The sequence below is a fragment of the Microbulbifer maximicatervae (SeqCode) genome, from assembly GCF_052467325.1.
In genome coordinates this window covers 2,501-233,186 of record NZ_CP174310.1, presented here as the reverse complement: position 1 = coordinate 233,186, position 230,686 = coordinate 2,501, and the positions used below count along the sequence as shown (strand labels likewise).

The 230,686-nt window shown below is 48.8% G+C and carries 195 protein-coding genes, 1 tRNA gene, 2 rRNA genes, 1 pseudogene and 1 riboswitch; of the genes and pseudogenes, 76 read left to right on the top strand and 123 right to left on the bottom strand.

Annotation, left to right across the window (positions count from 1 at the left end; genetic code table 11):
* The first annotated feature begins 413 nt into the window (after window positions 1-413).
* The 6 genes from ACJJIE_RS01275 to rdgC all read left to right on the top strand — a co-directional run bounded on the left by ACJJIE_RS01275 (window position 414) and on the right by rdgC (window position 7,602).
* Window positions 414-1,508 carry an alpha/beta hydrolase family protein gene (locus tag ACJJIE_RS01275; protein WP_282932008.1) on the top strand — a complete coding sequence of 365 codons (1,095 nt, stop codon included), beginning with the start codon at window positions 414-416 and terminating at the stop codon, window positions 1,506-1,508.
* 89 nt (window positions 1,509-1,597) lie between these two features.
* Window positions 1,598-2,119, top strand: a complete 522-nt coding sequence (locus tag ACJJIE_RS01270) for a hypothetical protein (RefSeq protein ID WP_444893263.1) — start codon at window positions 1,598-1,600, stop codon at window positions 2,117-2,119.
* A gap of 10 nt (window positions 2,120-2,129) precedes the next feature.
* Window positions 2,130-2,468 carry a hypothetical protein gene (locus ACJJIE_RS01265; protein WP_282932006.1) on the top strand — a complete coding sequence of 113 codons (339 nt, stop codon included), beginning with the start codon at window positions 2,130-2,132 and terminating at the stop codon, window positions 2,466-2,468.
* Window positions 2,469-2,767: 299 nt separating this feature from the next.
* Window positions 2,768-5,125: a TonB-dependent receptor domain-containing protein gene (locus ACJJIE_RS01260; protein WP_444893262.1), complete on the top strand. Its 2,358-nt coding sequence runs from the start codon at window positions 2,768-2,770 to the stop codon at window positions 5,123-5,125.
* A 172-nt stretch (window positions 5,126-5,297) separates the two neighbouring features.
* The gene (locus ACJJIE_RS01255) at window positions 5,298-6,422 is read left to right on the top strand and encodes an alkaline phosphatase family protein (protein ID WP_444893261.1); all 1,125 of its coding nucleotides are present in this window, start codon (window positions 5,298-5,300) and stop codon (window positions 6,420-6,422) included.
* Between the two features lie 187 nt (window positions 6,423-6,609).
* Window positions 6,610-7,602: a recombination-associated protein RdgC gene (rdgC, locus tag ACJJIE_RS01250; protein ID WP_444893260.1), complete on the top strand. Its 993-nt coding sequence runs from the start codon at window positions 6,610-6,612 to the stop codon at window positions 7,600-7,602.
* Window positions 7,603-7,662: 60 nt separating this feature from the next.
* Here rdgC and gnd read toward each other — a convergent pair whose 3' ends face one another.
* A complete protein-coding gene (gene gnd, locus ACJJIE_RS01245; protein ID WP_282932002.1) occupies window positions 7,663-9,183 on the bottom strand; it encodes an NADP-dependent phosphogluconate dehydrogenase in 1,521 nt (506 codons plus the stop codon).
* Between the two features lie 1,191 nt (window positions 9,184-10,374).
* On the opposite strand from gnd, the gene ACJJIE_RS01240 reads away from it, so the two are divergent.
* Window positions 10,375-10,857, top strand: coding sequence for a PraA/PraB family alkane oxidation protein activator (locus ACJJIE_RS01240; protein ID WP_444893259.1), 483 nt, complete (start codon window positions 10,375-10,377; stop codon window positions 10,855-10,857).
* 305 nt (window positions 10,858-11,162) lie between these two features.
* Here the strand turns inward: ACJJIE_RS01240 and ACJJIE_RS01235 are convergent, their stop codons facing one another.
* Complete coding sequence (locus tag ACJJIE_RS01235) at window positions 11,163-14,150, bottom strand: TonB-dependent receptor (RefSeq protein WP_282932001.1); 2,988 nt, start codon at window positions 14,148-14,150, stop codon at window positions 11,163-11,165.
* 321 nt (window positions 14,151-14,471) lie between these two features.
* Window positions 14,472-14,987: an RNA polymerase sigma factor gene (locus ACJJIE_RS01230; protein ID WP_444893258.1), complete on the bottom strand. Its 516-nt coding sequence runs from the start codon at window positions 14,985-14,987 to the stop codon at window positions 14,472-14,474.
* A 784-nt stretch (window positions 14,988-15,771) separates the two neighbouring features.
* Between ACJJIE_RS01230 and ACJJIE_RS01225 the strand changes: the two genes are divergently transcribed.
* The 6 genes from ACJJIE_RS01225 (at window position 15,772) to ACJJIE_RS01200 (ending at window position 21,716) form a co-directional block, all read left to right on the top strand.
* Window positions 15,772-16,647, top strand: a complete 876-nt coding sequence (locus tag ACJJIE_RS01225) for an alpha/beta hydrolase (protein WP_444893257.1) — start codon at window positions 15,772-15,774, stop codon at window positions 16,645-16,647.
* Window positions 16,648-17,191: 544 nt separating this feature from the next.
* Entirely contained in the window at window positions 17,192-18,661 is a 1,470-nt protein-coding gene (locus ACJJIE_RS01220) for an alpha/beta hydrolase (RefSeq protein ID WP_444893256.1), read from the top strand.
* Window positions 18,662-18,784: 123 nt separating this feature from the next.
* Window positions 18,785-19,879: a PaaI family thioesterase gene (locus ACJJIE_RS01215; protein ID WP_282931998.1), complete on the top strand. Its 1,095-nt coding sequence runs from the start codon at window positions 18,785-18,787 to the stop codon at window positions 19,877-19,879.
* Between the two features lie 147 nt (window positions 19,880-20,026).
* Complete coding sequence (locus ACJJIE_RS01210; protein ID WP_444893255.1) at window positions 20,027-20,560, top strand: DUF2058 domain-containing protein; 534 nt, start codon at window positions 20,027-20,029, stop codon at window positions 20,558-20,560.
* An 8-nt stretch (window positions 20,561-20,568) separates the two neighbouring features.
* Window positions 20,569-21,129 (top strand): DUF1415 domain-containing protein, encoded by a 561-nt coding sequence (locus tag ACJJIE_RS01205; protein WP_282931996.1) that lies wholly within the window; start codon window positions 20,569-20,571, stop codon window positions 21,127-21,129.
* A complete protein-coding gene (locus ACJJIE_RS01200; RefSeq protein WP_444893254.1) occupies window positions 21,129-21,716 on the top strand; it encodes an endonuclease dU in 588 nt (195 codons plus the stop codon). Before ACJJIE_RS01205 ends, ACJJIE_RS01200 begins: the two co-directional genes overlap by 1 nt.
* A gap of 68 nt (window positions 21,717-21,784) precedes the next feature.
* Here ACJJIE_RS01200 and ACJJIE_RS01195 read toward each other — a convergent pair whose 3' ends face one another.
* The 8 genes from ACJJIE_RS01195 to ACJJIE_RS01160 form a co-directional block, all read right to left on the bottom strand.
* Window positions 21,785-22,654, bottom strand: coding sequence for an alpha/beta hydrolase (locus ACJJIE_RS01195; protein WP_444893253.1), 870 nt, complete (start codon window positions 22,652-22,654; stop codon window positions 21,785-21,787).
* Between the two features lie 129 nt (window positions 22,655-22,783).
* Window positions 22,784-24,163: a M23 family metallopeptidase gene (locus ACJJIE_RS01190; RefSeq protein WP_444893252.1), complete on the bottom strand. Its 1,380-nt coding sequence runs from the start codon at window positions 24,161-24,163 to the stop codon at window positions 22,784-22,786.
* Between the two features lie 9 nt (window positions 24,164-24,172).
* The gene (locus tag ACJJIE_RS01185) at window positions 24,173-25,660 is read right to left on the bottom strand and encodes a M23/M56 family metallopeptidase (RefSeq protein ID WP_282931991.1); all 1,488 of its coding nucleotides are present in this window, start codon (window positions 25,658-25,660) and stop codon (window positions 24,173-24,175) included.
* Window positions 25,661-25,663: 3 nt separating this feature from the next.
* Window positions 25,664-26,062 carry a BlaI/MecI/CopY family transcriptional regulator gene (locus ACJJIE_RS01180; protein WP_282931990.1) on the bottom strand — a complete coding sequence of 133 codons (399 nt, stop codon included), beginning with the start codon at window positions 26,060-26,062 and terminating at the stop codon, window positions 25,664-25,666.
* A gap of 215 nt (window positions 26,063-26,277) precedes the next feature.
* Complete coding sequence (locus ACJJIE_RS01175) at window positions 26,278-26,676, bottom strand: MAPEG family protein (protein ID WP_444893251.1); 399 nt, start codon at window positions 26,674-26,676, stop codon at window positions 26,278-26,280.
* Between the two features lie 103 nt (window positions 26,677-26,779).
* The gene (locus ACJJIE_RS01170) at window positions 26,780-27,247 is read right to left on the bottom strand and encodes a hypothetical protein (protein WP_282931988.1); all 468 of its coding nucleotides are present in this window, start codon (window positions 27,245-27,247) and stop codon (window positions 26,780-26,782) included.
* Between the two features lie 167 nt (window positions 27,248-27,414).
* Entirely contained in the window at window positions 27,415-27,900 is a 486-nt protein-coding gene (locus ACJJIE_RS01165) for a hotdog fold domain-containing protein (protein WP_444893250.1), read from the bottom strand.
* 1,176 nt (window positions 27,901-29,076) lie between these two features.
* Window positions 29,077-30,048: a GlxA family transcriptional regulator gene (locus ACJJIE_RS01160; protein WP_444893249.1), complete on the bottom strand. Its 972-nt coding sequence runs from the start codon at window positions 30,046-30,048 to the stop codon at window positions 29,077-29,079.
* A 1,239-nt stretch (window positions 30,049-31,287) separates the two neighbouring features.
* Between ACJJIE_RS01160 and ACJJIE_RS01155 the strand changes: the two genes are divergently transcribed.
* Together ACJJIE_RS01155 and ACJJIE_RS01150 are read left to right on the top strand one after the other, a co-directional pair.
* Window positions 31,288-31,707, top strand: a complete 420-nt coding sequence (locus ACJJIE_RS01155) for a hypothetical protein (protein WP_444893248.1) — start codon at window positions 31,288-31,290, stop codon at window positions 31,705-31,707.
* Between the two features lie 137 nt (window positions 31,708-31,844).
* On the top strand, window positions 31,845-32,447 hold the full coding sequence (locus ACJJIE_RS01150; protein WP_444893247.1) for a nucleic acid/nucleotide deaminase domain-containing protein: 603 nt from the start codon (window positions 31,845-31,847) through the stop codon (window positions 32,445-32,447).
* Window positions 32,448-32,511: 64 nt separating this feature from the next.
* Here the strand turns inward: ACJJIE_RS01150 and ACJJIE_RS01145 are convergent, their stop codons facing one another.
* Entirely contained in the window at window positions 32,512-36,522 is a 4,011-nt protein-coding gene (locus ACJJIE_RS01145) for a DUF6531 domain-containing protein (RefSeq protein ID WP_444893246.1), read from the bottom strand.
* A 599-nt stretch (window positions 36,523-37,121) separates the two neighbouring features.
* The gene (locus ACJJIE_RS01140; protein ID WP_444893245.1) at window positions 37,122-39,203 is read right to left on the bottom strand and encodes a neutral/alkaline ceramidase; all 2,082 of its coding nucleotides are present in this window, start codon (window positions 39,201-39,203) and stop codon (window positions 37,122-37,124) included.
* A 745-nt stretch (window positions 39,204-39,948) separates the two neighbouring features.
* On the opposite strand from ACJJIE_RS01140, the gene ACJJIE_RS01135 reads away from it, so the two are divergent.
* The gene (locus ACJJIE_RS01135) at window positions 39,949-42,972 is read left to right on the top strand and encodes a cellulose binding domain-containing protein (protein WP_444893244.1); all 3,024 of its coding nucleotides are present in this window, start codon (window positions 39,949-39,951) and stop codon (window positions 42,970-42,972) included.
* Window positions 42,973-43,077: 105 nt separating this feature from the next.
* Here the strand turns inward: ACJJIE_RS01135 and ACJJIE_RS01130 are convergent, their stop codons facing one another.
* The 10 genes from ACJJIE_RS01130 to cysM form a co-directional block, all read right to left on the bottom strand.
* Window positions 43,078-44,208, bottom strand: a complete 1,131-nt coding sequence (locus ACJJIE_RS01130) for a tRNA-queuosine alpha-mannosyltransferase domain-containing protein (protein ID WP_282931978.1) — start codon at window positions 44,206-44,208, stop codon at window positions 43,078-43,080.
* Between the two features lie 66 nt (window positions 44,209-44,274).
* On the bottom strand, window positions 44,275-45,156 hold the full coding sequence (locus ACJJIE_RS01125; RefSeq protein ID WP_444893243.1) for an NAD(P)-dependent oxidoreductase: 882 nt from the start codon (window positions 45,154-45,156) through the stop codon (window positions 44,275-44,277).
* A 5-nt stretch (window positions 45,157-45,161) separates the two neighbouring features.
* Entirely contained in the window at window positions 45,162-45,959 is a 798-nt protein-coding gene (locus tag ACJJIE_RS01120; protein ID WP_444893242.1) for an undecaprenyl-diphosphate phosphatase, read from the bottom strand.
* Between the two features lie 6 nt (window positions 45,960-45,965).
* Entirely contained in the window at window positions 45,966-46,664 is a 699-nt protein-coding gene (gene tsaB / locus ACJJIE_RS01115; protein WP_444893241.1) for a tRNA (adenosine(37)-N6)-threonylcarbamoyltransferase complex dimerization subunit type 1 TsaB, read from the bottom strand.
* Between the two features lie 160 nt (window positions 46,665-46,824).
* Window positions 46,825-47,622 carry a hypothetical protein gene (locus ACJJIE_RS01110; protein ID WP_444893240.1) on the bottom strand — a complete coding sequence of 266 codons (798 nt, stop codon included), beginning with the start codon at window positions 47,620-47,622 and terminating at the stop codon, window positions 46,825-46,827.
* A 266-nt stretch (window positions 47,623-47,888) separates the two neighbouring features.
* Complete coding sequence (hemH, locus tag ACJJIE_RS01105) at window positions 47,889-48,887, bottom strand: ferrochelatase (protein ID WP_444893239.1); 999 nt, start codon at window positions 48,885-48,887, stop codon at window positions 47,889-47,891.
* Window positions 48,888-49,056: 169 nt separating this feature from the next.
* Window positions 49,057-49,710 (bottom strand): adenylate kinase, encoded by a 654-nt coding sequence (adk, locus tag ACJJIE_RS01100; protein WP_282931972.1) that lies wholly within the window; start codon window positions 49,708-49,710, stop codon window positions 49,057-49,059.
* A gap of 176 nt (window positions 49,711-49,886) precedes the next feature.
* On the bottom strand, window positions 49,887-50,714 hold the full coding sequence (mazG, locus tag ACJJIE_RS01095; protein WP_444893238.1) for a nucleoside triphosphate pyrophosphohydrolase: 828 nt from the start codon (window positions 50,712-50,714) through the stop codon (window positions 49,887-49,889).
* 19 nt (window positions 50,715-50,733) lie between these two features.
* Complete coding sequence (relA, locus tag ACJJIE_RS01090) at window positions 50,734-52,980, bottom strand: GTP diphosphokinase (protein ID WP_444893237.1); 2,247 nt, start codon at window positions 52,978-52,980, stop codon at window positions 50,734-50,736.
* A gap of 638 nt (window positions 52,981-53,618) precedes the next feature.
* Window positions 53,619-54,515 (bottom strand): cysteine synthase CysM, encoded by an 897-nt coding sequence (gene cysM / locus ACJJIE_RS01085; protein WP_413662739.1) that lies wholly within the window; start codon window positions 54,513-54,515, stop codon window positions 53,619-53,621.
* A 298-nt stretch (window positions 54,516-54,813) separates the two neighbouring features.
* On the opposite strand from cysM, the gene ACJJIE_RS01080 reads away from it, so the two are divergent.
* Window positions 54,814-57,645, top strand: a complete 2,832-nt coding sequence (locus ACJJIE_RS01080; RefSeq protein ID WP_444893236.1) for a response regulator — start codon at window positions 54,814-54,816, stop codon at window positions 57,643-57,645.
* On the opposite strand, the gene acpS is transcribed toward ACJJIE_RS01080, so the two are convergent.
* The 8 genes from acpS to ACJJIE_RS01040 form a co-directional block, all read right to left on the bottom strand.
* Entirely contained in the window at window positions 57,642-58,028 is a 387-nt protein-coding gene (gene acpS, locus ACJJIE_RS01075) for a holo-ACP synthase (protein WP_444893235.1), read from the bottom strand. The genes ACJJIE_RS01080 and acpS overlap by 4 nt on opposite strands.
* Window positions 58,025-58,711: a DNA repair protein RecO gene (gene recO / locus ACJJIE_RS01070; protein ID WP_444893234.1), complete on the bottom strand. Its 687-nt coding sequence runs from the start codon at window positions 58,709-58,711 to the stop codon at window positions 58,025-58,027. Before recO ends, acpS begins: the two co-directional genes overlap by 4 nt.
* 92 nt (window positions 58,712-58,803) lie before the next feature.
* Window positions 58,804-59,703, bottom strand: a complete 900-nt coding sequence (gene era / locus ACJJIE_RS01065) for a GTPase Era (protein WP_444893233.1) — start codon at window positions 59,701-59,703, stop codon at window positions 58,804-58,806.
* A gap of 122 nt (window positions 59,704-59,825) precedes the next feature.
* Window positions 59,826-60,506 carry a ribonuclease III gene (gene rnc / locus ACJJIE_RS01060; RefSeq protein ID WP_444893232.1) on the bottom strand — a complete coding sequence of 227 codons (681 nt, stop codon included), beginning with the start codon at window positions 60,504-60,506 and terminating at the stop codon, window positions 59,826-59,828.
* Complete coding sequence (locus ACJJIE_RS01055) at window positions 60,499-60,939, bottom strand: DUF4845 domain-containing protein (RefSeq protein ID WP_444893231.1); 441 nt, start codon at window positions 60,937-60,939, stop codon at window positions 60,499-60,501. The genes rnc and ACJJIE_RS01055 overlap by 8 nt, the downstream gene beginning before the upstream one ends.
* A gap of 55 nt (window positions 60,940-60,994) precedes the next feature.
* On the bottom strand, window positions 60,995-61,762 hold the full coding sequence (gene lepB, locus ACJJIE_RS01050; protein ID WP_444893230.1) for a signal peptidase I: 768 nt from the start codon (window positions 61,760-61,762) through the stop codon (window positions 60,995-60,997).
* A gap of 49 nt (window positions 61,763-61,811) precedes the next feature.
* A complete protein-coding gene (lepA, locus tag ACJJIE_RS01045) occupies window positions 61,812-63,617 on the bottom strand; it encodes a translation elongation factor 4 (RefSeq protein WP_282931961.1) in 1,806 nt (601 codons plus the stop codon).
* A 134-nt stretch (window positions 63,618-63,751) separates the two neighbouring features.
* Complete coding sequence (locus ACJJIE_RS01040; protein ID WP_413662747.1) at window positions 63,752-65,146, bottom strand: Do family serine endopeptidase; 1,395 nt, start codon at window positions 65,144-65,146, stop codon at window positions 63,752-63,754.
* Window positions 65,147-65,317: 171 nt separating this feature from the next.
* Between ACJJIE_RS01040 and mpaA the strand changes: the two genes are divergently transcribed.
* Window positions 65,318-66,022 (top strand): murein tripeptide amidase MpaA, encoded by a 705-nt coding sequence (gene mpaA / locus ACJJIE_RS01035; protein ID WP_444893229.1) that lies wholly within the window; start codon window positions 65,318-65,320, stop codon window positions 66,020-66,022.
* Here mpaA and ycjG read toward each other — a convergent pair.
* The 5 genes from ycjG to rpoE all read right to left on the bottom strand — a co-directional run bounded on the left by ycjG (window position 66,010) and on the right by rpoE (window position 70,180).
* Window positions 66,010-66,957 (bottom strand): L-Ala-D/L-Glu epimerase, encoded by a 948-nt coding sequence (gene ycjG / locus ACJJIE_RS01030; RefSeq protein WP_444893228.1) that lies wholly within the window; start codon window positions 66,955-66,957, stop codon window positions 66,010-66,012. The genes mpaA and ycjG overlap by 13 nt on opposite strands.
* A gap of 83 nt (window positions 66,958-67,040) precedes the next feature.
* Window positions 67,041-67,490 (bottom strand): SoxR reducing system RseC family protein, encoded by a 450-nt coding sequence (locus tag ACJJIE_RS01025; RefSeq protein WP_282931957.1) that lies wholly within the window; start codon window positions 67,488-67,490, stop codon window positions 67,041-67,043.
* 12 nt (window positions 67,491-67,502) lie between these two features.
* On the bottom strand, window positions 67,503-68,741 hold the full coding sequence (locus ACJJIE_RS01020; protein WP_444893227.1) for a MucB/RseB family sigma factor regulatory protein: 1,239 nt from the start codon (window positions 68,739-68,741) through the stop codon (window positions 67,503-67,505).
* 1 nt (window position 68,742) lies between these two features.
* Complete coding sequence (locus ACJJIE_RS01015; RefSeq protein ID WP_444893226.1) at window positions 68,743-69,447, bottom strand: sigma-E factor negative regulatory protein; 705 nt, start codon at window positions 69,445-69,447, stop codon at window positions 68,743-68,745.
* Window positions 69,448-69,565: 118 nt separating this feature from the next.
* A complete protein-coding gene (gene rpoE, locus ACJJIE_RS01010) occupies window positions 69,566-70,180 on the bottom strand; it encodes an RNA polymerase sigma factor RpoE (protein ID WP_282931954.1) in 615 nt (204 codons plus the stop codon).
* A 178-nt stretch (window positions 70,181-70,358) separates the two neighbouring features.
* Between rpoE and nadB the strand changes: the two genes are divergently transcribed.
* Window positions 70,359-71,966 carry an L-aspartate oxidase gene (gene nadB / locus ACJJIE_RS01005; protein WP_444893225.1) on the top strand — a complete coding sequence of 536 codons (1,608 nt, stop codon included), beginning with the start codon at window positions 70,359-70,361 and terminating at the stop codon, window positions 71,964-71,966.
* A 39-nt stretch (window positions 71,967-72,005) separates the two neighbouring features.
* Here nadB and ACJJIE_RS01000 read toward each other — a convergent pair whose 3' ends face one another.
* Together ACJJIE_RS01000 and ACJJIE_RS00995 are read right to left on the bottom strand one after the other, a co-directional pair.
* The gene (locus tag ACJJIE_RS01000; RefSeq protein ID WP_444893224.1) at window positions 72,006-72,458 is read right to left on the bottom strand and encodes a protein YgfX; all 453 of its coding nucleotides are present in this window, start codon (window positions 72,456-72,458) and stop codon (window positions 72,006-72,008) included.
* Entirely contained in the window at window positions 72,433-72,678 is a 246-nt protein-coding gene (locus tag ACJJIE_RS00995; protein WP_444893223.1) for an FAD assembly factor SdhE, read from the bottom strand. Before ACJJIE_RS00995 ends, ACJJIE_RS01000 begins: the two co-directional genes overlap by 26 nt.
* A gap of 112 nt (window positions 72,679-72,790) precedes the next feature.
* Between ACJJIE_RS00995 and ygfZ the strand changes: the two genes are divergently transcribed.
* Complete coding sequence (gene ygfZ, locus ACJJIE_RS00990) at window positions 72,791-73,831, top strand: CAF17-like 4Fe-4S cluster assembly/insertion protein YgfZ (RefSeq protein ID WP_444893222.1); 1,041 nt, start codon at window positions 72,791-72,793, stop codon at window positions 73,829-73,831.
* A gap of 108 nt (window positions 73,832-73,939) precedes the next feature.
* On the opposite strand, the gene ACJJIE_RS00985 is transcribed toward ygfZ, so the two are convergent.
* Window positions 73,940-74,881 carry an IS1595 family transposase gene (locus tag ACJJIE_RS00985; RefSeq protein ID WP_444893221.1) on the bottom strand — a complete coding sequence of 314 codons (942 nt, stop codon included), beginning with the start codon at window positions 74,879-74,881 and terminating at the stop codon, window positions 73,940-73,942.
* A 175-nt stretch (window positions 74,882-75,056) separates the two neighbouring features.
* On the opposite strand from ACJJIE_RS00985, the gene ACJJIE_RS00980 reads away from it, so the two are divergent.
* Together ACJJIE_RS00980 and ACJJIE_RS00975 are read left to right on the top strand one after the other, a co-directional pair.
* On the top strand, window positions 75,057-75,608 hold the full coding sequence (locus ACJJIE_RS00980; protein WP_444893220.1) for a hypothetical protein: 552 nt from the start codon (window positions 75,057-75,059) through the stop codon (window positions 75,606-75,608).
* Between the two features lie 186 nt (window positions 75,609-75,794).
* Window positions 75,795-76,346, top strand: a complete 552-nt coding sequence (locus ACJJIE_RS00975; RefSeq protein WP_444893219.1) for a hypothetical protein — start codon at window positions 75,795-75,797, stop codon at window positions 76,344-76,346.
* Window positions 76,347-76,489: 143 nt separating this feature from the next.
* Here ACJJIE_RS00975 and ACJJIE_RS00970 read toward each other — a convergent pair whose 3' ends face one another.
* From ACJJIE_RS00970 to ACJJIE_RS00935, 8 genes are all read right to left on the bottom strand, one after another.
* The gene (locus ACJJIE_RS00970) at window positions 76,490-76,729 is read right to left on the bottom strand and encodes a DUF1059 domain-containing protein (protein WP_444893218.1); all 240 of its coding nucleotides are present in this window, start codon (window positions 76,727-76,729) and stop codon (window positions 76,490-76,492) included.
* 272 nt (window positions 76,730-77,001) lie between these two features.
* A complete protein-coding gene (gene ung, locus ACJJIE_RS00965) occupies window positions 77,002-77,724 on the bottom strand; it encodes a uracil-DNA glycosylase (protein ID WP_444893217.1) in 723 nt (240 codons plus the stop codon).
* Window positions 77,725-77,726: 2 nt separating this feature from the next.
* Window positions 77,727-78,317: a uracil-DNA glycosylase family protein gene (locus tag ACJJIE_RS00960; RefSeq protein ID WP_413662764.1), complete on the bottom strand. Its 591-nt coding sequence runs from the start codon at window positions 78,315-78,317 to the stop codon at window positions 77,727-77,729.
* Window positions 78,318-78,330: 13 nt separating this feature from the next.
* The gene (locus ACJJIE_RS00955) at window positions 78,331-79,266 is read right to left on the bottom strand and encodes an SdiA-regulated/phytase-like domain-containing protein (RefSeq protein WP_444893216.1); all 936 of its coding nucleotides are present in this window, start codon (window positions 79,264-79,266) and stop codon (window positions 78,331-78,333) included.
* Window positions 79,267-79,330: 64 nt separating this feature from the next.
* Window positions 79,331-80,269 carry a hypothetical protein gene (locus tag ACJJIE_RS00950; RefSeq protein ID WP_444893215.1) on the bottom strand — a complete coding sequence of 313 codons (939 nt, stop codon included), beginning with the start codon at window positions 80,267-80,269 and terminating at the stop codon, window positions 79,331-79,333.
* A 246-nt stretch (window positions 80,270-80,515) separates the two neighbouring features.
* Complete coding sequence (locus ACJJIE_RS00945; RefSeq protein ID WP_444893214.1) at window positions 80,516-81,460, bottom strand: SdiA-regulated domain-containing protein; 945 nt, start codon at window positions 81,458-81,460, stop codon at window positions 80,516-80,518.
* 11 nt (window positions 81,461-81,471) lie between these two features.
* Window positions 81,472-81,954 (bottom strand): YajQ family cyclic di-GMP-binding protein, encoded by a 483-nt coding sequence (locus tag ACJJIE_RS00940; protein WP_108733959.1) that lies wholly within the window; start codon window positions 81,952-81,954, stop codon window positions 81,472-81,474.
* A 14-nt stretch (window positions 81,955-81,968) separates the two neighbouring features.
* On the bottom strand, window positions 81,969-82,505 hold the full coding sequence (locus ACJJIE_RS00935) for a YaeQ family protein (RefSeq protein ID WP_282931942.1): 537 nt from the start codon (window positions 82,503-82,505) through the stop codon (window positions 81,969-81,971).
* 86 nt (window positions 82,506-82,591) lie between these two features.
* Between ACJJIE_RS00935 and ACJJIE_RS00930 the strand changes: the two genes are divergently transcribed.
* The 6 genes from ACJJIE_RS00930 to ACJJIE_RS00905 all read left to right on the top strand — a co-directional run bounded on the left by ACJJIE_RS00930 (window position 82,592) and on the right by ACJJIE_RS00905 (window position 88,391).
* A complete protein-coding gene (locus ACJJIE_RS00930; protein ID WP_444893213.1) occupies window positions 82,592-83,206 on the top strand; it encodes a LemA family protein in 615 nt (204 codons plus the stop codon).
* Between the two features lie 21 nt (window positions 83,207-83,227).
* Window positions 83,228-83,974 carry a TPM domain-containing protein gene (locus ACJJIE_RS00925; protein WP_444893212.1) on the top strand — a complete coding sequence of 249 codons (747 nt, stop codon included), beginning with the start codon at window positions 83,228-83,230 and terminating at the stop codon, window positions 83,972-83,974.
* Window positions 83,974-84,585: a TPM domain-containing protein gene (locus ACJJIE_RS00920; RefSeq protein WP_444893211.1), complete on the top strand. Its 612-nt coding sequence runs from the start codon at window positions 83,974-83,976 to the stop codon at window positions 84,583-84,585. The genes ACJJIE_RS00925 and ACJJIE_RS00920 overlap by 1 nt, the downstream gene beginning before the upstream one ends.
* A 151-nt stretch (window positions 84,586-84,736) precedes the next feature.
* Window positions 84,737-85,222 (top strand): hypothetical protein, encoded by a 486-nt coding sequence (locus ACJJIE_RS00915; protein WP_444893210.1) that lies wholly within the window; start codon window positions 84,737-84,739, stop codon window positions 85,220-85,222.
* Window positions 85,223-85,280: 58 nt separating this feature from the next.
* Entirely contained in the window at window positions 85,281-87,065 is a 1,785-nt protein-coding gene (locus ACJJIE_RS00910; RefSeq protein WP_444893209.1) for a hypothetical protein, read from the top strand.
* 27 nt (window positions 87,066-87,092) lie between these two features.
* Entirely contained in the window at window positions 87,093-88,391 is a 1,299-nt protein-coding gene (locus ACJJIE_RS00905; RefSeq protein WP_444893208.1) for a HupE/UreJ family protein, read from the top strand.
* A gap of 303 nt (window positions 88,392-88,694) precedes the next feature.
* Here ACJJIE_RS00905 and ACJJIE_RS00900 read toward each other — a convergent pair whose 3' ends face one another.
* The 5 genes from ACJJIE_RS00900 to ACJJIE_RS00880 form a co-directional block, all read right to left on the bottom strand.
* A complete protein-coding gene (locus tag ACJJIE_RS00900; protein WP_444893207.1) occupies window positions 88,695-89,096 on the bottom strand; it encodes a GFA family protein in 402 nt (133 codons plus the stop codon).
* A gap of 76 nt (window positions 89,097-89,172) precedes the next feature.
* The gene (locus ACJJIE_RS00895; RefSeq protein WP_282931934.1) at window positions 89,173-89,610 is read right to left on the bottom strand and encodes a hypothetical protein; all 438 of its coding nucleotides are present in this window, start codon (window positions 89,608-89,610) and stop codon (window positions 89,173-89,175) included.
* Between the two features lie 1,042 nt (window positions 89,611-90,652).
* The gene (locus ACJJIE_RS00890; protein ID WP_444893206.1) at window positions 90,653-91,501 is read right to left on the bottom strand and encodes a TolB-like translocation protein; all 849 of its coding nucleotides are present in this window, start codon (window positions 91,499-91,501) and stop codon (window positions 90,653-90,655) included.
* 624 nt (window positions 91,502-92,125) lie between these two features.
* Window positions 92,126-92,698 carry an NAD(P)H-dependent oxidoreductase gene (locus ACJJIE_RS00885; RefSeq protein ID WP_444893205.1) on the bottom strand — a complete coding sequence of 191 codons (573 nt, stop codon included), beginning with the start codon at window positions 92,696-92,698 and terminating at the stop codon, window positions 92,126-92,128.
* A 36-nt stretch (window positions 92,699-92,734) separates the two neighbouring features.
* The gene (locus ACJJIE_RS00880) at window positions 92,735-93,112 is read right to left on the bottom strand and encodes a MerR family transcriptional regulator (protein ID WP_444893204.1); all 378 of its coding nucleotides are present in this window, start codon (window positions 93,110-93,112) and stop codon (window positions 92,735-92,737) included.
* 526 nt (window positions 93,113-93,638) lie between these two features.
* Here ACJJIE_RS00880 and ACJJIE_RS00875 point away from each other — a divergent pair.
* The gene (locus ACJJIE_RS00875; RefSeq protein WP_444893203.1) at window positions 93,639-94,589 is read left to right on the top strand and encodes an IS5 family transposase; all 951 of its coding nucleotides are present in this window, start codon (window positions 93,639-93,641) and stop codon (window positions 94,587-94,589) included.
* 249 nt (window positions 94,590-94,838) lie between these two features.
* Here the strand turns inward: ACJJIE_RS00875 and ACJJIE_RS00870 are convergent, their stop codons facing one another.
* The 12 genes from ACJJIE_RS00870 to ACJJIE_RS00815 all read right to left on the bottom strand — a co-directional run bounded on the left by ACJJIE_RS00870 (window position 94,839) and on the right by ACJJIE_RS00815 (window position 108,114).
* Window positions 94,839-96,128, bottom strand: a complete 1,290-nt coding sequence (locus tag ACJJIE_RS00870) for an endonuclease/exonuclease/phosphatase family protein (RefSeq protein WP_444893202.1) — start codon at window positions 96,126-96,128, stop codon at window positions 94,839-94,841.
* Window positions 96,121-96,492: a hypothetical protein gene (locus ACJJIE_RS00865; protein ID WP_444893201.1), complete on the bottom strand. Its 372-nt coding sequence runs from the start codon at window positions 96,490-96,492 to the stop codon at window positions 96,121-96,123. The genes ACJJIE_RS00870 and ACJJIE_RS00865 overlap by 8 nt, the downstream gene beginning before the upstream one ends.
* A 691-nt stretch (window positions 96,493-97,183) precedes the next feature.
* A complete protein-coding gene (locus ACJJIE_RS00860) occupies window positions 97,184-98,074 on the bottom strand; it encodes a hypothetical protein (RefSeq protein ID WP_444893200.1) in 891 nt (296 codons plus the stop codon).
* A gap of 151 nt (window positions 98,075-98,225) precedes the next feature.
* The gene (gene lysS / locus ACJJIE_RS00855; protein WP_444893199.1) at window positions 98,226-99,710 is read right to left on the bottom strand and encodes a lysine--tRNA ligase; all 1,485 of its coding nucleotides are present in this window, start codon (window positions 99,708-99,710) and stop codon (window positions 98,226-98,228) included.
* 72 nt (window positions 99,711-99,782) lie between these two features.
* A protein-coding gene (gene prfB / locus ACJJIE_RS00850) for a peptide chain release factor 2 (protein ID WP_444893198.1) occupies window positions 99,783-100,878 on the bottom strand; the annotation gives its coding sequence in 2 pieces (ribosomal slippage) (window positions 99,783-100,805 and window positions 100,807-100,878; 1,095 coding nt in all).
* A 103-nt stretch (window positions 100,879-100,981) separates the two neighbouring features.
* Complete coding sequence (locus tag ACJJIE_RS00845) at window positions 100,982-101,374, bottom strand: MerR family transcriptional regulator (RefSeq protein ID WP_444893197.1); 393 nt, start codon at window positions 101,372-101,374, stop codon at window positions 100,982-100,984.
* 24 nt (window positions 101,375-101,398) lie between these two features.
* Entirely contained in the window at window positions 101,399-101,857 is a 459-nt protein-coding gene (locus ACJJIE_RS00840; protein WP_444893196.1) for a hypothetical protein, read from the bottom strand.
* Window positions 101,858-101,890: 33 nt separating this feature from the next.
* Window positions 101,891-102,517 carry a LysE family translocator gene (locus tag ACJJIE_RS00835; RefSeq protein WP_444893195.1) on the bottom strand — a complete coding sequence of 209 codons (627 nt, stop codon included), beginning with the start codon at window positions 102,515-102,517 and terminating at the stop codon, window positions 101,891-101,893.
* A gap of 8 nt (window positions 102,518-102,525) precedes the next feature.
* A complete protein-coding gene (locus tag ACJJIE_RS00830; RefSeq protein ID WP_444893194.1) occupies window positions 102,526-103,437 on the bottom strand; it encodes a DMT family transporter in 912 nt (303 codons plus the stop codon).
* Window positions 103,438-103,516: 79 nt separating this feature from the next.
* Entirely contained in the window at window positions 103,517-105,244 is a 1,728-nt protein-coding gene (recJ, locus tag ACJJIE_RS00825) for a single-stranded-DNA-specific exonuclease RecJ (RefSeq protein WP_444893193.1), read from the bottom strand.
* A 60-nt stretch (window positions 105,245-105,304) separates the two neighbouring features.
* Window positions 105,305-106,705, bottom strand: coding sequence for a threonine synthase (gene thrC, locus ACJJIE_RS00820; protein ID WP_444893192.1), 1,401 nt, complete (start codon window positions 106,703-106,705; stop codon window positions 105,305-105,307).
* Window positions 106,706-106,791: 86 nt separating this feature from the next.
* Window positions 106,792-108,114, bottom strand: a complete 1,323-nt coding sequence (locus ACJJIE_RS00815) for a homoserine dehydrogenase (RefSeq protein WP_444894734.1) — start codon at window positions 108,112-108,114, stop codon at window positions 106,792-106,794.
* 406 nt (window positions 108,115-108,520) lie between these two features.
* On the opposite strand from ACJJIE_RS00815, the gene ACJJIE_RS00810 reads away from it, so the two are divergent.
* The 3 genes from ACJJIE_RS00810 (at window position 108,521) to aspA (ending at window position 112,028) form a co-directional block, all read left to right on the top strand.
* Complete coding sequence (locus ACJJIE_RS00810; RefSeq protein ID WP_444893191.1) at window positions 108,521-109,534, top strand: asparaginase; 1,014 nt, start codon at window positions 108,521-108,523, stop codon at window positions 109,532-109,534.
* Between the two features lie 105 nt (window positions 109,535-109,639).
* The gene (locus tag ACJJIE_RS00805) at window positions 109,640-110,455 is read left to right on the top strand and encodes a helix-turn-helix domain-containing protein (RefSeq protein WP_444893190.1); all 816 of its coding nucleotides are present in this window, start codon (window positions 109,640-109,642) and stop codon (window positions 110,453-110,455) included.
* 106 nt (window positions 110,456-110,561) lie between these two features.
* Window positions 110,562-112,028 carry an aspartate ammonia-lyase gene (aspA, locus tag ACJJIE_RS00800; protein ID WP_444893189.1) on the top strand — a complete coding sequence of 489 codons (1,467 nt, stop codon included), beginning with the start codon at window positions 110,562-110,564 and terminating at the stop codon, window positions 112,026-112,028.
* Between the two features lie 52 nt (window positions 112,029-112,080).
* Here the strand turns inward: aspA and ACJJIE_RS00795 are convergent, their stop codons facing one another.
* The 6 genes from ACJJIE_RS00795 to ffh form a co-directional block, all read right to left on the bottom strand.
* The gene (locus ACJJIE_RS00795) at window positions 112,081-112,830 is read right to left on the bottom strand and encodes a DsbC family protein (protein ID WP_444893188.1); all 750 of its coding nucleotides are present in this window, start codon (window positions 112,828-112,830) and stop codon (window positions 112,081-112,083) included.
* A 319-nt stretch (window positions 112,831-113,149) separates the two neighbouring features.
* Window positions 113,150-113,506 carry a 50S ribosomal protein L19 gene (gene rplS / locus ACJJIE_RS00790; RefSeq protein ID WP_282934563.1) on the bottom strand — a complete coding sequence of 119 codons (357 nt, stop codon included), beginning with the start codon at window positions 113,504-113,506 and terminating at the stop codon, window positions 113,150-113,152.
* 73 nt (window positions 113,507-113,579) lie between these two features.
* Window positions 113,580-114,344 carry a tRNA (guanosine(37)-N1)-methyltransferase TrmD gene (gene trmD / locus ACJJIE_RS00785; RefSeq protein WP_444893187.1) on the bottom strand — a complete coding sequence of 255 codons (765 nt, stop codon included), beginning with the start codon at window positions 114,342-114,344 and terminating at the stop codon, window positions 113,580-113,582.
* A 12-nt stretch (window positions 114,345-114,356) separates the two neighbouring features.
* On the bottom strand, window positions 114,357-114,896 hold the full coding sequence (gene rimM / locus ACJJIE_RS00780) for a ribosome maturation factor RimM (protein WP_108735295.1): 540 nt from the start codon (window positions 114,894-114,896) through the stop codon (window positions 114,357-114,359).
* Window positions 114,897-114,918: 22 nt separating this feature from the next.
* Complete coding sequence (gene rpsP / locus ACJJIE_RS00775; RefSeq protein WP_108733998.1) at window positions 114,919-115,158, bottom strand: 30S ribosomal protein S16; 240 nt, start codon at window positions 115,156-115,158, stop codon at window positions 114,919-114,921.
* Between the two features lie 155 nt (window positions 115,159-115,313).
* Window positions 115,314-116,726, bottom strand: a complete 1,413-nt coding sequence (gene ffh, locus ACJJIE_RS00770; protein WP_444893186.1) for a signal recognition particle protein — start codon at window positions 116,724-116,726, stop codon at window positions 115,314-115,316.
* Window positions 116,727-116,931: 205 nt separating this feature from the next.
* On the opposite strand from ffh, the gene ACJJIE_RS00765 reads away from it, so the two are divergent.
* Both ACJJIE_RS00765 and ACJJIE_RS00760 read left to right on the top strand, forming a co-directional pair.
* Window positions 116,932-117,732: a cytochrome C assembly family protein gene (locus ACJJIE_RS00765; protein ID WP_444893185.1), complete on the top strand. Its 801-nt coding sequence runs from the start codon at window positions 116,932-116,934 to the stop codon at window positions 117,730-117,732.
* Between the two features lie 79 nt (window positions 117,733-117,811).
* Window positions 117,812-119,074, top strand: a complete 1,263-nt coding sequence (locus ACJJIE_RS00760; protein WP_282933663.1) for an HlyC/CorC family transporter — start codon at window positions 117,812-117,814, stop codon at window positions 119,072-119,074.
* A 15-nt stretch (window positions 119,075-119,089) separates the two neighbouring features.
* Here the strand turns inward: ACJJIE_RS00760 and rnhB are convergent, their stop codons facing one another.
* From rnhB to rpsB, 16 genes and pseudogenes are all read right to left on the bottom strand, one after another.
* Window positions 119,090-119,707, bottom strand: coding sequence for a ribonuclease HII (rnhB, locus tag ACJJIE_RS00755; RefSeq protein WP_444893184.1), 618 nt, complete (start codon window positions 119,705-119,707; stop codon window positions 119,090-119,092).
* A 6-nt stretch (window positions 119,708-119,713) separates the two neighbouring features.
* Window positions 119,714-120,883, bottom strand: coding sequence for a lipid-A-disaccharide synthase (lpxB, locus tag ACJJIE_RS00750; RefSeq protein ID WP_282933665.1), 1,170 nt, complete (start codon window positions 120,881-120,883; stop codon window positions 119,714-119,716).
* Window positions 120,884-120,984: 101 nt separating this feature from the next.
* Complete coding sequence (gene lpxA, locus ACJJIE_RS00745; RefSeq protein ID WP_282933666.1) at window positions 120,985-121,764, bottom strand: acyl-ACP--UDP-N-acetylglucosamine O-acyltransferase; 780 nt, start codon at window positions 121,762-121,764, stop codon at window positions 120,985-120,987.
* A 106-nt stretch (window positions 121,765-121,870) separates the two neighbouring features.
* The gene (gene fabZ / locus ACJJIE_RS00740; RefSeq protein ID WP_108734005.1) at window positions 121,871-122,311 is read right to left on the bottom strand and encodes a 3-hydroxyacyl-ACP dehydratase FabZ; all 441 of its coding nucleotides are present in this window, start codon (window positions 122,309-122,311) and stop codon (window positions 121,871-121,873) included.
* 78 nt (window positions 122,312-122,389) lie between these two features.
* The gene (lpxD, locus tag ACJJIE_RS00735; RefSeq protein WP_282933667.1) at window positions 122,390-123,451 is read right to left on the bottom strand and encodes a UDP-3-O-(3-hydroxymyristoyl)glucosamine N-acyltransferase; all 1,062 of its coding nucleotides are present in this window, start codon (window positions 123,449-123,451) and stop codon (window positions 122,390-122,392) included.
* Between the two features lie 14 nt (window positions 123,452-123,465).
* On the bottom strand, window positions 123,466-123,981 hold the full coding sequence (locus ACJJIE_RS00730) for an OmpH/Skp family outer membrane protein (protein WP_282933668.1): 516 nt from the start codon (window positions 123,979-123,981) through the stop codon (window positions 123,466-123,468).
* A 68-nt stretch (window positions 123,982-124,049) separates the two neighbouring features.
* Window positions 124,050-126,602 (bottom strand): outer membrane protein assembly factor BamA, encoded by a 2,553-nt coding sequence (bamA, locus tag ACJJIE_RS00725; RefSeq protein ID WP_282933669.1) that lies wholly within the window; start codon window positions 126,600-126,602, stop codon window positions 124,050-124,052.
* 61 nt (window positions 126,603-126,663) lie between these two features.
* Window positions 126,664-127,941, bottom strand: a pseudogene (gene bamA / locus ACJJIE_RS00720) (outer membrane protein assembly factor BamA); the annotation flags it as partial.
* Between the two features lie 111 nt (window positions 127,942-128,052).
* On the bottom strand, window positions 128,053-129,408 hold the full coding sequence (rseP, locus tag ACJJIE_RS00715; RefSeq protein WP_282933671.1) for an RIP metalloprotease RseP: 1,356 nt from the start codon (window positions 129,406-129,408) through the stop codon (window positions 128,053-128,055).
* 60 nt (window positions 129,409-129,468) lie between these two features.
* On the bottom strand, window positions 129,469-130,653 hold the full coding sequence (gene ispC / locus ACJJIE_RS00710) for a 1-deoxy-D-xylulose-5-phosphate reductoisomerase (protein WP_282933672.1): 1,185 nt from the start codon (window positions 130,651-130,653) through the stop codon (window positions 129,469-129,471).
* A 109-nt stretch (window positions 130,654-130,762) separates the two neighbouring features.
* Window positions 130,763-131,608: a phosphatidate cytidylyltransferase gene (locus ACJJIE_RS00705; RefSeq protein WP_282933673.1), complete on the bottom strand. Its 846-nt coding sequence runs from the start codon at window positions 131,606-131,608 to the stop codon at window positions 130,763-130,765.
* 122 nt (window positions 131,609-131,730) lie between these two features.
* Window positions 131,731-132,486, bottom strand: coding sequence for a polyprenyl diphosphate synthase (gene uppS / locus ACJJIE_RS00700; protein WP_444893183.1), 756 nt, complete (start codon window positions 132,484-132,486; stop codon window positions 131,731-131,733).
* Complete coding sequence (gene frr / locus ACJJIE_RS00695; RefSeq protein WP_282933674.1) at window positions 132,486-133,043, bottom strand: ribosome recycling factor; 558 nt, start codon at window positions 133,041-133,043, stop codon at window positions 132,486-132,488. The genes uppS and frr overlap by 1 nt, the downstream gene beginning before the upstream one ends.
* Window positions 133,040-133,777 (bottom strand): UMP kinase, encoded by a 738-nt coding sequence (pyrH, locus tag ACJJIE_RS00690; RefSeq protein WP_282933675.1) that lies wholly within the window; start codon window positions 133,775-133,777, stop codon window positions 133,040-133,042. Before pyrH ends, frr begins: the two co-directional genes overlap by 4 nt.
* A gap of 162 nt (window positions 133,778-133,939) precedes the next feature.
* Complete coding sequence (gene tsf / locus ACJJIE_RS00685; RefSeq protein WP_282933676.1) at window positions 133,940-134,803, bottom strand: translation elongation factor Ts; 864 nt, start codon at window positions 134,801-134,803, stop codon at window positions 133,940-133,942.
* Between the two features lie 113 nt (window positions 134,804-134,916).
* Window positions 134,917-135,663 (bottom strand): 30S ribosomal protein S2, encoded by a 747-nt coding sequence (rpsB, locus tag ACJJIE_RS00680; protein ID WP_282933677.1) that lies wholly within the window; start codon window positions 135,661-135,663, stop codon window positions 134,917-134,919.
* A 325-nt stretch (window positions 135,664-135,988) separates the two neighbouring features.
* On the opposite strand from rpsB, the gene map reads away from it, so the two are divergent.
* The 13 genes from map to ACJJIE_RS00615 all read left to right on the top strand — a co-directional run bounded on the left by map (window position 135,989) and on the right by ACJJIE_RS00615 (window position 155,163).
* Window positions 135,989-136,759 (top strand): type I methionyl aminopeptidase, encoded by a 771-nt coding sequence (gene map, locus ACJJIE_RS00675; protein ID WP_282933678.1) that lies wholly within the window; start codon window positions 135,989-135,991, stop codon window positions 136,757-136,759.
* Between the two features lie 122 nt (window positions 136,760-136,881).
* A complete protein-coding gene (locus ACJJIE_RS00670; protein ID WP_444893182.1) occupies window positions 136,882-139,587 on the top strand; it encodes a [protein-PII] uridylyltransferase in 2,706 nt (901 codons plus the stop codon).
* A gap of 31 nt (window positions 139,588-139,618) precedes the next feature.
* Complete coding sequence (dapC, locus tag ACJJIE_RS00665) at window positions 139,619-140,791, top strand: succinyldiaminopimelate transaminase (protein ID WP_444893181.1); 1,173 nt, start codon at window positions 139,619-139,621, stop codon at window positions 140,789-140,791.
* 74 nt (window positions 140,792-140,865) lie between these two features.
* Complete coding sequence (gene nth, locus ACJJIE_RS00660) at window positions 140,866-141,534, top strand: endonuclease III (protein ID WP_444893180.1); 669 nt, start codon at window positions 140,866-140,868, stop codon at window positions 141,532-141,534.
* A gap of 2 nt (window positions 141,535-141,536) precedes the next feature.
* Complete coding sequence (locus ACJJIE_RS00655; protein ID WP_108734022.1) at window positions 141,537-141,881, top strand: ArsC family reductase; 345 nt, start codon at window positions 141,537-141,539, stop codon at window positions 141,879-141,881.
* Window positions 141,882-141,902: 21 nt separating this feature from the next.
* Window positions 141,903-142,934: a 2,3,4,5-tetrahydropyridine-2,6-dicarboxylate N-succinyltransferase gene (dapD, locus tag ACJJIE_RS00650; RefSeq protein WP_444893179.1), complete on the top strand. Its 1,032-nt coding sequence runs from the start codon at window positions 141,903-141,905 to the stop codon at window positions 142,932-142,934.
* A gap of 94 nt (window positions 142,935-143,028) precedes the next feature.
* Window positions 143,029-144,162 carry a succinyl-diaminopimelate desuccinylase gene (gene dapE / locus ACJJIE_RS00645; protein ID WP_444893178.1) on the top strand — a complete coding sequence of 378 codons (1,134 nt, stop codon included), beginning with the start codon at window positions 143,029-143,031 and terminating at the stop codon, window positions 144,160-144,162.
* 371 nt (window positions 144,163-144,533) lie between these two features.
* The gene (locus tag ACJJIE_RS00640) at window positions 144,534-145,265 is read left to right on the top strand and encodes a cupin domain-containing protein (protein WP_444893177.1); all 732 of its coding nucleotides are present in this window, start codon (window positions 144,534-144,536) and stop codon (window positions 145,263-145,265) included.
* A 19-nt stretch (window positions 145,266-145,284) separates the two neighbouring features.
* Entirely contained in the window at window positions 145,285-146,160 is an 876-nt protein-coding gene (locus ACJJIE_RS00635) for an SDR family oxidoreductase (protein ID WP_444893176.1), read from the top strand.
* A 1,242-nt stretch (window positions 146,161-147,402) separates the two neighbouring features.
* Complete coding sequence (locus ACJJIE_RS00630; RefSeq protein WP_444893175.1) at window positions 147,403-148,047, top strand: hypothetical protein; 645 nt, start codon at window positions 147,403-147,405, stop codon at window positions 148,045-148,047.
* Between the two features lie 740 nt (window positions 148,048-148,787).
* Window positions 148,788-150,863: a S9 family peptidase gene (locus tag ACJJIE_RS00625; protein ID WP_444893174.1), complete on the top strand. Its 2,076-nt coding sequence runs from the start codon at window positions 148,788-148,790 to the stop codon at window positions 150,861-150,863.
* 166 nt (window positions 150,864-151,029) lie between these two features.
* On the top strand, window positions 151,030-153,084 hold the full coding sequence (locus ACJJIE_RS00620; protein WP_444893173.1) for a S9 family peptidase: 2,055 nt from the start codon (window positions 151,030-151,032) through the stop codon (window positions 153,082-153,084).
* Between the two features lie 123 nt (window positions 153,085-153,207).
* Window positions 153,208-155,163, top strand: coding sequence for an alpha/beta hydrolase family protein (locus tag ACJJIE_RS00615; protein ID WP_444893172.1), 1,956 nt, complete (start codon window positions 153,208-153,210; stop codon window positions 155,161-155,163).
* Between the two features lie 81 nt (window positions 155,164-155,244).
* On the opposite strand, the gene ACJJIE_RS00610 is transcribed toward ACJJIE_RS00615, so the two are convergent.
* The 4 genes from ACJJIE_RS00610 to ACJJIE_RS00595 all read right to left on the bottom strand — a co-directional run bounded on the left by ACJJIE_RS00610 (window position 155,245) and on the right by ACJJIE_RS00595 (window position 157,575).
* Window positions 155,245-155,709: a Spy/CpxP family protein refolding chaperone gene (locus ACJJIE_RS00610; RefSeq protein WP_282933689.1), complete on the bottom strand. Its 465-nt coding sequence runs from the start codon at window positions 155,707-155,709 to the stop codon at window positions 155,245-155,247.
* Window positions 155,710-155,971: 262 nt separating this feature from the next.
* Window positions 155,972-156,340 (bottom strand): hypothetical protein, encoded by a 369-nt coding sequence (locus ACJJIE_RS00605; RefSeq protein ID WP_282933690.1) that lies wholly within the window; start codon window positions 156,338-156,340, stop codon window positions 155,972-155,974.
* Between the two features lie 6 nt (window positions 156,341-156,346).
* Window positions 156,347-156,889, bottom strand: a complete 543-nt coding sequence (locus ACJJIE_RS00600; RefSeq protein WP_282933691.1) for a flavodoxin — start codon at window positions 156,887-156,889, stop codon at window positions 156,347-156,349.
* A gap of 221 nt (window positions 156,890-157,110) precedes the next feature.
* The gene (locus tag ACJJIE_RS00595) at window positions 157,111-157,575 is read right to left on the bottom strand and encodes a Spy/CpxP family protein refolding chaperone (RefSeq protein WP_282933692.1); all 465 of its coding nucleotides are present in this window, start codon (window positions 157,573-157,575) and stop codon (window positions 157,111-157,113) included.
* A 168-nt stretch (window positions 157,576-157,743) separates the two neighbouring features.
* Here ACJJIE_RS00595 and ACJJIE_RS00590 point away from each other — a divergent pair, with 168 nt between their 5' ends.
* The 3 genes from ACJJIE_RS00590 (at window position 157,744) to ACJJIE_RS00580 (ending at window position 160,601) form a co-directional block, all read left to right on the top strand.
* A complete protein-coding gene (locus ACJJIE_RS00590; RefSeq protein ID WP_282933693.1) occupies window positions 157,744-158,448 on the top strand; it encodes a response regulator in 705 nt (234 codons plus the stop codon).
* A 10-nt stretch (window positions 158,449-158,458) separates the two neighbouring features.
* Window positions 158,459-159,835 carry an ATP-binding protein gene (locus ACJJIE_RS00585; RefSeq protein ID WP_444893171.1) on the top strand — a complete coding sequence of 459 codons (1,377 nt, stop codon included), beginning with the start codon at window positions 158,459-158,461 and terminating at the stop codon, window positions 159,833-159,835.
* A gap of 88 nt (window positions 159,836-159,923) precedes the next feature.
* Entirely contained in the window at window positions 159,924-160,601 is a 678-nt protein-coding gene (locus tag ACJJIE_RS00580) for an SRPBCC family protein (protein ID WP_444893170.1), read from the top strand.
* Window positions 160,602-160,653: 52 nt separating this feature from the next.
* Here ACJJIE_RS00580 and ACJJIE_RS00575 read toward each other — a convergent pair whose 3' ends face one another.
* The 8 genes from ACJJIE_RS00575 to ACJJIE_RS00540 all read right to left on the bottom strand — a co-directional run bounded on the left by ACJJIE_RS00575 (window position 160,654) and on the right by ACJJIE_RS00540 (window position 168,263).
* Window positions 160,654-161,157, bottom strand: a complete 504-nt coding sequence (locus ACJJIE_RS00575; RefSeq protein WP_444893169.1) for a hypothetical protein — start codon at window positions 161,155-161,157, stop codon at window positions 160,654-160,656.
* An 80-nt stretch (window positions 161,158-161,237) separates the two neighbouring features.
* A complete protein-coding gene (locus tag ACJJIE_RS00570; RefSeq protein WP_444893168.1) occupies window positions 161,238-162,497 on the bottom strand; it encodes a YHYH protein in 1,260 nt (419 codons plus the stop codon).
* A gap of 785 nt (window positions 162,498-163,282) precedes the next feature.
* A complete protein-coding gene (rluB, locus tag ACJJIE_RS00565; protein WP_282933698.1) occupies window positions 163,283-164,149 on the bottom strand; it encodes a 23S rRNA pseudouridine(2605) synthase RluB in 867 nt (288 codons plus the stop codon).
* Window positions 164,146-165,285, bottom strand: a complete 1,140-nt coding sequence (gene scpB / locus ACJJIE_RS00560; protein ID WP_444893167.1) for an SMC-Scp complex subunit ScpB — start codon at window positions 165,283-165,285, stop codon at window positions 164,146-164,148. The genes rluB and scpB overlap by 4 nt, the downstream gene beginning before the upstream one ends.
* A gap of 10 nt (window positions 165,286-165,295) precedes the next feature.
* Window positions 165,296-166,318, bottom strand: coding sequence for a segregation and condensation protein A (locus ACJJIE_RS00555; RefSeq protein ID WP_444893166.1), 1,023 nt, complete (start codon window positions 166,316-166,318; stop codon window positions 165,296-165,298).
* Between the two features lie 53 nt (window positions 166,319-166,371).
* Window positions 166,372-166,995, bottom strand: coding sequence for an L-threonylcarbamoyladenylate synthase (locus ACJJIE_RS00550; protein WP_282933701.1), 624 nt, complete (start codon window positions 166,993-166,995; stop codon window positions 166,372-166,374).
* A gap of 92 nt (window positions 166,996-167,087) precedes the next feature.
* Window positions 167,088-168,092, bottom strand: a complete 1,005-nt coding sequence (locus ACJJIE_RS00545; protein WP_444893165.1) for a PHP domain-containing protein — start codon at window positions 168,090-168,092, stop codon at window positions 167,088-167,090.
* 27 nt (window positions 168,093-168,119) lie between these two features.
* On the bottom strand, window positions 168,120-168,263 hold the full coding sequence (locus ACJJIE_RS00540) for a hypothetical protein (protein ID WP_282933703.1): 144 nt from the start codon (window positions 168,261-168,263) through the stop codon (window positions 168,120-168,122).
* Here ACJJIE_RS00540 and ACJJIE_RS00535 point away from each other — a divergent pair.
* The 7 genes from ACJJIE_RS00535 to rlmB all read left to right on the top strand — a co-directional run bounded on the left by ACJJIE_RS00535 (window position 168,241) and on the right by rlmB (window position 173,164).
* Complete coding sequence (locus ACJJIE_RS00535) at window positions 168,241-168,960, top strand: VC0807 family protein (protein WP_282933704.1); 720 nt, start codon at window positions 168,241-168,243, stop codon at window positions 168,958-168,960. The two genes, ACJJIE_RS00540 and ACJJIE_RS00535, sit on opposite strands and share 23 nt — an antisense overlap.
* Before the next feature lie 35 nt (window positions 168,961-168,995).
* A complete protein-coding gene (locus ACJJIE_RS00530) occupies window positions 168,996-169,295 on the top strand; it encodes a YciI family protein (RefSeq protein ID WP_108734042.1) in 300 nt (99 codons plus the stop codon).
* Between the two features lie 30 nt (window positions 169,296-169,325).
* Window positions 169,326-170,006 (top strand): TIGR04211 family SH3 domain-containing protein, encoded by a 681-nt coding sequence (locus tag ACJJIE_RS00525; RefSeq protein WP_282933705.1) that lies wholly within the window; start codon window positions 169,326-169,328, stop codon window positions 170,004-170,006.
* 154 nt (window positions 170,007-170,160) lie between these two features.
* The gene (locus ACJJIE_RS00520; RefSeq protein ID WP_444893164.1) at window positions 170,161-170,754 is read left to right on the top strand and encodes a peptidylprolyl isomerase; all 594 of its coding nucleotides are present in this window, start codon (window positions 170,161-170,163) and stop codon (window positions 170,752-170,754) included.
* Window positions 170,755-170,757: 3 nt separating this feature from the next.
* Window positions 170,758-171,516 (top strand): pyridoxine 5'-phosphate synthase, encoded by a 759-nt coding sequence (locus tag ACJJIE_RS00515; RefSeq protein ID WP_282933706.1) that lies wholly within the window; start codon window positions 170,758-170,760, stop codon window positions 171,514-171,516.
* Window positions 171,516-172,385: a Rossmann-like and DUF2520 domain-containing protein gene (locus ACJJIE_RS00510; protein WP_282933707.1), complete on the top strand. Its 870-nt coding sequence runs from the start codon at window positions 171,516-171,518 to the stop codon at window positions 172,383-172,385. Before ACJJIE_RS00515 ends, ACJJIE_RS00510 begins: the two co-directional genes overlap by 1 nt.
* Window positions 172,382-173,164, top strand: a complete 783-nt coding sequence (gene rlmB, locus ACJJIE_RS00505; protein ID WP_444893163.1) for a 23S rRNA (guanosine(2251)-2'-O)-methyltransferase RlmB — start codon at window positions 172,382-172,384, stop codon at window positions 173,162-173,164. The genes ACJJIE_RS00510 and rlmB overlap by 4 nt, the downstream gene beginning before the upstream one ends.
* A gap of 354 nt (window positions 173,165-173,518) precedes the next feature.
* Here rlmB and guaA read toward each other — a convergent pair whose 3' ends face one another.
* Together guaA and guaB are read right to left on the bottom strand one after the other, a co-directional pair.
* The gene (guaA, locus tag ACJJIE_RS00500; protein ID WP_444893162.1) at window positions 173,519-175,096 is read right to left on the bottom strand and encodes a glutamine-hydrolyzing GMP synthase; all 1,578 of its coding nucleotides are present in this window, start codon (window positions 175,094-175,096) and stop codon (window positions 173,519-173,521) included.
* Between the two features lie 100 nt (window positions 175,097-175,196).
* Window positions 175,197-176,684: an IMP dehydrogenase gene (gene guaB / locus ACJJIE_RS00495; protein WP_444893161.1), complete on the bottom strand. Its 1,488-nt coding sequence runs from the start codon at window positions 176,682-176,684 to the stop codon at window positions 175,197-175,199.
* Between the two features lie 174 nt (window positions 176,685-176,858).
* Between guaB and xseA the strand changes: the two genes are divergently transcribed.
* The gene (xseA, locus tag ACJJIE_RS00490) at window positions 176,859-178,211 is read left to right on the top strand and encodes an exodeoxyribonuclease VII large subunit (protein ID WP_444893160.1); all 1,353 of its coding nucleotides are present in this window, start codon (window positions 176,859-176,861) and stop codon (window positions 178,209-178,211) included.
* Between the two features lie 73 nt (window positions 178,212-178,284).
* The gene (locus tag ACJJIE_RS00485) at window positions 178,285-180,585 is read left to right on the top strand and encodes a transporter substrate-binding domain-containing protein (protein WP_444893159.1); all 2,301 of its coding nucleotides are present in this window, start codon (window positions 178,285-178,287) and stop codon (window positions 180,583-180,585) included.
* A 14-nt stretch (window positions 180,586-180,599) separates the two neighbouring features.
* Here ACJJIE_RS00485 and ACJJIE_RS00480 read toward each other — a convergent pair whose 3' ends face one another.
* The 3 genes from ACJJIE_RS00480 to ftsH all read right to left on the bottom strand — a co-directional run bounded on the left by ACJJIE_RS00480 (window position 180,600) and on the right by ftsH (window position 186,643).
* Window positions 180,600-181,577, bottom strand: coding sequence for an NAD(P)H-quinone oxidoreductase (locus tag ACJJIE_RS00480; protein ID WP_444893158.1), 978 nt, complete (start codon window positions 181,575-181,577; stop codon window positions 180,600-180,602).
* A 204-nt stretch (window positions 181,578-181,781) separates the two neighbouring features.
* The gene (locus ACJJIE_RS00475) at window positions 181,782-184,079 is read right to left on the bottom strand and encodes a TonB-dependent receptor (protein WP_444893157.1); all 2,298 of its coding nucleotides are present in this window, start codon (window positions 184,077-184,079) and stop codon (window positions 181,782-181,784) included.
* 590 nt (window positions 184,080-184,669) lie between these two features.
* A complete protein-coding gene (gene ftsH / locus ACJJIE_RS00470) occupies window positions 184,670-186,643 on the bottom strand; it encodes an ATP-dependent zinc metalloprotease FtsH (protein WP_444893156.1) in 1,974 nt (657 codons plus the stop codon).
* 365 nt (window positions 186,644-187,008) lie between these two features.
* Here ftsH and ACJJIE_RS00465 point away from each other — a divergent pair.
* Window positions 187,009-187,085: transfer RNA gene (locus ACJJIE_RS00465), tRNA-Arg, on the top strand.
* A 446-nt stretch (window positions 187,086-187,531) separates the two neighbouring features.
* Here the strand turns inward: ACJJIE_RS00465 and ACJJIE_RS00460 are convergent.
* From ACJJIE_RS00460 to ACJJIE_RS00445, 4 genes are all read right to left on the bottom strand, one after another.
* Window positions 187,532-188,314, bottom strand: a complete 783-nt coding sequence (locus ACJJIE_RS00460) for a sulfite exporter TauE/SafE family protein (protein WP_444893155.1) — start codon at window positions 188,312-188,314, stop codon at window positions 187,532-187,534.
* Between the two features lie 82 nt (window positions 188,315-188,396).
* The gene (locus ACJJIE_RS00455; protein WP_444893154.1) at window positions 188,397-188,909 is read right to left on the bottom strand and encodes a flavin reductase family protein; all 513 of its coding nucleotides are present in this window, start codon (window positions 188,907-188,909) and stop codon (window positions 188,397-188,399) included.
* 25 nt (window positions 188,910-188,934) lie between these two features.
* Window positions 188,935-189,963 (bottom strand): methionine synthase, encoded by a 1,029-nt coding sequence (locus tag ACJJIE_RS00450; RefSeq protein ID WP_444893153.1) that lies wholly within the window; start codon window positions 189,961-189,963, stop codon window positions 188,935-188,937.
* A 28-nt stretch (window positions 189,964-189,991) separates the two neighbouring features.
* Window positions 189,992-190,969: a DUF1852 domain-containing protein gene (locus ACJJIE_RS00445; protein WP_444893152.1), complete on the bottom strand. Its 978-nt coding sequence runs from the start codon at window positions 190,967-190,969 to the stop codon at window positions 189,992-189,994.
* 152 nt (window positions 190,970-191,121) lie between these two features.
* On the opposite strand from ACJJIE_RS00445, the gene ACJJIE_RS00440 reads away from it, so the two are divergent.
* Window positions 191,122-192,024, top strand: coding sequence for a LysR family transcriptional regulator (locus ACJJIE_RS00440; protein ID WP_444893151.1), 903 nt, complete (start codon window positions 191,122-191,124; stop codon window positions 192,022-192,024).
* A 366-nt stretch (window positions 192,025-192,390) separates the two neighbouring features.
* Here the strand turns inward: ACJJIE_RS00440 and ACJJIE_RS00435 are convergent, their stop codons facing one another.
* A complete protein-coding gene (locus ACJJIE_RS00435; protein ID WP_282933721.1) occupies window positions 192,391-193,263 on the bottom strand; it encodes a LysR family transcriptional regulator in 873 nt (290 codons plus the stop codon).
* Window positions 193,264-193,401: 138 nt separating this feature from the next.
* Here ACJJIE_RS00435 and ACJJIE_RS00430 point away from each other — a divergent pair, with 138 nt between their 5' ends.
* On the top strand, window positions 193,402-194,502 hold the full coding sequence (locus tag ACJJIE_RS00430; RefSeq protein WP_444893150.1) for an alkene reductase: 1,101 nt from the start codon (window positions 193,402-193,404) through the stop codon (window positions 194,500-194,502).
* A 38-nt stretch (window positions 194,503-194,540) separates the two neighbouring features.
* The gene (locus tag ACJJIE_RS00425; protein WP_444893149.1) at window positions 194,541-195,269 is read left to right on the top strand and encodes an SDR family oxidoreductase; all 729 of its coding nucleotides are present in this window, start codon (window positions 194,541-194,543) and stop codon (window positions 195,267-195,269) included.
* 86 nt (window positions 195,270-195,355) lie between these two features.
* Here the strand turns inward: ACJJIE_RS00425 and ACJJIE_RS00420 are convergent, their stop codons facing one another.
* On the bottom strand, window positions 195,356-196,114 hold the full coding sequence (locus ACJJIE_RS00420) for a substrate-binding periplasmic protein (RefSeq protein ID WP_282933723.1): 759 nt from the start codon (window positions 196,112-196,114) through the stop codon (window positions 195,356-195,358).
* Window positions 196,115-196,298: 184 nt separating this feature from the next.
* On the opposite strand from ACJJIE_RS00420, the gene ACJJIE_RS00415 reads away from it, so the two are divergent.
* The 9 genes from ACJJIE_RS00415 to ACJJIE_RS00375 all read left to right on the top strand — a co-directional run bounded on the left by ACJJIE_RS00415 (window position 196,299) and on the right by ACJJIE_RS00375 (window position 204,003).
* Entirely contained in the window at window positions 196,299-196,721 is a 423-nt protein-coding gene (locus ACJJIE_RS00415; protein WP_282933724.1) for a nuclear transport factor 2 family protein, read from the top strand.
* Window positions 196,718-197,566, top strand: coding sequence for a M90 family metallopeptidase (locus ACJJIE_RS00410; protein ID WP_413662861.1), 849 nt, complete (start codon window positions 196,718-196,720; stop codon window positions 197,564-197,566). Before ACJJIE_RS00415 ends, ACJJIE_RS00410 begins: the two co-directional genes overlap by 4 nt.
* Window positions 197,567-197,668: 102 nt before the next feature.
* Entirely contained in the window at window positions 197,669-198,397 is a 729-nt protein-coding gene (locus tag ACJJIE_RS00405; protein WP_444893148.1) for a thiaminase II/PqqC family protein, read from the top strand.
* A 214-nt stretch (window positions 198,398-198,611) separates the two neighbouring features.
* Window positions 198,612-199,109, top strand: a complete 498-nt coding sequence (locus ACJJIE_RS00400; RefSeq protein WP_444893147.1) for a hypothetical protein — start codon at window positions 198,612-198,614, stop codon at window positions 199,107-199,109.
* Window positions 199,110-199,130: 21 nt separating this feature from the next.
* Window positions 199,131-200,269, top strand: a protein-coding gene (locus ACJJIE_RS00395) for an IS3 family transposase (protein WP_282932108.1) whose coding sequence is annotated in 2 segments (ribosomal slippage) — window positions 199,131-199,380 and window positions 199,380-200,269 — 1,140 coding nt in all. Because the reading frame shifts where the segments join, the coding sequence is not laid out codon by codon here.
* A gap of 298 nt (window positions 200,270-200,567) precedes the next feature.
* On the top strand, window positions 200,568-200,897 hold the full coding sequence (locus ACJJIE_RS00390; protein WP_444893146.1) for a YceK/YidQ family lipoprotein: 330 nt from the start codon (window positions 200,568-200,570) through the stop codon (window positions 200,895-200,897).
* 477 nt (window positions 200,898-201,374) lie between these two features.
* Window positions 201,375-202,502: an acetyltransferase domain-containing protein gene (locus tag ACJJIE_RS00385; RefSeq protein ID WP_444893145.1), complete on the top strand. Its 1,128-nt coding sequence runs from the start codon at window positions 201,375-201,377 to the stop codon at window positions 202,500-202,502.
* 88 nt (window positions 202,503-202,590) lie between these two features.
* Complete coding sequence (locus ACJJIE_RS00380; protein WP_444893144.1) at window positions 202,591-203,064, top strand: hypothetical protein; 474 nt, start codon at window positions 202,591-202,593, stop codon at window positions 203,062-203,064.
* A gap of 177 nt (window positions 203,065-203,241) precedes the next feature.
* Window positions 203,242-204,003 (top strand): hypothetical protein, encoded by a 762-nt coding sequence (locus ACJJIE_RS00375; protein WP_444893143.1) that lies wholly within the window; start codon window positions 203,242-203,244, stop codon window positions 204,001-204,003.
* Window positions 204,004-204,043: 40 nt separating this feature from the next.
* Here ACJJIE_RS00375 and ACJJIE_RS00370 read toward each other — a convergent pair whose 3' ends face one another.
* From ACJJIE_RS00370 to ACJJIE_RS00355, 4 genes are all read right to left on the bottom strand, one after another.
* On the bottom strand, window positions 204,044-208,051 hold the full coding sequence (locus tag ACJJIE_RS00370) for a translocation/assembly module TamB domain-containing protein (RefSeq protein ID WP_444893142.1): 4,008 nt from the start codon (window positions 208,049-208,051) through the stop codon (window positions 204,044-204,046).
* Window positions 208,051-209,850: an autotransporter assembly complex protein TamA gene (locus ACJJIE_RS00365; protein WP_444893141.1), complete on the bottom strand. Its 1,800-nt coding sequence runs from the start codon at window positions 209,848-209,850 to the stop codon at window positions 208,051-208,053. The genes ACJJIE_RS00370 and ACJJIE_RS00365 overlap by 1 nt, the downstream gene beginning before the upstream one ends.
* Before the next feature lie 150 nt (window positions 209,851-210,000).
* A complete protein-coding gene (locus ACJJIE_RS00360) occupies window positions 210,001-210,375 on the bottom strand; it encodes a hypothetical protein (RefSeq protein WP_108734070.1) in 375 nt (124 codons plus the stop codon).
* Window positions 210,376-210,654: 279 nt separating this feature from the next.
* Complete coding sequence (locus ACJJIE_RS00355) at window positions 210,655-212,574, bottom strand: acetoacetate--CoA ligase (RefSeq protein ID WP_444894733.1); 1,920 nt, start codon at window positions 212,572-212,574, stop codon at window positions 210,655-210,657.
* A gap of 226 nt (window positions 212,575-212,800) precedes the next feature.
* Between ACJJIE_RS00355 and ACJJIE_RS00350 the strand changes: the two genes are divergently transcribed.
* Window positions 212,801-213,691, top strand: coding sequence for a LysR family transcriptional regulator (locus tag ACJJIE_RS00350; protein ID WP_444893140.1), 891 nt, complete (start codon window positions 212,801-212,803; stop codon window positions 213,689-213,691).
* A gap of 33 nt (window positions 213,692-213,724) precedes the next feature.
* Here the strand turns inward: ACJJIE_RS00350 and ACJJIE_RS00345 are convergent, their stop codons facing one another.
* The 7 genes from ACJJIE_RS00345 to thiC all read right to left on the bottom strand — a co-directional run bounded on the left by ACJJIE_RS00345 (window position 213,725) and on the right by thiC (window position 220,858).
* Complete coding sequence (locus tag ACJJIE_RS00345; RefSeq protein ID WP_108734073.1) at window positions 213,725-214,198, bottom strand: Dps family protein; 474 nt, start codon at window positions 214,196-214,198, stop codon at window positions 213,725-213,727.
* 248 nt (window positions 214,199-214,446) lie between these two features.
* Complete coding sequence (locus ACJJIE_RS00340) at window positions 214,447-215,196, bottom strand: HesA/MoeB/ThiF family protein (RefSeq protein ID WP_444893139.1); 750 nt, start codon at window positions 215,194-215,196, stop codon at window positions 214,447-214,449.
* Complete coding sequence (thiE, locus tag ACJJIE_RS00335) at window positions 215,190-216,743, bottom strand: thiamine phosphate synthase (RefSeq protein ID WP_444893138.1); 1,554 nt, start codon at window positions 216,741-216,743, stop codon at window positions 215,190-215,192. Before thiE ends, ACJJIE_RS00340 begins: the two co-directional genes overlap by 7 nt.
* Window positions 216,744-216,750: 7 nt before the next feature.
* Window positions 216,751-217,557, bottom strand: coding sequence for a thiazole synthase (locus ACJJIE_RS00330; protein ID WP_444893137.1), 807 nt, complete (start codon window positions 217,555-217,557; stop codon window positions 216,751-216,753).
* A 2-nt stretch (window positions 217,558-217,559) separates the two neighbouring features.
* Window positions 217,560-217,760, bottom strand: a complete 201-nt coding sequence (gene thiS / locus ACJJIE_RS00325; RefSeq protein WP_444893136.1) for a sulfur carrier protein ThiS — start codon at window positions 217,758-217,760, stop codon at window positions 217,560-217,562.
* A complete protein-coding gene (gene thiO, locus ACJJIE_RS00320; protein WP_444893135.1) occupies window positions 217,760-218,836 on the bottom strand; it encodes a glycine oxidase ThiO in 1,077 nt (358 codons plus the stop codon). Before thiO ends, thiS begins: the two co-directional genes overlap by 1 nt.
* A gap of 111 nt (window positions 218,837-218,947) precedes the next feature.
* Window positions 218,948-220,858, bottom strand: a complete 1,911-nt coding sequence (gene thiC, locus ACJJIE_RS00315; RefSeq protein ID WP_444893134.1) for a phosphomethylpyrimidine synthase ThiC — start codon at window positions 220,856-220,858, stop codon at window positions 218,948-218,950.
* Between the two features lie 85 nt (window positions 220,859-220,943).
* A riboswitch (TPP riboswitch) is annotated at window positions 220,944-221,042 on the bottom strand.
* Between the two features lie 262 nt (window positions 221,043-221,304).
* On the opposite strand from thiC, the gene ACJJIE_RS00310 reads away from it, so the two are divergent.
* Window positions 221,305-222,231: an SGNH/GDSL hydrolase family protein gene (locus ACJJIE_RS00310; RefSeq protein ID WP_444893133.1), complete on the top strand. Its 927-nt coding sequence runs from the start codon at window positions 221,305-221,307 to the stop codon at window positions 222,229-222,231.
* A 61-nt stretch (window positions 222,232-222,292) separates the two neighbouring features.
* On the opposite strand, the gene ACJJIE_RS00305 is transcribed toward ACJJIE_RS00310, so the two are convergent.
* Complete coding sequence (locus tag ACJJIE_RS00305) at window positions 222,293-223,837, bottom strand: thioredoxin domain-containing protein (RefSeq protein WP_444893132.1); 1,545 nt, start codon at window positions 223,835-223,837, stop codon at window positions 222,293-222,295.
* 781 nt (window positions 223,838-224,618) lie between these two features.
* Between ACJJIE_RS00305 and ACJJIE_RS00300 the strand changes: the two genes are divergently transcribed.
* The gene (locus tag ACJJIE_RS00300; RefSeq protein ID WP_444893131.1) at window positions 224,619-225,764 is read left to right on the top strand and encodes an SDR family oxidoreductase; all 1,146 of its coding nucleotides are present in this window, start codon (window positions 224,619-224,621) and stop codon (window positions 225,762-225,764) included.
* Window positions 225,765-225,792: 28 nt separating this feature from the next.
* Window positions 225,793-226,908: a DUF3419 family protein gene (locus tag ACJJIE_RS00295; protein ID WP_444893130.1), complete on the top strand. Its 1,116-nt coding sequence runs from the start codon at window positions 225,793-225,795 to the stop codon at window positions 226,906-226,908.
* A 522-nt stretch (window positions 226,909-227,430) separates the two neighbouring features.
* Here the strand turns inward: ACJJIE_RS00295 and rrf are convergent.
* Both rrf and ACJJIE_RS00285 read right to left on the bottom strand, forming a co-directional pair.
* Window positions 227,431-227,546: ribosomal RNA gene (gene rrf, locus ACJJIE_RS00290) — 5S ribosomal RNA — on the bottom strand.
* A gap of 207 nt (window positions 227,547-227,753) precedes the next feature.
* Window positions 227,754-230,635: ribosomal RNA gene (locus tag ACJJIE_RS00285) — 23S ribosomal RNA — on the bottom strand.
* Between the last annotated feature and the right edge of the window lie 51 nt (window positions 230,636-230,686).

Sequence of the window (230,686 nt, the reverse complement as noted above, 5' to 3'; positions counted from 1 at the left end):
TCCCCCATAGAGTGCGGTGTAAGCAACAACAGATCTTCACCTTCGCTAGTCTCCCCCCTTAACCGCGATGAAATAACTTCCGACAAGTAATTTAAGAAAAGAACCACGAAGCGGCTTTTCCCCTCCCAATCAATAAATCTTTTTCTTTTCTATATTTACATCTCGTTTTGTATCACATATAAATCGAGTAACATTCAGTTGACATGCACCTATATCCAATGTCCTTCGGTTAGTATAGAGCTGGCCATCGCACAAAATTTCAACACTGAGATACACCGCAGCTAGCTACTGGCTAGCGTACTTATATATGGAAATACTCACTTACTGAAACGATTTTCACACAGAAAAAACAAAGGCAGGAGCAAACCTTGGCAGAAGGTTATATCTCCAGAATAGAGCCAATTGGAATAACAATGAGAAGAAGCTTAATTATGCTGGTGCCCGGACTGACACGAGTCACCAGCACCGCCCAACTGTCAGAGTTCACCGAGGGAATGATCGCAGCCAGTGAGCGTATGCCTCTCACTCAGATTTCTGATCCTACCGTCCCCGCCGGCATCAACCGCCTGAGGGTCAACGATGAACAGGAGCTTGATCTGGTTGAAGCTTACTGGAACGACTTGGTTCCTAGTATTACCCAGCAGAGCCTGAAAGTCCGCTTAGCCCGAGGCTTCTCCCTAATCTGGTTCTGGCTGGCCAACCTCCATATTTGGAAAGGGGTGCTTAAACGAAAGTACCTGACATTTGGTTTAACGCTTTCAGCATTAGCCTTTATTGTTTGGTACATTGGTACCATCATTTTGTTTGTCGAAGCTGTTGAGCCCACCAGTGACAGCCCGTTTTATCCCGCAGTACAACAGCTCAAGCAAGGTGTTGAGTATATAGGGGGCTGGCGGATCTGGCTGATTGCTACTGCCGTTGTTGCTGTTATGCCGGTTGCCTTACTAGTAGATATTTCTGACTTTTGTAAGCGCTATCTCACCAATGAGCCGGCGGCCAAGGGCAAGCCTGCAGTCCGCTTTGAGATTATCCGACGGGTCAGAGAACAGCTCGAAAACAGTATTAAACTATACGACTACGATTCCGTAACTATTGTCGGACATAGTTTTGGCAGTGTTGTTACTGTAGACCTTTTTGCCGATCTTCCGCCCATCGGTAAACCAATCCGTATCCTAACAATGGGGTCCCTAATCGAAGTTCTGGGTAAGCAAGCTCCTTGGCTGCAGAATGAAGTAGAGCAACTGTCACAAAGAAAAGATCTAATCGAGTGGATTGATATCAAGTCTCACTCAGACTGGTTTGCCAGTGGTTCTGCGGTCCCAGCACGCCACCACTGTTATGAGAGAATTATTGGGTCTTACGGTACTTTTCCGGACAAACTGGCAGCTCGAGTTCACTCCCGATATTTCGATAATCAGGAGGCTGTTCGCTTACTGCTGACTTACTTTGAAAAGAAAAATGATCCCAGTATTTCGCCGACCTCGCATGAGATATTGGAACCGGTATAAATGGGTACCCAGGCGAGAAAATTGGAAAGAACTGTATATCTCTCAGCCATTCTTTAGGTGGCTGAAAAGAACCGAATTGAACTATTAAAATGAAAATTAAAGAGGGAGCGATCATGATAAGGCAGCCGAGAACAATCTTTGCAGTTTTAGCCTATCTTACCATTCTAGTTAGCGGATGCTCACAAATGGCGCCGCGCTATGATGCTGCGCTATACTCCGATTTAACCACTGTCAATGTAGAGATAATGGAATTTTTCTCTTCAGTTTCCAGTGGAACTAACAAAGATTCTTACTCAAAAAGAGATGAGAGATACCATGCATTGATCGGCAAAGTGGATGCGCTGGCAATGCAATCGAAAACCCGCCCCGCACCTGAAAGTAAACTACTCAAAAAGATTAACAACTACTTGGAAACCTCCGGCAGGAATATTAGCTTTGAGCGGGAACCCCCCAGTGTTGCTTCACTGGAGAAAATTTCAGAAAGTTTGAACATGATGCGCACGGTAGATGAAGATAAGGGCCTAAACGCAACCGCTGTTTCTCTATTCAAAAATGAAATTGTTATTTCCATGGACCAAGCACTCACTTATGAGTCTTTTCTGAATCGCTGAGGAAATTACTATGTCTATTGACGTTAACCAACTCGTTGCCGATATCAAAGGGGCAGCTTCTGCGGTAATCAACAGTGATATTTCTGAACTCAGGGGGTTTTCCGAGCGCCAGTTATCCGCAATGGCTCAGCAAACAAAAATGATTGTTAAAGCTATTGCATCTAATGAAATATCTGGCGATCTGCAAGATTACTTTCTCGACTCCCTTGAGGATATGGCCAAGAACTTCGCCAACACTTTACGTGGACTCCTGTTAGTCACCATTGAGAAAGTCTGGAATGCTGTTCTGGGAGTTCTCTGGGGAACAATTGAAGCGTGCACCGGCATTTCATTAAAAGCTGCCATTTAATTTTGCTTATGTAGGGCCGGAGTAACCCGGCCCAAAGCGCAAATGCTCTAATTTCCATAGCTCCATTCAATATTACTCCCCAGATCACCACCAGTTCTAAGTACATTATTCCACCAGTCACAAGTGACTCTTGTATCGAGCACCTCCAAAATACCGCTAATTCATCAACGGGTAAAAAGAGTTTAACCCCCCTGTAAAGAATTATTCATCAAGACGCGTCAATGTACGCGCGCAAATAACCCAAGCCGCTAACCAGGCTGGTTAAAACTTGCTGAATCACTACAAACTGGGGTATCCCGATGAATACTAAAAAGACCTACCTGGCAGCCGCCATTTCAGTGGCCACAATAATGACTGCCAGTCCCGTGACCGCTGAAGACCTCAGCAACGCACAAATTGAAGAAGTAATGGTTCTGGGCTCCGGTAGCACTTTTAACAGCAGCGAAGTATCTGAGGCAATGCGCAAGCAACAGTCCTCTATCACCAGCGTTAATGCATTGATCGATAACCTCCCCGGTGTCTCAGTCAATGAAGGAGATACTTACGGCTTTGACGACTGGTCAACCAATATCAGTATTCGCGGATTTACTAACAGCTTAGATGAACAGCAAATTGGCACCACCATCGATGGTATTCCCAATGGCGGTTCGAATTACGGTGGAGGCTCAAAAGCAAACCGCTTTGTTGATCCGGGTAATATCGGTTCAGTAGAAGTATCACAGGGTACTTCAGATATCGCTTCACGTTCCCACGAAGCCCTGGGAGGCACTATTGATTATCGCACTGATGATCCTTTGGACACACAGCGCAGTCGAATAGAACTGTCCACAGGCGAATTTGATGCACAGAGAGTATATTTTCGCTATGACACTGGTATTTTTGCCGGGAACAGCAAAGCCTGGATCTCATACTCTAACCAGGAAGCAACCGACTGGATTACTGAAACTGCTGAGAATGAACGAGAGCACATCGCGGCAAAACTAGTGACCAGCTTGGAAGCTGGTACCATCAAGGCCTACCTATCTTACGACGATATCCACGAAGATAATTATCAACGAGTCTATTCGGACGCCCAATTTGAAGAGTACCCTGAAAACGATTTCCTTACCGGCAACTGGTCCGGTATTCCCTATATCGATCAACTCCATCGCCGTGGCTGGTCTACCTTGCGCGAGAACCTGCTGGCCTACACCCAGTTCGATTTTGACCTGACAGACTCATTCAATCTACAGGCCGGACTCTACTACCACAGCAACGAAGGCCGTGGGGACTGGGTGCCCCCTTACCTGGTTGATATTACAGATGACAGTGAACAAGGCGAGTCCGAGTTCCTCGGCGGCTCAACTGCCTATGGCGGTAGCCAGTCGGGCATCATTTATTTTGTTGATGCCAATGGCAACGCCCTTACTTACGATGAAACATGTACAGCGTCAGTCACCAATATCTATGGCGATTCAGGACCGGCCTACAATCCAGATTGCTATGCAGAGGGCGCCATACCCACGATGTCTTATCGGCACACTCATTATGAGAAAGAGCGTACCGGACTGACTCTAGACTTTACATACGCTACCACCATCGCCGGGTTAGACAATGAGCTACGAGGCGGCCTCTGGTATGAAGACTCCACCCGTGACGAACACCGCGATTGGCACAAAATCACTGATGCGACTCAAGGTGCCAGTTTCAATTCAACACCCTATTGGGTGCAATACGACCGCAGTTACCCCTCAACCAGCACAAAGTGGTATTTACAGAACTCCCTGACCATCGACACTCTCACTTTGACACTGGGCGCCAAGCAGTTCTTTGTCGATGTTGAAAGGGAAGATCTGTTTCAGGAGTCTTCCGATGCAAGTGTTGATTCTGACTCAGACATCCTGCTCTCCGCCGGTTTGATTTGGGAAACACCCCTGGAAGGTGCAGAGCTGTTCGCAGGCTACGCTGAAAACTTTAAGGCGATTGGAGACAGCGTATTAGAGCGGCCCGATTCAGATCTCGACAATATCGAACCCGAAACCTCAGAGACCACAGAGCTCGGGCTTCGCTATACCGCCGATAATTTCTCGGCAACTGCCACCTACTTTCAAAATGATTTTGAAAACCGGATCATTTTCTTGGATAACAATACTTCCGCGGGTAATAACTATTTGATTGGTACCAATGGGACTTATTTTAATGCCGGTGGAATCGAATCTGATGGTCTGGAACTTTTCCTGGACTACGATCTATCAGAAACTCTAAATCTCTATACATCCTATACCCTGCTGGACACTACCTACATTGGCTCAGGAAATTCAGCGGTAGATGAAACTCAAGGAATAACGCCAGGGAATGATGTGGTCGGAATAGCTGATCAACTCTATGTGATTGGCCTGGATTGGAATTCTGAAATATTTTACGGCGGCATCTCCAGTAAGTTTACTGGAGATCGCTTTGTCGACTTAGACAATAGCTGGACAGCCGACTCCTATATAGTTGTCGATGCCTACCTGGGCATGAATCTGGAAGAATTTAGCCCGGTACTACGGGGAGCCAACCTGAATTTAGTGATAAATAATTTACTGGATGAGGATTACTTAGGAACTGTCGTCTCTGGCGGTGCTTGGATTGGTGCTCCACGGACAGCCTCACTCTCTGCAACTATTGATTTCTAAGATTTTTTTGGCAGCCACACAATCGGCTGGAAATGCTAGCCGATTGTGCGTATGTTTAGTCAAGCAGTAGATTCAAAAACAAAGTGCAATAAATAATAAATATAGTCGAAAAATAATTTTGATTATTTGTGACAAATATAAATAACCCAAAAATATGCAAAGAGCTCTTTCAATGAACAGATTGACTACAGCAATCCTGGCCCTGTTTCTTTCTACTCAATCCCTTGCCGCAGACAACCTCGTATTAGTTACTATCGACGGTTTGCGCTGGCAGGAAGTGTTCTCAGGTTATGACCCTGAACTTCTCAACCACACAGAGTTCACTGAAAATAAACAAAACCTTATCAATCACTTTCACGGCGATTTACTCACCGAAAAACGTCAAAAATTATTACCTTTTATCTGGCAAACAGTGGCTAAAGAAGGGGTTTTAATTGGCAATCGCGACAAGGGGTCTAAAGCACAAGTTACCAATAGTTGGTGGTTTTCATATCCCGGTTACAATGAGATTTTAACCGGCTCCGCCGACCCCAAAATCAATAGTAACGATCCAACTCCCAATGCCAATACTACCTTTCTCGAGTGGCTAAACAGCAAATCTGAGTACAAAGGCCAAATCGCTGCATTCGGTAGCTGGGGAGTGTTCTCCTCGATACTTAATCGCGATCGCAGTGGTATTTACATTAACGCCGGCCTGGAAGCAGCAGATTGGCCAAAGTTGAGCCAAAGAGCAGAGTTTCTCAACGATTTGCAGGGGCAACTGCCGGTTTTCTGGGAAAACGTGCGGCCCGATGCATTTACCTATGGATTTGCAAAAGAGTACTTAATTAGCAAAAAGCCCAAGGTAATGTACATTGCCCTCGGTGAAACCGACGATTTTGCCCACGATGAGGAATATCACCAGTATCTCCACTCCGCACACCGGAGCGACATGATACTCGCCAAACTCTGGCAGACAATTCAATCTCTTGATCAATACCGAGACAATACCAACCTACTCATTACCGTTGACCACGGGCGCGGCAACACCGCTGAATCCTGGCCCCACCACGCCAGTGGCCCAGCCCTGACCCAATACTTCGGTAAAGAAGACCACCCCCACAAAGCGGGAATACCTGGCTCCAATGAGATCTGGATTGCCGCGCTGGGCCCAGACATTAAGGCCTTGGGAGAAGTATCCAGGGGAGAAGCCGTTTTTCAGGATCAGATAGCCGCAACCGCACTACAACTGCTTGGCCATAAGTCAGAAGAGTTCTCGCAGGATAGTGGCAAAGCAATAGACAGTATTCTCAAATAAACCTTTGTTCAGCCAGGCCTGACAAGTTCGGCTGAGCAAATTTTCACCGCCTTGGACCAGTAATATTCTGAAGCTTGATAACAGCTTAAAGAACCCATCAATTTTGTGTTAACAGGCTCTAGCTGCCCCGCGCCGGTTTCCGCATAATGCAGGCCGCACTCGCAACTGAAAACAGATGGCCTGATGTATGTGGTTTAAGAACCTCCGTATTTATCGTTTGACGAAAGAATTTTCCCTGGATGCTGAAAAATTGAACGAATTGCTGGAGCCCCATGCATTTGTTCCCTGTGGCAGTCAGGACAGCACTCGCTATGGGTGGGTGCCTCCACTAGGGCGCCACGGCAGCCAGTTGGTGCACGCAACTAATGGCTACCTGATGGTCTGTGTTAAGAAGCAAGAAAAAGTGATTCCCGCTGCGGTAGTCAATGAGAAAGTTGAAGAGCTGGCACAAGCTATTTCTGAAAAAGAAGCCAGGCAGGTAGGTCGCAAGGAGCGGCAAAACCTTAAAGACGAGATTCTCCTTGAAATGCGTCCCAAGGCATTCGCTCGGTCCCGTCTGCAATATGCCTACATTGCACCTCAGGATGGATGGGTAGTGGTTGACGCCTCTTCTGCCTCCGCCGCCGAGGAACTGCTGGAGAACCTCCGCGAGGCTATCAGTAGCCTTGCCGTGGTACCACTCTCCGCTAAGAACCTGCCACAGCAAACGATGACCCATTGGCTCAGTGCCCCTGAAGCACCGCTTCAATTCGATTTTGGCCACGAATGCGAGTTGCGCGATCCCAAAGACAGCGGCAGTGTTATCCGCTGTAAAAACCAGGACCTTTGTGCCGAGGAAATTCACAATCACTTGGTGGCCGGACTACAAGTGCACAAACTGGGGCTGACCTGGCGTGGGGGCGTTGAATTCCTGGTAGATGATCAGCTGTCCCTAAAGCGTATCAAGTTCAGTGACGAGCTTCTGGAGAAAGCCGATAGCGCCGATGCAGAAAGTGCAGCCCAGCGATTTGATGCAGATTTTGCGGTGATGACTCTGGAGATCTCAGCCCTGACCAAAGACTTGCTCTCCGCCTTCGGTGGCGTCAACACCGAGTCGGCTAGCGTTGAGGAACTGGTGGCCAAAGCCAGCCGCCAAGAGGCGGAGGCCCTGGCCAAAGAGGTAGAAGAGGTCGTTCTTTAGGGAGCTCAGATAGTGATACGTACCTGAAAAGCACGTATCACCTCCCCCCTACCCCATTAATCAGATCTCAACCATTGGGCGGCCAGGTTCGGTCCACTGAACGTGGTACTTGCGCTGCTCAGGCTGGTCCACACGCGCAAAGGTATGGGCTCCAAAGAAATCACGCTGTCCTTGTAGCAGGTTCGCCGGCAGCGACTCGGTGCGGAAGGCATCGTAGTAATTGAGCGCCGATGACAGAGCCGGTACCGGAATACCATTCAGAGTGGCGCTCGCCACCGCTTGGCGCCAGTTGGCCTGGTGATCGGCAATCTGCTGAGTGAAGAAATCATCCAGTAGCAAGTTGGAAAGCTTGGAATCTCGATCGTAAGCATCGCTGATAGATTGCAGGAACACTGCTCGAATGATGCAACCTGCACGCCAAATTCTGGCAATTTCAGAGAAGTTCAACTGCCATCCCTGCTCCCGCGCAGCCAGCTTCATCAAATCGAAGCCCTGAGCGTAAACACAGATCTTTGCGCAGTAGAGAGCGTCGTGCAGCTGTGCAATCACTTCTTCCCGTTGCTCTGGAGCCACTGGTGTCAACTCAGGCCCTTGCAGTTTCTTCGCTGCGCGGGTACGCAATACCTTCCGGGTAGATAATGAACGGGCGTAAACCGCTTCGGCAATACTCGGGGCCGGACAGCCCACTTCCAGGCTGCTCATGGCTGTCCAGAGACCAGTGCCTTTTTGCCCTGCTCGGTCGAGGATAACGTCTACCAGCGGTTGTTCTGTCACGGAGTCCAAGGTAGAGAGCACTTCCGCACTGATATTGATCAGATAGCTGTTCAGCGGGCCTCGGTTCCACTCGCGGAATACTTCTGCAATTTCCTCTGGGGCCATACCCAGCGCCGTGCGCATCACATGGTAGGCCTCACAGATCATCTGCATATCGGCATATTCAATACCGTTATGCACCATCTTCACATAGTGGCCTGAGCCTATCGGGCCGATATAAGCCGCACAGGGCTCACCTTCGCGAACCGGGTTGCCAGGCTCAAAGCGCTCAATCGGCTGGCCGCTGGCTTTATCCACTTTGGCGGCAATAGCATGCCAAACTGGCTCAATACGACTCCAGGCATAACGGTCGCCGCTGGGCATGAGGGATGGCCCAAAACGAGCACCCACTTCGCCACCGGATACTGCGGTGGTGAAGAAAATCAATTTGCCTTCATACCGTTTAGCCCGCTCTACAGAGTCGGTCCACAGGCTGTTACCAGTATCAACAACGATGTCGTCAGCCTTCAAGCCCGCATCGAGCAGCTTGCTGCATACGTCATCAACGGGGGCTCCAGCCGGAACCGAGAGAATAATCAAGTGCGGGGCTTTAACCTTCGCCAACAGCTCTGTGTAAGAGTTGCAGGCTTCAACACGCGCAGGCAGGTCTCCACGCTCTTTCTTGTCCTGCTCCAGCAGCGCATTCAGCCGGTTGTGATCCAAATCAAAGGCACAGACCCTATAGCCATTGTCGGCCAGGTTCAGGATCAGGTTCTTACCCATCACACCGGCGCCGATAAAGCCAATATCGCACTGTGAATCAGACATCAAGTTCTCCATATAAAGACAGGGGGCTTTCAAGGGCGCGGAGTATAGCAATATGAATCTGGAGCAGGGAGAGCAAAAACCAAACAAAATTGCCCAGAGCCTCGTAAATACAGCCTACAAGCGACAGAAATCGGCAAAAGCTTGGCTCTTCCCTCATACACTCCTCAATACACCTTGAAACAGGGATGCTTTTGCCTTTTAGTGCCAGGCAGCGATTCAATTGGGTCTATCTAAGATTCCGAGAGCAACTTTTGACGCTTGATGAACTATAGCGGGCGTTTTAACAACCTGAGAAGCAGGGAATAAGGCTTAATGTACTTCCTCATTCCGGCAATTAGTCCCCTAAAGATTGTAAAGATGGCAGGGTATAAGTATCTGCACCCAAATCTCATTCGAAGCTACTACATCAGTGAGGTTGTTAGATCCACCGCTAACGTTAATCTTCCATATAGCCACACCTTAATTTACTTAGCGATAAAAAAGCGCTTATTATCATCGACACCGCAAATATCCATAGTGATCCTAATTTACAAGTGAACTCGCAGGCTGTACCAGCCAGAAGTGAAACAGCAGGTCGGTGTTTATTTGGATCTATTCTAGACCTCTTTCGAAATATTCCTATTACAAGAAATACATACTAAACCAATCAGAAACTCCCACCGATAATTCTACAATACACTAAGACGGCCACCTTATATTTAAATTTTCAATATTGATTAATTAAATTTTAAATCACTTACATTATGAGATACCCCACCAGCCTAAACAGCAATAAAATACCAATATCAACTCTTACTTTCCTACAACTACACAACCTTAAATTACAGAGCTTTACAATAGACATTTTTTAATAACCCACCAAAAGCATAAAATATTTTCTTATATGCGCACTTAAACCTAACAACAATTAAATCCCGAGAAAATAAAAACAATTAACCACTTAAATCTAGAAAAAATTACGACTGAAAATTAAATTCACGTCTATTTAGACAGGACACCCCCCCAACAAATGCCTCAATTCGTCTTTACTGGTGGGAGGTATTGGGATTTGTCCCAAGCTTATTATTGAATACAACCAAATTTCATTACCCCCAGCGATGATGATCACTTATAAAAATGACGCATATAAAGTGAAGTACAAGCGATGCGTCTAAATCAATAATTAACAGAGACATAAGGAATATTATTACCATGAAAAACATCCTTACTGCAGCTTCTTTCTGCATGGCATCTTTTGGGATAATCGGGCTAGCAAATGCGGAAACCTGGTCGCCCTCAGGCGCTATAGGCCTCGCAAATGTAGGTACTTTCACCGTTCAAAAAGGCATTTCGCTCAACTGCTCACTATCTGGCAGTGTGAGTTCAACTGGAGCCAGCGCTGAGGTAGGCAGCATGGCATTATCAGGGGGGTTCCTAAATATGTGCAATAGAGTGGTATTTAATAACTTACCCTATGACCTCGTCGGAAATGCTAACAATACTGTAACCATACAAAATGTATCTGTGAAAGCGGTAACAGGTGAATGTGCTGGAAATCTTACTGGATCATTTAACCAGTCAAATGGAAGAATTACTTTTTCCAATGCTCAAATCCCTAGTGTGGGATCCGGTAGCGCATGCGTAATCAACGGTGTAATATCAACAAACCCTCAATCTTCCTACACTGTCCCCTAAGCCACACCTAACCTCCAAATACCACTAGTAAAACTAGTGGTATTTGGGATCGTCCTAAGGTAGAAATTTATATTTTTATCTTCGACTTAAAGATATTTACCTTTACTAACATAACAACAAGATAACAAATCCAACATTATACAGAGGTACCTACAACCTCACCCGAACAATAAAAATACATGGGAGAAAGCTAATACGGGGCGTTATAGGAATAACAGTAGGCTGGCAAAAATTTCCCCACACCAACCTACCGCTACCTCTCACCATCCAAATCATAAAGAATGTAGCAACTCACCACGTAAAAATCAGAACCCTTTACTAATATTAAAGCCGACGATCCGTGGTTCTAAAGTAAAGACATTAGTTGTAAGACCCGAATCATCACTATTGGTAAACATATCCGTGATAGGCGCATCATCAAATATATTCTTTACATAAAGCTGCATATATAGATCGGAATTCGGATTACTTAAGCTGACAGAAGCATTGAGATTACCCCAAGCCTTCAAACGGTCATATTCAGTATTATAAACCCGAGCATAAGTCTCTGATTGACGATAGTAATCTGCGCGCAGAGTTAAATCCCAATTCTCAATAGGTATCGTATGCTCAACACCGAAATTAAAAGTAAAGCGTGGCGCATTGGGTAGCTCATTGCCACTTAAGTCAGCAGCAAAACCCCGACCTCCATTTGGAGCATCAGTTAGAGGATTATAAGGGTCGACCCCGTAAGCCAAATCATGTCTCAACCAGTCTTCGACCTCAATCTCGGGTGAAAATGAACCATACCGCGCGGAGCCAGAACAGAGTGACCAGATAGCAAATATGTTAGGTGCACTCATAACTGTTTCTACTAAATCTACAGGAGCAATACAATTAGATGGGACTTGAATACTGGGGCGTACCAGTACCCAATCTTCATTGCCCTGTGTACGATCCATTACATCAATAGACTCCTCTCCATCGGCAATTCGGGTTTTAAGATATCCTAAATTCATATCTACCCGAGTTGCTTCTGTAAGCTGCCAGGCTAGCTCCAGCTCAACTCCCATCGTCTCTGCGTCAAAGTTTTCATTGAGAGAAATTCTGTCAACAATTTGAGAGACCTGGTAGTCGGTATAGTCGTAGTAAAAGGCATTAGCATTTAACGATAAACTGCCATCGAATAGAATGTTCTTACTACCAAATTCAATCGCATTTACAAACTCAGGCTCAAATGAATCCTCTAATGGCTGAAATTGAACTATTTCTGGATCAACCTCAGCTCGAGGAGGGTTAGTACCACCTCCCTTGTATCCATGGGCAAAAGATACATAGAGCATTGTTTCGTCCGTAAAAGGCGTTTCCGTACGCCAATCCAGAACTGCACGTCCAGTGTATTCACTCCAGTTTTGCGTGACTTGCTCACCCTCTGGATAACCACGATGTACAAGTCCTCCAGAGAGATTACCAGAGGAAACTTCGCCAGTTTCTGGATCATAATAAGTCCCCAGTAGTAACTGACTGGGAACTGGCGTAGAGCGTTTTCGATCATCAGTATAGCGAAGACCGGTAGTGAGTTTTACGTCCTCATTAATTTGCCAATATGCTTCACCAAACAATGCCCAGGAACTAACTTCTACTAAATTTCGGCTCAGAAAATAGTTGTGCCCTTCCTCATCAATATTCTCTATTGAGTTAGGATCAACATACATACAATCCGAACCAATATTTTCTTCCGGATCAGTACAGTTTTGTGAATATAAGAGGAAGTTTTCATCGTACCCAGAATTGTATAGATACTCTGCTAACATACTGAATATGTTATTAAATACAAAATAGTCATCCTGGGTTTTGAAATCCAAATAGTTTGTGCCTACCGAGAAATTCCAAGGACCGTCAAAGGATGTCTGCAACCGGAATTCCTGGCTCCACTGCTTGTTATCCGATCGACTAATATCAACCGCTAACAATCCTTCTGCCGGCCCCAATTGTGGGTCGGTATAAATTCCTCCAGGAGTGGGCTCTAGGTCGCCACCATCATTAAAGATGGGATCTGATACATAACGGTTATAATCTTGGGAGGAGTAGTAATCATCCTTCGCATAGGTTGACTGAGAGTAAAATGTGAGGGAATCCGACAGGCCCCATTCAAAATTCAGTTGCACCAGGTCATTCTCGGCACGAAATACCGGGTCATAACTAGTCTCAATCTTGCGAAGATCTCGAGACTGAGTCGTACCTGCATAAGGATCAGTATACCAATCAATGACCTGGCCATAGCTCGTGAAAATTAACCCTGTGGCCAAAATACTTGCAAAACCTTGAGCATTGGGTGCACTGTAAGCCTCCTCACTATAAATCGAACTCGGCAAACAACCCTGACTAAAAAACACAGGCGTAAAGCCTGTTAGTTCAGTGTCACCAATATGTGTTCGGCCTGGATCTTTAGTACAAAGCTGCTTGCCCGTACGCGAGCGCTTATCATCCTCCTCAAAGTGCTGCCAAATTAGATTGGCACTAAAAGATTCACTAGGCTCCCACTCAAATATTGCACGAGTAGAATACAAATCACGGTCATTAACATCATTGCCGGTATAAGTGTTGTAATCAAAGCCATCGCGTTTGGTCATAGCTCCGGATAAGCGCAGCGCCATAGTTTCACCAAGAGGCATATTAAACATACCGCTGGCGCGTTTGGAGTCATAACTGCCTACCTCTGCCTTAATCTCAGAGGAAAACTCGTCCTCAGGCATAATTGGCAACATGTTAACCACACCCGCAGTAGCATTACGACCATAAAGCGTCCCCTGTGGGCCGCGCAACACTTCTACACGCTGGACGTCAAAAAACTCTTGCTCAAATAATCGATTACGAATTAAAGGCGTATTATTAAAGCTCACCGCAACTGCCGGGTCAGAAGCAGCAGAAACCGCCTTAGTGCCTATACCGCGAATAGAGAAGTTGTAGGTACTGAAGTTGGACTTGGAAAAATTAGCATTGGGGACGGCACGAAGCAGCTCTTCTCCACGCTCAATTTTAAGATCATCCATATTGTCGCCACTGAGTGCAGATACTGCAATTGGTACATCCTGAATACTCTCTTCAATTTTCTGCGCGGTAACCGTAACTTCCTCAATTGCCTGGCCGGGACGTTTAGTTTCTTCATTCTCCTGGGCAATGGAAATGGTAGGAGCAACTGCAATTGCCAGAGAGGCAAGAATAGTACTGTACCAAGGAGTAATTTGGTATGAATGTCCAGATTGATAAATCGCTTGTGCAATCAATGTTTTCTTTTTGACAGGTTTCATCATCACACTACGTCTCTCTTTATTGTCGGTATTATTGGGTTATTGACCTGATATAAACCTTTTTCAGGTACAACAAAACCTAAGACGCACAAATGATAAAGAAGGGGGGATAAAAAAATAAAATTTATATTTCTTAAACTGTAGCAGAATTTCAGACCAAAAAATCGCTAGACTACAACGGCATCCTCTATAAGAATACGCAAATGATATAGCGGTTTATCACTAATTATTCCAAGAAGTCTCATTACCCAACTCTATACCCCATACAGAATCACCTGCTAACCGGCACAACCTCAGAATAATATTCAATGGAGATCAGTACCCTCATGGTATTTCTTCCACCACTTGCCTAACCTTGACCAATGCGCGCTGTATTAGCTCTTTAACCGACTCCTTAGAAATCCCCATCTGTTCAGCAATTGCCTGGTAAGTCATCCCCTCAAATCGGTGAAAACGAAAAGCTGCGCCAGCCCTTGGCGGCAACCCCAAAATGGCTTCGAGTACACGAGCATAGGCCTGTATTCCCATTACCGTACGTTCAGGACTGATCATATAAGGAATATCCACCTTGTAATCAATTGAATCATGAAGACCACCGCACCGCGACTTCTGATGCCTGCCATGACTAATTAGAAGATTTTTTGCCATAGCATAAATATATATTCTTGGATTTTCGATTTCCCCCCCATACTTTTTGATTCGAACATATAACTGAATAAAAACCTCTTGTACCAAATCATCAACATCGGACAGGTTAACCCTGGATGAAAAGTAACGCTTCAAATCTAATCCATATTCCCCTACCCAGTGAGCCACATCATCCTGATAAGAATTTTCCATTTTCTAGTAAACCGCCTCATCTGATCGACTAGTTTTTTCGAGCTTCTGGAAAATTTTGCAATATCATCTTGCAATCTACAGAGATTCACCAGGGGCCACTAAGAAAACAAGCAGTCGACCAATTTTGCTTTTGATCAAATTATTTTTGTTGTACAAGCATAACCTTCTTTTTAAATCGCACACTAATCTAAGACTTTAGTTTTATCGAAATACAATCCCCCCTTCAACCCAAAAGAACAGACAAAGAAAACACACGATAAACGACCACCTCCAATAGGTGGGAAAAACCAACGCCTAAATTGCAACCAACAAAAAATTTGATAGTAAGGCAAAAAAACCAAAACTAATCAAATCGTAGCCTATTAACCTTCAAAAGGAGGAAAAATAAAAGAGCAATAGGTGGCACCACTAACAGAACAACCTCAAGCGCAGAAAAACTACATTGCGGAATACAAAAATAGCATTACTAACTTCTTCCAACTTCATAGTAATAAATTAAATTCTCATACTTATCTGAAATCCAGAAAAGATTCATACTCTTCATCCTATTAGAAAAAAATCACATTTTTTTGACTAAAAACTTATGCAAACGGTTTTCAATCTACAATTATTTCGCTATGCTGAAGCACTTTCCTGACTTTTTATTAGAGCCGACCTAGTGGTAACTTACTAAGCAAGTGGCACTTTCGTTTATGGGATATATCAAATCACCTTACAAAAAGCCCAGATTTGCAACTGGATTTCTTTTTGGCAGGCTGCTAAGTGCTGAGCCGATTGCTTCATAATGAATAAACTCTATGCTTGTTTATTCTTTATTCTATGCTCTGCCTTAGGTCTGTCGAGCTCGGTCAACGCGGATACCATCCCCTTCCAAATCCCCCGTAGCCATAGCCTGGAACTAGCGGACCCAGCCAGTAAAAGGATTTACCCCCTATTCATTAAACTGCCAAAAAGTTACATGAACGCCCCTCATCGTCGATATCCTTTGGTGTTGATAACAGATGGAGACTCGGCCTTTCAGACCATTTCTGGTGCAACCCAAGTGCCGATGGAATTTGGTAAGCTACAAGAAGTCATCCTGGTTGGACTGTCATACTCAAAAGGCTCAAGCGATCAAGTCAGCCGCATTCGAGATTTCACCCCCACTACAGACAACAACTGGAAGTATTTGACAGGCAAAGCAACTGAGCATGCAACTTTCATCCATGACGTCATTTTGCCCCACCTGTCCAACTCTTATCGCCTAACTGGAAGTGGGCATACTTTTATAGGACATTCTCTAGGAGGCCTACTAGGTACTTATATGCTGCTTACCAGACCAACCGGTTTTAACAACTACATCCTCGGCAGCCCCTCTATATGGTACGACAGTGAGAGCATTCTCAGCATCAAAGCCGCTCCCAGCCCTATTCCCCGGAAGGTGTTTGTTGGAGTAGGCTCCCTAGAAACTCCAGTAAAGAGTCAAACCCGCAACGATATGGTAGGGGGAGCAAAGAAACTTCACAGAAAGTTAATCGAAGAAAAAGGAGTTGAGATAGAAAGCAAGCTACTCATTATTCCCGGAGCAAATCATGGCACTTCATTTCCAACAACAGCTATTCAAGGATTGGACTGGCTATATAAAACAAACCTACAGCAAGGGAGTAGCAAGCCCCAATAAGAGAAAGCTGCTTTAGTCAGTATCCCATAGCTCGAACATCTTAAGTCAGAAAGAGGAAAATAATAAAAATAAAACAGCCTCTTGAATTATAAAGCCTGCTTTTATCACTGTAATTCCTATAACAAAAGCATACAGGAGTCATATGAAGAAAAAAGCCACCCCCGAAGCCTGTGGTTATAGAATCCAGTGGTACCACTCTTACTGTATGCCAAAAAATACAGCCCACATATTGTATTTTGCGTGGCTTTTCAGAACCCACCCTCTCTTGAGGCCACCAAATTGATGCTTTTACCATGAGAATATATAGAACTTTTGCCCCTAGCTTATTTAGTTCCGGCTTAAGCAATAAAATTAATGATGCATCAACATATGGGACTACGGAAATCCACAATTATCTCATAGGCTCAATGAACGACTTAAAAATGAATGAAACTGTATTTTTCGGCCGTGACTGAGAAAGTTTCACTTAAGGTTATTTAGCGGCTTCCCCCCACTTGGAAAAATAAAATATTTAAACAGAAACCTAAAGGAATACCTAACAACAATGAAGAAAAAGCTCCAAAATATATTTACTCTTGCAGCAGCAGTTTTCATGCTACTAGCCAGCTCTATTAAAGGGGCCGCAACTCCTATTAACAATGAGGAAGCCTATACTTTTACCACATGGAGCAAACAAACGGCAGAAGGCTATAGTGGGGCTATTCAGGTACTTGAAGATCGCAGCAAAAAGAACAGTCGTAAAATCTCCCTTCACTATATAAGATTTCCGGCCACAGGAGAGAAAGTAGGGCCACCAATTATATACTTGGCGGGAGGCCCTGGCGGCTCAGGAATTATGGCAGTCAACTATCGATTCGATATGTTTATGGCACTGCGGGAATATGGAGATGTGATCGCACTGGATCAACGTGGCACCGGTCGCTCTAACGACCTCCCCAATTGTGAATCCAAACAAATTGTACCGCCTCTTGAAGCCACCACTGACTCTCAGTATATCGATTACCACCGCAAAGCCCTGAGGGAGTGTTTGGATTTTTGGGAAGCCAATGGCGTAAATTTAACAGCCTATAACACGTTAGAAAGCGCTCGCGATCTCGATGATCTAAGAATCCACCTGGGCGCCGAGAAAATGGTATTATGGGGCACCTCCTATGGAAGCCATCTATCTCTGGCAGCGATAAAAGAAATCGAAGGAACCATTGATAAGCTAATTTTATCCAGCGTTGAAGGTTTAGCTCAAACTATCAAGCTACCCGCCCGAACAGACTACTACTTAGATCGACTGCAACAAGCTATCGATCAACAGCCTAATGCAAAAGCACGCTATCCAGATATCAAGACTCTAATAAGTAGAGTCCACAAAAAGCTGGAGTTGCAACCATTGAAAATTCAAATCCCTCAACGAGATGGCAGTAAAGCCGATTACCTTCTACAGCGTAGGGATATGCAACAAATTGCTTCGGCATTTATTGCTGATCCCAAAAGTGCCAGCCTTCTTCTCCGATTTTACCGCGACTTGGATCAAGGCAAGACTCTAAATTTTGATAAAGTCCCCAGACGCCATTTTCCTAGTGAATTCCTACAACCCGGCACTCCCATAACCTTACACCCAATGTCAATAGCAATGGATATAGCCTCCGGAATTACCAGGGAACGTAAGTCACAAGTCGTAGCACAGGCTAAACAATCCCTACTTCAAGATTATCTGAACTTCTCACTTCACTACGATAACATGGCGCCACATTTGGACCTCGGTGATAAATTCCGGAATAAGCCGACCAGCAACATTCCCGTCTTATTACTAAGCGGCACCTTGGATGGAAGAACCTACCTGGAGAGCCAGCATGAAGCTATATCAGGGTTCAAAAATGCCATCAAAGTAACAGTGGAAAATGCAGGACATAATTTATTTATGGCCTCCCCTGAGATCCAGAATACGATCAACCTTTATATGGAAGATAAGCCTATTACCAAGACCCATATCGTAGCCAAACTACCTGATTTAGCACCATAGTTACCATTCATGGAGAGAAACTTGCAGCCATAAAGTACTAAGCTTCATAGCAATTTTCTCTCTTTCTCGCATCCAGAATCCCTCCACATTACCCTTTCCATAGATGCAACTGGAGGCTGGGGGATGACCAATATTACCGACGAAGTTCATCGCGGAGCCATCTGTGACCTCAGAGCGTTACAACAACCCGGCCTAGCCACATTTAAACGCTATATTCGTGGCAGCTTACCTGGTCCCCCATTTTGGCGCCTAACCGGAATGACTCCCACTGAGGCAGGTCTGGGAAAGGCCACCTACTCCATGCCCATTACACCCTGGCTGGCCGATGGCACAGGAATCTATTGGGGAGGTATTTATGCCATGTTTGCGGACGCCCCCTTGGCATCCGCCATTTGGACCACCTTGCCAGCAGGGAAGGTACTGAGCACGTCAGAGTTAAATATGTGCTTTATCCGCCCCATCACCAGCAGTACCCAAAATATTGTAGGCAGAGCTACGACTGTTCATTCAGGTAGCCAGGTGGGGTTATCAAGTATCCAGATTAACGATCAGGAGGGGAGGACCTTGGCTTTCGGTAGTACCCGCTGCCTTATTGCCGACTTTCCAGTCAACCCAGATCAGGAACTGCCCATGCCTGACCTAGGGCCAACGGACACACCCGACCCCTATCTTCGCCCTCCCCCAAAAACGTTCTTCTGCGATATGGCACACTTATCAGAGCAGGTTCCCATAGAGCTCCAGCGAACCACTATCAGTGAAGGAAGAACCCACCCCATCTGGATGCTTACCGGCTACCGTGCAGTGGAAGTGGAAAATGGTCGCTGCATCTCGACAATGCCCTCATCCCCCTGGTTTTCCAATGGAACCCTATCCATCTACGGCGGCCTGTTGGCATGGGCAGCAGATTTCACTATGGGAGGTGCGGTTTACTCAACTTTACCTGCCGGATCAATTTTTGCCACCCTGGATATGCACATTCGCTTTGCACGTCCCGCAAAACTCAACAGCGGCGACTTGATTTTGGAAGCTCAGGTCCTCCACCGGGGACGGCAGCTAAGGGTATCGTCTTGCAATATTGATACTCCCAGTGGCAAGCGCGTTGCAATTGCTACCGGTTCAGCCCTGGTGATTCCAGGCGGCGCACAAATGCTGACTGACGGCAAAGAGCCCGATGAAATCATCGCAACCGCTACCTCAGGTAAGCCATGGACCCCTTAAAAATCACTATCGGTTGCACAGCGATCTTCGGGTAAAATACTCCCACGAGTATTCACTCACACAATTGATCGTTTTTTAACCAGGCGTGTTAGCAAAACCTACTCAGGTGACAGCTGCCAAACCTTAGATTGTTACGGGGAAGAAACTATGGCCTCATTGCAAGACCAACTACTCCAGGCAGGACTTGTCGATAAAAAGAAAGCCAAACAAATCAGCAAAGATAAGCGGAAGCAACAGAAAGTTGCGAAGAAGTCTTCACAACCCCAGGTTGATGAAACAAAGCTCGCAGCACAAAAGGCTCAAGCAGAGAAAGCCGCTCGTGATCGCGCCCTCAATGCTGAGCGGGATGCGGCAGCGCAGCAAAAAGCTATTGCCGCACAAATCAAGCAATTGGTGGAAAAAAATCGCCAACCTTATTCGGGCGAAACTACTTACAATTTCACTTTCGACAAAAAAATCAAAACCATCTATGTCAGCGAAGAATTAAGGGATCACTTGATTGCGGGGCGCCTGATGATTGTTGTCCAGGGAGAACAATTTGAGCTGGTTCCACGGGTTATTGCCGAGAAAATTGCGGAGCGCAATAGCGATATCGTAATCAGGCCTGCTGAAAGTTCAGCAGTGGTAGATGAAGATGATCCCTATGCAGACTTTCAGATCCCCGATGATCTTATGTGGTAAGCAGTCAAATGGAAAAAGCTGTTACTCAGGCGGTAGAACAATGGCTTACTGATGTGGTTGTCGGTCTCAACCTCTGCCCTTTCGCACGCAAACCTCTGCGTGCAGGGCAAATTCGACTCAAGGTGAGTCCTGCCACAGGAGACGAGGCGCTACTCAGTGATCTATTGACGGAGTTACGTCGGCTCGATACCACTTCGGAATCTGAATTGCTTACCACCTTATTGATTATCCCTAATCACCTAGGGAAATTCAGCGACTACAACCAGTTCCTGGATTTAGCAGAGTGGTTACTGGAACGCAACGACTATGTAGGCACCTATCAATTAGCCAGCTTCCACCCAGATTATCAATTTGCTGGCACTGCAGCCGCCGATGCAGAAAACCTAACTAATCGCGCACCCTATCCTATCTTACACCTGCTGAGAGAAGAAAACCTGGAAAAAATGATTGATCTATATCCAGATCCAGAGAGTATTCCAGAAAATAATATCCGTCGCATGGAATCATTAAGCCATGAGGAAAAACTAAAGTTATTTCCCTACTTATTTCTTCAGGGCAACAAGAAATAATGAAGCCTCTAGCAGAATTATTACGATTAAGGAAGCAGATCCGAGTTATCGGTTTTGATGACGCCCCTTTTGAAAAACGAAGGGGTGCGCCGGTAAAAGTAAGCGGTATTGTCTGCACCAAAACTCGCTTTGAGGGGATGCTTTGGGGGCAGGTAAGCAAAGATGGGATGGAAGCTACAGAAACACTTGCCACACTGCTGAAAGAAAGTAAATTCTACAGCCAGGTAAATGTCGTATTGACCGATGGAGTAGCAGTGGGTGGTTTCAATATTATTGATCTACCCAAGCTGGCCGATATCTTACAGCGCCCTTGTATCGCGTTAATGCGAAAACCACCAGACATTCAAGCCATTGATAAAGCGCTGCAAAATTTTCCTGACTATCTACTGCGTAAAGAAACCCTGATGAAAGCTGGGAGTATCCATAACTACAATAACTTCCATTTTCAAGTACAGGGATGTGAACCGGAGATTGCCGCCCAGGTGTTAGAGCAAACCACTGACACTGGGTATGTCCCTGAAGCTCTACGTTTAGCCCATATGATTGGCGCGGCAGTAATGACCGGACAAAGTGGCAAACGCGCATAATTCCAATAGCATAACAGATCTACCATTTGTCGCGGGCGGCTATAGCTCTTCTTTTACCGCGAAAATTATTATATTGCCCACAAATCCTGATATACCCACCTTAAACCTTTTGCCAACCCCACCGGGAAAGTGGAATAGTGGTCCGTACCGCTCACCACCTCTCCACTAAGCTTTAATCCACGATAATTACGCGACTGTAATTTAGCAAGAAATCTCTTATGCCCATCTACCATATCATTACGCATGTGGCTCTTTTGTATTGTCTCCAAAGCGCCAGTGGCAATATAGACGTTTACAGGCAGTGTGTTGTTATGGCTTGCATATTTATTCTCCAAATCAAAGATCATTTCATCCTTAAACCAAAGAGAAGGACTTGTCAGGATATAAGTGGAAAACAACTGTGGATTGGTAAGTAATACCCAAGCACCAAAAGATCCACCCAATGAATGACCTGAAAGAATCCTACGTGTGGGATCCCCCCTAAAGCTCCCCTCAATAAAGGGCATTACTTCTTTTTCAATAAACTGTAAGTACTTACTGGCTCCACCAGTTGTATAACGCTTCCACCCACTATCGACTACGGGAGTGAGATCTCGAACTCGACTATACTGCCCGTTTTCTCCGTGAGCGAATGAAATAGCAACTACGATGGCTTTATCCATATCCTTAAAGTGTGTAACACCCGAGGCAACCTTAAATGTATGAGGCCCATCATTAAGGTAAATTATCGGGTAGGTCTTATTTTTATTGTCATCGTTCGAGTAACCTGATGGTAACTTCACGTACAAGTCGTATTTGCGTTTGAGAATATCAGAGTCAACTGTGTATATTTTAGATCCACTTAACTCAAAAGATTCAGAAACCTTGGTAATGAGGGGCTTTGCAATTAGTGAATTAGACAGCACCAGAATGGCTATCAGCAGAATAGCTCTAATCATATTTAACCTAGTTTAATTTTATACTCAATATTGCTTTAAGAAAAAATTCGCTACCAACAAAAATGTAAGTCAGTTAAACCCTGAATATAATAAGGTGAGAGAGAAATAAAAAAGATAAAAAAAGCTTAATTATGAATCAAACTGATTTTGTTGAGCGTACTTTATCAATTCATCTTGAATCTTTTGAACCTGTCGAGAAAATTGATTTAAAGAATCTCCTACCAGCCCCTTACTAATAGGGAGGTCAAGCCTTAATGGATCAACAGCCGTACCATTTTTATGAATCTCATAGTGCAAGTGACGCCCCTGCACACGACCTGTAGCGCCAAGGTAACCGATTACCTGCCCTTGTTTTACTCTTCCCCCTTTACTAATTCCTTTCGCGTACCCCTTAAGGTGCGCATAAATTGTCTTTATCCCGGAGCCATGGCGAATACGAATATAGTTGCCGAAACTACCAAAATAAGAAGCTCGCTCAATAATACCATCACCTGCAGCCAATATCGGCGTGCCCAAAGGGGCTCCAAAGTCCAAACCTTTATGTACTCGGGTATACCCTAGGACTGGGTGCTTGCGGCGCCCAAAATAAGATGACAACCTTGCATTCTCTAACGGAGTACGCATTAGAAACCCTCTAGAGCCTTGGCCATCAGGGTAAAAATAATCCACCCCCTGAGGTCCCTCAGTAGAAAACCGATATAAACTTATCTTTTCTCCACTAAGAATAAGCTCAGCAAATAAAATTCTATTTAGTTTTTCCTTTCCAGTTTGGCTATTGAACAAGGTATCATAGAAAACAGAGAACTGATCACCTGCTCGAATCTGCCGTTGAAAATCTACGGAATAACTAAATATTTCATTTAGTTTTGTGAGCACAGAATTAGATAGGCCAGACTCTTTTCCACTTTGGTATAAACTGCCCGAAATTTCACCTTTAACGTAGTATTTCCTGGCATCGACAGGAGATTCAAATTGATTAGCCCTATAATTGTCTCCATGTCTAACCAACTCCAAACTCTCTGCAAAGCCAACAACCAAGGTAAGCTTATTAAGCTTTCCAGTGGTATCTATTGTTAAGTTAAATTCCTTACCAACTGGTAGGATACTGACATTGACATGTTCCGACAAAGCCTGAATTATTTTATACGCTTCTGCACGATCGACTCCACTATCCACCAATAGTGATAAAACCCCTTGGTTTTTAGCTAGTTGAACTTTTTTTGTGCGCTCTAGATATTCTTCCTCAACTCTATATGGAGGGGCCACCTCCCTACGCTGCATCCCTTCATCTTGATGTACCAAGGATAGATCATTGGGTAGGGGCAATGTAAAAGATAAATCATATTGTACCGATTTAACATTGGAATGGTTTTCCAATAACGGCCCTGCTATCGCCAGTGTTTGAATCGACAAAAGAACCAGCAACAAAGCCATCCTCCAGATATCGATCAGAAAGAAAATAGTTAATCGCCTCACGGGTAACCCTACTTTTCTTAAGTAATAAATCACACTCCCCCCTTACTTCGCAAGCAAAGTGTCTGGGTTGATTCGCTTGCCTTCTTTGATAAGCTCAAAGTGAAGATGTGGCCCTGTTACACGCCCTGATATACCCACAGTTCCTATCGCCTGGCCGGCTCGTACTGACTGCCCCGCCTCAACCTCCCGCTCATTTAAATGGGAGTACAGAGTTTTCGTATTATCACCATGATCAATAATTATGATTTTCCCATAATTTTTATGCTTATAATCATCAGTAGAAACTATTACAACACCACTTTCAGCTGAAACTACCGGAGTACCGATGGGTGCCGCAAAGTCGGTGCCTTCATGGGGCTTGTTACGAATTTTACTGAAATCGCCAAACGGGCTACTAACACGGGCACTCTCAACCGGGACTGTTAATTTGGTAATTTCCACTGAAGCCATTGTCAATCCCGGTTTTAACAGTAGCCCTCCGAGTATTAAAATGGTTGAAAAACCGCAGAACAGCATAGTGCGCAAATAGACACCTAATTCTCCATTATTAGCCCCCATCCTTGAGGCTTCCATAATATTCAAAAGTCTGCGTCGGAAAAAAGGAACCTGACTTGTACCATCAGAGAAAGAGAAAGCTACAACCCAGTCACTTGTTCTTTGATCAGAGTTCCGTCGAAGAGTGTCAATCATTGCTTGTGCATAAACACGGTGTAATTCTCGTTTACATGACTTTAGAACTTCACGATCGCACCCCAGCTCTATCGCCCAGCTGAATCGAGACTTCATCCAACCTAAGAAGGGATTGAACCATAGGATGCAAGTAAATATATGCACAATCAGAATCAACAAGGGGTCAAGCCTTTTCAAGTGCATAATTTCATGCTCAATGATTAGATGACGCTCCGTTTCATTCATTGATAAAATATAGGAGGGAAGCACTAATTTGCGACTGAATAGCTGAATCACAAATGGTGTAATCGTTGAGTGTGTTATAAATACTTGAGTTTTACTTCTGATTAGAAAATCGCTTTGAGATGAAGTAAAAAACTGGTCAAATTTAACAACAGAAAGCTTATTATTTGCTATTAAACTCAATTTCTTGCCATAGAAAAACTGACTCAATACCGTTTTAGATAAGGTAAAAAACACCCCGCACAGATATATAAGCAACCAAAGAAAAGCCAGTAATTCAACAGAACTTAAAGAGGTAGATACATACTCATGCAGAACTATGTTAACTGGTGGTATAGAGGTAGCCTCATAAGCTGGCGGTAATTCAAAATTCAGATCCGGAGCCATACCCAACGTTAACTGGTCGCTCAATTGCGCAAGAAAAAATGGGGAACCGGCAGCGACCATTGCACACAACCATAAACTTCGCCATTGGTATATCGCATTAAAGCTGCCTTTATTTCTCGCTGTTGCCAGCCAAATAACAATAAAAACCAACCCCGCCCACAATATTGAGAAGAGAGAAGTAGCTAGAAAATCCAGTGCAAATGGTAGAACTGTAGAGACTATCTCGGCCATAGCCTATTCACCATCCTTGTTGACAGGCTCAGAGTCTGGCCAGGAATCGAGCACTGCCTGAAGCTCCTCGATATCCTTATCACTCATTAACTTACTGCCGGCAAACATCGACACAGGAAGGGGGCCATCAAGCTCTAATACTCTTTCAGCGAAATCTTTTGCATATGACGCCAGGGTTTCCACCTTCTCAATCGCAGGGCTATAAACATGGATTCCATGGATCTCAGATTGAGTCACAAACGATTTATCCCGCATCCGGTCTAGTGTCTTTCGAGTAGAGGAGTATGACCAACCCAATTCAGGTCCCACCCGATCATGCAACTCTCTTGCACTCAGCGGTTCTTGCCTCCAAAGGGCTTTCAGCAGCGCAAGTTCTGATGGGGACGGTTTTACCTTTTTCATTTTATCTTCCCGTGTGACAGTCAGGGCTAGTGTGCGACAAGTGTCGCATTCGGTCAACCACCCTGCAGGGAAACTTGTTAGGTTGTTTTTTATACAGTCAGAATCGTAAACAGTTCTTGCCGGCTGGCAAAAAGTTAAAAGCTATCGATAGACCAATCGATTTTGATCAGTTTAAGCACCAACCAATATAAGGTTTGAAAGCGCTTGCAACCAACTCAAAGCCTCAGGGCTTGCTGCACCAGCGCCAAGCAAAGCCCCAATCCAAAGATATAAGTGCCTACGGCACCCAAGAAGCGCATTGGGTTAGGCTTTGCCATAGTGGAGGGAAATAAGATACCTGCAACAAAAAGAAATCGACAAGCGGTCAGCAGAATAACAAGCCACCAAACCCAGGCAGAAGACTGCCCTAAGCTTACCAAGTAAATAAGCACCATCAAAAGGGGAGCATATTCTGCTGTATTTGCATGGGCCCTTACCCATATGTGCAGGGTATTATCGGGGTCGAAAGAATGCCCAACTAAAACCTCATACTTACCGCGCCCAACAGTAACCAAGGCACCAAGCAGAAGAGATAATGCCGCTAAGAGCCCAATACACAAATAGTAAACATTCATAGAAATCTCCATTTTCTATGTTATTTGTACAGGGAGGGCATTTTAAGCCTCGCCTCCCCGTCCTAGTTGTTCACACTATATAAGCATCGCTTTCAGCTATATTTTAAAGAATCACAGCAGTATCTCTGGAGCCTGCCGCAAACAATGCAACCAGAGAAAACTGTGAAAAACCTTGATCAGTAGATAGATACTCTTTACACCAAAACCTAAGTTCATCCGACCATTTAACCAAAGCCTCCTGCCTCTTCAGCTCAGCATCATATTGGGAAGCCAGTCCAGCAAAGTGACAGTGCACAACTACTTTAGAGTCATTGCTCCGACTATCATCAACTACAGATACAGTCATAGAAGCAGATACAGACTCCCAACTAATCAGGAAGTACAGAGAAGTATCATTTACATTTTCATCAAGCTTGGAAATTGCAAGCTGTAACACCTCGGAAAGGTCCTGATAAATATCATCAGTCGCCAAGGCAGTACTTTCCGATCGGTGTAACTCATGCTCCGTAACAGCTTTATTTTCACCACCAAAGACGCATGTCGAATTTTCTATCTGCCAAGCCAATCTCATAAACCCTCCAAATACATCAAGACTGAACAAAGAAATATTCTACGAGATTTATGAGTAGAGCACACTTCATCGCCTCCTAGCCTGCATACTCTTCTCCATACTCAGACCCAAAGTAAGGCAATTTCCCTTGTAACCACACCAGGAGTTGACCTCAAATGACAACTCTACTACTTCGCACTGGGGCGCTCTGATACACGCATGGTAATATCGGCATGAAACACCTCCTCTCCATTGGTATCAATAACGCTCACAGGCATAACAACATCGCCAGCCTCAATGGATTTAAACTCTGGATACTCACAAACGGCTCGAAGATTAGTCTTCGCCATCTTTAAATACTTGACCTTCATCCCTACCGGTATCCAGCGAAAGCGTCGATCCAATGACACATCCAAACAAACACCGCCAGCTAATTCAGCGGCATTACACATGGCGATAGCATGTACAGTACCAATATGATTTGTCACGCTCCAACGCTTATTCAGTAAAACCTCCACTTTACCCGGTGATAATTCCAGGAAACGTGGCTTGATTGAACGAAAATACGGCGCCTTAAGTGCCACTAATTTAGATACCAGCCAGCGGCCCAATGCTGAGCTACCAAATCGCCCCCAAAGATTAAGTACCGGGCTTTTAGAAGATCGATAGTCCACCTTACCTCTCCATCCTATACATCGAACCGCCACTCTATATGGGCGGTCTTAAGCTATTTAGGCCACTATATATCAATTTCCGGTAGTCCAGGATAATCAGATCTATCAGATTTATTGACATGGGCTATTCCAAGCACAGAGATATCCCAGAGGAGGTTTGACTCACAAGCGAGTGCAACTCATAGGGCTAGAGCTAATAATTTGTATTCCTTAAGATCATATCCATTAACAGGTAGAGTAAGTATATCTGCAAACCAAGAGGCATACTTAATGGCAATCGCTACTGCGCACCTTGAAAGATTGTTTTTGATGTCCAAAAAGTTTACCCAGACAAGCACTTACAAAAAAGTTTAGATTGAGTAGCTAGTCATATATTAATTTATACGGGAGAATAGATATTTAAAATTATCAGACCAAAAAATTTGGGTCTACATTCTGAGTACACGCCTAGCTGTGGCACTTGTTTTAACGAGCTTAAATACATCTAGTTTTCAACGACAATCCAGCCAAAATTATGGGACGTATTGAATATTTTTCAAGAATCCAATATTACAAAGGGTATGACAGAAATTCCTACAGTGTATCAACAATATCAGGGCCTCAAAAAAGCTACCCCACCAAAGGCTTCCTCCCCTTTCGTATACCTGACTTTATAGTGCTAAAAATCTTGCGCTATTTTTCTCATCCCACTTATATAGATACCGTGATTATAATCTCAAGGCTGTATCAGCTACCATTCGCTACCGAAGCAACTCTAATAGAGGCCGAGAAGATCACAGTTCATCCATTTATCATTTACTTCGCTATAAATACCATACCCCCAAATATGGACAGCCCTCCATCTGCGGGAATTAGTACTTCAAGTTTACGTGAAAACTTAATTTCTACTAATGAAGCCTGCTGAGCCAGTCTCAGCAGAACCCTATTATGGGAAGAACCAAACTGTGTCAGTTTTTATGTAAGAATGAAAGCCAACTAAAAGGTTTTTACTCGGTTACAAGGCTAAAAAAGGGCTATTATATAGTGAAGGCTTATTAGATCTACTCAACTCAGATTCAGATATATATCTAGTGGATGCACACTCAGAGGAAAGCAAATCAAGGATCAGATGAGAAGAACGGAAATCTCTAAAAGAAAATGAGGCAGCTCTATTGACTAAGCCGCCTCCAAAATCATTTATGATAATTTTTGACGGTATTCCCTTGGCAGCATACCTTTATTTCGGCGAAATGCTCTTCTAAGCTGCTCTTGAGATTTAAAACCACAGATGGTAGCTATACGCTCCTGAGTCAACACTTGAGTGGCTAAAAGCTGACAAACCTTTTCAATACGAATTTTCTCAACGAACCGACCTGGCGTTACTCCCATATCTCGAGTAAAACAGCGAGCAAAGTTTCTCGGACTCATTGATGTCTTTTCCGCGAGACTATTAACGCATAAAGCTTTATCCAGATTATTGTGAATCCACTGAACCAGCTCTAAAAATCGATCACTTTTTAACTGACTCATAAGATAAGTACTACTTTGCTTCTGATCTCCATCTCTCTTGAGATATAAAACCATCAACTGAGCAACAGCTAAGGCAATACCCCGACCAAAATCATCCTCCACCATTGCCAAAGCCATATCAACACCAGCACTGACACCCGCTGAGGTATATATATGATCATCCTTAACAAATACTGACTCTGAATCAACATCCACCTCTGGAAACTTCTTCAGATGGTCAATGTATCTCCAGTGGGTTGTAGCCCTCCGACCATTAAGCAAACCTAGTTTTGCAAGGATCAGAGCCCCGTTACCAACAGAACCTATACGTTTAACCAAGCCAGACTGCAGAGACAGCCATCGATTTAGACATTCACTTATCTTAAGATTATCAGTAGCTCCAAGATTACCGCTTACAAGAAGTGTATGAATTCCTGTTGAATCAGTGAAACATCTGTCAGAGCAGATCCTTAAACCTGATGATATTTGCTTGGTGTCTCCATCTTCAGCTAAAAATTCTACCTCATACTGATCATCACAACTAAAGCCCCTATCCTTTAACTGTTGATTTGCAAGTGAAAAGACCTCCGCTGGCCCCATCACATCCAAGGAGTGCGCCCCAGGATAAAATACGATAGATACTTTCTTTTTACAGTTCATTTTAAATTGCAGAATAAGCGTAAACTATATAACAACCTCAAAATCAATGTATGCTTTACTGACCTATTACGGGAAACTTCAGGGATACTATCTTGGGTAACCCACACCCCAAAAGATGTGCAAAACGCTATAGCAGAAGCTGAAATATAAACCAGCAATAAACCCCAGCAACAACTGGGAATAATAAAAATAAGTTAATTCTTCACTATACCCGAGTAATCCACTGGGTATTTACGACTATCCAATAGCTAGAATTATTCATACAGTGATTTCTTACCCCAATTAGAGAGTTGTGACAAAACCACATCAGCAACACTCTCAACACCCAGACATATGTGGGTACATCGCCTACAAACAAACTCCTTTAACATCTGTATTAACGGTTATTAGACCTGCTCAAATAAACAATCTTGCACCTAAGGTACCAGCTTTTTCTATTCTGTAAAGTAATAACAGTATTTTTTTTTGGAATATACAGTCGCCCATCAAGCAGCCCAACTTCCTGCCAAATAAACCCTAATTGCAGCCACTTACCCTTATGTCTACCAATTTAAAAATCACAGGAATAGTTAAAAAACTTAAAAGTAAAAGATAATCATTCCTAAGAATGGAAGCCAGAAATGTTACAAGATTAATTTAGCTAATTTAGTAACTTATAGCGTAGAAACATCATAGACACTGACATTGAGCCTTATAAACATTTTACCGCACAAATCAGTCATCTTATCGCATACCATCCTATAACGTGGAAAACTAAGCAACCTCTATTTTTACACCATAGTGCCACTTATCAAATCACAGAAATCAATATTCCATCTCACCTTTCCATCCAAATTTACCCCTCCAAATACACCTTCAATCTTTTATCTCCACCCCGAGATTAAAATCCAACATTCCAAACATAAAATTTCAAAAACTAGATATAGCAAAGCATCAAATAATTCCCTTCTTGGTAATAAAGATATTCCGAGCATTAACATTACTAAAATATCCCCCCCTAGACACCAAGTCAGGGATTCCTGAAATCCAAAGAAAACCACTCAAACAACTTTTAATTGATCAGACTTGGCGCAAGAAGTCGCTATTCAAAAAAAATCTATTCGCGCAGCCACTAAAAAGTCCCCAATCAATAAAAAGCAAACATTAAGCACTTTACAATTATTTACTTGACACCAGACCGATACTGTAAAAATATTCCACAAAACAACAAAAACACTAAGAAATCGAGAGAGGTCTCCAATGCTCCGAGCAAAGGCATTCTCACAAGAATTGATATCCATAGTTATAATAGGGGAAGCGCGCCGAGACAATATCTTCACACTTTTCGGACTCAACAATAATAATGCCTGTATAGATATTACAAAAAATTTCGTACCCCACTCATCAGGACAAAACATTGAACTTATTCCAAAAGCATCTACCCAAGTTTATATAAAGGCGTGTAGAAATCTAAGGAACCCTCCATCAAGAATATCTATTTCAAAACTTGGCAACCTATCGTTTTACACCATCAAAGCTTCTCGAGATCAACACCTACTTTTAGATAGTGGCGTTAAAACTAACCCTCAAGCAATAAAGTATTCAAACTTTACAACCCTCTCAAAAGCTCACACAAAATCTTGCAAAGCGGATAGTACAGCATCAATCGACCCAACCTAAACAACTTCATTACACAACCAGGAGCCATAAATAGGGAGAAGGCGGCAAGGGATAGCCTTTATATTTCTGAGAGATATCTATAAATAATTTTTGCGCAAGCAATTATTTCATACGATAACACTAAAGAGAATAAACCCATGCCAAAATTTGTTACTGAAGACATCGACCCCACAACTGGGCCCGCTTCACTTCAAAGAAATGCTTTTTATAAAAATGTCGTCCCCAGTGATCTAAACCCCCTTGACTTGGTGGCAAGACAAATACTTACCTACAAGTTCACTCACTTACACAATCCTCAAGATTCAGTACGGCAAGCCATGAGAGATGTAGAGACTGTGGCATGTGCAATTGCTGGTAAAGGAACTTTACTCGTTGCCCATAATAGTAGCTTTGGGGCTCACGGCGGAAACAATAGCGCTGTGGAAGCAGCCACTGTCAAAGCGTTGAAAGATCTACGAACTCGCGGATTCACCAACATTACTGACTGCTTCGTTCTTAGCCCGATTAGAAGGCAAAGGAAAATATTTCATGCCGAAATGCAATTATTAAAAGCCTGCGCCGAGAATAACAGACCCATTCAAGGAGGTGTTATTGGCGTTTCGAAACCCTGTTGTGGTAAATGTGCAAAATATCTCAAAGCATTAGGGATTGATTTTTCTCTTTACAGTAAATCCCCTGTTGGGGACTGGATCTCTCCAGAAATCGATCAGGTAAAAACCACATCCAATCCAGCCATTTAAACTCCCAGGCACTCGGCAAACCTAATGGGTTTGCCGAGCATTTTTTTTGATATAGGCTTCCACACTAAAGCTCTTGAAGAATAGAAGTATCACTCCAAAGAAATTTGGTGTTTTCATTAAAACTGTTCTTTTCGACACATCGGCCCAGGGGATCATATTGGTATAGAATTATATCGTGAAATTTCTCCACCCCTTTTTCAACCCTTATTTCATCAACCCTTACTAACTGTTGACGGTAATTATAGTGGTATCGAAGTTGTTGTGGCGCCCCCTCTGCTCGCCTATCCTCAACCCCGGGCTCTTGCTGTCCGCAATTGTAAATAGTGTTATTTTTACAACCATTACCATTTTTATTGAAATTTTTGGTGGGAAAGTGTTTCCAATTATCCAAGTGAGAACATGAAAAGATAAAGTTAGCCGGATCAAATTTACAAAGATTTAATCCACCATCAAAGTATTGCCCTAAAATATTTCTGTGTCTGCTACAAACATCAGGTAAACTATCCTTAACTGCTGCAGCCTCTAGTGTTGGATCGAGCTTAAAAAACAGGTCAACAAATATACCAAACCAATCTAACGAAAACTCACTATACTTATTGGGCGCTCTAACAGAAATGCCCTGTACACGACTTTGGGGGTCATAATTTTTTAAAAGGTCCAAGCTACCCCTTGGCTGTTTATGAGTATTTTCACATAGATCTGCATGGGCATTTGGAGCACTTTGAATATTATTATTCCTATCGGAAAAATAATTTAGTAATCCACTAGCATTATCAAAAGGAAGCTTATATATCTTACCATTAGGCAGTGTTGTAGATATCCGATTGCCTGCCATGTCGTATTGATAGCTCAACTTATTTGCACCCTGCCATTCTGCTATTACACGACTATCATTGTCATATTCCCATCGTAATTTACAATGACGATTCTCGGCGCTAATCAAATTTCCTGTACAGTCATATCTGAATTTGCTAATACCTTCTTTAGAGCTTTCTTTTAACAGCCGACCTAACCGATCTCGCTCAAAATGAACATCGATCTCCTCATCTCCTTGTATGCAGGCTATCAATGTTACGGTTACTAAATAGCCTGCGCAATTATAGACATAGCGGGTAACACAACCATCAAAATCAACCTCTTCTATTAGGCGATTATTAAGATCGTACTTTAGTCGGTAAGACTGTCCCTTTTCATTTTTTAGGCCAATTAAATTTCTCTCACCATCATAGCTATACTCCAACCTTCCGCCATCAGAATTAGTACGGGTTTCTACTTGAAGAAGAGCGTCATAGGTATAAACTGTTTTGGCTCCAAATTCATCTGTTATCTCTTCAAGCATTCCATAGTGGTTGAAGCTGTAGTCAGCTTTATTATCTCCATCAGCTACCACAGTATTAGCTAAAGTTAGAACACCATACCCACAATCTATTTCCTCAACGCTATCACCCTCGATGAGACTCTGAATATCATCATTGATATGTCTATAGTTAAATGAGCAATTTAAATGTTCTACAATCTTTAACAACTTCCTTCCCGCGCTCCATAGGTAGCGATTAGTTTTTCCATCTGAGTTAGTGATGGTTCCTAATAAACCAGAGGAAGTATAGTTATACCGTATATTATTATTGAACGAATCTTTTACAGTGGAAATCTGCCCTTGTTTGTTGTAACTATATAGCCAAGTATTATTGAGTGGCGCAGAAATTTTCTTGAGACGACCTTTTTCATCATATTCAAGATGGTAGTTATTACCTGTAACATCAACCGTGTTAATCAATCGGGCCTGCTTATCATACCGGAATAGTTCTTCACATACAGTATCGTTATTATTACGCAGCATGACCCTAGTTACTTGGCCTTGTTCGTTGTAAGAGTTCAGTGTTTCTCCACCCTCAGCATCTCGATAATAGGTAAGTTGTGCGTACTCATTAAAGCGAAAATACTGGCTTCCGCCTCGAATATCACTAACTGTAACTCCGTAATTATCATCATCCCAAGAAAATTGATAACTACAAGTAGCTTTTCCGGCGATCGGATCTCCCCACTGGCGTATGCAACGAGCAAAAGGGTTGGTTGCTTTCCATTGGAAATGGAGTCGGTAACCAGTTTTCAATACTCTCTGCGTAATAATATTATTATGATATTCGTACTTTTCACTATTGCCAGATTTGTCAACAGCCTTAATCAAGTTGTTCTCGCTATCAAACGTATATTGAGCAAGAATTTTAGAATTACCACAGTGAGTATCTTTTGTAATTGTATTAATATGAAGGCTCTCAGGTGATTCTCCTGATGAACTTATAATTATAGTCTCACCAAAGCTACTCTCAATTGAAGCAAGAACATCATCACTATAGTGAAACAAATAAAAATTATTGTGACAATCTCGAATTTCAGAAATTTTTAATGCGCCGGTCTCTCCAATAGCTTTAAAATGTTTTTGCGCTCCATTGGGAACCCCATAGCGAGAGATAACCCAATGTTCATCATTTACACGGGTTAGCGTGATTTTCTCAAAAATATTATGACTGCAACAACTATTTCCGGGGGCAGGTATACTGATTATTCGACCCTCAGCATTAAAGAATAGAATTGACTTACCTGGACGCCATACTAAACGCTCACTAAATGTATGAGTCCATCCATAACCCAATCCGCTATCCCGAAGGTTGCTACTACGATATGTTCTAGATATAAATAGAGGCAGCGGGCCTCCTAGTACAGCATCAACTACAGTAATCTGTACCTCGCCAGTTTTTAAATTTACCGACCGCCCCACCTCAAATTTATTTATAGTGTTTTGGCAATTATCATTATTATAATTTACACCTACTTCATTGCACGTAATATCAACATCTTCAGAAATATCTTTAGTGCAGTTAAGCCCATTGGAACTCAGACTAGAATCCTCTTTAGGGGTTTTATTAAGTAAATTGGTATATGTGTGATTTGGAAAATGGCCACTATTACTATTTCGAGACGAGCCTTTACTATTTAATCGATTAACGCTCACCTGAGAGGTTCTTATATTGGGCAATACTGGCCTTTTTTTACTTGATGCATTATTTGATACTTCGGTAAGTAGTTTTCTCTGCCGCTTCAACCGGGCAAATTCAAACATTAAATTACCAATTTTTCTAAATGAATTCACCAGCCGTATATTCTTAGCCAGAGAATTAGCAGAAACATCACCTTTTGTTAGTGCCGAAAGTGCTATCGTTAATATTACTTCGAAAACACCACCAACATTTGACTCCGTTATTGACAATCTATATTTCGTTTTCACGTAATCTTTAGCAAAACGGGAAACAGCCTCCTGAAGGGTCTGATCACTATAGATAACCTCAGCTATATTAAAACTTAGGTGAAGCTGCTTCTTGGAAACGGAGTTTGAATTAAACCCTAATATTTCTACTAAACCTCTATACAATAAGGTCGTACACTCGGCGTGTACCTTCTCCGAGCCCGCGTCATAAAGCACATAATTGATCGCTTCTGTACTTAGCTCAAATGACTGGCGTGCTGGGGTTACCATCGCCTCTACGTTAGCAAAATCTCGTGACCATATTGGCAGGCGCCAGTTGTCAAAGGAAGATGTTTTTTCCGAATACTCAAGGATATTTATAGTCCGCCACAGGTTGGCATAACTACAATCGGATTCATTGTTCAAACTTGTATCCGCATCCTCTTTTACAATAACTTGATGCAAACCCATACGAATCTTAGCCACTAATTCCGTTTGCAGGTCAGCTAACGCCGAATGTGGTAAGGGAGCCTCTTCAATAACTAAGCGGCTTTGCAGTATCGCCCTATAGATAGCCTTATCTCGCTCATTCAGATACCCAGGAGGGTCACTTGGCGAGGTATAAGAGGCACTTTTCTCATAAGCCATATCTGGTGTGCGAGTGTTATATGCCCCTAGATACTGGTCATAGACCAGCTGGAGCGTATTGCTATCAAACATTCCCAGCAATTCAGTAACATTAACTTTCTCGCCGGGGCTTGCCTTGTACATATGACCAGCACGTACCGTATAACGAGCACCTTTAGAATCTTCGATATAAAGCTGTATCAAAAGTTAAATCCTATCAACCACTGACAAATAGTTGTATTGTCATAAAACAACCGGATCCATCCGGGTTCCCTACATTTAGAGGCTAAGAATAGATATTGTAAATTTCTGCGGAATTTAAACTAAATATCTGCAAAAGTACCTGCAATCTCTTTAGTCAATCTGTCGCGACCTCAATGAGGCACACGGCAGAACGACTTAAAATCTAGATTAAATTATATCAATCTTGAGTATAGTGTCAGGGAAAATTGATTACAGAAGGGCACAAAAGGCTATACAAAAAAATTAAGATAAAATTTCGAGGGAAATGTCAATATTAATTAGTTTACAAAGAAGCAAATCCTGACAAAAGAGCCTCATTTACCCTCCCAAATGAGACTCTTTGTTACTAATAATTTTAAAATTCACAGAAGCAATGCTAAATTACCATATATTGATTTAGAAATAACAAGCTGGATACTTGGCTTTTTCTATAAATTTAATTAGCTTATAGTCTTATACACGCAAACATCAACCTTTTATTCAATCCAATATAAATAAGCTTATAAATCCTGTTCGCTGCATATAGCCGACCGGGTACCCCAATCAGCTATTTGAGAATGTTAATTATTGACGATAAAATTGCTCGACTTACCTGAGTAGCTGGAAATATTTCCGCTCCAACCACTCTTCCAATTTCCATAGTGCTTTATTCGGTAGGTACCAGATGGAGTATCTTCTCCAATAGTCCACTGTCCTTCAGCAAAGGAACAAGCCATGCAGTCGATGGCAGTATCTCGAGTCCAGATAAAACGAGTATCTAAATCGTCATCGGTAAGATAAGTTTCCCAACTACCATTAACTTTACGCTGTACCTCAATAAATGTACTCTCAGTCTTCAGGTCATTACGGGGATGACCAGAACGGAAAGTGACAGATACAGTATCGCCAGCACTGTAGCTGGTACCTACATCATCCCAGACTTGACCAAAAGACTCCCACAGACGTTTATCATCATAAACAACCCCAATTACATTAATGATTTGGTCATCAGACAGATCTTCCGGAGTGGGCCCTGCGGTAATATCTACGCCATTGACCATAGCATATGTCATTTCGGTATAAATCTGTCTATAGGCAGCAAGGGTATTGGGACCGTATATGGTATGTGCTCCCTCATAGTGCTGCCTATCAAACTCTTCAGGGGTAGTTATGTAACCGGAATAGGCATTTGCCAAACCAGCAATCACCACAGTGTTTACACCGCTTCCTTCAAAAGCTGACAAGACTTCTGCTTCAAGACGTCGACCTGCCATAGTCGTCATTTCACCCGGCGCGGCGACCAAAGCAAGTGAGCCTATGCGAAATATTTGGAAAGGTAGGTAAGGGGTATAAAGTGCTTGACCTATTACCTCACGCTCTACAAATGTAGGTTTGGGGTACTGGCAGGGGTCATCCTGAGTATCCTCATATACAGCGGCTGCAGAGAATGCACTCATCAGGCCAAAAAGGGGGTAACCATTAATCGCCGATTCGAATAGTCCCACATCTCTATCCCAATCCACCCCCTCATTTTCAACAGACATTCCCTCAAAAATACCATCAATATTGCTGGGACCGTCCCAACTTGATCCTGCAGTAAATGACCAGCCGACAGCACCTTCACAAATATCCATTTGCCCCTCACCGGTAAATTCACCTGCTACGGTATAGCCAGGGAAATAGATATGTTGATGTCGATAATCTAACCCACCTTCAAGTTTTACATTAGCTGACTGGAAAAGCGACTGGGCTTTTGCAACTTGCTTTTCAGCTGCTAAAAGTAAACTTTCATACTCAGAATTTCCGCATCCATCCCTGGGGCCACAAATATTCGGAGACGCATCACCTAAATTGCTATTGGCAAATGCCGCAGTAAATTGACTTGCAGCACCCTTCTCGGTAGCCCAAGACTCGAGTAACTGACTCGCCGCCCCCTTATTATCCCCGCTAAGTTGGCGCTGCTCTGTCCCTAAAGAGACATTGTGTACTGCAAACCAATTAATAACTCCCAGTGCTTTGTTGTTTGTATCGACCAACTTGAGTTGGGTCATGGTTTTATTGGTATCGTATTGATAGTCGCTTGCATCAGTATTTTCTGAATAAGGGTCTGGGTTTCGATTGATACTGGTATCGAGCAAGATCCCCTGATCAATAAAGATATCACCTGCGGTTAGTCCACTGTCCGCTTCAACGATTGACTGAAAAATACCATCAACAATAGCGTCATAGTTATCTTCCGCATACCCGAGAGCGCTCATATTCAACATAACATAATGATCATACCCCCCAGGACCTACATGGGTATGTGTAGCAGTCAGCATTACATTCTTTTCGGTGTACTTACTATTACCATAGAGATTTTTTAATTTATCTACGACACCCTGCTTCACGCCCTGCGGAATACCTTGCAAATCTGCTGATACGAATACCAAACGTTCATTTTCAGAGCTATCAGAAATTATGAATGCGCGGGACCATAAACGGGTATGAATTCCCTTGGTTGTCTGCCCCGTTTCTCCATATCCTACCATTCCAACATCTGCTGCCGGGCCAGTTATATCATACTTACCAACACCAACACGCCAGTCAGATGCTTTAACAGTGGAAGAAGCTCCAATAAATACCATTAAAGCAATGACGTAACCATTAATTATTTTTTTCATTTTTTCTCCAGAATCTATACACGCAGGAGTACATTCGCCAGTTCACAGAAGTGAAGGCGTATCCTTTTCGTTGAAAATTGATACCTGAATAAGCCACTTCCGATCGACTCGGACGCGGCTCTCTAGATAGTTAGCCAATGTAATCTTGGCTTTTATTATCTCATCCTGAAAAGCGGCCTTATTATTTTTAAAATACACATAGTAGCCATAACCTCCCTGCTGTCAGCACACTAAAACTGAGAGTACAGCTCTAGTACGCATGTTCAGAATACCCTAACTGGCTGTATTTGGTAGCACCCGCAGAGTAATTGCCCGCCATAAATCCGTTAATTTAGAGTCGAAAGTTAAATAATTTTAAATATGCGAAGATTTTCTGAACTACGGCAAATCTAAATATTTACAATTCAAGCAAGTACAATCTAAAAATGAGTGTAAAGAAAGGATAGATTAGGGGAATTTAATTACGTTTAGAGAGGAAATGTAAAAAACTTTCGCCATTCAAAATTAGCACTCAATCAGTTTCCAATTATATTCCATAGGTTGACTAATTGTTCACAAAAATAATTAATTAGGCAAACATCTGTACTTAACATTCAAAATTGTCTTGATAGAAAATAAGGTGGAAGTTGAATAACATTAATAATCGGTCCTTTTAGCATTTGACGCCCCTGACTATAAATATGTGAACTTTATGTAGCTATCAATATCTGACTACTCTGCAGTAATCCATATAGATACATATATAATGCACGCTAAACTTCTCCCCCTCTCAGTTTTTTCCATATTGACCTTCTTATCCCTACCATCCCTGGCCGGTCAAAAGTGCGATGTACAAATGACGATACAGAGTGAATGGGAAGACGGATATATGGCTTCAGTGGTTGTACGTAATACAGGTACCGAGCCAATAAGTGATTGGGAACTTTCATGGCAATGGCCCTCAGACCAAGAAGTCACACATATATGGAATGCTACTTCAGCCCAGGATGAAAACCTGATCTCTGTAGTTGGAAAACAAGGCTACGTAAGAGTACCCGTTGGCCAAGCCCAATCTTTTGGTTTTAATATTCGCTACTCGGGTGGTGAGCAGAAGCCTGCTCATATTAACGCTAGCTGCAACAACACCATCAATGAACCAGATCCGCCCCCACCTTCACGAGACCTGTTAGACCCCCTTTCAAAATACAATTTTATTTTAGGCACTCAAACGATAAACCCCAGGTATACATTTACAGATAAGGGATCACTTGTTGAAAGTGCTGAAGCCATTTACTCAATGGGCTCTAACTTACTCAAGATTGCCCTTTCTCCGAGCCTATATAGCGAGCTAAGTAACTCTGGACTCGACTATCAATTCAAGCGAATGCTGGAAGAAATACCAGAATTTCAGCAAGTCTTGGAAATGGATTTCTCCATCTACATGTTTTGGGTCGAGGACTCCGGTTCCTGGATGGATAACAAAGGAATGAGTGAAGAAGAGCTAAAGTGGCAATATGACAAAATTTATTCATTGGCTGAATATTTACTAACTGAATATAGCGGCTCCGGTAAGACATTCATGATCGGGCATTGGGAAGGCGATTGGAACCTGGTTCAAAAAACTGATGGTACTAGAGATGACGGTCAGGAAACTATCCCTCCTAAGCGTTTACAGGGTCTAATTGACTGGATCAATATTAGACAAAAAGCCATTGACGATGCCAAAGCAAATATCACCCACTCTGACGTTAACTTATATCACTATATTGAGGTCAATAGGGTTGAATCTGCAATGCAGGGCAAAGAACGAATAACCAATGCCGTACTTCCCCATACTAATGTAGATTTGGTGTCTTATTCAGCTTACGATCTCACTACCAAAGAAAAGCATTCAGATTTTGCCACTCTACATAGTGAGTTGACTTCAGCTCTGGAATTTATCAACTCAAATCTTCCCAAAAAATCTGGGCTGCCATTTGAAAAGCGGGTTTTCATTGGCGAATATGGTTACGGAGAGTCCTGGTTTAAGGATTGGGGAGCCCGCTCTGGCGAAGCCCAGGATTTGCTATCACGCAATGTAATAAAAACGGCACTCCAATGGGGTGCTCCATTTATTTTGTACTGGCAAATGTATGACAATGAGTATGATAGCTGGATCAATGAATTCGCTGGCTACTGGCTGATTGACAAGGATGGTAATAAAAAGGAGATTTATAAGACTCACCAAGAGTACTATAAGGACGCGAGGGCATTCTTAGATAACTATTATATGGAAAACTCCTCCCTTCCGTCAGAAAGTGAATTTCGAACCTATGCCTTAAAATGGTTTGAATCATCGAAAATCCCACCACAACAGCCCAAACCTGACACTCCCCCTACTATACCGGAAGAACCCAGTGAACCTTCAGGCCAGTGTAATGTGGAATATGCAGTGCAAAACGATTGGGGGAGTGGCTTTATGGCAAATGTGGTTATTTATAATAAAGGAAAGACTTCTCTCGATAAATGGCAGCTACAGTGGAACTGGCAAGGTAACCAATCAATCACACACTTCTGGAATGCACAAGTCGCAGAAAGTAACGGGACTATAACTATTACTAGTGAATCATCTATTCCGGCAGGAGAGGCCCGAGCTTTTGGGTTTAATGCAAATTACTCTGGAGAAAACACCCCACCAATTATAATTGGCAACTGCACGGGTACACTCACAACAGAACCTTCACAACCTAGTCAGCCCCCCAATCAGCCCAATGAACATTCAGATAGTAGCAGTATTAAGCTATGGTTTATTGGTGATTCGATTACTTACGGTATGACAACACTCCCTTATAATTCAAACGGATTTCGTAGCCAGATCTGGAACTATCTTGCCAAAGCAGCCGATGGCAACTCAATCTTTCCTATAGATCAAGAATCTACCAGTGAGCAGCTAATTCTAAAATACAATGGAAAACAACTAGAAACGATTGGCACTATCACTGGACCATCAGGCCCTGACAATATGTCTCAACAGACCAAGAATTACTGGCACTCTGGGATACCTGGAGCTACAACCAGCGATTTACTTTGCTATCTTGATCCGATAGGCCATCAAATCACCCCTGGCTACAATTTCACCAACTGCCTCAATTCCATCAAGAACTTCAATCAATTTCTCAGCGAAATGTGCAGGGAGGGCGAAACTAGTGCTGGCTGGCTCACTAATCAAGCCTGCAATTTAACGCGGGATATAACCTCTGAAGATAGCGTTGTCATACCTATACAGCTCGGGACTAACGACATCACCTTCCTTAGCATGAATAACGCGATTGATTGTAGCCTTCCTATAGAAGAAAATAGTGAATCCGCCCAGAAGCTAAATATGGTCGTTAGTAAGATAATATCATCACCCAATAATATTCAAGGCATATCAATAACAGATAGAATACAAAATTACTTTGAGAGCATAGATATTCCAACTGAGAAAATTGCATTCGTAATTTCAACTATCCCTCGTCGAAGTGATTTAGACGGACAAGATCCGAAAAATTACTGTACGGACTTTTATAATCAAAAAATCAGGAAGTCATTATCAGAGGCCTCCAATACCAAAAATATTTTCTTAGCAGACCAAGGAAATATTATCCCAACTGGAGACCCGGTACACCCTACAACTGAGGGCCACAAGATTATGGCTTGCAACTTACTTTATGGTAAAAATCTTGGCCATTCAGATATTCCTTCTTGTATTCTTCCCAGTAACATCCCAGATAAAGGGCTATTGAAAGCAATAGATCATGTATCCAATTAGCTAGGATTTCGCTTAACAGGCCCTGATTAGAAATTTTCAGGGCGCTGCTTTTACTCACCAATAACTTTGGGCGCCTTTATAAACCCGACTTCTATAGAAGCCGGCCTAACTCTGAACCAGATTTAAGAACTGCTTCCTATATTCTGCCCAAATCACTTTCCCTGAGAAATTACTTAAATCAACTTTTTTTAATTTTGAACCCGATAGAATTGACAAAAACATTGATTCCAGCTTTTTTACTGCATCATTACAGTCTGAATAACAGAAGTTTTCGGAATAGAACTCTGGGTAGCACTGTTCATCTGGCACCAGTGGAGTCGCACCGAGAATAGCTGCTTCCATCACCGCCAACCCTTGGAATTCATGGTAAGCCGTAGAAAGGAATATATGGCTATGTCGCAGTACTTGACGATAGTCTTTAGCGCTTTCGAGATACCCGAGTACCAATAAATGGTCGGCAAACTCTTCTTGTATTTGAGCAAACTCAGCAGGGCTATTACGAAATGACTGCCCCATTAGATTAACAAGAAACTTAACATTTCTGGCTTTCAAGCCCCGAAGGATATCCAGCAATCGGTCCGCGCCCTTGTCATATTCCCAACGGGCCGCCCAACTGATAATCAAAGTATCTTGACCTATCTCGCCCCCATAAATGCTCTCTGCGCAGGAGTCCCAGGAAAAGGCCTCTTCAGTTTTCGCACTATCAAAAACGATGTCTTCTATTGGCACAGGAAGAACTCGCGACTTTTCCTCAATCTCCTCACAAATTCCGGGAGGAACACAATCAGGAAAGCGCTTGAGTAATTTCTTTACTCCTCCTAACAAGGTACTGCGGTTGTATTCAGAGTTAAACAAGACCAGATCACCGGACAAGGCCGTGTAAATATTCAACAACTGGGGTTCTACCGATCGAAACGCATCAGAGCTCACTGGGTAAGCAAATTGATTCTCATGAAAATATACAACTGTAGGCACCCTAACGATTTCAGGAACTAAACCGCGCAAGGCACTTAGATCGGTCATTGAGGTTGTAACAATAAGGTCCCAACGCTGCTTCAATATTTGCGCAGTTTCCCCTCGGCCCCAGGAAAGGCTATTACCACGGATTCGCCAGCTAAAGTATCGCGGTGGTAAGGTTAGTACGGTCCATTGCCAATCAGAAAATGCCGCTGCCAGCCCTTTACGCCAACGCTTGTGACTGTCCGCATCATAAGCGGAGAGTAATAAAACTTTCATTAAATAGTAACAAGAAGAAGCGGCACCGGGATCAAACTTAACCCCGGTAGCTATTGAATGGAGGGATTAATCGAAAGAGCGCACATTCATTAATCGTGCAAACAAGCTGGAAGTATCCCAACGAGCACCACCAATAGCTTGTACCTCACTATAAAACTGGTCTACCAGGGCAGTTACGGGCAGTAAAGCTCCGTTATGTTGTGCCTCTTGAAGGACTATAGCCAAATCCTTACGCATCCAATCCACAGCAAAACCATGATCATACTCCCCAGCTAACATAGTTTTTGAGCGGTTTTCCATTTGCCAGCTCTGTGCCGCCCCCTTGGATATCACATTGACAACCTGCTCTCCATCGAGGCCAGCTGCCTTGGCAAAATGTAAACCTTCAGCAAGCCCCTGAACGACACCCGCGATACAAATTTGATTGACCATTTTACACAGCTGGCCGCTACCTACTGGCCCCATCAGGTTGCTCGCCCGCGCATAACAGTCGATAAGAGGTTGCACTTTATCAAAGTCTGCCTTATCTCCCCCAAACATAACCGTTAAAGCACCATTCTCAGCGCCGGCCTGGCCTCCAGAGACAGGGGCATCCAGAAAACCGATTCCCTTTTCGCCAGCTGCAACTGCCAATTCCCGAGCAACATCGGCAGAGGCTGTTGTATGATCTACAAACAAAGCCCCGTCATTCATACTCGTGAATGCCCCCTGCTCTCCTGTCACCACCTGGCGGAGATCGTTGTCATTGCCTACACAGGCAAAAACAACCTCCGCGCCCTTTGCGGCTTCAGCGGGCGTTGCAAAGCTCTCTCCATCATATTCTTGTAGCCATTGATCTGCACGGCTAACAGTGCGATTGTAAATTCGCACCATGTGGCCAGCATTAGAAAGATGCCCCGCCATGGGATATCCCATCACCCCCAAGCCAATAAATGCAACTGTTGCCATTTCCTCTACCCCCATACCATCCAAATAAGTATTACACCGAGAACCAAGCGATAAATCGCGAATGGAGCCATCCCAATACGGCTAATAAATTGAAGGAAAAAATGAATACACAAATAAGCACTAATACAAGATAAAACGGTACCAAGCAGCAAGTCATTCCATGGAACACTTTCCAGCGCAAGTAATTCAATCGTTAACAAAATAGCGCTGAGGGCAATAACAGGAATAGACATCAGGAACGAAAAGCGCGCTGCAGCCTCTCTCTTCATGCCAAGCATCAAACCAGCAGTCATTGTGATACCAGAGCGGGAGGTGCCAGGGATCAGGGCCAACACCTGTGATAAGCCAATCAGAAGTGCTTTTTTCCAATTTAACTGGGCTAGAGATTCGACCCTGCGCCCCTTTGCATCAGCCCACCACAGTAAAATACCAAAGCCAATAGTCGTAGCAGCGATAACACCGGCTGAGCGCAGGTGAGTTTCTATGAACCCTTTGAATACCAGGCCTATCAGCCCCACAGGTATAGTAGCGAGAACAATTAACCAGGCCAGCCGCCCCTCATCGGTAAATTGTTTATCCGTAAATCCTCCTAGACCATCCCTAATCAGCACCCAAATATCTTTGCGGAAATAGGAAACTACTGCCAGTAAAGAGCCAAAATGAACAGCAACATCGAAGGCCAGCCCCTGGTCCTGCCAACCCAATACCTCAGAAGGTAAGATCAAGTGCGCGGAACTGGAGATGGGCAGAAACTCTGTCAGCCCCTGTATCAGGGCCAAAATTACAATCTGAAATGTTTCCATGTGTTATTAAGATCGGATTTTTTGTCTTTTCTTCCAAGTTACTTCATTGCGCAAATAAACAGGCTCAAGCTCTTCAGCGGTCACTGTATGACCCTGCTCCCATAGTGGTACTGCCAGCTGCGCTATATCCCGAGCGTGAATGAGGCTGGCTTGATCAACGGCAGCCAATGACGCCCCTTCAAAAGCCTCATAATGTAATCCCGGGCCCGCCCCATAGATCGGAGTACAAATCTCCGATTTCTCTAAAGACAGCAGAACCTCCTCCGGGTTCTGTACCGCCTCCGGGATCAAGCTATCGCAGGGAGAGTCACTGGAGTAAACCCCCCAATATACTTGTTGCATACGAGCATCCAGCATTGCCACGACGGGTGACTGTCCCCATTCCGGGTGCGATCGCCGAGCTCCAAGTGCTAGGGCTGCGAGGCTGGAAACCGGAACCACCGGTAGATCTGCAGCATAAGCCAACCCCTGCACACTACTAATTGCTATACGGAGACCAGTAAATGACCCCGGCCCGCGGCTGACAGCAAGAGCATCCAGGTCTGCCAGCTTTATGCCGGCTTCTGCGAGAACGTCATCCACCATTGGCAAAAGGCGACGGGTGTGATCGCGCTCTGCCTGTACAAAACGCTCAATCAGCTGGCCATCAGATATGAGAGCAACAGAACAGGCGCCCGACGTTGTATCCAGGGCAAGTATTTTCACAGCGTTCTTAATCCTGGTCATAAAAAAGGGAGGGAATTGTGGCACGGGAGCGGAGGGGAGTCATGCCCAATATCGCAACCCGCAACTAAAAAACCCCGGACTAACCGGGGTTTATGAGGAGCCTGCCAAAGTTCACATCGTTGAGCCCATATATATGACCCTAGGCGGCCTTTTTCGGTGGCCGGCCTCGACGGGCAGCGCCAGCCTTCGGTGGACGGCCGCGACGGGCTGGAGCCTTCTTAGCAGCTGCTGTCGCAGTCGCTTTCTTGGGTCGTCCGACTCTTTTTGCTGGCTTAGCTGCTGAAGCTGCCTTCTTTGGACGGCCGGCTTTTTTCGCCGTCGCTGTAGCGGCCTTCTTGGGGCGTCCAGGCTTTTTCGCTGCTGTGGCCTTGGCTGCAGGTTTCTTCTTGGCCTTTTGAGTTTCGGCTTTTAATTTGGCTTTAGCCTTCTTCTCTAACTCTTTAACTTTAGCGGCAGCTTTCTTTGCAGCTGCTTTAACCTTAGCTTCAGCCTTCTTCTCAGCAGCCTTCAATTTCTTGGCATGAGCCTTTTCTTTGGTTTTTACCCAGCGTGTTTCAAATGCCTTGAGTGCGGCAGCTAACTCTTTATCTGCTTTGCTGGAGAGGCTCTTAGAGAGACTTTCCACCTTTTCTTTTGCAGCAGCTTCAGCCATATGTACGGCATCCATAGCCTTAGCTTTGGCAAGATCCATCTTTGCCGCTGCCAACTTGGCGCGCAAATCCTTTGCCTTACTATTGGCACTGGCCAGCGAAGTTTTCGCTGTTGCCGCATTACTTTTCTGCGCTCGAGCCTTAGCCTTAGCAACACGGTCCATTTGCGCATCCAGCGATTTCGTCGCTGAATCTACCGCCTTCTGCGCTTTCACGACCGCTGGCGACGCTGCGGTCGCACTAGTTGCTCGTTTCGCGCGTGTACCTTTTTTTACTACTCTTGCCATCCCTTGTCTCCTCACTGAAAGAAGAAGTACATCCAAAAGTGTGCCGGCAGCATTGCCTTTTAGCTATCGAATAAAAACTGGAATCGGCCGTTTTTATTACTTATGCAGAGCGCCGCACCGCCTATTTCGATACAACTTTATCAAAGTTAATAAAAATACCCGGCATTGCAAGTAAAAAAGCGAAAAATGAGAAACTTTTTATAAAAAAAGTATATTTTTCTTATCAATTTTCACTTTTGGGTCCCGTTTTAGCACTTTGGTAGAAATTATTTTGTCCCATTGAGCTTAGTTTGCACAATTCCCGCAAGCGCCTCTATATGATCCTCACGCAAATTTAATGCGGGAATATATCGGTAGTCACTGCCCCCAGCATCAATAAAATTAGCGCGATTCTCTACCGAAATTTCTTCCAATGTTTCCAGGCAATCCGCAGAAAAAGCCGGGCAAATTACATCGACACTACTAACTCCTGTTTTACCCCATTCAATAAGGGTCTTATCGGTGTATGGCTGTAGCCACTCTGCCTTACCAAAGCGCGATTGAAATGTGACTTGCCACTTATCCTCACTGATTTCTAGTTCATCCGCTAATAACCGTGCGGTTTCCATGCAATGGCGATAATAGGGGTCCCCCTTATCCACATTGGCTTTTGGGATACCGTGAAATGAAAGTAACAATTTTTCCGCTGGCCCTGCTTTTTCCCAGTGTTCTTTTACTGAATTGGCCAGGGATTTTATGTAGAGCGGATTTTGGTAATAATCTCGAATCAGAGAAATATCCGGAATATCGCGACTATTGCGAAAAATTTGCGCCACCTGATCATAAATTGCTGCAGTTGTGGTAGCCGAATATTGGGGATATAGGGGAAGCACTATAAAAGACTCGAAACCTTTCTCGCGCAGAGTTTCTATGGTGTTGTCGAGGCGGGGCTCACCATAAGTCATGGCATATTCAACAGCGACATCGCAACCTTTTGCTTTTAAACGCTGCTGCAACAGCTCTGCTTGCTTCTGCGTATAGTAGAGAAGCGGCGATCCTTCCACTTTTGTTTCATCTGCACTGCTATTCCATATTTCCGCATAGGCAGGGGCAATACGTTGTGGACGAAAAGGCAGTACCAAGCAGTTCAATATGGTCAGCCAGATTGGCCGCGGTATCTCGACAACCCTCGGATCTGAAAGGAATTCCCGCAAAAAACTTCTTACTGCTGTAGGTGTAGGCTCAGCTGGAGTACCCAAATTCATCAAAATTATTGCCGTAGACATAAACCACCCCGTTAGAAATCTTATCCTTTCAAGAAATCCTGCCAGTTATCAGGCAGGGAAGAGCGCATACTGCCAGGCCAATACCGCCGTGATCAACTCGCTCAATATCACTTCTGGAGATACAAAAAAGCCCCCAAGTGGGGGCTTTTAAAAAATGTTAGTGACGATCTCAGCTGAGCGCTTCCAACACTTTCTCGCGAATCTCATCCATACCGCCAACACCCATTACCTTGCTGTACTTGGGAGCCGCTTCAGGAGAGCGTGCTTCCAGCTCGCGATAGAAGCCTACCAGCGGTGCTGTCTGCTCGTGATAAACCGCCAAACGGTTGCGAACAGTTTCTTCAGTATCATCTGTACGCTGGATCAGTGCCTCGCCAGTCACATCATCGACACCCTCAGCCTTGGGCGGGTTGTATACGATATGATAGACGCGACCAGAGTTTTCATGAACCCGGCGGCCCGAGAGACGCTTTACGATTTCTTCATCGTCAACAGCGATCTCCAGAACATGATCGATATGTACATCGGCTTCCAGAAGGGCTTCAGCCTGGGGAATGGTGCGAGGGAAACCATCGAACAGGAACCCTTTAGCGCAGTCTTCCTGGGCAATGCGCTCTTTAACTAACGCAATGATCAGGTCGTCAGAAACCAATTTTCCCGCGTCCATAACATCCTTGGCCTGTAGGCCAAGAGGGGTACCCGCCTTCACCGCAGCGCGAAGCATATCGCCGGTGGAGATCTGCGGAATGCCGAACTTCTCTGTTATGAATTGAGCCTGAGTGCCCTTGCCGGCTCCCGGCGCGCCCAAGAGAATAATTCGCATGTTCAGTAAGCCTCCAATACTATCGACGAACCAAAAGCCGCCGCGCTAAAAGAGCGCTACCTTACACTCACACCTCAGATTGGGCAAGATTGCTACCGATACCCCCATAATCCATACAAACCACAGAGTACTAAAAGGGGCTTAAAGCTCCGCTCTATGTAAGCCTGTTAAGATCCCTAGCTATCAGCACCGGGCTCCCGCTGAACTTTGGCCTTGTCCCAAAGTCTGTCCAGTTCCTCCAGCGTTGCCTCTGATACTTGCCGACCTTCACTGTGTAAACTGGACTCAACATAACCAAAACGCCGCTCAAATTTCCTGCTACACCCCCGCAAAGCTGCCTCAGGATCAACCTTCAGGTGGCGGGATGCATTCACACAAGAGAAAAGCAGATCCCCCAGCTCCTCCTTTGCATGCTCCGTATCCCCATTTGTCACGGCCTCCCGCAACTCTGCAACCTCTTCCTCAATCTTATCGAGGACACCATCAATATTGGGCCAGTCAAAACCGACACGGGAGGCGCGCTTCTGTAATTTGGCCGCACGCGTCAAAGCCGGAAGACCCACAGCTACTCCTGCCAGGGTTCCTGCATCCCCTTTGGCAGTGCGTTCGGCCTCTTTAATCGCCTCCCAATTCCTCTTTACTTCAGCTTCATCAAGAGCTTCGGCAGAGCGGTCGCCGTAGAGGGTTCCACTTGGAAAGACATGGGGATGCCTGCGCACTAGTTTGCGTACCAAAGTGTCAACAATCTGGGGGAAATCAAAGTGGTCTTTCTCACGCCCTAACTGGGCATAAAAAATGACTTGGAAGAGCAGATCTCCGAGCTCTTCGTGCAGGTGCTCAAAGTCTTCCTGCTCAATAGCCTCTGCTACCTCATAGGCCTCTTCAATCGTAGAGGGGACAATACTGGCAAAGTTCTGTTTCAGGTCCCAAGGGCAACCGCCCTCAGGGCTGCGAAGCTGAGCCATCAAGTGGAGGAGGTCCTCCACAGAGTAATTCTTTTCCACGGTATTCCTTACTCAACGTTCAGCGCAGAATTCGCCGCTTTGCCGCTGCCACATTGGGCAGTTGATTGATCCGATGTAAAACTTGACTCAACTCTTCAAAGTTGTGGATCTCAGCAGTCACGATCATTTCTACCGTATGCTTGTTCTTATTAGAGCGGGTTTGCATAGCGGTAATATTAATTTTCTGACTGTCCAGCATCACCGTGACATCCCGCAACAGGCCCTGGCGATCGTAGGCTTCGATCATAATTTCAACGGCGTAAAGTTCACGGGGTTTTTCCGCCCAACTTACCTGGAGTACCCTTTCAGACTCCTCAACCTGCATACGCAGCATATTTGCGCAGTCTTTACGATGTATAGAAACCCCGCGCCCAAGGGTGATATACCCCATAATTTCATCGCCTGGAACGGGGTTACAACAGCCGGCAATGTGGGTGAGCAAATTACCCACTCCGTCGATATAGACATCTGCCTTGCCTTCTCCCCGGGCAACTGGAGCCGTCAGCGATGGTACCCGAGGCACATTGTCGACCTTCACCATTCGCTGGGCTGCGTTGAGAACCTGACCCACGCCTATATCACCGGCACCCACTGCCGCATAGAGGTCCTCTAGGGAATGCATGTTGAGCTTGGCTGCCAACTTATCGAAATCGAAATCACTCAGCGCCAGCTGCTTAAATTCCCGGTCGAGAATACTGCGGCCATCGGCGATATTCTGATCCCGAGCCTGCTGCTTAAACCAGTGAATAATCTTGGCTCGGGCACGGGAGGTAGTGATATAGGCCATGCCCGAAGAGAGCCAATCGCGACTCGGCGCTTCGAGTTTTCCTGTGAGGATTTCAACCTGATTGGCTGTCTCCAACCGGTGGTTGAGCGGCACGATTCGGCCATCTACTTTAGCCCCGCGACAACGGTGACCAATTTCTGTATGGATCTTGTAGGCAAAATCTAATGGTGTTGCACCCCGAGGCAGGTCTACAACATGACCGCCGGGGGTAAATACATAAATACGTGAATCTGCCTCACTGGAGCGTAAATCATCTTGTAGTGGGTTACCTCCCACCTCTTCATGCCAGTCGAGCACCTGACGCAACCAGGATATTTTTTGCTCGTAGCTATCTTTACTCTCGCTCTTAAGATCAGTGCCCTTGTAACGCCAGTGAGCACAAACACCGTATTCCGCCTCTTCATGCATAGCAAAAGTTCGGATCTGAACCTCGAGCACCTTTCGCTCGGGGCCAATTACAGCCGTGTGCAGAGAGCGATAACCGTTTTCTTTGGGAGAGGCGATATAATCATCGAATTCATTCGGTATGTTGCGCCAGAGGTTGTGCACTATACCCAGAACCGCATAGCAATCCCTTACTGTTGGGACAAGAATACGCACTGCGCGAATATCATAAACCTGGGAGAAGCCGATATTTTTCCGGCGCATTTTCCGCCAGATACTATAGATATGCTTTGCTCGCCCGTAGACATCACCTTCAATATGGGCACGCTCGAGTTCAGAGCGCAATAGCTCCAATACCTCATCAATATACTGCTGCCGAGCCAGTCTTTTCTCATCCAGCAAGCGAGCAATCTGCTTGTAATCTTCTGGCTCAAGATAGCGAAATGATAGGTCTTCCAATTCCCATTTGATATGACCAATTCCCAGGCGGTGGGCAAGGGGTGCATAAACATCGGCCACTTCACGAGCAACTCTTTGGCGTTTAGCCGGCTCTGAGTTTTTTGCAGCACGAATGGCACAGGTGCGCTCAGCGAGTTTGATCAAAGCGACTCGCACATCGTCGACCAATGCCACCAGCATACGCCGGATATTCTCTGAATGTTCCTCTACCGCACCACTCGGGCTCTCTTCTCCGGTATCTGCGCTGCGACTGCGAATCGCAGCCATACGCAAAACGCCACGAATCAGCTTGGCAACTCGCTCACCAAATTCTTTTTCCACAGCTTCCAGTGGCAGGCGTTTTTCACGTACGGCGCGGTACAGCACCGCCGCGACAAGTGCTTCCGAGTCTATTTGTAAGTCGGCGAGAATCTCAGCCATCTCAAGGCCAGTGGCAAAACTGCTAGCGCCCTCAGCCCAGATATTTTCCGCCTCAATCGCGCGCTGTTCTGCTTCGGCACTCACCTCAGCTGCGCGCCGCAAAGTTACTATCGCAGAACCATCCAGGCCCGCGAGTTTCTGTACATGGCGCAACCAGGATTCAAGGTCGAGTTCACCTTCTCCACCAAAGGAATGATGCTTTCTTACTTGAACCATCTTTTAACAAGAGTCATTTGTGTTATTGGCATAATTTTGTCGTTACCTGGCTTAGCAGCACATTTACTCAGTGCTCATGCTGGATTAAGCGCTTCTCTATCATAGGTTTGAACTCACCAAAGTCCATGATTTTCTGTATACATTTCAATAAGCTGCGCGAAATTCAGCAGTTTTTAGTACCAATTTGAGTGGGAGGGTATAAGTCTTGTCCAGCTTGTTGACCTTTTAACCAACAGTAAACCTGCAAAACCAATGCCTATAGAAAACTAAAATTGTGATATTGGGGAATATCGAGAGAAGTGAACAGGTTGCATTTGTTACTTAAAAGTGAATTTCTCCACCTCTACATGAACACAAAACAAGGCTTTACCGAACTTTACAAACTATCAGTTTTTGTATTTACCGGCTTAGTTATTGCTTTTTTTAACTGGAAATGCACATATAGCAGTAGGATTAGAGGCTCCCCCCAAAAAAAGGGGCAAAAGAGATGATTGTAAATTGATTGGCGAATCACTTTACAAAGCTGCGAATCTCACAAAGTTTTTGCTAGTAGATATCAGGCACAATGCTGGAGTTAAAGCACTTTATTTCCAGCATTGATCAATAAAATAAGATAAATTAGAGAATAAAAGTAAGAACTATTTTGGGGAGGCAAAAAGTCCTGAAGATAAATAACGATCTCCACGATCACAGACAATTGCAACAATCGTCGCATTTTCTAGCTGCGCAGACAGCCTTAAAGCACCGGCTACCGCCCCTCCAGAGGAAACGCCACAAAAAATACCCTCTTCTTTCGCTAGCCTGCGAGTCATATCCTCAGCTTCTCGCTGGTCCATATCCATGACCATATCCACTTGCTCAGGAACAAAAATCTTAGGTAAGTATGCCTCCGGCCAACGGCGAATCCCCGGAATACTGGAGCCTTCAGTTGGCTGCAATCCAACGATTTGAATATCGGGATTTTGCTCCTTCAAGTAACGCCCGCATCCCATAATGGTACCGGTTGTACCCATTGAGGAGACAAAGTGAGTCACCGTTCCAGAGGTCTGCTGCCAAATCTCCGGACCGGTTCCCTCATAGTGAGCCAGGGGATTATCGCTATTGGCAAACTGGTTCAGTACCAATCCTTTCTTATCTTCTTGCATTTGCAAAGCTAAGTCCCGCGCACCCTCCATACCTTCTTCAGCGCTAACCAATATCAACTCAGCGCCATAAGCTGTCATTGAAGCCTTGCGCTCCTCTGTAGCACTGTCGGGCATAATCAATATCATTTGATAGCCCTTAATCGCTGCAGCCATTGCCAGGGCAATTCCCGTATTACCGCTGGTCGCTTCAATCAGGGTATCTCCCGGAGAAATATATCCTGCAGCTTCCGCATGGTTGATCATTGAAAGTGCCGGGCGGTCTTTTACCGAACCCGCAGGGTTATTGCCTTCCAGCTTGAGCAAAACAGTATTACTGGTATCACCTGGCAGGCGCTGTAGTTTAACCAGCGGGGTATTGCCTACGCAGTCAGCAATTGTTGGATAATCCATAATGCAATAAATTCCAGAAAAATCTCGCGGGGTCCAAGTGTACAGCAAGCGGTACTATGCACTAAATACCGTCTACTTTGGTCTACTCCCTACCCAGGTTATTAAGGGAGATATACCTGAAGCGGTATTATTCAGATGGCTATGCCGCGCTATCTAATCTTGGCAAAGTGAATCTTTAAGCCTCTAAAACGCGCATATTGTGACAAAAAAGAAGCGTTTTCTGATAAGTGAATGAGTGCGCTCAGATGTACATAACGGTAAAATGAGGGAAAAATAATCGTACAAGGCCCCTCTTAACATGGCCCCAGGCAACCCTATTCTCTCAATCGAGGAACCAGAGCAACCTCGATCCTTACGAACCCTGGTATTTCGCCTTACTGTAGCACCCGCACTAATTCTGTCCTTGCTCCTCGCTCTCGTTTTCACCCTGCAGCAAATGCACGATCGTCGCCAATTGCTATTAAGCCACGGTCGAGCCAGCGCCGAACAGCTAGCTGAACTAATTGAGATGAGCGGGGGCCATCCAGCTGAACTTAGAATGGAATGGCTGCGTAAAAGTTTGCTGGCGCTTATGCTGGAAAAAGATATGGTCAGATCTGTTCATGTCTACTCCACCGAACCCAGCCCCAAGCTAGCTCTCAACCCCAGCACCGGACTCAGCTTGCTGGCCAGTGTCGGGCCGCGTCCACGCACCCCCATTAGCAGAGACACCCTTAACAAGCGCGAACCCTTTATTTTTGAAGATGATGAGACCCTTCAGGTTTTACAGCCATTGAAAGGCGATATCACCACCTGCTGGATAAGTATTGAGCTACATCGCCCCTATTTCCTGGTGGGAACTTACCAAGTTTTACTCGTAGGCTTGGTGGGGTTGATTCTCTGTACCCTAGCCGCGCTGGCTTGGTCGGTCATCATGTCTGAGCGCTTTGCTCACAGCCTGATTAGAATGGGACATACTCTGGAGGCGATTGGCAGAGGTGAGTTTGATCGACGCACCCATGAAACGGAGAATCGAGAACTCGCTCAACTGGGAAACCAAATTAACGAGATGGCTGAAAACCTGTCCAGTTACCAACAGGAATACAAAGCCAACTTGCTCCAGTCTATGGATGACCTGCGCCAATCCCTGGACAGTATGGAAGAACAAAATATTGAGCTGGACTTAGCACGTAAAAGGGCGCAGGAAGCAAGCAGGATTAAATCGACGTTCCTAGCCAATACCAGTCACGAGATTCGCACACCTTTAAATGGAATTATCGGTTTTACCAACCTGTTGTTAAAAACTGGAATTGATGAGCTACAGCAGGATTACCTGCAAACCATTTTACGCTCATCGGAAAACCTGTTGACTACCATCAACGACATCCTGGACTTTTCCCGCATTGAGTCCGGCAACCTGGTCCTTGACCATATCCCTATGGACCTTGGCTTACTACTTGAAGAGACCCTGCAAATACTGGCCCCAAACGCCTATGAGCACCATCTGGAACTGGTGCCTTTGATCGATTCTCAACTCCCTCCCACTTTAATCGGAGACCCATTACGAATTAAGCAAATACTTACAAACTTGGTGGGTAACGCGGTGCGCAGCTCGGCAAATGGCAATATCCCCGTGCGCTTGTCAGTACATAGCGTTAATAACTCAGAACTTGTACTCCGTATTTCGGTTACCGGCCTGGGTAACCGTATTGACGAGGCTGGTCGCCGTGAAATTGAGAACATCCTCACCAGCAAGTCCCCACAGCTCACCCAACAAATCAGCGCAAATGGTTTAGGGATGTCTATAGCCCGCAGCCTAGTTGAGAGGATGAGCGGCTGCACAGGTATTGAAGAAACAGCCAATGACGGCAGCACCTGTTGGGTGCAAATTTCCCTCCAGGCTGAACGCAATCGAGGCATGTATCCGCGTATTCAATATCCTGGCTGCCGAATTTTACTTGCAGACCCCAACCCAGTTACACGGACCCAGGTAGCCCAGCTACTCAGCCAATGGCAAGTGGAGCCCATAGAACTCGGCGATACCGATACTCTGCAACCGGCAATCGAGCAAATGTGGCGGCACGATGCCCTACCGGATGCGGTTATTATCGATACAGCTACTGCCAAAGGTGATTTTGATAATTTCAGTAGCAAAGTGCAGTCGCTGGTTGATACCTATCAGTGCCGCGTGATCGTACTGGGCCCACCCGCTGAATTGCGTCGCTGCTACGACCAACTACGCACCCGCACTCTCACTTTCCTTAGCAAACCCGTCACCCGAGACAATTTGCTGCGATCCCTGAAACGAGCAGTACCACAGCAGGGGCAGCAGCGGGTTAGTGGCGGGGTACAGGCGCTACCGTGGCCCGCACCACCGCGCGTGCTGGCAGTGGATGACCACGCGGCAAACCGCCGACTGGTCGGCGAACTTCTGCGAGCACAAGATGTAGAAGTCGTTATTGCAGCAAGCGGCGAAGAAGCTCTACAGCTCTGGCAGCAGGGAGCTTTCGACCTGGTGTTTATGGATATTCAAATGCCCGAAATGGATGGTATCGAAGCTACACGTCTGATTCGTGAGCAGGAGACCGGCCGCCGTACTCCAATCATTGCCCTCACCGCCCACGCCGGCGCCGAAGAAAAAGCACGCCTGCTGTCTGCGGGACTGGACGACTACTTAAGCAAGCCTGTTAGCGAGGCCCAGCTCTCCCATATGATCAAGCGCTGGCTTAAGATCATCACTCCCCAGGCCGCAGAAAAAGTGAAGATTGAGGAGATGCGCCTGGTAGACATTAGCGAATGCCTGACCCTCGCCAACGGCGATGCCAAGCTGGCCAGGGACATGCTGCGCATGTTGATTGACGGTCTCAGTTCAGATGAGAGAGAACTGGAAAGGTTGTACAACCTTGGGGATTACAAGGGCATGTTCGAACTCACTCATCGCATGCACGGTGGCTGCTGCTATTGCGGAGTTTCACGCTTGAGAGAATCAACTTGCGTGTTACAAGAGGCATTGCGCACTATCCAAGGGTCCGATGCCCAAGCCTTTGACCAGCGCAAACTCAATGCTGTTCTCAGGGAGATCGGGGCCCTGCGCGAGTGGGCTTCTGAACAAGACTTGGATGCGCTCTTTGGCCTGGAGGTAGTTGCCTAGCAGGATTCAAATACCACGAATGCCACGGCCGAATCTTTTTCATCGGACAGGCTGAGGTGGATTCTGTCCACACCAAGTTTTTCGGCCCTCTCCTCAGCTGCGCCCGCCAGTACTACCTGCGGTGCAGCTCCCTTGCGGCGACGGACATCAATGTCCTGCCAGGAAACCCCTTCACCAATCCCAGTGCCCAAGGCCTTGGCTACAGCCTCCTTCGCCGCAAATCGCTTACACAAATATGCAGCGCGGATGGGCTCAGCCATAGAATAAAAGTCCTTCCTTTCCGCACTGCTAAGAACACGCTCAACAAAGCGATCACCAAAGCGCTGCCACGCAACCTCAATACGGTCGTAGTTACAAATATCGGTGCCAATACTAACTATCATTTTTTTCCGTAAACCTGTCGAAAAAGCTCTCTGCTCTGCAAAGGCTTATCCCCCAGTACTCTCCTCAACAATAAACGTGTCAGGCGCTTTGCTGGCGCTAAAGCCTCACTTGACCAGCCGCCCCCATTCATAGCGCTATCCATTCCCGTTAGTTCGGCACCTGAAAAAAAATACTCTCCCAGACTCTCATCATTGGAGCGGTGAACAGGCATTACACCCCACTCATCATCCAGGCGATAAACCCCGCCTTCATTTACAAGGTCTCCTTGCGGGCCGCAAATATTGAGGGATGGGCAGGTACCGAGCTCCAGGAGCAGTTGTAACTCAAAGCAACGAAGCGGACCTTCCAGTTCAGCATTGGAGAGTCCCTCCAGCTGGGACAGAGATTCCAGCAGGCTCTGATAAGCTGCAAACAGCGTGTAATGCGCCTCGCCCTCGGGAAGGAGCCTTACCATCAGTTCATTGGCATAAAGGCCCGCATAAACCGCTCGGCTTTTGAGCCATAGTGGTACACCAACATTTTCGACTGGACCGAGCATTTTAAGTGAACCCGCTCCCATCAATGTGACAAGCAACGGGGTGAAGGGCTGCAACGCTTGTTGGCGGCGCTGCTTGTCACGACGGGCCCCACGGGCGACACAGCCCAGCCGGCCGTAATCGGGCGTGAAAAGCTCCAGGATCAAACTGGAGTCTTTATAGGGCCGCGAATGGAGGATATATGCGGGCTGAGGCGGTTGAGGCGTTTTCATAGGTGCAGGGGAAATTGCCCTGATGATTACTCGTCTCTGTAACCGAGACTGCGCAGAGCCCGCTCATCATCAGACCAACCAGATTTCACCTTCACCCACAAATTGAGCATTATCTTGCTATCAAACAAGCGCTCCATATCTTCTCTAGCCTGGCTGCCAATCTGTTTGATTCGCTCGCCCTTATTTCCAATGATGATACGTTTTTGGCCCGCTCGCTCAACCAAAATAGCAGCGCTGATATGCAAGACCTTACCCTCTTGGGCAAACTCCTCTACCTCCACAGTAACTTGGTAGGGAACCTCGGCACCCAATTGACGCATAATCTTTTCACGAACAATTTCTGCTGCGAGAAAGCGCGAGCTGCGGTCGGTCACTTGATCTTCGGGGAAGAAATGCTGCCCCTCAGGCAAGTGCTTCAGAATAACCTCTTCCAGAGTATCCAGATTTACGTTGCGCAAGGCTGATATGGGAACAATTTCAGCTTTTGGATGCTCCTCAGCCAGGGCTTGTAGCTGGGGCAGTAGATCAGCTTTATCCTCGAGCTGATCCACCTTGTTCACGGCGATAATTAATGGGCATTTAATACCGCGCAGCTTCTCTGCCACCAACTGGTCTGCCTCACTCCAACGAGTGCGCTCTACAACAAACACCACTACATCCACATCCCGCGCAGCACTGGCGGCAGCTCGATTCATATAGCGGTTGATCGCTTTCTCTTGGTCGGAATGCAGGCCCGGAGTATCGACAAAAATAATCTGGTTTGGACCTTCGGTTTTAATACCGAGCATATTGTGACGAGTCGTCTGCGGCTTGCGCGAAGTAATCGCAAGCTTCTGCCCTAGCAAGTGGTTCAACAGTGTGGATTTTCCCACGTTGGGGCGGCCGACAATCGCGACATAGCCACAGCGAGAAGGTTGTTCGCTCAAGAATTTTCTCCGAAAGAGTTGGAGGTCTCCGGGAAGCCCGGAGCCAGAAGTGCCCCCAGTGATATCGAGGGCTGTCAGCGCGATGCGGGACACTAATCCGGCACAACGCCTCTATTGTAAGGTTAGTCCTGCCCGGTGAGGAGCTTGTAGGCTTCAACCGCCGCCGTCTTTTCAGCATTGCGACGACTGCTGGCTTCTCCCTTCACCGGCTGTGTAAGTCCACTGACACGACATTCCACTACGAAATGCTGGGCGTGCTCAGCACCAGAGACATCCACAACTTTATATTCAGGCAATGGTTTTTTACGTGCCTGTAACCACTCCTGCAAGCGGGTTTTGGGGTCCTTCATAGTCTCCAATGATAGCCCCTGCAAGCGCAGAGCAAACCATTCGAGTACCCGGGCTCGAGCTGCTTCCAAGCCAGCGTCCAGATAGATGGCTCCAATCAAGGCCTCCACAGCATCAGCGAGAATCGACGCCCGGCGAAAGCCGCCACTTTTCATTTCACCTTCACCAAGGCGCAAGCAATCTCCAATCTCCAGCTCCCGAGCCAGTTTTGCCAGCGTTTCTCCGCTAACTAATTGGGCCCTCAAACGGCTCAACTGCCCCTCGCGTCCATTGGGGAACTGCTCATAAAGGGCCGCGCCGATGGTGAACCCAAGGATAGAATCGCCCAGAAACTCCAAGCGCTCATTATTACGGCTGCCATGGGATCGGTGAGTAAGCGCCAACTCTAGCAGCTCAGCCTGATCAAAATCATGGCCGAGGCGCTTGCAAAGGCGTTCCAGTAAAAGATCAGTCACGTTTGCGGAATTGCTCCAAATCGATCAGCGCATCACAGCAAAGTTCTGGCTTTGCCGTGTCGAGCTGCTTATTAAACTTCATCACAACGTCAACGTTGTACATCAATGGCTGGCGCAACTCGTAATCGATGCTCACCACAGTCCCTTTAGCTCCACGGACTACCTTTACCGATTTGGTCGGTTCTCCGCGTACGTTATTAACCAAAAAAAACCGGCTCAGCTCTTTTTTGATTTGACCAGTGGTCATATTTTCCAGGTTTGGGTTTTCTCCAAGGGATTTTAACCCTTCAGTAACGTAACGGGCATCTACATAAGCTGGCGCCATCTTGGAGGCGCAGGTCAGAGCAAAGCCGATCACAGCAATAACCAATAACCAGCCCCAGTAACTCATACCGCGTTGGTGCTGCAGAGAAAAGTTGAGTGTATTACCCATAAAAATATGCCCTCTATCCCTTATAAATAACCGGGCTAATACCCGGTTGGTTTCATTATTGGATTGAGCCTACACGCTTAAAGCTGGGCAAACTGAGCAGCTTGTCCCAGTGCATCCAAATGGCGAAAGCTTTGCCAACGATATCTTTCTCTGGAACAAAACCCCACTCCCGGCTATCCAGGCTGTTATCGCGGTTGTCGCCCATCATGAAGTAATGCCCTTCAGGCACTACACCACTGAAATTGCTGTACTGCCTGGGATGGACACTTTTCTGCATCTCGTGGCGATAACCATCGAGATCTTCCCACATAACCTCAGTTTGTGGATTGCTCGGAGGAATAGCTCGGATCAATTCTTGGCGAGCCAGCTCACCGTTCACATAGAGCACATTGTTTTTCAGCTCTATTCTGTCACCGGGCAATCCGATCACCCGCTTGATGTAATAGGTATCGTTGTTGTGAGGTGGGAAAAACACCATAACATCGCCACGCTTGGGCTCGCCTACATCCATAACCTTGGTACGGGAAACTGGCAAGCGTACGCCGTAGGCATATTTGTTAACCAGGATAAAATCCCCGACTTCCAGCGTTGGAATCATTGAACCTGAAGGAATCTGGAAGGGCTCGACAATAAAAGAGCGCAGAACAAATACGATCGCCAGAATTGGGAAAAAAGACTTCGCATACTCAACGACGATTGGGTCGGCTTGCTGGTCCCCAACTTTCTTTTTCCGTTGACGGGCGAAAAACAGGCTGTCGACCAACCAGATTCCGCCACTAATCACAACTAACCAAAGCAGAATCAGAGGTAAATTGATATCCATTACTTTTCTCTACTATTCCTTATTTTTGTCGTGGCGTAGGGCCGAAACTCTACTGATCCACCTTCAGCACCGCCAAGAATGCTTCCTGAGGTACTTCAACACGACCCAGCTGCTTCATTCTGCGCTTGCCCGCTTTCTGTTTCTCAAGCAGCTTTTTCTTACGGGTAACATCACCACCGTAACATTTGGCCGTCACATTTTTACGCAACGCCTTCACCGTGGTTCTGGAGACTACTTGGCCACCAATGGCCGCCTGGATAGCCACATCAAACATCTGGCGAGGAATCAGCTCCTTCATCTTCTCCGCCATAGCACGGCCTTTCTGCTGCGCGTTATCGCGGTGGACGATCAAGGCCAGGGCATCTACACGGTCACCATTAATCAGGATATCCAGGCGCACTAACTTAGCCGCTTCAAAACGGACAAAGCTGTAATCCAAAGAGGCAAAGCCACGGCTTACAGACTTGAGGCGGTCGAAGAAGTCCATGACCACTTCACTCATCGGCAGTTCATAGCGCAGGGACACCTGGGAACCCACATACTGCATATCCTTTTGGATACCCCGCTTTTCTACGCACAGAGTAATTACATTACCCAAATACTCCTGTGGCACAAGAATATTCACCTCGGCAATCGGTTCCCTCATCTCTTCAATGGAACCTACATCCGGCAGACGCGATGGGTTGTCCACCATCACAGTCTCGCCATCTGACTGCTCAACCTCGTAAACCACCGTCGGCGCGGTAGTGATCAGGTCCAGGTCGTACTCACGCTCCAGGCGCTCCTGGATAATTTCCATGTGCAGCATACCGAGGAAGCCGCAGCGAAAACCAAAGCCCAGTGCATCGGATGTTTCCGGCTCATAGAACAGGGAAGCATCGTTCAGGGAAAGTTTCTCCAGCGCGTCCCGGAAGGCCTCATAGTCATCAGAACTGACCGGGAATAGGCCGGCATAGACCTGGGGCTTAACTTTCTGGAAGCCCGGCAGCATATCGATGTCATCGGCGCCCTTGGCATGGGTCAGGGTATCGCCCACCGGGGCACCGTGAATATCCTTGATGCCTGCCACTACAAAGCCCACTTCACCAGCGCGAAGTACACCGGTTTCATGGCGCTTGGGCGTGAAAATACCGACGCTGTCCACAACGTGGGCGCGACCGATAGACTTGGTGACAATCTTTTCCTTGGTCTTCAGCGTGCCCTGGACAACACGCACCAGAGAAACAACGCCCAGGTAACTATCGAACCACGAGTCGATAATCAGCGCCTGCAGAGGAGCACCCACATCGCCTTCGGGCGGCGGCACCAAGCGCACCAGATCTTCCAACACATCTTCGACACCCAGGCCGGATTTGGCGCTGCAACGGGTCGCTTCGGCGGCATCAATACCGATAATGTCCTCGATCTCTTCTGCAACCTTTTCTGGGTCTGCTTGCGGCAAGTCCATCTTGTTCAGGACCGGGATAACTTCTAGTCCCTGCTCAATGGCCGTATAACAGTTGGCAACCGACTGGGCTTCAACGCCCTGAGCAGCATCAACCACTAACAGTGCGCCTTCACAAGCAGCCAGAGAGCGGGATACCTCATAGGAGAAGTCCACGTGCCCCGGGGTATCAATAAAGTTCAGCTGATAGGTCTTACCATCGCGCGCGTTATAGTCGAGCGTCACACTCTGCGCCTTGATGGTAATCCCACGCTCGCGCTCGAGCTCCATGCTGTCCAGCACCTGTTCAGCCATCTCCCGATCGGAGAGGCCACCACAGTCCTGGATAAAGCGGTCAGCCAGGGTAGATTTCCCGTGGTCGATATGGGCAATAATGGAGAAATTGCGGATATGAGAGAGATCTGTGGCCACTGCGGAATAAAAACCCTTGCAAAATCATATGATTAGCCGGCTATAGTGCCAACTGTGTGGCGCAAGTCTAACAGAACTCATGGACAGAGGTGAGAGCTAGGTGGCCCAATGGGCCACCAATCGCTGGAAAGCGGCTAGCTTTCGATCTTAATTGTACGGAAAGTGGACTGCCCGGCGCGGAAGAAGCGAATCGGCAATAGCTCATCTTCCGGCAGATCCTTGACGACAGTTTTGTAGTCACTAATGTCGCCAACTTCTTCAAAACCAAGTTGCGCGATGATATCGCCACTGCGCAAACCTGCTTTGGCACCGGGCTTGCCTGGAATCACTTGCTTCACCAGCACCCCAGTTTCCACATTCCATCGCTGCTTCAGGATATCGGGAATTTCCTCAACCACGACACCCAGGCGCCCACCCACTCCAGAGCTGGGATTGGCTGCCACTTGCCTCGCTTCATCTTCAGAACCCGGCAGGGTGCCGACAGTAACACTCAGGCGCTCGGGTTTACGATTGCGGATCAACTCCACCTGGGCCTGTGTACCCGGTCGAATCTGGCCTACAACGTGCGGCAGGTCACCAAAAACTCCTATCTTCTGACCATGGAAGCGCAAAATGATATCACCGGGCATAATTCCCGCTTGAGCCGCGGGCGACCCAGGGCTCACCTGATCGATCAGGGCGCCGGCGGGCTTACCAAGGCCCATGGCTTCCGCCATATTGCGGTCGACATTACTGATTCCCACTCCGAGCCATCCGCGATCCACCCGCCCTTTTTCCTTTAACTGGGCAACCACATCCTGGGCAAGGCTCGCGGGAATAGCGAAGGAGAGCCCGATAGATCCGCCACTGCGGGTATAGATCTGAGAGTTGATACCCACTACTTCGCCATCCAGGTTAAACAGCGGGCCTCCGGAATTTCCGGGGTTAATTGCAACATCTGTCTGGATAAAAGGAACGTAATTCTCGCGGCTCTCATTGGGGATACTGCGCCCCATCGCACTGACGATCCCGGCGCTTGCGGAGTAGTCCAAGCCGAAGGGAGAGCCAATAGCGACAACCCATTCTCCCACCTGCAGCTCTTCGGAATCCCCCCAGCGCACTGACGACAGGTCCTCCGCGTCGATCTTTAACAGGGCCAGGTCGGAGCGCACATCCTTGCCGATAACCTGCGCCTCGTATTCGCGACGATCAGTCAATGTAACGGTTACCTGGTCTGCACCATCGACCACGTGATTATTGGTTACGATATAACCGTCTTCAGAGATGATAAAGCCGGACCCCATACTCGCTACCGGGCGCTGCTGGCGCTGGCGCGGCTCGAAAAGGTGGCGGAAGATATCGGGAATTTCCTGTTGAAGCTGCGGCTGGCTACTGCGACTAGTGCGGTTGCGATCAACCGTGTTGATTTTGACGACTGCCGGTGAGTTATCTTCGATTAACTCCGTAAGTTCGGGTAGTCCGCGGGCACTGGCAGCCCCGGAAACCAACAGACAAAGAACCAGTAGATATTGTGTACAACGTTTAACCATAGGTTTGTTACCCCTAGTGATCCCTTCTAATATGAAACCATTGGATTTTCGAGTCCTTTCAAGGGCGAACCTTGGCTTGTCCAGCCCCTTAGGGACTCTCAGTAACGACTTAGTGGCGATCTAGTCACCAAAGTTCTACAACAGACTGTAAAACTGTGTAAAGAGTTAACGATGTCCGAAATGCGCCCGCGCCCAGAACGCGGTCAGTTTCACCTGCCCACCGAGCTCTACGGCCAAAGTGTTTTGGGCGCCCCTCTACTCTATTTTCCCGCGCAAACCGGCACCCACCACGGCCTCATAATGGCCGGCACCCACGGAGATGAAGTCGCCGCAGTCGTCGCTCTATCCTGCGCGTTGCGGGCCCTCGCCACCAATTCATTGAGACATCACGTAATCCTCGCTGCCAATCCGGATGGCTGCCAGCTGGGCACCAGGGCCAACGCACGCGGCGTAGATCTCAACCGCAACTTTGCCACTGCAAATTGGGATGGCAGTGGCAATGTCTACCGGTGGAACAGTGCTGCAGAAAAACGCGATGTTCGGCTAAGTACAGGTGATAGCGCCGCCTCTGAACCCGAGACCTCTGCACTTTGCCAGCTGTTTGCAAAGCTGGGACCGACCTGGACCGTTTCCATTCACGAGCCCCTTGCCTGTGTCGAGGACCCCAGCAACAGCCCTCTGGGCATGCAGCTTGCCAGCGATTTCAAGCTGCCTCTGGTTGGGGATGTGGGTTACCAGACCCCAGGATCATTCGGCACCTGGTGCGCAGAACAAACACTGCCCTGTATTACCCTTGAACTCCCCCCAATATCAGCTGATGCGGCAAGTGAAGATTATCTGCAAGCGCTAATCGATCTGCTGACTTACGACCAATAAACTCTACCCGCCTTGAAACGCAGAGGGGGCTCCACATCGCTGGCCAGCCAGGTGGGCCCATCCAGGTCCAGAAAGCTCGCTCGACTGCCCAATGGCCAGGCTGCTCGGATAGCCCGAGAGGTACACAGCATGCATCCCAGCATAATTTCCAGGCCGAGATCAGTCGCTTCATCTGCGAGTGCCAGGGCCTCGGTAATTCCGCCAGTTTTGTCCAACTTGATATTGACCATTTCATAGCGTTTGAGCAACTTCGGCAGATCTTCCCGAGTATGGCAACTCTCGTCTGCACAAATCGTCAGCGGGTGCTCAAAGCTCTCCAGAAATTCATCTTCACTCGCAGGAAGCGGCTGCTCAAGCATCGCCACCCCCAACTCGCTTAAATCATGACATCTCTGTAACAAGGTCTCTTTTCGCCATGCCTCATTGGCATCAATCACCAACCTGGCATCCGGTGCTGCAGAGCGTACTGCCGACACCCTTTCTTGCACATGTTGGTCATCAAGTTTCAACTTGAGAACCTCAGCTCCCGCCGTCACAGCAATTTTCGCAGCACTTGCCATTGCCTCGGGACTATCAACAACTAATGTCTGTACGGTAGGGAGAAAATCCGGAGCCGGATGTAGACGCCCCGCTTTTTTAGCCTCCCAATCTGCCAGCGCACAATCCAATGCATTTCGCGCCGCTCCGGCAGGCATACGCAGCTGTAATTGCTCTCGGGTCAACCCATCGCTCACCTCTTTGAGCATTGGCTGTAACTGGTGCAAAACAGAGGCAGCACTTTCTCCATAGCGAGCATAAGGCGTGCACTCACCGACGCCAGAGATTTCACCATCACTAAGCTCCGCCACCACAACCTGAGCCTCAGTGCGAGCGCCACGAGAGATGACAAATGCAGTACGTAGAGGCCAGCGCTCATCAAAACAGCGAGCCCTCATTGGCAGAGCCTCCAGGCAATAAATGGAACTCTCAGTTTAGGTCAGGGAGATTAGGGTTAGCTGGCGAAGACGGAGGCGGCGGACTATTTCTTTTGGGAGGGCTCAATCTGCAGCAGTACCGGGGTGTAGGTGGGGTTTTGCGACTGGGACCTACTGTACCAGCGAACGCCCAAAGCACCGAAGACCAGACCGATCAAGGCCCCAATTACAGCACCGGGCTCAGCGAAGAGCGAATCCCCAATCAGTGCAACTAGCACCAGGGACATCAAGGGGACGAGGTAAACCAGCAAAGCGCTACTGGTCAGGGCATTCTCGGTAATACCAATTACCGCCACATCATCGAGGTGGATTTTATCAGCAGAAAAACCGTTGAGAGCTACTTTAACGCGGGTCGAAGAAGAAAACAGATCGCCCAGCAACCCAGTCCCACAGCTGCTTTTGGTAGAACAGCCATTACAGGCGCTACTCTGGGTGGTCTCCACCCAGATAGCATCGGACTCTATGGCCACTACCCGGCCACGCTCTTGCAGCACCTATATACTCACTTAGCTCTTTGCGGTAATTGAGCTGGCGACACGGCGAGCTGTAGTTTCGGGAATTTCACCCACCACTGTCACAGTGTAAGCAACACCTTCAATTTCCAATCGGTCCATATAGGCTGTTGTGGCTCCGCGGATTGCGCGACCTTTAAAGCCCTCAAGTTCTGGACCGAGGCGCTGAACAAATACAGAGAACACTCCCAGCCCATCGCTAAACACCATCATATCGCCATCAGATAACGGCTTGACGGACACTACCCGGAAACCGTCGGGCAACCAGCCCACCTGCCAACGGCTCTGTGAAGCCGTACACTCATTCCGATTATCGATGCGCCGGGCATTATTCGAGACCGCCTGAAGTGCGGCATCCTCTACAGGGGCGAGATCCAGTTGTACAAACTGGTAACGTTCCAATACGCGGCCCTGAGTGCTAACCAGCATGGTCTTCAACGGCAGTCCAGTCTGTTTATCGAGACTCACTACCAGTCCCAGGCGATAGCGATCCCTCGGTCGCGCCTCAATCACAACAGCATCGCGATCCGCGATTCGCTCCTCACCCCGCAAGATAAATTGGTAGGCGCGCTGAGCCTGTTGTTGGCCCGCCGAGTTCCATGCTGTAGCACGATTTCTTGGCGAAGCACTGACATCGCAATTTCCGGCACTGCCGTGGCTGATCAACTCTCTAGGCTCACCACTGAGGTAGCGCACGCGCTCTACCTGCTCACCTTCTCGAACCGCGTGAACAACCTGCAAGGTCTCCAGGAGGCCCGCATGCTCAAAGGTCACCAGACCACTGTATTCAAGCTCAGTTACTGCCTTTGCCAACTTGGCTAGCCAATGCTCAACCTCGTTGTTACTCACCACACCCGGGCTTACCAGGCCGCTCTGCCCTGCAGGGTTGAGATTCGCCGGATTAAGATTAACTACACCAGATGTCACCGCCTCTTGCGCCGGCACGGTACCAGCAGCACCTTCCGGGGCTACAGTTGCAGGATCGGACAGTGCTGCGGCAGGACTTTCCACCTCAGCAGAGCCCCCGTCTGTCATAGCAACTTCCACTACAGCTGGGGCCGCTGCAGGAGCAGTACTCATATCGAGATTTATGGTGGTAGGGGCACTGGGTTCAACCCCTGTGCCGACCTGGGCAAATGACATGGGTGCCAACAGCGAGGAGGCCAACAGTAAACCGTTGGCCTTGAGAATCCCACTGAGGATTCGGCGCCCCCTGGTTTCGACTTTCGTCACACTACATTCCAACTTGTTCGCCGTAAGTGGCGCGAGCAAAAGGCACCATGCCCTGACTGCCCACATGAGCGGCTTGTTCTGAGTGCTGAATCATTACGCGATTCAGGTGGCGCATCAACTCGGGGGTTGGTGCCTGCTGTATTACAGCCTGCCCCACAACACCTGTGCGCTGCTCGGGTACAAAGCGGGGAGCCGCAGTGCTCACAGAGCGCGTAGAGGGAGCGGGCACATAAAAACCGGAAGGCTGCGGAGCAGACTGAACCACTGGTTGGGCTTCACGCTCAACCGATGCTACTGGCTGGCTCCCACCCTGGATGGTGTTCTGCGGAGAATCAGTCATTTGCTGCACACCCAAAATGGCAGCAAAGGCCACCGTCGCAGCAACAGCACCACGGGACAGCGGGCGCCACCAGCGATTGTTAACCAGATTGCCAGCAACCGCAGCTCCCCCATTGCCGTTTTGGGACAGGGGCTCCTCCTCATCGATAGCGGCAGAAATACTCGCTGCAAGACCGGTGTCTACCGGTGCGACCTGTTCGCGGCGCATAACACTCGCCGCGAGCTGGTAGCGCGACCAGCGCTCACCCAACTCTTCAGAGGCCGCGCTGGCCTTCAGAAGCCGTTGCAGCTCCAGTTCGCTGACTTCGCCATCCATGAGCGCCGAGAGCGACTCGGTAAGACGTTCCTGATGATTCCCGTGGGACATAGGGGTTAACCCTCTTGTGCAATCATTTATTTGGTGCCCACAAGCACCATATTTGGTTACATGTTATGACCGGAGTCTGAGCAGTTGGTTTCCCCGACTGGGAAAATTTTCCGCAATTTTAACCCCTGTCACCCAGTGTTTCCGGCTCGCCGGCCATCACGGCCTGGACTGTCCGGTCTATCGCCTCCCGTGCGCGAAATATTCTAGAGCGCACGGTTCCCACCGGGCATCCCATAACCTCGGCGATTTCCTCGTAGCTAAGTCCCTCAAGCTCCCTCAGCGTTACCGCTGAGCGCAGATCCTCTGGCAGTGCGCGAATGGCGCGATGCACCGCCGCTTCCAGCTGGTCGCGAAACATCTGGCTCTCAGGTGTCTCGTTATCGCGCAGCAGATCAGCACCCGAGTAAAACTCGGCATCTTCCAGTTCAACATCAGAAGATGGCGGCCGACGACTGCGGGAAACCAGGTGGTTCTTGGCGGTATTAATCGCAATCCGATACATCCATGTGTAAAAAGCGCTCTCGCCACGAAAATTGGCAAGAGCACGATAAGCCTTGATAAAAGCCTCTTGGGTTACATCCTGTACTTCACTGTGGTCCTTAATGAACCGACTCACTACAGCAACAATTTTGTGTTGGTACTTGAGCACAAGAAGATCAAAAGCACGTTTGTCCCCTTTTTGTACCCGTTCCACCAACTCACGGTCACTCGTTGACGCCTGATGCGCTGTCATCCCCAACTCCCATATCCAGCCACACTGCGGGCGCCACAAAACTTGACTGCGGGGCCACCGGCGCAGGCGTTTCTTTTACTGTGTTGATGACAATGACAATAGGACATAAGTTCCACGTCAAATCGACGAATAATCAGGAGGCGCTATACTACGCGACCCTTAAACATAATTGAAATCTATGAATGCCCAGGCAAACTACGACGTTCTCGTAATTGGAAGCGGTGCAGCAGGCCTTACACTGGCACTGCATCTCGCCTCCCAGTATCGCGTGGCCCTGCTCTCCAAGCAGAGATTGCAAGATGGCTCCACCTGGTTCGCCCAGGGAGGCATCGCCGCAGTGCTGGATGAGATGGATTCGGTTGAGTCGCATATTGCAGACACATTAGACGCGGGTGCAGGACTCTGCCACCCCGCTTCAGTACGCTTTACCGTAGAAGAGAGCACCGCTGCAATCCGCTGGTTGATTGATCAGGGAGTGGACTTTACCCGAGAAGAAGAGGGCTACCACCTCACCAAAGAGGGGGGGCACAGCCACCGGCGCATTATCCATAGCGCCGATGCCACCGGCCGAGCGGTGCACAGCACACTGATCACCAAGGTACTGAACAGCCCAAATATCGACTGTTTTGAGCACCACGTCGCCATCGACTTGATTCGCCAGCCCGATCCGCAGAAAGGCCGATTCCGCTGCGCTGGCGCCTATGTGCTTGATAAAAACACCGATGAAGTTGAGCTGGTACAGGCAAAAGCTGTCGTTCTGGCCACCGGTGGTGCCAGCAAAGCATACCTCTATACCAGTAACCCAGACGGTGCTAGCGGCGATGGGATCGCGATGGCTTGGCGCGCCGGTTGCCGCGTGGCGAATATGGAGTTCAATCAATTCCACCCCACTTGCCTTTATCACCCCAAGGCCAAGGCCTTACTGGTCACAGAGGCTTTGCGCGGCGAAGGGGCGGTGCTCAAACTTCCAGACGGCAGCCGGTTTATGGACCGCTTCGACAAGCGGGGTGAGTTGGCACCAAGGGATATCGTCGCCCGCGCTATCGACCACGAGATGAAGCGACTGGGAGCAGACTGCCTTTACCTGGACATCTCCCACAAAGATCCTCAGTTTGTGCGCGATCACTTCCCAACGGTCTATAGCAACTGCCTTCGCTACGGTATTGATATCACCCGCGAGCCTATTCCTGTCGTACCTGCAGCCCACTACACCTGCGGCGGCATTATGGTCGACCGCCATGGGCGCACAGATCTGGATCAGCTCTACGCCATTGGCGAAACCACCTTTACTGGCCTCCATGGCGCCAACCGCCTCGCCAGCAACTCGCTATTAGAATGTCTGGTTTATGCACGCTCCGCAGCCCTGCATATCGACGAGCACCTGGGGATGGTACAAGCCCCTCGCCCATCACCTGGTTGGGATGCATCGCGAGTCACTGATTCTGATGAAGATGTGGTGATCTCCCACAACTGGGATGAACTGCGCCGCTTTATGTGGGACTACGTAGGTATCGTGCGCACCCGCAAGCGACTCTTGCGCGCTCAACACCGGGTGAAACTGCTACAGAAAGAAATTCGAGAGTTCTACGCCAATTACCGTATCAGCAACGACCTGGTTGAGTTGCGCAACCTCTCGCTGGTGTCCGAACTGATTATTCGTTCCGCATTGGATCGTCGCGAGAGCCGTGGTCTGCACTACTCCCTCGACTACCCCCAGCTGCGTGAACTTGCTATGGACACGATTTTGGTGCCAGAGAACTTTGCCGGCCAACGTCAGTTTATTTAGGCAGCCTATGGACTGGCCTGCTACTTCGATCCCGAACAGCTAACGAGAATAGCGCAGTGCTACTTGTAGCCTGCGCCAGTCCTGCGGCGTCAGCATATCCTTGGCCAGCACCAAACGGAACCGGCGCCCAGCTCTGTCACGCCCGTTAATCACCACCAACCAGGACCACAACACCAGCTCATTTACAAACTGGAATTCGCGACTATCTGCCCCCTCAGGGCGCCAAAACCACCTTCGCTCACGGGTCGATAAATGGCCTCTCCCAGCTCTTACCCGGCGCCACTCTATCCCCGCGTAAACCACAGCGAAAAAGCTCGCCAGCACAGATAACACTAAAGGCAAGTTACACAGCCAAATAAGCAGAATCGCCAGGAAGGTGATCAGCAAAAGGAGCAAATGCAAAAGAAAGGAAGGCGCAACGACGCAACTTAAGCGGGCGCTGCGCTCATAAAGCGGGGGTGTCGAGCTATTCCTGGAGTCCGGTGTTGTCACGGATGATCTGCACTATACGCTTCAAGTCCGGGTCAGCCGGATCTTCCCGACGCAAGAACCAGGCGAACAGATCCTGATCCTGCTCATCGAGCAGGCGGATATAGCGCTGCTGATCCCCTGGCTCCAGGGTCTCATAAACATTATCCAGAAACGGCAGCAACACCAGATCCAATTCCAACATGCCACGGCGGCTGGCCCAAAACAGGCGGTTGCGATCCATACTTCTTTCCAACCAGATAAAAAGCGCAGTATACCCCCTGCCCCACCAAACTTGAAAAGGGCGCGAATGATCCCCAAATTATGCCCCGAATACAAATGCAGGTGGCAGGATTATGGATCAGCAACAGTGGCAGGATTTTCTCAGCAACGAGGGCGCCATTTGGGAGGGCAGCAAAGCTCACTTCCCTCTCACCAGTCGCGAAGACCCTCAGAGTTTGCACCTGTTGGACCTGGGCCCAATCGGAGCTATTTCCATTACCGGACCCGACAGCCAGAAGTTCTTACAGGGGCAGCTCACCTGTGACTTGATCAACCTTCCCGATGAACACAGTACCCTGGGAGCTCACTGCAACCCCAAGGGGCGTATGATCAGTGCTTTTAGTGCACTGAAACTTTCACAAAGTGAGTTCATCTTCCGGTTGCCAAAGGATTTGGCCCCCATCGCCCTGCAAGCGCTGGCCAAGTACGCCGTCTTTTTCAAAACAGAGCTGCGCGACATCAGTGATGAAACCCACTGGTTAGGCCTGCAGGGATACGATGTGGCAGAGCGCACCTCCAAATTGCTGGGCTTCGAGCAACCCTCTGTCGGCGAGGTGAAGCTATTTGACTTCGAAGGGGAGCGCTGCATTGCCCAATGTATTGCCGACCTGCAGCTAGCCATCCTGGTACCCACCAGCAAGGTCCAGCAACTGTGGCAAAAGCTATCACCAGAGTGTGAAGCTACCGGCTATGACTGTTGGCAAATGCGCCAAATTGAAGCCGGCATCCCCCAGGTGGACGCCGCAACGACAGAGATGTTTATCCCGCAGATGACCAACCTGCACCTGCTCGGTGGCGTGAGCTTTAAAAAAGGCTGCTATACCGGCCAGGAAGTAATTGCCCGTATGCAATTCCGCGGCGCCGCCAAGCGTCGCCTTTACCGGGCAAGATGCGCTTCGGGGGATCTCCCTGAATCGGGCATGGAGATCTTTGGAGATGGGAAGCAAAGCATTGGCAATCTGGTGGAAGCCTGCCATAGCAAAGAAGGCGTTCAGCTACTCGCCGTACTCACCATCGCCAAAGTGGCCGCAGGTGAAACCTTACACCTGAAAGATGGCCGCACTTTGGATATCGAGGAACTCCCCTACGATGCAGACGCCGATCCGCTAGCCTAAACAGGAAATTTACTATTAATCAAAAAGGCGGCTATTTAGTCGCCTTTTTTGTTTATGAGTTAACGCCAGAAAAAACCCCTGGAAAGCAAAAAGGTTCCTAATTACCACCTATGCTAAGCTAATTTTCAGCAACCTTTCTGGCATCGGTGGTGTCCGAAGTGAGACAAAGACAAGTCGGGGAATAAGTGCTGACAAATTAAATCTCCGATTAAATCGGTATTGGAACTCAGCCAAATAACGCTGTGCATACTTCGGTCTAATTGCATGGTAGGTGCTACGTAGAGCACTCTTTAAATTACCGAGAACCGTATTCACCCAATAAAATTCAGGCTCCTCAACGGAACTCCGACCGCCACCACAAACGATCTTGTCATGTGCACATCCCGCAGCTGTAACGGCATTGAAACACGCAAGGCCATCAGAGATCACTGTACTGCCGTTACAGAGGTGTTTTTTGCTCCAGGCAGAAATTTCACTGCTCCTGAATCCCTTGACAATAGAGAGCTTGATGCGTGTTGGCCGTCCTTCTTTAGTAGTTTCAACCGCAGCCACAAAGGGCGTTTTACCCTTAGCCCCACGCCCGGGTTTGCATCCTGTACGCTCTCCCCCGAGATAGGCATCATCCAGCTCAATGAAGCCAGATAGCTTGTATTGGTGGTCTCGCTCCATCATCACCTGCATGAGTTTGTGCTTCATACGCCAAGTTGCGTTGTATGAGATACCCAAATGACGTGACAACTCCATACAAGAGATACCTTTCTTATCCTGAGTGATGAGAAAAATCCCAAGGAACCAAGTAGTTAGGGGCAACTTGGTGGAATCGAAGATTGTGCGGGAAGTAATCGATGTCTGGCGCCGACATCGATTACATTGTTTGAGCTTTCGGTGAGATAGATCACAATGCTTGTCATGACCACAGTGAGGACAAGAAAACCCGTTTGGCCAACGCCACTGGCAGAGAGCCTCGAAACACTGCTCTTCAGTACCATATTCTTTAAGGAATTGGGTCAAACTAATGCCTTTTTGGAACTGTACCTTGTTGCGAGCCATGATCTATTCCCTACGTCTAACTGTATTTATATACAGTTAGATATGGCTTTGCAAGGGTGGTAATTAGGAAAAGGTTTGCACCACTCAAAACGCAGCTTACTACCGCTACTATATTTATAGGTATTCCCCTGAGCTTCAAAATTCCGGTTTAATAAAGCAGTAGAGGGAGGCAATATTGAAAGAGTTAGACCAACTAATTGTCGTTCTTGAATGCTGTATTATTCTGGCAGGCTTTGCTGCAATAGTTGGCACACTCCAACCCACAAAAGGCAGAAATCTTGGCAAAGGAAGAATTGTATCCCTCGCGATGATTATTTATATCAGTTTGATCAACGCATTACTGGCTGCCTTCACCCTGACTCTATCCAATTTTGATCTCGCTGATCGCACCCTGTGGTCAGTAAGCAGTTTTGCCATGAGTGTGGCTACGTCGTTTTCTATCGGCTACCTATGGATAAAGAAGCGACTCAAATCTGTTTCAATTGTTGCCAAGGTTACCTATTTCCTTCTTTTCGGCATTGCCGGCTCAGTCGTTATTATCAATATCATGAATGCGCTAGGGATCGTTTTCAACAGGGAGTATGGGCCGTATTTTTTATCCTTTGTTTGCAACCTATTTGTCGTCGGTTATGCATTTTCAAGACTGCTTATGCGCCCATTATGGGTAGCTGTTAGAGAAAATGAACTAGGCCGAACCGGCAAAGAGAAAACGGTGGCGTCCGGCTGATTTTCAGCTAAAAATGTGGCGCCAACCATTGGACACCTACACCTAACAACAATTATTAACCATATAGCAAGCGGGCTAAAATAAAGCTAATTGTGAGACGGGAAACAACTTACCAGCTCTCCATTTCACTCATATACTGTTATCAACTTTCCTATTTAACCTTTCTGCTTGGGACAATAGCGGAAGATGGAAAAACTGTCGGTACAAATCGATCAATTGCTTGTCATTATTGAAATATCCATAGTGCTGGCAGGATTTGCGGCAATGGTTGCCACATTTCAATCAAGGAGAATAGAGAGTATCTCTAGGGGCCATGTGGTGTCTCTGGCCATGATTGTCTATATCAGCCTATTCAGCGCACTGCTTGCCGCCTTTTCTTTGGCGCTTTTGAACTTCCGTATTGATGCTGGCTATGTTTGGTCTACAAGCAGCTCCTTGATGGGAATAGCCACCACAGGCTTTATTGTCTATCTGTGGAAAAAAAGACACTTCAAATTTGTGTCTATTGTAATGAAAGTTGCCTACTATGGGCTTTTCAGCATCGCTTCATCGGTAGTTATCGTCAGCACCCTCAACGCTACTGGCATATTTTTCGAAAGAGAGTTTGGGCCATATTTCTTAGCCTACATCTGTAACTTGTTCTTTGTCGGCTTCGCGTTTGCTCGGTTGTTAATGCGCCCCCTTTGGAAGGCAGTTGAGGCTAAAAAGGGCCACCCTGTGAAGGGTCGCCAATCTTAAATAGATAGGATTATTAGCCAAGCAATATATACCACCCAAGTGGAAACCCTTTTCGAGTTACTCAAGCCATATATTATTAATCAAACTTTAGCCACCAAGCTTATTAAGCCAAATCAAGCTCCACCCATAAAATACTAATTTTTCTATTTACAATCCGGGAGAGCTGAAAATTCCGCCTTCTTTGACTCATACCACTTCTGCATTGATTCTGGATCTTTCATCAAATCTTGCATTTTTTTCATAGCTTGCAAGTGCTGTGCATCATTTTTTCGATACATCTCAATTCCGTGCATCTTGCTAAGCTCCGCCACCTCTTCAAAGTTATCCCCGCGAAACTCCACATCGCAGGCACCCCCCAACTCCTTGCAGGTCATCATTTTCATAGCAATATCACCTTAGATTTCATAAGTTATATTTTATCTGACAGATAAATAACTTCAAAAGAGCCAAAAATAGATAATAGCTCTTATTGGCTTTCAAGCCTCTAAAGACTCCCATCACAAAACACTGTCAAAGCAGAAAGTTGACGCATATAACCACTAAAAAATAGAAAGATTTTTTATCTGGAAGCCAAGAGAAGGATAACAGGAATAGAATTTTTGGCACTCTGGATAAATACAAACCCGGATAGATAACACCTATCCGGGTCAAGCCACTAAATTTCCACAGCAACCCGCTTCAATTGACCCGCCTCTGGCAAAGCCCACTCAATAGGCTTTTCTCCACGCTGTTGCAACCAGTGATTTGCCTGGGAAAAAGGACGGGTACCAAAGAAACCCCGGTGCGCAGATAGAGGAGAGGGGTGTGGAGCACGCAACACTAAATGCTTATTGCGGTCGATAAAGCCTCCCTTCTTTTGGGCATAGCTCCCCCAAAGAACAAAGACTAACCCTTCACGCTGTTCCGCTAGCTTGTGAATCGCCGCATCCGTAAATTGCTCCCAACCCTGCCCTTGGTGGGCGCCGGCCTTGCTGTCCTCAACAGTAAGGGTGGCATTTAGCAAAAGCACACCCTGCTCTGCCCATGGTTGCAGGCAACCGTGGTGTGCAGGGGGAATACCCATATCGGAGTGCAACTCTTTATAAATATTTTGCAGCGATGGGGGAATGCGTACTCCGGGCATAACAGAAAAGCACAGGCCATGGGCTTGGCCAACGCCATGGTATGGGTCCTGACCCAGGATAACGACTTTTACCTGATCAAAAGGTGTGGAGTTAAAGGCATTAAAGATCTGGCCACCGGCTGGGTAGATCTTCTTGCCGGCAGCCTTCTCCCCCTTTAAAAACTGACGCAATTGGGCCATATAGGGTTGGTCAAACTCCCCGCCCAAAACATCGTACCAAGAGGGGTGGATCTTTATTTTGTCCGGAACCGGCATTCTTAAACCTTCAATATCTTTTTAACATAGTGTTGTAAGTCGGGCACAACTTCCTCCTCAAACCAGGGCCTGCGACGCAACCACAGGGTATTGCGCGGACTGGGATGCGGCAAGGGAAAGTATCCCGCTGGCAGAGCATCGCGGTAATGGCGAACATTCTCGGTAATACTGCCATACCAGTGCGGGAGGTAATGGCGCTGGGCGTATTGTCCCACCAACAGCGACAGTTGCAAGTTGGGTAGTTGTGCCATTAGGCGCTGGTGCCAGGTGGCGGCACACTCTGGTCGCGGCGGCAGGTCACCGCCCTTGCCGCGCCCAGGGTAACAGAAGCCCATGGGAATAATGGCAATCTGGGATTCGTCGTAAAAGGTGTCCCGCTCAATCGCCAGCCAATCTCGCAGGCGATCTCCTGAGGGGTCATTCCAGGGGATACTGGTCGAGTGGACCTTGGTGCCCGGGGCTTGGCCGACGATCAGTAAGCGTGCAGATACTGCGGCCCTCAAAACTGGGTTCGGCCCCAGAGGAAGCTGTTCTTCACAGAGGCGACAAGCCCGTATTTCCTCCAGCAGTGCCGGTAACTTCTCAACTACCACCTATTTTACGCCCCTATTGTTTACCGTCGGGGAAAGCCAAATGTAACAACCGCGCGCGGCGATCCTGGGGATCACGGGCACGACTGATATTATTGTTGTTGAAAACCACAAATACCCCCTGGTTATTTACAGCAACTCCAGACCCCATTCCCCCCAACCGAGACACTTCATAGGCGTGCTCTGGGGATTCTTCAATCTCACGGTAAACCAAGCACCATTCAGCTTGCAAGCTCGGAAGAGCTCTTCTACATACCGCATATGCGTTGCTTTCAAGAGTAAAAAGAGCGCCGTCATGATAATCAAGCCCTCTCAGATTCTCCGGGTGGCCTCCAAAATCCAGCCCCACTACAGAAGGCAAGGAGAAAACTTGAAACTCTCCTTTACTTCCCACCTTTAACAATCCCCTGGGTTCTCGCTCTAAAGCTACCCACAAGTCATCGCCAACCTCAACTATTCCCTCCCCGCCATTATTGTATCTCAGCGAATAACCCAGGTGTTCTATTGCTGATGACCACTTGTTATTAATCCAGCGTGAACTCCCATCTGTGTCCACTTCTGCTATTCGATTGTGTCGTTCACTCAATAAAAATGTACCGTCGTCTCTACAACATATTCCACCAAAACGCATTGCGGATTTAGGCCGCAATAAATCCATAACAAAGTGAGAAACATTATCGGCTACTCCCCTTTTGGGCGGAGGCAGGCCGCTAACTTTCAGGTATTTTTCTAATGTCGCACTCTGACCGTGTAAATTGATTCTATATATTTTTTCCGATTCTTTAGGGGAGATCGTTATTAATTGCCCACAAAAACTCAAACCAGATAGACCTACACCCGAGCTATTATCTATCCAGTAATCAGCAATATCTTTAGCCAAAAAAATCTCAGCAGCCATTCCCACGGATGCTAAAAATATGAAATTAATTGCGAGGAAAACTGTCTTGATCATTACACCCCCCTTTAAACACAACCTGACTATTCGAACCCCAATAATAGAAAGTCTCTATTGGTGTTTAGTCAGGTTGATCTGGTAGAGCCAGATGTAATAAGAGTGCTCTGCGATCCTGAGGGTCGTGAATACGGCTGATATTATCATTGTCAAACACAATAAAAACGCCCCGCTCTCCAATAGCCAAACCATCTCCCTTGCCACCGGTCCGCGATACCTCGTAGCCGAGTTCAGAGGAGTTTTCATGTTCCCAGTAATCCAGGCACCACTCAGCTTTCAAGCTGGGTAATTCTCTGCGGCAAACTGCATAGGCATTAGGTTCCAGGGTCCACAAAGCCCCATCATAGTAATAGAGGCCTGCCATATTTTCCGACTCATCACGAAAATCCAGCCCTTTTACTGGCGGCGGTGTAAAAATCTGTACACTTCCCTTGGGACCGAGTTTTACCAGGGCACGGGGATCCCGCTCTATAGCCATCCAAAAGTCATCGCCCACCTTCTGTAGCCCTACACCGGAGAGATTGTACCCGTGCATATAACCTTGGGCTTTAGCCGTGGCCGACCACATATTTTCTAACCAATGCCCCTTTCCCTCCATATTTATTTCGGCTATCCGGTTGTAACGTTCACTCAACAAATAGAATTTATCATCGGCACAGGTGATGGCTTCAAAATCCATCGCTGCAGCTGGGCGAGTAAGTTCCAGTAGAAAATACCATAAATTAGTAGGCCTATCTTTTTTCGGAACCCGGAGCCCAGCCAGCTTGATATAAGGCTCCAAGGTTGCACTCCTATCTCCCAATACTATCTGGTAGATCTCCCTGGATTGCTTATCCGACACCGTAACCATTTTTCCATCGCAAAAACTCAATCCAGATATGCTTAACCCGGCACTATCATCCACCCAGTAATGAGCTATTTTTTTGGCGGGAATAATTTCAGCTGCCAGCCCCAAGGATGACAAGAGCGCACATACGATAGTTAAAAAAATACGCTTAATCACGATCCTTCCAATTTATCGCCAAAGAGATTTAAGAACCGGGAGATTCCCTGCGGCCAACAGACACTACCAAGCTGTAAGGTCCCAATAGCTATTGGTACACAGCATAGTTACCCCAATTGCTCTAAACAATTTTAGCGCTAGTGACTAGAAGATATTTTAAAAATGAAGGGACTTGTTGAACGGGAAAGAACTAAAGGGATGGGATTAGCGCCGACTCTCGGGAAGTACGGCGCCAGACAGAGTCAATTATTGCTGCCTACTAGCCTCATCTGGCATTGCCAGATGCAACAACAGCGCGCGCTTGTCGTCAGGCGCCTGGGCACGGCCAACATTATTGTTGTCGAGGATAACGAAAATACCCTGCTCTCCGACTGCCAGCCCCTCGCCCTTTCCATAACGGGTTTCTTCATAAACCCGCTCGGGAGATTCTTCAAGGGCGCGATAATCCAGGCACCACTCTGCTTCCAGGCTAGGAAGTGCCCTGCGGCACACGGCGTGGGCGTTACGCTCCAAGGTAAAGAGTGCGCCGTCGTGGTAATCCAATCCCGCCAAGTCCTCTGAACGGCCAGCAAAGTCCAGGCCATCTACTTGAGGCAGAGTCAGTGTGCTGGCCTCGCCATCTGCATTAAGCCTCAACAAACCACGGGGTTCGCGCTCCATGGCTATCCAGAAAGTATCGTCGGCTTTCACCAACCCCTCGCTGGAAGCATTGGTCTTCTGTAGAAACCCCTGGGACCTGGCTAATGCGGACCAGCTATGCTCCTGCCAGCGTGCATTTCCCTCGATATCTACGATGGCAATACGATTGTAATGCTCACTGACCAGATAGACCTGGCCATCGCTACAGGTAACACCTTCAAAGTCCAGATCTTCTGCCGGGCGGAACAACTCCTTGAAGCCTTCCCAAGCGCTGACAGGCTCATCCTGCTCCGGTATCCCAAGGCCGCTTAAGCGAAGATGTGATACCAGGTCGGCACTGCCATCGCGAAGTTCAAGCGTGTAGATCTCTTCAGAATTCTTATCGGAGACTGCCAGCAGATCTCCAGAACAGAAACTTAAGCCGGAAATATCCAGGCCTGCACTACTATCAACCCAATAGCTGGCCAGCAACCTAGCCGGGGTAATTTCTGCGGCTATCGCCAGTGGCGACAACAGCACGGATAGAACACTGAAGAGAGTACGCTTGATCACTGCAAAACCAATTAATCGCGGAAGTTATTAAACTGCAATGGCTGTTCCAGCTCTTTACCGCGTAACAAGGCGATCACCTGCTGCAAGTCATCGCGCTTCTTGCCAGTAACACGCACCTGCTCACCCTGAATGGCAGCCTGCACCTTGAGCTTTTCATCTTTGATCAGCTTAACAATCTTTTTTGACAGTTCTTTGTCAAGGCCATTTTTCAGGGTCACGTCCAATTTGACCTGCTTGCCGGATTGCTCTTTATCACCTACATCCATCGCCAGTGGATCGATATCGCATTTGATCAGTGCGCCACGCAGCATATCCACCATCTGGTCTACCTGCATATCCACTTCAGCGCGAACTACCAGGGAGAACTCACTCATCTCCACTTCCGCATCCACACCTTTAAAGTCGAAGCGGTTGGTAATAGTGCGATTCACCTGATCCACAGCGTTGGTGAGTTGGTGCTTATCCACTTCAGATACAATGTCAAAAGAAGGCATTAAGTTGTCTGCTCCTATTTCCAGGTTTCCGGAGTAATCTCCGCGTTGTTGTCACTATCAGCGAGCCAAATATGACCATCCTGAATGGTTGCACTCAGGTCCATATTGCGCTCAGCCATAGCCGCCAATTGCTCAGTGGCATCAGCGGCTAAATGGTAGACGGTAAGGTTATCAAAGCGCTCCAATTGGCTGGCCTGTTTCTGCCACCAGATTGGTGCTGCACGGCGCCCGTAACTGTATACGATAACGCGCTTCGAGCGGTTGCAGGCTTTGCGAATTCGTTCCTCAGTGGGAAGCCCTACTTCGATCCAGAGATCGATTTCCCCGCTCAAGTTCTTTTGCCAGAGATCCGCTTCCTCATCGGAGGACAATCCCCGGGTAAACTCCAGCGTTTCTGCCGCATTGTGTGCAAAAGCCAGTAGGCGCACCATCATACGCTCATCTGTTTCCGAAGGATGTCGCGCCAAAGTGAGCGGGTGTTCGGCATAATAATCCCTGTCCATATCGGATATCTGGACTTTGGCCTTAAATATTGTTGCTTTTAGCGCCATTTTGGCTCCATGGTGATGCCTTCTCCAGCGCAGGGAGTCAGGCGGACTATTCTTGATGGGTTCACGTGAGAATAAGGATATTCCGCATGACCTCTGCGCTCCCCAGCGGCTGGCCCTTTTGGCAGAGCTCACTGCTACTGCTGCTGGCAACCACCCTCAGCGGCTGTGGTGTCAACAATATCCCAACCTATGACGAGCAGGTTAAAGCCACCTGGGCCCAGGTTCAAAACCAATACCAGCGCCGTGCCGATCTGGTTCCCAATCTGGTGCAAACCGTAAAAGCTTACGCATCCCACGAACGGGAAACCCTACAAGCCGTCACTGAGGCTAGGGCCAAAGTCAGCTCTCTCCAGGTTGACGGCAACCTTCTCAATGACCCAGCCAAGCTGCAACAGTTCGAAGCAGCACAAGGCCAGTTAACCAGCGCGCTATCCCGCCTTATGTTGGTGGTAGAGCGATACCCCGACCTAAAAGCCAACCAGAACTTCCTCACACTGCAATCTCAGTTAGAGGGCACCGAAAACCGCATCAGTGTCGCGCGCCGGGATTATATCCAGGCTGTAGAGCGCTACAACCGCGAGATTCGCACTTTTCCAGGAAGAATCTGGCATACCGTGCTCTACAGGGATATGCCGCTTCGAGAAACTTTCGAAGCCACCAGTGAAGATGCCGATAAGGCACCTGAGGTCAACTTCCAATAGACAGGCGCCATCGACCCCAAAATGAACCGCCCCAGTCTTGCCATAACCACCCTGATCGCTCTGGCCTGTGCCTTAGCAGCCTGGGCCGATGTACAGTTTCCAGAGCTGTCCGGCCGGGTAGTAGATCAGGGAGAGTTGTTAAAGGCCGATGAGAGATACCAACTTACTGAGTTGATACAGCAGTATGAGCGCGACAGCGACAATCAGCTGGTTGTCGCCACCATCCCCGAGCTTCAGGGCATCACTATAGAGGAGTATGCCAACCAACTGGCACGCAAGTGGAAGCTAGGAAAGAAAGACAAAGACAATGGCGTGCTTTTCCTGATTGCGCCCAATGATAGAAAGGTCCGTATCGAAGTAGGCTACGGCCTGGAAGGAGCCCTAACCGATGCACTGGCGGCAAATATTATCCAAACCAAAGTACTGCCAGAGTTTCGCAATGGCGATTTTAGCGGCGGAATCAATGCAGGGGTTCGATCAATTATCGCCGCGACGAAAAATGAATATGTCGCTGAACCCGTAGAAACCAAAGAGGGGCGTCGAATTGCTGTACTGGTCGGCCTGTTCCTTCTGCTGGTCATGCTACACCTCTTCGGCAGTGCAGCACTGGGTTCACCTGTACAGAGCCGCATTTTTAAGCGGGGGCGCTACGGCGGCTACTATGGTGGAGGTGGATTTGGCGGAGGTCTATCCGGCGGCAGCTCTGGGGGCGGGTTTAGCGGGGGCGGCGGAGGTTTTGGCGGAGGGGGCGCATCGGGAGGATGGTAATGCTCACCAATACTTATCAACGCCAGGTAGCAGAGGCAATCAAGGAAGTAGAGTCCCGCACCGACGCTGAAGTCATGGCTGTGGTCGCCAAAGAAGCGGACAACTACCTTTATATCTCTACCCTATGGGCCGCATTCCTAACACTGTTAGTCTCCCCTCTGATCGAATTCCTGCCGTTCTGGATCAACCTTCAACAGGCGGTGACGCTTCAGTGGATTGTATTTATTGTCCTGGCAGTAATATTCCGCTGGCGCCCCATCACCATGCGCCTGGTACCAAAGAAAATAAAATTCTGGCGAGCTTCAAACTTAGCTCGCAGGCAATTTCTGGAGCAGGATTTACACGCAACCAAGGATCGACTCGGGCTACTGATATTTGTTTCAGAAGCCGAACACTATGTAGAAATACTGGCCGACAGAGGCATTGCTCAACACATCACCAATGACAACTGGCAGAGAGTAGTGGAAAATTTTGTGCAACAAATCAAGCGGGGAAAAGCAGGAGAGGCATTACTGGTATGTATTGAGCAATGCGGAGATCTACTTCACGAAGCGATACCCACCAGCACCATTAAAGATGAACTACCGAATCATCTAGTCGTCATCAATTAAATCCCTGTATCCCCCAAAACTGGCAACACCAACTTACTCAAGTTTCAAAACGAAACTCCACGCCATACCAATCTACCCTCCTATTGTGACTTGAATCATCAACTAAGCTGCCTAAAGGCATAAAACCCATAAGTAAACTCTATACAAGAAGATGATTACGACTAAAACCCTATCACAGCTTTTCAGTATTATTCTTCTGTTACTGGTATCTGGACTCAATGCCGATCTCTGGTCTCAAGAACTACAAAAGAAAAATACGACTTCGACAATCGGGGACGGTAACTTCCCGGGCACTCGTATAGCCTCCCCTCGCCCAAAGCAAGCCACGACCCGCTTCCTGCCAGCATTGGGTAACAGTGATAAATTAACATTTCATGTCGAGCATCAGTGCAGCAACCACATTGGCGATCTCGGCGCCCTCAGAGTGGAATGGGCCATCAGTAACCGGCAAGTGAATTTTCCGACTTGGGACCCCAGCAGTACCAAACCGGATTCCGAAAAGTTACCAGCTGCCCCTACTGAGGTTGTATTCGTACCTACTATTTATGGCGGAAAAGTAATTTATACAAAGCTGATTGGGAAAATCTATGGGGAAGTCAATATAGCCTTCGGTACTGATCTTGAAGTACCAGACTAAATTAACCCACCTTCAAAAACGAATAATGTGCAACTGATCAACTCTGCTCAAGCAACACATGACTCCCAAAACGAAATTTTATTTATCATTCAAAAAAATACTAATCAGCCTGGCCCTGATATTATTCAACAGTACATTATCAACAACCAGCAAGGCTGATTTCATCAGTTTAAGTGGCGCTGAGACCGCCAACAATATTGCGGAGATTGATATACAAAGAAATATCCTAAACATTAGATTCGAGATATCAGCAAGCGATGCCAAACTATTTTGGCCAGGAATTGAAGATACACCAGACATTTATCGACTGGCCCAATCAGCAAAAACCCAGCAATCTTTCGATTTTCAAGTACTCTCTGGAAATAAGAACATTAAGCCCAAAGTCATCTCAATTCGAGTTGCCCAGAGAAAACCTAGAGTTTCTCCTTTTGCTGGACAAACCGATCCCCGCACTGGCATAAAAATGCCGGATTTCCCAGCAGATAAAAAGATTCTTTTAACTCAGCTGAAATATCCAATCGGTGGACTTTCAGGCCTGCAACTAAAACCACCCATCGGTAGTGATAAGCTGGCATCCGTGACAATTGGCTTTACCAGTCGCCACGGGCAAACACCTATCAGCGGCTTTCACTACCTATCCCAACCTGAGCCACTCATTATCGACTGGAAAGACCCATGGAATACACATTTTAAGAACACCGACATTAGTCGGCATAATCGCTACCCTCTAATGTCTTTCCTCTACGTAGAGCCCCGCCAGATACGCCATGAGATACTCGTGCGCACCAAGGACTTACTGGAGTGGACCAATCACCCTTTTGATGCCTGGCAACCATTAACACCAGAAAGTAAGGCCTTCCTGCACCACACAGTACGCAGCTATCTAAATAATAAAAATCCAACTTCTATTGATCAGTCGCCCTCACAGCCGAATAGCATTGAGACTGTTTTTCTCCGCGCAAATAATAGCGGGTACTCACAGATTTCAGAGAATGACACTATTGAAATGGGCTCAGTGATGATTGGCTACCGGGAAAAATTTTCCATCGATGCACTGCCCCAGAGTGTTACCGTAGACTGGAATCTATTCACCGATACGATCAACTCCGTTCCCACCCTAATTCAGGACCCCGCAGGCCCATTTCCCACCCATGTAATTCCCTCATTTCCTGATATTCAGTGGCACAACTACCTATACGATTACCGACCTCCAAATAGCGATCCACTTGTAATAGAAACCCCTAGCCTGGCGGTCCCTATGGCTATCCTATTTTCATTTCTTATTATTACGATAATTGTATTGACGCTATCCACAAAACACTCACTTATAGGCCGCAAGGGTTCAACTATTCTCTATACCGCCATAATAATCTCAGCTATCGCTTTGTACCTCAATCTTCCAGAAGAATACCGGGTAAACCTCCCAGGAACCGCTAAAAAACGGGACTTGGGCCAAGTAACAGAACAGCTACTGTTAAAAGTTGCAGCCGCATTTAAAGAGCCTCTACCGATCAATCTGGAATTAAAGCTAAAAAACCTGATTACCAAGGAAGGATTCGAAAGTACCTATTCAAATCTGGCACAAATTTATCGCCCCCAAACAACGAGTGGTGGCTTGGGATCAATCAGTGCTATTACAAATCTTAAAGTCGAGTACTCCAGCCAAATTAACCTGAATGGCAACAAAGGATTCCGGTTGATTACAAGTTGGCAGGCGGTAGTAGAGGACCGAAGCTGGGGACAGTTTGAACAAAGACCGCAAGAGACCCGGGCCAATATCGCAATTATCCAGTCTGATAACCACTGGAAAATCGCTGGATTTACTCCCCTATCCGTGCGGTAATAATAAAATAGAGAAATAGTTAGGGCTATGAAAAACAGCACATACAAGTTCCCCGCAATATTTGTTCTATACCTCCTTATGTCCAGCCTCAGCGGGCAAGCACAAGCGCACTTTCTTCTTAACTTCAATGTACGGATTTTCCATATAGAGCACACAGCCAGTGGTGCCAACCTATATATGAGAGTGCCTATGCCCTATTTACTGGCAGATAAAACAAAAAAGGGTCGCGACCCCTATACTGGCAAACTCCCGCAACCCGCGCCCTATATCAAAAACTCCTTGGATCAAGGTGACTTGGTCCATTATGTGGATTTCCAGCAGCTGGAGCTAGCGTCTCTAGGACTCGGTAATATTGCAGAGAGCGCCACTTTTCTCCGCCGTACTGACAAGCAAATAAAAGGCGATGTAAAAGCCGTGCGCTTGTATCGGATAGGAAATGAACCAGGTTTTGCAACGCTGGAGGAGGCAAAGCAGGCATTTTTGCAGCAATACTTACCTGAAGATACCAATCAAAGGTTGTATGTGGGTGACACCTTGGTTGATATTCAGATCTTCTACCCTCTGGAAGCTCCCCTTGGAGAATACCAACTATCCAGCTCTCTTAACCCCGGCCTCCCCAACCAAGAAGACACCGCCAACCTGGTACTGGATTACAACCCAGGTAAGACCCAGGTCTTTCGCTCACGTGGTCTTATGCAAGAGCCACTATTGATTACCCACTCCTCAATAGACGCGGTGAAGACTTTTCTGGCGGAGGGCATCGCCCATATCCTAAAGGGGTTGGACCACGTGCTATTTGTACTCTGCCTAAGCCTCGGTGCACTCAGCCTACCCCTACTCTTGTGGCGCGCTACCGGCTTTACCATCGGTCACAGTATCACCCTCTCAGCCGGATTCTTTGGCTTTGTTCCCACAGTCAGCTGGTTCGTACCTATGGTAGAAACCGGTATCGCCCTATCCATAATCTATATGGCCTGGATATCACTACACAGGGAAGACACTAAGATCATAGGCAGCGAAAGTACAATTTTTATCGGCACCTGCATGCTCGGCCTACTCCACGGCCTGGGTTTTTCATTTGTATTACATGAAATACTCCAAGTTGATTCCCCGAATATCTGGCAAAGCCTCTTGGCCTTCAACCTGGGAATAGAAGCCGGGCAAGTACTGATAATTCTTGCCATATGGCCCCTTGCCTATTTGGCCAGGCTGTGGAAAAAGGAATGGGAAATTCGGATACGCTATTCTGTTGCTGGACTCTGTAGCGCAATTGCTTTTATTTGGACATTAGATAGAGGATACGAGCTTGTTTCGGCAATTTTCTGAAGAGAAGAATGAGTTATCCCTCTGGCTATTACAGCCGAGATACTAAAAATGGAGAAGGAAATAATACACTGCGCTCGGGACCCTATGAGGTATGGATGCCGATTATGAGCTTACAGGGATGTATTCACAGCGTGTCTCGAGTGCGGTGTATTCTTTCCTTCCACTCCAGTAGTAATACACCTAAAAGTGATTTGTATTCCCAAGTTCCAAAGACAAAACTCACTCCAGAATTAACCTCCCTGTCACTACACACGTAATAATGAGAAAAAATACAAAGCGCAATAAATCAGGAGGTTAAATAATTTAAGATCCAAACCCCTTGGGATGCTGCTTCCCGGCGTCACCTATTACTTCCCAAGAAGCCTTTGAGTCAACCCATAAATGATGAACCACTTTTAGATTTTTGTTACCATCCACCAAGCTTCCTGCAGGAGTGTAAGTATTTAAAGAATCATTCTCTCCGGGCAGAGTCGAACCGCAAGTAGCGCAAAAATTTGTATGCCAATCATGCCCGGGCTTAGACCAATACTTAAGGTTCTCCTTACCTTTAACCCAACTAAACTTCTCGGTAGGCACAATAGCTACAGTAATAGCGCCACTCCCTGTGGAACGACGGCAGATTGAACAGTGGCACATATATAAATCTGTGAGGGATTCTTGTATCTCATAAGCTATCTCTCCACAATTGCATTCACCTTTAGTCAAAAAGACACTCCTTTATTATTAATATAAAGTCTCGAAAACTGAGATATCTATATCACCTTTTATAATTTCTACACTGCTAAAGCAATATAATTTGGCTGTAGAAATAAGCTGATAACTCGTCCTTTTTAAATAAGGCATAGCCACTCCTAGATACATTACTTTGATCATCAGTGAAACGTCGGAGTACATCTCCCTCCTCATACAACAACCACATACACTCTATTTCATGACCCAAACCTGCTGGATTTTTAAGATAGTCAATTAAAATTGGTAAGTAATGCTCATCTGGGCCACTTAGCTTATAGTCCCAATTTGCAACTTTTGTAATTTCTTTAGCGTATTGAATAAGGTTTTCTTGAGCAACATTTTTTAAATTAGACTCCTCATGGAATTGAATATTTGAAAAATCCCCAAAATATTCATTGCTAATTTCAGAATTTGTACAGTTTTCAACTTCAGCTGCATTGATACCTAAGCAGATCATAAAGCAGCACACAAAAAGGATAGTTTTCATAATAATTTCACAGTTTATTTTTATAAAAGTTATGCCATATCCAAAAGTATAAAATCAAGCAAGAGTAAATAATTACTTCCTGCAGAATTAACCTTACAAGTTGTGTTTATCGATATAGCCAATTGCGAACTTCCAGAAGTCCATACCCCAACATTCCAAGAAAGATTACCCAAAACAAGGAGATTCCCTTTTCAAGAACTGAGAACATTGGCAGGACTGGATTATAATATACAGTTCGCATTCGCCCTATCGTTGAGGGAGAGCCTATTTTCATCCAGGCTCCACTATATGACGATTTACCTACCGTATATTTGTATCTAAATAAAACAAAGTTTGTATTCCCTCCATTATTCTTCGCATAAGAACCAAACCTTCCGACCGGATCAGTATACCCATTTTGATATAGTGTAATCTCCTTTGTATTGACGTATACAGGATTGACCTCCACATAAAACACAGAAACTAAACCTAAAATAAATAGGCAACCTGAAACTGTAAGGAGAACACGACTAAAATACTTAAGGAATCCATTCATACATTTTAAATCAACTCAAGTAATACAAGACAATCTCTATCATTGATAAATTTTAACCGACCATGGGGCCCCAATCTACTAACACTGAACGATCTCCCGGACTAATTTTAACTCCGGCATTAGCTACATGTTCTACAACAAATATCTCAGGCTGAACTTCGGTTCCAAATAGAGAAATGGCTATCAGAAAGAACAGGTATTTTGTGACGTGTATATTTATTGCGTATTCTAGTTGCACAAACCTTAATCTAACCTGATTTCTATCAACATTGTTTCAAGTTTTCGGTAGTTTGTGGCTAATAGAGGCTAACACATAAAGGTGAACGCTCACATACTTGGTGTGGTGCTCACCTTCTCACTTGGTGAAAGGATTCTATACAACTTAACAGGTTGCTGCGGGATCAACCGGGGCTTCATGTATCGTGAAGACCGGAAATATCATTAAAGAATTTAAATTTAGCAACATGATGATAGATACAGAGAACTAGGCGTAGCTTAGTGTAAATTTTATTTAGGCCTAAGGGCCTCAATAAACTCCGCATCTACCCACATTATTTCAAAATTCGGCGGGGTACAACGGCGGCAGTAGAAAAGATATTTCCCATCGGGTGTTACATATCCACCACCATCTTCCCCTTCTGAATTGATCTTATCACCGAAGTTAATAGCCGCACCCCATGAGCCATCTTGTTGACGAAAACTGATGTACATATCGCTATCACCATATCCACCCTCTCTTTCACTATCCCAGATAATGTAGGACTCATCAGGGGCAATAAACGGATGAGCAGTCCACTTGCCTGTATTTATCTGCTCTCCAAAAGGTTTTGGCGCTTCACGCTTACCATCTAGCAGATGCGAATATCGAAGAATACCATCTCCATTTGAACCTACTTCATCAAATACAAAGGTTCCTTTTGCAGAAGCCGTAAGGCGCATGATACGAAAGTCTTCAAATAGTGGCCCCAGGCTTTTAGGTTCTGACCAACCATTATCTGTGCGCTCTCTATATCGATTTCTAGAATACATTGTTTGACCATCAGGTGAGATATAACCACCCCAGGCCACTTCCGATTCATACCAACGATTACCCTCAAGCTTGAATACAACTTTCGAAGACTCGCCACTTTGGTGATATCTTCTTGTAACGTAGTACTCCTGCATATCAGGCGTGAAGTAGCCACCCCAATCCCGATACTCTTTCGAGGGATTAGGAGCAAACAACTTTGGTGTTAACCCAGGAGGTTTCTGTCCAAGATAGGGCCCTTCAAGAGCTGTCGGTGTATCCTGACTATAACTGTTAACACTCAGAGTTAGGAGTGAGAGTAGAGCAATTGAAATACAAAGGTGCCTCATGACATATCCTTGCTTAAACATGAAGTAATAAGCAACCAATGTATCTATTCAGTCTTTATAACACCTGACGTCCATATGAATTTTGCCTGATTCTTGTGAGAAGAGGTGTGATCCGCCAACTATTTGCATGAAATATACACAAAAGCGACTCTACAACGAAGGTTCTGACCTCCCTTTTGTCTTCCATATATACTGACCTTGCGGCTCATTTCGTATTGCCAATCTACACCGGGCCCCCAATTACAGAGAGCGTTATCGGGACACGACGATCTTAAATCTATAGAAACACACCCTCAGATATTCACCTATTCGCTGTAAGTAAATCCACAAGTCTGTCCAAAAGAATAGATGCTGATGGAAATTGTGGAGTAACGAGTACTATTTTCTAATATCAACCGAATGATCAATTTTCATTCTGCGGGATTAAGAATGAGCGATACTATAACCCCAATGGCTGTTGCACTTTCTACCAGATAGAAATCAATCTGGTAGAAAGTGAAGCTCAATTAGATACATTGCCTGAAATACACTTTCTTAGATCTCTACCGATTGAAGATAAGATATCGTCAAGCGTATTGATTGTCGTAAGGAAGTCGTAATTAACATAGATTGATTTGTTCTAAGTTATATACAGCTAGCACCAAGTTCCTTAACAGCTTTCAACCAGGAACCCTGTTGATTCTTATCAGACATAATCATTGAACCAAATAAATTAACCTCTGCTTTCGAGAAGCCGCAATATTGAAGAGTAAATCGATCAAGCTGCTCTAATACTGGCTTTGCTTGTTCTTCTAAATATTCTATAGGGGCATCCATTGTCAAAATTATTCTTGATGTTTTGCCTTTAAGAAGCTGTATGGGTTCTGCACTACCACTCTCAAATTTAAAGGTAATTCCGGGAAGAAAAGATCGATCAATCAAGCCTTTGAGCTTTCCTGGCAATCCGCCCCACCAAATAGGCGACACCACAACAATATGCTGTGCCCATTTAAGAGTCTCTTGAAATTCAGATAGACAATCCTCCAATACTTGATAATCATCGTACCCAAACTCTAAATTCGAATTGAAGTCCATTTCCGACAGGTTATATCGACGAACATTAGCCTGTCTCTTTGCTTCAGACTCATAGACATCGCTCAACTGCTTAACAAAACTGTTCTTCTTTGGATTGCCATTTAAAAGTAGGATATTTTTCATCTCGTCATACTATTGCTTAAAAACATGATGAAAAGTCTACCGTCTCCCCTTAAGGGGAGGGTCAAGGCTTTTATGGCAGGAATCTATAGACGCAATACATTGATCAACCTTTTCAGCTTTATTAGAAAGTGATTCCAATTCAGCCTCAATTTTTCTTTTTACTTTCTTCAGAAAGACGCTGATTCGAGCCCAATCAACCTCTCCATTATGGTACCGAATAACATCCTTCAGCTCAGCCAAAGTCACCCCAAGTACTTTCGCTTCTGAGATCAAAGTAAGAATTTCAACATCTTCTGCCGTATAGACTCTATATCTGCCCTGCCTTTCAGGAACGGCAATGAGGCCTTTTTCCTCATAAAATTTTATCGCTTTTACAGTGAGATTCGTCCTTCTTGACACCTCTCCTATAAACATACAGACCTCCTACCTATGCTCAATTTCCCATTGAGATTACAGCCTATGAAAAATATTCATCACATGAAAGGAACCTTCCATGAGTTTGGGACCTTCGCCAGCCCTTACGGGCACCTAGTAGAAACCCATAAGAGCTGGAGCTCACTTCTTACATTCTCATGCTTTCGGCACAAACATTACGTTGAAGAACGTAAATACGCAATACCGCAAATTAAGAGGAAAAGGCCCTCTAATTTCCTGTAATCAATTCAGACGGGGAACCTAACTACGTAAATAAACTACTACTAATGGCAGTAACACCTCTATGCCGCCTCATACGCATTTGGCAAGTATGGCTAGTATCTGGACTACCTCTTACTTGATTTTCAATGGTCAGTGAGAATGTCTACTCAAAGGAACCTTAGAGACTGGTAGATTTTAATTAGAGGCACTCTACTGTATACCAAAAAGCTCTAGCTAAGGAACCTCTGAATAATTCCAAGCCAATTTGATAATATTCACCTACCCATCAAGACTACGATGAATCATGCACCAAGTCACCTTTGCCGAAGCAGAATATAAGCTAAAGCGCCGTATAACTCTCCGAGAGAAGTTTCTTTCTCAAATGGAATCCCTCATCCCATGGCAGCGACTAGAAGCTCAGATCACTCCTTGTTACCCACAAGGCAAACGTGGCCGACAGCCATATCCATTGAGTGTCATGCTCCGTATTCATTGCATGCAGCTATTTTATAATCTCAGTGATCCCGCTATGGAGGATGCACTGTATGAAATTGAATCCATGCGTAGTTTTGCTGGATTGACTTTGAGCGGCCCAATTCCCGATGAAACAACGATTCTTAACTTTCGCCACTTATTGGAGCTCAATCAGCTAGGTGCAGCTCTTTTTGATGAAATCAACAAACATCTTGCTGAGAATGGCATGGTACTGCGTGAAGGCACGATTGTAGATGCCACTATTATCTCTGCGCCAACTTCAACTAAGAATAAAAAGAAAGAACGTGATCCAGAAATGCATCAAACAAAGAAAGGCAATCAGTGGCATTTTGGAATGAAAATGCATATCGGGGTTGATGATGTGCTCGGAGTAATACATAGCATAGATACAACAGCAGCGAATTCGCATGATGTCACAACCACAGAGCGAGTTCTCCATGGGGAGGAGAAAAGAATCTGGGGAGACTCTGGGTACATTGGTGCGGAAAAACGTGAAGAGTTGAAAGAGCGGGAGGCGGATTGGTACATAGCAATGAAGCCGAGTAAGCTAAAAACTCTTCCAGGGCGTGATGCACTCGGTAAAGCGGAAAAGATCAAGGCGCAGATAAGAGCAAAGGTCGAGCACCCCTTTCGATACATAAAGCGGGTATTTGGTTATGACAAGGCCCGCTATCGGGGACTATTAAAGAATACTGAGCGGCTGTGCTTGCTAGCAGGCTTTACTAACTTACTAATAGGGAGAAAATACTTGGCCACCTAGGGGTGGTTCGCCTGAAACCCGCCTATTTAGGGTTTCAGATGAAAAACTAGGGGACTATTACGCGAAAATTACGCGTTTGAGCGTAATAAAGTGAATTTTTCAAGCCGTTCAGCTTAATTCTAGAAAAATACTTCGTTGATCAGAGGCTCCTTAAAAGTTACATTTATAAAAACATGCCCTATCATTAAGCAGGGAAGGCCTTCAAAGAAGCCGCGCCTATAGCGACGGGTTTTCCCTCTAGCAAATGGTTTAATATCGCTTAATCCATCCAGGCTGAACATACCCATTAAAGCACGCATCTCTATCATATGACATTTTAATTCGATCACCTACCTGAAAGCCTCCACTTACTCCTTCCAGCAAATATCTCGTGGCGGGGTTCAGCAAATCCCACCTTATTGTATCTTTAATTGAACAAGAAGATTCACCTGCTTCATTTTCAAGATAAATAGACAGCGTTTGACTCACGCTACTAACCCCAATATCGGTGATAGTTGTGAAAAGTGAAGCATCATACGGTGCATCATTATCAAGAACTGTTATTATTGGTAAGTGATCTGAAGAAAAAGCATATTGTAGGGGCTGAAAATTTTCCGGCGGTGTATTATGTATATAGCTGTCGACAATAGAAAAACCCGAAGAAGGCAGAACATAATCTAGTCGCTTACCATTTATTGGAGGGGAAAAATACATTTGGTTTTCAGCACTTCCAATATAGCTTGCATGCCCACACGCCTCTCTAGAACCACAAGTTGATATAAATGGATCTATAAGGCTTCGACTTTCAGGCGCCTCTCCGTAAAGTAAGGTGTCGAGTATTTCATGCCCAGCTGGCGTACTATCATACTGCTCCCAGTCTGAATTAAGATCACCGGCAACTATAAATGGAGTATTAAGGGGTACTTCTTTAACATTATCTATATAATCACGCCTTATTGATTCAACTTGCCTCATGCGCAGCTCGGCGCCATCAATTCCTGAAAAAAGATGTAGATTAAAAACCATGAAGCCAGGATTATTAGGTTCATCGATATACCCCAAATGAACCATGGATCCATCTTTGGAATAACCATCATTTTCAATACTTTCTAGTACGGACGTATCGCAATGAAGCATATTAAACAGCGATTTTCTGAAATAAATTGCCGTTCCATTGTCTTTACAAAGGCCGTAACTCTCTGCAGAAAGCAGCGTACTTATGTTGTCAGAGATAATTTCCTCTGCCGTCTCATCACTATCCCACGGCTCAACACAGCCATTACTTGGATTTTCTAGCCAATCACCGATAGCTTTCAATTCTTGGAACGCAATTATATCTGGAGATTCATAGCTGATCACTGAGGCTATATTTCCCCAGCGTTGCTCCCAGTTTTTATAGCTTGGAGCTGATCTGCATTGCTCTTCGTGTCCTACATGTAGAACATTCCAGCTCATAATTTTCAGCTCATCAGCATTGGCCAAGGGACAAATTACAACAATAAAAAAGCAACAAGATAAAAACGTTTTTTTTAGCATGACCTTTTTCAATCTATCAATCATATTCGTTATACATTTTTATCCAACTAGGCTGGATATGTTTATCTGGCCTGCAATCTCCATCATCATAAGATACCTTTACCAAGAATCCATGCTCAATTGATTGATGAGCGATTGTTGCCATATACGGAGCCGCTCCATCTTTGAGATCTATACGAAGCCTATTTGAATAGCAATCACCTATGTCACCTATGAGATTTTCATCTAAATATATTGTCAATGTTTGGGTTTCTTGACTAATACCCACCTCTGTTATATGGCCATACACATCATTATCGTACGCTACAGCATCTTTTATTCCAAAAATACTCATAGCGAATACCGCACAGATGAATATTTTTTTCTTGCTAAAATTTAAATTAATCAATTTACTCCTCCAGAATAGAGCCTTACGCTTAAACCAGACTTTGAAAAATAGTTCTTATTTGGAGAACCAATTTTTTAATAAAATAAACACAATCCTACACACAGTTACTCCGCTATAAGTCTGAGAAAAACTCCAATACAAAATCACGTATGGACAAATGATTTAACTCGACAACAGAGCATGATACGCTCTTAACTTAGGAGGGGCAATGACAGGCCTGTTCGCTTTCCAAGCCGTCAAAATGTCAGTCAACAATATTTCACAAAATAAATCTGAAATCACAGCAATAAGGATCTTCTCAGATTGAGTTTTATGTAGAGAACATTACACATCCATTTATTATTAAGCATACGATTGGTAAAATCGCGCTGCAAAAGTAATGCGAAAGAGCACTTAAGACCGGAGGGTACTTGCAGCCTTCCTATTACGCACCATAAGCACGCTATTTTGAGCAGCTACTCAATCGCATTTTTAATATTGGCTGTAATTCTCTCTGCTTACAATTCGAGCTTTTGCTGAAATTCTCAAGACCTTCCACTAAATTACCAAAAGGCGCTCACCACAACTCTCTGATTTTGCGTACGATGTCTGCTGCAATAACAAGTAGTAACACTGATTAAAATCTCCAAACCATGTGGAGTATCATCCATGAAAGACAGTCTGCACTAGATATTTTAACGATCCCTTCAACTTACCACCGCCAAGTCGCCGCAATATACGGCCCATGTTGAGTAATATCATAAGCAAAACGCCCATCAGAGAGTCGATCGGAATAATCAATACTGTAATACTGATACCCAAAACGCAGTGAGGTTGTCTTCCAGGCGCGCCAGTCGAATCCGGCTAGTAGATTCCACTGTAAGTCATCACCCCCAGCGCCAAAGCCTCCCAGTTCCGTACGTACAGCAATGGTTAGGCATTCAGTAATTCCGATTGCACCTCGCGCAGATAACGTAGGTTCCCACCAACTCTGTTTGCCTCCAAGGCGATTCCTGAACTCTGGTCTGGGGCCTATATTAATTCCCGCTCGTGCTTTCACTTCCTGCTTTAATCGGTTCCAGCGCAAACCCGCTCCCACATCAACAAAGTACTTTCGTCCACTATTAGCCAGGTTCCCTTCTAAAACCCTGTAACCCGCCAGGGCATTTATCCAGCCCTGGCGAGCATCCACTTCTACATCAATATCTATATCGATATCCAGTTGTGGGTTTCGCGGCGGGGTTATGGTTGCTCCCTTATCCAATCTGAGGTGCACATAGTAGAGATCCGCCACTACCCCAAAGCGCCCTTTCCAGGCTTCCAGGCGCACAGAAAATGCAGCGTTGAGGAGCTCCAGGGTTTTGCTTAAATCCAGATCAATATCGACACTGGTGTCAGCGACAGTGGAAGTCCCTTTAGTGCGAAGCGGGAGGAAAAGATAAGGAGTGGCAAGGAAGCGCCAGTCATCGGGCTCTTTGGAAGTTAGGCTGGCAGCCGGTGCAGGCTCCGAACTTTGCGCAGCGGCGGTACAGGAGATAAAGCTACAGAGCGTTAGCGCCAATATTTGCCTTGCGCTTTTCTCTTTCGCCTGTCCCTGTTTCATAGCAGCAACCGCTCCAAATCATTCGAGGCTCCATAGAGCACCAATGAATAAGGATAGATAGAGCTGAGGGAAGTTTCAGAGTGAGGAAATCTGCGGCATAGGGGGAGGAAATACTGCCGGGCAGGTCAAACTACCCGGCAGTGAGAAGCGATTAGTCGTTCGCTTCAGGGCGCATATGCGGGAACAGCAGTACATCGCGAATCGATGGAGAGTTGGTAAACAGCATTACCAGACGGTCGATACCGATGCCCTCACCAGCGGTGGGCGGCAGGCCGTATTCCAGCGCGCGGATATAGTCAGCGTCGTAGTGCATGGCTTCGTCGTCACCGGCATCTTTCTCCGCAACCTGAGCTTTGAAGCGTTCAGCCTGATCTTCCGCGTCGTTCAACTCGGAGAAACCATTGGCAATCTCGCGGCCACCTACGAAGAATTCAAAGCGGTCGGTGACAAATGGATTGTCATCGTTACGGCGAGCCAACGGAGACACTTCGGTTGGGTACTCAGTGATAAAGGTCGGCTGGTCGAGACGGTGCTCTACAGTCTTCTCGAAGATCTCGATCTGTACCTTACCCAGGCCCCAGCTATCTTTCAGCGGGATTTCCAGCTTCTCGGCTACCGCGCGGGCGGATTCGATATTGTCGATATCGGCCGCAGTGAGTTCCGGGTTGTAGTGCAGGATGGAGTCGAACACAGACAAACGCGCGAACGGCTTGGAGAAGTCGTAGCTGCTGTCCTGGTATTCCACAGTGGCGGAGCCCAGTACATCTTCACAGATACCGCGCAGCATCTTCTCGGTGAGATCCATCAGGTCGTTGTAGTCCGCGTACGCCTGGTAGAACTCAAGCATGGTGAATTCGGGGTTGTGGCGCGTGGACAGGCCCTCGTTGCGGAAGTTGCGGTTGATCTCGTAAACCCGCTCAAAACCACCCACGACCAGACGCTTCAGGTACAGCTCCGGGGCAATACGCAGGTACATATCGATATCCAGCGCATTGTGGTGGGTAACGAACGGACGCGCACTGGCACCACCGGGAATAACTTGCAGCATGGGCGTTTCCACTTCCATAAACTGCTGGGCGTTGAGGAAGTCGCGGATGTACTCGATCACTTTGGAGCGCACGCGGAACACTTCGCGGGCTTCCGGCGTGGCGATCAGGTCCACGTAGCGCTGGCGATAACGCATTTCCTGATCGGCGATGCCGTGGAATTTTTCCGGCAGCGGGCGCAGCGCTTTGGTCAGCAGGCTGTACTCTTCACAGTTGACGTAGAGGTCGCCCTTACCAGATTTGTGCAGGGTGCCTTTTACGCCGACGATATCGCCGATATCCCAGGCACCGAAGCGCTCTTTAATATCTTTCTGTGCCGCTTTATCGGCGTATAGCTGGATACGGTCAGACACATCCTGGATCACCATAAAGGGTCCGCGTTTAGCCAGGATTCGCCCTGCTACGCACGCCCGTTTACCCAGTTCTTCCAGCTCCTCTTTCTGTTTATCGCCGAACTCAGCTTGCAGGTCGGCAGCGAGGTTCTCGCGGCGAAAACTGTTGGGGAAAGCATTGCCCTTCTCGCGCAGAGCGGAAAGCTTGGTGCGGCGCTCGGCGATCAGTTTGTTTTCGTCTTGCTGGATATCAGTCATGGTGATCTATCAGTTTTGTGATTGATATTGCCCCTCATCGACGAGGGGCGCGGTGAGAGTGGAGACTTTAAATCAGAGGCCGGCTTTTAGGCTGGCTTCGATAAATTGGTCCAGGTCTCCGTCCAGTACTGCCTGGCAGTTGCTGGTCTGGACATTGGTGCGCAGGTCCTTGATACGCTGGTCGTCCAACACGTAAGAGCGGATCTGGCTGCCCCAACCGATGTCGGCCTTGCTGTCTTCCATGGCCTGCTTCTCTGCGTTGCGCTTGAGCATTTCCTGCTCGTACATTTTTGCGCGCAGCATTTTCCAGGCTTTATCGCGGTTCTGGTGCTGGGAGCGCTCGCTCTGGCACTGTACGACGATACCGGATTCTGTGTGGGTCAAACGCACCGCAGAATCGGTTTTGTTCACGTGCTGACCACCGGCGCCGGACGCGCGATAGGTGTCTTCACGCACCTGGGATTTGTCGATTTCAATCTCGATATTGTCATCGATTTCCGGTGACACAAATACCGAGCTGAAAGAAGTGTGACGGCGGTTGCCGGAATCAAACGGCGATTTGCGCACCAGGCGGTGTACGCCGGTTTCTGTGCGCAACCAGCCAAAGGCGTGGTCGCCGGCGAAATGCACAGTGGCACTCTTGATACCGGCAACTTCCCCTGCGGAGACTTCTTCCAGGGTGGTCTTAAAGCCGTGGGCTTCACCCCAGCGCAGGTACATGCGCAGGATCATTTCCGCCCAATCCTGGGCCTCGGTACCACCGGAGCCGGCCTGGATATCCAGATAGGCGTTGTTCTCGTCGTTCTCGCCAGAGAACATACGGCGGAATTCCAGAATCCCCAGCTGCTGCTGGAGACCTTCGATCTCAGTGGAGACCTCCCCTACGGAGTCCTCATCATTTTCCTCGACTGCCATTTCCAGCAGTTCGCGGCAATCGGCAATGCCGGAGTCAAGGTTTTCGATGGTATTAACCACCGTTTCCAGGGAGGAGCGCTCGCGCCCCAGTTCCTGTGCGCGGTTCGGGTCGTCCCAAACACTCGGCTCAGCCAGCTCCAGCTCTACTTCGGTAAGGCGTTCTTTCTTGCTGGCGTAGTCAAAGATACCCCCTAAGAACGTCGGTGCGCTCTTCGAGGTCTTTTAATTGATTGATGAGGGGATTGATTTCCATGAACTTTCGGTGTCCGGACAAAATAAAAAGCGGCGCGCATTCTACCGCAGCGCGCGGGGGTCCTTCCAGTCAGATAGAGGCTGATATGACGGCAAATCCTCTACTAAGCGGTCTGTCCCGAGAGCTTTTCCAGAATTGCGCAGTCTGGGGACTCATTGCCGGCGCAGCTGTCGGCAAAGGCCCGCAAGGTTGCGCGCATCCCCAGCAGAGTCTGCAACTGCTCTTCGAGCTGCCCGAGCTTGTGATTGACCAGGTCTTTGGTCTCGCGGCTGTGGCGCTCCGGGTTATCCCGCAACCCCAGTAGCGCCCGGACCTCCTCAGTGGTAAAGCCACAGGCCCGCGCGCGGCGCACGAAGCAGAGGGTTTCGACATCGGCAGTGGAGTAATCCCGATAGCCATTAGCAGAGCGGCCGGGCACCACCAGGCCAATATTTTCGTAGTGCCGCAGGGCTTTTGCACTGAGGCCCGAATTCTCTGCGGCCTGGGAAATATTCACGATTACCCCACTTAAGGTTCCAACTCAGGCACTGTTGTCCCGACAGGCAGCAAACTGATACTGCACTTTCTCGGCGGGGCTATATCCCAGCTCAATTGAGGCATCCAGGGCATCCATACCGATCAGGTGCATCAGGATATCTCCTGTGGGTGCGCCACATACGGCGGGGAACATCCTGTCGGTGCGGACTCCACAGCGGGACTCCTGCACCTTCACCCCATTGTCACTCAACTTGGCCTGGCTCTGCTGAAGGGTCATACCACCCCCTTCGCACTGCTTGCTGCCACTGCCGCGGTAAATCCACACCATTTCCCCTGGCCTCATAGTCGCTGCAGGAGGCGTGGGTGCGACTTCGGGCTCCGCCGCGCCGGGTGTGCTCTCAACCTCGTTCTCCATCGCTTTCTCCTCCCTCGACTGGCCGCAAGCCGCCACTGAGATAATCAGGGCCCATACCCATAAGAATGACAACCGTTTTTTCAACACAGAACATCCTCCATAAAGCGATAAATAGCCGTGTCAGGATAACGCCAACCAGGCTCCCACCGATAGCATCAAAGTACCAGAAATCCGATTAACCAAACGCACATTTTCAGACCGCTCCAACAATCGACTCAGGGCCTGGCCGCCACCGGCATAAATCAGCAGGCACAACGCCTCCAAAAGCAGCAATATCGCCAGCAAGACTGAAAGCTGGGGTATCAAAGGTTTGGTATCGTTAATAAATGGCGGTAATAACGCAATAAAAAACGCCCAGCCCTTGGGGTTAGCCACAGCTGTAACAAAACCCTGTAGTGCCAGCGCTCTTCGCGATGGTCGGCTAGCGTCGACCGTATCACCCTGATCCATCAGAGCCAGCTGCCCCCGGGAGCGCCACATCTGCACGCCTATCCAGGCCAAATAGGCGGCCCCGCAGTATTTGAACAGCTGAAATAAAGTCGGATACTGAACCATCAATACCGCAGCACCGAGTGCAGAGGTAATCGCCACCGACGCAACACCGATCAACTCTCCCACCATCATCCATAGAGTCTGACGCACGCCCAGGGTAATTCCCAGACTGAGCGATAGCATCATGCAGAGCCCCGGTGTGACCGAGGCAAAGAAGCTTGCGGGAACAAAGAGTGCCAGTGTCGATAATTCCATTGATATTCCTAGTGGTGAGTACCGCTGTGGTTGCCGTAATGACTGACCAGCATCCCCGCCAGCATCAAACCACAACCAATTAACTCCGTGGTATTGAGCATTTCATTGAGGAATAGCCAGCCCGCCGCCAGGGCAAAAACTGCCTCCAGGCTCATAATTACGGTAGCGTGAGAAGGCGCGGCGTAGCGTTGGGCCAAGAGCTGGAAAGTAAACGCCAGTGCCGTGGAGAAAATCATCATATAGGCGATAGGCCAAGCCGCATCGATCGCCGATTGCAGTGTCGCCTCTTCGGTAAATAGCGAAGCTACGGCGGACAAAAGGCCACACACCAGGAACTGGATACAGGCCAGCCGCAGGGCATCGTAGCGTTTTACCAATCGATCCGCCGTCAATACCTGGATGGCAAAAACAAAGGCACTGGCAAATACCATTAAGTCGCCCACCAGCTGGGATTCTTCACTGAAGTCCGCCAACCAATAGAGACCGAACAAAGCGAGACCAATTCCCATCCAGGTCCAGCGATTGGTTTTATGGCCCAGGGACAAACCGATCACCGGCACCAGCAGTAAATAAAAACCGGTAATAAATCCGGCGCGGCCGGCAGTGGTATACAGCAGACTCACCTGTTGCAGTGCCGCGCCTAGAAACAGCCAAAAACCCAACAGTGCGCCACCGGGCAGGCAGGCCCGCCAGGTGTGATTCACCGATTGCCCTTCGGCTTCACCGGGCTGGGCATCGCGACGGGAAGACAACCAGTAAACGATAGGGATCAGGATTAAACCGCCGAGAATAAAACGCCATGCGTTAAATGCCAGCGGCTCAATATCCGCCATGGCAATCTTTTGCGGCACAAAGGCAACCCCCCAGAAGAGAGCGGCTAATAACAGTAGGACTTCGGCCTGGACTTGTTTACGTTTCACTACTTTTTACTTCCAAACAACTTGGGAGCTGTTGCAAAAAACTCCGTGTTTTTCCCAACAGCCAAATACAAAGTGCGCCCTATACCGCTTCTAACAGGCTCACCATTAATTGCAGGGATTCCCGCCCGCGAAATTCATTAACATCAAGCTTAAAAGCCAAGCGCACTCTTTCCGTGGGCTGCGGCCACTGCTCGGTGTCCACATTAAAAGCAATAGCATCCAGCGCCAGTTGCGGCGCCTGGGGCGGCGCCACCACCATTTTTAAATGGCGCTCGCCGACGATGCGCTGTTGCAGCAACAGGAATTCACCGTCGAATACCGGCTCTGGAAACGCCTGTCCCCAGGGCGCACAAGCGCGCAACATGGCTGCCGTGTGCAAAGTGTAATCCCCAGATTCCAACTCACCGTCAGAGTCGATAACCGCGTGCAGCTGGTTTTCATTCAGGCGGTTGCGCACCACCTGCTCAAAAGCCTTACGGAAAGCCTCCAGGTTTTCCTGGGGTAAGCTCAGCCCCGCCGCCATGGCGTGGCCACCGAACTTGCTGATCAGGTCCGGGTGAGAGGCGGCTACGTCACTCAGGGCATCGCGAATATGCAGCCCGGGAATCGAACGCGCAGAGCCCTTCACCAGGCCGTTATCACCCTCAGCAAATGCGATCACCGGGCGGTGGAATTTCTCTTTGATGCGGCTGGCCAAAATACCCACCACACCTTGATGCCAGTTGGCATCGTATAGACACAAACTCCAGGGAATTTCGCCCTCCAGACGCAATTCATCCAGGGCCGCCATTGCTTCCCGCTGCATCCCCTGCTCGATCGCTTTGCGATCCCGGTTCAGGGCGTCCAGCTCGCCGGCCAGCTCTCGCGCTTCACTGGGATCGCGGGTGAGCAGGCAGCGGATACCGGTGCCGATATCGTCGAGACGGCCAGCCGCATTGATACGCGGCCCCAAAATAAAACCAATATCTGTGGTGGAGAGCCTGCGCTGGTCGCGCCCGGCAACCTCCATCAGGGCGGCAATACCGGGCCGGCAGCGGCCGGCGCGGATACGGGCGATGCCCTGGTGAACCAGAATCCGGTTGTTGTGATCCAGTGGGACCAGGTCGGCCACAGTACCCAAGGCGACCAAATCCAGGTATTCGGCCATATTGGGCGGGGCGATACCGCTCTGCTCAAACCACCCACTCTGCTGTAGGGCCGTGCGCAAACGGCTGAGCAGATAAAAGATCACCCCCACTCCGGCGAGGTTCTTACTGGGAAAGTCACAGTCCGGCTGGTTCGGATTTACGATGGCATCCGCCTGCGGCAGCTCACTGCCGGGCAGGTGGTGATCCGTCACAATCACTTTCATACCAGCGGCTTTTGCCGCTGCCACGCCCTCGATACTGCTGATACCGTTATCTACGGTGATCAGCAGATCGGGCTGATAATCTTTGGCTACCTCGACAATTTCTGGAGTCAGCCCGTAGCCGAAGTCAAAGCGATTCGGCACCAGGTACTCCACTCCCGGCGCGCCCATTGCACCCAGGGCCAACACCCCCAAGGTGCTGCTGGTGGCTCCATCCGCATCGAAATCCCCCACGATAAGGATTTTCTTTTGCCCGTGGATAGCATCCACCAGCAAGGAAACGGCAGCCTCCAGCCCTCGCATACTCTGCGGGCTCTGTAATTGAGAGAGGCTGTGATCCAACGCTTCTTCGCTGACAATCCCCCGCCCCAACAGGACACGCTGCAATATTTTTGGTGTTTCAGAAGCAAAACGGCCAGTAGACAAATCCACTGGCCGTCGCTGAATTTTTGTACTCAATGTATTTCTCAGCAAACTAATAGCTAATCGGTTGCCGCTTATTGCACGACAGTGTGCCGATTAACTGCTTTCTGACAGCATCGTCGCCATATAGTCGTGTACTTGGGACAAGTTATTGGGCAATACCTTGAAGCGCTCCTCCCGCTGCCAGAGATCCTGTATATGACTCGGCAGGGGAATCTCTTTTTCTGGCAGGGCCTGGGCCACGGCATCGGGGAATTTTGCCGGGTGTGCGGTAGATAAGCAAACCATGGGCTGTTCGGTAGAGTGACGTACCTGTCTCGCGGCTTCAACCCCGATAGCTGTATGCGGATCGAGCAGATATTCGCAGGAGCTGAAGGTCTCGCCAATCACTTCAACCGTGCGCTTGTCATCCACCCGACTGGAGGAGAAAACTTCTCTCGCTTTGCCCAGGGCCGATTCACTCAAATGCATGGGTTGGCTGCGATCCGCCAGCAATTCAGCAACCGTCGCGCCATCGCGACCGTAGAGATCAAACAGCAATCGCTCAAAGTTGCTCGACACCATAATATCCATACTGGGAGACAAGCTGTGCACCAGAGGTTTGGGAGTGTGGTCATTGCCGCTGATGCAACGATGCAGAATATCGTTGGCATTGGTCGCAATTACCAATTGGTCGATAGGCAATCCCATCTGCCTCGCCAGGTAACCGGCAAAAATATCGCCAAAATTACCGGTGGGTACGGAGAAATTAACGGTTTTATCCGGCGCCCCCAGGCGCAGGGCGGCATAAAAGTAATAGACGATCTGCGCCATAATCCGCGCCCAGTTAATGGAATTAACCGCTACCAGGCGGCGTCCATCGGGCAGGAATGATTGATCGGCAAAACTCGCTTTCACCATATTCTGGCAATCGTCGAAATTACCTTCGAGAGCGATATTAAATACGTTGTCCGACTGCACTGTAGTCATCTGGCGTCGCTGGACTTCAGACACACGGTTATGGGGGTGCAGAATAAAAATATCGATATTGTCGCAATGGCGGCAACCTTCGATTGCGGCCGAACCGGTATCCCCAGAAGTTGCTCCCATAACCACCACTCTTTCACCGCGCTTTTTCAGCAGGTGATCAAAGAGTTGACCGAGGAACTGCAAGGCAAAATCTTTGAATGCCAGGGTGGGCCCATGAAACAACTCAAGCACCCACTCATTCGTGTCCGTCTGCACCAGCGGGGCAATAGCCTTGTGGCGGAAGTGATTGTAGGAGCGTCCGATAATACCGCTCAGCTCTTCATCACTGAGATCATCCCCCACAAACGGCTGGATAATGCGAAAGGCCAGCTGCTCGTAATCGAGCCCCGCCATTGAGGCAATTTCCTCGCGAGAAAACTTCGGCAAAGTCTCGGGAACATAGAGACCGCCATCGCTGGCAAGGCCTGTTAGTACGGTATCGGCGAAGGAGAGAGACGGCGCGCTGCCGCGTGTGCTGACAAATTTCACAGTATTTCTTGGCTCTTATCGCTGGCTAGGGAGTTTATTGATTGGGGCACCGAGCCCGGGGTTATGTCACTCGGCGCCCGCAGGGTTTATCCGAGGCTCTCGACACGAATCCTGACGACTTCACCTTCGACCGTTTCCAACGCCTCTATTTGTGCAACCGCTTGGCGGAGGCTGGCTTCATCGGCTCGGCTGGTCAAAATCACCACCGGGACAAGTGCTTCACCTTCAACCGGTTCATGCTGGATCAGAGCCTCGATGCTGATGCCCTGATCACTGCAAATGGTGGCTACCTGAGACATAACACCGGGCTTGTCCTGGGCGGAGATACGCAGGTAATAGCTGGTGATAACATCCTCTTCCGGCAGAACCTGGGTTCCCCCTTGATCCGCAAGGGCGACACCCGCTGCCGGCACTCTGTGCTCCGGCTTGGCCTCAAGAGTGCGGGCCACATCAACAAGATCGGCGATCACTGCCGATGCCGTGGCTTCATCGCCCGCACCAGCGCCGTAATACAGGGTTGGTCCCACAGCATCGCCGCTGACCAGCACCGCATTCATAACGCCGTTTACGTTGGCGATCAGGCGGCGCTGGGGGATTAAAGTCGGGTGCACCCGCAACTCCACGCCCTTGTCAGTGCGACGCGCAATCCCCAGATGCTTGATACGGTATCCCAGCTCATCGGCGTAGCAAATATCTTCACTACAGATCCGGCTGATGCCTTCGGTGTACACCTTGTCAAAAGCGAGCGGCATAGCAAATGCCAGGGAAGCCATAATCACCAGCTTGTGAGCAGCATCGATACCTTCCACATCAAAAGTGGGGTCCGCTTCCGCATATCCTAAAGCTTGGGCTTGGGCCAGTGCTTCATCGAAACTGCGCCCTTTTTCCCGCATCTCAGTGAGAATGTAATTGCCGGTGCCATTAATAATTCCAGCGAGCCACTGCACCTGGTTGCCCACCAATCCTTCGCGCAGGGATTTAATAATAGGAATACCGCCAGCTACCGCCGCCTCATAGGCAATGGTGACATTGTGCTTTGCGGCCAGCTCAAACAGCTCGTTGCCGTGTTCGGCAATCAACGCCTTGTTAGCGGTGACAACATGCTTGCCATTTTCAATCGCTGTGCGCACCAGCTCCTTGGCTACCGTAGTACCACCGATAAGCTCCACCAAAATATCCACGTTGGGATTATTGGCGACATCGAAAATTTCCCGGGTAACGTTTATCTGGCTGGTATCACAGTGTGCGTTATCGCGGCGCGCACCTATTTGTTCAATGACCAGGGCGCGACCACAACGGGCAGCAATTTCCCGTCCATTGCGCGCCAGTACATTCACCGTTCCGCTACCGACGGTACCCAAGCCACAGATACCAATCCGCACGGCACGGGGTGCCTTTTTTACAACCACCTGAGCCTCCGCCTCCGCAGTCTCTTCCACTGTTGCGCTCACAATGTTCCTCCGCGCAATTACCTCGGGGCAGCGAACCAGGCCGGGATCTATCCCCCGATGTGGCTCACTGTGCCATCACAGGAAGCTGCGCAATAAATGCAAATAAAATTGACAAAAGATCAACAACCTTACCGAGCGAAGCGTAAAAAAGTCAATATAATTGCGCCATAAAGGCACCACTTCCGGCGAGAGAGCAGTCGAAACTTTTGTCACCTAAAATCACTACTTGAAACCTATAGCGTCCTCAGTAGATGCTATAGAAGCATCTACTAGCATCAGGTAACAGCAACCTGCGAAATTGCATCCACCGCGCCTTTGAACAAAATAGGGCGCACTGAATCCGGACTCAGATAGTGGTCGAGTAATGAAGAAAACCCTAATCCTTTACACAGGTGGAACCCTGGGAATGCGCCGAAGCGAATCGGGCTATGTACCCGACGCTGACCTGGAAGGCGCACTGGGCCGCCTCTTACAAGATGTTATCGGCCAGCTTCCACAATACGATTTCCAGGCACTCGACCCACTGCTGGATAGCGCCAATATGCGACCAAAGGACTGGTATCACATTGCCAGCCTGATACGCGACAACTATAGCCAGTACTCAGGCTTTTTGGTGCTGCACGGCACCGACACCATGGCCTACACCGCCTCAGCACTGTCCTTTGCCCTGCAAGGCATAGAAAAGCCTGTAGTCGTCACCGGCTCCCAGATCCCTCTTCGAGAAATGCGCAGCGACGCCTATAACAACTTAATCGCGGCGCTACTATTAAGCGGCTCCGACGATATCAGGGAAGTCTGCCTCTACTTCAACGGCAAACTTCTACGCGGCAACCGCGCAGTAAAGGTCAGCTCCGGCTCATTAAACGCTTTTAGCAGCCCCAATTACCCCTGCCTCGGGGAAGTGGGTATCCAGGTCAATATCGATCACAACGCCCTGCTGGTTCCCACCGGTGAACCTCAGTTTCAGATTCCCGCAGACGCCAATGGCGGAGTGATTTTGCTGAAACTATTCCCCGGTATATCCCCCTCACTGATTGAGAAAATTTTGGAGAGCCGCCCCAAGGGCCTGATTATTGAAACATACGGCACCGGCAATGCGCCGACTGACGACAGTGCATTTACCGAGCAACTTGAGAAGGCTTCAAAGCTCGGCACTATCTGTGTAGCAGTGTCCCAGTGCTTGGAGCACCAGGTGGATCTGGGTAAATACGCTGCGGGCTCCGCCCTGCTTGATGCCGGTGTTATAGGTGGCCTGGATATGACTAGCGAAGCCTGTTTTGTAAAGCTCAACCACCTGTTGGCAATGGGCTATCCCGACAAGGAAATCAAAACCCTTTTGCAGCGCCCATTGTGCGGAGAATGCAACCACCCCGACTGATAGAAACTGGAATTATTGGCGAAGCCATATGGCTTCGCCCTTTATAAGGAACTGAGTGATTAACAGGGTTTGAAGGGACCCCCTCTATCCAGAAGCAAAATACCGATGAGCAACGATTTTTCGCAAAACCTCCGCCTTCTGTGCAGCTTCTACCCATCCATAGCCGAGGTGTGCCGGCGAATTGGGGTAAACCGTGCCCAGTTCAATAAATATCTCAACGGCAACACTCAACCCTCCCAGTATACCCTGGGAAAGATATGTCATTTTTTTGGCGTAGAGCCCCATGAAATCGTGATGCCCCACGAGCAATTCAGCCAAATTGTTCGCGTGCGCAACGCGCCCGTCTCCGACAGCCTCCCCGCCAGACCTTACAATCGCGATATTGATATTCTGATGCGGGAGTCCCAGGGGCGGGCCGATAAATATTTAGGCTTCTATTTCGAGTACCACTACTCCATGACCTTCTCCGACCATATTATTCGCAGCCTGCTGCATATTGAGTCGGATGGTGATGGGTATTATTTTCAGCGCTTCGAACGAATGCGCTACCCGGACAGGGACGAGTGGTATAAATCCCGCTATAAAGGCATGCTGCTCTTTCTTGCCGATCGTATTTTTTTGGTCGGCTATGAATCCTTGACTCACAATGAAATCGCACAAACTATTTTATACCCCACCTATAAAAGCCGAGTCAGCTATTTATCCGGATTAAAATTGGGAGCATCCGCCAGTGACAGGCGTGAGCCAGTCTGCACAAAAGTAGTTCTCGAATCTCTCGGTCGCAACATCAGCATAAAAAATGCACTGAAATTATGTGGTGTTTTTGGCCCTGAGTCCGAAGAGATCAACAGAAATATTCGCGAGAATATTCGCGCAACCTCTACAGAGGGGCCGCAGAGTTTCTTTGCGACACCACTCTAAAAATACTTCCCAATTAATTACTAAATTACCCCAACACGAGGCTTGCGGGAGGTGGGGATATTACCTCACCCCACACAGGCCCATACGATGAAGAGAAGAGAAACTGATGACCAACGATTTCCACACACTCAAACCAATGCCGGTTTTTAGTGCAGGTGCAGAAACCCGCTTGGAGAAAGACTTATTGGGTGAGCGCGAAGTACCGGCCGATGTCTATTTTGGCATTCAAACTTTGCGCGCTTTGGAAAATTTCCAGATTACCGGAATTACCCTGAACCACTTCCCCAATCTGGTAAAAGCACTGGCGATGGTAAAAAAAGCTGCGGCCAGGGCCAATGGACAGCTCGGCTACCTGGAGCCCAAACTGCAAGATGCGATTGCCACTGCCTGTGACGAGATTATCGATGGCAAACTGCACGATCAATTTTTGGTAGATATGATTCAGGGCGGCGCCGGCACTTCTACCAATATGAATGCCAATGAGGTGATTGCCAACCGCGCGCTGGAATTACTCGGTCACAACAAAGCCGAGTACAAAAAAGTACACCCCAACAACCATGTAAACCTGTCGCAATCTACCAATGATGTTTATCCAACCTCGATAAACCTGGCCATTCTACTCAGCTACAGCGATCTGGTTCAGTCCATGGAGAGCTTGTGCGTTGAGTTCGACAAGAAGGCTAAAGAGTTTGCCTCAGTAATTAAAATGGGTCGCACCCAACTGCAAGATGCGGTACCTATGACCCTGGGCCAGGAATTTGCCGCCTTCGCCGCCACTGTGCGCGAAGATGTCGACAGAGTTAAGGAGCTGGTCGCCCTATTCAAAGAGATCAATATGGGTGGTACCGCGATCGGCACCGGCATTAATACCGACCCGGAATATCGCCAGCTGGTTGTTAACGCGCTGTCAGAAATTTCCGGCATCGATTTTATCTGCGCAGAAAACCTGGTGGAAGCCACTTCCGACATGGGCGCCTTCGTGATGTTCTCCGGCGTCATGAAACGCATCGCCGTTAAGATCTCGAAAATTTGCAGCGATTTACGCCTGATTTCCAGCGGCCCTCGCGCCGGCCTCAATGAAATTAACCTGCCGCCGATGCAGCCCGGTTCATCCATTATGCCCGGCAAGGTCAACCCGGTTATTCCCGAAGTGGTTAACCAGGTCGCCTACCAGGTGATCGGCAACGACCTCACGATTACCCTGGCTGCTGAATCCGGCCAGTTACAGCTCAATGTAATGGAGCCAGTGATCGCCTTTAACCTGTTACAGTCCATGCGCCTGATGACCCAAGCCATGACCACGCTTGCGGATCGCTGTGTGAGCGGCATCACTGCCAACGAAGAGCACTGCCTGCAACTGGTTGAGAACAGTATCGGCCTGATTACTGCGGTAAACCCGTTTATTGGCTATGAAAATGCCACCCGTATCGCCAAGCAGGCACTAATTACCGGAGCCAGTGTGAAGCAGTTAATCCTTGATGAGGGGTTACTGAGTGAGGAGGAACTGAACGATATCCTCGCGCCGGAGAATATGACCCAGCCGAGAAAAGTAGAAATTAAAAACCCTGCTTAAAAACAAAAACCGGCAACCTCTCGGTTGCCGGTTTTTTAGCTATCAGCCGGGCTTAGATTCCCAGCTCTTTAAGCAGGCGATCCGGTGGTAAGTAACCGGGAACAACCCGGCCATCTTCCATCACGATAGTCGGCGTACCGCGCACATCGATAGCCTCGTTGCCCAACTTGTATTGAGCTGCCACCGGGTTTGTCTTACAGACATCCAAAGGCACGTTTTCACGGTTCTTAAGTGCAGTCAGCGTCTTATTGCTGTCTTCCGCACACCATGCAGTTGCCAGTTTGCGATATCCCAGGGAGTTAAGACCACCACGCGGGAACGCCAGGTAGCGCACTTCGATACCGCGCTTGTTCAACTCGGGCACATCCTGGTGCAGCTTGCGGCAGTAACCGCAGTCCACATCGGTAAATACATAAACGCTTGCCTTGGTTTCACCTTTCGGGGAGAAGACAATCATATCCTCTGTATCAAGGGCGCCCATCACTTCAGCGCGGCGCGTCGTCCTACGCTGCTCGGAAAGATTGGCAACACCGCCAGCCTTCACCTGGTAGAGATCGCCGTAAACAAAGTGATTGCCATCAGCAGAGACGAACAGGGTCGTGTTGCCGTCATCGACATCCACTTCGTAAAGCCCCTCAATTGGACTCTCCCGTACCTCTCCATAGGTTGCTTTGGGATTACTCGCCTCAAGGCGTGTCTTGATGGTTTTTACAACGTTGGTATCGACTTCTGCCAACGCTGCAGAGCCCACCAGACTGAGTAGCGCGCCAGCGATTGCCAGCGGCTTCTTGATAAGCGTCATTACCAATTGCTCCTTAAATTCTCATTGGGCTTCGACTTAATCATCGGCCTTCAGTTCCAGCCAGTATGGCAGCTCTTTGCCGCTGCGAACCTAATTGGCACGTTTTAACATATACAGTCATCTTGGACCACGCAAAACACCGCAAGACGTGAGCGCTTTAGCGAAATTGACTGTATCCCCGCGCCAGGGCAAGCCCGTGTCCATTTATGTCAGTTAAGGCAAGCAGGCCCAATCAGGGACACCAAATATGCTGCTCGTAACCCACATACAAAAAAGGCCGAAGCGTACGCTTCGGCCTTTTTCTGCGATCAAGGAGAGCTTAGTTGAGCTTCTCTTTGATACGTGCAGCTTTACCAGTCAGGCTGCGGAGGTAGTACAGCTTGGCCTGACGCACGTCACCGCGACGCTTAACCTTGAGGCTGTCAACCATCGGGCTGTGAGTCTGGAAAGTACGCTCAACGCCAACACCGTGGGAAATTTTACGCACGGTGAAGGAGGAGTTCAGACCACGGTTGCGCTTACCGATAACCACGCCTTCGAACGCCTGCAGACGCTCACGGTTGCCCTCTTTTACTTTTACCTGAACGATTACAGTGTCGCCCGGTGCGAAGGGAGGTACTTCGCTCTTCAGCTGTTCCTGCTCCAGCTGCTGGATAATTTTGTTAGTCATTTGGATCGCTCCCAAATACAGATTGTGTAGCTTCTCAGCTAGTTCACCGAACTACTCGCGCCTCCCGGCGAATTCGGCCTCAATTTTCTTCGAGCTTCTGTTCCCGCTGGATCTCATCCAGCAACAACTTCTGCTCATCGCTCAGCGCCAACCCTTGCAATAAGTCCGGGCGTCGCTGTTGCGTGCGCACCAATGCCTGTTTCAGGCGCCAGCGGCGTATTCTTTCATGGTTGCCGGAAAGCAAAACTTCCGGTACCGCTACTCCCCGATATTGTTCCGGTCGGGTGTAGTGTGGGCAGTCCAGCAGGCCAGAGGAGAAAGAGTCCTCAACCGCCGATTGGTTGTGTCCAAGTGCGCCGGGAATCAAGCGGGTAATAGCATCCACCATCACCATAGCAGCCAGTTCGCCACCGCTGAGGACATAGTCACCAATGGACCACTCCTCGTCGATCATAGATTCGACGATACGCTCATCCACACCTTCGTAGCGCCCCGCCAACAACACCAGGTTGCCAGCTGCAGACAGCTGCTCCACTCCACCCTGATCGAGCTGTCGACCCTGGGGAGACATGTAGATACTGCGTACAGATTCACCATCTTCACCAGCCCAAGCTCGAGCAGCCTCGAGAGCCTGGCAAAGGGGCTCAGCCAACATCACCATTCCCGGTCCGCCGCCGTAAGGGCGATCGTCCACAGTCCGGTGCCTGTCACTGGTAAAGTCCCGAGGATTCCAACAGCGAACTTCTAAAAGGCCATCTTTCACAGCCCGTCCACTGACGCCATACTCGGTCAATGCGGCAAACATCTCCGGAAAAATGCTTACCAGAGCGATTCGTTTTGTCATCGCTCCTACGCCTTAAAAAGCCGGGTCCCAGTCGACGGTTATTACACCGACTTCCAGGTCAATATTGGTAATAAACTGATCAGGTAGATAGGGAATCAAGCGCTCGCGCTTATCCGCTCCACCGCGCACCACCATTACATCGTTGGCGCCAGTTTCCATCATGCGAGCAACGGTACCAAAGTCGTGATCTTCGCCATCGAAATGGCTGACAACCTTTAACCCTTCGAGCTGGTGCCAGTAATACTCACCATGCTCAAGCTCAGGCATCAGTTCACGAGCTACAGCAATATCGCGCTGGCAAAGTCGAGCCGCCAAATCGCGGTCATCAATGCCTTTCACATGTACGATCAAGCCCTTGCCGTGACGCTTACCAGCGTCAATTTCGAGAGCTTCCCAACCTTTCGGCCCCTGCAAGCGCCAATTAGGGAACTGCAGGATGTTGTCCATCGGCTCGGTATAGGAGTGAACCTTGACCCAGCCGCGCACACCATAAACGGTAGTAACGCGCCCAACCGTGACCAACTCTTCGGAAGGTTTTCCGTTATCTGTCACAGGAGCACCACTTACGCGCAAATTAAGCAGATTCTTTCAGAAGCTTGCCGACGCGGTCAGAAACCTGTGCGCCACGACCCAGCCAGAAATCAACACGCTCGCGATCAACACGCAGACGCTCTTCCTGACCACGGGCAACCGGGTTGAAGAAACCAACACGCTCAATAAAACGACCGTCGCGAGATTTGCGGCTGTCGGTAACGGTCAGATGATAAAACGGGCGCTTTTTAGCACCACCACGGGCCAAACGAATGGTTACCATGTAACTTTCCTATAGGTTCAACACTAGGCAACCGCACTAAGCAGTCACCACAACAACTTTTTACCGGCAGCAGGGCCGGCAGAAAGGCGGCGTATTCTAATGTACCACCCCAGATTTGTATAGGGTCGCCAAGCCGCCCGGAGAACTGCGGTTCTCTACTTCTTTTTGAGGCCCGGTGGCAGGCCTCCAGGCATACCGCCCATACCGCCAGGCATACCACCGCCCATACCGGGCAGGCCGCCGAGGCCGCGCATCATTTTGCCCATGCCCCCGCCTTTGAGCTTCTTCATCATCTTGCCCATCTGCTTGTGCTGCTTGAGCAGGCGATTCAAGTCCTGTAGCTGGGTGCCAGAACCGGCAACGATGCGGCGCTTGCGCGAACCGTTAAGAAGGTCAGGGTTGCGGCGTTCGGCCGGAGTCATGGAGGAAATCAATGCGTCCATACGCTTAAATTCTTTGCCCATATCGGCCTGTTGTGCAGCCTGCGCTACACCGCCCATGCCTGGCATTTTCTCCAACAGGGAGCCAAAGCCACCCATGTTTTGCATTTGCTGCAGCTGATCGCGCAGGTCTTCCAGGTCAAAGCCTTTACCCTTCTGGACCTTCTTAACCAGCTTTTCGGCTTTCTCTTTATCGATCTTCTGCTCTGCTTCTTCAATCAGAGACAGAATGTCGCCCATCCCCAGGATACGGGAGGCGATACGATCCGGGTGGAAGGTTTCCAGGGCATCGGTCTTTTCACCAACACCGATAAACTTGATTGGCTTACCGGTGACGTGACGCACGGAGAGAGCCGCACCACCACGGGCATCGCCATCGGCCTTGGTGAGAATCACACCGGTCAGCGGCAGTGCATCATTAAAGGCACTTGCGGTATTTACCGCATCCTGACCGATCATTGCGTCGATCACGAACAGGGTTTCCGCCGGGTCCAACTCGCTGTGCAGCTCACGGATCTCATCCATCAGCTCGGAGTCCACATGCAGTCGACCAGCAGTATCCACAATCAGCACATCGGCAAATTGTTTGCGGGCAGCGTCCACAGCACCCTTGGCAATATCCAGCGGTTTCTGCTCAGCTGTAGAGGGGTAAAACTGTGCCCCCACTTCACCGGCCAAGGTCTCCAGCTGTTTGATAGCGGCGGGGCGGTAGACGTCCGCACTCACCACCATGACTTTTTTCTTTTCACGCTCCTGCAGGTACTTGGCCAGCTTGGCCACACTGGTGGTTTTACCAGCGCCCTGGAGGCCCGCCATCAGGATTACCGCCGGAGGTTGTACGGCGAGATTGAGAGGCTCTGCAGCCGCACCCATCACCTTAACCAGCTCATCCTGAACAATCTTGACAAACTGCTGGCCCGGGTTGAGAGCCTTGCTAACCTTCTGTCCTACCGCAGCGGTGCGCACTTGCTGAACAAATGCTTTAACCACTGGCAGGGCGACATCCGCCTCCAACAGCGCCTTGCGCACTTCGCGCAAAGTATCGCGGATATTGTCATCCGTAAGGCGCGCTTTACCGGTAACTTTCTTTAAGGCCGCCGATAAGCGGTCACTCAGGTTATCGAACATAAATTCGTCTCGATTTCTCCGTTTACGGACTCAACCCCAGTGCGGAGGGGCGCGAAATTAGGGGGGAGCAAACTGCAACTCCCTCTCTGAGGCGCGGCAGTATAGCCCAGGTCTCGCCACAGCCGAAATATCGCAAGTCTTCCTTGTTTCAACTGGCTATGACACACTCCTGCCCTAACGCAATAATGAAGACACGGATTTACCCATGGCGGCTTTCGCCCACTGGACAGCTATCGCTCTCTACCTGGCCACAACCATAGTTGCAGGTGCGGCTCTGGCCCGAAAACAACAGCCGAATTCCAAGCTGCTTCTCAGCCTTTTGGCGGGCGCGCTTGTCACCCACGGAATATCCTTGGGACATGTTCTCTTTTCACCCGAAGGCTATCGCTTTGACCTGCTGGCAATGCTCTCGCTGATTTCTTGGGTAGTTAACTTTCTATTATTGATCCTGGCCGCTGGCCGGCCACTTACTCTACTTATTCTTATTTTCGCACCAGTGGGAGCCGCCACTGAATTTGCCGCATCCCATATTTGGGGCACCGTAACGCCACATCAACAGATCTCTACCGGCATTGCGGTACACGCTCTATTGTCTATTTCTGCCTATTCGCTGCTGACCCTGGCTACCCTTCAGGCGATCTATCTCTATTACCTTAACCAGCAGCTGCACAACCACAGGCCGGTAGGCGCCACCCGTCTTCTGCCACCATTGCAGAGTATGGAATCACTGCTGTTCGGCCTGATCACTTTCGGGCAACTACTGCTCACCGCCTCCCTGCTGACCGGTTTCGTCTTTGTTGGCAATTTGTTTGAAGAGGGGCCAATACACAAGACCATCCTCTCTATGGTCGCCTGGGTTCTTTACACCATACTCCTATGGGGACACTGGAGGTTAGGCTGGAGAGGCAATACCGCTGTGCGTTGGACCTTAAGCGCTTTCGCCGCCCTACTACTTGCCTATTTTGGTAGTAAGCTGGTTATGGAAGTCATTCTCCAGCGCGGGTAATCGAATATACGACTGCAAAGCTTGCGGAGGTCGGCAATATGTTCCAATATCTCCGCTTGGAAATAAAAAGAGTTCTCCCTTGAACGAGATGCCCATGGGCCTGCTATTCGGTTTGCTGGCCCTATTGATACTGATATCCGCCTTCTTCTCCAGCTCCGAAACCAGCATGATGGCGCTTAACCGCTATCGCCTGCGGCACCAAGCCAAAAGCGGGCACCGCGGGGCAAAGCGCGCCACCGAGCTGCTCGCACGCCCGGACAAGCTGATCGGCTCAATTCTAATCGGCAACAATCTCGTTAACGTTCTTGTATCCGTAATCGCCGGCTCAGTATTCGCGCAGATATACGGAGAAATACTCACCACCATAGTCTTAACTCTTGCCCTACTGATTTTTGCTGAGGTCACACCAAAGACTATTGCCGCTCTACACCCGGAAAAAATTGCTTTCCCCGCCTCATTTATTTTGCGCCCACTGCAATGGCTGCTCACTCCCCTGGTGCTGTTGATTGGTGGCATATCCAACGGCCTAGCGCGCATGTTGGGAGTCGAAACAAAAGCGAATAGCGAAGCGGAACACCTGGCCCCCGAAGAGCTCCGAACCGTTGTATTCGAATCAGGCGCCCTGCTTCCCAGCAAACACAAAGGCATGTTGCTCAACGTGCTGGACCTGGACCAAGCAACCGTTGAAGACATCATGATTCCGCGCAATGAAGTCATGGGCGTTGACCTGGAAAACAGCGCCGAAGAGATCCTGCAGCAGCTAGCGGAAAGCTCCTACACTCGCCTCCCCGTATATCGCGGTGACATCAATCGAGTAGTAGGCATACTTCACCTGCGAAAAGCGGCGCAAATACTGCGCGACGGACCGGAAAATTTAACGGCAGAGCAGCTCAACTCCTTCACCGATGAGCCTTACTTCGTACCCGAGGCAACACCACTCCCCACACTGCTGATGAACTTCCAGAAAACCAAGCGCCGCATGGGGCTGGTAGTTGATGAGTACGGAGAGGTAATGGGTATCGTTACCCTGGAAGATCTGCTGGAGGAAATTGTCGGCGACTTCACCGCAAGTCCAGTACCCAGCGATGACGAGGAGATAGTCGCCATAGAAGATGGCTGGTACATGATCGAAGGCGGCACTTCTATTCGCGATATTAATCGCACCCTGGGCTGGGAACTGCCCACTGATGGGCCAAAAACCTTTAACGGCCTGGCAATGGAACACCTGGAGAGCATCCCCGACGGTAATATCAGCCTGTACATCCTCAATTACCTGGTGGAAATTGAGGAGGTCTCAGACAAGATGATTACCCGGGCCAGAATCAAGCGAATCGATAAATAGCGCTACAACCGTTTATCACTCAACCTCTTCTAGCAAGCGCCTTACCGGCGCAAAGCTGGTGCGGTGTATTGGAGTGGGACCCTGCAACTGTAAAGCTTCCATATGCGCCTTGGTGGGATACCCTTTATGACCTGCAAGGCCGTAACCGGGATATTCAGAGTCCAGCACCACCATTTCCCTATCACGGGTCACCTTAGCCAAAATAGACGCCGCCCCAATTGCAGCGACACGATCATCTCCCTTTACAACGGTATCGCAAGGATAATCCCAGTTCGGTTTTTTATTGCCATCCACCAACACAAATTCAGGCTGCACGGATAGCTGTGCAACTGCACGATGCATCGCCAGTAAACTTGCCTGCAAAATATTTAGCTGGTCAATTTCCTCAACCGTTGCACGAGCTATGGAGTAACTGAGCGCTCGCTCACAAATCTCATCAAATAACTGCTCGCGCTTTTTTTCAGTCAGCTTTTTGGAGTCGGCAAGCCCGGCAATTGGCTTGTTAGGGTCGAGTATCACAGCTGCGGCAACTACATCACCAGCTAAGGGGCCGCGCCCAACCTCATCGACACCTGCAATCAAATCACCCTTGAAAGGGCAAACATAGGGGGGCAATTCTGTTTTACTACTCATAACTTACTACTCGGCAGATTCCGGCTTAGCTTCCAGTAGCCCCACCACGGCATCGGCAGCCCGCTCAGAAGCATTTCGCCTCAACTGTTGATGCATCTCGAAAAACTCGCGCTCTAAATGATCCCCAAGAAGCGGGTCTTCAAAGTACTGCATCACTGCCGCACCAAGATTCTCTGGAATGGCATCATTCTGCAAAATTTCTGGCACCAGTTCTTTTTGGGCTAATAAATTTGGTAGCGAAACCCATGGGGTGTGCAGCATCCGTGAGACGATCAATGACGTCAACCTGCCCAGCTTATAGGTAACGACCATGGGCTTTTTAAGCAGCATTGCCTCTAAGGTTGCTGTACCCGATGCTATGAGCACACAGTCTGCCGCAGAAACGGCCCGTCTCGATTGCCCCTCAAGTAAAGTAATAGGGAGTTCAGGGTAATCTTTTAGCTGCTCTTGAATCTCATCCATACGCTGCTTGTTGGCAGCGGGAATAACAAATTTAACATCCGAGTGACGCTGGTGGCACCATCGGGCCGTCTGCAGAAACAACGGCCCCAGCATGCGAACCTCACCTCCACGACTGCCAGGCAAAAGGGCAATTACTCGGTCGTCTTTCTCAAAGCCCAATGCTTTGCGTTCGCCGGCGACATCCACTTGCAGGGGAATTTCATCAGCCAAAGGGTGGCCAACAAAGGTCACCGGTACTTGGTTATCTCGGTAGAAATTCGCTTCAAATGGAAGCAGGGTCAACATGTGGTCGACAGCCCGCGCAATCTTTTTAATTCGACCCTGCCGCCAGGCCCAAACCGAAGGACTGACATAATGGACGGTGGGGATACCCTCAGCCTTGAGTGCAGCCTCAAGAGTCAATGTAAAGTCCGGCGAATCTATACCAATAAATAGATCGGGAGGGTTATCAGTAAAGTGGCGACGGAGAGATCTGCGGATTTTCAACAGTTCTGGAAGGCGCTTCAAAGGTTCTACCAGCCCCATTACCGATAGTCGCTCCATAGGGAATAAACTTTTAGCACCCAGTTCCAGCATGCGCGGCCCGGCAATTCCCTCAAACTCTACATTGGGAAGCCGAGTTTTTAATGCAGTCATCAAACCAGAACCGAGGATATCTCCTGACGCCTCACCGACAACAATACCAATTCGTATCGGCTTATTTTTTTCTGACACGCCTAAATCCCTCCTCTTGGGGAGCTGTTTATGTTGGAATGAAATGGGAGTTCAATAAAGTGCAATCGGAGCTGCACGAAACAGCTCCAAAGGGAAGTGAATCAGCGAACAATGCCGCGGGTGGAAGATTGCAAAGACTCTATCCACGGCTGAATAACTGGAGATTGTTCGCGCAACTCCATCAAGGCCTGCAGCGCCTCTTGCATAGTGAGACCGCGACGATAAACAGTCTTGTAAGCTTTATTGATCAGGGCAATATCTTCTCTAGAAAAGCCCCGTCTGCGCAGCCCTTCTGAGTTAATGGTCTTTGCTTCGGCAGGATTCCCGGCAACCATAACATAAGCAGGAACGTCTTTACCGATAGCAGCACCCATCCCCAGAAAGGCATGCTCTCCCACGGTACAATTCTGGTGAACCAGACTATAACCACTCAGAATCGCCCAGTCTTTTACAATCACATGACCGGCTAGCCCGCAGTTATTCACCATAATTGTGTGATTACCGACGACGCTATCGTGGCCTATGTGGGCATAAGCCATAATCAAGTTTTCGTTACCGATTGTGGTCTCGCCCCGGTCTTGGATAGTACCGCGATGAATCGTCACCCCCTCACGGATCACGTTATTGTCGCCAATAACGAGTGTCGTCTCTTCACCACGATACTTTTTATCCGGGGTATCCTGCCCTACGGAAGCAAACTGGTAGATTCGGTTGTTCTTCCCCAGTTTGGTCGGCCCACTAAGCACCACATGAGAGGCAATATCACAGCCATCACCTATCTCTACGCCGGCTCCAACAATGGTGTAAGCACCAATACTCACCCCGGAACCAATTACTGCCGTAGAGTCGACAATAGCTGTAGGGTGGATACTTGTCTGCATTCTGGGATCTACTCCTCGGCATTAATCGTACTGGGTAACCTGTACCCTTAAAAACAAAGGCTACCCGGAAAATCCTGAACCTAACTCTCCAGCGAGCTTTACAGAATTACTGAACCTTTTTCACGGCACATAGGATATCAACAGAAGCCGCCAGCTCGCCATCAACACTGGCTTTACAAGCGAATTTCCAGATATTTCTGCGAACAGATACCGCTTCAGACTCGAGTTCAAGGCGATCACCTGGGATCACCTGACGCTTAAAGCGCGCCTTATCAACCCCACCGAACAGATACAGATATCCATCTTCCGGTTTTTTGCCAAACGTTTTAAAGCCGAGGATTCCCGAGACCTGGGCCAGGGCTTCAACAATCATCACTCCCGGGAAAATAGGCATTTCCGGAAAGTGGCCATTAAAAACTTCTTCGTTTCCAGAAATGTTTTTATAGCCTTTTATATACTTCCCTTCTTCGAGTTCTACTACACGATCCACCAACAAAAAAGGATAACGGTGCGGCAGGTACTCGCGAATTTCACGTACATCCATCATTCCAAATGCCCCCAGAAACCACTTCGGGGCGTAAAACGCCCCGAAAACAACAAAGCTAAATTAATTAATAACTAAAGTTCAATCGTCTGTCCCACTCTTTTGGGACAGTGCCTGAACCTGTTTTTCCAAATCTTTCAATCTGCGCGCCATTTGATCCAACTGACCAAAACGCACAGCATTACGACGCCAGGTAGAACTATCGGCAAAGGATAGCGCTCCAGAGTAGCTACCAGTATCCTTTATCGATTTAGTGACAAACGTGTTGCCCAACACCTGACTGCCATCTGTAATCGTTATATGTCCGTTAATACGGCTACAACCACCGATAAGACAATGCTTCCCTATCTCAGCACTGCCAGCAATTACGGCACACCCGGCTATGGCCGTGTAGTCACCAATCTTCACATTGTGCGCGATTTGGACCAGATTGTCGATCTTGACTCCTCGCCCAATCACCGTATCACCCAAAGCTCCACGGTCTATACAGGTATTGGCTCCAATTTCCACATCTTCGCCAATTTGCACTCCACCTAGCTGGTGAATTTTTACCCAGCTGCCTTTATTAGGCGCAAACCCGAAGCCATCGGCTCCAATAACCGTCTGGCTATGAATAATACCGTGTGCACCGATAGAGCAGTTATGATGAAAAACAACGCCGGCATACAGGCGTGTTCCTGCACCGACTAAACTGCCCTCGCCAACATAGCAGTTAGCACCAACAATCGCTCCAGGCTCTAATTTTGCGTAGGCCTCGACCACAGAGCCGGGCCCCACACTGACACCAGTACCAATCTCTGCCGTAGGGTGAACCACTGCAGAGGGGTGAATACCAATAGGTGCTTCAGGAGTTGTATCGAACAGGGCTGTTGCTCGAGCAAAGGCCAAGTAGGGGTCCGCAACACATAAAGCCGTTACCGGGCACTCTTCAACAAACTCTTCCGATACCAGCACTGCGGCAGCTTTGGTCGTTTTCAGAAAGCGTCGATAATTGGGGCTTGCAAGGAAAGCCAAGTGCTCTGCACCGGCATCCTGCAGTGTATTTAAACCCTGAACTTTTTGATTGGAATCTGAACCGGGCGCCAACCGCAAGTCGGCCCCCAGCTCTTGCGCCAACTGGGCAAGAGAAAAGCTATCTTTCATATAAGACTATCGACTTACTTGGCTGCGTTCATACGCTTAACAACAGCCTCTGTCAGGTCGACGCTGGGGCTTACATAGTAGGCAGTATTGGAATCCAGCACTACGTCAAGCTTTTGCTCTTTAATCAGTGCGTCCAGGGCATCCCTAGCCTTTGGCCCCATAGAAGCCTGGATTTCTTGACCCACTTGAGCTTCCATTGCACGCAATTTTTTCACCGTCGTCTCAAAATCTGAACGCTGAAAATTCATTTTGCGTTGGTATTCGGTCTTTTGTTCATCAGACCAGGTCACACTATTTTTCTTGGCATCTTCTGCCATTTTTTGCAGTTCAGCTCGAATCGACTCAGCACTGCTTTGCAGCTTGGAATACTCAGAACTGGTCTTCAGGGAATTTACCTTGGTCTTAGCTGCATCAGTGCTCATGATCGCAGCCTGTAGGTTAAGTACCGCGACCTTGGTTTGCGCCAGCGCTGCGCCGGACAAGGTCATACCTGCAAGCAGTATTGCTACAATTTTTACATTCTTAAGCACGTCGGTCTCTCCAATAGATTTTATTTTAATTGCGCTGATTTACGCCTAATTCATTTTATCTGACAAATTTAGAAGCTGTTACCCAGGGTAAACTGGAACACTTCCACATCGTCATCTTCATTTTTCTTAAGGGCTTTTGCCAAGCTGAATGTCAGCGGGCCAAAGCCAGTGATCCAGGTCAAGCCTATCCCCGCAGAAACGTTCATCTTACCAAAGTCCACATCGTAACAGTTGATCTGGGTATCGCCACAGCTAGTATCGAATACATTACCTGCATCGACGAAGAAAGCAGTTTGCAGAGAGCGCTGATCCTTGATAAATGGCATCGGGAAAATTACCTCAGCACTACCTTCGATCAGGATGTTACCGCCGAACGGATCGGCATCATCGTAGGAGTTAACCACCAGCTCGCCATCGTCATCGACATAGTAACAATACTCAGTGATCTCTCCGTCCTCAGTAGCACAACCAAGAGCGGTGTAATATTCGTAAGGTGTGGAACGAGGCCCCAGAGTGTTACGTTCAAACCCACGTACTGAACCAAAACCACCGGCATAAAAATTCTCAAAGAACGGCAGTTCATCAAGATCGCCAAAACCGTCGCCGTAACCCAGACGAGTGCGGAGGCGTAAAGTCAGACTCTTAGTTAATGGGCGGAAGTACTGCCCCGTATAAATCAGCTTGTAGTACTCAAGGTCACTACCGGGAACTGTAAATTCCAATGAAAGATTCTGTGAAGCACCACGAGTCGCCAAGATGCCCCGATTCAAGGTTGAGCGGGCGTAGGACGCTGTCAAAGCAACGTTATCAAATGAATCACCGTAACGATCGATAAACCCATCAAAAGTGGTATTGAATTGACTATCATCAATATCCATAGCCAAGTCGAGGGTCTCGTCCTCAGCAAGGGCCTCTTCGATTAACTCATAGTTATCATATGTGATTCCCTGGAGGGAAACACCATCAATCAGATCAGGGCTCGATGCAATTTCCTGTACCGTACCTGAGCCCGTGGACAACTCCAGGTGATTAAAGCTCACATTAAGGCCGACGCGGGAAATCTCCGACATTGGGTAGCCGAAGTTAACGCCACCACCATAGGTTGTAGTGTTGTAATCGGAAAGATTAACCTCGGAATAATCATTCTCTGTATAGAAAACGTTAAAGCCACGGCTCACACCATCCGGAGTGAAGTAAGGGTCGAGGTAAGAAAAGTTCACAGAAGTCTGGTAGGTAGAGGCATTCATTCCGATACCTACAGATTTACCAGTACCTAACCAGTTGTTCTCCTGAATATTGGCTCCCAGCACCAAGCCACTGCTCTGGGCCCAACCAATAGTACCTCCGATAGAACCTGATGGCTGCTCTTCAACGGAGTACTCCACATCAATTTGGTCGGAAGTTCCCGGCACCTCTGTGGTTTCCACCTCTACTTCCTTAAAGAAGCCCAGGCGCTCAAGGCGTACTTTAGATTGCTCAATGCGCGCAGAGGAGGCTGATGCTGACTCCATCTGACGCATCTCACGGCGCAAAACCTCATCTGTAGTACGGGTATTACCTCGGAAATTAATTCGGCGAACATAAGCCCGCTTACCAGGGTTGATAAAGAAGGTAATTTTTACCGTCTTCTCTTCTTTATTGGGCTCAGGGATACCATTAACCTCAGCAAAGGTGTAACCCTCATTCCCCAGACGCTTGGTAATATAATCCGAGGTCGTTGTCATGCGAACCTGGGAAAAGGTCTGCCCTTCCCGCACCAACAGTAAACGCTTAACTTCTTCCTCAGGAACTACAGGATCACCAGCCAGATCCACTTCGCTAATGGTGTAAACATCGCCCTCAAACACATTGACAGTGATAAATACACTCTCTTTGTCGGGGCTTAGGGAAACCTGAGTGGAGTCAATTTTAAAATCCAGGTACCCACGATCCAAGTAATAGGATTCGAGACGCTCCAGGTCGCCGGTCAATTTCTCTCGGGAATACTTGTCATCACTGCGCAGCCACGACAACCAACCGGTAGTTTGCAGCTCGAAAATCTCTCCAAGCTCTTCATCGGAAAACGCTTTGTTACCGACAATATTGATGTGCTTAATAGCGGCCACTGAGCCTTCATCGACAATTACGCGAAGCTCAACCTGGTTGCGTGGCAACTCTTTTACTTCAGTTTTAACACTGGCGTCATAGCGTCCCTGGGCAACATATTGGCGTTGCAGCTCCTGGGCCAACCCCTCAAGGGTAGCGCGCTTGAAAATCTGCCCCTCTGAAAGGCCATTCTCCTGCATGCCCTTCAACAGGTCTTCTGTTGCGATCGCCTTATTGCCTGTAATTTCGATCTTGGAAATTGCAGGCCGCTCGCGCACAGTGATAACCAGAACACCATTCTCCTGGCCGATTTGGATATCCTCAAAGTAACCAGTGCGAAACAGTGCCCGAGTGGCGCTCTGAATTTCCAGAGTCTCCACCTCATCCCCTACTCGCACAGGGAGAGCTGAGAATACGGTACCGGCAGAGACGCGCTGTAGCCCTTCCACACGGATGTCATCAACTACAAATGACTGTGCTAAAGCACTGAGAGGCAGTGCCAGGCTAAGAGAAGCCGCTTTCAGGAAATGTTTCATCTACTAATTCCAGGTGTTTTTATTCGCAATCCAGGAGTTACAGCGCCAACTAGCGCCCCGCTCCCCCAGAATCAGAGGGTTGCCCCTCTACCATGTAATCAACATCGGGCCGGTCTGAGGTGCCGGACACCTTAGTTGTTTCAACTTTCACTACCTTCAAGTATCCAAGGCGCTCGAGACGCACTTTGGATTGCTCTATACGCGCAGTGGAAGCCAAAGCTGACTCCATCTGGCGCAGTTCACGCCGCAAGACTTCATCTGCGGTGCGAGTGTTCCCGCGAAAACTAATACGTCGCACATAAGTGAGCTTTCCCGGATCAATGAAGAAGGTAATTTTTACTGTACTTTCTTCTTCATTGGCCTCAGGAATACCATTCACTTCAGCAAACGCGTAACCTTTGTTGCCCAAGCGTTTAGCAATATAGTCTGAAGTGGTCGTTACCCTCGCTTGGGAGAACCGCTGACCTTCTCGCACCAATAGCAGGCGGTTGATTTCCTCCTCCGCTACTATCGGGTTTCCGGCAATTTCCACCTCACTAACCGTGTAAACACCACCCTCAACCACGTTAATGGTAATGAATACACTCTTCTTGTCCGGCCCTAGAGATACTTGTGTCGAATCAATCTGAAAATCAAGATATCCGCGATCCAGGTAATAGGACTTTAAGCGCTCCAAATCACCAGTGAGTTTCTCACTAGAGTACTTATCATCACTGCGCAACCAAGAGAGCCAGCCGGTAGTTTTAAGCTCAAAAATCTCTTCCAGCTCTTTATCAGAAAATGCACGATTTCCTACGACATTAATATGTTTAATCGCAGCAACAGCCCCTTCATCAACAGCAACCTGCAGTTCAACCTGGTTGCGCGGCAGTTCCTTGAGCTCCGCTTTAACACTGGCGCCATATCGACCCTGCGCCACGTACTGGCGTTCAAACTCCTGGGTCAACCCCCTGAGGGTCGAACGCTTTAGGATCTGGCCTTCGGCGAGACCGTATTCCTTCATCGCCTTCAGTAGATCCTCAGTGGCAATCGCCTTGTTCCCGGCTATATCTATCTTTGATATAGCCGGTCGTTCTCTCACGGTAATAACAAGAACGCTGTTTTCGTGGCCAATCTGAATATCTTCAAAAAAACCAGTGCGAAACAATACTCGGGTCGCATCCTGAATCTCGACAGGCTCAACTTCGTCGCCTACCCGAATCGGAAGCGCTGAAAAAACTGTACCTGCAGAAACCCGCTGCAACCCGTCCACTCGGATATCGCTGAGAACGAACGACTGTGCCAAAGCGCTGATAGGCAGCACCAAGCCCAGAAAAATCGCTTTCAGCAAATACTTCATACCGCTTCCGAGTCGCTTTTACTCACAACAACATCGTGCCAAGACAAAACGTCTCACACGCATAAAAATCTCTCTCACATTATCAGCCCGGAAAAAAACCAATCCAGGACACTACAAACGTAAAATATCGTTGTACAGAGCTAGCCCCATAATGCAAAGCACCAAGGCCATACCCACTTGCAAACCAATCACCTGCACCCTCTCTGACACAGGGGACCCCTTGATCGCCTCAATACCGTAGTAAAGGAGGTGACCACCATCGAGTACCGGAATAGGCAACAGATTGAGTACACCAAGGCTAATACTGAGCAACGCCAGCAATGACAGGAAAGACTGCCATCCCGCTTCCGCGGAAGTACCCGCCACTTTAGCAATGGTAATGGGGCCACTCAAGTTTTTGGTCGAAAGTTGACCAAATAATAGTTTCTTCAAGCTATTCAGGGTAAAGACTGTTTTATCCCAGGTCTCCTGCAAGCCCTTAACTAAAGCGCCCCCCACCCCATAGTGGTAAATCCGTACTCGATCATCCGGCCAAGTCTCTGATACCGGCTGCACTCCAACCTGCCCTATGGTTTCACCACTATCCAGCTTAATCTCCGCCGGTGTTACGGACACCGTCAGCGGTTCGCCTCCACGCTCGACAGTGATATCCATTGGAACACCAGCGCGGGCTCTCACATAATCGGTCCAGCTTTGAAAAGATGAAAAGTCACGGCCATCGGTCGAGACAATCTTGTCTCCAGCCTTGAGTCCAGCTGAGGCTGCCGGGCTCCCCTCCACCACATTATGAAGAGTCATACTCACCGGTGGAGTCCACAGCTGCAGACCAATCTCCCCGAGCGGATCGGGAACTTCGCGGCCGGCAAGCCAGCGATTGATATCCGCCACCATATGGTATTCAAGGTTGGAATCCGGATAGCGCACAGAGAATTCTATGGTGCCACTATCACCCAGGCGGTTTGCCAGGCGCCAATTGAGGGCCTGCCAAGTGGGGGTAGCCTCACCATCAACAGCAACAATTTCCTGCCCGGACTCAAGGCCTGCCGACGCAGCAATACTCCCGGGCTCAACGGATTTCACAATAGGAACCGGGCCCGCTGTTCCACCGAGGAACACCGCCCAGAAAAAGACTACCGCCAAAAGAAAGTTAGCGGCAGGACCGGCAGCGGCAATCGCCATCCTCGCCCATACGCTCTTGCGGTTAAACGCCTGATCCAGCTCTTCAGCCGCTACAGGCCCTTCGCGCTCATCGAGCATTTTTACGTAACCGCCGAGGGGGATAGCGGAAATAGTGAATTCGGTACCGTGGCGATCATAGCGGGAGATCAACCGGCGGCCGAACCCCACAGAAAAGCGCAGCACCTTAACACCACATAGGCGTGCTACAAGAAAGTGCCCAAACTCGTGGAAAGATACCAGTACACCGAGGGCCACCAAGGCCCAGATTACCGTCTGAATTAGATCCATACTCAGCTACAACTTCTTGTCATACGCAATTTAGCGGCCATTATACGCCGGGCAATGTGTTTAGAGGGCGGCAAGCGCCTGCTTGGCCAGTTCTCGCGCATTGAAATCAATGGCTTCGACTGCCTCGAGTCCCGACAGTTCAACAACGGGAGCCCTATTCATCACTTTTTCTATCACCAATGCAATATCAGTAAATGCTAAACGCCCCTCCAGGAAGGCTTCTACTGCAATTTCATTCGCTGCATTTAAGACTGTTGGAGCACTTTTTCCCTCATTAACAGCCTCTCGCGCCAAACGCAGACAAGGAAAACGATTAAAATCCGGGGCCTCAAAATCCAGCCGGCCTTGCGCAATCAGATCCAAAGCTGGCACCCCTGCATCGATGCGCTGGGGAAAAGCCAGGGCATGGGCAATAGGAGTGCGCATATCCGGGTTACCCATCTGCGCCAGTAAAGAGCCATCCCGGTACTGTACCATCGAGTGAATAATACTCTGGGGGTGCACGACTATCTCAATCTGCTCAGGGCGCGCATTAAACAAATAGCACGCTTCTATAAACTCGAGCCCTTTATTCATCATTGTGGCGGAGTCAACAGAGATCTTCCGGCCCATCGACCAATTGGGGTGTGCACAAGCCTCATCTGGCGTCACCGCCCCCAACTCGCTCGCAGCCCGAGTGCGAAATGGCCCACCCGAACCCGTAAGCAGTATTTTTTCCACGCCCGCAGCTTCGAGGTCCTCGCAGGGGAATGGCAAACATTGAAAGATTGCATTGTGCTCACTGTCAATCGGCAACAGTTGCGCACCACTCTTATTCAAGGCCCTCTGAAATATTGGGCCCGCCATAACAAGCGCTTCCTTGTTCGCCAGTAACACTTTCTTGCCCGCGTCTACTGCCGCCAAGGTTGGGCGCAATCCCGCAGCTCCTACGATCGCCGCCATGACTGTATCGACCTGAGTATCGGAGGCAACACGACACAAGCCCTCCACCCCACTTAGAACTTCCGTATCGACTTCGCCGCCAAGCAGTATTCGCAACTCTTCAGCTCGCGCCTCATCGACAACAACAGCATATTGAGGCTTAAATCGCCGACACTGCTGAGCAAGGTCGGCAACTCTTTCACGGGCGGTAAGAGCAAAAACAGAATATTTTTCCGGGTGTCGCGCCAACACATCCAGGGTGCTCACGCCGATCGAACCAGTGGAGCCGAGAACGGTAATTTGTTGCGGGGGAATTACTTGCATAGGCCCTTTTCGTACCTCTGATAGCAATATTGCTGCCACCAAACAATTGCACGCCCAGCATTAAGCTAGGCGCTAGCGAATAAAACACAAAACTGGAGCGGAAACGCCTCTACAAGTATTTCGGCAGCTCGCTCGCTAGTGCGGCCATCGTAAACACTGGAAGAGCCGCGGAAAGGCTATCTATCCGATCGAGGATGCCACCGTGCCCCGGTAACATATGACTACTGTCCTTAATCCCTCTGTGCCTCTTAAACATACTCTCCACCAAGTCCCCAATAACTGAAGCCAGTGCAGTAACCAAGACACCAAAAGTGAACAAGACAGTATTTTTCAGTGGAAGCTCAAATAGGTAGGAGGTTACGAGGGCCAAAATCAAGCAAGCACCCAAGCCACCGAAAAAGCCCTCCCAGGACTTGCCTGGACTAACTTCTCTAGCCAGCTTCCTCTTACCAAACTTGCGGCCGACAAAATAAGCACCGACATCCGCCGCTGCAACGATCGCCACCACGTAAAGAACCAGCCAGGCTCCATGATCCAAGCCTCGCAAAACTACCAGTGACAACCAGGTTGGAACTAATACAACAAGACCTATCAGACCTCGCACCCATCGGTTGCCCCACAGAGCAGCACTGGACGGGTAGCTCTGCACCCACAAGAAAGCGAGCGCCCACCAACCACAGGCTACAGCCAGAATCTGGCGGCCGCGATCGATATCTGGATCATCAAAATTCATTGAAAAGACGTATTGAGCCGTGACCATTAGGGCAAACCCCAATGCGGCGAGGAAAACAAAGCGCAGCGCACGGTTCAAGTTCGATAGATTGGCCCACTCCCACCCCGCCAGGAGGATAACCGCCACAAATATCAGTGAAAACCACTGCATTGGAAGTAAAAACAATACCCCCATAAACAGTGCTAATAGCACCAAAGCAGTAATTATTCTTTGTTTTAGCACCGCAAACCCCTTTGTAAGTAGCTAGACAACTCTGTCTGGATAAACTGCACAGATCAAGAGCGTGTCGGCAAAGATTTCCAACCAATTTGTATTGCAAGCCTGGCGCCGCAGACTTGCCCGGATCACGCCTGAGCGATCGCGTCATCCCCCTCGGCGCGACCGCCGAAGCGGCGATCACGTAACTCATATTCTGCGATAGCCTTATCCAGCTCGGCTTCGTCAAAGTCGGGCCAAAGCGTATCAGTAAAATAGAATTCACTGTAAGCGGCCTGCCAGAGGATAAAGTTGCTAATACGCTGCTCACCGCTGGAGCGGATCAAAAGGTCTACCGGCGGCAGATCTTGAAGCTGTACGTATTTGCCAAGTTCATCCTCAGTAATCGACTCTGGGGAGCGTGTGCCATCGGCAACCTCTTGAGCCAATCTACGGGCCGCCTGGGCAATATCCCAGCGCCCGCCGTAATCAGCAGCAATTATCAGGTCGCCCTCAGTCCCTGCGCGGGTGATATCTTCCGCTTCGGCTATAGCGCGCTGCAAGCGAGGAGAGAATCGGTCCCGTCGACCAATAACTCTCAGGCGAACCCCCTCCTCCCGCATCCGTCGGGCCTCTTTGCGCAAATAGGAGTTAAACAGGCTCATCAGCAGCTCGACCTCCTTCGGGGGGCGCTGCCAATTCTCGCTGGAGAAGGCGAACAGAGTAAGCGCTTTAACGCCGCGAGTTTTACAAGCTGAAAGCAGGTCGCGGATACGCTCGACACCGGCCTTGTGGCCGGCTGAAGGGGAAAGGCCCTTGCGGGCAGCCCAGCGCCCATTGCCATCCATAATAATGGCGATGTGACGTGGGCCGGGAGCATGTAGCTCGGTACCACCGATGCTCATTAAATTTCCATCAGGTCTTTTTCTTTCGCTGCCAGTGCTTTGTCCACATCAGCGACAAACTGATCGGTAATTTTCTGAATGTCGTCACTTGCGCGGCGCTCATCGTCCTCAGAAATTTCCTTATCCTTGACCAATGACTTCACGTCCGCCAGCGCATCGCGACGAATATTGCGAATGGAAACCCGCGCTGTCTCTGCCTCACTCTTTGCCTGGCGAGTGAAGTTTTTGCGAGTTTCTTCAGTAAGCATAGGCATTGGAATACGGATAACCGCACCAGCTGTGCTGGGATTGAGGCCCAAATCGGACTTCATAATGGCCTTTTCGATATCCGGGACCAGATTTTTCTCCCAGGGAGTTACGGAAAGAGTGCGCGCATCCTCAACAGTAACATTGGCAACCTGAGATAACGGAGTATCAGAACCGTAATAGGAGACGTGGATGCCATCGAGAATACTCGGGTGTGCACGGCCGGTGCGAATCTTGTTGAAATTTCCAGCCAGGGCATCAAGTGCCTTACCCATACGAGCTTTCGCGTCTGTTTTTATATCTTCAATCACGATTTCACTTCCTCTTCAATTAAGGTGCCTTCCACGCCGCCAACCACAATATTCAACAGCGCCCCGCTCTTATCCATGCGGAATACACGTACAGGCATATTGTGCTCGCGACACAGGCAGATAGCGGTCAAATCCATCACGCCGAGCTTCTTGTCGAGAACCTCATCGTAAGTCAACTGGTCATAGCGAGTTGCTGTCGGGTCGAGCTTGGGATCGGCAGAGTAGACGCCATCGACCTTGGTGGCCTTCAGAACCAGCTCAGCCTCAATTTCGATACCACGCAGGCAAGCTGCAGAATCAGTGGTAAAGAAAGGGTTGCCGGTACCGGCAGCAAAAATCAGAACTTCGCCACGCTCCAGGTAGCGAATAGCCGCACGGCGATCGTAGTGATCGACAATACCGCTCATTTGAATCGAGGACATCACTCTCGAGGAGATGTCAGATCTTTCCAGGGCATCGCGCAGCGCCAGGGCATTCATCACCGTAGCGAGCATCCCCATGTGGTCACCAGTAACACGATCGAGGCCGGCCGCACTCAGCGCAGCGCCACGGAACAGGTTACCACCGCCAACAACCAGGCCCACCTGGACCCCGATACCAACCAGCTGCCCAATTTCCAGGGCCATTTTGTCCAGCACCTTGGGACTGATACCGAAACCCTGATCACCCATTAGCTCTTCGCCGCTGAGCTTTAACAAAATTCTCTTATACTTGCGGTCTTTAATACCGGGCATTCGTTAGTCCCCTTCAATGTACCTGTTAGTGGCCAGGCCTTGCCGCTGAACATTACAACAATTTCAGTCATTTACACAGAGGGGTGCTCCGCTGTAGGTAAGAAACCCCAGCGGAAGCACCCCACTGCGATTGAGTGCCCGAGGGCACCCAATAATATGCGATTAAGAAGAGGATTTAACCTGGGCCGCAACTTCCGCTGCGAAATCCACCTCTTCCTTCTCGATACCTTCACCCACTTCGTAGCGAACAAAGGAAACCACATCGGCACCGGCATCTTTAACCAGTTTGCCAATGCTTACGTCCGGGTTCTTAACGAAAGGCTGCTCTACCAAGCTGTTCTCTTTCAGGAACTTCTTGATACGGCCACCCATCATTTTCTCTACGATTTCAGCCGGCTTGCCTTCCATATCCGGCTGAGCCTTGATGATGTCCTTTTCTTTTTCCAGAACGTCAGCAGGCATATCTTCCGGCTTGTTCACCTGCGGGTTAACCGCAGTCACGTGCATGGCAACATCTTTAGCCAGCTCGATCTCTCCACCGCTCAGAGCTACTAGGGCAGCGATGCGGTTGTTGGAGTGAACGTAAGCACCTACAACTGGAGCTTCAACCAGCTCGATACGACGCACGCCGATGTTCTCACCGATTTTCTGAACCAGTGCTTCACGAGCAGTTTCCAGCTCGCCTTCCATCAGGGCAGCTACGTCTTGCTGGCGATCGGCAAATGCCTTCTCCACAACCTTGGCAACAAACGCCTGGAAGTTTTCATCGCGAGCAACGAAGTCAGTCTCGGAGTTCACTTCAACCAGTACGCCGTAGCTGCCGTCTTCTGCAACTTTAGCGGCAACAACGCCGTCAGCAGCGGTGCGGCCAGCTTTCTTAGCGGCCTTCAGGCCGGAGGCTTTGCGCAGGTCTTCAATCGCCTTTTCGATGTCACCATCAGCAGCCGTCAGAGCTTTTTTACACTCCATCATTGGCAGGCCGGTACGCTCGCGCAGTTCTTTTACCATAGACGCGGTAATCGCCATGATTCAATCCTCGGGGTTCTGTCACTAATAATTAGAAAAAAGGGGCCGTAATTCGGGCCCCTTTTTGAGTTCGCAGTGTAAAACTATTGTGTTACACCACTTAGCCCTGCAAATTACTCTGCAGCGGCTTCGTCATCGTTAGCTTCGACGTACTCGTCCTTTGCAACGGTGTTACCAGCTTCTGCAGCGCCGGCAAGTACTGCGTCGGCTACAGCTGTGGTGTACAGCTTGATTGCGCGGATAGCGTCGTCGTTACCGGGGATCACGTAATCAACACCAGCGGGATCGCTGTTGGTGTCGACAACACCAATTACGGGGATACCCAGCTTGTTAGCTTCCTGGATAGCGATGCGCTCATGCTCAACGTCGATTACGAAGATCGCGTCAGGCAGGCCACCCATATCCTTGATACCACCGATGGAGCGCTCAAGCTTATCCATGGCACGGGTACGCATCAGGGCTTCTTTCTTGGTCAGCTTCTCGAAAGTACCGTCCTGAGACTGGGCTTCCAGCTCACGGAAACGCTTGATGGAAGCGCGGATGGTTTTGTAGTTGGTGAGCATACCACCCAGCCAGCGGTTGCTGACGTAAGGCTGGCCACAACGCTCTGCCTGCTCTTTGATAGACTTCTGTGCAGCACGCTTGGTGCCAACAAACATAATCTTTTTCTTTTGAGCAGTCATGCCCTTGATGATCTGCAGGGCTTCGTTGAAAGCCGGTACAGTGTGCTCAAGGTTGATGATGTGAATCTTGTTGCGGGCACCAAAGATGAATTGACCCATCTTCGGGTTCCAGTAGCGGGTCTGGTGACCAAAGTGAACACCAGCCTGCAGCATATCGCGCATACTTACTTGCGGCATAATAAACCTCTATATATACGGGTTAGTCCTCCACGTATCCCATGCGTCAACCCCTTTCAGGGCACCCAGACACATGTGTCGATGCGTGTGCGGCTTTTACTCGCCCAGGGAGTATCCCCAGGCGGCGCGCTTTATACCACAAGTGCACCCCATAGTGAAGAATTGGCACCGATTTCGCGCAAATGATCACGCCTCAATGCTGTTGGCGGGGCGCCTGAGCCATCCTTGCGCTAATAGCGGCAAAATGTGTCCTACAGCCAGCAATCCGCTACAATAGCCCGCCTCTTGGGCGCTACCCGCCCCAACCCAGAAACAAAGGATACGCATGACCTCAGCCATTAAGACCCCAGAACAAATCGCCAAGATGCGCACCGCAGGCCGCCTCGCCGCAGAGGTGCTGGAAATGATTGGCGAGTATGTCGTTCCAGGAGTCACTACCGAAGAACTGGATCGACGCTGCCACGAACACATCGTGAAGGTACAGAAAGCGATCCCGGCCTGCCTCGGTTATCGCGGCTTCCCAAAATCTATATGCACTTCCGTCAACGAAGTGGTGTGTCACGGTATCCCCTCCGAGAGCAAAATTCTCAAGAAGGGCGACATCATTAATATCGATGTTACCGTTATCAAAGATGGCTGGTACGGTGACACCAGCAAGATGTTCTTTGCCGGCAAGCCCGCCGCCCACGCTGAACGCCTGGTACAAATCACCCAGGAGTGCATGTACAAAGCCATCGAAATTGTCCGCCCCGGCACTACCCTCGGCGATATTGGCCACGTCATCCAGCAGCACGCTGAGAAAAACTATTACTCAGTGGTACGCGACTTCTGCGGACACGGCATCGGCGACGTCTTCCATGAAGACCCACAAATTCTTCACTACGGTCAGCCGGGAACTGGTGAAGTACTCAAAGAGGGCATGACCTTCACCATTGAACCCATGATTAACGCAGGCAAAGCGGCCACACGAGTGTTGGGAGATGGCTGGACTGCAGTAACCAAGGACCGCCGCCTCTCCGCTCAATGGGAACACACCATGGCAGTGACTAGCGACGGTGTAGAAGTGCTAACAGCGCGCAGCGAGGAGAACTTCTAAAGCCGTACTGACGGGCCGCGAGGAATAAGTGCATTACTCGCGGCACTACAGTAGCGGATCTCCGCAAACCGAACCCAAGCCGCTCCCCACCTGCGGCAGCCCAAGAGCCAAACGGACTTCCCATGCAGCCGGTCAGCCCTCCCTATTTTGAACGCCCCCTGTTTTTCTTTGATCAGTCCCGTTTTCGCAGGGATTTAAGCTCCGGCGACAAACCCACTCTGGAGATATTCAAAGATGCTGTCGGCGCAGCCGAACGGCAAATGGCAGAGCGTTTTCGCGAGGGAGAGGACGTTGTCACGCTGGTACACGAGCGAGCCTTGTTTATAGACTGCCTTCTGCATTACGCCTGGCACCAGTTCGAGTGGAGAGACGATATAGGGCTTCTCGCTGTGGGCGGCTACGGGCGCGGAGAGCTGCACCCCCACTCCGATATCGATTTACTCATCCTCTCCAGCGATCACCCTGCCCCGGATACCATCGACAATATAGAGCGCCTGGTGGCCTTTTTATGGGACCTGGGCTTGGATATCGGCCACTCTGTACGAAATATCGCGGAGTGCCTGGAGTTGGCCGCGAAGGACATCACCGTGGCCACCAACCTCACTGAGTCCCGCACAGTTGTCGGCGACAGTACTGTTGGCGAGCAGCTAACTGCACAAATGGAACACAAAAGGCTCTGGCCCACCGAAGAATTCTTCAAGGCCAAGCTCGCCGAACAGAAAAAGCGGCACAGCAATCAGCAGGCTGCTGAATATATTCTCGAGCCCAATATTAAGAACTCTCCCGGGGGCCTGCGGGATATCCAGACAATTGCCTGGGTTGCCAAATATTTTTTCCAAGTGCGCACCCTGAAGCAACTGCAAGGCAAGGCATTTTTTACCGAGGAAGAGTTCGCCATATTACAGTCCGGGGAAACCTTCCTCTGGCGTGTGCGCTACGGCTTGCACCTGCTCGCCGGCCGCGCGGAAGAGCGACTGCTGTTTGACTACCAAAGAGAACTGGCGAAGCAATTCGGTTATGTGGATAGCGACACCCAGCTCGCCGTTGAGCAGTTTATGCACAACTACTACCGCATCGTGATGGCACTGCAGGAATTGAACGATGTACTTCTCCAATATCTCGGCGAAGCCATCCTTCAGCGCAAAGGCAGCCAGCTGGTCATTCCGCTAAATGAGCGATTCCAGCTGCGCGACGGCAATATTGAGGTTACCCACGCCCAGGTATTTAACCAGGAGCCCTCGGCCCTGCTCGAGATCTTCGTGCTGATGGCCAACAACCCGGATATTAGCGGGGTACGGGCCTCCACCATCCGCCTGATTCGCGAGCACCGACACCTGATCGACGACGAGTTCCGCGCAGATCCGAAAAATACCCAGTTGTTTATGCAGCTGCTTCACTCACCCAGGGGATTGTCGACCCAGCTATCCCGAATGACCCGCTACCGCATTCTCGGGCGATACCTACCAGAATTTGGGCAGGTAACCGGGCAAATGCAGCACGACTTATTCCATATCTACACCGTGGATGCCCACACCTTGCAAGTTGTGCGCAATATGCGCAGCTTCCGGAGCCCCGAGGCGCGGGAAAAATTCCCGATTGCAGCGGAAATTCTCGAGCGCATGCGCCAACCGGAACTGCTGTATATCGCCGGTCTCTACCACGATATCGCCAAAGGGCGCGGTGGCGACCACTCCAAGCTGGGAGTTGTGGATGCAGCGGAATTCTGCCAGCGCCACCACCTGCCCGCCCGCGACCGGCGTCTGGTTTGCTGGCTTGTAGAAAAGCATCTATTGATGAGCCAGGTTTCACAGAAGCAGGACATCAGTGATCCCGAAGTCGTGCACGCTTTCGCCCGCGAGATGGGTGACCGCGAACACCTGGACTACCTGTACGCCCTCACAGTCGCAGATATCAATGCCACCAACCCGGAACTCTGGAACAGCTGGCGGGCCAGCTTGATGCGCCAGCTCTACCAGGCCACCCGGCACGCCCTGCGCCGAGGCCTGGAAAACCCTATCGACCGAGAAGAAATTATCGAGGAAACCCGCTGCCAGGCAATGGAAAAACTGGACGCTATGGGACTTCCGCAAGTTTCGGTGGAAAATATCTGGGCGCAAATGGGGGATGATTATTTTGTTCGCGAGACCGCTGACAATATCACCTGGCACACTTCGGCCATCCACGATCTGCACAGCAGCCCCGACACCAGCCAAAAAGACACCCTGGTTTTAACGCGAAACTCGGGGCCCGGCGAGCACGATGGCGCTACCCAAGTTTTTGTCTACACGCCTGATAGAGCCAACGTATTTGCCGCAGCGGTTACCGGGCTGGATATGCTCAACCTGAACGTTCACGATGCGCGCCTGTACAATTCTGCCTCCGGTTATACGCTGGATACTTTTTACGTGCTGGATGAAGCGGGCCAACCGCTACTGGACGAACCCCAGCGCCTAGCGCAGATTCGCGACACGCTACAGCAGGAATTGGCCCTGGTTGAGGACTACTCAAAGATCATTCAGCGACGTACGCCCCGCCGCCTTAAAATGTTTGAATTGAAGAGCCAGGCTCATCTCTCCACTGAGCCCGGCGATCATTACAGCACCCTGGAAATTACCAGTGCCGATAGACCCGGCTTGCTGGCCCGCATCGCGCGAATTTTTATTTCCCACGATCTGCGCCTGCACAATGCAAAAATTTCGACACTCGGCGAACGAGTCGAAGATATTTTTCATATTACCGACGCCGAGGGATCACCACTTACCGACATCGAGGCCAACGGCGCACTGGAAAAAGCCATTTGCCTGGAACTGAACAACCAAGACGCCTAACCGAAAAAACGCCCGAGGCCCGCTCACGACCATGAACCCAAATCTGGAACAGCTGCAGCCCTACCCATTCACCAAGCTGCAAGCCCTGAAAGAGGGCCTCCAAGCGGCGGACAAACCGCATATTGCACTGTCCATCGGTGAGCCCAAGCATGCGCCACCGGAGTTTGTCAGTGCAGAACTAGTTCGACACCTGGACAAGCTTGCCGCCTACCCACTGACCAAGGGAATCGAGCCCCTGCGGCAGGCGATCGCCAATTGGCTGAGCCAGCGTTTTCAGCTCTCCAATGTGAGCGCAGATAGCCAGGTGCTGCCGGTGAACGGGACCCGGGAAGCACTTTTTGCATTCGCCCAGGCGACCGTTTCCGCAGGCAGCAAAGTCCTGATGCCCAATCCCTTCTACCAGATCTATGAGGGCGCGGCCCTTCTCGCCGGGGCGCAGCCGCACTTTATTAACTGTGTGGCAGAAAACCAATTCAAACCAGATTTCACCTCGGTTCCGGAATCGGTTTGGCAGCAATGCGAATTGCTTTACCTCTGCTCTCCCAGCAACCCCACCGGCGCTCTTCTCGAAGCTGAAGGTTTTAAACAGCTGATAGAGAAGGCAGACCGCTACGATTTCACCATCGCCTCCGATGAGTGTTATTCGGAGCTTTATTTTGACGAGTCATCACCGCCGGTAGGACTATTACAGGCCTGCGAGGAAATGGGGCGAACAGACTTTCGCCGCTGTGTAGTATTCCACAGCCTATCAAAGCGCTCGAACTTACCCGGGCTTCGTTCGGGCTTCGTCGCCGGTGATGCCGATCTGCTGAAAAAGTTTTTGCTCTATCGAACTTACCACGGCTGCCCCATGCCGCTGCCCAATCAATATGCTTCGATCGCAGCCTGGCAGGATGAGGAACACGTCCGCCAGAATCGCGCGCTTTACAGTGAAAAGTTTTCTTCAGTTCTCGAAATTCTCGACGGCTGCCTAGAGGTACAACAGCCACAGGCAAGCTTTTATCTGTGGCCCAAGGTCGGGGATGGTGAGCGTTTTGCCAGGGAACTCTACGAGGCGCAAAATATCACGGTACTTCCCGGTGCATTTCTCGCCCGCGATAGCATCGGCTTGAACCCCGGTCGCGAGTATGTGCGTCTGGCACTGGTAGCGACACTGCAAGAGTGCATCGACGCAGCGCACCGCATAAAGGCATTTTGCAGGTAAGGCCAACTCACTTTTCAAGAACAACTGACAACTCGAGCACATACAGGAACTCCACGCCCAGGCATATCTTAACAATGGCAGTAAAAAATCTACTCAAGCAAGAGCGCGTCACTTATATTTTGCAGCGCCTGGAGGAACTCTACCCGGAAACTCCCGTTCCTCTCGATCACAATGACTCCTACACCCTGTTGGTTGCGGTACTCCTATCCGCTCAATGCACCGATGAGCGGGTCAACCAGATAACCCCTGCGCTCTGGCAGCTGGCAGACAATCCCAGGGATATGGCGCAGGTCCCGGTAGAGGAGATCCAAAAAGTCATTCGCCCCTGTGGCCTCTCCCCGCAAAAATCCAAAGCCATCAGCAAGCTCTCGCAGATCCTGATCAGCGAATACCACGGCGAAGTGCCTGAGAATATGGCTGCGCTGGAGACCCTGCCCGGGGTCGGACACAAAACGGCGAGCGTGGTTATGTCACAGGCTTTTGGACACCCGGCGTTTCCTGTCGATACCCACATTCACAGGTTGGCCCAGCGCTGGGGCCTGACGAATGGCAAAAATGTTACCCAGACTGAAAAAGACCTGAAGCGGCTGTTCCCAAGAGACAAGTGGAATAAATTGCACCTGCAGATTATTTTCTACGGTCGCGAGTTCTGCTCTGCGCGGGGCTGCGATGGCACCGTCTGTGAAATTTGCACAACCTGCTACCCCAACCGTAAAAACCCCAAGAAAACCAAAAAGGCGTAACCGTGATTACTCTGTACGGCATTAAAAACTGTGACACCGTAAAAAAAGCCCGCAAATGGCTGGAGAAAAATGGAGTCGATTATCGCTTTCACGATTTTCGCGTAGACGGCATGGAAGATGTCCCCCTTCAAGCATGGCTGGATAAATTTGGCTGGCAAGAGGTCCTAAATCGCCGCTCAACGAGCTGGCGTGAACTGAGCGATGAACAGAAAAACGAAATGGACAATGCACTCGCCTTAGATCTGGCCAGTGCGACCCCTACCTTAATCAAACGCCCGGTCACCACCACCTCAAAGGAAACCCTTTTCGGTTTTAAAGAGGCGACCTTCGAACAACTGCAAAGCTAGTCGAATTAGGAGATAACCACCATGAGCAATATTTACAGCATCGGTTTTGGTGTCGGCACCTGTAACAGCAAGGGCGACTGGCTCGAAGTTTACTATCCCAAACCCCTGTTTAAACCCAGTGCAGAAATCGCTAACGCGGTTACTGAAACGCTCGGCGTGGCAGAGGGAAATCACAGCCTGCCTCTGGACTCCACCCAGCTACAGAAATTAGCCGATGCTCTCCACAGTGCAGGCGCCGCTGACCAGGCGGAAATCCTGCAGCAATTTGCCAATTCCCAAAGACCACTCGCAGTAGTTATTTTGGCTACTGACGAAGCCCCGCAGTCAGTGCCCGAGGCCTACCTGAAGCTACATCTTCTATCCCACCGCCTGGTAAAACCCCATGAGACCAAACTCGATGGTATTTTTGGCAAGCTGGTTAATGTCGCTTGGACCAACCAGGGGGCCATCGATCTCGAGGAATTACCGCAGCGACAACTGGATGCAAGGCTCAAAGGTGAGTACCTGGATGTCTCCTGCGTGGATAAATTCCCCAAAATGACCAACTACGTAGTACCGGCTGGGGTTCGTATCGCACACACCGCTCGAGTGCGCCTGGGCGCATACCTTGGGGAAGGCACCACAATCATGCACGAGGGCTTTGTTAACTTTAATGCTGGCACCGAAGGGCCCGGCATGATTGAAGGCCGTATTTCCGCCGGGGTATTTGTCGGCGCCGGTTCCGATCTCGGTGGCAGCAGCTCCACCATGGGCACGCTTTCCGGCGGCGGAAATATCGTTATCTCGGTAGGCGATAACTGCCTGCTCGGCGCTAATGCCGGCATCGGCATTCCCCTTGGCGACCGCTGCACAGTAGAGGCTGGGCTCTACATTACAGCTGGAACCAAAATCGCCCTGTTGGATGACAGCGGCAAGCTGGTAGAGCACATCAAGGCCAGAGACCTGGCCGGAAAATCCGATTTACTATTCCGCCGCAACTCCACTAATGGTGCAGTGGAATGTCTCACCAACAAGAGTGCTATCGAGCTCAATGAAGCTCTACACAGCAATTAAAATTGCACAGTGCGGAACTTCGGTTCCGCACTGCTGCATCCCACCCCTCTAGCCGCTTCTTTGCGACCCATCTCCCTATACAAGGAAAGCCCAAGTGACTCCCACCCTCCAACTCGCTTTCGACCTGATTCGCCGCCGCTCTGTCACCCCAGAAGATGCGGGGTGTATGGACCTTATGATCCAGCGCCTGGAAAAAATAGGATTCCAGGTAACAAAATTGCGCAGAGACGACACCGATAATTTTTGGGCTGTACGCGATGGCTCTAGTGAAGGCTCCCTACTCGCCTTTGCCGGACACACCGATGTCGTACCCACAGGCCCAGAAGAAAACTGGAGCTGCCCCCCCTTCGAGCCTGAAATTCGCGACGGTTTTCTATATGGCCGCGGTGCGGCGGACATGAAGGGTTCCCTGGCAGCCATGGTGGTTGCCTGTGAGGAGTTCATTGCGGCACACCCAGACCACAGTGGTCGCATAGCATTTCTGATCACCAGCGACGAAGAGGGCCCCGCAACAAACGGCACCGTTAAGGTTGTCGAGTGGCTCGAGGAACAGGGAGAAAAGATTGACTGCTGTATCGTCGGCGAGCCATCCAGTAGTGAACGGGTTGGCGATATTATTAAAAATGGGCGCAGGGGCTCACTCGGCCTGGAACTAAAAGTTCTCGGCACCCAAGGCCATGTAGCCTACCCTCACTTGGCCGAGAATCCGATTCATACCCTGGCCCCTGCTCTCGCTGAACTCGCTGCCGAAGAGTGGGACCAGGGGAACGAATTCTTCCCCGCAACCAGCTTCCAGGTTTCAAATATCAATGGAGGCACCGGCGCAACCAATGTTATTCCCGGCGAAGTGGATTTACTCTGCAACTGGCGTTTTTCCACTGAATTAACCGCCGAAGACCTTGAGACTCGGGCCCGCGCAATTATGGATAAACACAATCTCAAGTATGAGGCGAATTTTAAATTATCCGGGTTGCCTTTTCTCACTGCCGCAGGCCCACTGGTTCGGGCAACTCAGCAGGCAATTCTCACCATCACAGGGGAAAAAACGGAGCTATCGACCGCCGGCGGCACTTCCGATGGCCGTTTTATTGCCCCTACCGGAGCCCAGGTCGTAGAACTGGGACCGGTAAATGCCACTATCCATAAAGTAGACGAAAGGGTTGAGGCCGACCACTTGGATATCCTTAAAGATATTTATCGGGAAGTCTTAAAAGAGTTACTCACTTAAATTAATCCGACTCAACCTAGAGGCTCATAAAGGCGAAAGCTCAAAGTATTCTTTTGAGAGGCCCCGGCTTTCATGGCTGGGGCAGTAAAACTCCAGCAGGTTTATCTTGCCAAAAACTGGCTACCTCTTGAATATTACTATTCAGCGTATTTGCCAACTCTGCCAATACAACACCTCATTGCTCCAGACCGTGCAGGGTGGCTCGGGCCGACACAATTTATCGAGAGCAACATCTATCGCCAAGTTGGATTAGACTACTAAATGAGTTGCGGCAGAGATACTTAGTGAATCGCGCCGACGACCACCAACCGCTCACTGATTCTCGAGTCGCGCGGCTCCTGCCACCAACTCGAGCCCTCGAGAAAGACGCCATGAAAAGCGTAATCAAGTTGGACCCGCACAACCCAAGTGGCGAAGGCCTTGAGTCCTGGGCTGTCATCCCTCCCTCTTTTCTTACCGGCCCGACACCTATCCAGCGAGGGTATAAAGCCTTTGAGCGCAACGGCCTCTGCACTGGGACCTGGGATTGCTCTGGCGGAAGCAGCACAGGGCTCAATCCCTATCCTCTCTTTGAGTTCATGCTTCTGATCGAGGGCCACGTCGGCATTATCGACGAAACAGGACACAAAGAAGTCATCTCTGCTGGAGAGCCGTTTTTCCTCCCACAAGGCCTTAATTGCGCATGGGACATGCCAATATATTACCGCAAGTACTTTATCAATCTTTTCCATGATGAATATCCAACAGAGACTGATCCGTCTAAGCTGAAAGTCGTGCGCCCGCTTCCAAACATTTCAGAAGACGACTGTAGAAAGACCAATCTCAGCGCTCTAGAACCACACCAAGCCCGGCACCTGGCATACGAGTCTGGCGATAGCAGGATCCAGGTCGGCACTTTGATGTCCGGCCCTTGTCATTGCAATATCACAGCTTTCAGCCGGAACGAACTGCTATGTATGCTGGAGGGGGCGGTGCGGGTCACAACATCAAACGGCGAGGAGACCTTCCACGCCGGTGACAGCTTCTTCATACCATTGGATGCCCCAGTAGGGTGGCACGCCGACAAACCTTTTCGCGCATTCTTTTGCGCAGTCTGGCCCTGAGCATCAGTGGATTACATCGATGACTGTCCTCATCTTTGGCGGCTCAGGAAATGTCGGCCGGGAACTCGTGCCGATCTTGCATGCGAGTGGCGCAAAGATCCGTGTCGCCACACGATCGACCGCCTATGCCGCGAGCCTCCCCGATGATATTGATACAGTCATTGCAGATATGGATGATCCTTTCAGCCTGAGGCCCGCATTTAAGGGGGTTGAGAGTGTCTTTTTGCTCATCGCGAATAGCCCCAAGGAGACCCAGCAAGGCCTCTCCACGCTGGCGATCGCCGCTGAATCCCCCCCCAGGCACATCGTTTACCTATCGAGCGATCTTGCAGTTCGCGCACCGATGATCCCCCATGCGGGCGGAAAATTTGCCATTGAAACAGCGCTGCGAGCTAGTGGGATCACGCACACGATACTACGGCCCACCTACTTCGCTCAGAATGATCTTGTTCAGAAGGATGTGATCACTGCAGGTGCTTATGCAACGCCGTTGGGCCCCCACCCGGTTGCACGCATCGATACCCGTGATGTTGCGCTCGCAGCAGCGTCAGCACTCTTAGACATAAGGGCTAAGAACGAAGTATTTCTTTTGTCGAGTTTGGATGCCCCTAACGGCAATGAAACCGCCGCACTCTGGTCCATAGCACTTGGTCACGCCGTCATCTACCCTGACCTAACGCCGGAAGAATTTGCCAACAGCATCGAAACCATGGTGCCTCCGTGGCTGAATTTCGATCTTCTGGTCATGCATCGCTGGTTCAAAACAAACGGCCACCCAGTAAATCAGGAAGATCTTGAGGCTCAGGCCGCACTTTTGCCCCAGGGGCCGCGAAGCTATCGGAGTTTCGTAGAAGAAACGGCCAACATATGGCAGAGTAAAACCCAAAGCCGCTAAGTACCGTAGCTCAATCCCTTTTTCAACACAGCCGCTATCGCCTTAGTGGTAGATCGCCCTTTGTGCCGTTAGCCCAATACACACCCTGGCCCCGGCTCTCATTGAAACTGCGCCTACCAGAATTATGATTGCCGAACCAGGACCTGAAAAACCTCTATTCACATAGTGGACGAAAGGATTGAGACCGACCACTTTGATACCCTCGAAGATATTTATCGGAAAGTATTAAAAGAGCTACCACTTCAATTAACCTGGCTTAGTTTGGAGACTCAAAAGGAGCGAAAGCATCAAGTTTATTTTTGAGCTGCCACAGTTCTCCTAGCTGGGAAAGTGAATCTTCAGGAAGTTTATCCACCAAATAAACTGACAACTCCTTCAAAATTGCAATTCAACGTATTTGGCCCCTCTGATACGTTCCCTTCAATATGCTCCGTCAAACAATAATAAGGAGCCCATTGACTATGAGCAGGTTTATAGAGTTTATTGCTGGGGCGATTCAGCCCATTCAAACACAAATAAACCCTTACCCAGTTTTAGTTACGAGGACATATTCGACCACGAGTATGCCAGCGGTCCACAGTTTGGCACCAACGATAGAAATATCTATTACGTGCACAACTCCCTGGAGTCTGCCTACACTAATCATTCTATCTGTGAAAAATAAAAAGCTAATAACGAATAGAAAAATTATATCTAGCTTATCAGGTCAAAAAAATCTTCGGAACCCTTTCAGCCGTCATGGAGAGTGACATTAATTCAACAACCCAAAAGATAAAGCTTTTCACGCGGACACTTATAAGTGTTGTTTCCGACCCTTCTACCCAGCAACTTATTGTTTTAAAAGGCCAAGCTGAACCACCAACAAATCACTTAACATAAACATCAACAAACTAATCATATCTTTACAAAAATCAAAATTAATATGTGAAACCAGCCTCCTAAAGAGTGCTGCAAACTGGAAAACTAAGCGATTTAAGTAACTGATACCCTCTTATCATTCCAAAACCCAATCTTCTGTAAAGTGAAAATTAAAATCCCAGCTATTGTTACCGCCCTCATAAACCAAGCGATCATTAAAGTTAAAGATATGTAAAGATAAAAACCCTCAACATGAGAGACTTTTTAGAACTCCACTTTCCATAGCATTTCTAGCCCTATATACTGGACCTAAGTAGCCAATACTGCCGTTTCAACTAAAAAACCATCATTGGTTACGTTTCGACATCTAAGAAATGATAGCTTATGAAAAATTTAAAAAATTCTATTCAAACCATTATTAACTGGAGCTTTTGGTCAATACTCTTTTTATTATTCTCCTGGTGGCATGGAACATTTGAACACCCTCTTTCCGCAGAAGAAAAACAGTACTATTCCGAAAAGCTGGCAGAATTAAATCCCGATGAATCGCCATCAGAATTTTTGAAGTTACTTGAACGGGATCGCGGTGAACCAATTTTTATTCTGAATGCTATCAAGTACTATGACGAACCTGTTATAACCAAAGATCACAGTAAACCAATGAGTTCAAAGGAGGTCGCGAAAAAATATAATAATTACGTGACGAACTTCTTAATTAAGCGCGGGAGCTATCCGATTTTTTTTGGGGACGCTTTAGGCGCAACTGCAGCAAAGTGGGGTGTTGATTATGAAGGTGACTGGTCTACTGCCGCAGTGGTAAGATATCGCAGCATGCGCACCCTTCTGGATTTAGCAATAGATCCAACCTTCAGGGAAAAACACCACTATAAAAAATCAGCATTAGAGCGCACTATTGCTTACCCTAATGAGGCACGCCTGGTAGCGGGAGGCCTCAACCTAGTGGTCTTTCTTATCCTTTTATGCGGAGCCCTAGTCTCCCAGCTGATCATCAACAGACGGAAGAAATGAAAATGTGTGGACCATCTGTCATTGGCTTTAGGTGGGATCCCTTGGAATTCAATGCTTACAGCAGATAAAACCGTGCCTGGCAATATAAAAAATAGCGTCAATAACTTATATAGTTGGTATCTTTACGCTCCCTCGCTACAAGGGCTAAAGATGTTCGATAGTTTTGAGTTGCACTTTTGACCGAACAAACGGCCATCCAGACAATTAGGAAAATCTCGAGACTCAGGCCGCTCTTTTGCAAGAGGACCTGCGAGGCTATCGGGGTTTTGTAGTAGAAACAACCAACCTATGAAGGAGTGGGGTCCATAGCCGCTAAGTACCGTTACTTAATCTCTTTTTCAATACAGTCTCAATCGTCGCAGTAGTAGTTAATCCCCTGCGGCGTAAACCCAATACGCGCCCTGGCCCTGCAAACCAGGGCTGCTAAATGCCACCATTCATAATACTGACGAAAAGGTTAAGGCAAACTTTTGGGTATCCTCAAATATATTTATCAAGAAATATTAAAAGAGATACCTATATAAATTAACCCACCTCAGGCTGGAAGCTCGAAAAGGGCGAAAGCTCCAAGTGTACTTGCGAGGTGCCCCAGATTTCCTGGGTGGAAAGGAAAGATTTCAGTAGATTTATCCGCCAAACAAACTGACTATCCCCTCAATATTGCATTTCAGCGTATTTATCCCCTCTGATACCGCCCCTTCGGTATGCTCCACCCAACAATAAAAAGGAGCTCACTGACCATGGATAGGTTTATAAAGTTTATTGCTGCGGCGATTATTACAAGCCCCGCATTTTCCGCCCCTGAAAATACAAGTGGCCCTTCACCTAATTTTAGCTACGAGGACATCTTCGATCTGGAGTATGCCAGCGACCCACAGTTTGGCACTAACGATAAAAATATTTATTACGTGCGCAACTCCCTGAACAAAATGGCAGATACCACAAGGGCAAACCTCTGGTATATCAGCGATGATGGCAAAGATCACCGCCCCTTAACTTCCGGAGATTTTCACGACCACTCCCCACTTCTATCTCCAGATGGAAAAACTATTGCCTTTATCAGCGACAGGAGTGGAAAGCCCCAGATACATTTGTTGTGGCTGGACAATGGTAAAAGTGAGCAAATTTCCCATCTACCCAGGACTCCATCAAATATCCAGTGGTCCCACGATGGTCAGCATATCGCCTTCACCATGTTCGTGCCCGAGAGCAAACCGCTGCCAGTAGAGCTTCCCACACCACCAGAAGGGGGCGAGTGGGAGGAAACACCTCAGTTTATCGACAAGAGCTTATATCGCATTGAGGGCCAGGGATACTTAGAGCAGGGCAATTCACAGGTTTTCATGATTTCTCGTGAAGGAGGTACTCCCCGCCAGCTCACCAGTGGGGACTACGAGCACAATAGCCAACTCAGCTGGGGCAAAAATAATAAGGCCATTTACTTTTCAGCAAATCGCCACCCAAATCATGAAATTGAACTGCTGGATTCAGAAATTTACAAGGTAAATATCGACGATGGGAATATTGAGCAAGTAACCGAAAGATTTGGCCCCGATTTTCAACCTCAAATCTCACCCAACGGAAGAAAGCTAGCATATTTAGGCTTTGAAGATCAGCGGTTTTCCTACCACCAAAACACTTTGCGAGTGATCGACCTCGCTAGTGGAAAAAACCAGCTAATAAAAACTGCCAGCGATCGTAGCGTTTCCGATTTTCAGTGGCTCGCTGACAGTAAGCATATTGCTTACAGCTATGACGATCATGGCTCAACCAAAATTGCCATTAAGAAAATTGGCGGAATGGAAACCTTGATAGCGGATGACGCCGGTGGACTGACACTAGGCGCGCCCTATAGTTTTTCAGATTTTGCTGTCTCCAAACATGGAAACGTAGTTTATACACAAACCACACCTCAAATTCCCGCAGAACTTGCAATTTCTCGTGGCGGCAAGATAAAAACTCTCACGGCGATCAACAGTGATTTGATACCTCTACGCAATATGGCCCATGTGGAAGAGATCAACTATAAATCCAGCTTCGATGGTCGCAATATCCAGGGCTGGATAGCCTACCCCCCAAATTTCGACCCCCAAAATAAATACCCCCTGTTACTTGAGATTCACGGTGGCCCACTATCTAACTACGGCCCGCGCTTTTCTGCCGAAATGCAACTATTTGCCGCCGCAGGCTATGTCGTGCTCTACACTAACCCTCGTGGCTCTACCAGCTACGGCAATGAGTTTGCCAACCTGATCCATCACAACTTCCCTAGCCAGGATTACGATGACCTAATGGCAGGTGTCGATGCAGTTATCGCCCAAGGCTATATCGATGAGGATCAATTATTTGTCACAGGTGGGAGTGCCGGCGGCACACTGACGGCCTGGATTATTGGTAAAACTGAACGATTCAGGGCTGCGGTAGTTGTCGCACCGGTAATCAATTGGGAGAGCTTTGTTCTAACTGCCGATTACTCCAAAATATTTACTCGCTACTGGTTTTCCGGGATGCCTTGGGAGGCCCCCGAGGAGTATCGACGCCGCTCTCCACTCACATATATTGGCAATGTCACTACACCGACCATGCTATTGACCGGAGAAAACGATTATCGCACCCCGATATCTGAGACCGAACAGTTTTACCAAGCACTAAAGTTAAATGATGTAGAGGCGGCTATGGTGCGCCTTCCAAACACATCCCATAACTTTTCCGATAGACCCAGCAAGAGAATCTCTAAAGTAGCTTCGACCCTCTACTGGTTTGATCAACACAAACCCGATAGAGAAAATGAAAGCGAGGACTTAGCAACCAACTAATTCAAAATTTTACAGGTATATTCGGCCAAATAACGGAGTAGCAGGTCAGCCATCCTGCTGCTCCATCACGGATTATCCCATCGAGCACACCAGTCAACGGATCACTCCCTTTACCCCCCCTTCCTCAGGTATCCTCTAGGAAACAAGAAGGAGGAGCCTAAAGATCATGAACCGGCTAATAAAAATTGTCGCAGCGATGTTTATCGCCAGCCCTGCGCTCGCTGATAACCAACTACCCAATTTTAGTTACGAGGATGTATTTAACCTCGAATACGCGAGTAGCCCTCAGTTCAGCAGTGACGGGAAAAGTATTTATTACGTCCGCAACTCAATGAACAAAATGAAAGACGGCAAGCGCGCGAACCTTTGGCGTATCGGTACCGATGGCAAAGATCACCGCCCTATGACCTCTGGAGACTACTCCGATTACTCCCCACAGCTATCCCCAGACGGGAAGACCATCGCTTTTATCAGCACCCGCAGTGGCAGCCCGCAGATCCACCTGCTGTGGTTAGATAATGGCCAGAATCTGCAGATTACTCACCTGCCAAAATCCCCCTCCAATATCCAGTGGTCACGGGATGGTAAGCAAATAGCTTTCACTATGTTCGTACCGGAGAGCAAACCTCTGCCAGTACAGCTCCCCAGTGCCCCGGAAGGCGCAGAGTGGGCTAAGCCACCACAGTTTATCGACAGCAGCATTTATCGTTCAGATGGCATGGGCTATTTAAAGCAGGGGCATGTACAGGTTTTTGTGATCCCTCGAGAGGGCGGTACCCCTCGCCAGCTTACCGAAGGCGAGTACGATCATCACAGCAGTCTCGCCTGGAGTAAAAATAACGATGCAATTTACTTCTCAGCCAATCGTCATCCCGATCACGAAATCGAGCTGATGAACTCGGAAATTTACAAGGTGAGCCTACAAAACGGCAGTATCGAGCAAATTACCGAACGTTATGGTCCAGACCATCACCCGCAGATGTCTCCAGATGGTACGAAGCTGGCCTATTTAGGCTTTGAGGATCAAAAGCTCGGATACCAACAACATGCTCTGCACATTCTGGATATCAATGGCGGGGAGTCCCGTAAAATAAAAACTGCCAAGGATCGCAGCATTTCCAACTTCCACTGGCTGGGCGATAGCAAACGAATTGCCTATAGCTACGACGATCACGGCTCCACCAAAATAGCCATCAAGAAAATTGGTTCCAGCGAAACCCTGATGGCCAGCGACGCTGGAGGCCTTTCGCTGGGACGCCCATACTCCGGAGCCAATTTTGCAGTCTCCAAACGCGGGGACATCGCCTACACACAAACGACCCCTCAGAATCCCGCCGAACTGGCTCTAGCGCGCAACGGCAAAACCCAGGCACTCACCGAGCTCAATGGCGACCTGATGCCACTGCGCGAGATGGCAAATATTGAGGAGATCAACTACAAATCGAGCTATGATGGCCGAGATGTTCAGGGCTGGGTCGCTTACCCACCCAATTTCGACCCCGAGAAGAAGTATCCCCTTCTATTGGAAATTCACGGTGGTCCCTTCTCTAATTACGGCCCCAGATTTGCCGCCGAAGTCCAGTTATTTGCCGCTGCTGGTTACGTTGTTCTATATACTAACCCCCGAGGCTCCACCAGCTACGGCCATGAATTTGCCAACTTAATTCACCATAACTACCCAAGCCAGGATTACGACGACCTGATTTCTGGCGTCGATGCAGTAATTGCTCAAGGTTATATTGATGAAGAGCAGCTATTTGTTACCGGTGGCAGTGGTGGGGGTACACTGACAGCCTGGATTATTGGCAAAACCGATCGCTTCAGAGCTGCTGTTGTTGCCAAGCCTGTCATCAACTGGGAGAGCTTCGTTTTAACTGCTGATTATTCGAGGTTTTTTACCAGCTATTGGTTCTCAGGGATGCCCTGGGAGAAACCTGAGGAATACCGCCGTCGCTCACCGCTCACCTATGTCGGAAACGTTACCACTCCCACTATGCTCTTAACCGGGGAAGAGGATTACCGCACACCGATGTCAGAAACAGAACAGTTTTATCAAGCACTAAAACTTAATGACGTTGACGCTGCCATGGTTCGCATTCCAGGGGCATCCCACAGTATCGCTGCCAGGCCAAGTCAGTTAGTGGCAAAAGTTGCATCGATTCTATATTGGTTTGATCAACACAAACCCAACCAAGAAAGCCAAGACCTTGTAGCAAGATAAATAAACATTCAATTTATTATATTTTGACACTTTCCCAGTGGGCTCTTTGAGCCCACTGGGAAATCTTGTTCCTAGCGCCATTTGTACCGCATAATCTCTGAAACAACAGACATGGACGAGATCATGCGCAAACTAATATTTCTATTATTTCTCTGGCCCACCTTTGTCTTCTCCAGCCAAATCCCCCTGAATGACTTGATACGTCATGCTGATATACAAGAAGTTAAAATCTCACCAACTGGTACGCATATAGCAATTCGAAAGCTCCATGAGGGTGAGAGGGTTCTCATTTTTATGTCCTTGGAAACAAGGAAAGTTACAGGTCTTTTACGTTTTCGCGGTGAGGAAGAGGTAGGAGATTTTTTCTGGGCCAACCATGAACGGGTTGTTGCTGAGATAGTATCCCGGCAAACCTCACTGGAAACACCTGTCACATATGGTTCGCTCTATGCGATCAATTACGACAATACAAAAGCCAAAAATATTTTTGGCCACTCAAGTGGGGAGATGCAAACTGGCACTCGTTTCAAAAAAGCTAAAGCCACATATGCACACGCTGACTTGGTGGACCCTCTAATCCATAAAGATAAAAAAATATTGATATCCACTCGTCCATGGGCTCAAAACCAAGAAGCTATTGGGGAGATTTTAGAGCTGGATATCTACAGTGGTATCAAGAAAAAAGTGGCTAAGCTTCCAGAGGTTGACGGAGTTGTCCACACAGATAATAAAGGTAATATAGCATTTGCCACAGGGGTAAATGAAGAGAGCTATAAGCAACTTTATCAAATGACTGAAAATGGCTGGAAATTAGTAGACCAACCTGTATTAAAAAATGGCACCCCTGTTGGCTCAGACCCAAAAACCGGAGAGTTCTATCTAACGATTTATCACAATGACAATACTGAACAACTTATTAAAGTAGATACCAATTCAATGGAATACGAATCCGTATTCCAACATGAAATTTCAGATATCGAAGGTATTATTTACAATCCAAAAGATCTAAAACCACTCGGAGTGTATCTTTACCCAGACTACCCTGAGGAATATTTCTTTGATGATGGCGAAGGATTTTCCGCATATTTCCGCGGGTTAAAAAAGGCCTTTGATGGGTACAATCTTCTATTTACAAGCTTTACAACTGATGGTTCCTTGGGGATATTAAAGGTATATGGCGATAGACTTCCCGGAGACTATTTCTTAGTAAATACTAAAACCAAAAAAGTTGACTTCCTAATTTCCTCATCAGAGTGGCTAGACCCCCAAGCACTCAACCCAATGGTTGCAGATTCATTTATAACCGAAGACAAGCTTCGCATTGGCACTTACTTAACATTCCCCAAAAACAAAAAAGAAAATCTGCCGATGGTCGTCATTCCTCACGGAGGGCCCCATTCTCGTGATTATTGGACCTACAATCAAACCGCTCAAATATTATCCATGAACGGTTACTTGGTTCTGCAAATGAATTTTCGTGGCTCAACGGGATACGGTGGAGGGTTCTATACCGCTGGAGAAAAGGAATGGGGCAATAAGATTCAACAAGATATTGCCGACTCAGTTAAATGGGCTATAGAAAAAGGTTACGCAGATCCTGAGCGTATATGTATTTATGGTGCAAGCTTTGGTGGTTACTCGGCACTTATGAATCCTATTCGCCACCCCAACCTGTACAAGTGTGCGGCAGGTTATGTTGGTATATATAACTTAGAAATGATGTATACAAAAGGAGATATCAAGCAGAGGGATCGCGGAATTGCATACTTAAACCGAGAACTCAGCCGGGATGAAAACTTCCTCAACGAGAACTCCCCCCTTTATAGCTTAGAAAAGCTCAATTTGCCGATATTTTTGATTCATGGCGAAGAAGACCAACGGGCTCCCTTTGAACACGCTAAAGCCATGGTGAAAGAGTTCAAAAAAATGAACAAGCCTGTTAAAACTCTGTTTGTAAAAAGAGAAGGGCACGGGTTCTATACTGAAGAAAATAATATGAAACTCTACACGGAACTTCTTGAGTTTTTAGACGAGCATATAGGTATCGGGGCAGCCGAAAAGCAGCCTAGCAGAGGATAGAGTAATAAACTGAGAATGTAGCCCCAAACAACCAGGGGCTACATATTTTCGGTTTCGCGATCACTTCAAAATGAATCTCACTCAACCGTGATCGTGATATGCCTTCCATTTCTTCATATGACGATCTTTTTTTTCAGCCTTCAAGGTTTCCAATTTGGCCAGCTGTTCATCTGTTAATACAGATTCAAATTGAGTGCGCATCTGGTTGCGGCCCTGCATTTTAGCGACTTCCAGTTTGCCAATCTCGGCTCCCAGGCTTGCCAGTGTCTGCTGATCCGCACCGGCACGAATTGCTTCACGTAGCTCTTCATACGCTTTGTGCATTTCTTCGCGCTTAGCTATTTTTCCTTCACGGTTGGAATCACGAAGCTCTTTCAGTTGATCCTTTTGAGCTTCTGTCAGATCCAGTTCTTTAGCAATTTTTTCTGGACCATGACCGCGACCATCCATACGTCCTTTACCATCACATGCCATGCTAACGGCTGGTACAGCTACAACGCCAGCCAAAGCCAAACTACCTACTACAGTTCTCCAGTTTTTCATCATTCAACCCTCTCGTTTGCATTCAGTAAGTACATAGTAAGTGGGCGCCGTGTAAACAGGGGATAACTGTAGTAAACCTTTGTTAAGAACTCTCTATAAGCGCATTTTTATAATAAATACAAATTAAAAATGTACTGCCTGTAAACAACTTTTCAAATTAATCGTTATTTGGGGAATTAAGAGAGTTGGGCAGCATTTAAATTAGAAATTTATTCCGGAAGTTATACAAGGCTAACTTGTATAACTTCCACAATATTCAGAGGTTTTAATGGAGAGCGGCTGAGGAGGGATTTTGCTTCGTATCCACATCTTCCAGTGAGTGGGTCAGAACAAAGTAATAAACAACCTGCTCGCGCCCCTGGACTTCGGCTATCAGGTCAAAGTTGTACTCTCCCCGCTCCCCGGGAGAAATACGTACAGCAGCTATATGTTCAGGCTCAATAAACAGCTCGGCGACAGGTCGTTTACCGCGCATTACCTGAACTAGCTTGGTACGAGCATCTTCAGCAGTGAAGCGCCAGTGGTAGTCATCATCATCGTATACTACCGAATCACTACTCCCGGCCCTGACAATACAATTTGTATGCTCTGTCAGCCAAGGCCAAAATTCACTGAATAACAGGGAGCTTTTCATTGCGAATCAGTCATCCAGCTCAAGAGCATCGCTGCCAAGCTCAAACTCTTCAGCTATTTGCTGACACCAGCGATTCAACCGCTCTGCGGTCATCTCTTCCTGCTGGTCTTCATCAATAGCCAGACCGACAAATTTTGATTCACCTTCCACCTCAGCCTTTGAGGCTTCATATTCATAGCCTTCCGTGGACCATAGACCAACTATAGTGGCTCCCTTTTCCACAATAACATCGTGAAGCATACCCATCGCGTCCAGGAAATAATCACCGTACCCAAACTGGTCTCCCAGGCCAAATAGAGCAACCGTCTTACCGGTAAAATCAATTTCCTGCACATCCTCCCAGAACTCTTCCCAATCAGATTGAATCTGACCAAAGTCCCAGGTAGGAATTCCAAAAATAAGATGTTGGTAGTTAGCAATATCCAGCTGGGTGACATCAGCAACATCAAACAGGTCTACATTGCTTTCGCCTAGGCGGGCGCGAATACGCAAAGCTACAGACTCGGTATTACCCTCATCACTGCCATAGAACAAGCCGATTTTACTCACAGTCAACCCTCTCCGCCCAATCCGGGCCGCTACATACTGAATTACAAGGCGGCGTATTCTCCCAGCAATAACCGGGCTCAGCAAGTTACCTATTGGATCAGATTTCGGAAGGTATAAAGAAAAATGCCCCCGGGGCAGCGGGGGCTAAGGGTTATGAACCTGCTGGGCCTTGGGGAAGGGTGCACCCAGCGGATCGCACAAGGAGTCGTTGGTTGGGGGGCCTAGGACTCAGTATCCTGGCTAGCAGAGCTTTCACTACGCCGTTTCATTTGGCGTGCTTTGCGTTCGCTCTTAATCTGCTCTAACTTGGCCTTCTGCTCATCAGTTAGAATGGACTTAAACTGTTCTTTCATTTTGTTGCGGTTTTGCATTTCCTGAAGCTTTAGCTTGCCGAGCTCGTCACCCAGCTGGTCCAGTGTTGCTTGATCAGCACCGGACTCAATTGCCGCATCTATTTGCCTGCGCAGCTCGATCATTTGCTCGTGCTGTGCCATCCTCGCCTCGCGGTTACTTTCCCGGTTAGCTTTTAACTGTGCCTGCTGACCCTCGGTCAGCTCAAGCTGGCGGACCATATATTCAAATCCGCGCCCCTGATCACCTTCACTACCTCCGAAAGCTAGTGCCGCTGGGGCAACCAGAACACCTACCAAAGCCAAGCTTCCCATTGCTTGTTTCCAGTGTTTCATCCCTTCGTCCTCATGTTCGCGTTCAGTGACTACATAGTAAGCCCAGCTTGTGTAAACGGGGGAAAACGCCGGTAAACATTTGTTAAGAACGGTAAAAAGCCCTATCCCCAGCGGTAACCAGCGCCAGCGCTTTGCATATAATGGCCACACAGAAACTGAGAGAACGCCATGAGCCGCATCCTTTTAATCGACGATGACACCGAACTCACCGACTTACTAAGGGAGTACCTTACCGGAGAGGGTTTTCAAGTAACCGCTGCCAATGATGGTGGCCGGGGGCTAGAGCTCGCTCAGAGCGAGAGTTTTGACGCTCTGGTTCTGGACGTCATGCTGCCCGTTCACAATGGCTTTGAAGTACTACGCAAACTTAGGGAGGAGGCATCAGCAGCAAGTCGCTCCCTGCCGGTTTTGATGCTCACTGCAAAAGGAGACACTGTAGATCGTATCGTCGGCCTTGAAATGGGTGCCGATGACTACCTGCCCAAACCTTGCAATCCCAGGGAGTTGGCGGCCCGACTGCGTGCAGTGCTCCGCCGCGGCCGAGTCGAAGCTGAAGAAAGCGACGACAGTCTTAGCAGCGGCCAGATTCGACTACTGCCTGCAGAGCATCAGGGCTATTGGAATGATCAAGCTTTGGCTCTGACCGGCGCAGAGTTCGCCGTGCTCAAGGTACTGGTTCAGCATGCCGGCGAAGTGGTTGGCAAAGAGGTTCTCACTGAAAGTGCCCTTGGCCGTAAGCTGATGCCCTACGACCGCTCAATCGATGTCCATGTCAGTAACATTCGCAAGAAGCTCGCGGATAAAGGTGCCAGCCGCGACCTAATTATCAACATCCGAGGTGCCGGATATATGCTCACCCAGAGCAAGCAGTAGGTTTTCCACGATGCGCAGTCTCTTCTGGAAAATGTTCTTTGGGGCCTGGATCACCGCCATGGTGATGGTTGTAGCCGCCATTTACATTACCCACTTCGGTGAATTCGGCGATCCCCGACAAGAGGAACGCTGGGAGGGCCCCGCCCTATTTCGCGAAGTCATGCGAAATATGCGAATCGCCCGCCGTCACGGTCCCGAACAATTCCAGCACTGGCTCGAGAAAGCCCCCAAAAAAGTCAAACGGCGGGTTTATGCGGTTGATCAACAAGGCAACGACATCCTCGGTCGAGAAGTGCCATCAAATATGGGCTCGTTGATCGACAGCCTTGATTACCGCAATCGCGAAGCTCACAAACTGGTAAATAACAAGCCCACTGTAGGTTTCTTCCTGCCGCTGCGCACCGGAGACCCCCTGCGTATCGTCGTCGTTGCTGGGGATAGCAAGGAAGGGCTATTACTGCGCTTCCTGTGGCGCAACTTCTGGCCAATGTTGCTGCTTTCCATGATTGCCTCAGGTCTAGCTTGCTACTGGTTAGCCCGCTACTTGAGCCGCCCTCTTGAACAGTTGCGTGCCGCCACTAAGCGTGTCGCTGCCGGCGAACTAGATTACCGCGTGACTCCATCCCTGAAGTCTCGAAATGATGAACTGACTGACCTGGCCCTGGACTTCGACTCCATGACTGCCCAGCTTCAGGAGTCGATGTCCGAGCAGCGCCGCCTGATCAAGGATGTCTCTCACGAACTGCGCTCGCCATTAGCGCGCCTGCAAGTGGCACTGGCCATCGCCCGCCAAAAGCAAATTAACGGGCTCGATACAGAACTGGATAAAATCGGCAAGGCAGCGGATTACCTGGAAGATATTATTGCCGACGTGCTATCACTTCCTATTAGCAGCCAGGAGCAGCGCCCCCTGGATGACGTAGTGGAAGTAAATGCCCTGATAAGCGCCCTGGCGGAAGACCTCCACAGCGAAGCTGCTGACAAAGACCTATCCTTTGAAATTCACTCCGAAGGGGAAGAGCTCCTTGTCGCAACCCGGGGCAGCTCCCTGACCGCTGCCCTGGAGAACATCCTGCGCAACGCAATCAAGTACAGCCCCGAGCACGGCCGGGTCAAGGTGTCGATTAAAGAATCCCCAGATTCCTGCACCATCTCAGTCATTGACTCAGGTTCCGGCGTGGCAGATGAGGAATTGGAGGCTATTTTCCGCCCCTTCTATCGCACAGATAGTGCACGCACCCGGGAAAGTGGTGGCTTTGGACTGGGACTCGCTATCGCCCAGCGCACCATCCTGCATCACCAGGGAAGCATCAGCGCCAAAAACAGCCGGGATGCGGGCCTGTGTGTTGAGATTAAGCTCCCCCTGCTACATATTGCCGACGATTAAGCATCGCAGCAGCTAATATAAGCATCTCTACCGCCAGAGTTTTCTGGCGGTTGCTTCCTTGCACCCGCAAATAGCAAAGGAACCCGCTATGCGCTGGATTATTTATATTCTTATTGCCCTGGTAATTCTCGTGCTCGCGGGATATTTATTCCCACGCGAAGTCACTGTTCATCGCAGCGTATTTATCAACAAACCACCACAAGTGGTTTTCCCCTACGTTAATAATTTTCACAAATTCAACGAGTGGTCCCCATGGCGCCACATCGACCCCTCGGTACTCTATGAGTACAGCGGTCCCCAAGAAGGCGTCGGTGCCAAAATGACTTGGCGCGGTGAAAACTCCAAAGCTGGAAGCGGCAGTCAAACCATCTTTGCCAGCAAACGAGATTCTGTGGTCGCTACCAAACTGGATTTTGGCGATGGCAGCCAGGCCACAGCAGAATTCCAGCTGGAACCAAAGGATGGCGGCACCCTTCTTACCTGGAACTTCCACAGCGATACCGGCGGTGGCCCCAGAGAGCGCTGGATGGGTCTGGCAGTGAAAAAAATGGTGGGAGAGTCCTATGAGCAAGGATTGGAAAAACTAAAGAACCTGGTTGAAACCGCACCGGAAAATAACAACTCCGGCGGAACCTCTACCGATTCAGTTTCAGATATTCCGTCCGATGTGGATGACGCTATGGGTGATGGCCCCCAAGGCATCCCCAATGAATTGCGCAATCAAAATGAGGAGGAGGCGGGAGAGACACCCGCAACCCCACAATAGCCCTCCGCGCAGCTCCTGCAGCGGCCTCCTTTCCAGGTAGCCGCCCAGGGCTTTATCGGATTGGAGAGCTGGAGAAGTGGTGCACTACCAGCTCCGGCTTATCGCGCCGGATAAACAGAGTCGCCAAGATCCGCTTTCCCCCACGACTCCAGGTACTGTGGTCGTGGGCGTTAAAGGTCACGGTAATTTGATTAAACCCGGACTGCAATAATTTTTCTGGAATATGCAGATCTGCAGCATAAAGTCGCTGGACCTTGCTGCCATTAATATATAAATGTGCATGCCCCTCCAAAAATGGCTCACCTTCCTCACCGGCAAAGCGCGGGGATTCCAGTTCAAACCGATCGTAATCAATATGGAGGTTGTAGCCCGACAGGTCATCCCGACTGATATCCAGCTCAATCCTGGGCACTGCGACATGTACCGGTATCTCAATCAGGGGGTGCTGATCGCCATTGTGTCCCGCGTGAGAATTTGTCTGGGCCACCTGTGACGACACCGGAACAGCTGCGCCCAAGAGCAAAACCCCGGTGATAAAATACCAATGCATTTTCATTGAATATTTACTCCTGTAGGAGCCTCTGAATAACTCCGTAATGCCCCTGGCTGTCAGAGGCCCCCTAGATTAAATATGAGTTAATACTCCCAGCAGCGATTCACGACTCCCTCGCTATCCAACTTGCCAGCAAAACGCGGGCCAAACGTATACGGGAAAGCTGGAATCAATTGGCCGCTACTATCCTCAGTCACCGTCAAATGATAATGGTAGCCGCGCTGATTATCGCTGTGACCGTTGAATTGATCGAGATAGGCCCCGCCCCGATCAGTCAAACTTTCATCCCAGTAGTAATCCTCGTAAAAGAAACCTGAGACAGTCTCAAACTGATTGCCAGAGGGGGATGTATAGCTATCACTGGTATCAGGGCCTGCGTAATTCGTATATGTAACGCCGCGATCGACATTGTATTCATCAACTAACAAACAGTTGCGCCGACCGGCAACACCGCAACCCGTAGCTGAATTCGGGTTATCGTAATTGCGAATTGCCCAGCTACTTTTTGCCAATACACCAGCATCCTCCCATGGACCATAGATAGCGTAGCCATCGGCGGTATACCCATAGATGGGAGAGTGCCCATCAGCAGTATCACCGACAATATCTGCCAGACAATTACTATAAACATGGTGGTGATAGTCGCCATTTGCCGCGTGGCCCGCACAAATATCCACATCGTACAATTCGGCTACAGGAGCCAGGGTGTGCCAGATATTGTTGACCCTCTGCCCGTCACTCCATTGATAAATAGAGGTGCCGTTGACCCAATACCCCTGAGCACCAAGACCTGATTCACAGGGTTCTGTTGCCACTTCCGGCTCTACCGGGAAATAGCCCTCGTGGGAAACTTCTTCCGGGCAGACGGGTCCCGGTGGCCAAAAACCGTAACCTGCCCCAGCAGCGCAAGTGTCGTTGCTGCGATAGCCAATATCCTGAGCAAAGCTGACGCTATCCCCCACTTCAACAGAGGGATAACCATTGAGGAAGTCGGAAAATGCTTTGGGACGATTAACAAGTGAATCAAATATTTCCCGAGTGATATCAATCTGATAATTGGGAATACCTGAGGCAGTAATCTTCGTGTACTCTTTTCCATTAACCCTGACCGATTCAATCCTCTGGACATTCACCAGCACCCGGCGATTGCCGTTGCTCTTGAAAATATAGCGAGCACGCTCTCTATCTGTATTTAGAATCCACCCCTCTTCTGAGACTGTATAAGCAGAGTTCAGCGCATCACCTTCTGCATCATATTCACGCTCGGGGAACTGTTGCGCCACGGCACTCGCAACGCTCAGCCAGGACAAAACCCCAGTCGCAAAATAGCTTTTTAGCTTCACAAAACCACTCCTTATTTTTTATTTATAAAGAAATAACTTCATATCATTAAATATCGACAGGAAATCTGACCGCTCAATACAGTCAAAAAACCCAACCCGACACAACACACCTCCTTACACCGAAAAGACAAGGCAAACAACAAATTGGCGCTCGGGATGGAGCAATCGAAGCAACACACCCACAATCAGACCACCCCACCAGAAGAAGCACTCAAAAAGCGCTCATGTGTACAATCATTTTTCGATAATCAAGCAAAACACTTACAAGAAAAGCTTTAAAAGAGCACCCAACAACCATCAACAAAAAATACAGGGACTTTATCAACCTTTCACAACCACAAAAAAAATCGAGAAAACCATAAAAAATCGTCAAAAAAACTCACTTAATTTTTTATGCATTACTTAATGCCGTAAAAATCAAAAAAGTAGCCCGCAAAAGTGAATGAATTGTGGAAGCCTACGGACTGAATTCACAACATTTGATATTTTCTATATTTCTTACAGGACTCGACAAACTGTCGAAATATTATTAATTAATAAAAATAGAAAAATGAAAATCCGGACACTGCGGGTGTACCGAAAACCACTTTCGGCAGTTCAGTGTTTTTTGAAGAAGGGAAAGTAAATTGCTGTGCCAACGAGTGAAGGGTGAGATCTGCAAATAAATATACGGCTAAACTCAATTCGAAAACTATGGGTTAATCACTCGCCACTTATGTCTCTGCTGCCATTTTTTAGCATTGCCTTATATATAAAAAAGCCCGCTAGTGCGGGCTTTTTTACTTCTAACCTAATTTCGGCCGATTGCGCCGAGCAGCCGGTGCTGGCGACTTGCGCAACTTCCTGCGCTGGCGCTCCAGATTTTGTTTCTCACCCTGGGTCAATGGGCGCTGGCCCAGTTTCGGCATTCCCGCCGTTACGCAGAGGTCATCGATCTCGCGGGGCTCCATCTCAATCCACTGCCCGACGCGCACATGGGAGGGAATAAAGACGCTGCCGTAGCGCACACGCTTCAAGCGGCTAACTCTAACTCCCTGGGACTCCCACAGACGACGTACCTCGCGGTTGCGGCCCTCCATCACTACGCAGTAGAACCAGCGGTTTTTACCTTCACCACCACTCTCTACAATGTCGGTAAAGCGCGCCGACCCATCATCCAACAACACGCCCTTGAGCAGACGCCGCCTCATTTCCTCATCCACATCGCCTTGGATTCGAACCAAATATTCGCGGTCGATTACCGAGGAGGGGTGCATTAATTTATTGGCCAGCTCTCCGCTATTGGTAAACAGCAATAAACCACTGGTGTTGAAATCCAGACGCCCAACAGAAATCCAGCGGCCGGTTTTCAGTCTCGGCAGGCGATCGTAGACCGTCGGGCGGCCTTCAGGGTCGTGGCGGGAGCATATTTCCCCAACCGGTTTGTTGTAGAGTATTACCCGGCAGCGATTCTGCTCTGCCGAAGGCAGCCGGCTACCATCAAACTCGATATGATCCGCGTCGGTTACACGCTCGCCGAGCTCCGCCACTTTTCCATTTACGGTTACGCGGCCCGCATCAATTGCGCGCTCCATTTCACGGCGCGAACCGAGGCCGGTGCGCGCTAATACTTTCTGTAATTTCTCGCCTGCTGGCGGGGTACCATCACTCATGGGGTGGTGCTTTCCACTTGTACTACTTCTTTGGAATCTTCATCGACATCAGCATTTGCCTCCACCGACTCCTCGGCGACCTCTTCAGCTGTGTCGTCTTCGGCAAACATACTGCTGGGTGGTAACGTTGCCGTTAGAGAGTCCTCGCTCTCTTCTTCTGCTTGCGGCGATTCAGCGCTGCTTTCCTCATCACTGTGAAGTTCACTCTCTTCACTAAGATCAACATCTATATCCAACTCCAAATCATCTTCAGAGTCTTCCTGCTCCATTTCCCACTGGATCTCTGCTGCCGCAGTTTCCACTGGATCTTCCTCTGCATCCGTCTCGGCGAGCACTGCTTCGGCATCTACTCCGGGCTCAGACTCGGTCTCGGTCTCGATCTCGGTGCCTGATGCTTCAGCAGCAACTTCCTCAGCCAAAGCCTCTACCAGGGCATCGTCTATATCTTCGTGTTCAGCCGCAGGGGCTTCAGTAGAGGATTCTGCCTCGGTGTCTTGCTCTGACTCAGAATCTTCCAAAGCACCATTGTCCACCTCGGACTCTCCCTCCTCGGGAACCGGCTCTGGAGGCAAACCTTCCTGCTCCAGAATCTGGTTCAGACTCTCGATATCGCGGATCTCCGCCAGAGTCGGCAAATCATCCAGGGTGCTCAAATTAAAATAATCGAGAAACTCCCGGGTTGTTGCGTAGAGAGACGGCTTACCGGGCACGTCCCGCTGCCCCACAACTTTAATCCAACCGCGCTCCAGCAGGGTTTTAACAATATGCGAACTCACCGCAACGCCGCGGATATCCTCGATATCACCACGGGTTACCGGCTGTCGATAAGCGATAATGGCGAGGGTCTCCAAGGTTGCACGGGAATACCGTTGCGCCTTTTCCTCCCACAGCCGATTCACCCATGGAGCCAGGTCTTCCGGCACTTGAAAACGCCAACCACTCGCGACTTTCTTCAGTTCAAACCCTCGGTCAGCACAACTCTGGGCGATTTCTTCAAGCACATCTCTCAGGGTAGTCTTGGAGGGTTGCTCTTCCTCGTCCAGCAAAGACAACAGTTTTTCTTCACTGAGAGGCTGGCCAGCGGCCAACAGGGCGCCTTCGACGATTTTGCGCAGTAATTCGGGGGCGATTGTCATCTTCTATTTTCTAACTCGAATACATTTCCGACGCTTTATCCGAGGCCTCTACAGCGTCCTCTGGACCTTCAATCTCTTCGAGAGTCTGATCCTCAAGCTCGCGGTCAGTACCGTCTTCGCTTTCACTGCTGTGGGTAGCAGCGCGAGCACGCACGTGGATCGGGCCAAAAGCTTCATTCTGCACCAGCTCCACCAGAGACTCTTTTACCAGCTCCATCACTGCCAGGAAGGTCACTACGACACCGAGGCGACCCTCCTCAACGGTAAACAGGCTGACAAATGGCACAAACTGGCCGTGGCGGATCTTATCCAGCACCTGGGTCATACGCTCGCGGGTGGACAACTTCTCCCGCTCAACCTGGTGGCTCTCAAACATATCCGCACGCCGCAGCACATCAGCCAGGGCGACCAGGACTTCTTTCAAGTCAATTTCAGGGTCGGGGCGTGTGATGCTGCGATCGGGAGCCTCTGCGTTGGCCTGATGGACATCCCGGCCAACACGGGGGATTTCATCGAGATCCTCAGCCGCAGTTTTGAAACGCTCATACTCCTGCAAACGGCGAATCAGAGCCGCGCGGGGGTCCTCGCCCTCTTCCTCCTCCGCTTCCGGCGGTCGCGGCAACAACATCCGCGACTTTATTTCCGCTAACATGGCGGCCATTACCAGATACTCGGCGGCCAAGTCAAAGCGAATTGCGGTCATCATCTCCACATACGCCATATATTGATGGGTGATGTCGGAGACGTTGATCTCGAGAATATCCAGGTTTTGGCGGCGAATCAGGTATAGCAGGAGATCCAGAGGTCCCTCGAAAGCCTCCAGAACAACTTCCAAAGCATCTGGTGGAATAAAGAGATCCTGCGGGAGGTCGTTAAAGATTTCGCCCTGCACCAAGGCCAGGGGGGAATCCTCATCCGAGTCCTGGCCCTGCGATTCCGCATCGCCAGCCTGGGCAGGAGCTTCATCATCGCTCGCCGCAACCTCGGCCAGCACTTGCTCCTCGACCTCTGCTAGTAACTCATCACTGGACACCCTGCCCCACCCTCAATCGTGCAAACGCGCGATTATACACGGCGCCGCAGCTTTCAGCCGAGTATTTCGTCAGTTGCCCCACATCCCTGGCGAATCAGTTGGGGCTCATCACCCGTCAGGTCGATCACGGTGGTGGGCTCCAACCCGCAGAAACCGCCATCGATAACCAATTCCACCTGGTGCTCCAGGGTATCGCGGATATCGTAAGGTTCGGTTAGGGGCTGTTCTTCGCCGGGCATAATCAGGCTACAGCTCATCAACGGCTCGCCCAATTCTTCAATCAGGGCCAGGGCGATGGGATTATCCGGCACGCGAATACCGATGGTCTTGCGCTTCGGATGAATTAACCTGCGCGGCACTTCGGCGGTCGCCGGCATAATAAAGGTATAGGAACCCGGCGTATGATTCTTTAACAGCCTAAACATCTGGTTGTCGACCTTGGCATAGGTCGCCAGCTCCGATAGGTCTCGGCACATCAATGTGAAGTTGTGCTGCTTGTCCAGCTGGCGCACTCCTCGAATGCGCTCAACCGCCAGCTTCTCTCCCAGTCGACAGCCTATGGCGTAAGCTGAATCGGTGGGAAAAACAATAACGCCCCCTTGGGCGACGATCTCTGCTGCCTGAGTGATCAGGCGGCCTTGAGGATTATCCGGATGAATCTGAAAAAACTGCGCCACAAAGCCCCCCAAAAGCCTTACCGATTGAAAATACCTCACTGCCATCCACCAGGCTTAAAGCCGGACGATGGCCCCCAATTCACAAGCCGGAATTAGGGCAGCGAAACGTGACCTCGCTGTTCCCGGTGCAGAGTGTGCCACAGATTCCACACCGGCTCGACGTCTGCGGGCAACCTGACACAACCCAATTCACGCCAGGGCTGCTCCGGCTGGTGAAAATCGCTGCCAAGAGAGCAGTATGGCATCGATTTGCCCGCCGCTTCCGCGGCCGAGAGTAACAATTTCTTTAACTCTCGGGTCTGTGTCGGGTTTTGCCGACCGCACAGCAACTCTATCGCATCCCCATTTTCTTCAAGAAAAGCCCCCAGCAGTCGCAATAACTGTGTGCGGGTCAATCCGTACTTAAGCGGATGGGCCAATACCGCACAACCACCAGCACTGTGAATAGTAGCGATGGTCTCACCTAACTGGGGCCACTCAACCTTTACGTCTCCTACTTTGCCAGCCCCCAAGTAACGCTTAAACGCCTTACCGGTATCATCTATATGACCAGCTTCCACCAGCCATCGCGCGAAATGGGGTCTACCCAATACGGAGTCACCCGCCAGGGCGCGCCCACCCTCCAAGGCACCGCTAAAGCCACGCTTCTCCAGCTTTTCCGCGATACGCTCTGCCCGCTCCTCGCGCAACTGCTCACGCAGCTGAATGGCTTCTTGCAGAGGCCCCGATTCGGGATTGATGTTCAGGCCTACAATATGTACGGGTCTACGCCCCCAAAGACTGGAGAACTCAATCCCCGCCACCACATCTACGCCCAAACAGTCACCTTCCTGTTGAGCCTCAGGCACACCATCGACCGTATCGTGGTCGGTCAGGGCGAGCATCGTCACACCTTGGGATTTCGCTCTCGACACCAGCTGCGCAGGACTTAAAATACCGTCAGACGCGGTACTGTGGCAGTGCAGATCTACCAGGTCTGTATTCAAATCGGCTGAAAGGGTCTTCAACAACAGGCTCTCACTCAGTTCGACGATGAAAAAGATCGCCATATCCGTCTTTTCAGGAACAATCGCCCTATTGCGCTGTCTATGCGGCACTCGGCGTTTTCAGGGATAAGGCCCGGACTAGCAGTCACTCACAGGTGACTCGCCAGGGCCGAAGTCTGACAGTAGTTTTGTCAGCGGGGAAATTGAACGGGCAATCAGCCCCACCAGTTTCCAGCGGGCATTATCACCGGAATTGAGTATGACCGAAACGAATTCGACCACGACATCTCCCGAGAAGCCTAAAAAGGAAGGGTTTCTCAGTAATATCGCCTTCAATGTCATTATTCCGACATTGATACTGACCAAGCTTTCCGGGGATGACTGGTTGGGCCCAACCTGGGCATTGATAGTGGCCCTGGCCTTCCCGCTGGGTTATGGCCTTCGCGACCTGCTGCGCCTGGGCAAGGTCAATTTCTTCTCAGCCCTCGGGTTTATTGGCATCTTGCTCACTGGCGGCATCAGCTTGCTCAAGCTGGACCCGCAGTATATTGCGATTAAGGAAGCTGCAATCCCTGGCCTACTGGGTGTTGCAACGGCACTATCCGTTTATACCCGCTGGCCGCTGGTCAAAACCCTGCTATACAACGATCAAATCCTGAATACGACAAAGATCGCCGAGTCATTACAGGCCAATGGTAACCAACCAGCCTTCGACCGCACCTTGCGCCAGACTTCATGGATCGTTGCCGGGTCATTCTTTTTCTCCTCGGCACTGAATTACATTCTCGCCAAAATGATCGTCACCAGCCCGCCGGGCACAGAGGCCTATAACACCGAACTTGGCGAAATGACCGCCTATGGATATCTGGTTATTGCGATCCCATCAACCCTGATTCTGATGGGTGCACTCTTTTTCCTGTTCTCCCGTATCGGCAAGCTGACCGGGCTGAAACTGGAAGAAGTGATGGTTGCGCAATAACACCTTAAAAAAAACTAACAAGAGCATTAAAAACAATGTGGTACGCAATCATCAGTGAAGATGTTAGCGATAGTCTCCCTTTACGCAAAAAAGCCCGCGCCGGTCATTTGGCTCGACTCAACCTTCTAAAAGATGAAGGTCGTCTCCTGGCCGCCGGCCCAAATCCCAGCATCGACAGCGAAGAGCCCGGTGAAGCCGGCTTTACCGGCAGTCTGGTAATTGCTGAATTCCCCTCTTTGGAGGAGGCCAAAGCCTGGGCTGACAGTGACCCCTATATCGAAGCAGGCGTCTATGCATCGGTTACAGTCAAGCCCTACAAGCTTGTACTGCCCTGATAAAAACTCTAACCAAAAAGCTGCATCACAATGAAGAAATTACTGTCCGGTGTACTCGCTGTAGCGCTGTTGAACTCAGCGCCAGCGGCACTTGCAGCGGAGACCCGCTATATTACCGACCAACTTCACGTGCCCATGCGCTCCGGCAAAGGCAATGAATTCCGGATTCTGCACCGCGGCCTGGCCAGTGGTACCGAACTAGCCCTACTCGAAGATGCCGCCTCGGACGGCTGGGCAAAAGTGCGCACCCCCAACGGCACTGAGGGATGGATCAGACGCCAATACTTGGTCAGTGAGCCCGTGGCAAAACTAAAGCTGGCAACTGCAGAAGCCAACCTGGCCCGCTTTGAAAAAATGGAAGGTAACCTGGGGGGAGAAGTTCGCCGGCTGGAGACAGAAAACGGCGAACTGAATAGCGCCCTGACCTCTGCCCAGCAGCAGAGCCAGGAATTGGCCGCCGAACTCAAGAGCCTGAAATCCCTTTCTGCCGACGCAATTTCGCTCAACGATCGCCATCAAAAACTCCTGCATCAGTACGAATTACTGAAACAGGAAAAAAGCATGGCGGAAGCGGAAATTCAGCGTCTGTCCGGTAGCGATGCCCGCAAGTGGCAAGTGTACGGTGCCCTATCCGTTGTATTAGGCGCTATTCTGGCGATGATTGCCCCCCATGTGCGCCCGCGCAAACGCAATTCCGAGTGGGCCAACTGATCTCCCTCGCTACAACCAAAATCGCTTACTATACGCCTGTGGGAATGTTGAAAAGCATCCCTCAGGCAGCGATATTCAAATACTTTCTCTCTACCTACAACCATACGCTGGCACAGAGGTAAACCGATTACCCCCGGACACTCAAAGGACACGGATGATGCGTAAATTAGTTATTTTTCTTTTCTGTACTCTATTCAGCCTTCCGCTATTTGCCCAAAACCCTCAGGTGAAACTAGAAACTGATCTCGGGGTTATTCGTATCGAGCTATATGCCAAGCAAGCACCAGTCACCGTAGAGAACTTCCTCGCTTATACCGATAGCGGCTTCTACGATGGAATTATCTTTCACCGTGTTGTGCCTGGATTTGTCGTCCAAGCCGGTGGTTTCACTTTTGATTTCCAAAGAAAAGAAACTCGCGACGCTATCGCCAACGAATCAGCTAACGGACTCCAAAACCTGCGTGGCACCCTTTCCATGGCGCGCACAAACGATCCCGATAGTGCCACGTCCCAGTTTTTTATTAACCTGGTAGATAACACCCGTCTGGATGCCAGCGAGGATAAACCTGGCTACGCAGTTTTTGGCAAGGTTATCGAGGGAATGGATATCGTAGAAAAAATTGAGCGGGAACCCCGTGGCCTTTATCGCAGGCACCCAGAGGCCCCCAATACTCCGATTCGGATTCTTTCCGCAAAACGAATTACAACCAGCGACAACACAGTCGCTGAACACAGCAAGGGAGAATAAGCATTGATCGCTCTCAGCGTAAACCTCAATAAAATTGCCTTAATCCGCAACTCCCGCGAGGGCAATTTTCCCGACGTAATCGCCCACGGACGCACTTGCCTTGATGCCGGAGCCCAGGGGCTGACTGTACACCCCCGCCCAGACCAAAGACATATTCGTCCAGGGGATGTGCGCGACCTGGCAAAACTCTGCGCCAGCCGCAAGAACATAGAGTTCAACGTTGAAGGCAACCCCTTCGCCGCTCCCCTGGGGGACTACCCCGGTCTAATACCACTGGCTTTGGAAACCAAACCAGACCAATGCACTTTGGTCCCCGACACCAATGATCAGCTCACTTCTGACCACGGCTTTGACCTCAAACAGGATGGAGATCGATTAGTTCCGATAATTGATCAACTTAAAAATGCCGGGATACGTGTCAGCCTGTTTATGGACCCAGACCTGGACCAGATCAGCCTGGCCAAACAGGTCGGGGCTGACCGTATTGAGCTCTACACAGGCCCCTATGCCGAAGCCGTAACCAAACAGAGCCCAGAGCTGGAAACAATTTTCTCTGCCCACTGTGCCGCCGCTGAGCACGCACATCAGCTGGGACTGGGGATTAATGCCGGCCATGACCTCAACCTGGTTAACCTACCGCGCTATCGAACATTACCGGGCTTGCAGGAAGTCTCCATAGGCCACGCCTTTACTGTCGATGCTATCAGCATGGGCCTGGAGAATGCCGTTAACGCCTACGTCGACTGCCTCGCTGGTAGCTGATGCAAAGCCTCAATATTATTGGCGCGGGCCGCCTTGGCAAAACCCTGGGGCGGCTGTGGCAGGAGAGCGGTGTATTCGAGATACAGTCAATTTACAACCGCAGTCTCGAAAGTGGAAAAAGTGCCTGTCGATTTATCGGTGCAGGCAATGCTGTCGATTCCCTCTCAGCAATGCCTTCAGCAGACCTATGGCTGATTGGTTGTATCGATAGTGAAATCGCTATATTTGCGCAGAAACTTGCCGATAGCGGGCTGGTCGACGAGCGCACTATTATATTCCACTGCAGTGGCGCTCTCAGCTCTAAAGAACTAGCCCCCTTGAGACCCGCTCTGGTTGCCAGTGCTCACCCGGTTCACAGTTTTGCCGAACCGGAAACCTCACTGCAAACATTTGCCAAAACCAGCGTCGCTGTCGAAGGGGATAGCCATGCAGTAGAGGTTATTTCTGTGGCTTTTGCAGCCATTGGCTGTGAAACACTGGCTATTGATCCCCTCAACAAGTCTCTGTACCACGCTGGATCAGTGATCGCCTCCAACTACCTCACCACCCTAATGGACCTGAGCTTACAAAGCTTTGCAGCCGCTGGCATAGAGCGGGACAGTGCTCTTCGCCTGTTGGCGCCGATTGTTTCACAGACTCTGCAAAACAATTTGGAGCTGGGACCAGAGAGGTCGCTGACAGGTCCCATTGCCAGGGGGGATGTGGAAACCGTTGGAGCCCAGGTGGAAAGCCTTGCATCAGTAGATAGCCAACTGGCACTTTGCTATCGCCATCTGGGCCTCGCCTGTGTAGAGTTGGCGCGGCGCGGCTCGCTCTCACCTGAGAGCGCAGCCAGATTGATCGAACTGCTGAGTGAGCCAACGCGGTGAAAGACTCCTCCGAATACCTGGAAAAAAAAGCCTTCTTCGATAGCCTCCTGACAATTTATGGGCGCAAGCCTGTACTCGAGGCTCTCGAGGATTTATCTGTACCCGTCCATAAATTACATCTGGCCCGCAGCAACCGGCGCGACCAGCTAATCCAGCGAATGGAAACCCTGGCGGAAGAGCGTCAGATTGAAATTGCTTACTGGGATCGCAAGGGCCTGTCCCGGATTTCGAAGAATTCCCGTCAGGACCAAGGTGTAGCCCTCGACCTGGCCCTGCCCCACTACGGCAGAGCGGAGGACTTTTTACAGAAGGTTGCAGCCCCAGAGCACAAAAACACCTATGAACTTCTGGCCCTGGATGGCATAACCAACCCTCAAAACCTGGGCATGATTATTCGCTCAGCCTGTGCCGGCGGCATTGATGGAATCATCCTGCCAAAGAAAGGCTGTGCACAGATAGACCCCCTGGTTATCAAAGCCAGCACAGGCACACTGTTTAAAACCCAGATTTTGCGCTGTGACAAATTGGCAGCCACCCTGGGGGAGTTCCGCGAGGCAGGGGCTCAGGTTTGCGGGCTGTCATCCCACGCCCGAACCACTCTGAAAGAGGTCTCCAGTAAAGTCTCCACAATTTTTGTGTTGGGCAATGAAACCCACGGCGTTAGCGATGCCGTCGCAGCTCAGTGCAATGAGCTGGTGCGTATCCCCATGCAAAACGATGTGGAAAGCCTGAATGTGGCGGTCACGGCCGCGCTAATTAGCTTCCGCCGAGAAATTTAACTCTACCCATGTGGGAGGCACCCTCCTCCCACCCTCTCAACTTATCCCACGAGTTCAACCCCAATCTATCCAGGATTATCCACTACCCACAGATTCTGTGGATATCTCTGTGGCTAACTTCATGCCGCAAGCCGCAAAGGCCCGCCACTTGGAGATTGTGACAACATGAAGAAAAAATAGACAACCCGGGAAACGCTTAAAAAATCAACGAGTTAGCGAAAACCTAACAGGGCGTTTAGCGACAATCCGTACCAATTAAAGATCGAATAAAGAGAAGGCTTCGTTGTGGAAAATGAGACGCTAAACCCAAAACAAAAAAAGAAAGGGGTGCTAAGCACCCCCTCGATTCTGCCGTTACTCCCACTCAATTGTCGCGGGAGGCTTGCTGGAAACGTCGTAGACCACACGAGAGATGTGCTCTATCTCATTGATAATACGGTTGGAGACCTTCTCAATCAGCTCATAGGGTAGGTGTGCCCAACGCGCCGTCATAAAGTCCACAGTCTCTACCGCGCGAAGAGCTACCACGTATTCATATCGACGGCCATCACCGACAACACCCACAGATTTTACCGGAAGGAATACAGCAAAGGCCTGGCTGGTTTTGTGATACCAATCGGCGTTGTGCAGCTCCTCGATAAAGATCGCATCCGCCTCTCTCAGAATATCGGCATATTCCCGCTTTACCTCTCCGAGAATCCGCACACCCAGACCCGGTCCCGGGAAGGGGTGACGGTAAACCATGTCGTAAGGCAGGCCCAGCTCCAGCCCGATCTTACGAACCTCGTCTTTGAACAGTTCACGCAGGGGCTCTACCAACTCAAACTGCATATCCTCTGGCAAGCCGCCCACATTGTGGTGAGACTTGATTACATGTGCCTTGCCGGTTTTAGCGGCGGCAGACTCAATAACGTCTGGGTAAATAGTGCCCTGAGCCAGGAATTTCACGTCCTGTAACTTGGAAGCTTCGCGATCAAAAATTTCAATAAAGGTATTACCAATGATTTTGCGCTTGGCCTCAGGGTCTTTTTCACCTTGGAGGCGCCCAAGGAAATCCTCTTCCGCATCAGAACGGATAACGCGGACGCCCATATTGTCGGCGAACATCTGCATTACCTGGTCGCCTTCGTTTTTACGCAGGAGACCATTATCTACAAATACGCAGGTCAGCTGATCGCCAATAGCCTTGTGCAGCAAAGCGGCTACCACAGAGCTGTCGACACCACCGGATAAACCGAGCAGCACCTTGCCCTCGCCCACCTGATCGCGGACTTTAGCAATAGAGTCTTCAATAATGTTCGCGGGAGTCCAGAGTTTCTCACACCCGCAAATATCAATCACAAAGTGCTCATAAATACGCATGCCTTGCAGGGTATGAGTCACTTCCGGGTGGAACTGTACACCGAAGAAATTCTTCTCAGCGTGGTACATACCGGCAATTGGGCAGGAATCGGTGGAAGCCAGCAGCTCAAAGCCCTCTGGCATCGCCACTACCTTGTCGCCGTGACTCATCCAAACATCCAGTAGGGAACTGCCATCATCAGCGATATGATCTTTGATATCGCTCAACAGGTTGGATTGGCCTTCAACTTTTACCTGGGCGTAGCCAAATTCGCGAATATCGCTGCCCTGTACGGTGCCTCCAAGCTGATGGGCCATGGTCTGCATGCCATAGCAAATGCCCAGTACCGGCACGCCCAGGTTATAAACCGCTTCCGGCGCGCGCGGGGAGCCCTCTTCTGGTACCGACTCGGGGCCACCGGCGAGAATAATGCCCTTGGGCTGATACTCACGAATTTCCTCTTCGGTCATATCGAAAGCGCGAATTTCAGAAAATACGCCCAGCTCGCGAACACGGCGGGCAATCAATTGTGTGTACTGGGACCCGAAGTCGAGAATGAGTATTCGGCTGGAATGGATATCTTGGCTCATGACTTACTCGATAACTGGATTAAATAACGGCAAACGGACCTTAAAGGTCCGTTTGCTGCTTGTTCCGTCTAAATTTTTTCACCTGGGGAAGGTCGAAGGCTTAGCGTCGGCCCACCGGGTAGTTGGGGGCTTCTTTAGTAATTTGAACGTCGTGGACATGGGACTCACCCATACCGGCTGCCGTGACCCGCACAAACTCAGGACGAGTGCGCATGATCTCGATATCGACACTGCCGGTGTAACCCATGGCTGAACGCAAACCACCCATCATCTGATGAACAATGGCTGACAGCGGACCTTTATAAGGCACTCGACCTTCGATACCTTCCGGTACCAGTTTTTCAGCGCCCTTGCTCGCATCCTGGAAATAGCGATCGGAAGAACCCTGGGTGCGGGACATAGCACCGAGAGAACCCATCCCGCGATAAGACTTGTAAGTACGGCCCTGGTAGAGCTCAACTTCGCCCGGTGCTTCTTCGGTACCGGCGAACATGGAACCCATCATGACAGATGAGGCGCCGGCAACAATTGCCTTGGAGATATCGCCGGAGTAACGGATACCACCGTCGGCGATCATGGGCACACCGAATTCTTTAAGGGCTGAGGCAACTTCTGCAATTGCCGTCACCTGGGGTACACCGATCCCCGTTACGATACGGGTGGTGCAGATAGAGCCCGGGCCGATACCCACTTTAACCGCATCCGCACCGGCCTCAACCAGTGCACGGGCTGCGTCAGCCGTAGCGATGTTGCCACCGATCACATCCACCTGGGGGTGCATTTCCTTAATGCGGCGCACGCGCTCAATCACGTTGCGGGAGTGACCGTGGGCAGTATCTACAACCAGTACATCAACGCCGGCTTCTACCAATGCGGCTACGCGATCATCGGTGTCCGGGCTGGTGCCCACAGACGCGCCCACACGCAGGCGACCATCGGAATCCTTACAGGAGTTCGGGTACTGCTCTGCTTTGTTAAAGTCTTTAACAGTAATCAGGCCGCGCAACTCAAAGTTGTCATTAACCACCAGTACCTTTTCGATACGGTGTTTATGCAGCAGTTCGCGCACTTCGTCGGAGCTCGCATCTTCGTGGGCCGTCACCAGACGCTCTTTCGGCGTCATAATGCTGGCGACACTGACGTCGAGATCAGTTAAGAATCGAACGTCGCGACTGGTAACGATACCAACCAAATCACCACGATCCATTACCGGTACGCCGGAAATATTGTGGTGACTGGTCAGCGCGATCAACTCGCGCACAGTGGCATCGGACTCAATAGTAATTGGGTCTTTTACAACACCGGCTTCGAACTTCTTCACCGCGCGAACGGCAAGAGCTTGCTCTTCTATCGACATACTCTTGTGAATAATGCCGATACCCCCTTCCTGGGCCAACGCAATGGCCAGGCGAGCTTCCGTCACCGTATCCATAGCAGCGGACACAATGGGGATGTTCAGGGTAATGTTGCGGGAGAGTTGGGTTTTTAAACTCACATCCTTGGCCGTGACCTCGGAATATCCGGGCACAAGTAGGACGTCGTCAAAAGTGAGGGCTTCGCGCGCGATGCGCAGATTGGATTCAGACATTGTTGACACTCAAACCTCGAATAGGCGGGATTGGGTATCGGCGCGATTATACCTCTACGCGCCCAAAGCGCAAACATCAATTTGCAGAAAAACGGATTTGTACAGTAAAGCTCTTTACCTATAAAGGCGATACTGCAATATTGCTCCGCCCAATACGCCCGACGAGATTCACCGATGCAGACAATTCCCCCTAGTCAAAATGCCAAGCGCAGCGTGCTGTCGGTCAGTGACCTGAATCGGGAAGTTAAACATCTTCTGGAAAGCAGTGTGCCCCTTCTATGGATCAGTGGGGAGATTTCCAATTTTTCCATGCCCAGCTCCGGGCACTGGTATTTTAGCCTTAAAGATGCGCGGGCCCAGGTGCGCTGCGCCATGTTTCGCGGTCGCAATCGCAGTGTCGCCTTTCGGCCGCAAAATGGTCGCGAGGTTTTAATCAGGGCCAGGGTGAGCCTGTACGAAGGACGCGGAGAATTTCAGCTAATCGTTGAGCATATGGAGGAGGCCGGCTTTGGCGCCCTGATGCGCCAGCTGGAACAGCTCAAAGCAAAACTGAATGCCGAGGGCCTGTTCGACACAAGCAGAAAACGCTCTCTTCCGTTTTTGCCAACCAATATCGGCATTGTCACTTCGCCGACAGGCGCGGCAATACGGGATATGATTCACGTATTGGGCAGGAGACACCCTTCTGCACAAATTGAAATCTGGCCCGTAGCCGTTCAAGGTCAGGGTGCCGCTCAGCAAATCGCGGCAGCGATTGAAAAAGCGAGCCGCAGTGGTCGCCACGATTTATTAATTGTCGGTCGCGGCGGAGGCTCCCTGGAAGACCTGTGGTCTTTTAATGAAGAAATTGTCGCCCGCGCACTGGCCGCAAGCCCTATTCCCACTATTTCTGCAGTCGGCCACGAAACCGATACGACTATTGCAGATTTAGCCGCAGACCTGCGCGCACCCACCCCTTCTGCTGCGGCAGAAATAGCCAGCGCCAATGCTGCAGAAATTTTACAGCGGCTTGACCAGGTCCAGCGCAGATTGCACCGCGCCATGGACAACCAACTGAAGCATTTATCTCAACAGGTTCAATTGCGACGCAACCGTTTGCGCCATCCCAAGGAGCAGCTCCTCAACCAGGCCCAACGGCTGGATCATTTGGAGATGCGCCTGGTAGCAGCTTGCCAACAACAAATCCAAAGTCGCAAATCCCAATTGGATTCCGCCTCCAGAGCTTTTGCCCACAACCTGCCGACACGCCGACTCGACAATAGTCGAAAGCAGTTAATTCAACTCAAGGGAAACCTGGAGCGTGCGATACAACTGATATTACAGCGCGGCAGCGACAAACTCTCCCACCGGGCCCAATTACTACAAAACATCAGTCCCCTGGCAGTATTGCAGCGAGGCTACGCCATTGTTCTGGATTCAGAAAATCGCGCAATTCGCGATAGTGCAGAACTGGATACCGACCAGCAAGTCCATATTAAGCTGGCCAAAGGGAACTTCACTGCAGAAGTTAAAACCATCGAGAACTGATTTCTTTAACAATTAAAGAGCGCAAATAAAGCGACACTATAATGGTTGAGGTAGAGTGCCTTCGGAGCAATATATGGATAGTGAATTTACTGCTATCCACCTCAACCAGTGGACCTTGATACTACTTTCAGTACTACTGCTTGCCCTTGCGGCCTGCACGGAACCAGATCGTGATTCTGGAGTAGCCGAATCAGTCACCATGTCAGCTGCCGAAGCGCAGGATGCCGACAAGCGATCAGGGCAACTGCCTGAAATAACCCCCGCTAAAGAACAGCAAGTCAACTACGTCGAAACCGGTGACCTTAGGGACATAAGAAAACACGGCACAATTCGGTTCGTTAATTTAACCGGTGCTTCCGAGGACCTGTTACCTCGTGACGATGTGGTGAGCCTCCGTCACTTCGAACTGGCCAACAAACTGGCCAAACAGTTAAAGCTGGAACCCAAGTGGATAAAAGCTGAAACGCCCGATGACGCGGTGCAAATGCTGATCGATGGCCAGGCAGATGTAATCGCCTATAACCTGACTGTCACTGACGCCCGTGAAGAAATTATTGACTTCACGGTTCCTCTTCGCCATTCGCGGTTAGTACTCGTCACTGGTCCTGAGGGTCCAGATATTTCAGATGCGAGCAAATTAAAGGACCTGGAATTTATTATCCCCGCCGGCTCTTCTATTAAAGAAACAGCAGAGCAACTTGTTGCCGAAAATCCAAACTCAAACCTAACTATTCGAGAAATTGATATTAATGGTAACCGAGATACCTTGCTGGATATCATTAATGGCCAAAAGAACCGTGTTGCTATTTTGGAAGATTTTTCAGCCCAGGATTTGCGCAATTACCGCGATGACATGCGGATTGGTGCAGATGTATCTGAAGTGCAAAATATTGCCTGGGGCGTACGCAAAGACTCCAAACGCCTGCATACCACTCTCGATAATTTTTTGACCCGCAACCTGGTTAAATCCCAGGAAGAACGCATTACCGATTGGAAGGGTATTAAAAAATCTGGAGTAATCAGGCTACTCACTTATAACGGGCCGACAACCTATTTCTTATGGAAAGGGGTATTAATGGGGTTTGACTACGACCTGGCCCAGGCTTTTGCCAATAAGCACAAACTCCAACTCCAGGTTATTGTTGTCCCCTACGAAGAAGACCTTGCCGACTGGCTGAGGGCGGGTCGCGGTGACTTTGCCGGGGCCGAACTCAATATTACCAGTGCCCGTGAAGACCAGGGCATGGTATTCACCAAGCCCTATGTCGAATCCACAGACCAGATCGTCAGTGGTAAAGGCAGCCCCCCTATTACCCAGATTCAGGATCTTAATGGCCGCAAATTAACCCTGCGCGCCTATTCATCATTTATTGAAACCGCTGAAACACTGAAAGAAGCTGGTATTGATGTCGATATCCGTGTGGCGCCGCCAGATATTTCCCAGTCACAAATCTTCTCATTAATCGCCGACGGGCTGGTAGATGCGACTATATCCCACTCCGGTCGAGCCAAGATTGAGGCATCCGTTCAGCCACAACTGGTACTCGGAACCCTTATCGGTGACCCGCGTCCACAGGGCTGGATGGTATTAAGACAAAATTGGCACCTGTTACAGAACTTGAATAAGTTTTTGAAAAATTATAGAAAAACGAGCCAGTACCAGAAGCAGTACCAGGCTTATTTTGAGCCGAACAAACGATTTACCCAGCGAGTAAGTTCCCGGGTAATACCGGGAGAAAACCTCTCTCCTTACGATGAGTTGGTGAAGGAATCTGCCTTTAAATACGATTTTGATTGGCGCATGATCGTCGCGCAAATGTGGCAGGAGAGCAATTTCAACCCTAAAGCCGTATCTCCAGTTGGCGCGCAGGGGTTGATGCAGGTAATGCCTGCCACAGCCGAGGAAATGGGATTTCCTCCGCCGCTGTTCGAACCTGAAAGAGGTATTAAAGCGGGGGTAAAATATATGGATTGGGTGCGCGATCGCTTTAATCCCGCTTTGCCAACCGTAAATAAACTCTGGTTTACTCTCGCTTCCTACAATGCCGGATACGGCCACTTACTCGATGCCCAACGGCTGGCTAAAGAATTGGGACTGGATCCCAATGTGTGGTTCGACAATGTGGAAGTCGCCATGCTGAAACTGGCCCAGCCCCAATACTTTAAACGGGCGAGATACGGCTATGTGAGAGGCTCCGAGCCCGTGCAGTATGTACGCAATATCAGCAATCTCTACAAAGCCTATGTGGAAATGATGAGCGATGATGTGACAGTCCGCCCACCTCTACAGCGCTTGCCCGGCAAAATCTATTGTGAACCCGGGGATGTGCCTGAGGGCGTTATTCAGCGGATGCCCACTTACTCCTCGCCCTAGGCAACCACAAGCCCTCACAAGGTTAAAACGATTTTCCCGGTGATAGTGCCAGACTCGAGTAATTTATGTGCCTCAACCGCCTGATGCAGAGGAAATTCAGCGGCTAGTTGCGGCCGCACTTTACCCGCTTCAATTAGCGGCCAAACCTTTTGCTCCAGTGATTTCGCAATACCGGCTTTCACTTCTGGCGAGCGTGCCCTCAAAGTTGAGCCGGTCAATGTAAGTCGCTTCAACATCACCGGCATCATATTTACTTCTACTTTAGCGCCAGCCAGGTAGGCAATATTCACGATTCTGCCGTCGTTAGCGGCCACACGAATATTGCTATTGATATAGCTACCGCCCACCATATCCAAGATAACATCAGCTCCGTGATCATCTGTCATCTCGCGCACCACGGAGACAAAATCTTCATCCCGATAGTTGATCGCCTTCTCCGCTCCCAAGGCCACACAGGCTGCGCATTTATCTTCTGTTCCCGCAGTAGTGAAAACCCGGGCTCCCAATTGATGGGCCAGCTGGATTGCCGTGGTACCAATGCCAGAGGAACCACCATGGATTAAAATCACCTCACCCGGCTTTAAACCCGCGCGGTCAAATACATTAGTCCATACGGTGAAAAATGTTTCCGGCAATGCTGCTGCCTCAATAAGACTAAGGCCTGCGGGGACCGGAAGGCATTGCCCCTCTGGAGCTACTGCATACTCTGCGTAGCCTCCACCATTGGTCAGGGCGCAAACTTTATCTCCCACCTGCCAGCGCACAACTTTTTCCCCGACTTCAACAACCTCACCAGCCACTTCCAATCCCAATACCGGCGATGCCCCGGAAGGTGCGGGATAATGCCCTTGGCGCTGCACAATATCAGGGCGATTAACCCCAGCTGCAGCTACACGGATAAGGACTTCGTCTGCGCCGGGAACAGGCTTATCCATCTGCTGCAATTGCATGACTTCAGGCCCACCAAATGTAGGCAGATCAATAAACCGCATATTTTTCCCCTTTATAGGTTCACTTTTATTGCCACGCTAACAAAACAAGAGTATCAAAAATCATCAAGCAGTTTTTATTCAACATGCAACCCAATAAAAAACGGCCAGCCCCATCACAACTTTTAATTGTGAAAAGGAACTGGCCGTTTCGAAGTCTGCTGGCTTAAAAAGTACTTTCTCTAAGCTGCAAGTTCTCAGCCGAGATTAGAGTTCGTAAATAAACTCAACCCCCATAACACGACCTTTATTCAGCGGAGTAAAGCTGGCACCGATACCACCAAGGGTAACTGGTAGCTGCGTGTCATTACCTTCAGTAACTTCATTAAGCATATTTTTGCCGAATACAGAAACTGTATATTGGCCGCTATCCGCAGTATAACCAATACTAAAGTCTACCATTTCCACTTCAGACAGCATGCCTCTGTTGTCATCCGTATACGGTGCTTCATCGCGATGATTGTAGTTAATGCGGGAGGTGATTGTTCCGTAGGAACCCAGAGACAAATCGTGCACTAACCCTATACCATAAGTCCATGGCGCCAGGCGTGGGATCTCGAGACCCAGGTCTTCATCATCCACAAGGCCGTCACCATTCAGGTCACCGAGTACCTTATCGTAATCGCCATCTACATAGCCCACGTTGAAGCTAAGCAGCAGGTTTTCACTGAGCGCAGCCATGGTCTCCAGTTCAGCACCACGAATTGTCGCATCTGCGGTGTTTCGAATGATTTGCGCCACACCGGTCACTGCGTCAGCGAGATTCTCCTCCCGCTGCATATCATCAATAGTGTTGTGGAATACCGCCATATTGGTACGAACACGGCCATCGAGCCAATCTACCTTAGCCCCAATTTCGAAGCTGCTTTGCTCTTCCTGGTCCGTTGCCTGCGGGGTATAAGGCATTCCTGTGGTCGGATCTATACCTGCGTTGCGGAAGTTGTACCCTCCACTGCGGAAACCCTTGGTCCAGAATGTGTAGAGCTGCGTCTCGTCTGAAACAGTCCACTGCAAGCCAACTTTGGGAGTGAAGGCATTCCAGCTTTCGCTATCTTCAAAGTCGTAGGCAGCACAGCCATCCAGTGTGCAGAGGTTCAGGGGAATAGAGGCAATCTTCGCATCTTTCTCCTCACTCGAGTAGCGTCCACCCAGGGTCAACACCCAGGCCTGGTTCAGGTCGATATCAGCCTGGGTAAAGAATCCATAAGTACTGTGATCCTGCACACCACCACCGGTCCAATCGATAATGCCACCATAACCATCGGCTAATAAACGATTTTCCAGGTAGGTTACATCCTGAGAGAACCAATAGGCACCGGCAGTGATGGCTGTGCGACCGAAACGGCCGGCATAGCGCAGCTCATTACTCAACTGGCTCTGATCCACGCTTGAGTCCGCATGGAAACCGACAAAAGGTAGGGAATCAATATCCCCCAAGCCCCGTGCCTCATACTCACGCCAAGCCAAGATATTTGTGATGGTGCCATCACCGAACTCAACATCTTTATTGAACTCAGTAATGATCTGGGACCACTCGTCTTTTTGATAACCCTCTTCGTCCTGGGCCACCTCAAAAGAATCTTCACTATTGTCCCAATCAGGAATACCGTATGCCTCAGCAATCTGGGTTGCGCTGGGATAGGCAATAATACCGTTACCAGTATCAACTACATAAGCTTCGTTACCACGGTTTTGAGCGACAACCCCATCTGAGTCCATACGCCCGTGCTCCATCCGCACAAGCAGTTCTGCCGTTTCATTGAGCTGAACACTAAAGCTTGGGCGAATAAACCAGCTGTCAGAGGCACCGGCATTATCATTGCCGGTGGCAACATTTTCGAACCATCCACGGTCATCGTTGTAGTAAACGGTCAGGCGGCCGTTAACATCGTCAGAGATGGCACCATTAATTGAACCCGCAGTCACCACATCCAGATTATCCGTTGTGGACACCTTGACGCGAGCAGAGAATTCATCAGTTGGGCGCGCTGTTTTAACTACGACAGCGCCACCGGTAACATTACGGCCAAATAGCAGGCCCTGCGGACCACGGAGAACTTCGATACCCTCCAGGTCAAACACATCGGTAACAACACCCGCATTCACACCGAGGTACATACCATCGACAAAGACCCCTACTGTGGGATCAATTGATGGAATAGAGCTATTCACTCCAAGACCGCGCACAGTGAAGTTTGCCGTATTTTTTACAGTACCCACATCCTCCAGCTGGACGTTGGGCATTTTGAAAGAAAGGCTTTGTAAATCCCTGGTTTGCAGAGCCTCCAGTTGGTCACCGGAATAGGCGGTAGCCGCTACCGGAACATCCTGAAGTAATTCTGCGTCTGCACGCTTACGGGCTGTTACCTGCACTTCTTCCATAAGGGTGCCGACTGCTCCCTCTGCGGCATAACTGGGGCTAATACCACTGGCTAACCAAAGAGTTGCTACGGAACAGGCGGAAAGCAGAGCAGAGTGCTGCTTGGGTTTTGACGGACTTCCCATGTTTTCTCTCCATTGTTTTATTTTTTTTATGTACAACAACGGACTTATCGCAATCGGTACTGCCTGGCCCCACCGCTCTACCTCTATAAAGAGGCTCCGACTAAGTGAAGCTCCGATTCAAGACCGCGCTGATAAAGAGGCACAGATTTCGTAGTGAATCTGTGACATGGACAGGTTACAGGCTCACAACCGTGTGTGGAAGTCTATTTACCGTAAATGTCTGTAAAAATAACTCAATTAGTCTGGAAAGTTCTTTCAAATTGAAGAAAAAAATAAAAGGAGCTGGGGAAAATAAAATTTTGCACTATTTAAGGGCGACATCTTTAATGACTTCCTCGACATAGCAAATTGATTATTTTTAAAAAAGCCAATGACAATATGTATCTAAACCGCCAAAAAAATACAAAACTTTTTGTCTACCTTTAAATTTATGCGCTCTCGACGCTTCTAGGCTAGACTGAAAATTCCCACCTGTATTTCAGGTTGCCCGCGATGCAAAACTATAAAACTTAATTAACCTGGTACACTTAAATATATTAAATTTGACCAGCGGGTCTGGCTGGAAAATAAATTTCCACTAACACCAACAGTTATTTCGGCGCAATAGAAGTGTCATCACCACCAGCACCCACATGGGAAAGTATTTCATTTATTTCCGCTGCATCGAGGGTTTCTTTTTCTAAAAGAGCCCCAGCCAATACATCCAATTTCTTGCGATTTTTTGTCAGCAACTGATCTACTTTCATCTCAATTCCGCTGATCAAAGCAATAATTTCGTCATCAATAATCTCTGAGGTGTGTTCGCTGAAGTCCTTCTGCTGGGCCATCTCGCGCCCCAGGAATATATGCTCCTCTCCCCGGCGGAAAGCAACGGGTCCTAATTTTTCACTCATCCCCCAGTGCGTCACCATGTGACGGGCCAGTCGCGTCGCCTGCTTTAAATCTGCCTCTGCACCAGTGCTCACCTCCTTGAATACCACCCGCTCAGCGACCCTCCCTCCAAGCATTACGCCGATACGATCGCGGAGATAACTGACCTGCATACTGTGATGCTCTTCGGTGGGAATCTGCTCGGTAGCGCCGAGACTGTGCCCTCTGGGAATAATAGTCGCCTTCTCCAAGGGGTCTGCATTCGGCAATAGCGTTGCTACCAGCGCATGTCCCGCTTCGTGGTAGGCGATAATCCTCTTGTCCTCTTCACTGATAACCATTTCGCGCTCGCCACCGAGAACCACTTTATCCCTCGCCCTCAATAAACAATCCATATCCACTGCGGACTTATCTTCTCGCCCCGCCAACAGTGCGGCCTCATTAATCAGGTTTTCCAGATCCGCGCCGGCAAAACCTGCGGTCAGGGCCGCGAGCCGCTCCAGATCCACCTTGCCGTGCAATGGGACATCGCGGGAATGAATCTCAAGAATTTCCTTGCGTGCGGCCTTGTCTGGAAGGTCCAGAGTAATTTTTCGGTCAAAGCGCCCTGGTCTTAGCAGCGCCGCATCGAGAACGTCGGGCCTGTTGGTTGCCGCAACCACCACCACCGCTTCCTGGGGATCAAAGCCATCCATCTCACCAAGGATCTGGTTGAGCGTCTGCTCCCGCTCATCGTGTCCACCACCAACACCCGTTCCCCGCGCCCGGCCGACGGAGTCAATCTCATCGATAAAGATAATTGAAGGAGCATCTTTCTTGGCTTCGGCAAACATATCCCGCACACGGGAAGCGCCCACCCCTACAAACATCTCAATAAACTCAGAGCCACTAATACTGAAAAATGGCGCTTCACTTTCACCGGCCAGCGCTTTCGCCATCAGGGTTTTGCCCGTACCGGGAGGCCCCATTAGCAAAATGCCCCGGGGGATCTTCGCTCCAAGCTTGCGATAGTGCTCCGGGCTCTTGAGGTACTCCGCTACTTCTTGCAGATCCTTCTTCGCATTTGCCAACCCGGCCACATCATCGAAAGTCACTTGGGACTCACTGCGCTCAAACCGCTTTGCTGGCGATCGAGCAAAACCGAAGGGACTGCCGGGAGCCCCACTGGCCATCTTTTCCTGCATTCGCCGCCCCATCCAAACCAGAAGCCCAATAATCAGTATCCAGGGCAACAGCAAAATCAACATCCGCTGCATAAAGCCCCCTCCCGGGGACTCCGCCAGAATTTCCACATTTTCCTTTTCCAGCAGGGGAAGCAGCTCGGGGTCCTGAACGGAAGGTAAAATGGTTGTGAAGTGCTCTGACGGTGGGGCCTTTTTTTCCTTCTCGCCAGTGTTTGCCGCCGGCAGCTTGCCCGCCTCCGGCTTAAAAGTGCCACTGACTCTATCCCCCTCGATAACCACGCTGGCAACTTTGCCTGCGGCGACCTCTTTCTTAAAATCACTGTAAGCTAGCTCAGTCCGCTTGCCAGAAAGCTGCCCGTTAGTGCAATACTGCACAGTCAGTATTAAAAGGAAAATCCAGAGGAAGTACTGAAGCCAATTCAGTGGCCCTTGCGGCACTGGCTTTCCCGATAGCGGTGAAGGAGACTCCCCCTGCGGCAGCTTTCGCTCTTGGTCCTGCTCGTCCGCCATATATTCTCACCATATCTCTGGAGAAGCCTGCCGCCGGACGATAGGCCTGACCTGGCAATGGGCAATGGAAAAGGTGCGAATCATCAGAATCCCAGTAGAGTAATGAGTATAGTTCGCCGCCAATCACACCGAGGAATTTAATGCCTCGCCCCTGGATAACTAGCGCAATCGGTACCCAAGGCATATTTTTCAAAGTAAGGCTTGCAAATTGAGGAAAGGCACGGCAGAATTCGCGCCCTGTCGAGACTGGTCGACCGCTCCCAGAGGGGCCCAGAAACTCGATAAGTTGCGGATTTTTAAGGATTTTTTCCAAAAAGAGGTTGACGGCAACGAATCAACTCTCTATAGTTCGCACCCATAACGACGCGCTCGTAGCTCAGCTGGATAGAGTACCTGGCTACGAACCAGGCGGTCGGAGGTTCGAATCCTCCCGAGCGCGCCATACAAAGAAAAGGGCTTACGTCTCACGACGTAAGCCCTTTTTTGTTGTAGAGCAGCTAATGCCAAACTGCTCTTTGCACAATTTATTCTTCGCGGCCTCGCCCCACCCCAGCAACCCCTATTCACTTTAAGCAATCACTAACAGCTTGAATGACCCGACAGGGTTAGGAACAATCTCTTTCATTCGCTCCATACAGCGGATAGATATGCGCACATCAGTTAGCGGGAGCAATTGCACCAGCTGTGCAACCTCCAGATACGTTAATCCATTTTCATTTCACTAGGGTCCTGTGCTCGACCAGAGATTTCGACACACAAAAGAAAGTTAGGAGTTAATACTCCTAACTTGGGCCCGATCGCACCCGGAAGAGGATTGAAGCCCCCTTCGACCTTTGCAGCCGCGCCTACGCCGAGATAGCAATCGATAGACTGCAATTTATTAATACCTCAAAGAAGAAAACTCCCACCCACGCAGAGCAACAGCAGGGCAAACAAACGCTTAAGCAATCGCGGAGATAATTTGTGGGCCAGACGCGCTCCAAAACGGGCGAAGAACATGCTGGTGATAGCGATACCGACCATGGCTGGAAGGTAGATAAAACCAAAACTCCACTGCGGCAGTTCAGGTTGCTTCCAACCAATAACCATAAAACTCAGAGCGCCAACGGCAGCAATCGGCAAACCACAGGCTGAGGAAGTTGCCACTGCCTGCTGCATCGGCACGCTGCGCCAGGTTAGAAAGGGTACCGTCAGTGTGCCGCCACCGATGCCAAAGATGGCTGAGGCCCAGCCTGTTACCCCGCCGGCTGCTGTCAGCCCCAGCTTGCCGGGAACAGCGCGGCTGGCCTTGGGCTTGAGTTCCAGTCCCATTTGAATGGCAATGGTGATAGCAAATACACCAATGATCTTTTGCAGTACCGGCCCCTGGATAGCTGCCGCAGTGAACGAACCGAGACTTGCACCGAGAAGAATACCCAGGCTCATCCAGGCAAAAGTCGGCCATAGCACCGCGCCTTTGCGCTGATGCTCCAAAACCGAGTTAATCGAAGTAAAGACAATAGTCGCTAGCGAAGTACCTACAGCCAGGTGGGTCAGCACATGCGGATCGATCCCCTGTGCAGTAAAGCTGAATACCAGGACAGGTACGATGATGATGCCACCACCGACGCCAAACAAACCGGCCAACACCCCGGCCACAGCCCCTAGCAGCAGGTAGAGTAGAAATTCCATAAATTCCTCGAATTAATTCATGCGGGTTTCTTCAGGGAGCAGGTGATGGAGCTACAAGCCCGCAACCCATTGCTCCAGTGATTTACCCGGCTGGGGATACCGCAGTAAGGTTGCGATATTGGCCTTTGAAATACAGAAGTGGCTGCCTTGCAGCAGCTTTTTGTAGGTTTAACGCTTTCACCTCGCCAATCACAATCAGGTGATCTCCGGCGGTGTGTTCAGCATGAATTTCGCAGTCAAGCCAATGCAGGCTGCCGGCGATAATGGGGTTCCCCAGCGGCGATTCCTGCCATTCAACCTCGCTCCATTTATCTGCGCCTTGACGAGCAAATTGGTTGGAAATCTTGACCTGATCATCCGACAGGATATTGACTGAAAATCGACCTGCCTGGCGAATTTTGGGGTAGCTGTACGAACTCGACATAACGCTGAATGACACTAATGGCGGGCTCGTCGATACGCTATAAAACGACTGGCAGGTGAAGCCTATCGGCTCACCCTCACAGTGCGATGCGATCACCGTAATACCGGAGGCGTAATGCCCCAGTGCTTCGCGAAAGCGCAACGGTTCTATGGCTGTACTGGAAAGTGACATGGGAGCACCTGAATATTGGGGACAGCTAAACCGAGAGCTCTCTTCGAACAATTTCTGCACCTGCACTTAACGCATTGAGCTTACCGTTCGCAACCTTACGGGATAGAGGCGCCATACCACAGTTCGTACAGGGATAGAGATCCTTAGCATCCACATACTTGAGTGCTTTTCGCAAGGTATCGGCGACTTCCTCCGGTGTTTCAATCGTGTTGCTTGCCACATCAATAGCGCCCACCATCACTTTTTTACCACGAATAAGCTCAAGGAGATCCATTGGAACATGGGAGTTGTGGCACTCGAGCGAAATCAGATCGATATTGGATTTTTGCAGTTTTGGAAACGCTTCTTCATATTGCCTCCACTCTGACCCCAGAGTTTTCTTCCAGTCTGTATTGGCTTTGATACCGTAGCCATAGCAAATATGTACGGCAGTTTGGCACTTCAGCCCCTCGATGGCTTTTTCTAAAGTGGCAATCCCCCAGTCATTCACCTCATCAAAAAACACATTAAATGCGGGCTCATCAAATTGAATAATATCAACACCAGCAGCCTCTAGCTCACGAGCTTCCTGGTTGAGAATTTTGGCAAATTCCCAAGCGAGCTTTTCGCGGCTTTTGTAGTGGCTATCGTAGAGAGTATCAATCATTGTCATGGGGCCAGGTAATGCCCACTTGATAGCTTGACTGGTTTGCTTGCGTAAAAACTTAGCATCTTGAACAAATACTGGTTGTTGCCTAGATACTTCGCCAACAACTGTCGGCACGCTCGCTTCATAGCGATTGCGGATTTTAACGGTTTCCCGTTTCTCAAAATCAACGCCGTTGAGGTGCTCGATAAATGTAGTCACAAAATGCTGGCGGGTTTGCTCCCCGTCACTAACGATATCGATACCGGCTTGTTGTTGCTCTTGTAATGTCAGGCGCAAGGCATCCTGCTTACCCTCATGCAATTGATCGCCCTGTAATTTCCAGGGAGACCAAAGTTTTTCGGACTCTGCGAGCCAGGATGGTTTAGGCAAGCTTCCAGCGCTTGAAGTTGGCAATAGGCGATTCATGAAAAATAATCTTATCTATATTTGTTAATTAAAGCGCGTAATTAGCGGCCCACTGATCAAGGATACTTCTGTATGGCTTGATAAATTGTTCTTCAGTAAATTTCCCTTGCTTTATAGCCAGCTGGCTACGCTCTTCCCGGTCATAAACAATTTTAGTGAGTGAATAATCCTGGTGCTTCAAACTGGGCTGATAGCAGGTCCCCGCTACAGAATTTGCATTGTATATTTCAGGCCGATATATTTTTTGGAAGGTCTCCATCGTGCTGATAGTGCCGATAAGCTCAAGATTCGTATAATCACCAAGCAAATCACCTTGGAAGTAAAAAGCCAAAGGGGCAACACTATCCGGCGGCATAAAATAGCGAACCTGCAAACCCATTTTCTCGAAATACTCGTCAGTTAAAGAGTATTCGTCCTGCCGATACTCAACACCCAGTACGGGGTGCTGGTTTTCAGTTCGATGATAAGTTTTACTGCTCGATACACTCAGACAAATAACAGGGGGCTTGCTGAAGTTATCCTTGTAGGCACTTGAATTCAGGAACGATTGAAAGATTTTCCCGTGAAGATCACCATAACCTTCAGGAAGGCTAAACTTGTCTTGCTTCTTGTTATGCTCCAACAACAACACGCTGAAATCATAATCCCGCACATATGAAGAAAAGTTGTTTCCTACTATGCCCTCAATCCGTTGATTGTTTTTATGATCAACAATATTCGTCTTCAATACTTCAATGGTAGGAAAGGCTTCTCCGTTGCCTTCAATATCAATATCAACGGAAATAATATCCAGCTCTACGGAGTAACGATCTGCACTAGGGTTGTCCCAATGCGCCAGGGCATTGAAACGACGATCAATCATTCTCAAGGTATTGAGCAAATTGTCCCGACGGCTCTCCCCTCTCGCCAAGTTCGCAAAATTGGTGGTGATCCGCGTGCTATCCGCTGGACGATAGTTTTCATCAAAACGTAAGCTCTTGATGGTGAATGCAAACTCTTTATTCATTGCGGCCTGGTATCCTGATTCCTAAGGCAAAAACTGAGTTCTTTGCTTGGTGATTGACATTGCCAGGCAGGATAAGCCTCTTTATAAATGAACAAAAATGGTATATTTTCAACTATCCATTAATTTTACTCATGGTTTTCTCGGGTACAGCTATGCTAGAGCGCACGCACTTAACAATAATCCAGGCCGTAGACCATCACGGTTCGCTAACCGCTGCGGCCAAGCACCTCTGCCTAACCCAGTCGGCGCTGAGTCACACGGTACGCAAGCTGGAACAAAACCTCGGGGCCCCTATCTGGTTGCGTGAGGGCCGCAGCTTGCGCTTGACCCAGACCGGTGAGTATCTGCTTGGATTGGCCAATCGAGTCCTGCCACAACTGGAACACGCTGAGAGCAAGCTAAAGCAAATGGCTCAAGGTGAGCGCGGTACCCTGCGTATCGGTATGGAATGCCACCCCTGCTATCAGTGGTTACTGAAAGTCGTGTCGCCATTTCTGGAAGATTGGCCGGACGTGGATGTGGATGTTAAGCAGAAATTTCAGTTCGGAGGTCTCGGCGCTTTACTGGGTTACGAAATCGACCTGCTAGTTACCCCTGACCCTTTCTATAAAGCCGGACTGCGCTTCGATCCCGTATTTGACTACGAGCAGGTGCTGGTAGTCCCTCGAGATCACCCTATGGCAAAGCGAAAGTACCTGACAGCAGAAGACCTACGGGATCAGGTGCTGTTAACTTACCCCGTGCCGCCGGACCGCCTGGATATCTATACCCAGTTTCTCAACCCTGCGGGCGTGGTGCCACTGCGCCACAAGACCAGTGAAACTACCGATATCATGCTACAGATGGTGGCCAGCGGCCGCGGGGTCGCGGCCCTGCCACGCTGGCTTGCAGAGGAGTACTCTACCAAGCTGGCCCTATCGGTGGTGCGCCTCGGGCGACAAGGTATTGCCAAGCAGATTTTCTTAGGAACTCGTGAAGACGACAGTGAAGTTGAATACCTGAGCGCTTTTATCAAACTGGCCAGAGGTTATGAACACTCAGAAACTAAAGCCTAATGCTGGTGAGATTTACCGTTTACTCAGGTAGCAGTTTGAACAGTCACCATAGAGTGAGAAATATTTACGAAGTACGGACCTTCCCACTAAACGCAAACACGCCCGCACAGAAAAACTTGCCAACCCTAAGTAATCCATTTGCGCTTTTCACTGCTAGCGGCGCGCCCTGGCAGTGACAAATACAGCGAGCTACGCCACTGAAATTTACTAAACAATAAATTTCAATTTGCTGGCAACGGGCCAGGCAATTGGAGGTTCGAACTTTCCCGGGCAATCCACATAAGAAGGCCTTATATCACAGGAAATAGTCTCTTCTATTTTTCTGGAGCCCTATCCAAGCCCGAATGGAGCCAGTTCAAAACTGGTTTAAGATTGAACTGGAAAGGGGTTTTCAAATAAAGCTCGCTTTTCTTCCAATCTTTCCCGCAGGAATTCTTTTAACTTATTTGCTCTCACTATATGCCGTGAGTCAGTACGACTTAATAACCACAAAGCCCAAGAGGAGGGAGTTTGACGTAGGGGAAGCTGAATCACCGAAGGGTGCCCTATCGCATTGACAAACCAGCAGGGCATTCGAGCCACCCCAAATCCATTTTTTACCGCTAGAAACATGGCATGCAGGTCATCCACTCTTAATCCCGCACTGCACTTGGGAAGATCATCACACCACCTTGGCAACTGCTCTTCCGCCGACCAAAGTACTGCTTTAACTTTGTTGCTGATGACCAGTGAACGATGAGCGTAAACTCCCATTTCCAGCTGGGCAAACTGAATACCAGTAAGAAGGTCAGGTGGCTCAGGCGTAAATCTTAGAGCGACGTCTGCCTCGATATTTGCCAGGTCCTTCAAGCTACTGGAAGCCAAAACCCTCAGGGATATGTCTGGATGATCAGCCTGGAACTGGCACAGATCCTCTAACAGTAACTGGTTGAGTAAATCATGGGGTAACGTAAGAACAAGGGGACCTGCCATGCGGCTATCCGCCCCACTGATCCGCTCTTCCAGCATTAAGTTTTGAACCTCCAATTTCTCGGCTATCGGCAAAATTGCCTCTGCCGCCTCTGTAAGGGCATAGCCCCTCGGCGTGCGATGAAATAAAAGCACACCATGAGACTGCTCCAGAGATTGAATACGCCGGGAAACCGTAGCGTGATTAACATCTAGCACCTTGGCAGCCGCAGACACCGTGCCATTGCGCGCAAGTGCAAGGAAGTAGCGGATGTCATCCCAATTAGTCATTTTGCCTCTTCTCTCGTCCACTCTTTCTTATTTCTGTGCATATTTGCACAAAGGCTGTTAAGAATCGATTATTTATTATCAGGCTTGAGCTGGATAACCTCTGCGCTGTACCAATTACAACACGGCGAGGAGATTCCCATGCCCGACCTGTTTACCCCTTTATCCTTGGGTGATTACACCCTTAAAAACCGAGTAGTCATGGCTCCACTGAGCCGCAGCCGCGCCAACAGTAATGGCGTCCCCCAACCCATATCTGCTCAGTATTATCGGCAGAGAGCGAGTGCGGGGCTGATCATCGCTGAGGCTACAGCAACATCCCCAACTGGACGCGGCTGGATCAACGGGCCCGGTATCTACACTCGAGAACAAATAGCAGGCTGGCAGCAAATCAGTGAAGAAGTCCACAGAGATGAAGGAGTTATCTTTGTACAGCTATGGCATATGGGTGCCGCTGTGCACCCAGATTTTCTTGGCGGGAACAAACCGGTTTCAGCCTCACAGATTACCCTTGAAGGCACACTTCCGACTCCCATTGGACGCGACCGCCCTTTCAAGCAAGCGCGTTCCCTCAGCAAAACAGAAATTCGAAAAATAATTGCTGAATTTGCCCAGGCAGCAAAGAACGCCATTGCTGCTGGGCTCGACGGCATCGAACTACATGCAGCAAACAGCTTCCTGATCGATCAATTCACGCGAGATGGCAGCAATCTGCGTACTGATGAATACGGTGGATCTATCGACAATCGCCTACGGTTTCTTAGCGAAGTTACTGACGCTGTTTGCGATGCTATCGGAAGTGGCAAGGTCGGTATTCGGCTATCTCCGAGCAATGAGATCTGGCAAGTGAAAGACAGCCAGTACCGGGACACCTACGCGCGAGCAGTAGAGCTACTTAATCCTCTCGACCTAGCCTATCTGCACTTACTCGAACCTCGTCCTGACTCAGGTCATGATATTCAAACTATCGATTACCAAACCCCAGATCTACGTCAGATATATAACGGCATACTAATTTCAAACGGAGGTCACAGTGCCGCCTCAGCCAAGCAAATGATTCTCAATGGTGGTTCTGATGCTGTTTCTTTCGGAAAACCCTTTATCGCCAACCCGGATCTGGTTGAGCGATTTCGCCATGGCTGGCCACTCAACATCGGGAACAGATCCACTTACTACACCAATGGCCCTGAAGGCTATATCGACTATCCCACATTCACTGCGGAAGCCTCCTCACCAGTATAAACCGCAAGAAAAAAGAATTTCACATTAGGAGTTTTACTATGTTCCAGAAAAAAAATGCCCTTATAGTTACCGGTGCAAGTCGTGGGCTGGGAGTGGATATCGCTGCAGAGGCTTCCCGACAAGGCTTCCCCGTTGCCCTATTGGCCCGCAATTCACAGGACCTTCAGAAAGTTTCCGAGCAATTTGACGATCCCTCAAGAGTGCTAGCTTTGCAAGTTGATATCACTAACCCCAAAGCCACAAAAGAAGCAATCGCAGCTATTCGCAGCAAATTCGGTGGCATCTCTGCATTGGTAAATAATGCCGGAACCTGGACAGGTGGAGATACAGTAACCAATATCAGCGAGCAGGACTTCGACCGATCGATTACCCTAAATTTTAAAACCGCTTTTCATATCACCCAAGAAATTCTCTCGATATGGAAGCTAGATGGACAGCCACCCTTAGCCATTATGAATATTGGCGCTTCAGCTTCGGTAGATAGCTTTGCTCATGTTTTCTCCTTCGCTGCTGCCAAGGGAGCTCTACGAATGATGTCCCAGTCCCTGGCTGCAGAACTTGGGGCAAAGGGAGTACATGTATCTCACTTATTAATTGAAGGTATCCTTGATAATACTCGAAGTCGTAATTTTCCGGGGAATGAAGACCTGGGAAATGAGCACTTTATCGATCAAGCGGCCTTATCCAGACAAATCCTTCATGTACTTCAGCAGGAAAAATCCTGCTGGACCTTTGAGTGGAATGTAAAGCCAAGCGTGGCAACCTGACACTGAACTCTTCAAGTAAAAAAGAGCCGAGGGAAACTCGGCTCTCCTAATGCAATACAGTCTTATCGGTAATCAGTAACAGGGGGTCATTTACAAATATCCTGCTTCTGCACCACATCGTATTTCTGCAGTAGGGCTTTGTAGCGGCCACTGCTGCACAGCTCTGCCAGCCCGCGATTAAAGTCATCCCGCACTTTTTCATCGCGGAAACCGACTCGAAAGTCTGTCATCATCGGGAATATCTGGAATAGGTCAACCTGAGCCATGGTATGGCCCATTTTATTGCTATAGTACTTAAATAGCTCCATATCCACCACGGCGACCGCATCTGGCATTTTCCAGAAATGGGCAACCAAGTCACGAGCCGTTGGCGCCTGCATAACATTTTGTTTCTGGGTGCCATTAGGCCCAAACATTTTTTCAAATTCGGGCCCAAGATCCATAGGAGCTCCCTGCCAAGTGATCACTTTCTTACCCGCGAGATCTGCAATACTGCCAATCTTCATTTCTGCGCTGGCTTTAGCAATAGCGTAATTGGCGAAGCTGATCATATTGTTCGAGTAAAATAGGCCATCACTCTTCTTGAGTACATTCACCGCTGCCTGAACCATACCCTGCTCAAGTGCCGGGGCCGTCTCCGCAAACCCCATCTGTACGAACTCCAACTTATAGCCAGGGAGAGCTTGCCGAACGATATCTATTTCCAAACCACTGGTCGCACCGTCAATCACATAGGGCGGTGCATCCCCTGCGATCGCTACTTTTAACGGGGTTTCACCGGACTGGGCCAGCACCTGGGTGCAGACTCCAAACATCAAGACAAGAAAGGCCAATATCGAACGCATAAGCTACTCCACAGTGACAGGAAAATCACCCAGACGCTCTAAGTGTTGGCAGACATCCCCCATTTATCAAGCTTCGCTTCCGGATTACTGTATCCATCCGAAACCTTGAATTCGGCAGTAAACTCCCCATTCTAAAATCAGGCAAATAGTAATTTGTCGCAACTGGGGCATACCGGGTAAAACAGTGATACATGAGATTGCCGATATTCTGATTGAGAATGAAACAAAGCTGCATCAGTTCGAGATGCGCAAAGACCCTGAAGTCATTAGCAAGCTACTAAGCCCTGATTTTATAGAGGTAGGGAAATCCGGGCGGACCTTTGATTTCAAGGCAATAGTGCGATCAATGCAACAGGAGGAAAATACGGGCTGGGAAATTCACAGCCAAAACTATGAATGCATTCCTCTCTCTGACACAGTCATTATGCTGTTGTATAAATCTGCACGGCAAGGCCAGCAAGGGGAGTACAAGGGGTTTTGTAAGCGATCATCTATTTGGGTTAGAAGTAAAGGGCAGTGGCAAATGAAATTTCACCAGGGGACTCCCTGCCAAGAATTTAAGCTGGAAGATAATATCTCACGCAAACAACCGGCGTTTAAGCTGTGAGTGCTTTTATCGCAATTATCCTGCTGGCCCTGGCGATATGGCTGGTTCCCCACTTCTACCGACAGTGGCGCATTTTTTACCTGCGCTCACAACCCTTAACACGGGAACAGCTACAACTCATTAGAGAAAACCTTCCTCTCTATCACTACCTTAACTCCAATCAACAGCAAGAGTTATGCAGTAATATCGCCCTATTTCTCCACGGCAAAGAGTTTGTCGGTTGCGAGGGGCTTCAGGTCAATGAACGCATGAAGGTGGCCATCGCTGCCCATGCCTGCCTACTCCTATTGGGCCGCAAGAATGAATGCTACCCCAACCTTTACAGCCTGTTGCTCTACCCGGACACCTATGTCGCTCACGAAACCCGCCGGGAAGGCTATATAGAAACAGCCAGGCACAGTGCCCGTGAAGGGGAGGCTCATTATCGTGGACCCGTAGTCCTCTCCTGGGGTGACCTGGAGAAAGATTTACAATCGCCTGAACGGGGCCACAATGTCGCCCTGCACGAGTTCGCCCACAAAGTCGATGAAGAGGATGGTTACTTTGATGGCCGCCCTCTATTTGAAAGCAGTGATGAAGGGGCCACCTGGGCTGAGGTTATGAGCCGGGAATTCCACCGCTTGAGACAAAGAGCTGAATTCGGTGAGTTTCCTGGTGATACACCCTCTGTGCTCGATTTATACGGCGCCCAGTCTCCCGCTGAGTTCTTTGCTGTAGCAACAGAAAGTTTCTATACGATCCCAACGGCTATGCACGCCTTACACCCGGAGCTCTATAAAGAGTTAAGTCATTTCTATCGAATTGATCCCGCCGAATTAATACGCGGAAAAAGTACTGTGGCCTGACAAATACGCTACCAGTCCAGTTTCTGTCTTCCTGCTATGCTTATTTCGTGCACCAGCGGAGTTGGAATAGTGGCCAATACGCATTGTTTAAGATTCGCTCTTGTGGGACTGGTTGTTCTTTTGGCCATGACTCAACCGGCCACAGCAGATATCGCCACAAACCAACAGGATGCAAAAGCTCTGATAGAGCGCCTTGAAAAACTGTATCTCAAGGGCCCTACTCCTGTCTTTGTTCTACAGCTGGAAAAAAATACTCTACCGGACGCTAAGTTACAGGCTTTTGCAATGGAGCAACGCCTTATTAACTTATCGGACTTGAGAAGTAATGCACTATCTCTGCATCGTTTTGGAGGCTTACCGGGACATAGTACGAGAGCATTTTTTACTCGAATTACGACAGCAGAAATTCAAGCTAATACCCTGTTACCTAACCTAATTCAAGCATTGGGCATCTCACCCGAGCAGATCGCCCAATACCAACCACTCGCAGGTGCCCAAGCCTATCCAGCCTATACTACCTGGCTAGCCAACTACGCTACACCCGCCGAAATTGCCGCTGCCCTGTTAATCAACTTTCAGAGTTTTGGCAAAAATGCTGAGCGCGTTGCAAAAGCTCTCAAACAAAATAAGCGCTTTACCAATGAACAGCTCAGTTTCTTAATGACTTTTAGCCAACTTCCAGAAGGGTTCAGGGAACAGGCTATCGATATAATTGCAAGAGGACTAGCTTCAGGTGTTCGAGAAAATGATATTGCAATTCGCGTGCGGTTAATCCAAGCCTATGAGCGGGATTTTTGGCGGGCATTTGAGGCAAAAATAAATACCAACTAGCTTTCTTTATCTCATCTTACTTCTAAAGCTAACATACATCCCTCTGCACAACAAAGAATGTGAGAATAAATCGTTTACCAGTTGTAAGGCTCCGAGTATTAGTTCTCTGACACCTAAAGAGCGGTGTATTATTATCAGTAAAGCTCTTATATTGAACTATCAGTTGCTGCTTGCGAAATCTCAATAAAACCAGGTCAAATTTCACTGGAGAAGAATGATAGTTAATACTGAAAACCACTTTGAGGCGGGAAATAGGGCAATGTCATCTGTACTGTTGCTTTACTACTACATGATTGATGAAGGTGGGTTCGCCAACGGACAAACTGCTTATATCAACTATGATGATTTTAATGGGTACGAATACATTAAAGTCAAATTAATCGAGGAAAAGGGGGAGAGTCTTGGCACTAATGAAAAACTATTACAACAGGGCGCTACCATCTGGATTTTATGTATTCTTCATAATCACTTCACCGAGGACGATGCTTACCGCCCTTCACGAGACAATAGATTGATAAGGCTACTTGAGGAGTACGGCACTCAGCATATACCAGAAATATATGACTACCTTAACTGTATACTGCCACCTACAACCCCGTTTGACTTCCAAATTTATTCAGATGTCCTAACCACGATTTATGAAAAGTATGTCAAGGGATTCTTTATAGACTGTAGTGGTCTAATCCTTCCGGACACTTCGTTAAGATGGTAAAACTACCTAGCGAGGTGAAGTATGACAACAAAAGGTACACGCCGGAAATTCAAGCCGGAGTTCAAGAAAGACGCCGTAGCTCTTGTCTCAGAACAAGGGTATTCGATTTCCAAGGCCGCAGAGGCTGTAGGAACCACTGCTAACAATCTGCGACGCTGGATAAAGGAGCTGGAGCAGGAAGAGAGCGGAGTAAGGTTGGATTCGGGCGAACGAGCTGAACTGGATCAACTGCGACGTGAAGTAAAGCAATTGCGGATGGAGAAGGAAATCCTAAAAAAGGCCAGCGCCTTCTTTGCGAAAGAAATGAAATAAAGTACGAATTTATTAAAAAGCAGCAAGGTAGCTTTCCAGTTAGAGTGCTCTGCCGAGTAATGCAAGTAAATAAGAGCAGCTATTACGAATGGTGTCGTCGTAGTGATAGCCCAATAGATGGCCAGATTTGGCAACTATGCCATCGATTGAAGGCCTTATTTGCAGAATCTCGTGAGAGTCTCGGAAGCCGTCGGTTAATGAAGCTGTTGCGCAAAGAAGGCTTTGAAATTGGGCGTTATCGAGTCCGCAAACTCATGAAAAAGCTCGGCTTGGTAGTAAAACAGAAGAAGCGATTTACACTAACCACAAATAGCAAGCACCAACTGCCAGTTGCTGAGAATCTTCTAAATAGGGATTTCTCACCGAGTGCTAAAAATCAAGTTTGGACTACGGATATTACCTATATCTGGACTTTGCAGGGTTGGTTATACCTAGCAGTGGTAATTGATCTTTATTCACGCCGGATTGTTGGCTGGCACTTAGACCGCCAGATGGAGACGGCCCTGGCAAGTCGTGCACTGGTTATGGCTATCAATTTGCGCACCCCAACAAAAGGTCTGCTGCATCACTCTGATCGAGGTAGCCAGTATGCCAGTCATAGCTACCAAGCGCTACTAAAGCAGCATGGAATGGTGTGCTCAATGAGCCGCAAGGGAAATTGTTGGGACAATGCACCTACTGAGCGTTTTTTTAGTAGCCTGAAGCGGGAATGGTTAACAGGAAACCTCTATCCGACAAGGGAGGGTGCGATAACAGACGTGAGGGCCTATATTGCGTATTACAATTCACGCAGGATACATACAACACTGGGGGACGTAACCCCTATCGAATTTGAAAAATGTGCTTAGGAAAGTGTCCGGTTGGAGTTGACCACAACAGACCATATTTCTCATACTTAAATCACACTGACAAGGCAGCTTTCCTTGTAATTCATCCAGACAGATCAATTAACCAAAAAAAATGGAATACCAACCTAGGATAAAGTAGAACGATTGTTTCAAGATTAAAATACAATAATGCCAAGGTGTTACAAACCTCACATTGTAATTGGACACTGATGCTACTTTAGCACGTATAAAATATGGAACTGATTTAAAAAATGCTACTCTATAGTCCGCAACAGATCACATCAGCAAGGATTAGTTTGTGAAGCGTATAATTTCTTTAGCATCAGCCTCGATCATTTGTGCCTCATGCGCAACAGTAAAAACCGTTAACCCAAAAGAGAACCAAGTAGATATCGCTCATAGAGGCCAAAAGAGCTACTGTAAAAGCATTCCAAGAGTATATAGCGGTACCTCCTACTCCTTTTGTCTAATGAATAGCGAGCCCAGCCAGACTGTAAACACTGGATCAACACTCAACCATGTTCCGCTAGAAGCTATAGATGCGGTCTTTTCTGTGGCAGCAGATACGATTGTTTTACCTTATACGGTAATGACCCAAGCAAAGCATGGCAATATCAAAGTAAACTGATAATACTCAATGCAACCTTAAGGTTTCGGGGTTACTAACTATTACTATCCTAAGAGTAACTCTAGCTAAAAAACAGGAGTATCTCTTTTACTTACCGAAAAACCTTTACACTGATAATAGGCCGAGATCATATATTCCAACTCATCATTAAATGTCTGATCCGGCCTCTAGCAAGCTAAAAGATAATAATATCGACTATCTTATGGCAGAGATAAGTTTGAATAGTTAAAGATTAACCTACTTGCACCATCGTTCTTCCATTACTATGCCAGACGACTAAAAATCAATTGGTTACCTAAAGAATATATGTACAATATCGAAGGAAGCCAGCTCCCTCTTATCCTTAAATGCAAATGGATAACGATAGAGATAGATTACAAATCCCCTTGATCACCTTTCGGCTGACCAAATTTCAAGGCAGCAAAACCTCATTGAGGATCCAACACTATAAAGTTCACTAACTTTGGAGATAACAAATTGCGATATCCAGCAATAGACATCACTAGAGGTATATTAGTAATTATTATGGCCCTCGATCATACTCGAGATTATTGGACTTCAACCCAGTTTGACCCATTGGACCTATCCCAATCCTCCATCGCTTTGTTTTTAACTCGCTGGATCACGCACATATGTGCCCCTGGATTTATATTTCTTACAGGATTGAGTGCCTACTTTCACGGTAAAAAACTTAACTCCAAGCCGGAGTTGGCAAAATTCTTAATACTTCGAGGGTTAGTACTAGTTATCCTCGAACTAACCTTGGTAAACCTCTCTTGGCAGTTTGCTTATAATTACGCTTTTGTACAGGTAATCTGGGCCCTGGGCGTATCCATGATCATACTGGCGGGCTTAATCTATTTGCCAATGATATGGACCACCATCCCTTGCCTGGCCGTAATATCCTTACATGGATACCTGAATGATGACTTCATGCGCCAGCTATTAGGTGGCTATGAATGGCTTTGGATTCTTGCGCATGTACGCGCTAGTTTTAGACTTTTCGAGTTCAACACCGGGATTTTTGCTGCTTACAATATTATTCCCCTCTTTGCTCTAATGTACCTTGGTTATGTATTTGGGCCTCTTTACGAGATGGCAAATAAGCAAAGAGTGCGTCTACTAATAACAACAGCAACTGCGCTATCGATTATATTTATTGCGGTTAGACTAATAGGCTTTGGCGACCCCAATGATTGGAATTCACAGCAGGGGCTTCTGGGCTTTATCAACACCGCCAAATACCCAATGTCGTTCAACTATATCCTTATGACAATGAGTATAGTTTTCTTGATCATGGCTATCGTTGAAAATCGGCAAAACCGAATACTGGATGTATTGCTCCTCTTTGGGCAGGCCTCATTGTTCTTCTATTTACTCCATGTCCCAGTGATCAATCTGTCCGCACACCTATGGAGCTACTTAGAGTTTGGAGTAGCAACCAATTTCTTTAACGGCTCCAAAGTATGGCCCGAGGGCTACACACCTAATTTACTGAGAACCTATGCCTACTGGATTGCTCTGATTGCGATACTTTACTATCCCTGCAAGAAATATCTTCAAAAGAAAAAAGAAAGTGGATCGGTGATATACTCCTACGTATAACTCTCGACACAACTTTATTTCGCATATTGAAAATTCTGTTCTGGGGTGAGCAAAGCCCCAGAGTTGCCTCCCAATCAGGACGATATAGATGTTGCAAAAAATAGACCATTGGATTGATCAAACACTGATAGACTTCAAAGAAGAGAGACAATCTTGCGCGAGGTTCACAGAGAAATTTTCAGGGTATTATACGGAAGAATTTCTTAGCAAAAGCTACTTTGTAGTGGTTGATAATATTCCGAAACCTAGGTTTCCCGAGCTCTATCAGGCTGGTCTGGGTGACTTTGTCGACATGGAAGTAGCCGGTATCACTTATAAAGATACCTACTTTGTCAAAACACCTTTTGCTGCAGACGTTTCCCTCCATTTCCATGAGTTAGTTCATGTCCACCAATGGTCTCTCTTGGGGGCAGAGTCATTTATCAAACGTTATATCAGTGAAATTCATACCTACGGCTACAACGGTGCTCCTCTGGAAAAAATGGCCTACAGCCTGCAAGATAGATTTATGGATAACTGCGCTCCAACGGATGTTTTAAGTTACGTTCAGAATCATTTGTAAGCACCCAAGGATCATTGGGTTTCATCTATAAAAGGTTACCCTCTGCATAAGTGAAGGTGACCTTTGTATTACCAACCAAAATTGATCTTATTGACAGGCTAAACATTTCTACTAAAGCCTGATCATCAAGACACAAACTATAATTTATTGAGTTTTATAGTTTGCAAGCTCCACACCATGCTACAAGCAACCCGACTCTTCCTGATCTTTGCTGCCCTATCCACCTTAAATCTGGCATCAGCAACAACATGTACGCCCATATTCAATCATCAAGATGACAAAGTGGCCAAGAACAATCGCTGCACTAAAATCAGCTTTCAACCAAGCAATACGGAAGGATCCGCTGTTATTATTATGGATAGCGATACCAAAGGCTCCTGCGCTTATACATCTGCGGTTCAGTGCGGGAATACCGAGATTAGAATGAAAGATATTTCTGCAATTGACTTTAAGGTTGACGTGCCCCCAGGTAAGTGCGGTGCTAAAGAGTGGATTGCCGTTTATATGTTTCCCTGGTGTGGACAACCCGGTGGATGTTGGGCCGGGGGGCAGCGGGAAGTCGATTTTGTAGAAACAACAGGCTCCAATGGTCCGGGAGGTTTCGCTTCCAATTGGGGAGGGCTTTCCAAACAGGCGGCGTGGACAAGCCAAACAGGTCCCTTACAGGTGAAGAGTGGTGCCCAACAGCATATAACTTTTACATCCAGGAAAATCATATCGGGTGAAGCTAGTGGAACCTATCGATGGGATATAAGAGTGTGTGAAGCATCTGCGTCTAAGTGCGATGATTCAAATCAGCTTTGGCATGCCTACCGGGAAAAGGGGCCTGTAATTTTTGATGAATCCATGATGATCGTGATCGACAACTGGGGCGTCAACAATCCACCCCAGCCAGGTTGCACGTTAAAAATAACGGATATGCTAATCACCAAATATTAGCGATGCTTTCTACAACGATAGGGGGTTAGTGGCGAAAACCCTAATAATCTTTTTTCCACTGTAACTCTACACTACCGGAACCACTGTCACCGTCATCGGCACTTTTGAACTCCAGGTTGAGGTTATCCCTAAGTTCTATTTGCATCTCCGCCTGCCAGGGACTGAGAGGATCGGTACTTCTCTGTAATTCCACATAAATTCGATTGGTAATATATTTGCCCAAGCTCAACGCGTACTCATCACCTTCATCTCCCTCCTCCTGCTCAATATTGAGTGTATCCAGGTGCAACAGCTCGCGTGTCTTAGCGATAGGGTCCAATACCGCTCGACCCGACTGCAAACTGCGAACAACACTAACCAAGCGAACAGCCTGTAAAGGTGAAATATCTGATAATGACTTCCCAAAAAGCAATTGCGCCAGTATCTCATCCTGAGAGGCCGAGGGGTCAGAGGTAAATGTAATATCCAAGTCCGCAGCAGTACCTGATATCTGCGCGGTTATTTCTCCATCGCTATATTCATAGACACCTTCAACCAGGATAGCGACCTCATTATTCTCGAAGCGAATTTCTCCATCTTCCAGATCAAATTTCTTACCGAATAAATCAAAGCTGCCGCGAACAATTGTTAATTCGCCAGAGGCTTTTGGCTTATCTGCGGTGCCTTGAATATCCACCACGCCGCGCAATTGAGAATTTAAGCCAAGTCCGCGCACATAGGATTGCTGATCCAAAACAATCTCTACATCCAATCCGATTTTGCTAAACAGGGGAGAAGATCGCTGCACCTGTGGGCCATCAACCTGAACTTCCACCACCTGGATTTCCGGAACACTGCTGCCAATCCATTGCTCAATCTGTAAGGCCAGCGGCTTCAAAGTGAATCGCCCGGTAATTTCTGCATCCTGGGTTGAGCCCGACAAACGGGCATCACCGGATATTGCACCGCGTACTCCCGGTGAGTTCAGCAAGTGGGCCCGACTGAGGCTTAATACGATGTCAAAACTGGGCGAGCTATCCGGAGGTAAAAAGACCGCCCCTCCCAGGTTTATCCGCCCACCATCACCATCGGTAGCGCTTCCTCGTACAATCCGCCACTCCTCAGGAGACAGCTGTGCGTAGAAGTTAATATCCGCAATGCGAGTATGGCTCGGTCGGTGCTCATAGCGGCCATTACTCAATTCGATATCACCGGTTAATAGAGGACGCTGCCAATTCCCGGTACCGTCAACGTTGAAACTGAGCAAGCCGCGCATACGGTGGACACGGGGATCAATATATTCGGCAATCACTGACAAATCGGCCGTACCGCGCCCCTGCAATTGAAAGGGCACATTTCGCAGGCCACCAGTTTGATTATTCTCAGCAAATAGTTGCTCGAAGATCGGTGCAATCAATACACTTACTTGGCTATTTACTGCGTTGCTACCGCCGTGTTGGGCAATCAGGGATGCATCCAGCTCTCCATTCTCTGTCTGCCAATTCAATACTATCGAAAGCGGTTGAACCTGGATTCCGCGCTGCCCTCGCCCCAGGGCTTCTCCGGTAGCTCGCAACTCCCCTTGGAATTCAGGCTGCTTGGGGCTTCCACCAATACTGGCATAAAGGCTGACATCACCATTACCCGCCCTACCGCTAGAAAAACTATTCGCCAAATCCGATAGATCACCCTGGCCGCGCAACTCTAAATCCAGTCGCTCTGCATTCAAGCTACCCAGTATCGATAATTGGTTGCGACCCGCCCATAGCAGCTCGATACCATCAGTTACCAGGCTCCTGTCTGCATAGTCCAAAGTACCCTGTACATGCCAGGGCTCCAGATGAAATTCTCCCTGGGCGATCAGGTTAGCTTTAATCTGCGGGTTTGAAATAGCCCCATCAACCCTGCCATCCAAGCTCAACTCCCCTTCAAGGGAGTTAGGGAGAGAGAGACCGACAATATCTACCAGGAACAGCGGTAGATTGCGCGCGCCCATATCAATTTGTAATCGGTCTTGCCGAGGTTCGATAGAACCATCGGCCTGCAGCAATGCCACCCCCACCCGACCCAGCTGCTGGGCATCTTCAGCGAGGGCTGTCAGGCGGCTTTGGCTCTGTAGGGGCTCCGGCTCCCCTTTATCAAAACCTGAGGCAATCACGGGGGACTGAGGGCCTCTGCTTGAGGATGAACCAAACTGGTTGCCATTGCCGTTGGTAAATAACTCCAATCGCAGGTCACTGACCTCTATCAGGTCCATATCGCCACTGGCTTCCCCTTTTAAGTTAAAGGGGTAATCCTGCGCGACGCCATTGGAATCCAGTAAAATACTTACCTGGGGATTACTCCACTCCCCCTGGACCGTTACTTCGGAAGATCCCCCTAGGCTTACCCCCTCTGCCTCGGTAACTCCAAGGTCATCGCGCAAACTGATATTTTTGCCGTCGATCTGCCCGTGTAAATCCAGCTGCTTCTGTTCAATATCAAGCTGACCGATTACTTCCAGATTGAGCTTCTCACCGGTAAACACCAATTCATCAATGGTCAGCGCGTGCAGGTTTCCACTTATCGCCGCCGACAACTCACCCTGTAAGTCATGGTAAGCACTCACTGTACTCAGAGACAAATTGAGGTTTGGGTTTTTCCATGAGCCGATTGCCTCCACACGCAACTGGTGCAAGGTGCCGGATAAAGCAGTGGGGATATCTACCCTATCAGCCTGGGGTAGCGAAGCTGCAAGCCGGCGAATTTCTTCAACACCCAACTCATCAATCTCTCCCACCAAATCCAGTACTTTCAAATTCGTATCTACAGTACCGAGCACCTCGATCCGTGCACCGGCAAAGTGCAAAGATAAGGCTTGCAAGTCAATCACACCTGCCTGGGTATCGACCCGGCCCTCCAATTGCAGGGGCTGCTGCCGGTAGCTGCTTTCCACTTGTAAGCTGCCATTAATATTCGGCTGTTGCAGGGAGCCCTGCACCGAAAAATCTGCGCTGAGCCAACCACTGTCCAGGATATCCTGCCAAGGGCGGGAAAGTGTTAGCGGGATTTGATTGAGATTAACTGTCGCATTGACACCGTCCGCGCTAATGTTGCCTTTAATCGTACTGCGCCGCTCATCCACTCGCAGCCAAATCCCCTTTGAAGAGAGACGCCAGGGGTTAATATCGGCTTCGATACTCCCTGTCAGATCCAGCTGATGTTCTGCTAGAGGAGCTGCGATCGAATTAATATCCAGCAGCAGTTTTTCACCCTGCTTACGCAGGGATAGTTCGCCGCGAGCATCCAATACCTGATTTTCCGGCAGATGCAGCTGTCGGCTGACAAACCCCTGGCCCACCTCACTGGTAGAGAAATCGATTACAAAGCGCTCGCCCTGCATCCGGCCATTTACAGTGAGATTAAACTCGGAACCATTCAGCTCACTCACTTCGATAAATAGCTGCGCCGGTTTATCCTGCCAGCGGTATTGGGCGTTAGCCTGAATAGCAACAGGGGGAATCCCCGTCAACCGGCTGTCCACCAATTGCAGGCGAGCTATATCCAGCTGCGCCAAGCGAAACCCGGGAACTAGCAACTCCCAAGTAGTCGATGGCAGCTCCTCTCTGACAACTTCAACCTCCTCTTCGCCAGAATCTGCCAGCGCAGAGAGAAGTTCATTGAGGATATTTAGGTTGAGCAGTAAATCTTTGGCCCCCACTCGCTCAATATCGATGGGATCTCGGGACAAGCTGTTGAGGTTGACTTCCAGGTCCTGGGCTTCGGCAAGCGTATTAGCTCGATAGTCAATTCTCAGTCGCTCGAAAAACCAAAATCCTAATTTTTCACTGTGAATTCCCTCTGCCTCAATTTCGAGGTCGTCCACCAATTGCTCGGCAGCGTAAAAAGCCCCACGAGTAAGGCCGACGCGCCCCGGTTCCGTGCTGAGGAAATAGATAGCGGACATCAGGAGGAACAGACAAATGCCTGTTACCAGGGAACCCCCAGCACCCAGGGAGCGCCAGAGCCCACGCAGGAAAGCACCAACCCAGTGGGCAACGCCCAGCCCAAACAGGCCCAACCAGCGCATCAGAATGCCTGCCCCAAGCTCACATACACCTGGTAGCGATCATCGATGCCCTCACGGCGATCGAGGGGAAAGGCGATGTCCATGCGGATGGGGGCAAAGGAGGTGATATAGCGCACGCCAAAACCCGTTCCCCAAAACAGGTCGGAAAACTTGGGCGCTGCGTCCTCATAGGCATTGCCGCCATCGAGAAAAATCACACCTCCCCAGGTATCCGTAAAACGAAAACGGCCCTCAAAAGAAATCTCGCTGAGTCCCCGACCACCGATAGCATCGGAGAGGGTTTCCTCACCCTCATCATTAATCTCAATAAGTCGCGGACCCAACTCCTGGTAACCATAACCCCGCACGGAGCCACCGCCACCGGCATAAAAACGCTCATCCGCAGGCAGCTCAAGATTGGACTCCCCTGTAATTGCCCCGGCTTTCAACCTTATTGCCAAGGTGGGCTTATAACGCCAGTCATCGGCTGTTTTATACGCAGTGAGCTGTAGGATATTTTTAACAAAGGTGGTATTGGTATTTCTAAGATCGATATAGGGTTTTACTTCCAGCGCAGAAGTGGCGCCACGACGGGCATCCAGGGGTTTGTCTGTCGTGTTTAATTTAAAGCCCAGGGGGAAAGCTAACAGTGTGTAGTTTTCATCGGGATCATCTGCTTCAACTGCCCCTTCCACCTTCTCGTCCACTTCACTGAATTTCAGCTCGGCACCACCACTCAGCGTGCGATGCTTACTGATTTTTCTCGATACCAGTGCACTGAATGTCAGGGACTCTGAACGGTAGGAATCAACATCCTCTCCTTCCAAAGCAATACTGGCGGTCAAGCGTTGCTTGTCATGGAAGAAACGGGGAATAGTGAGCTTGCCTTCCAGGGTTTGCTTTACCTCGTTGAGCTTACTTTCGACTTCAATTTTTTCCCCACGATGGAAAACGTTGCGATGTTCCCAGGCTGCTGAAATACCGGCTCCCTCATCAGAGGTGTACCCCACCCCCAAGGTTATGGTGCGGTGATTGCGCTCCTGAATAACAAAAGTAACATCCACCAACCCATCGTAGGGTTCAGAAACTTCAGTATTCACATTGGCAATTAAGTTGGTGCGCAGCAGACGCAACTGCGCAGCATCCAGTTTACTGCGGCTGAAGCAATCTCCGGATTTAATCTTGACCTTATCCAACAGGTAGTCCTCTTCGATAGAGGTGACTCCTTCAATGCGGACTTGGCCAACATGGACTTCGGGGCTGGGGGCCACCCGATATTCCAGTCTCGCAGCAGCTTCCCGGTGAATCACCGTTGCCTGGTAGCTGACATCCACATTCAACAGACAGGCATTTTCATTGAGGTACTTGGTAATTTTTTCTACGCCCTCAATTACCTTGCTGGCAATCAGGGGATCTCCAACATGGATAGGCAAACCACTAAAGCCTGCCCGCAAACCGGCCGGCATATTAATATCCAGGCTCTTGATATGGTACTGGGGGCCGGGAGTGACACTATAGAAAATTTGGCTGCCAGAAACAGACTCATACACAGTGGCATCATAATATCCCTGCGCACGCAGTAATTTTTCCAGGTTACCCCGCTCATAGTGCGCAATATCCGCCGAATCATCGTAGTTTTCCAGCGCACTACTGTTCTTGCGCAACTCGTTGAGTTCGGAGGTCAATTTTTCCTGCAGCTGGGGATCGCCCTGCACCAGTAGGGTAAAACCCGGCAAGCGATCAAAAAATGGAATTGCTGCTATCAGCTGCATTGGCAGCGCTAGAAGGGCAACAAATAGGGTGACAAAGAGAATTCGCAAGATCTTTATCCAATGTCAGTAGCGGCTACTCCGCAAAAAATCCGGGTATCCGTTCCCTCCGTAGGCTGGAATATCCAGCTGATGACGACAGCTGGGATAATTAAATCGACCTATTGAGCAGCCAATAAGCCGATTCGGCGTTTGGGGCTTCTATGGCTGAGTGCCTTGGCTGGGCATTAAGGGATTACAATCCTGGATAATCACCCGCCCTTCCAGAATATTTCCTTTGGAATACTCCGTGAAAATACACTGGTTAGTCTTGGGGTTATAATTCTCGATCCACAAATTATCTTCTTTCCAGGTGGCGCCGATATGGCGGTACCCATCGGGCACAGAGATACGCATGACTCCGCCAAAACGCTTCACGAAAACCTGCTCATAGTGAAAGTAGTAGGCAAGCCAGCCGCCAACAAAGAAAACCGCAGCCACGATTGCGCCGATCTTAAGGCTGCCCAGGCGACTGCCGATAAAAAGAGAAGCAATAACCAGGGCAATCACCGCTGCCCAGTACAAATAAGTAACCATGACTGTTTTTCTACCGTAAATTATTGGTGTTTATAAAGTGAAGGGTAGCGCAGAACCGCAGCAAACTAAATGGCGCCGGGTTACGCTCCCTTACTCCTAAGGAGCCTCTGAATAACTCCGTAATGCCTCTGCGGGCCTTGAAGGTTGCAGATGTTAGGCGCAGCTCGCCGCGAATGGCCGTAGCCCTTTGCAAGAGCTGCAACGCAGCAGCTGTGGCCTTCAAGGCCCGCCCTTCGGGGCATGCAGAGGTATCACGGAGTGGTTCAGAGGCTCCCTAACTTACTCTTCTGCCAACTCCGGCAGCTTTTCAAATAGCGATAAGGCTTCGGGGTTGGCCAGGGCCTCCTTATTTTTAACCGGTTTACCCTCCACCACATTGCGCACAGCCAGTTCCACAATCTTACCGCTGATAGTTTTAGGAATATCCGCCACCTGGATCACCTTCGCCGGTACATGGCGAGGCGTGGTATTGGCGCGAATCGTGGAACGGATTTTCTGGGTCAGACCCTCGTCCAGTACAATACCCTCTCGCAAAACCACAAACAGCACTACCCGTACATCGTCGTGCCAGGGCTGGCCAATACAGATACTATCGAGCACCTCCTCGACTTTCTCCACCTGGCGGTAAATCTCTGCGGTTCCGATACGCACACCGCCGGGATTAAGTACTGCATCGGAGCGGCCATAGATCACAACACCACCGTGTGCCGTAATCTCGGCATAGTCCCCATGCGCCCAAACACCAGGCCAATTTTCAAAATAAGCACCGCGGTACTTGGCTCCATCTGGATCGTTCCAGAAGCCAATCGGCATACAGGGGAAGGATTTAGAGCAAACCAGCTCCCCTTTCTCTTCAACCACTGCACTGCCTGTATCATTCCAGACTTCCACCGCCATACCCAAGCCGCGACACTGCAATTCACCGGCATATACCGGTAGAGTTGGGTTGCCAAGGGCAAAGCAAGACACAATATCGGTGCCACCGGAAATAGAGGATAAGCAGAGATCTGCTTTTATATCTCTGTAGACATAGCGGAAGCCTTCGTGGGCCAGCGGAGAGCCTGTGGAGAGCACCGCACGCAATTTCTCCAGTTTGTGGGTCTCCCGGGGTTTGCAGCCACTCTTCTCCAGCGCAGCAATATATTTGGCACTGGTGCCAAACACACTGATTCCCTCTTCATCGGTCATATCCCATAGACTTTGGGATGAAGGGTAGAAAGGTGAGCCATCAAACAGCACCAGAGTCGCCCCACAAGCCAGGCCACTCACCAGCCAGTTCCACATCATCCAGCCACAGGTGGTGAAGTAGAAAAGTGTATCCTCACGGCGCAGATCGCCATGCAAGCGATGCTCCTTCAGGTGCTGGAGTAAAGTGCCCCCCACTCCGTGGACGATGCACTTGGGTACACCAGTAGTACCTGAGGAGTACATGATGTACAGGGGGTGATTAAATTCGGTTTGTACAAAGGAGAGTTCTTGAGCGGGCGCCGCAGCTTCAAAAGCTTGCAGTAGTACCGCCTTACCCAGCGGCTCTGCCGCTAGTACCTGAGCAGTTTCCTCTTCTGAGCGAGCAACCGGCACCACTACCAAAGTTTCTATGGATTCGATTCGCTGCATGATCTCGCGCAGACGCGGCAGTGAATCAATAACCTTGCCGTTATAGAAGTATCCTTCACAGGCAAATAGCACTTTCGGCTGCACCTGGCCAAAGCGGTCAAATACTCCATTGATACCAAAGTCTGGTGAGCAGGAGGTCCAGATAGCCCCGAGGCTGGTGGTGGCCAGCATGGCCACTACGGTATCGATCACATTGGGCATAAAGCCCGCTACCCGATCTCCCTCAACAACGCCTTGGGCAACGAGGGCCGCTGACAGGCGCTCCACCCGATCATACAGCTCCTTGTAGCTCAGCTCGCGGCGGCTACCGTTCTCCAGGCGCTCGACCAGGGCAGCCTTGTCATCGCGATAACGCAGCAGGTTCTCAGCAAAGTTCAGGCGTGCCTGTGGAAACCACTGCGCACCGGGCATGGAATCGTTACTGAGTGTCTCATCACCCTTATCTGCAGCAATAACTCCGGTGAAATCCCACAACTCCCGCCAGAAAGCTTCGCGATTATCTACTGACCACTGGTATAAGGCCGCGTAATCATTGAGATCCAGCTGGTATTGCTGGTTGACCCTGCGACGAAATTCATCCATCTGGGTGGCGGCAATAGCCTCTGCGCTGGGTTTCCAGAGCGGTTGGGAGTTGTCCTTCATTTCAACAGACCTTGTGGCTCATTATTGTGTTTTCAAATCGCCCTCTCGGGCACAAGGGGAGCAATCATGCCCTGTCCCACCACTTAAAACTATTTTAATCTTTTTTAGATTTGTTAAATAAAAGTTAACATAGCTAAATCTATCAATTCCCCAGGAACCTGCCGCTGTGAGTGCCACAATCAAACAACTACGCGCCTTTGTCACAGTGGCCCGCAGCCGCAGTCTGGCCCAGGCCAGCGCTCAATTGCACACTTCCCAGCCAGCCCTGTCCATTGCCATCCGCAATCTGGAGGATGCGACTGGCGGCCCTCTTTTCAGTCGAGAAGCCCGCCAACTCGCTCTCACCCCAGAGGGTGAGGAATTCCTCTCCCGCGCCGAACAACTATTGTACAACTGGGATCAATCCCTGGATGCGGTACAGCAGGCCTTTCGCCTGGAACGTGGGCAGTTGCGCTTGGCAGTAATTCCCGCCTATACGCTCAACCAACTCCCCCAATTATTAGCCAATTTTCACCGCCAACACCCACAAATCAATATTCTGTTGGAAGATGTGGTGATGGAACGAGTAACCCAAGCGGTGCAGGAGGGCCGGGCGGAGCTGGGCATCAGTTTTCGTCCCGAGGATCTAGGCGGGCTTGAATTTGTACCCCTACACAGGGATCGTTTTATCGCAGTCATGCCACCCCAGCACCCCCTCAGCGAAAAAGGAAAAGTGCGCTGGAGTGACTTGGCCAGCTTTCCATTTATTGCAATGAATCGCGGCTCAGCGGTGAGGCGCTGGACCGATGAGGCCTTCGGGCAAAGTGGCAAAGGCGTTCACTATATCTGCGAAGCTAATCAATTAAGCACAATCGGCCAGTTAGTACGTACGGGAATAGGCATTAGTGCAGTACCGAGCTTGTGCGAAACACAGGTTCGGGAATATGGGCTGGAATACCTGCCGCTATCGGCGCCAGTAGTGAGTCAGGAGGTGGGGATATTATTAAAGAGCCGAGGCACCTTGTCAGCACCAGCAACCGCGTTTTTATCCGCGATTTTATCCGCGATTACTGGTTGAGGTCTATAAAAGTGCCTCTACTTATTTGAGCGACTAGTGACTGCTGGTTGCGCGCAGCATCCAAGCTGTTTTCTCGTGAACTCTCATACGATCAGATACCAAAGCAACTGTGGACTCATCTTCTCCTGCCTGGGCATCTTTTAAAACTTCACGACAGGTTTTGATCACCTGCTCATGCCCTTTAGTGAGAATTTTTACCATTTCTTCCGCCGGTGGTACCTCAACAACTTCTTTGATAGAGCTGAGTTGAGCAAAAGCCTGGTAAGTACCGGGAGCGGAAACCCCGAGGGTACGAATGCGCTCGGCAATATCATCCACCGCAGTGGCCAGCTCGGTGTAATGCTCTTCAAACATCAGGTGTAATTCGCGGAACAGAGGCCCAGTAACATTCCAGTGGAAGTTGTGGGTTTGCAGGTAAAGGGTGTAGCTATCTGCCAACAAATGTTTCAAACCGGCAGCAATCTTTTCCCGATCCTTTTCACTGATACCAATATCGATTTTTTTCATAATACAAATCCCTCTTCCAAAAACTGTTGTCACCGAAATGGTTATAAGGCCATTTTGGTACCTTTATTCACTTCTCACAAGCTATCGAGCCAATAGCTTATTTATATAGACAAGTAAGATTTATAAGGTACAAAAATGGCGTGAATTTTAACCCGGCTATTGGAAGAAAATTTTGCGACAAGACATTGCCAATAAGGGACTCTCCAAATAAAACTATTTATCGAGCCCCCTGCTGGCAACACAAGAAATCAGGCACTACAAACCGGGCAATTACTATGGCTCGGCAGCTGCAAAGTTTGCAGGGCTAAGGTTTCTGTCTCGATTAAGTGCAATTTATTCAAGCTCGATACCGGCAAATCCATCAGGTATTTCATGGCTTCCAGAGCCTGCATGCTACCAACCACACCCAGCGCCGGACCGATCACACCTGCTGTAGAGCAGTTCTGGACTTCAGCCTGCTCCTGGGGCGGAAACAGGCAGGCATAACAGGGGCCGTTTCCTTCAGAAAAATCAAAACTAATCAGCTGGCCGGAAAACCCCTGCACCGATGCCATTACTACCGGACACCCTGCCTGATAACAAACCCGGTTGATCGTATGGCGGATTTCCAGGTTATCGGTGCAGTCCAACACCAGATCCACCTGTTTTACCTGCTCACGCAGCCAGGATTCATTCGCCATTTGGCTGTGGGGGTGAATGCGAATAGTTGGATTGGCTGCAGCCAATTGTTGTGCAGCCACCATCGCTTTGGATTTTCCCTGGTGATTGGTTTTGTACAAAACCTGGCGCTGTAAATTGGAGAGATCGATATGATCACCATCCACCAGGTGCAACTCTCCAATACCGGCTGCGGCCAGATACATCGCTGCCGGGCTGCCGAGCCCACCTAAGCCAACAATCAGAATTCGCGCAGAAGACAGTTTTTTCTGCCCCTCTTCACCCACTTGGGGCAACATTATTTGGCGACTGTAACGCTGTAATTCCTTACTACTTAACATGGCTCTACTTCCGCATGCTTACCTTTCAACAGGACATTAAAATCGGTAACCGCCTGCTTGTAATCTTCCGCTTGAGTAATAGCGCTGACCACGGCGATACTGCCAACACCGCTAGCGATAACCTCACCGGCCCGTTGCATATTAATACCACCAATTGCCACAAGTGGATAATCGGGCAATAGTGCTGCCATTCGCGCAAGTTTCTGCGCGCCCTGCAACTGATCCGACATATCCTTGGTGTTGGTCGCATAAATTGCACCAATGGCCAAGTAGCTGGGGCGATAACGGTAGGCCAACAGTAATTCATAGAAGCCGTGGGTACTGATACCCAGCTTCAATCCTGCCGCTTGAATTGCCCTCAGATCAGCAGACTGCAAATCCTCCTGGCCCAAATGCACGCCGTAGGCGCCGCACTCAATCGCCAACTGCCAGTAATCATTGATAAACAAGCGCAGGTTATACGTCCTGCCAATAGCCACTGCCCGCTCAATCTGTGCGCGCAGGTCCTCACCCGGATTCTTTATTCGCAGCTGTAAAGTACGCACCCCCAGCTCAGCCAGGCGCTGCAACCACTCCACTGTATCCACAACCGGATATAAACCCAATGCTTGCGAGTCTGTTTGGGCAAAACCTTGAACAAGAGGCTGGGCCGCACCAAAACCATAATCCAGCGCACGCTCTTCTCCCGGCACCAAAATCTCCGGGAAGTCGATTAAATCCAGGGGCCAGCCACAGTGGCCTACAGGTCCAGCACCAGCGCCGATATGTGCATTATTTCCCCGGCGCAAGCCCCGCTGAACATAGGCTTTACCCACAACGCAGGCATCTCGCAACGGGTAGCCCAAAGCGCGGCAAGCGGCAATAGCGGAGGACAGGGTGCAGCCAGTACCATGTGTGCCTGTACTGGATACTTCCCGGCCAATAAACCAATCGGCTTTTTCACCATCCCACAGTAAGTCGGCAACTTCTCCCGCACGCAATTGCGTATGGCCGCCGGTAACCAAAATTGCGGTACCGCCGTAGGCGTGCAATTGACGCGCAGCTTGCACAATAGATTCCGAACCCGTGACACTAGCTCCGGTAAGCCATTCCAATTCATGTAAATTGGGAGTGACCAGATCACATTGTGGCATCAACTGAGCCAACACCGTTGCGGTAATATTCCCTTTGGTGAGCCCGGCTCCGTTGGTAGCAACAGCAACCGGGTCGTAAATAACCGGAACCGGCTGCACCGCTTGCAGCTGGCGCAGGAAATCTGCCACCGCAACAACTTGTTCAGCATTCGCTAGCAGACCGATTTTAATTGCGGCAGGAAATAGATCCCGCTGTAAAGCCTGTAACTGAGAACCCAAGACCTCTAGGGAAACTGCATTAATTGCAGTAACTTCCACCGTATTCTGTGCAGTATTGGCCGTGATAGCACTGCAACCATGGCAGCCGAGGTCGGCAAAAGTCAGCAGGTCCGCCTGAATACCGGCGCCACCGCCGGAGTCACTGCCGGCAATGGTCCAGACAATTGGCTTTTTCAATTGGAGTTGATCGCGCATAAAAATACTAATCCTGCAATATGCTCTCTGCCTGCTGCCAGAAAGGCATATCCAGGGTGGGGGTGCTGGGGCTGGCAGTTTGACGCCTGAGCATCAAGCCGGCATTAAAGGCGGCGCGCCCGGATTCCACAGCCAGTTTAAAAGCATTAGCCATCAGTACCGGATCCTGGGCTTTTGCAATCGCGGTATTCAATAACACCGCATCAAAGCCCATCTCCAGTGCTTCTGCCGCCTGTGATGGCGCACCGATTCCGGCGTCAATAATAAGCGGTACATCACTCAGGCGCTCGCGCAGTGTTTGCAGGTTATATTTATTGAGCAGTCCCTGCCCGGTACCGATGGGAGCCCCCCAGGGCATTAATACCTCGCAACCCACATCCAAAAGTTTTCGACACAGAACCAGGTCATCTGTGCAATAAGGCAAAACCTTGAAGCCTAACTGAATTAATTCCCGCGCAGCTTCTACCAGACCAAAGGGGTCTGGCTGCAAATTGTAATCATCACCAATCACTTCCAGCTTGAGCCAATCGGTCTGGAAAATTTCCTGGGACATTTTTGCCAGCTCCACCGCTTCTCGCGGCGATTTACAACCGGCGGTATTGGGCAACAACTGACAACCGGACTCGCGAATATAATCCCAAAATCGATTGTCCTGCTGCTGTGCCGGATTTTGCCGGCGAAGAGACAAAGTAATAATTTCCGAAGCTGAGGCTTGCACGGATTCGCGCATAATCGCTGGGGAGGGATACAGGGCGGTGCCCACCAAAAGCCGGCTGTTAAATGTTTTTCCGTAAAGTTTTAATAGATCGCTCACCTTTACCCCCCCACTACCGGAGCAACAATATCCAGGCTATCGCCGTTATTTATCTGTGTATTGCTATATTCCGTACGGGGAATAAATCCACCGTTGATCGCAACGGCAAATGTTTCTCCGCGATAGCCGAGCTGCTGTAAAAGCGCAGAGAGTTTTAGCGGGGATTCAAGGCTCTGTATTTCCCCATTAATTAGTACCTGCATCAAACCACCTGTAACAGTTGTTGTGCCACTTGATTCTCCACTTGCTCCACTACTGCCGGCGCTAAAAGATAACCGTGACGGTAAAGGCCATTCACCCTAATCAGCCCATCCTCGCTGTGGATATAAGGCATATTATCCATAGTGGCGGGGCGACAATTTACGCGGGTCTCAACAATACGAGCCTCGGCAAAAGCCGGGTTGAGGGAGTAAAGCGCGGAAGACAATTCCATACTGGAGCGCACGGAAATGGGCGACTGGTCTTCGCTCTCAATTTCCGTAGCACCAATTACTGTGCGTCCATCGCTGCGGGGTACAGCGTAGAGCTTATAGCGCGGGTGGAGCAGTCGCACTGGACGCTGCAAAACCACTTCCCGGGATTCCACCACCATCACCTCACCACGGACACCGCGTAAGCCTTCAATCTGCCCCCTGGCACCGAGACCACGGCAGTCGATCACGCAATCAAATTGTTCGCGCTCCAAGTTCACAGAGATATACCCGGCTTCGCAATTTACCTTGCTGTACTCTCGCAGAGTGACTGCACCTCGGCGCAATACGCTGAGTAATGCAGGCAATAAGCGGTGATTATTGATATCCGCCTCACCTCGTAAGTAAAGCCCCTGTTCAAAGCCGTGTAAGGAGGGCTCTAATTTCGCTAAAGTATTGCAATCGAGGGGCTGCACCTGCTCCCTGGCAGGCTCGCCCAACTTGCTCTGTAGCTCCCGCAGGAATTGCAGCAGCTCACTTTTATCCTTGCCGTGAGCAACCAGCACTGAGCCCGCTCGGCGGTATTCCACGTCCTGCCCGCTCTGCTCCTTCAGCTGCCGGGCCCACTCAGGCCAAAGCTCAAGGCTTTTCAGCCCCAGGTTGTAAACCTGCTTATCGCTGTGCACCAATTCCGATAGTGGTGAGATCATTCCCGCTGCCGTCCAGCAAGCTCCCCCGACTGGCGCCGACAAATCACCCGCTTCAAACAGGGTGATATCCAGTTCCCGTTGGCAGAGCCGCCAGGCGAGTAAGCGACCTAACAGGCCACCACCGGCAATAGCTACTTTGGCTTTGGTTTCGCTTGTCACAGACCACCTATCTTCGCAAATCCAAATCGACACCCAGCGATATGCGCTATGCACTCGCCGTACTTTTGCTATCCGATTCTTGGGGGAGAGGACTCTCTCCCAAAATACTCATCAGCCCTTGTGATAAATCTCGCTACCCATGTCCTTAAATTTAATCGACATTTCCTCCATGCCCTGTGCCGCTTCCTGCTTGGCCGCATAATCGCGCACATCCTGGGTGATTTTCATGGAGCAGAATTTCGGGCCGCACATGGAGCAGAAGTGAGCTACCTTGCCGGATTCCTTTGGCAAGGTTTCATCGTGATAGGTGCGTGCCCGCTCCGGGTCCAAGCCGAGGTTGAACTGATCTTCCCAACGGAATTCAAAGCGGGCTTTTGACAGGGCGTCATCGCGCTTCTGTGCCCGCGGATGCCCTTTGGCCAAGTCTGCGGCATGAGCCGCAATCTTATAGGCCATAAGGCCCTCTTTAACATCCTCTTTATTGGGTAGACCCAGGTGCTCTTTGGGGGTCACATAGCAGAGCATGGCGCAACCGTAGGTGCCGATAAGTGCAGCGCCGATGCCGGAAGTAATGTGGTCGTAGCCGGGAGCAATATCCGTGGTTAACGGACCTAGAGTGTAGAAAGGTGCGCCGTGGCAGTGCTTCAGCTGCTCATCCATATTTTCTTTGATCTTATGGATAGCCACATGACCGGGGCCTTCGATCATCGTCTGAACATCGTGCTTCCAGGCAATTTCAGTCAGCTCGCCAAGCGTGCGCAGCTCGCCAAACTGGGCTTCATCGTTAGCATCCGCAATGGAGCCCGGACGCAGGCCATCACCGAGACTAAAGCTCACATCGTAAGCCTTCATAATCTCGCAGATTTCCTCGAAGTGGGTGTAGAGGAAATTCTCTTGGTGATGGGCGAGACACCATTTGGCCATAATGGAACCACCGCGAGAGACAATCCCGGTCATACGTTTGGCAGTGAGCGGCACATAGCGCAAAAGCACGCCAGCATGAATAGTGAAGTAATCCACCCCCTGCTCCGCCTGCTCAATCAAGGTGTCGCGGAACACATCCCAGTTAAGATCTTCAGCAATTCCGTTTACTTTCTCCAGCGCCTGGTAAATCGGCACAGTACCGATGGGCACTGGCGAGTTTCGCAGAATCCACTCGCGGGTTTCGTGGATATTGGCACCGGTAGACAGATCCATCACCGTATCCGCGCCCCACTTGGTAGACCAAACCAGTTTCTCCACTTCCTCTTCAATGGAAGAAGTCACAGCAGAATTACCAATATTTGCATTCACCTTGCACAGGAAGTTGCGCCCGATAATCATCGGCTCCACTTCCGGGTGATTAATATTCGCCGGGATAATTGCCCGCCCTTCTGCAACTTCCCGGCGCACAAATTCCGGCGTGATTTGCTCGGGGATGTAAATACCATCACGTGCCTTCTGGTATTCACTTTCACTCATTTCCGCTGCCAACTTGGCTCGCCCCATATTTTCGCGCACAGCGATAAATTCCATCTCTGGGGTAATAATGCCGCGGCGGGCATAGTGCATCTGAGATACATTCTGTCCCGGTTTGGCCCGGCGAGGGCTGGGAAGGTTTTCAAAGCGGATATGATCCAACCCCTGGTCCGCCATACGCTTCTGGCTGTAGGCCGCTTGGCGAGAGTCCAGCAGTTCAGTATCTCTGCGGGCCTCTATCCAGCCCTGGCGCAATTTGGGCAGCCCTTCCCGTACGTCCACTTTAAAATTGGGCTCGGAATAGGGGCCCGAAGTGTCGTAAATGGTGAGGGGCTCATTGGGTTCAAACACCGGATTCTCTGCATCCCCCCCTACCAAACTATCTCCCAAACAGATCTGACGAGCACCAACCTGGATGTCAGCAGTTTCACCGGGCAAATACACCTTGCTCGAGTTAGGGAAAGACTGAACCGTGAGATTCTCAAGAAATTCTTTAGCGGAATCGCGACTGGCAGCGCGGGAGGACTTTCCGGCTTTACCGGATTGTTCAATGATCTCAGACATGCGTAACCTTAAAACTTGGAAATTTAAAGGTCGCAGCATCCAGGGCACATACAAAGAGAAAAGGCGCCAAACTGTAACAAAACAGGCGACTTCAGATCTTGTTCCCTACGCGGGGGTTACCCCGATCAGGTTCAACGGATCTCGCAACAGCGATCTCAGCCCACAGGCACTCCGACAAGTAGAGCGCAGTATAGTGGAAGCACCAGAAGAAGAACAGATGGCATAAAACTGCTCCAGAAAAACTAAAGCTTTGAAACGCCAATAAAGTAATCAATGCTCTTGGCGACAAAACTCCAACAGACTTCAATTTATTGATAACTGACCAAAGGGTCTCAAGCATTCACCACTCACAATATCTGAGTGCGTCCTACACTCCTTCTCGTTTACCGGAGCAGTGAATAAAACGATAACAACTTACGGCGAAAGTCGGTGTGGGAGAAAATACAATGTTGAATAAATATGGAGTTCTAGTAACGCTCTGTTTGAGCATCTTGTCGATACAGCCAGCAATGGCAGCCCCCTCCAAGTCTGTTGCTGCGGGTGACAGTATTACCATGGCATTCGGTGCAGACTGTACCCGCAATAAGTATTTCTGGGACCTGTTTTGTCTTCTCGGCGGGGACCAACCCGAGCATTCCTGGTTTGACGGCGACGACAATTCAGTGGAGAGTGTTCACGATAAATATAAAGTTAACTACCCCAATATGGCTGCCAATAAAAGTGCAGCGGAATCCGGTGCTGAGATGCGTAGTGGAGGCGACAATTTCTCCACTCAAGCCGATCGGATTCTATCCCAAAGTAATTTACCTGATCATGTCGAGGTAGTATTGGGCGGTAATGACATCTGTAACCGGGATTGCATTGATCCAGCCAACTGTAACGATCCACTCTACACCGATAGCGAGTGGCGCTCGGCAGTTCAAGCTGGACTGGACAAATTAGTCGATGGTCTCCCTAACGGCTCAACGATAGTACTCGGCTCAGTACCACGAGTACACGATCTCCGGGCAGCGGGTCTGGATAAGCAAAGCGGTAATTCCCGCGTAGATTGCGAGAGTGTCTGGTCGACTTTCGGAATCTGCCGAATTGCAACAAATGGCGGCTCGATGAATGGAGAGAGCTTTGCTACTCGTTATAACGGAATAGCCGCAGCCCAACAACGTTATAATGAAATCCTTGTTGAGGAAGCAGAAAGTTACAACGGTATGAATGGGGTAGAAGTTGTTGCTGAATATACCGGTGAGGATCAGTTAAATGCCGGGACTTTTCAGTTCAATAAAGATGATATTGATGGTGGAGACTGTTTCCACCCAAGCATTCAAGGGCAAAATATTGTCGCTGACCTGCTGTGGCAAGGAAACCCAGATAAATAAGTAACTTTTACTGCTCGGTAAATTCAGGGCCCGCAATAAAGTACCGCGGGCCCTATTCAATTCACTTACCTAAATCCTCATCAAAGTAACCACTCTCTTCAACCACATACTGCAATCTATGCGGCAATCCCTTTCTCATAAAGGCGACATCAATTACTTTTCCACTGGTAAGAGCACTCCAAAGCTCATTCTGGCCACTGTGGACCCAACTGTCATTGACCCTCAACAGCACATCGTTTTCCTCGAATCCGAGTGCAGTAAAGAACTCATTGTTGGCCACCCCCTCCAAGCGCATCAAATGGTGGCCCTCAACTTCCAGCTCCGCCTCAATAAATTTAGCCTGCAAGAATTCTCGTTGTTCGAGTTGCTTCGCCAACCACTCTTGCCCAAGAGTCAAGACACCAGCCGGCTCGATTAGTTTTTTACCCTTTTCTCCCTGAGGCTGTTCAATACGTTTGCGCAGCTCCTCATCGTGCTGATGGGACAAAGTTAAAGGGATAATATTACCTTCTTCACCTTGCAATAGCAGACGCTCCAGGGAGCCCTGATTATCAATAACGGCATAGTGCCCTTTCAAACGCTTCAGAAAGACATCTTTAAGAACAGACTGCCCCAGTGAAAAATTCTGTGCCTTCTGTCCATTTACTTCTATTAAAGCTTTGGACTTATTCTCTATACTCGATTCACTAACTCCTACCAGCGCAAGAGGTAGATCCGTAACAGGTAATTGATTTTCAGTATCTTTTTGTTGTTTCCATGTATATTTTTGCTGAGGATCTATATCAAGCCTGATTAGTTCCTTTTCTATCCAGTAAGAATATTGCTCAAATGATCGTGCGCCCTTTAGATACAAACCGTTTATAAAAACAACCGGCACATTTGTAAGGCCAAGCCCTAAAGCAATTTCCTGATCCCCAAGAACAACTTCTTTATAATTCATATCTCCAATACAGGTTTTAAATTGCTTGTCATCGATCAGTAAACTGCTTGCGGTCTGGGAGTAAGACTTCTCACCAAGGTTTGGAGTTTTTGCGTATAAGGCGTCGTGATATTCCCAAAAAATATTGTGCTCACCAGCGCACTTAGCCGAAACAGCAGCTTTGATACCCTCCCGATGAAACTTAAGGGGAAAATCAAAATTTACCTGGCGAACCCAACCAGAATAGTCACTCAACAAACGCCTCAAGGTTGGCTGAAAGGATTTACAGTGGGGAGATTGAAAGGAGCAAAACACAGCAATTGTTATAGGCGCTTCGGGATTTCCTCGAACGGCGCGCCCGCCATAATCAAGATCAATCCGTGGTGGCTCTGGAACGGGAAGCATAACTTCTATTTCTTGAGCATCTTTTGCTGTTTTGGCAATCATTTCATGCAGTTTGTTGAGCCGTAATTTATACTCCATTTCAGCAATATCATACAGCACAAGCTGGAGTTCCTTATCCAAGGCCTCTACGCTGACCTCCTGGCCATCAATCCGTGCAGCTATATGTTGCTGATCAAGTACTTTAGTTCCTACTGTTATTTCCGCATCCTTTGAACACCCCCCCATTAGGCTCAAAATACCCAACGCCATTAACTTTGCTATAACATCCCTTAGTCGCTTCACTGGTAATTCTCCTTTTACCGGTTTTGACCAATCTTACCCGCCAATTCTCATTTCAGCCGCTTACAGCAAGCTTTATTCAGAACGTGTTCAAAAAATGAGAACCAGACAAGCTTTTTGGCATCTAAGCTAACGTCCTGACCAGAAAAGAAATCTCACCTCAGACTAATCGTAAGCAATCAAATCAAACTTATTCGATCCTGAGCGCACTGCTCCTCTACAGGGGCTTGCCGGAAACATCCAGAGAGCAAAGTTTAGAAACCAACTCAACAGATAGATTGTTTCGAAGTATGCAAAAATAACTATTTCCAAAAAATTATATATACAAGAACCCCCGAACCGTCTACAGGAGGCTGCTATGCCGGACAATTAAATCCCAGCCACCCACAATGGTTTCGAAACCGTTAATGAAGGGGAGAGTAAGAACAGGGGATCAGGAGTCAAATTATGGAGAACAATCTAGATGGACTACAATGATTTAAACGTACTTCACTCAGAACCCATAGTTTGAATACGTCTATCACGTTTAATAGCAGCGCCGTGATGAGAATGTAGTTTATTACCAACATCTGATTTTACTACTTTCCTATTGGCTTTAGAAATAGATGGACAGATTATTTGTATTAATTGCATGCCCCCTTAAAAAACACCCCACAGTAGACCAATTTCCCAACTTTCACAATAAAAAATACATAGGAGTAAAGAAGACCCTCAGAAAGGCGGATACTCCTTTGCCTCCGGAATTCATTCCCATTTCAATGCTATGACGAATTCTCATGAGCCGATGAAACATGACCAACATATATTTAAGCAATTATCTGAAATACGAGGGCTAAAAGAAATACAACTCGTTGTCGGCGGATTTGGCTTTATAGGTCAATATTTGACATGGGGACTTCTGCAAAAAGGACTCAATGTGGTCTTAATTGCCAGAAATAATGCTAACAATCGCGCCGAGAAACTAAAACAAAAAAATAGTTTTGCCAACCCTCGCTATAAACTTTCGGAAAATAACTTTGACCAACTTACAATAATATCAGGTGATTTAAACAAACCAAACCTCGGGCTATCTTCTGCATCTTACAGACAACTATGCTCTCTAAATATTGACTCCATTTGGAACAGCGCTGCTGACATGCACTATAGCTATAGTAATTTACAACAAAGCATTAACACCAATGTTATCGGCGTGAATCGACTAATCGACATTGCTGTAACAGCAAAATGTCGACTCAATCAAATATCAACTGCTTTTATTGCCGGTAAAGCTCATGCCAACGGAATAGCCATAAAGGAGGTACTCTACCGCCCTGACAAATTTTTCAACGCATACGACTACACGAAAAATATAGCAGAGAACTTAATAGCAGAGTCAAAAAATCTGGAATACACCATCTATAGGCCAACTATTGTGCTAGGCGACTCAGTGAGTGGGTACACAAATTCTGAGTCTGGGTACTATGAATATGTGAAACTGCTAAACCGACTAAAAAAGCAACATGTAGAAATCCCCATTCACTTAAAATATATTCCAGGTTGTTTTATTAATGTCATACCTGTTGACATCTGCTGTGATGCAATATTAAAAATTTCAGAAAAACATGAAGCCACAAGAAATCAGCACTTTAATATTGCCGATTCCAATCCGATGACAGTCGACAACTTTATCAAATTTAATCGAAATTACTTTAAGCTGGATTTAAGACAATTTATAGAGAATCACACTTCATTAAGCAACCTTTCTGAGAGGGAAAAACGTCTACTTAAGATTATCAACAGAATGCAAAACGGACCATTCTTAAACAGTGATTTCAGGTTTTCCAGTGTAAACTGCCAAAAAGTGCTAGGCCATCCGGTTCAGAATCAATGGTGTAATAGCAACAGCTATCTAACCAAAGTTGTAGATTATTTTTTAAACCAAACAAGTTAGCGACCAAAGTAACCCAATTAAACACGCCATGAACAAACCTAATGAAATACTGCTCTCCGATTACGCAAACAGGATCAGCTACTCAGGGCCAAATGAAGACTCTAGATCAGAACTTAAGGCGCTAAATATTAATGAGAGCGATAGTGTTTTATGCGTTACTGGCGGTGGAGATCGCGTTTTAAGTCTTTTACTGGACAAGCCAAAAAAAATAACTGCCATTGACTTAAACCCCTGCCAAAATTATCTTTTAGAACTCAAAATTTCCGGAATACAGGCGCTAAACCATGAGGAATTTTTAGGTTTCTCGGGGGTCATCCCATGCAAGAAAAGGATAAACATTTACAACAAAATAAAACACCTATTATCAAAAAAAGCAGAATTATTCTGGTCCAAAAACGAAAGAATGATTGAGAATGGTTTTATTTATGAAGGGGCCTTCGAAAAACACTTCAAACTAATTAGTGTAATTATTAAAGCTATCCGGCCAAAGAAAATAAAAACTCTCACCACCCTGAGCAACATCGAAGAACAGCGTGAATTTGTTAAAAACAAATGGAACACCCCTGCATGGAAAAAATTTTTGCGCTTTCTTACCAACAAATACTTCTTCCAAATTTTCCTTAAAGACCCTGGATTCTATCAACACATCCCACAAGAAGTATCAATTCCCGAGTATTTATTAGACAGAATGGATCACTCCCTAATGAGCCACCTGGTCCTTGAAAATTTCTTTATGACATTCCTGCTAACTGGGAAATACAACCCTGAACATGGAATGCCCTTATACTTAGAAAAAAATAACTATCCGATAGTAAAGGGGGCACTAAATAACACAGCCATAGAAATGGTAAATTCGCCTCTAGAGCAATATTTATACAGCACCAAAAGTAAAATTGATAAGTTTTCTATTTCTGACGTTTCTGCTTATCTTGATGAAGACAGCTTTGTTTCTCTACTAAACGCAATATACTCAGCAGCTAGTGAAAACAGTATCTTGTGTATGCGCCACTTTATTACCAAAAGAAAAATCCCCACTTCTATAAAGAATAAATTTTCTTTTAATTCAGCTCTAGAGAAAGAGCTTAATAATAGCGACATGTCATTTGTTTATAGCTTTAATGTTGGCATAAAAAGTAATTACTAAATTACCTAACTTCTTATCGAGCCGTTATGAAGGCTGAAATGACAGCAGCCTTTGAGGTTTCCTATTAGAAACTACAGCATTGCTCGCCAGCCTATAGGCCTCTTAAGCGTAACAAGCTAGAGTACAACGCAGACACTACATAGTAGCAAAAATGTTTAGCGATATTTTTTCAGACACTAAAAGGAGCAACCTATTGGGCCGCCCTTTTGAGAATTAGAAACCTATAAACCGCTGCGCCGGTTTAAGACTGCACCGACCTCCAATCCAATACCAAGCTTTAATTACAGCTGACCTACACTGTATAGAAAGCAGTGCTCGCCACCCTACTGGCAACTTCGGCGCAGGGCTGCGAGGCAGCAAAATATTTCACTGTTTCCAAAAAAAGAAAACCTCCGCAGGCTTCCCTGCGAGGGTTTTCTTTTTTCCCTTTCTTAGTTTTTTATTTTTTGTTTTTTGTTTTTTATAATATTTTTCAGCCATAAAAAAAGGGCCACCCTATTGGGTGGCCCTTTCGGATTAGAAGCCTGACGATGACCTACTCTCACATGGGGAAGCCCCACACTACCATCGGCGATGTTGCGTTTCACTTCTGAGTTCGGCAAGGGATCAGGTGGTTCCACAACTCTATTGTCGTCAGGCAAACTGGCTTGGGTTGGCGTTGGTCTTATAAGCAAAGTGCTTGGCCTGCCGCGTTATCGCTGTTTGCCTCGGTCATATTATTGACCGGCGATAACCCCAAATAAGTCGGTAAAATAATCTGTAGTAATACACCGCAAGCGATCATTGTGTGTCTTTCATTCCACAATCCGCTAGCTTAGCTAGTCGTTAGTAACCATCTCTGTTGTATGGTCAAGCCGCACGGGCAATTAGTACTGGTTAGCTCAACGCCTCACAACGCTTCCACACCCAGCCTATCAACGTGGTAGTCTTCCACGGCCCTTCAGGAGGCTCAAGGCCTCAGGGAGATCTTATCTTGAAGGAGGCTTCCCGCTTAGATGCTTTCAGCGGTTATCCCGTCCGAACATAGCTACCCGGCAATGCCACTGGCGTGACAACCGGAACACCAGAGGTTCGTTCACTCCGGTCCTCTCGTACTAGGAGCAACTCTTCTCAAATCTCCAACGCCCACGGCAGATAGGGACCGAACTGTCTCACGACGTTCTAAACCCAGCTCGCGTACCACTTTAAATGGCGAACAGCCATACCCTTGGGACCGGCTTCAGCCCCAGGATGTGATGAGCCGACATCGAGGTGCCAAACACCGCCGTCGATGTGAACTCTTGGGCGGTATCAGCCTGTTATCCCCGGAGTACCTTTTATCCGTTGAGCGATGGCCCTTCCATACAGAACCACCGGATCACTATGACCTACTTTCGTACCTGCTCGACATGTCTGTCTCGCAGTCAAGCGCACTTATACCATTATGCTCATTGCATGATTTCCGACCATGCTGAGTGCACCTTCGTACTCCTCCGTTACTCTTTGGGAGGAGACCGCCCCAGTCAAACTACCCACCATACACTGTCCTCGATCCGGATAACGGACCAGAGTTAGAACCTCAAACATACCAGGGTGGTATTTCAAGGACGGCTCCACAACAACTAGCGTCATTGCTTCAAAGCCTCCCACCTATCCTACACAAATAGGCTCAAAGTTCAGTGCAAAGCTGTAGTAAAGGTTCACGGGGTCTTTCCGTCTAGCCGCGGGTACACTGCATCTTAACAGCGATTTCAATTTCACTGAGTCTCTGGTGGAGACAGCGTGGCCATCGTTACGCCATTCGTGCAGGTCGGAACTTACCCGACAAGGAATTTCGCTACCTTAGGACCGTTATAGTTACGGCCGCCGTTTACCGGGGCTTCGATCAAGAGCTTCGCCGAAGCTAACCCCATCAATTAACCTTCCGGCACCGGGCAGGCGTCACACCGTATACGTCCTCTTACGAGTTTGCACAGTGCTATGTTTTTAATAAACAGTCGCAGCCACCTGGTCACTTCGACCGGCCTCAGCTTAGGGAGCAAGTCCCATCACCAAAACCGGCGTACCTTCTCCCGAAGTTACGGTACCATTTTGCCTAGTTCCTTCACCAGAGTTCTCTCAAGCGCCTTGGTATTCTCTACCTGACCACCTGTGTCGGTTTAGAGTACGATTCACTATTACCTGAAGCTTAGAAGTTTTTCCTGGAAGCAGGGCATCAACCACTTCACCCACTAAGTGGGCTTCGTCATCAGTTCTCAGCCTTAGGGACCCGGATTTGCCTAAGTCCCCAGCCTACAACCTTAAACATGGACAACCAATCGCCATGCCGGCCTAGCCTTCTCCGTCACTCCGTCGCAGTAATAGCGAGTACAGGAATATTAACCTGTTTCCCATCGACTACGGCTTTCGCCCTCGCCTTAGGGGTCGACTAACCCTGTCCCGATTAGCGTTGGACAGGAACCCTTGGTCTTCCGGCGGGGAGGTTTTTCACCTCCCTTATCGTTACTCATGTCAGCATTCGCACTTGTGATACCTCCAGCAGACCTCCCGATCCACCTTCAACGGCTTACACAACGCTCCTCTACCATGCTCCTAAGAGCATCCGCAGCTTCGGTTATCAGTTTGAGCCCCGGTATATCTTCCGCGCAGGCCGACTCGACTAGTGAGCTATTACGCTTTCTTTAAAGGATGGCTGCTTCTAAGCCAACCTCCTAGCTGTCTGGGCCTTCCCACATCGTTTCCCACTTAACTGATATTTGGGACCTTAGCTGGCGGTCTGGGTTGTTTCCCTTTCCACGACGGACGTTAGCACCCGCCGTGTGTCTCCCGCGATTGCACTCCTCGGTATTCGGAGTTTGCATGGGGTTGGTAAGTCGGGATGACCCCCTAGCCCAAACAGTGCTCTACCCCCGAGGGTGAGACGCGAGGCGCTACCTAAATAGCTTTCGAGGAGAACCAGCTATCTCCCGGCTTGATTAGCCTTTCACTCCGATCCACAGGTCATCCCCTAATTTTTCAACATTAGTGGGTTCGGTCCTCCAGTTGATGTTACTCAACCTTCAACCTGCCCATGGATAGATCGCCGGGTTTCGGGTCTATTGCCTGCAACTAAACGCCCTATTAAGACTCGATTTCTCTACGGCTCCCCTAAGCGGTTAACCTTGCTACAGACAATAAGTCGCTGACCCATTATACAAAAGGTACGCAGTCACCCCGAAGGGCTCCTACTGCTTGTACGTATACGGTTTCAGGTTCTATTTCACTCCCCTCTCCGGGGTTCTTTTCGCCTTTCCCTCACGGTACTGGTTCACTATCGGTCAGCTGGGAGTATTTAGCCTTGGAGGATGGTCCCCCCATGTTCAGTCAAGATAACACGTGTCCCGACCTACTCGATTTCACTCTAAATGCCTTTTCGTGTACGGGGCTATCACCCTGTATCGCGGTACTTTCCAGAACCTTCCACTAAAACATAAAGAGCTTAAGGGCTAATCCCCGTTCGCTCGCCGCTACTAAGGGAATCTCTATTGATTTCTTTTCCTCCGGGTACTTAGATGTTTCAGTTCCCCGGGTTCGCCTCCATAACCTATGTATTCAGTTATGGATACTCCTAAAAGGAGTGGGTTTCCCCATTCGGACATTCTAGGATCAAAGCTTGTGTGCCAGCTCCCCTAGACTTTTCGCAGGCTCCTACGTCCTTCATCGCCTCCAGCTGCCAAGGCATCCACCGTATACGCTTAGTCGCTTGACCATACAACACAAACGACTACTAACGACTTTTAACATCCAGGTAATCCTGGAC

Excerpts from the sequence above, each read along its gene's own strand:
- ACJJIE_RS01275 (WP_282932008.1), top strand. The coding sequence starts at position 414 with ATGAGAAGAAGCTTAATTATGCTGGTGCCCGGACTGACACGAGTCACC.
- ACJJIE_RS01270 (WP_444893263.1), top strand. The coding sequence starts at position 1,598 with ATGAAAATTAAAGAGGGAGCGATCATGATAAGGCAGCCGAGAACAATC.
- ACJJIE_RS01265 (WP_282932006.1), top strand. The coding sequence starts at position 2,130 with ATGTCTATTGACGTTAACCAACTCGTTGCCGATATCAAAGGGGCAGCT.
- ACJJIE_RS01260 (WP_444893262.1), top strand. The coding sequence starts at position 2,768 with ATGAATACTAAAAAGACCTACCTGGCAGCCGCCATTTCAGTGGCCACA.
- ACJJIE_RS01255 (WP_444893261.1), top strand. The coding sequence starts at position 5,298 with ATGAACAGATTGACTACAGCAATCCTGGCCCTGTTTCTTTCTACTCAA.
- rdgC (WP_444893260.1), top strand. The coding sequence starts at position 6,610 with ATGTGGTTTAAGAACCTCCGTATTTATCGTTTGACGAAAGAATTTTCC.
- gnd (WP_282932002.1), bottom strand. The coding sequence starts at position 9,183 with ATGTCTGATTCACAGTGCGATATTGGCTTTATCGGCGCCGGTGTGATG.
- ACJJIE_RS01240 (WP_444893259.1), top strand. The coding sequence starts at position 10,375 with ATGAAAAACATCCTTACTGCAGCTTCTTTCTGCATGGCATCTTTTGGG.
- ACJJIE_RS01235 (WP_282932001.1), bottom strand. The coding sequence starts at position 14,150 with ATGATGAAACCTGTCAAAAAGAAAACATTGATTGCACAAGCGATTTAT.
- ACJJIE_RS01230 (WP_444893258.1), bottom strand. The coding sequence starts at position 14,987 with ATGGAAAATTCTTATCAGGATGATGTGGCTCACTGGGTAGGGGAATAT.
- ACJJIE_RS01225 (WP_444893257.1), top strand. The coding sequence starts at position 15,772 with ATGAATAAACTCTATGCTTGTTTATTCTTTATTCTATGCTCTGCCTTA.
- ACJJIE_RS01220 (WP_444893256.1), top strand. The coding sequence starts at position 17,192 with ATGAAGAAAAAGCTCCAAAATATATTTACTCTTGCAGCAGCAGTTTTC.
- ACJJIE_RS01215 (WP_282931998.1), top strand. The coding sequence starts at position 18,785 with ATGACCAATATTACCGACGAAGTTCATCGCGGAGCCATCTGTGACCTC.
- ACJJIE_RS01210 (WP_444893255.1), top strand. The coding sequence starts at position 20,027 with ATGGCCTCATTGCAAGACCAACTACTCCAGGCAGGACTTGTCGATAAA.
- ACJJIE_RS01205 (WP_282931996.1), top strand. The coding sequence starts at position 20,569 with ATGGAAAAAGCTGTTACTCAGGCGGTAGAACAATGGCTTACTGATGTG.
- ACJJIE_RS01200 (WP_444893254.1), top strand. The coding sequence starts at position 21,129 with ATGAAGCCTCTAGCAGAATTATTACGATTAAGGAAGCAGATCCGAGTT.
- ACJJIE_RS01195 (WP_444893253.1), bottom strand. The coding sequence starts at position 22,654 with ATGATTAGAGCTATTCTGCTGATAGCCATTCTGGTGCTGTCTAATTCA.
- ACJJIE_RS01185 (WP_282931991.1), bottom strand. The coding sequence starts at position 25,660 with ATGGCCGAGATAGTCTCTACAGTTCTACCATTTGCACTGGATTTTCTA.
- ACJJIE_RS01180 (WP_282931990.1), bottom strand. The coding sequence starts at position 26,062 with ATGAAAAAGGTAAAACCGTCCCCATCAGAACTTGCGCTGCTGAAAGCC.
- ACJJIE_RS01175 (WP_444893251.1), bottom strand. The coding sequence starts at position 26,676 with ATGAATGTTTACTATTTGTGTATTGGGCTCTTAGCGGCATTATCTCTT.
- ACJJIE_RS01170 (WP_282931988.1), bottom strand. The coding sequence starts at position 27,247 with ATGAGATTGGCTTGGCAGATAGAAAATTCGACATGCGTCTTTGGTGGT.
- ACJJIE_RS01160 (WP_444893249.1), bottom strand. The coding sequence starts at position 30,048 with ATGAACTGTAAAAAGAAAGTATCTATCGTATTTTATCCTGGGGCGCAC.
- ACJJIE_RS01155 (WP_444893248.1), top strand. The coding sequence starts at position 31,288 with ATGCTCCGAGCAAAGGCATTCTCACAAGAATTGATATCCATAGTTATA.
- ACJJIE_RS01150 (WP_444893247.1), top strand. The coding sequence starts at position 31,845 with ATGCCAAAATTTGTTACTGAAGACATCGACCCCACAACTGGGCCCGCT.
- ACJJIE_RS01140 (WP_444893245.1), bottom strand. The coding sequence starts at position 39,203 with ATGAAAAAAATAATTAATGGTTACGTCATTGCTTTAATGGTATTTATT.
- ACJJIE_RS01135 (WP_444893244.1), top strand. The coding sequence starts at position 39,949 with ATGCACGCTAAACTTCTCCCCCTCTCAGTTTTTTCCATATTGACCTTC.
- ACJJIE_RS01130 (WP_282931978.1), bottom strand. The coding sequence starts at position 44,208 with ATGAAAGTTTTATTACTCTCCGCTTATGATGCGGACAGTCACAAGCGT.
- ACJJIE_RS01125 (WP_444893243.1), bottom strand. The coding sequence starts at position 45,156 with ATGGCAACAGTTGCATTTATTGGCTTGGGGGTGATGGGATATCCCATG.
- ACJJIE_RS01120 (WP_444893242.1), bottom strand. The coding sequence starts at position 45,959 with ATGGAAACATTTCAGATTGTAATTTTGGCCCTGATACAGGGGCTGACA.
- ACJJIE_RS01110 (WP_444893240.1), bottom strand. The coding sequence starts at position 47,622 with ATGGCAAGAGTAGTAAAAAAAGGTACACGCGCGAAACGAGCAACTAGT.
- hemH (WP_444893239.1), bottom strand. The coding sequence starts at position 48,887 with ATGTCTACGGCAATAATTTTGATGAATTTGGGTACTCCAGCTGAGCCT.
- adk (WP_282931972.1), bottom strand. The coding sequence starts at position 49,710 with ATGCGAATTATTCTCTTGGGCGCGCCGGGAGCCGGCAAGGGCACTCAG.
- relA (WP_444893237.1), bottom strand. The coding sequence starts at position 52,980 with ATGGTTCAAGTAAGAAAGCATCATTCCTTTGGTGGAGAAGGTGAACTC.
- cysM (WP_413662739.1), bottom strand. The coding sequence starts at position 54,515 with ATGGATTATCCAACAATTGCTGACTGCGTAGGCAATACCCCGCTGGTT.
- ACJJIE_RS01080 (WP_444893236.1), top strand. The coding sequence starts at position 54,814 with ATGGCCCCAGGCAACCCTATTCTCTCAATCGAGGAACCAGAGCAACCT.
- acpS (WP_444893235.1), bottom strand. The coding sequence starts at position 58,028 with ATGATAGTTAGTATTGGCACCGATATTTGTAACTACGACCGTATTGAG.
- ACJJIE_RS01055 (WP_444893231.1), bottom strand. The coding sequence starts at position 60,939 with ATGGGTAATACACTCAACTTTTCTCTGCAGCACCAACGCGGTATGAGT.
- lepB (WP_444893230.1), bottom strand. The coding sequence starts at position 61,762 with ATGGATATCAATTTACCTCTGATTCTGCTTTGGTTAGTTGTGATTAGT.
- ACJJIE_RS01040 (WP_413662747.1), bottom strand. The coding sequence starts at position 65,146 with ATGGTTAAACGTTGTACACAATATCTACTGGTTCTTTGTCTGTTGGTT.
- mpaA (WP_444893229.1), top strand. The coding sequence starts at position 65,318 with ATGTCCGAAATGCGCCCGCGCCCAGAACGCGGTCAGTTTCACCTGCCC.
- ycjG (WP_444893228.1), bottom strand. The coding sequence starts at position 66,957 with ATGAGGGCTCGCTGTTTTGATGAGCGCTGGCCTCTACGTACTGCATTT.
- ACJJIE_RS01015 (WP_444893226.1), bottom strand. The coding sequence starts at position 69,447 with ATGTCCCACGGGAATCATCAGGAACGTCTTACCGAGTCGCTCTCGGCG.
- rpoE (WP_282931954.1), bottom strand. The coding sequence starts at position 70,180 with ATGACAGCGCATCAGGCGTCAACGAGTGACCGTGAGTTGGTGGAACGG.
- nadB (WP_444893225.1), top strand. The coding sequence starts at position 70,359 with ATGAATGCCCAGGCAAACTACGACGTTCTCGTAATTGGAAGCGGTGCA.
- ACJJIE_RS00995 (WP_444893223.1), bottom strand. The coding sequence starts at position 72,678 with ATGGATCGCAACCGCCTGTTTTGGGCCAGCCGCCGTGGCATGTTGGAA.
- ygfZ (WP_444893222.1), top strand. The coding sequence starts at position 72,791 with ATGGATCAGCAACAGTGGCAGGATTTTCTCAGCAACGAGGGCGCCATT.
- ACJJIE_RS00985 (WP_444893221.1), bottom strand. The coding sequence starts at position 74,881 with ATGGCTCGCAACAAGGTACAGTTCCAAAAAGGCATTAGTTTGACCCAA.
- ACJJIE_RS00975 (WP_444893219.1), top strand. The coding sequence starts at position 75,795 with ATGGAAAAACTGTCGGTACAAATCGATCAATTGCTTGTCATTATTGAA.
- ACJJIE_RS00970 (WP_444893218.1), bottom strand. The coding sequence starts at position 76,729 with ATGAAAATGATGACCTGCAAGGAGTTGGGGGGTGCCTGCGATGTGGAG.
- ung (WP_444893217.1), bottom strand. The coding sequence starts at position 77,724 with ATGCCGGTTCCGGACAAAATAAAGATCCACCCCTCTTGGTACGATGTT.
- ACJJIE_RS00955 (WP_444893216.1), bottom strand. The coding sequence starts at position 79,266 with ATGATCAAGACAGTTTTCCTCGCAATTAATTTCATATTTTTAGCATCC.
- ACJJIE_RS00940 (WP_108733959.1), bottom strand. The coding sequence starts at position 81,954 with ATGCCTTCTTTTGACATTGTATCTGAAGTGGATAAGCACCAACTCACC.
- ACJJIE_RS00935 (WP_282931942.1), bottom strand. The coding sequence starts at position 82,505 with ATGGCGCTAAAAGCAACAATATTTAAGGCCAAAGTCCAGATATCCGAT.
- ACJJIE_RS00930 (WP_444893213.1), top strand. The coding sequence starts at position 82,592 with ATGACCTCTGCGCTCCCCAGCGGCTGGCCCTTTTGGCAGAGCTCACTG.
- ACJJIE_RS00925 (WP_444893212.1), top strand. The coding sequence starts at position 83,228 with ATGAACCGCCCCAGTCTTGCCATAACCACCCTGATCGCTCTGGCCTGT.
- ACJJIE_RS00920 (WP_444893211.1), top strand. The coding sequence starts at position 83,974 with ATGCTCACCAATACTTATCAACGCCAGGTAGCAGAGGCAATCAAGGAA.
- ACJJIE_RS00915 (WP_444893210.1), top strand. The coding sequence starts at position 84,737 with ATGATTACGACTAAAACCCTATCACAGCTTTTCAGTATTATTCTTCTG.
- ACJJIE_RS00910 (WP_444893209.1), top strand. The coding sequence starts at position 85,281 with ATGACTCCCAAAACGAAATTTTATTTATCATTCAAAAAAATACTAATC.
- ACJJIE_RS00905 (WP_444893208.1), top strand. The coding sequence starts at position 87,093 with ATGAAAAACAGCACATACAAGTTCCCCGCAATATTTGTTCTATACCTC.
- ACJJIE_RS00895 (WP_282931934.1), bottom strand. The coding sequence starts at position 89,610 with ATGAAAACTATCCTTTTTGTGTGCTGCTTTATGATCTGCTTAGGTATC.
- ACJJIE_RS00890 (WP_444893206.1), bottom strand. The coding sequence starts at position 91,501 with ATGAGGCACCTTTGTATTTCAATTGCTCTACTCTCACTCCTAACTCTG.
- ACJJIE_RS00885 (WP_444893205.1), bottom strand. The coding sequence starts at position 92,698 with ATGAAAAATATCCTACTTTTAAATGGCAATCCAAAGAAGAACAGTTTT.
- ACJJIE_RS00880 (WP_444893204.1), bottom strand. The coding sequence starts at position 93,112 with ATGTTTATAGGAGAGGTGTCAAGAAGGACGAATCTCACTGTAAAAGCG.
- ACJJIE_RS00875 (WP_444893203.1), top strand. The coding sequence starts at position 93,639 with ATGCACCAAGTCACCTTTGCCGAAGCAGAATATAAGCTAAAGCGCCGT.
- ACJJIE_RS00870 (WP_444893202.1), bottom strand. The coding sequence starts at position 96,128 with ATGATTGATAGATTGAAAAAGGTCATGCTAAAAAAAACGTTTTTATCT.
- ACJJIE_RS00860 (WP_444893200.1), bottom strand. The coding sequence starts at position 98,074 with ATGAAACAGGGACAGGCGAAAGAGAAAAGCGCAAGGCAAATATTGGCG.
- lysS (WP_444893199.1), bottom strand. The coding sequence starts at position 99,710 with ATGACTGATATCCAGCAAGACGAAAACAAACTGATCGCCGAGCGCCGC.
- ACJJIE_RS00835 (WP_444893195.1), bottom strand. The coding sequence starts at position 102,517 with ATGGAATTATCGACACTGGCACTCTTTGTTCCCGCAAGCTTCTTTGCC.
- ACJJIE_RS00810 (WP_444893191.1), top strand. The coding sequence starts at position 108,521 with ATGAAGAAAACCCTAATCCTTTACACAGGTGGAACCCTGGGAATGCGC.
- ACJJIE_RS00805 (WP_444893190.1), top strand. The coding sequence starts at position 109,640 with ATGAGCAACGATTTTTCGCAAAACCTCCGCCTTCTGTGCAGCTTCTAC.
- aspA (WP_444893189.1), top strand. The coding sequence starts at position 110,562 with ATGACCAACGATTTCCACACACTCAAACCAATGCCGGTTTTTAGTGCA.
- ACJJIE_RS00795 (WP_444893188.1), bottom strand. The coding sequence starts at position 112,830 with ATGACGCTTATCAAGAAGCCGCTGGCAATCGCTGGCGCGCTACTCAGT.
- trmD (WP_444893187.1), bottom strand. The coding sequence starts at position 114,344 with ATGACAAAACGAATCGCTCTGGTAAGCATTTTTCCGGAGATGTTTGCC.
- rpsP (WP_108733998.1), bottom strand. The coding sequence starts at position 115,158 with ATGGTAACCATTCGTTTGGCCCGTGGTGGTGCTAAAAAGCGCCCGTTT.
- ffh (WP_444893186.1), bottom strand. The coding sequence starts at position 116,726 with ATGTTCGATAACCTGAGTGACCGCTTATCGGCGGCCTTAAAGAAAGTT.
- ACJJIE_RS00765 (WP_444893185.1), top strand. The coding sequence starts at position 116,932 with ATGGCGGCTTTCGCCCACTGGACAGCTATCGCTCTCTACCTGGCCACA.
- rnhB (WP_444893184.1), bottom strand. The coding sequence starts at position 119,707 with ATGAGTAGTAAAACAGAATTGCCCCCCTATGTTTGCCCTTTCAAGGGT.
- lpxA (WP_282933666.1), bottom strand. The coding sequence starts at position 121,764 with ATGCAGACAAGTATCCACCCTACAGCTATTGTCGACTCTACGGCAGTA.
- fabZ (WP_108734005.1), bottom strand. The coding sequence starts at position 122,311 with ATGATGGATGTACGTGAAATTCGCGAGTACCTGCCGCACCGTTATCCT.
- lpxD (WP_282933667.1), bottom strand. The coding sequence starts at position 123,451 with ATGAAAGATAGCTTTTCTCTTGCCCAGTTGGCGCAAGAGCTGGGGGCC.
- bamA (WP_282933669.1), bottom strand. The coding sequence starts at position 126,602 with ATGAAACATTTCCTGAAAGCGGCTTCTCTTAGCCTGGCACTGCCTCTC.
- rseP (WP_282933671.1), bottom strand. The coding sequence starts at position 129,408 with ATGGATCTAATTCAGACGGTAATCTGGGCCTTGGTGGCCCTCGGTGTA.
- ispC (WP_282933672.1), bottom strand. The coding sequence starts at position 130,653 with ATGCAAGTAATTCCCCCGCAACAAATTACCGTTCTCGGCTCCACTGGT.
- uppS (WP_444893183.1), bottom strand. The coding sequence starts at position 132,486 with ATGAGCATCGGTGGTACCGAGCTACATGCTCCCGGCCCACGTCACATC.
- pyrH (WP_282933675.1), bottom strand. The coding sequence starts at position 133,777 with ATGCCCGGTATTAAAGACCGCAAGTATAAGAGAATTTTGTTAAAGCTC.
- tsf (WP_282933676.1), bottom strand. The coding sequence starts at position 134,803 with ATGGCGATTACCGCGTCTATGGTAAAAGAACTGCGCGAGCGTACCGGC.
- rpsB (WP_282933677.1), bottom strand. The coding sequence starts at position 135,663 with ATGCCGCAAGTAAGTATGCGCGATATGCTGCAGGCTGGTGTTCACTTT.
- map (WP_282933678.1), top strand. The coding sequence starts at position 135,989 with ATGACCTCAGCCATTAAGACCCCAGAACAAATCGCCAAGATGCGCACC.
- ACJJIE_RS00670 (WP_444893182.1), top strand. The coding sequence starts at position 136,882 with ATGCAGCCGGTCAGCCCTCCCTATTTTGAACGCCCCCTGTTTTTCTTT.
- dapC (WP_444893181.1), top strand. The coding sequence starts at position 139,619 with ATGAACCCAAATCTGGAACAGCTGCAGCCCTACCCATTCACCAAGCTG.
- nth (WP_444893180.1), top strand. The coding sequence starts at position 140,866 with ATGGCAGTAAAAAATCTACTCAAGCAAGAGCGCGTCACTTATATTTTG.
- dapD (WP_444893179.1), top strand. The coding sequence starts at position 141,903 with ATGAGCAATATTTACAGCATCGGTTTTGGTGTCGGCACCTGTAACAGC.
- ACJJIE_RS00640 (WP_444893177.1), top strand. The coding sequence starts at position 144,534 with ATGAAAAGCGTAATCAAGTTGGACCCGCACAACCCAAGTGGCGAAGGC.
- ACJJIE_RS00635 (WP_444893176.1), top strand. The coding sequence starts at position 145,285 with ATGACTGTCCTCATCTTTGGCGGCTCAGGAAATGTCGGCCGGGAACTC.
- ACJJIE_RS00630 (WP_444893175.1), top strand. The coding sequence starts at position 147,403 with ATGAAAAATTTAAAAAATTCTATTCAAACCATTATTAACTGGAGCTTT.
- ACJJIE_RS00625 (WP_444893174.1), top strand. The coding sequence starts at position 148,788 with ATGGATAGGTTTATAAAGTTTATTGCTGCGGCGATTATTACAAGCCCC.
- ACJJIE_RS00620 (WP_444893173.1), top strand. The coding sequence starts at position 151,030 with ATGAACCGGCTAATAAAAATTGTCGCAGCGATGTTTATCGCCAGCCCT.
- ACJJIE_RS00615 (WP_444893172.1), top strand. The coding sequence starts at position 153,208 with ATGCGCAAACTAATATTTCTATTATTTCTCTGGCCCACCTTTGTCTTC.
- ACJJIE_RS00610 (WP_282933689.1), bottom strand. The coding sequence starts at position 155,709 with ATGATGAAAAACTGGAGAACTGTAGTAGGTAGTTTGGCTTTGGCTGGC.
- ACJJIE_RS00605 (WP_282933690.1), bottom strand. The coding sequence starts at position 156,340 with ATGAAAAGCTCCCTGTTATTCAGTGAATTTTGGCCTTGGCTGACAGAG.
- ACJJIE_RS00595 (WP_282933692.1), bottom strand. The coding sequence starts at position 157,575 with ATGAAACACTGGAAACAAGCAATGGGAAGCTTGGCTTTGGTAGGTGTT.
- ACJJIE_RS00590 (WP_282933693.1), top strand. The coding sequence starts at position 157,744 with ATGAGCCGCATCCTTTTAATCGACGATGACACCGAACTCACCGACTTA.
- ACJJIE_RS00585 (WP_444893171.1), top strand. The coding sequence starts at position 158,459 with ATGCGCAGTCTCTTCTGGAAAATGTTCTTTGGGGCCTGGATCACCGCC.
- ACJJIE_RS00580 (WP_444893170.1), top strand. The coding sequence starts at position 159,924 with ATGCGCTGGATTATTTATATTCTTATTGCCCTGGTAATTCTCGTGCTC.
- ACJJIE_RS00575 (WP_444893169.1), bottom strand. The coding sequence starts at position 161,157 with ATGAAAATGCATTGGTATTTTATCACCGGGGTTTTGCTCTTGGGCGCA.
- rluB (WP_282933698.1), bottom strand. The coding sequence starts at position 164,149 with ATGAGTGATGGTACCCCGCCAGCAGGCGAGAAATTACAGAAAGTATTA.
- scpB (WP_444893167.1), bottom strand. The coding sequence starts at position 165,285 with ATGACAATCGCCCCCGAATTACTGCGCAAAATCGTCGAAGGCGCCCTG.
- ACJJIE_RS00535 (WP_282933704.1), top strand. The coding sequence starts at position 168,241 with ATGACCGAAACGAATTCGACCACGACATCTCCCGAGAAGCCTAAAAAG.
- ACJJIE_RS00530 (WP_108734042.1), top strand. The coding sequence starts at position 168,996 with ATGTGGTACGCAATCATCAGTGAAGATGTTAGCGATAGTCTCCCTTTA.
- ACJJIE_RS00525 (WP_282933705.1), top strand. The coding sequence starts at position 169,326 with ATGAAGAAATTACTGTCCGGTGTACTCGCTGTAGCGCTGTTGAACTCA.
- ACJJIE_RS00520 (WP_444893164.1), top strand. The coding sequence starts at position 170,161 with ATGATGCGTAAATTAGTTATTTTTCTTTTCTGTACTCTATTCAGCCTT.
- ACJJIE_RS00510 (WP_282933707.1), top strand. The coding sequence starts at position 171,516 with ATGCAAAGCCTCAATATTATTGGCGCGGGCCGCCTTGGCAAAACCCTG.
- guaA (WP_444893162.1), bottom strand. The coding sequence starts at position 175,096 with ATGAGCCAAGATATCCATTCCAGCCGAATACTCATTCTCGACTTCGGG.
- guaB (WP_444893161.1), bottom strand. The coding sequence starts at position 176,684 with ATGTCTGAATCCAATCTGCGCATCGCGCGCGAAGCCCTCACTTTTGAC.
- xseA (WP_444893160.1), top strand. The coding sequence starts at position 176,859 with ATGCAGACAATTCCCCCTAGTCAAAATGCCAAGCGCAGCGTGCTGTCG.
- ACJJIE_RS00485 (WP_444893159.1), top strand. The coding sequence starts at position 178,285 with ATGGATAGTGAATTTACTGCTATCCACCTCAACCAGTGGACCTTGATA.
- ACJJIE_RS00480 (WP_444893158.1), bottom strand. The coding sequence starts at position 181,577 with ATGCGGTTTATTGATCTGCCTACATTTGGTGGGCCTGAAGTCATGCAA.
- ACJJIE_RS00475 (WP_444893157.1), bottom strand. The coding sequence starts at position 184,079 with ATGGGAAGTCCGTCAAAACCCAAGCAGCACTCTGCTCTGCTTTCCGCC.
- ftsH (WP_444893156.1), bottom strand. The coding sequence starts at position 186,643 with ATGGCGGACGAGCAGGACCAAGAGCGAAAGCTGCCGCAGGGGGAGTCT.
- ACJJIE_RS00460 (WP_444893155.1), bottom strand. The coding sequence starts at position 188,314 with ATGGAATTTCTACTCTACCTGCTGCTAGGGGCTGTGGCCGGGGTGTTG.
- ACJJIE_RS00455 (WP_444893154.1), bottom strand. The coding sequence starts at position 188,909 with ATGTCACTTTCCAGTACAGCCATAGAACCGTTGCGCTTTCGCGAAGCA.
- ACJJIE_RS00450 (WP_444893153.1), bottom strand. The coding sequence starts at position 189,963 with ATGAATCGCCTATTGCCAACTTCAAGCGCTGGAAGCTTGCCTAAACCA.
- ACJJIE_RS00445 (WP_444893152.1), bottom strand. The coding sequence starts at position 190,969 with ATGAATAAAGAGTTTGCATTCACCATCAAGAGCTTACGTTTTGATGAA.
- ACJJIE_RS00440 (WP_444893151.1), top strand. The coding sequence starts at position 191,122 with ATGCTAGAGCGCACGCACTTAACAATAATCCAGGCCGTAGACCATCAC.
- ACJJIE_RS00435 (WP_282933721.1), bottom strand. The coding sequence starts at position 193,263 with ATGACTAATTGGGATGACATCCGCTACTTCCTTGCACTTGCGCGCAAT.
- ACJJIE_RS00430 (WP_444893150.1), top strand. The coding sequence starts at position 193,402 with ATGCCCGACCTGTTTACCCCTTTATCCTTGGGTGATTACACCCTTAAA.
- ACJJIE_RS00425 (WP_444893149.1), top strand. The coding sequence starts at position 194,541 with ATGTTCCAGAAAAAAAATGCCCTTATAGTTACCGGTGCAAGTCGTGGG.
- ACJJIE_RS00420 (WP_282933723.1), bottom strand. The coding sequence starts at position 196,114 with ATGCGTTCGATATTGGCCTTTCTTGTCTTGATGTTTGGAGTCTGCACC.
- ACJJIE_RS00400 (WP_444893147.1), top strand. The coding sequence starts at position 198,612 with ATGATAGTTAATACTGAAAACCACTTTGAGGCGGGAAATAGGGCAATG.
- ACJJIE_RS00380 (WP_444893144.1), top strand. The coding sequence starts at position 202,591 with ATGTTGCAAAAAATAGACCATTGGATTGATCAAACACTGATAGACTTC.
- ACJJIE_RS00375 (WP_444893143.1), top strand. The coding sequence starts at position 203,242 with ATGCTACAAGCAACCCGACTCTTCCTGATCTTTGCTGCCCTATCCACC.
- ACJJIE_RS00370 (WP_444893142.1), bottom strand. The coding sequence starts at position 208,051 with ATGCGCTGGTTGGGCCTGTTTGGGCTGGGCGTTGCCCACTGGGTTGGT.
- ACJJIE_RS00360 (WP_108734070.1), bottom strand. The coding sequence starts at position 210,375 with ATGGTTACTTATTTGTACTGGGCAGCGGTGATTGCCCTGGTTATTGCT.
- ACJJIE_RS00355 (WP_444894733.1), bottom strand. The coding sequence starts at position 212,574 with ATGGATGAATTTCGTCGCAGGGTCAACCAGCAATACCAGCTGGATCTC.
- ACJJIE_RS00345 (WP_108734073.1), bottom strand. The coding sequence starts at position 214,198 with ATGAAAAAAATCGATATTGGTATCAGTGAAAAGGATCGGGAAAAGATT.
- ACJJIE_RS00340 (WP_444893139.1), bottom strand. The coding sequence starts at position 215,196 with ATGTTAAGTAGTAAGGAATTACAGCGTTACAGTCGCCAAATAATGTTG.
- thiE (WP_444893138.1), bottom strand. The coding sequence starts at position 216,743 with ATGCGCGATCAACTCCAATTGAAAAAGCCAATTGTCTGGACCATTGCC.
- thiS (WP_444893136.1), bottom strand. The coding sequence starts at position 217,760 with ATGCAGGTACTAATTAATGGGGAAATACAGAGCCTTGAATCCCCGCTA.
- thiC (WP_444893134.1), bottom strand. The coding sequence starts at position 220,858 with ATGTCTGAGATCATTGAACAATCCGGTAAAGCCGGAAAGTCCTCCCGC.
- ACJJIE_RS00310 (WP_444893133.1), top strand. The coding sequence starts at position 221,305 with ATGTTGAATAAATATGGAGTTCTAGTAACGCTCTGTTTGAGCATCTTG.
- ACJJIE_RS00300 (WP_444893131.1), top strand. The coding sequence starts at position 224,619 with ATGAAACATGACCAACATATATTTAAGCAATTATCTGAAATACGAGGG.
- ACJJIE_RS00295 (WP_444893130.1), top strand. The coding sequence starts at position 225,793 with ATGAACAAACCTAATGAAATACTGCTCTCCGATTACGCAAACAGGATC.